Raw genomic sequence first — 230,686 nt, forward strand, 5'->3', positions numbered from 1 at the left:
AGTAATACCATCGCCATATTTGTCACCTGGCATAGATAAATCAGTAACTAGTACGTCTGCGTTTAAACGTGCTAAGTTATTAATCAAAGAGGTTGAGTCCTCAAATTCCCCTACGATATTCACCCATTCAATTTGTTCAAGTGATTTTCTGATGCCGAAAAGAACGATAGGGTGATCATCGGCAACAATGACATTTAGGTTATTCATATTATTGGTTACCTTCTGGCATTAGTTTTTTGACTGAATTATCCAGCACGCTAATGCAATTTTTTATTTCCAATCCGTTTTCATCTGCTATGTAACGCTCCAAATCTTCACAAAGTTCATGAAGATAAGTAAATTCGAGCATAGCAAAAACTCCTTTTAAACGATGTGCAGTGTTTTTCAATTCGGTCAAATCCTCAACACTTTCACTATTATACAGTTTATTAATATCTATCGGTACTGTTGTGATAAACAAATCTCGATATCCGCTATTTGCCAGTGCTAATTGATAACTTGTAATTGCATTTTCAATTGATTCATTCGAGTTCTGTGAAAGCGCTTGAGTACTAACATGGTCTGGAGGCAAAATATCAGCATGTTCATGCTCTGCGTTTTCGATCAATAATGAGATAGCATCAATTAATTCATCAGCAAAATTGTAGTTAGTTTCGATATAATGAGGTTGTAATTGATTAATCCCTAAAAGAGTACCATTTACTTTAACAATATTTTCAAAACATTCCTCATTATTATCAGTTATCAAAAGATCCCAGTCGGTGTGAGGGGAGCTTTCACTTAAGTCCAAATATTCTGCTCCATAATTTGTTAATATGTTCCTAACAATCCGTGAGATATCTGCATTATGTATATTTAAGCGTATACAAACATCTTCCAATAAAGCTGGGAAGTCTTTGACGAGCATTTTTTTAACTGCAGGAAGCGTAATTTCATAATGAGTGCCTATTGCATCACTAGAACGAATAGAAAAAGTACCATTCATTTTTTTAACCAGTAACTTACATAAATAAAATGTTATGCCTGAACGCGTAAAGTTAGAAGCATTCAAAATTTGCCCAGTAAAAGGACTGTGTAAATTACTAAGCTCAAGATTACTGACCCCAGTTCCACTGTCTTTAATACTCAATAAAATTACATTTTTATTGGCATCATAAGATAACGCGAATGAAATTTTTCCAAAAGAGGTTGTCGCAATAGAATAATCCCAAATTAGTTGTATTAACTGTTTTAAATAATCAGGGTTTGCCATGATCAGTGAATCTGGATTGAGATTATTATGAAAATAAAGTGCTAACCCCTTGTTATTGCATTGGGATAAATTTTGTTTCAAAAACTCGCTAACAAGATTACTGATAGAAACGTTTTCAGTTTTTACTGAGCTAGCTTGAGACTCAAGCTGATTTAATAAGTTAATGTTTTTAAACCAGCGATTGATATAAAAAAGCTGACTTTCAATTTCTAAAATAAATGCGCGGTTATTTACGCTGACTATTCCGGATAATTTAGTTAATTGTTCATCCACCTTAATTAGTGAGGGTAATATCTCAGTACACATATTCTCAAATACAATCTTACGCATGTGAATATTTTTTTTGTACTCACGATTCGCTAATTCTTGACGTTTTTGGGTCAAGGCTTCTTTGTCTTTGTCGATAATAATAAAGAGAACGGTATTGGGTTTTGTCATGCTATTGACAAGAATAACTTCATAGATAATATTCTCGATAGAAACTTGGATAACATCATGGTTTTCTATCGCCATTTCTTTAATGTGAATAAGATCCATAGAAGGTAATAACTGGTTAGCAATATCATTACTCAGAATCTTTTTGTTAGTATTAAAGTCATAAACCAAAATACCGTATGAAATATGGCTGATAATATCGCTTGTCAATGATTCATTAAAACTCAGCTCTTGCAACATATTTGTATTGGGCGAAATAAGGCGCTTACGAATGAATAGCATGATCAGTAAAGCGAAGAAGATCATAATAAGCATGCCTGTCATTAGCCATAAGTTATAGCCAATAACATTAAAGATAATGCTTTTTAATGAGACATGGTAATAAAGTTGATAGCTGGTGCCATCAATAGGGTGGGAGAAAATGAGGTTAGTTCCGACCCAAGTTGTATGAGGTTCATTGCTTCCTGTGCTTGCAGGGCGTGTATTAATCGTAAAAAAATCCCCATTTAAATTTGGAGGGATCAGTGAATTGATAGAAATATCAAAGGATATGACACTCGTTAGCTGCCCTGGAGAATTAAACATTAGCCGGTAAGTATAGTAAAAAAGGTTATCGGGGGAGTACTTTTGAATATTTGAAATTATTTCCCGTCGGTCTAATAATGTTGATTGAGTCAACATATCAGCACGTTTTTCTTCAGCAGTTAATGTGAGATAACTTTCTTTAAAGCGTAGCTCAGGTTTAAGAATTGAATGAGTGGTCACTAAGACTAGGGTATTGTCTAAGCCATTGAGATAATACATTGAGTTATATTCATTACGGGCTCCCCAGACAATCTCCATATAATTTGCAAGTTTAGATGCTAAAACATTACTACTTTGCTTATTATTGCCAAATACAATAGCATCGATGGATTGGTTGGCACTACTTAGCCAAAAAATATCATGGCGTATTCCTGTCACGGCAAGCTGATCAGCGGATGGGGTAGAGGATTTATTATTGGCAATTTTGTAGATATGGCTTGCTTGATAACGATAATCTTCGATTTGATACGCTAACTGACTAGCCATACTGTTCAAACTAGCCTGACGGCTTTGAACCAATGCTTGATAGTAGTTAAATAGTGATAAACAAAGCATCACTATCAGCAGTAAAATAAATGCTGCGAAAATACGAAAAAGAGTGTTTGGCTTTAATAATGATTGTTTGTACATACTGTAGCAAGTCGTCCCATCGGCAAAAGTATTATTAGGTTAAAAATCATACGCCTAGAGAAAGGATAGACACCGATTTTGCACAGATATTACCATTTTTCTTGGAAAAGAGAGAGCGATTGAGTGAAGATTAGCCAAACGAAGTAAAAAAATCAATTTTTTTACTTTCAGGGGTAGACAAGTTGCTGGGATTCCTCCATAATCGCGCCCCATGGAGAGATGGCCGAGCGGTCGAAGGCAGCGGTCTTGAAAACCGCCGATGGGAAACCATCCTAGAGTTCGAATCTCTATCTCTCCGCCATATTCGCCGGCTTAGCTCAGTTGGTAGAGCAACTGACTTGTAATCAGTAGGTCACCAGTTCGACTCCGGTAGCCGGCACCAAATAAGAACCCGTTACATTTCATAGATGTAACGGGTTTTTTCTTGCTTGTAATCCATATTATTTAACTACCTTAAGTCGCTGATGTGACAAACTTCTGGCTCCATCACCAAAAGAACATCAATTTTTCTTTCCATCGCTGATTGTGGTGGCTTCTTGAAAGCACCAATAAAAAGTAACGATTAAATTGACAAAAATCAGCAAAAAAATTCGCAAAATGACAAAAGTGCATATTAATAGTGAGATTAATTAAGCCATATATGTGATAATTTTATCTGTTCCTTGCAGTTTAAGTGATTATGTTATTGGCCTAACCGATGCATAGTTTTGATGAATAGAAAACGAACTTCACAGAGCTATTTATTAATTAGCCATATTAAAAATCAAATATTGCTTAATGGCTTGGAAAGATTATTCGGCTGTTATCTACTCGAAAGGGAGATGAACTGCAAGGTATTCAGATAGTTATGGGTGAAAACCCATCTTGTTGTAGTAATCATGTTGAATTTAAAAGACTAAATATTGTCTAAAATAGCGTGCATTCTGCAAAAGCGAAGTATTGGGAGATATAATGTACGCCAAAAACCCATTTTCACTGAAATTGGTCCACCCGAAGTATGTAGTAACTTGGGTGGGAGTTTTTATCTTATTTTTATTAGTTCAATTGCCGTATAAATGGCAAATGTGGCTTGGTGCTTTTTTAGGCAGTAATTCACGGTATTTTATTAAAAGAAGAGTATCAATCATTAAGCGAAACTTAGAATTGTGTTTCCCAAATAAAAACAAAAATGAAATAGATACTTTGGTGAATGATAACTTAAAATCTTTAGGTATCGCATTATTTGAAACTGGGATAGCCTGGTTTTGGAGTGATAAAAAAGTTAAAAAATTATTTCAAGTAAAAGGAATGTCCAATTACTTAGATGCTATTGCTAAAAATAAAGGTGTGATTATTGTTGGGGTCCATTTTATGTCACTTGAACTCGGTGGCCGGATTATGGGGCTTTGTTTTCCTGTTAATGCAATGTATCGTCCTCATAACAATAAAGCGATGGAATATATTCAGACAAAAGGACGGTGTCGTTCTGGTAAAGGAATGATTGATCGTAAAAATTTAAAATTTATGGTTCAAGAGTTAAAAAGTGGTAAATCCATATGGTTTGCACCGGACCAAGATTTTGGAAGAAAAGGCACGATATTTGCGCCGTTTTTTTCTGTCAAAAATAGTTCCACGTCAAAAGGAACCTCAATACTTGCTCAATTATCTAAATCTCCAACACTCACGGTAACATTATTGAGAAATAAGAGCGGTGCTAATTATGATTTGGTACTGGGAAAAGAAATACTAGAATACCCAAGCTCTGATGCATTACAGGATGCAACAATAATTAACTCTATCTTAGAGGTTGAAATAATGAAAGCGCCCGAGCAGTACCTTTGGGCTCATCGACGGTTTAAAACCCGGCCTGAAGGGGAAGTGTCGCTTTATAGCTAGTTTTATATTTATCTTATGGCACTTTAAAGTTCATAATAAAAAACGAGATAAACACATGTTTTATCTCGTCTATTAATAATTTATAGCCTTGTTTAGCACAAGGTTATCGTTATAACCAGCTGTGTAGCATAAAGTATGATAATGAAAATATAAAAATTACCATTAGGTGTTGGAGCACCTTTAAAAACAAAAGAAATCTTCTTACTTGATTCATTGTTTCCTGCTTTGGCGAATATAATAAACGGCTAATTAAAACTCTTTTTTAGTGTAGTTCCACTAATAATAAAATACCAATTTCCATTTAAAAAATTAAAAAAATGTGAAATAAATTACACTTAATAAGTAAAAATAACTAAGTTAATGAGTAATTAATAATAAAATATCTGGTCATTTATCACGTAAAATATGTAAAAATCGAATAGCCTTCAATAACGATGTCAACCGAAGACTATTCTAATATAGAGTTACTTTAGAATAAACTAAAAACTTTCTTCATATTCACGAGCTTTTTTATCGTCATAGTTATGTTCCCATTTGGCAATAACAAGTGCGGCTAGGGCGTTGCCTACAACGTTAAGTGCAGTACGTGCCATATCAAGAATTCTGTCAACACCCGCAATGAATGCCAATCCTTCTAGTGGGATACCGACACTTCCTAATGTGGCAAGCAGAACAACAAATGAAACTCCAGGGACACCCGCAATACCTTTAGATGTGATCATAAGGGTAAATACTAAGATTAGTTCTTGCCCAATGGAGAGTTCGATACCATAGAGTTGGGCAATAAAAATAGCAGCAATACTTTGGTATAATGTAGAGCCATCTAAGTTAAATGAATAGCCAATTGGAATAACAAAGCTTGTTACGGATTTAGGAGCGCCATATTTTTCCATTTTATCCATAATACGAGGAAGTACGGTTTCGGAACTGGCTGTTGAGTAAGCGAGCAATAACTCATCTTTTAATATTTTCATTAAAGTGAAAATATTTATTCGACAATAACGAGCGACTAATCCTAGTACAACTACAGCAAAAAATATAATTGCACAATGGACGAGGATAACAAGTTTTAATAAAGGAACTAATGATGAAAAGCCGAAGTTAGCGACGGTAACGGATATTAATGCGAAAACCCCGATTGGGGCATACATCATAATCATATTTGTTACACGGAACATTGTTTCAGAGAAAGTCTGTAATACATTGAGTAACGGTTGTTTCTTCTCTGATGGTAAAGAAGAGAGCCCCAAGCCAAATAATACAGCAAAAAAGATGACTGGTAGCATATCACCACTTGCCATCGCTGCGAAAATATTACTCGGAACTAAAGTTAAGATCGTATTAATGATCCCCGAAGGGTGGCTTTCGACTTCTTGAGTGGTTTTTTCATATTGAGAAATATCGACCTGCGTTAATTGCGACATATCGATACCAACACCAGGCTGGAATATATTGGCAAAAGAGATACCGACGATAATGGCAATTGTAGTGATAATTTCGAAATAAAGGATAGTTTTAAAGCCGAGAGAACCTAATTGCTTAGTATTACCAACCCCGGCTATTCCAACAATTAGAGTCGATATAACAATAGGAACAACAATCATTTTGATTAACTGAATAAATATTTTACCTGCCGGGGAAAGAATATTTAGAATCAACCAATCTTTGTACTCTGTATTATCATGTAAAAGTGCACCAGCAATAACACCTAAAATAAGAGCAACCAATATTTGCCATCCTAGGCCAAATTTAAACAGTTTCTTTTTAGTCACTTGGTTTAATGTCATAATGAAATCTCATTTTATATTAATAATTTTTATGTATGTGTTGTTATTATCATAAATTTTATATCGAATATTCGAGAAAACTACAACTATTAACTCGATAAATTTGAGTAATTTCAATATGTAATTTATATCAATATGTTTATTATGTTAAATTTAGATAGTAAAATAGCGATGCATGTTAAATGTTATGAATTTTTGTTAATAATCAGTAGATTTTAAGGTGAAGTTGTCATTTTAATTAAATGTAAGCAATTATTTTAAATTGTTAATGATATTGCTTTTTTGTTACTTATTTTTTCGCGAATAAAACTAGATAGAGTAAAAAATAACCTCTAAAAATAATCTTTTTATTGAAAAGTCAGCAGAATATAATTTTCTGTATAACTCATTCAATTTAATAAGTTAATAAAAAAAGAATTTAATTTGAGCTAATCATTATTAGAAGAATAGGAATTATTAAAATATCAAGGTATGACTATAAATGACCACCTACTAAAGTTTATGTAATGAAATTAGTAAGGGATGAGCGAGTTAAATAAGAAAACTATTAATATTAAAGCAACTCAAAGTGCAGATTGTTTCCGTTTAAATGCAGCGAGTAATGTGCGTTCAGAAAGGTCTAAGTAATCACGTAACATATTAGAGGCATCTAAATTTTGGCCAGAGTCTAATAATCTAAGAATAGAATGGTTTTTATCAATATAGGGAGCATATAAAATTTTAGGGTCATTAAGATGACCAAAGGCCAGCCGTAATTCAGCGGATACATTACGGTATAATTTAATTAAGCGTTCGCTGTCAGATAGCTCAACAATGGCAGTATGAAATTTCATATTTGCAGTTCCTACACCCACCCAATTTTCTGTCTTTTCATGTTCACGAGCTTCTTGAACAGCATCTTTCATTTTTTGAACTGATGGATGCAAGGCATATGCATGAGTTAGTGCATCACATTCAATGAGTCGGCGAACTTGATAAATATCGATAATGGCAGCCATATCAGGCACTGAGACAAATACGCCCTTATTTGGGGCATAAGTTAATAAACCTTCCTGTGTGAGTACGCGAAAAACTTCTCGCAATGTATTTCGAGAAATATCGAGTTCCTCACTTAATGCTGCTTCAGATAAGCGTTGACCTGGTGTGATCTCCCCAACTGTTATCTTATGGCGTATAACTTCTGCAATTGTGACAGATAAAGTTTGTGCAACAGGTTGTTTTTTCATAATAAAGGCTAATTTTAGTCTCAGGGGTGATAAGGCGTTATATTCACATATTCAAGTTATAGCAGCAAGTTTCCTTTCTCTTTTACTTATTCCATTCCATATTGCACAAGAATAGTGAAATTTAAATTTATTGCATCAATTTGGTGCAAATTGCTCGATAAACAATATGGTTTGTCAGCCAAAATTGTTAAAAAAGTGATCTCGTCTTGATTTTTAAACCAGCAATTACGATTTTTATTGATTGTTTATTCATCATTTAATACTAATTGTTCAACAATCCATTAAAAATGAATTAACAATACGGCTAACGAGTAGAACAATGGCACGATAATTGCCTTAGTGATTGTGACATCAACAACTACATCAATAATTAGAACAATAACTATTAGAGGAGTATTCATATGGCAGCTCAAGAAAGTGCACCAAGTACTGCTGAATATGTGAAAAGCCGCCGTTCATCACTGATAAGCGCAATCTTTTTAATGGCAACCTCAGCCATTGGGCCTGGGTTTATCACACAAACTGCGACTTTTACCGTGACATTAGGAGCCGCTTTTGCCTTCGGGATATTAGCGTCTATTGTGATTGACTTCATTGTGCAGCAAAACATATGGCGGGTTGTTACCCTGACTAAAATGCACTCATCCGAAATTGCGAATGCCACAATTCCTGGGAGTGGCTATTTATTAGCGATATTAGTTATTTTTGGCGGGCTAATATTTAATGTTGGCAATATAGCTGGTGCAGGTTTAGGGCTTAATGCGTTAGTCGGATTAGACCCGAAATGGGGCGGTTTGATTAGTGCATTATTGGCAATTTATATTTTTTCCTCTCGTAAGGCTAGCACCTTTATCGATAGGTTAATCATTGGATTAGGTGTAGTGATGATTGGCTTAACTTTATTTGTCGCTATCGCATCAAACCCACCTGTTGGGGAAGCATTACGTCAGAGCGTATTACCTGACACAGTTGATTTTGCCATGATAACCACTATTGTTGGGGGCACTGTTGGGGGATATATCTGTTATGCAGGCGCTCATCGCTTATTGGATAAAGGCGCAGTAGGTATTGAAAACATTAAAGTTGTTTCTAGCGCAGCCACAAAAGGCATCTTAGTTGTTGGGTTGATGCGTTACATTTTGTTCTTGGCTATCTTAGGTGTGGTAGCCAGTGGTGTGACTATTGATATTTCAGGGCATGCTGCAAACCCTGCATCTCAAGCATTTCAGGCTGCCGCTGGTAATTTTGGTTTACGTATTTTTGGTTTAATTCTATGGGCTGCTGCACTCACCAGTGTGATTGGTGCAGCGTATACCTCAATGAGCTTCTTAACGGCATTTAAGTCCTCTATTACAGAAAGGCAGCGTAATGTTGCAACTATTATATTCATCGCAGTTTCTCTGATTGTTTATTTATCCATGGGAACAGCCCCCGCTGCATTATTAGTTTTTGCTGGTGGTTTCAATGGGTTAATTTTACCTATTGGTTTAACTTTATTTGTTTATATCGGCTGGAAGCGCTCAGATTTAATGTCGGGTTACCATTATCCACGTTGGTTATTATGGTCAGGTGTCGTGACATGTGCGCTAACTTGGTATATGGGCGCGATGTCTGTCGGTGCAATCTTTAATTATCTGAAATAACTCAAGGAGTAGCCATGAAAAAGCAAATTGATTTAAATAGCGACCTTGGGGAGAGTTTTGGACAATGGGAAATGGGCAATGATACCGCCATTCTTCCCGTTGTTAGTAGCGCGAACATTGCCTGCGGTTTTCATGCAGGCTCACCTGAAGGGATATTAAAAACTCTTAAAGCGGCGAAGGAAAATGGTGTTGCTGTTGGTGCTCATGTTGGTTATCCCGACTTAGTGGGATTTGGTCGACGTAATATGGATATTGCATCGAGTGAATTAACCGCAGACGTGATTTATCAAATTGGTGCATTACAAGGGTTAGCAACCGCAGCAGGGACACAAGTTTTATATGTTAAGCCTCATGGTGCACTGTATAACACGATTGCTCATGATAAACGCCAAGCAATGGCCGTTATTGATGCGATATTAACTATTGATAAGCAATTGATATTAGTGGCATTAGCAGGGTCACCATTAATTGAGTGGGCAAGAGAATGTGGCTTAAATGTGGTCGCAGAAGCTTTTGCTGATAGAGCTTATAACAGTGATGGCACATTAGTATCTCGAAAATTAGCTGGTTCAGTATTACATGACCCACAGATAGTTGCAGACCGCATGTTGCAGCTGGTCATGGAAGGCGGTGTGATGTCAATTGATGGAAAATTTACACCTGTTGATGCGGGGTCAATTTGTGTTCATGGCGATAGCCCTGGTGCTCTTGAAATGGCAAAACAGGTGCGTGCCGTACTAGAAAAACAAGGTATTGAAATTTATGGTTTTGCTCACAAAGGAGACCACGAATGACACAGCTAATGAAGGCATCACTGCAGGCCATTGAAGCCGCTCGCCTTGCACGCCAAGCTATCCGTGAGGGATATGACAAACCGACAGCAGGCCTTGCTCCGGGTATGACTCAAGCCAACATGATTGCGTTGCCACGTGACTGGGCATTTGACTTCTTATTATACGCTCAGCGTAACCCAAAGAGCTGCCCTGTTCTTGATGTATGTGAGGCAGGGAGCTGGCAAACGGTCTTAGCTGAAGGCGCTGATTTACGTACTGATATTCCACGTTACCGTGTGTGGGAGAAAGGACAGCTAGTAGATGAAATTACGGATGCGACAGAAATTTATCAGCAACATCCGGATTTAGTAACTTTTTTAATTGGTTGTAGCTTTACATTCGAAACGCCAATGATTGAAGCGGGTATTGATGTACGGCATATCACGGATAAATCCAATGTTCCTATGTATAAAACCAATCGCTTATGTCGTCCAGCAGGGCGCTTACAAGGTGAATTAGTGGTTTCAATGCGACCAATACCCGCACACCGCGTTGCTGATGCAGTAAGTATCACTGGTCGGTTTCCCGCAGTGCATGGCACTCCTGTTCATATTGGTGCGCCAGAACAATTAGGTATTGCTGACATTATGCAGCCTGACTTCGGTGATGCGGTTCGTATTGAAGAGGGCGAAATTCCCGTTTTTTGGGCTTGCGGTGTAACGCCTCAAGCGGCAGTAATGAAATCTGGGGTTCCATTCGCATTAAGCCATGCACCCGGTTACATGTTTATTACGGATGTACCTGATGCCGCATATCACATATAGAGGTGCCAATTGAGATTTTTACCCGTCAATTTAAGTGCTTTTATGGTGGAGTTGGAAAGTCTTGAACAAACAATGGCATTGACTGATTCTTTAACAGAAATGCCCATTTATGGGATTGATGAAATAACACCAGCAGCAAGGACTATTTTAATTCGTTACAACCCGTTCAGGATTGATGTAAATGAGTTGGTTGAAAAAATATCGGTTAGGGATGTGTCGAGAAGAGTTGGTAAGGCCAGTAAATTGGTCACTATCCCTGTTCATTACAATGGAGAGGATCTTTCGGATGTTGCAGCGCATTTAGGGATATCCACTGCAGAAGTGATACGTCGTCACACAGAAAATGAATTTCAGGTTGCATTTAGCGGTTTTGCTCCGGGTTTTGGTTACATGGTGTCGAAAGGCGCTAATCTGAATGTTCCAAGGCGTCAATCACCAAGAGTGCGTATCCCTGCGGGATCTGTTGCCTTAGCCGGGGAGTTTAGCAGTGTTTATCCACAAGCTAGCCCAGGGGGATGGCAGTTAATCGGTGTGACTGAGCTATTAATGTGGGATATCAATCGGCCAGAACCCGCACTCGTTCAGGCAGGCATGCGGGTAAACTTTGTTGATGCAACAAAAAGCCAGATTAGCTATAGCTTGCCAACTAAAGTAAGTATTGAAAAAAATGCTGAGAATGTCAGTGCTGATTTAACCGTTTTAGCGACAGGATTACAGGTTTTATTTCAAGATTTAGGGCGTATTGGCCAATCAGCATTAGGTATTTCAGAATCTGGCAGTATGGATAAATCGGCATTGCGTAGTGCAAACCGTATTGTGGGGAATAAATCAGACTCCGCCGTTTTAGAGATAACGCAAGGTGGGTTCAAGGCACAAGTGCACAAAGACCTTATTGTTGCAGTGACTGGTGCGCCTTGTTCTATTGAGGTTATTACGAAAGAACACCAACAATATCAAGTTAATACTTATCAACCGATTCATTTAGCAAAAGGCGACACCATTAAATTAAGCCGTCCGAACAAAGGTGTACGTAGTTATTTCGCTGTGCGGGGTGGTTTTAATATTGAACCTATTTTATCGAGTTGCTCGTTTGATACGCTGGCGCAAGTTGGCCCAGCCCCAATCAAGGTAGGTCAAACATTAACGGTTAGTACTAATTCGTCTCCATTAGCCGTTTCATTAAATGAGACACCTGCTTTTGATTACCCAGCAGAAAATGATGTTGTGGTTTTGGATGTGATATTGGGACCTCGAACGGATTGGTTTACAAAACAAACCGTTGGCCAACTAACAAAGCAATTATGGCAAGTCACTGCGTCATCAAATCGAATAGGCCTGCGCTTATCTAGTGAAAAACCGTTAGAGCGCGAACAACTACAGGAGCTACCGAGTGAAGGAACTTGCATTGGGGCTATTCAAGTGCCAGCAAATGGCCAGCCCGTTTTGTTTCTCAATGACCACCCTTTAACTGGCGGTTATCCCGTCATTGGCGCGGTATGTGAATACCATTTGGATTTAGCAGGGCAAATCCCTGTGAATGCCAAAATACGTTTTAATCCACTTGGTGAATTTAAAGTATTACAAGGGAGCCATTGTGCTTATGAAAATGAATAACAACAAAAAACATAAAGTATTGATTGCTAATCGAGGCGAAATTGCAGTTCGTATTATCCGTGCATGTCGTGATTATGGTTTCCAGTCTGTTGCGGTTTATGCGGACAGTGACATTGAAGCTCTCCACGTCAAAATGGCTGATGAAGCCTACGGGCTTGGGGGAAACTCGCCAGCAGAAAGTTATTTAAATATTGAAAAGTTGATTAGTATCGCTCAGCAGTCTGGTTCAACTATGGTGCATCCGGGGTATGGTTTTTTATCTGAACGCGCTGAATTTGCGCGTGCAGTTGAAGCCGCAGGGTTAATCTGGATTGGGCCTAGCGCAAACAGCATTGATATACTAGGGGATAAGGTTCAAGCTCGCCATATTGCAATGCAAGTCGGTGCACCGCTAGTGGTTGGTACAAAAGACCCTGTGAATAGTGCACAAGAAGTACTGGAATTTGCTCATCAACATGGTTTACCTATTGCCATTAAAGCGGCATTTGGTGGTGGTGGCCGAGGGCTAAAAGTAGCTTGGCAACTCCATGAAGTTGAAGAACTTTATCATTCAGCTGTGCGCGAAGCTACTGCGGCATTTGGCCGAGGTGAATGTTTTATTGAACAATTTTTGCATAACCCTCGGCACATTGAAGCCCAAGTTATTGCAGATACGCATGGTAATGTGCTGGTGGTGGGAACACGTGACTGTTCACTACAACGGCGTAATCAAAAACTGGTTGAAGAGTCACCAGCCCCTTTTTTATCTGAGAACCAACAACAGCAAATTGTCCAAGCCTCAACGGATATTTGCCGCAAAGCGGGCTATGTGGGAGCAGGAACCGTTGAATTTTTGCTAAGCCAAGATGGAACGCTGTCATTTTTAGAAGTGAATACGCGCTTACAGGTTGAACACCCAGTCACAGAGGAAACCGCAGGGATTGACTTAGTGATTGAGCAGCTACGTATTGCGGAAGGTTTACCTTTAAGTATTAATGAGATGCCGACTCCTCGAGGGCATGCGTTTGAATTTCGTATTAATGCCGAAGATGCTGGGAATGGTTTTTTACCGACCCCCGGCACTATTACTGTTTTTGATGCACCAACGGGGCCGGGAGTCCGTGTTGATAGTGGCGTAACGGCAGGGACAACAATACCGGGTACCTTTGATTCATTAATGGCCAAATTAATTGTCGTGGGGAGTACACGAGAACAAGCTATTTTGCGTGCACGTCGAGCACTGGCAGAATTTAATATTGAAGGTGTTGCATCCGTATTACCATTCCATCGTGCAGTAATAGAACAAGCTGATTTTTGTGATAATTTTAGCGTACATACGCGTTGGATAGAGACTGAATTTAATGTGGAAATTCCACCAGCAAAACGGCAAATTCCATTATCGGATCCTGCGATGACTCGTACTTTTATTGAAATTGATGGGAAGCGTTGTGAGCTAGGTTTGCCCACTCAACTTTTTTCTGGTTTCTCAGTCAATAATTCAGCGGCATCCCATTCAGCCCCTCAATTAGTTGATAATCCTGATGCGGTCAACGCACCTATTTCCGGGATATTATTTAACTGGCTGATCCCTCAAGGAAATAACGTTTCTGAAGGGGATGTAATTGGTGTAATGGAAGCCATGAAAATGGAAGTGCAAATTGTTGCACACCGAGCAGGAACGTTGAAGTATTGCGCTACTAAAGGGGATTTTGTTGAAGCAGAAAGCCCAATAGCTGAAATTATTTAGTTTGATGCCAATTAAGTTTGAGCTAAAGGAGTTAGCTCAAACTAACGGGAAATTCGCTCTGGCAGCGTTCTTAGAGGAAGATGAGGCGCAGGAATAGCATGTTTTTCTTCAGCGGTCATTTCATTGCTATCGCGGTAAACCTCACCACAGAGAAAGTAGAGATTCGGTCGTTTTGATTCTAGGTATTTTTTTCGGCTCATGCATTGTTCTTGTGTAAAAATAGTTTCAGTCACCGGTAATGCATCGCATGAATCCGTACCACAAGGGCTAACCCATAACGCCCAACCAATGAGTACCATATGTCCTGCCATTTACATTGCCTTCCTTAATAAGAACCAATATGAACCGCTGAAAGTGATGACTGCAAGTAACTATCTAATTCACATACGCATTATAGGTTAAATTCTAACATTGAGTTAACCAAATGTATGCATTTAGGCATGATGAATTGTTTCATTCACACTAAAAAGCAAATCGTTATAAATTAAAAAGTTGGGAATTATCATAAGTAGAAAATAAATGATTTGATAATAAATAAAGTAGTATATTGTTAAAATTACACTATCAATATTGCATGTTTTTTTGGTGTCAGATCGCAAAAAAACAAAATAATTATCTACAAACAGCCGATATTAGAGCTCAAGCCTGTCAATTAAGGCTATTTTTAACTAGGATTATGACAACCTCTAATAAGAAAATAGATAGGAATAAATCATGAATGCCATGGAAGAAGTGCTTTCATTTTGGTTTGAGGAATCGACACCAAAACAATGGTTTGAAAAAAGCGCTAAGTTTGATTTGACGATAGCACAACGGTTTGCTCATATCTGTGAACGTGCAGCTAAGGGAGAATTAGCTTATTGGCGGGCATCTATTCGTGGACGTTTAGCGGAAATTATTGTTCTAGACCAGTTTTCACGTAACTTATGGCGTGATACACCACGGTCTTTTGCTCAAGATGGGATGGCTTTAGCATTAGCGCAAGAGGCGATTAAGCAACATGATTATAACCTTCTGACGCCGTCACAGCGCAAGTTTGTTTTAATGCCATTTATGCACTCTGAATCCAGTTTTATACATTTACAGGCGGTTGAGCTATTTCGCATGCTGGGTGATGACGGTACATTAGATTTTGAAATGAGACATAAAGCGATCATTGATAAATTTGGCCGTTATCCTCACCGTAATGAAATTTTAGGTCGGCCATCAACACAAGAAGAAATTGCATTTTTACAAGAGCCAAACTCTTCTTTTTAGACTAAAACCAAATGAGCCCATATTTTGTTTAACTAGCTCATTTGGTTTAGTTTTTATTTAGCGAAATAATTCGGCCCTGACTGGCGATAATTCTAATTTCAATTGTAGTGACTTGAGATAAATTTCAGTGATCTGTGCAAGGCTAGGGTAAAAAGTGGACTCTGTTTTGCTTTGCTGCACTAGCTCTAAATAACGATACGCCCAAGGTAACAAATGTTGCTCAAATAGAGCAATAACAGCGCTGTCGTCCTCTTGCTCTGCTAACGCAGAAACTGCCATCATCATTAAGCCAAATTGGTCTTCAGGTTCACGGACTCCAGTATCAGTGACTAAACCTTTCGTTTGCAAAAAGTCGCGATAAGCCGCAGTTGACTCACCCATAACAGTATTATCATGCTCTAAGTACACAGAGCCCCAAGGCGGAGCAGGCATACTGCCTTGTCCTTCGAATAAGATGGAATAATCATAAGAGATATCATCAGGTTGTGTTTGTGACAACGAAGTACAAATAGCCTGAATTTTCTCTGGGTTATCCCATGTACATAACTGTGGTAGTTCACCCAAGACAGAGTAAACGTTACGTAAAGTGTCCGATTGCGGAGGGTAGTAGAAAAACGCACCAAGGATGCGGATCATTGTCGTGTCAATCATATTATTTTATCCGTCTTATTTCGCGCTAAAGCATGACATCATTTTTTAATTTCCTGCTACTGTATCAATGCAGGTGGTGTTGAAGATATCTAAACAAAGAACCCCAAATGGGGTTCTTTTATGAAACACTATAACATAGTAATAACAATGCCTTACATGGTTATTTGCCACAAATTATAGAATGCAATGCGGCCAGCCAGTTCAGCTAATAATACTGCGGCGGCACAAGTTGCTAATGTCGCTTTTGGTGCGCGGTGCTTTAACGCCATACCAACGAAAGCAGCTAAAGCAATAGCTAAAACAACAACTTGGAAGCCCCAGAAGCCTGTTTGTTCACCGCTAAGAGCGGGACCTGTTTCTGCTAAAAAGGCTTGATAACCCGCACGGCTTGCAAAAATAGCAAAAGTACCAATTAAGAACGAAGCAATACCTAAGCCACGAGCACCGATTGCAATGGCGAGCGCACCGCCACCGACTAACATCGTCATCCACATTTGCAGTGTGGTATAACCGGTGTCCCAGTTAGCAATAGTGGCGATGTTGTACACTTGAGGTATTGACCAAACAAATGCAAGTCCTGACACTACCGCGGCAATATTAGCCAGTTCACGTAATAACGTATGTTTGAAAAACAGCGTAAAAAATAACGTTGCAGCAGCGCATCCAACAAATACGCCACTCAAGAACGCTTCATTACTCATTGGCGAACGGCCTACACCCAGTAGCATATTAAAGAAGCGTAGTGGCTGGCCAACGTGTAACCCACCGATACCTAAACCTATTATCATAATGATAAAGGCCACGATATTGGCAGTTTTTAGCTGATTATCGTCAATAGAACCCATTCTACGGCTAATATAAGCGAGTAAGTAAAGCCCAGCAGCGGACTGTCCTAAGACGGTGAAAAAAACGAGTGGTAATTCATGCATCTTACACCTCCGCAGGGTTTTTTAATTCGCCACTTTTATCGCCAAATGGCTTCGCATCTTTATGTGGTTTGATGACAATATTCGGGTTCGTCAGGCTTGGGTCTGGCATTGGAGCAATGCCACACTCTGTGCCGTGTAACTCACGAAGAACATTAATATCATCAAAATCTAAAGCACGCTGCGGGCAAGATTCAACACAAACAGGTTTCATCCCTTTTGCGACGCGCTCATAGCAGCCGTCGCATTTACTCATTAGTTTCTTCTTCTCATCAAATTGTGGGGCGCCATACGGGCAGCGCAACTCACAATAACGGCAACCGACACAAATAGATTGGTCAACCACGACTAAACCATCTTCTTCTCGTTTATGCATTGCACCGGTTGGGCAACCCGCGACACAAGTCGGGTTTGAACAATGGTTACATGAAATAGAAAGATAGTAACTAAAGACATTTTGCTGCCAAATACCATCTTGTTTTTGCCAACTACCGCCACCGAACTCGTAGACACGACGGAATTTTGGGCCTAAATCTAAATCTTTTTCATCCTTACAACTGACTTGGCATGTTTTACAGCCAGTGCATTTTGTGGAGTCAAAGTAAAAGCCATATTGTTTCATCATTCAACTCCTTAAGCGCGTTTAACTTCAACAAGGTTAGTATGTTGTGGGGTACCTTTAGCCAATGGCGAAGGAACATGCGAAGTTAGTGTATTGATACAACCACCGACATCTAGCCCATCATTATTAAGAGTACGCCATGCACCTTGTGGAACGGCGATAACACCGGGTAATACACGCTCTGTCACTTTCACTTTAATTTGAATACGACCACGATCATTAAATATTTCAGCCATATCACCATTATTCAAGCCGCGTTGCTGGGCATCGACTGGGTTGAGCCAAAACTGATGTGGAATGGCTTCACGTAGCATAGCAACATTGTAATATGATGAATGCACATGGCCTTTATCATGAAAGCCCGTCATTAATAGCGGATGCTTTTGTTGGCTTGCTTGAGCTTCAACACCTTCTTTATTTACGCAATATTCGGGAATGGCAGGAATACGTTGACCTTCTGGTAACTCCCAATTTTTAACACGCTCAGCTAGTTGTTCTGAATAGATTTCCACTTTACCTGACGGCGTTTTCAATGGGTTATTGATTGGGTCATCACGGAATTTCTTCAATGCAATATTTTCTGAACTGTTCAGGAACTTACGGTCGATAATACCCGCACCGTCGGTTTCGCTGAATTCAGGTAAATGAGGCATTTTTTCACGTGTTTTGTTATAACAGAACTCAATCCATTCGGCGTAGGTACGGCCTTCGGTGAATTGTTCTTTTACACCCATTTTTTCAGCAATTTCTGCTAACACATCGTAATTAGGGCGATTTTCCCACAGTGGCTCAATGGCATTTTGTAGGCGAACTAAATAATGATACGCACCACTTGCATAGGAGTTATTGATTAAATCGTTGGTTTCTACAGTTGTGACATCCGGTAACAATAAGTCTGCATATTTTGCGGATGGCGTATCATGGTTATCCCACACTAAAATGAATTCACATTTTGACTCATCAGCCAGTATTTCATGGGTTTTGTTTAAGTCGCCATGTTGGTTACCAATGACATTACTGGAGTAACACCACATAAACTTGATGTCGTTATTGAGTTTATCGACACCTTTAATACCACCGTTCTCTGCGGTTAATTCTTTCCCACGAACAATAGCTTCTGACCACATATAAGTTGGGATCAAGGCTTTGACTGGGTTAGGTAAAGCAAAACCTGCAACAGGATAAGCGTAGCTGTTACCCCACAGCCCAGTGTTAGTTCCTGCACGACCAATGTTCCCAGACATCAACGGTAACATCATAATAGAACGACAAGCTTGCTCGCCATTCTCTGTGCGCTGTAAGCCCCAGCCTTGTGAGATCCATGCTCTATTTGCATTACCGATTTCACGTGCAAGTTGTTTAATACGTGCGACTGAGATACCCGTTAATTTGCTCGCCCACTCAGGGGTTTTTGCGATGCCATCAGGGCCATTACCTAAAATATAATCTTTATATGATGCATTGCGTGGTGCAGAAGCAGGTAAGGTAGACTCATCCCAACCAACACAATAGTTGTTTAGGAATTCTTCGTCAGTCAGGCCTTCTTCAATCATGACATAACCGAGAGCAGCAACTAATGCAGCGTCAGTACCTGGGTAAATAGGTATCCATTCTGCGCCAAGCGTTGTGACGCTATCAGTGCGACGCGGGTCAATGATAATAACTTTTGCTTTGCTTTTATCTAACGCATTGAGGGTTTCGTAAAATTGACCGCCCCCAGACATACGCGTTTCAGCAAGGTTGTGACCAAACATGACGACTAAATCTGAGTTTTGGATTTCAGATAAATAGGATTCTTCAATACTGCCATATACGTAAGGCGTGATTTCCATTAATTGCGCATATGAATATGTGCCATAATCACCCAAGAAACCACCGGTTAAGCTTAATAAACGTTTACAAGCAGCACGGCCGTGTAAGTTTGCGCCTGTTGAGCCCGAGCCATATTGATAGTAAATGGCATCACTTCCATATTTATCAATAGTATACTGCAGTTTTTCGGCGATAATGGTTGTTGCCTCATCCCATGAGATCTTTTTAAATTTACCTTCACCGCGTTTACCAACTCGTACCATTGGGTATTTTAAACGGTCTGGGTTATAGGTTTTCCAGCGCACTGAACGGCCACGCAAACATGGGCGTATTTGGTGTTCACCTAACGTTGAGTCGTCATACATTGTTTCATTGGAAATGCGGCTGATAACACCATCTTTCACATGAACTTTTAATGGACAGCGGCTACCACAGTTTACTAAGCATGCGCTATAGCTGATTTTTTCGCTGACTTCGTCAGGCATGATCGCTGGTGTTTTTGCTTGAGCAGCAAAAGGAAGAGTGATTGAGCCAGCAACAGCAGCGACACCCGCAACGGTTGCAGAGGTTTGTATAAACTCCCTCCTGCTCAGTTCTCCAAATTGAGTATTTATTTTATTTTTATGCATTGACATTGCCTATATGTAAATAACAACATTACTTTCTTGTTTTATATGTTAAAAAAAGTTTCTGTTGAGTTACATGACTTACATCAATGTTATCCCTGATAAGATAAATGTATTTATTTAATTTATAAGGATTTTTTTGTTCGCTATAACATAGATTAGTTCTATTTCTATTAACTATCGAAGTATTAATTATTATATAACGATTGGGTCAAAAGTAAGGAAAAAGAGGGATATCTCCCTCTTTGAAATACTACTTTAGGTGTAGATGGATAAGAAAATTTAACTAATCACTTAGTATTAATTATTTTTCTGGGGAATAGCCTATCATCCTAACATCATTTCCGGTAGGTGATTGATGTACCATCAGATTAAATTGCGGAAGGATGGAAAAGATATGGTCAAAAATGTCTGACTGTATTCTTTCATACTCCACCCATACGGTTGTATTCGTAAATGCATATATTTCGATTGGGATACCATTTGAGTCAGATTCTAGCTGTCTGACCATAATCGTCATATTTTTGTGAATATTAGGGTGTGATTTTAAATAAGCTTCAATGTAAGCGCGGAAAGTCCCTATATTTGTCAGACGACGTTGATTTAAAGGGATTGCTTTATCATCAGGTAGGCTAGAATTAAAGACTTGAATCTCAGATATTTTTTGCTCTATATAGGGCTCAAGTAAATTTGCTTTAATGCAGTACGCTATTTCTTCAGATGTTAAAAAATGCACACTGCTAGCATCTAAGCGGACACTACGCTTAATTCGGCGTCCACCAGATTCTGTCATTCCTTTCCAGTTTTTGAAGGAATCAGAAATAAGTGCATAGGTAGGAATAGTGGTTACTGTGTTATCCCAATTACGGACTTTTACCGTAGTTAAACCAATATCAACCACAGCGCCATCAGCACCGTATTTAGGCATTTCTAACCAATCGCCAATGTTAACCATATTGTTGGCTGAAAGTTGTATTCCAGCAACTAACCCCATAATAGGGTCTTTGAACACTAGCATCATGACAGCGGTCATTGCACCAAGACCGCTGAGAATAATCAGAGGCGATTTGCCTATTAATAGCGCAATAATCATGATGCCAATTAGAATTGTGGCAATCAGTTTAAGACTTTGAAATATTCCTCTAAGAGGTAAATGCGCGGTTTTGGCTGCACGTTGGAGTACACCAAGTATAATATCAAGAACGGAGTAAAGGGTAAGTAAGCCAAATAATAGGCACCAAGCCTGTGAGCCGACCTTTAGAACGGCTTGTGTAGTCGAGCCTGAATGTAACCATAGCGTAGCTTGGATATTGACAACAACACCTTGTATAACAAATGCAAAGCGATTAAAAAGATTATGTTGAGTTATTAAATGAATCCAAGTTCCTGCACTTTTTTGCCCGCTTTTTTCGAGTTGAGGAAGTAATATTTTATGCAGAATTAAGTGTAATACGCAGGCGACGATTAGGATTAAACCGAGCACCATAAGTAAAGAGGCGAGGTTAGCGTAATCTTGGTTGAACTGACGTACCCAGTCTAGCAGTTGCTGCTGCATGGTTTCTCCTTCTTGAGGGTGTTAGGAACAATGGTTTATAAAAATATTCGATAGTTTAAAGACCTTATCATATTCACAATGAAAATTCATGGCGAACAATATTAAACTCCGTCTTAATTCTTATTGTTAGTTCTAAGTATTGTGCGGTATATGAATGCAATATTAATGACAATAAAGGTCATTATAAAGGAGCGGGTTCGTTAATTTGGCTAGTTATGTAACATTTACATAACATTACATGTGATAAGGATTTTCTGATTGTGAGTCTTCATAACTAAGCATAATGTTCTACAAACTTCCTAATGTTATATTAACTTTGCAGGAATTTATTATGAGCGTATTTAAAAAGCCGACTTATTCTGTTCTTTTGCAGTATATCTTATTACCCGTTATTGCCTGCACTCCATTTCTCGCTAATTCATCTCCTAATGGCAATCAAGGCCAAGGGAATGGTAAAGGAAATCAACAAATTCATGGAAACAAAGGAAATCAGAATAAAGATAAATCGAATAAAGGGAATGGCAATCAACAGCTAAAATATGCCAAAGCAAGTGAATATTACGATAAGAAACGAGGTTCTAATGTTAGTTTTAATGTGAGTTTTGGTAATGTAAGGCCTTTGGCCATTGAATATGGTTTGACGGGCTATCAAGGGTTGCCGCCAGGCATTGAAAAGCAAGTTGGTCGGGGTAAACCGCTTCCTCCAGGTATTGCCAAAAAAGCGTTACCTTCAGCTTTTTTAGCTCAATTACCCGTTTATGTCGGGTATGAATGGAAAATCAGTGGCCAAGATCTTGTCTTGGTTGCGATAGGAACAGCGATAGTCGCAGAAATTATTGAAAATGTTTTCGAATAAAAAAACGACCTTGATTTCAAGGTCGTTGTGCAAAATAAATGCAATTAACGCTAATGATTAGGTAACTAAAAGGTTTGATTGACTAAAAAATGATTAACTCGCTTACATAAAACGTTTAGACAGTAATTCAACAACTTCTTGCACACTGCTGATAAATTTTTTGATGCTGTTCATCGATAACTCCAAATTAAAATGTGATCCAGATCACGTGAGAGCATTTTAGCCATTAACATGTTAATGTCAAGTTAATATTAAAAATAATTTTAAATATTAAATTATTTTTTAAAAGAATGTCTGGCACTTGTTTTTGACTGCAAGTTGTTACCACAAGACATGCAAAAATCCATAAATGGGCACAAAAAGTGTGAAGAATTGAAAGGTAATTTTTATAATATGGTGTATGGTTAATCAGAGGTTAGGTAATGATTTGATTGATAAAGGAATATAACTCATGATTGCTTATGTGAACGGCCAGTTTTTACCTGAAGAAGACGCATCAGTATCTGTTTTTGACCGTGGGTTTCTATTTGCGGATGCAGTATATGAAGTGACAGCAATAATTAACGGTAAGCTCGTTGACTTTGATCGTCATATGGCTCGTTTACAGCGTTCTTGTGCTGAATTACAGTTATCACTACCTTATGATTTAGCTGAATTAAAACAAATTCATCTTCAATTAGTTCAGAAAAATAATATCGAAGAAGGGCTTGTATATCTTCAGTTGACTCGTGGTAATGCACACCAACGCAGTTTTTTATATCCGGATAAACAGACGAAGCCAACATTAGTCTTATTTGCACAAAAGACACAGATTGTTGAAAATGAAAAATCAAAATATGGAATAAAAGTCGTCACTGTAGATGATATTCGTTGGCAGCGTTGTGATATTAAAACAGTTGCTTTATTAGCAGCTTCGATGGCAAAAGAATACGCTAAACAGCAAGGTGCAGACGACGCTATATTTGTTAAAAACGGCTATATTACTGAAGGAAGTTCCAGTAATTGTTTTATTATTAACCAACAAAACCAAATACAAACACGGGGGTTAAATAATGAAATATTGTCAGGTATTACTCGCCAAGCGATATTACAACTTGCTAGAGAACAACAAATAGACATTGTTGAAAAGCCATTTAGTGTTGATGAAATGTTAGAAGCCAAGGAAGTCTTTATTACCTCGGCGACAACATTAGTTTGGCCAGTTATTATGGCGAATAACCAATTCATTGGGGAAGGTAAGCCGGGGAAACTAGCTATCCGGCTACGAGAGATATACTTGCAAAAATTAAAATAATCACATGAGATATCTAAATGTTATTTTAATTGCATAAATTCTTTAACTGAAGAAATGGTTACCATGCCATCCAATGCCTGAATACTTTGCTGGTGGAGTTCTGGCGTTGGAGCGGCACATAAATCCTCAAGTACTGTAACAAAATACCCTAAATCATGAGCCTGTCTAGCAGTGCTTTGAATGGCCTTTACGGTACTAACTCCGCCAATAAACAACTCGGTAATATCATTATCGGTAAGCCATTTATGGAAATGATTTCCTGCAAATGCAGAAACCCCTTTTTTAATCATTACTGGGTCACGAAATGCCACTTCAAGGTCATGAGCCCAATGACACCCAGTGCCACTTAATTTTAAGGCTCCAAGTTTTTTAGCTTGCTGAAACATAGGGGAGCCAGCAGGAACATCGTGATAATTGTCTGAAAACCCAACCTTAACCCAAATCACTGGAATATGATGGTTTCTTGCATATTGTGCCGCTTGATTAGCTTTTTCAACAATTTTTCGTGAGCAAGTTTGCTGGTAACTTGAATTAGATAAGCCATTTTTACCAATTATCTCTTCAATGAGATCAATAATTACTAATGCCTTGGACATTATTGCCTCTTTTAGGTGTAAGTATATTAACGTATAACAGCGTATACTATCTGGAAAAAAGCGTGATTGCTGTTAACTCAATAACATTATTCGATTTAGGGTAAGTCAATAATAAAACCAATACCTTGATTGTCTAATCCATCAGTAACTCTAATTACAGCACCGATTTTATGGGCTAAATTCTGGGCGATTGATAAACCTAAACCGCTTCCGGTTTCCATTGTTCCAGGTACTCGATAAAAGCGAGAAAATATAAGCTGGCGATTGTCTTCTGGAATTCCTCGGCCGTTATCTTGAACAGAAATAGTCCCACCAAATGGGGTAAGGTCTTTTAAAATGACCTTGATTTTCCCTTTTTCAGGGCAATATTTAATCGCATTTTCAAGCAGATTAGTAAAAATATTACGTAATGCGAGTTTATCTGTGAGGATATAAAAAGATTTTGGGCTTTGGAGTTCGACATCAATATCTTTGTTAATGGCGTAAGGTATGTGTGAAGATATTAAATGGCTGATTAATGCAGGCAGGTCAATTTGTTCTTTATTTAACAAGAAATCTTCAGTTTCTAAACGAGCTAGGTCAATTAATTGATGTGATAGAGAGGCCGCACGATTTAAAGTTTCTTGCATATCATTAATAATTTCGCCTTTTTCTTTTGGATTATCAATTTGCATTAACAAATGCAATTGAGCAATAACAGCCGCAATCGGCGTCCGTAATTCATGTGCGGCGTCTGCCATGAAGCGCTTTTCACGTTGATTCGCAGCATCAACACGAGACATAAGGTTATTTATTGCTGCAATAATAGGCCGAATTTCTTTATATTGCTCTTTTGTTTCTATAGGAGTTAAATTACCCGGCTGACGGCTGGAAATGAGTTTTGCTGATTGTCTTAAAGGCCGCAAACTAAAATAAGCGGTAATTAAAATTGCTAGCAACATAATACCTAAAATGAAAGCGAGGGGGATGGCTGTGCCTTCGGCTGGATTACCTAATAAGGATTTACGATCACTATAAGATTCAGCAATGACAACCTCAAAGGTTTTTTGATCATTCCATGCAGAAGTAAAGTGCCAGTCTTTATGTAATGCAGCGAGCTCAGAAACGGATTTAAGCGAAGGAACATGTAATTTGTCACTGTTCCGGTAATAGACATTCCCTTGTTTATCTCTGACAACCATAAAAGGCAGATAACTAATATTATCGCCACTTTCCATTGCGCTAGAATAAAGTTCTTGTAGGTTATCGGCTATTTTATTGAAATATTCAGGTTTATCAGCAACCACATTAAGTGTTTTAGCAAACCCTTGAGTGACGATATTCTGTTGTGCATTTAACTCATCATGAATTGATGGCCAATAAAAAAACTGGAGCCAGCCAACTAATAATAACCAAAGAAAAATAACGGAACTGATTTGTAGCCCGAATGTATAAATAAAAAATGATTTAACTTTCACTTAGTGGCACTTCTTTTTTTAATAAATAACCAATGCCACGGATAGTAATTATACGGTCTTTACCTATCTTTCGGCGTAAATTATGAATATGAACCTCTAAAGAGTTACTTTCTACATCATCCAATCCAAATAGACGCTGCTCTAAATCCGTTTTTCTGACAACATTATCTGCATTTTTTATTAATTCATAGAGTGATAGGTATTCTTTCCCGGATAGCAGTAGCAATTGCTCATTAAGGGTTACTTGATGATTAAGTGGATTTAATTGCAGGTTACCCAATTGCCATATTTCAGATGAAAAACCAGCCATACGGCGACTAACCGCTTTTACTCGAGAAATAAGCTCAGGCATAGCAAATGGTTTTGTTAAAAAGTCATCAGCGCCTGAATCTAAACTAGAAACTAAGTTATCCATTTGATTTCTTGCTGTAAGAATGATGATTGGGATCGTTTCTCCCATATTACGCCAAGCTATGAGCTCGTCATGACCATCGCCATCAGGTAAGCCCAAATCTAAGAGCATTAGGTCAAAATTGCGAGATGCGAGTTGTAATTTTGCATCAGCAAGTAGCCTTACCCAACAAGGATTAAAACCTGCAAGTTCCAGCCCACGACATAGCGCTTTTCCCAATTGAAGATCATCTTCGACTAATAAGATATTCATATTATCACCTCTGCTAACAAGTATAAGCAGTCAATTTAGAACAGACAATAAATTAATACACGATATAAAAAAAATTAATTATTTCTTAAGCTTGATTTAACTGATTTTTAAGGTACAAAACATCTAACTCTTTATTATTGTCGTACTTATTTATAACTGAATAAAGAATACAGAATATGAAGCTATCCTATATAGACTCACTCGGATTTATTTTAATTATTTTAATTGCATTCATGTTTATTGGGGATAATTTCACAAGAACACAAGATAAAACGCTTGTTAACTTTAAGTATACTGAAATAGTGAGATGTCAGGAGGCGAGAAGATGTATTTTAGATAATGAAGTGTCAAAGGAAAAAAATAACAAGTTTGATCTAATGAAAAATATTAAAGAATTTCTTCGAAAAAAAATTATTAAATAAAAGAGCGTAATAACTAATATGAATAAAAAGATAAAAACATTTATACTGGCTACAATAGCTTTACCATACAGCTATGCTTCTGCGAATGAGAGTATAGTTAATCTTGGTGTAGGAGTATCAGTAGCTCCGGTATATGAAGGTTCTAAAAAATATCAAATTGGACCTAGTGTTGAAGCAACATATGCGTATATTAGTGATGATTATGGTATGTTTAGTGTTGGTTTAGAAGGATTAGCATGGGGGGTTAGCTTAACGGAAAATTTAACATTTTTTAGTTCGTTTGGATATGATTTTGGTCGAGATGAAGAAATTGGATTATTAGGTAACAAAAATAAAGATTTGAAAGGAATGGGGGATTTAGATGGTTCTCCATTGGTTGGTTTTGCTTTATCTTATAATCTTGATAATTATGAATTCTATGTTTCAACAGATATTGCAACAGCAGAAAGGGAATATGGAGGGCGTAAAGTTGGTAGGGCTGTTTCTGTAATATTAGGCGCCAATGCAATGTATGAAATTAATGAAAATTGGTATATTGATTATAATATAGCGACTGTTTGGGCAAATGAGTCATATAACCAAATTTATTTTGGGGTTACTAAACAACAAGCTAAAAAATCCAAATTTGCAGAATATGATGCAGGTGCAGGTTTTAAAGATGTGAATAGCTCACTCATACTGAATTATAAGGTTTATGAAAATATGACATTATATACAGGTGTAGGAGTCTATCATTTAGTAGGTGATGCTGGTAATAGTACGTTAACTGAACGCCAAACAGGGTTTACTGGAATGACAGGAGTTAGTTATACTTTTTAAGCAAAAAATTACTAGCCATATTCGATAATTTAACTCTGTAAATAATTCTGTGTATTTGCCTTTCATTAAATGTGGCCGTCTAGGCGGTCACCGAACTCAATAATAAGACGACTCATTGCCTGTTTCCAGTTTTGAATTGGCATACTCCATTTTTTAGAGGCTGATTCAATCGCTAAATAAATCGCTTTTCGTACAGAACCATCGTTGGGGAAGACCTTACGTTTATTAATGGCATGACGGATAACGTTATTGAGCGACTCAATAATATTGGTTGTATAAATGATTTTGCGGATTTCATCAGGGGAAGCAAAAAACGTATTTAAATTCTCCCAATGCGCGTATCAACTTTTCTTGAACGTAGCAACGATTTCACGAATGGTCATCCCTTTTGCATAGAAGGGTAAATTTGGCTGCCAATTTGAGTGATGTGAGTTTGATTTTTTCTGATCTGCTGAGGTTCAAAACTGCCTTCAAACTCACTATCGGTGAGTAATATTTTAGATGAATAACCGTTGCGTGTATTAGAGCCTGTTTTAGCGCTATTTTTCTCATATCCCAAATGTTCATTTAATTTAGTATTTAATGTCGTTTCAACGGTTAACTTGATTAACATTCGAGTGAATTGATTTAGGTTGGCTTCAGTTTTAATCCCTTTTGCAAAAGGCTTTTAGTTTTTTCTCATCTATAATATTGTCTACTTTGTTGTTAGATTTAACATATCAAAAGTAGACAAATATACAATTTAAATTACAGGCTCATAAGTTTATTCCTTTCTAGAAACGTATTATTCTACTTGTTCTTCTTCTGGGACCCAACCATCATCCATCCAGATCTCTTCCAGTATTTCTTCAATACGCGTTTTATCCTCCGCTATTTTTGTACCTGAGATATTCACGCGTTGTTGTGAACTAAACCCAACCCGCGTTACCATGTCCGGGTATTGGTTTTGAAGTTTGCGTAAAATCTCAGTTTCAAGTGCTTGCAAAACAACTGAGCTCGGTTTTTGTGGAGCATTCTTATCAAATAAAACTTCGATACGTAACATGATAGCCTCTAATAAGAACTGTGTTTATATACAGTATTTTTAGAACTATTAGGTAAAAAAGTCAATATAGAGGCAAAAATATTTTTATCAGTGAATTAAGTGGAAAACTAATATTTAGACAAAACAGTAGGTTAATATTATTAGTGCTCGATAAGTAATTGTCAGAAAGTTTAAAATAGCTATTCTAAAAAATATATTTTATGAAAGTGAGTAACGATTAAATGTTATATGGTTTAAGAGTTTCAAGTGAAGATCGCCAAACGGTAGCAATGATTAACCAGTTGTATGACACAGCTTTTCCATTATATGAACAAAGAAGCTACCAAGGAAGAGAAGCAATATTAAATCATAGTGATTATTATTTGTTCAGCTTCAAAGAAAATGACATTTTTATTGGTTTTATTGGGTGTTGGAAAATCGAAGATTATTATTACATCGAACATCTTGCTATTTCTCCTGTATTAAGAGGGCAAGGTTATGGGCAAAAGGTATTAAAACAGTTTTGTCATGATGTAGGTAAAGTGATCCTAGAAATTGACCCTATTATTGATGATGTGAGCCAAAAGCGTTGGTCTTTTTATCGACATTGCGGTTTTCAGCAAAACGAATACGCACACGCACATCCAAGTTATTACCCTGGAAATAAGCCACATAAGCTTAGGGTATTAAGTTATCCAGAAGCGATAGCAGAAGAAGTCTATCAGCAATTTAATCACGCCTTACAAACGCTTGTGATGAATAAAGCGCTATTATAGTTCCTTATGTAGATGGTTTTAATCAAGTTTATAGCAATAGATAAGTACCGGGTCATTATCATCTAAATTTTCAATGTAGCCACTAGGAATAAAGCCAGCTTTAATTAAGAAGTGTTGAGTGGCTGTATTCGACTGATTTGTAGAAGTGAAAGTTTTTGGGGGACCCCATTTTACCCACCTAAAATTTAGATACAAAAAAACCAACCGTAACAGGTTGGTTTTTCTATAAAAAGTTGGTCGGCATGATAGGATTTGAACCTACGACCCCCGACACCCCATGACGGTGCGCTACCAAGCTGCGCTACATGCCGAACTTTGATTAATACTACTCAATTTGCTTCTAAAAGCAATAGACTTATGATGCGACTGGTTGATATTTAAGCACTAATTTTCATTAAAACGCTTTAATTCAGTAAAGATTTTCAACAACTCAGCCAAATCAGGTTTTTCATTTCGTTCTATGGCACCTTGTTTATCGTAGATATTAAACTGGCCATTTTGATCCATGTAGAGGGTGGCATTATCTGTGGTAATGACAACATCGTCGTTGTCACCCGTGATTACCCATGGGTAAGTACGTTTAACACTAAATAAATCTTCACCTTGGCTGTAATCATCAGGTGGATTACTGACATGTAATAAACGCTGCATCAGTGTTGTCATCACATCTTGATGGCTTGTTAGCTTATCTATCTGCTGTGCAGGTGTGTTTGGCCAATAAATAAACAGTGGTACCTGCATATTATCACGGTTGAAGCGTTTACCATCTAACCATTCGTTTTCTGCTTTTCCTTGGTTATTGTAATTTGCCGTCACAATAACAATGGTATTTTGCAAGCGATTATCACGTTGTAATGCGGCCATTACGCGATTGATTTGTTCATTCGTTTTTGCACTTCCAGGTGTTCCTTTAATATTCAGGAAAGAGAACCAAGGCGAGCCGTTCTTAAGGTTATCTAGCCAGTTATTCCACTGTGTAACGGTTAAGTTGTCATTATCTGCAGTTTTTGCAGGTAATGAGTAATCAGCTAAAATAGCTTGTCTGAATAATGGAGAATTAAAGCCATCTGTTGAGAATAAACCAAACTGATACCCTTGATGTTGTAAGGCTTCAATTAGCGCTGATGGGTGGCGGCCATTGAGAATATTATCGAAATAAGTCGATGAAATACCATAGAATAGGCCAAATAGCGCAGTATCGTTACGTAGCCCAGTCGTGTAGTGATTCGTAAACTGCGTACTGATTTCTTTAAATTCGTTTAACGCCCCCATAGAATCTTGTTGAGATTTATCCCCTAGATCATCAATGACCAACAATAATAAGTTGTAATCAGCGCCTTGGTCATAATAACTTAAAGGTTTCAATGGGTAGTTTAATTTAAGTGCCGTTGGGCTACCTTGTTGGAATACACGATTTTGATGTTCGGTTAAGTCTAATAGACCATACCTATCAAGTAGCTTGCGAGCTGTCATGGGTTGCGACAATGGATAATTGTAGCGTTGCATGGTGATAGGGCGATAAAAATTAGCGTCGGCCCATGCATACATCAGATGTGACATAATAAAAGTCACAATAAAAATAGCCGCCAGAGGTTTGCCGAATGTTTGGCGGTTTAAACTACGTAGTTTTTGCCAACTCCAAGTCGCAAATAACATTTCAACAAGAAAGATAATGGGAATACTGATAAACATCAGTTGCCACTCACGAGCCATTTCCCCCTTAGTTGGGTTGATGACCAAGTCCCAAACTTGCGGTGTTAAATGCAAACCGAATTGACTAAAAACACGGATATCAAAGATTAATAGTGTTATTCCTGCCGTTGCAAGGGCAACACAAAGTAGCCTCAGCAACCGCTGAGACATAACAATAAAGGTCAGTGGAAAAATAATTAGCAAGTAAGTCGCAAAGACCACAAAACTAAAGTGACCTAACCAACTGACGAAAGCATAAATTCGGCCAGTTAAGGTATCTGGCCAATCAAAAATAAACAGATAGCTGCTACTTAACACGAGGCTAAGCAGTATATTGAATAGTGCAAACCAGTGCCCCCAACCAATCATGTTAGAGACTTTGTCACGGTAGCGCAGGTGGGTGACCATACTGTTTATTTCATTAATCAATTAGTGTGATTGATCTTCTTTAACAGAAGAAAGTAATGCATTTGCGAATGATTCTGCAATCATTTTACGTTGCGCAGGCGCAACCGACGTATTCAGCAGATTCGTTACCATATTACCTAACACCATGAGGGAAAGGTCAACAGGGGTGTGATTTTTTTCTAACACACTCACGAGGTCAGAAAGTAAACCTTCAACTTTTTCATCACTATAGCGAGATGATTGTGGCATAAATTGAGACATCCTAAATTAATGAAAGCTACATATCATAGCGTATCACAGTTGGTTTTTCTTCTTTCTTCGCAACAAATTTTTGTTTAAATGGGAATAATGTTAATTCAGATTCGTAAAGTGCGTATTAGTTCAGCGTAATCAGGCTAAAAATAGAACAAATGATGGTTTCTGTTGCAGATGAATAATATCAATGTTTGAATACGCGCAACATTATTTTCGCTATAACGAAGGAGCCAACAATGAGTCTGGAAATTAACCAGATAGCTTTACACCAGCTAATTAAAAGAGATGAGCAGACCCTAGAGGTGATGTTGCGGGATTCTTTATTGACAGCAGATGGTGTCGTACAAGACATGATGGCAGAATTACACCGCGTCTATAGTGCTAAAAGTAAAGCATTTGGTGAATTTAACGAAGAAAGTGAACTTGCTGATGCGTTAAAGTTATTGCGTAAGGGCGAAGAAGAATTTTTAGGTTTCAGCCGTGCGATGACGGTTCGCTTGAAAGATGAATTAGCCAAATATCCTTTTGCGGAAGGGGGCGTGGTTCTCTTTTGTCAATACCGTTACCTCGCGGTCGAATACTTATTAATTGCGGTGCTCAATAGTTGTGACAGCATGTTTGTCACAGAATCATTGGATTTAGGCACGACACATTATTTAGATATTCCTCATGCAGATATTGTCGCACGTATTGATTTAACCGAATGGGAAACCAATCCTGAGTCAAAACGCTATTTAACTTTCTTAAAAGGTAGAGTAGGGCGGAAAGTTTCTGATTTCTTTATGGATTTTCTGGCTGCATCTGAAGGGTTAAACGCAAAAGTTCAGAATAAAGGCTTGGTTCAGGCACTTGATGATTTTTGTGACAATGCACAAATGGACAAAAATACGCGCCAAGCTTATCGCCAGCAAGTACATAGTTATTGCACAGAACAATTACAGTCTGGAGAGGAAATAGAGCTACAGGCGTTGGCAAAAGAGCTGCCAATGGTTGAAGAACAAAGCTTTGACGATTTCGCTCGCCAAAATGATTATCAACTCGAAGAAAGTTTCCCTGCCGATAGAGGAACGTTAAAGCAATTAACGAAGTTTTCGGGGAGTGGTGGCGGGATCACGATTAGCTTTGATGCGATGCTCATGGGGGAGCGTATCTTTTGGGACCCTGTCACTGATACGTTAACCATTCGTGGCACACCACCTAATTTGCGTGATCAATTACAACGCCGTGGTACTAAATAGGTTGTGGTGTTGAAGAGGTAGAAATAAATAACGCCGCAATTGCGGCGTTATTTACTCGGCGTCCCGAAAATTTCTAAAGCTCGGCTGTGGGCTTTAATTAAGCGCGCAGGAAGTCAATGTGCGTCACTTTTGGCTTAAATGGGTGACGTTGAACAGCCTGAACTTTTACTTTTGTTTCTTTACCATCGATAACCAGATTCAGAACTTCGTAAAATTCTGCTTTGCTTTCTTGGTTGATGATTTCATCGTGGTTAAGAGTTACAGAGATAGCTTCTTGGTTGCCACCGTAAACGATAGCTGGAAGCTGGTTATCTCTGCGCAGGCGGCGGCTCGCACCCTTACCCTGCTCTTTACGTTCAATTGCATTGATAGTTAACATTACTATTTCTCTATAAAAAGAAAATATAAATTCCTGCTACAGGCGACCCAGCAGCAGGTTCGAGATTTGGCCTAGGATAATCTATTCATAGAACAAGATATCGGAAGGCGGGCGGCATTTTAACGAAAAATCGGCCATCCAGCAATCATTATGATCATTTTCACGTTATGACAGGGGAGCAGCAACGCGAAAACGCCCTTGATAATCGAAGATTTTCTCTCGAATTTCCCAAAAGCGTTCTTTTTTGCGCGCGACAATAAATTGGGGATATCGTAATAAAGATTGTTGCACTAATATATCATTTGCATTATTCCACTTAAACGGAACACCTGGGGCACGCTGATGCTCACGTAAAAAACGATATTCGAACACGCGTTTTTGTGCGGGTGTGGCTAGGCGAAAACGTTCTGAAACACAGGTTCCATCTTCATCATAATAATTGATTTTAATCCATTCACCTTTGTTATCACTCCCTGTAATGAATTGCATACCACCACAACGAATAATTAACGCATCTTTGAGTTTTAAGGCGGCTTTTAGCATATCGTCAGGGTCGGTAAGCACTTCTTGGCATTTTTGACAGCGACGAGCCGCTATATCATTTTCTGCACCACAGTGTGGACATTGTTTAAACCGAAAACGAAATTCACATTGTTTTTTCTGCTTATTTTCATCTTCTTCCCAGCCTTGGCAGCGCCGGCCGTAATGTTCAATAATTTGCCCATCAGAGGTACATTTTCCCCAAAAAATATTCGCAAATTGGCATAATGGGCAAAAAACTTGCACAGGCACACTGGTTGAATTTGGTTGACTTGACCCCACTTCAGGCCGAAATAAATCGTGTGGATTACCTGCGTAATCTAAGATTAAACAGCGTGTTTTTCCCTCATAAAGGCGTAATCCTCGGCCAACAATTTGTTGGTATAAGCTGACTGACTCTGTTGGCCGCAAAATAGCAATCACATCGACATGAGGCGCATCAAACCCTGTTGTTAATACTGAAACGTTAACGAGATAATGTAATTCTTTATTTTTAAATTGCTTAATAATTGCTTGCCTATCAATTGCTGGGGTTTCAGCCGTCACTAATGCCGCACTATTCTTCGGTAGATAACTCAGAATTTCTTTGGCATGCTCGACCGTCGCAGCAAAGATCATGCAGCCTTGTAACGGTGTTGCATATTCAATAACTTGCTCAATAATTTTAGGCGTAATGCGTTGTTGTTTTTTTAATGACAAATTAAGTTCTTGTTCGTTAAAAATACCCGATGATGTTAGTGAAACTTGGCTAAAATCATATTGTAAAACAGGCATGTCTAAGCGTTCAGGTGGAACTAAGAATTTGTTTTTAATCATATAGTGTAGGGGGAGTTCATAAATACACTCTCGGAAAAAACAATTTTCATCACCACGTACCATGCCATGGTAATGGTATTGGTAAATCCAGCCACTGTTGAGGCGGTAAGGGGTGGCTGTTAATCCTAAAATACGTAATGAAGGGTTATTAGCTTGTAAAACTTGAATAATTTGTTGATATTGGCTTTTATCATTCAAACTTATGCGATGGCACTCATCAATAATCACTAGGGAAAAATGTGCATCAAATGCTTTTAGATTGCGAGCAACGGATTGCACACTGCCGAAAACGACTTTGCTTTGAGACTCTTTGCGATTCAGTCCCGCGGCAAAAATATCAGCTTGCAGGCCATATGCGAGGTACTTAGCATGGTTCTGTTCAACTAACTCTTTCACATGAGCTAATACCAGCACTCGTCCTCGAGCGAGCCGAGCCAATTCGGCAATCACTAAGCTTTTACCTGCGCCAGTAGGCAAGACAATCACAGCCGGGTGAGTCTGCTTACGGAAATAACTCACTGTCGCATCGACAGCTTCTTGTTGATAAGGGCGTAAAATAAAAGGCATATTATTCAGTATTATGTAATTAAATCAGGTGAATGACGTTAAATTTAATTTAAAACGATGAGTCTGTCTAAAGATGTCAGCTGCTTAGGTGAAGCTATCACTTCACAGGGGTTATTGTTATAATGAATAATGTGATAACAATCACAACACCCTTTCACTCTATATTCTGACAGTTGAGCGTTATTGTACGCTTCGCTGGCATTCCATCAAGTTAAGAGAATCTATGCGACTGGATAAATTTTTGTCCCAGCAATTAGGGATAAGCCGAAGTTTGGTAGCGCGAGAATTGCGCGCAGGGCTTGTAACGGTTGATGATGAAATCGTTAAGTCAGGGGCCTTTCAAGTTACGATTGATCATGAAGTCGCTTATGATGGTAATGTCCTCGTGCAAGTTACTGGGCCGCGTTATTTTATGTTACATAAGCCACAAGGCTATATTTGCTCAACAGATGACCCAACACATCCAACAATTCTTTTTTTTATTGATGAGCCTCTCGCACAAAAACTGCATTCAGCAGGACGTTTAGATATCGACACAACGGGTCTTGTCTTATTAACTGATGATGGTCAGTGGTCACATCGCATTACTTCACCGAAGCATCATTGTGAAAAAACATACCGAGTTCAATTGAGTGACGATATCGCCAATGATGTTGCCGAACAGTTTGCTCAGGGGGTCATGCTTAACGGCGAAAAACACCCAACTAAACCGGCGAAACTGGAAATTATTAGCCCTAGAGATGTCCGATTGACGATTAGTGAAGGGCGCTATCATCAAGTAAAACGCATGTTTGCTGCGGTAGGGAACCATGTTTGTGGGCTGCATCGTGAACGCGTTGGCGAAATTTGGCTAGATGAGACACTTGAACCAGGAGAATACCGCCCACTGACGGAAGAAGAGATCAATAGTATTAATGTACCACGTAAAAAAACAGCAGGAGTTTAAAGAGTGCAACAGCAGCGTTCATCCTATTTGGGGCTGATATTAATTCTAGGTTTATTATCGATGTTAATGCCATTGGCTATCGATATGTACCTACCAAGCTTTCCGACGATGATGCATTATTTTAATGTAGATGAAGGGCGCATTCAGATGACGCTCAATAGCTACATTTTTGGTTTTGCTATAGGGCAATTATTCTATGGTCCGATGGCAGATAGCATTGGGCGTAAACCTGTTATTTTAGGTGGGGTCGTCGTTTTTGCCATCGCATCAGCAGCCTGTGCTATTACGGAATCGATTGATTCACTGATTTGGTTACGTTTCTTACATGGTTTTGCTGCTGCCGCTGCAAGTGTTGTGATTAACGCACTTATGCGGGATATGTTTACTCGTGATGAATTTTCAAGAAGTATGTCTTTTGTTGTCTTAGTGATGACAATCGCACCGTTGTTAGCCCCTATTTTAGGGGGGGAGCTAATGCGCTGGTTCTCATGGCATGCAATTTTTTGGAGCATCGCCATTGCCGCGGTTATCGCTGTCGTTTTAGTGAGCTGTTTTGTGCGAGAAACATTACCCGTAGCTAAAAGGCAGAAGTTTCATATTGGTACAACATTAAGGCAGTTTGCTACTTTATTTAGGGCAAGACAGGTACTGTTCTACATATTAGCGAGTTCATTTTCCTTTGCAGGGATGTTTTCGTTCTTAAATGCAGGCGCTTTTGTGTATATCGATTTAAATGGGGTATCTCCACAGAATTTCGGCTACTATTTTGGTATCAATATCATCTTCCTATTTATTATGACGACAATAAATAGCCGCTATGTTAGGCATTTTGGTGCCGAAAAAATGCTTTATTTTGGTATTATTATTCAATTTGTAATGGGGGTGTGGTTGCTAGCGACAACAGCCTTTGCGCTAGATTTTTGGACACTGGTAATCGGCGTTGCCATTTATGTTAGTGGTATAGCGATGATCACGTCGAATGCAATGGCAGTGATCTTGGATAATTATCCACATATTGCAGGAACCGTTTCTTCATTGGCAGGAACAATAAGGTTTTCAATTGGCGCACTCGTTGGAACTTTGTTATCACTAATACCTGCTCAGAGCGCATGGCCAATGGTCGGCTCAATGGTTGCTTGCGTGGCGCTCTCGATGTTATTTGTTTTACTAGCCAAAAAAACAAAATAAATCATATGTTTTTAAGTTTCATGGATGAAACTGAGAACACTCAATTCTCTTCTTCATTATTTATAACGGACTAATCAAAGTTTGTTCTAGTTACTTTCCCATATAATTCATTTATCTATTAGAGATAAAAGTGATTGCTCGATAAAGTCGAGTGATAACGCAGTGGTATTAATAATCTTTAGTGAAAAATGATCTAAATCAATTATCATTACAGCTGAATTTGTTAAATTTATGTTTTGTGATTTGATATGCATTGCAACATTATTCATTAATAAAAATTTGGATTTACTTCAAAAATAAACTGTTTTTTACTATTTTCTTTTCACAAATGTAAAAAAAAGTTAAGTGTTTTATGCAAGATGTTAGGATGTAGCGATCAAAATTAGTTTATATTTTAAGATATTTGCTATTAAAATGAATATGCAATGATTTATGTCACAAAAATTTAACGACATTTTGTTTTTTTAATGTTATATTTATGATTCGTTATTTAACATTAATGTCACTTTTTAGATAACTAAAAGTTCGGTTTGAACGATGAATGATTGGCTTAAGCCCGTGTTAGGTCAAGTAAGAAAGTAAATATCAATACTTGGCAAAATACTAAAATGTTTCAATAGGATATGTTTGTGGAAAAATTAGGTCTTTCGGTGGTGCACAGGCTACCGCAAAGCTACCGCTGGTTATCAGGCAAAAAAGGTACCGATGTTGAAGTTGTGCCTATGAATGATGTCGATAGCGATAAGCTTGTGGGGCTGAAACTGCTTAGCCATGACTGTGCGACAGACTGTATTGCAATGCAGCAATTGTCTGAATCATTATCAGACATGCAGATTGCTAATGCGATCTTAGAGTGGCAGAAAGAAATTTGCCTATTTATTCATGCTAATGATGAGTTAGCCGCTATGTGCCGTTTAAAAGCTTCAGGTGTTGCTATAGCAGAACTTTCTTCTGGTTTTTATAGTGCTTAGCTTTGAGTATGTTTTAATCTTAGTTTAGTAATGATGGCTCGACTGTTTATTACTGTTTTTGCTTACTGATTTTATTTGGCTCTATATTTAAAACTGTTTTTTTGGATGAGTATCATCATGAGGTGGAATTTGGTGACTGAGTTATTTTTGATTTAAAATCGGATGACTACCACTAAATTTAGTCAGTAAAGATTTCCAATAAAAAAGCTTCCATCAAATGGAAGCTTTTTTATTGGAAAGGGGATATAGGGTACTACAAAAATTTATGAACCGTTGATAATGCGTCTACTTGCGTAATATCTTTTGCTCCAGTAAGAGTTAGTCATTTCAGAAACGATAACACCACTACTGGTTGATGCATGGACAAATTTTTGGTCACCAATATAAATGCCAACATGCTTCATAGTACGGCCTGTTTTAAATAAAACAATATCACCGACTTTTAGATTATTACGTTTTACGCTTTTGCCGGAGGATTCTTGTTCAGAGGTCGTACGAGGGAGTTCAACACCAAATTGTTCAAGAAATGTTCTCTGTACGAAACTTGAGCAATCAACACCTTTCTTTGTTGTGCCGCCAAGACGATAAGCTACGCCTTTCCAGCTTGCGTATTGATCCATTATTTTAGATTTAGTATCAACACTTTGTACTAACTCTTCGAATTCATCTTGAGATGCCATCGTCAATGAGTCACCCGCAGAACCATTTAGCATACGAGTATCTGATTTAGCAGTATATTGTGTGTTTTTAGCTGACTTTGGGTTGGTACATGCTGTGAGCGTTACGGCGATTGCAATTGCCGGAACAATGCGCCAAGCATAGCGCTTAAGTTTTTCAGAGGTTAGCATTCTTATATATATCCCTTACCATTTTTCTTTTTAGTACTTTATTGTGTAAAAAGACACAAAAAAACTAAACTTATCCCTGTGAAAAACGCATTATAGATGGCAAAACTGTGTTTTTCGCAGAAAGTGTTTATCGTAGTACCACTAAACTTCGAGTGTACTAGTCATATTTAGTGACTTATTGAGTATAGGAGATATATCAATATTTACTAAATTTACTAAGACATTCTTTACATTTTTTTGTTTAGAAGATTCAGCATCGTAGTAGTACCAAATCAAACCTTTAAGAGCATACATAAACAAAAGCAAAATGGCGAGTTAATAGGGGTGAAATTTACAAAACATTAGATAAAAGTGCCTATTTGCCATTGGTTTATGTGACAATTGTCTACAATGAAGGATATTACTTATAAAGATGGTATTTTTAACTAGTAAAATATGAACTAAATCACACTTTTCTATGTGTTATTTCAGTGAATTTGCATAATTAAGGAGCTTTCAAACTAGAAGTGTAAAGAAGTTTAAGTTTTTATTTAGAGGGAGTGTGTTTGTACTCAAATAAACAGCTTAATTTTTGTTAAGAAAGTCCATTAGAATAAAAAACGCTCAGAAAATAATTTAAAAAATAAAAGTACTGTATGTATATCAGTATTTTTTGGTTGTATTTATTAGCAATTCTCCACAATATTAATATCGACTAGTGAGTAGCATTCTACCATAACCATTCATAACCAATGTATTGTTAGAGCAACTCTAATAATACGTCAATATAACTAGATATTTAATGGTGACAGCAAAATAGGGGGCGAGGAATGTGTCTATATCTTAAGATTATAGTCACGATAAAGTCGTTGTTCGAAATCAGCAAACCGGCGATTTAGGGTGGAACGAGCAATTCTAGTTGAGAAATAATCAATGGGGATTAGGTTAGATGAGCCAAGGTTATCTATAATAATAAATTGACCATAAGGTTTATAGCCTAGTTGATAAACGATGTTATAAGTTTTGAGCGCCATCGTGGTAATAGCCTCTTTGTATATGTTCTTTTTAAATTGCTCATAAGCAATTTTCATGTTTCTTTTATGTTTCAAAAAAACTTGTTTATTTTTTAGATAATAATCTAAAGTATTTGAAACATTTTCTGTCTTATCTTTGATTAATTGGAATACGTACCCTAGCCCCCGATCAGTTTGCTGGGTGCCATAGTAATGAGAAATCGTTTTTACGGTAAGATTCCTTTTATACAAGCGTTTATAATAGCGAACCTCTCTTAATGTTTCTTTATCATCTCGCCCACTTAAATGAACTTTTACACATAGGTGATTATACTCAGGATGCTGATAACAAGCACGTTGCCTGCCTGATGCGATCAAGTTTTCAGAAGGTAATAAAATTTTTTTATCTAAGTTCATATTCATGATAATAAACACTTTTTTTAACAAGTTTAAGGTGTTTGATATATAGATATACCTAAAATGGCATAGCGACGATTTTTATAAATTAATTGACCAATGCTAATAGATTATATTTATAAAGTGTTGCATTTTGTGTGGTTAATTAAGTGTGAGGCAAGTCATATATTTTGTTTTGATAAATAATAAAACAAAAAATAAAAAACTACGGCTATAAATGAAATTATTAATATCCCTTTGGAATTAGTATGTCGTCCTCAGGCAATTCAGCCAAATAAATACTTTAACTGTAAATAAATTACAGGAAGTGACGATAACATAATTTTAAACGGGAATTTCGTTATGAATAGCTCAGTAAAAAAAATGGTAATGGCTTTTTTAGCAGTAACAGCATTGAACTCAAGCTTTTCAGTATTTGCATCTGAAAACAGTGAGGTAAAACGCAGCAATACAGGCGTTATTCGATTTACTGGAGCTATTGTAGCAGCGCCTTGTATTGTCGAAGCCAATGCGAATAAAGTAGAAACCAAATGCTGGAATGATAGTGGTAAATTGGAAACCGCATCTGCAGATATTCGTAAACTAAAGAATCAAGAAATGTTGCTTCCGAATCAAAAAGGTACTCAACAATTCAACTGGATTAATAAAGATAAAACCCTAGGTATTTACACAATAAAATACGATTAATTTTGAGACGAACACAAATTGAATATAGCAAACTAAGATGAGAAGGTATGCAATGTTTAATTTTAATGACATATGCCTATGAACAATAAATTCATAGGCATATAAAGGCTTATTTCTTTCAAATCAAAAGCAGAAATTAATCACAACGGCCCATATAACGACGCTCAGCGATATGAATACGAATTTTTTCACCGGTTGTTAAATATTCAGGAACTTGAACTGTTAACCCTGTAGCCATCGTTGCAGGCTTAGTTCGTGCGCTAGCCGAAGCCCCTTTAATTGCTGGGGTTGTCTCAATAATGACCATATCAACCGTTTGTGGTAACTCTAAAGCAAGAACTTGCCCATCCATTGTTAACACTTGCATTCCTGGTAACCCTTCTTCAGGAATGAAAAGTAATTCTTCTTCAATATCGGCTTTTTTGAAAAGGTAGGGAGTATAGTCTTCATTGTCCATAAAGACATATTCATCACCATCAATATAAGAAAAGCTCACTCCACGACGGGTTAGGGAAATTGTTTCTAAAATATCATCGCCTTTGAAACGCTCTTCAACTTTCTGGCCCGTTTTGATATCAGTAAAGCGCATTTTATATAATGTACTCGCTCCACGAGCACTAGGTGCTTGAATATCAATGTCTTTTACAAGTAATAATTTGCCATTGTAGTTTATTGCAAAACCACGTTTGATTTCATTGGCCTTGGCCATAAATAACCTTCTTTGGGGTTGTCAAAAAGAGTGCGACAAAATTACTCGCAGATAAGGAATTAGGCAAGATGCTAAAGTCAATTTTCGGTGAAAAATTTTTGGAAAATACAATTTTAGATAATACAGTTCTTGGATAAGGCAATAAGTATGAATATAACCCGTGGGCTATATTCATACTGAAATGATTAGTAGATAGGAAGTAAGCCAGACAATGACAATAAATGAGCCACCGCATTAACTAAACCAAAAAGGATCACGAAGCCAATGATAAAGCTTCCTCCTGGTGCTCTATAGCTGTTATTTGGATAACGTTTACGACTGGCTCTTGCCATCAAGGCAGGGACAATAACAGCCCAAATAGTGGCAGCCAACCCGGCAAAACCAATCGCATAAATAAACCCATTAGGGAAAATTAAAGCGAGAATTGTTGGTGGTAAAAATGTGACTGCGACAGATTTAAGACGGCCAAACTTATTATCTTCAAATTTGAAAAAGTCAGCAATAAAATCAAATAACCCTAAAGACACGCCTAAGAAAGAGCTAGCTAGAGCCATGTACGAAAACAGGTTCAAAAATTGAGAGATAAAACTACTTTGGGTGGAAATATTCATTTGAGCCAGTAATGCATCAATATTATTGCCGTTTTCTCTGATCTCAATAAATGACGTTCTTGGAATATTTCCTTGAATAGCGTACTGCCATAAAATATAGATAACAACAGTGATTGTGGCACCATAGACGAGGCTCTTAACAACACTACGGCTATCTTTATTATAATATTTTACTAATCCAGGGACATTACCATGATAACCAAAAGAGGTTAATAAATAAGGTAATGCGGCTAAGGCATAGGGGAGGTATTGGCTTTCGCTTTGCTCAGTTTGGTTAAATAAAATCGCGGGCGATGCAGTGGAAACCATCCCACCGATTGACATGATAAAGGTGATTACCATCCCGCCAATTAAAATGGTGCTTAACCTGTCGACAGCACGTGTAGAAAGCCATACAAAAAAAGCAACAATGAAAGCAAAAACAAAGCCTGCACCCGCTTGTGGTATCTGTATTTTTTCTGACAGGTTTGCTGCGATGATAGAGCTGCCCGCAGAAATATAGGCATAAGTGAGTATATAAAGCACAAAAGTAACGGATAAGCCGTTAATTGAATTCCAAGTTGAACCTAATAAATCCTTTACCATTGTATGGAAACTAGCACCCGCAGGGTAATTCATATTAGCTTCTAAAATCATTAACCCAGAAAGTAACATGCAAATAAAGGTATAAATTAACAGTATGACAGAGCCTGTGAACCATACGCCGGAAGTCACCATAGGAATTGAAAACATACCCGCACCCACCGCAGTACCGGCAATGATCATCGCACCTCCTAATATAGAAGGATTTTTTTGTTGTGTTGTTCCATCAATAGCCATGGTGGCTCCTAAATATATCGTTTCACTGTACTAGCTAAATGATACGGCAAGAGTGCAGTATTGTAAATATAGTAAATGGAATAAAATAGGGAAAAATGAGTAATTAGAAAGGGATGGATGATAAACGTACAAAAAGAGGATGTTGTACGTTTACACTTGATTAGGCTTTGTGGTGATAGAAACGTTGTGTAAGCCAGAGGTCAACAGCATTGCGGCTAGCTTCAAAATGAGGCTCTGGGAGCTTATCAGGTGAAACCCACATTAAGTTTTCACATTTATCTGCTTCCATAATTCGAGGCTCAACATCACCGCTATATTCAACATGCATACAAATAGAAACCGTATGTTTACCTTCTTGTTGATAAGTTTGTAAATTATTGCTGATGCCAAAAACGGTGGGGGCTTGGATATCAATACCAATTTCTTCTTTTATTTCGCGAATGGCACAATTTTCAAAAGACTCACCTGGGTCAACGTGACCTCCGAAAATAGACCAATAGGGCGCATGTTTACTGCTGCGTTTACCCATTAAAATTTGCCCATGTTTGTTCGTGATTAGAACACCGACACCCACGACGACGTTGGTAGGCTCAGACATATCTTCTCCTTATTGTTTTATTTTTTAGCGCGCTGATCCTGACATAATCGTGTAGAAAAACAAGCAGGAAAAAGTACAAATATCACTGAAAACAATATGCTTTAATGTTATAACTATAATTAAATTTAAAGACACGATAATCATGATAAGGGAGATTAGTGGTTATGACTCGCCGGGTTGCTACAATTACATTAAATCCTGCTTACGACCTTGTGGGCTTATGCTCTACTATCGAAGTTGGTGAAGTCAATTTAGTCAAAACCGCTAGCCTCAATGCGGGTGGTAAAGGTGTCAATGTCGCAAAAGTGCTCCGCGACTTAGGTATTGATATCACCGTTAGTGGTTTTATGGGAAAGGATAACCAAGAAGAATTCCAACATTTTTTCAGTGAAAATGGTATGGCTAATCGCTTTAGTATGGTGCCAGGGCGTACACGAATTAACGTGAAACTCACTGAAAATAACGGGGAATCGACTGATTTCAATTTTTCAGGTTTTGAAGTTAGTAAAGAAGATTGGAACCGTTTCTCGACAGAGTCGCTCAACTGGTTAGGCCATTTCGATATGGTTGTGGTGAGCGGAAGTTTACCGAGTGGTATTGACCCAGAAGAATTTACTCGCTGGATGACTCGCCTTCGCCAATTATGCCCATGTATTATTTTCGATAGTAGCCGAGAAGCCTTAAAGGCAGGTTTGAAAGCGTCACCATGGCTAGTAAAACCTAATCGTCATGAATTAGAAAGTTGGGTTGGCCGAAAACTGCCAGATTTACAAGATGTTGTAGCCGCAGCGCATGAGTTAAGAGACAAAGGAATTTCTCATGTTGTTATTTCATTAGGGGAAGAAGGGGCTTTGTGGGTTAATGCTTCGGGTTCTTGGCTGGCGAAACCGCCACATTGTGAAGTGATAAGCACGGTTGGGGCTGGTGACTCGATGGTAGCAGGGCTAGCTTATGGGTTACTCAATGGAGAGTCCAGCGAGCATACGTTACGTATGGCGACCGCAATTTCTGCACTATCCGTTTCTCAGCCAGATGTCGGTTTAAAAAATAGAAACAAATTAGCGGATATGATGGCTAAAATTGAAATGAAATCGTTATAGTGCGTTAGTTTCAACCAAAACCCCTACATGATAAATGCAGGGGTTTTTGGTTATTAGAATGCAAATAATTAGCTATTTTGTTGTGCTTTGAGCCATGCAATTTCTTGCGGCCAAATATCGGGGTTAACGGTTTCTAAAATCAATGGGATACCATCAAAGCGGTTATCTTGCATAATGTAAGTAAATGGCGCAAAGCCTATGTTTCCTTCACCTAAACTATGGTGGCGGTCAACGCGGCTGGCAAATTCACTTTTAGCATCATTTAGGTGCATTCCTTTTAGAAATTCAAACCCGACAATCTCTGCAAATTGGCCGAATGTTTTGTCACAATCTTCGGCCGTGCGTAGGTCATAACCTGCGGCAAATGCGTGGCAAGTATCAATACAAACGCCTACACGGCTTTTATCTTTCACCCGTTCAATAATTTTTGCAAGATGCGTAAAGTCAAAGCCTAAGTTAGTGCCTTGTCCCGCCGTGTTTTCAATTACAGCGGTCACGCCTTCGGTCTCAGCAAGGGCAATATTAATAGATTCAGCAATTCGAGCTAAACAATCGTCAATTTCAATTTTCTTTAAATGACTACCTGGGTGAAAGTTAAGTAAATCAATACCTAATTGTTCGCAGCGTTGCATCTCATCGATAAAAGCGACACGAGATTTCTCTAAAGCTTCAAATTCGGGGTGACCTAGATTGATCAAATAGCTGTCATGAGGAAGGATTTGATGCTTGCCGTACCCATATTTCTTGCAGTTATCTTTAAATTTTTTAATAACGTCTTCGCTTAACGGTGCGGCTTTCCATTGGCGCTGATTTTTTGTGAATAATGCAAAAGCGGTTGCATTGATTTCATGTGCGCGAATAACGGCTTGGTCAACGCCACCTGAGGCGCTGACATGTGCTCCAATATATTTCATTTTTGACTCCTTTTTATTGGAGTATGCCATTAATAAGTGAATAAATGAAATCAACAAAAAAGCCACCAGTTAAGGTGGCTAAAAACGAGGAAAATGTAGATTAAAAAATGTTTTGAATCAGTAGGTTAATTAATAGCCCGCCAACTATCAACCAAACAAACAGTATCAGCGCCATTAACAAGGGTTTAATACCCGCTTGGCGAATAGCGCTAACATGGGTAGTCAGCCCTAAAGCCACCATTGCCATTGCGAGTAAAATTGTATCTAACGCAATGATTTGTTGCACTAATACTTGAGGCAGTAGGTTGAGTGAGTTAAAACCTGCAACAACAATAAAGAATACAGCGAACCAAGGAATAGTAATTTTGCTTTTTGGGCTATTGGTTGTTTGGTTAGCCGCTGTTTTACGGCTTAAGAAAGCCGATAAGATAATGAGAAAAGGCGCAAGCATCATGACACGGATCATTTTGGCAATAACAGAGGCATTTTCTGCATCTGTACCAATTGTATGGCCTGCTGCAACAACCTGTGCAACTTCATGTACTGTTGAACCAATGTAAATTCCAAAGGTTTCTTCTGTTGCCGGAAACCAACCAAAGTGTGCGTTTAATTGGTAAATCCAAGGGTAAACAAAGATACAAATCGTACCAAAGATAACAACGGTTGAAACGGCAACCGCGACTTTACTTGCGGATGCTTTAACGACAGGCTCAGTTGCCATGACCGCGGCTGCGCCACAGATACTACTGCCAGCACCAATTAATAGTGTTGTTTCTTCATCAAGACCGAACACTTTTTTACCTAGCCAATACGCTAGTAAGAATGTTGATGTTAATGTTAAAGCATCGATAATGACACCAGTGGCTCCGACGTCTGTGATTTGCTGGAAAGTAAGGCGAAAACCATACAAGATAATACCAGCGCGTAGGAAATAGTGTTTGGCAAATTTAATGCCTGCATCACAAGATTGACTGGCTACGGGATAAAAAGTATTCCCTACAATAATTCCTAATAATATTGCGAGGGTTAATGCACCTAAACCGATATCCATAAACCAGGGTTGGTCACCGAGGTAAATTGCAATAGCAGTTAGGAGCCCAGCTAAAATAATACCTGGTATGAGTTTTAATATAGGGTTCTGACTGTTCTGCTCAAGGGTGTTGGTGTCACTTTTATTCATGATGATGCTCTTTATTACCGCTTATAAGATTTAGTAATAAGGATATAACAAAAGTAATAATAATTTAAATTGATTATCTTTATATAATCTACCACCAAAATAGATTATAAGTTTCTTCTGGAATATTGCGAATAAATCGTTAATATTAACATTATTATTACAAATACTAAAAATCACGTTGGGGCTTACCTTTATGCGAATTACACTTAGGCAACTTGAGGTTTTTACGGAAGTATTAAAAAGTGGCTCCACGACGCAGGCATCTCAGTTATTAGCGCTTTCACAATCAGCTGTCAGCGCATCCCTAACGGATTTAGAAGGCCAATTAGGCGTTCAATTATTTGACCGTGTGGGTAAACGACTTGTTACAAATGAGCACGGAAGGCTGCTTTATCCCAAAGCGTTAGCATTATTAGAGCAAGGGTTAGAGGTCGAGCAATTATTTAAAAAAGAGATGGGGGCTGTGCGTCTTGCTGCCAGTACGACGATTGGTAATTATATTTTGCCAGAAGTCTTAGCGGGTTATCGTCATGATCACCCGGATATACCTTTAGAGCTTTTTATCAGTAACACAGAAGAAATCATTAAATCCGTTATGGAGTTTCGAGCGGACGTTGGGTTAATTGAAGGTGTTTGCCATAGCCCTGAGTTAATTTCTAAAGCATGGTTAAAAGATGAACTCGTTATTTTTGTTTCACCTCAAAACCCATTAGCGAATAAAAATATCTCTTTAAAAGATTTGCGTGATGCGCCTTGGATTTTGCGTGAAAGGGGGTCAGGTACGCGAGATGTCCTTGACCAACTATTATTTGCACATCTTCCCGGCTTTCATATTTTAATGGAGCTAGGTAATTCAGAAGCGATTAAACATGCAGTGCGTTACGGAATAGGCATAAGCTGTTTATCACGCCGAGTGATCGAAGAGCAATTAGAAAATGGCTCTCTAGTCGAATTAAAAATAGACGAACTTCATTTAGAAAGAACGCTATACTTGATTTATCACCGTCAAAAGCATCTTTCGAACGCGATTACTAACCTGTTGTCTTATTGCAACTAGTAATACTCGCCATATATCGAGCCGCAGCCTTGTTGGCTGCGCTTTTTCGTCTTAGTTAAATACCTCATTCTATTTTTGATATTCTTTCAATAGAAATGGGGGGTATTTGGCAATAACGCGTTTTACTTATAATTTTGTGTGAATTATGAAGGTATCTTATAACAGTGAAGAGTTGCTTAGTTCTCACAGCCTATTTTGCTAGAATCCATGCGATATTAGCTGAATAATAAATTGCAGGGAACAAATGTCAGAACAACATACCAATACTATCTCGCAGGGCGGCCCACAAAGACTACGCCGTGAGTTAAAGGCGCGCCATCTTGCGATGATTGCTATCGGTGGATCTATCGGTACCGGTTTATTCGTTGCATCGGGTGCAACGGTTGCACAAGCAGGTCCCGGTGGAGCACTCCTTTCTTATGCTATCATTGGCTTAATGGTCTATTTTTTGATGACCAGTTTGGGCGAGTTAGCTGCTTATATGCCTGTTTCGGGCTCATTTGCAACTTATGGTGCAAAATATGTCGATGAAGGCTTTGGTTTCGCACTTGGGTGGAACTACTGGTACAACTGGGCCGTGACCATTGCGGTTGACTTAGTTGCCGCTCAATTGGTGATGACCTACTGGTTCCCAGATACGCCCGGTTGGATTTGGAGCGCAATCTTCCTCGCCATTATTTTCTTACTGAATTTCATCTCGGTTAAAGGGTTTGGTGAGGCTGAATACTGGTTCTCATTAATAAAAGTCACCACGGTCGTCATTTTTATTGTTGTCGGCGTATTAATGATTTTTGGCATCATGAGCGGTGCGGAAAATGCCGGGTGGCATAATTGGGAAATTGGTGATGCACCTTTTGCTGGTGGTTTTTCAGCAATGATTGGCGTGGCAATGATAGTTGGGTTCTCATTCCAAGGAACTGAATTAATCGGTATTGCTGCGGGTGAATCGAAAGACCCCGCTAAAAATATTCCAAAAGCCGTGCGCAAAGTATTTTGGCGTATCTTGTTATTCTATATCTTTGCAATCTTAATTATTAGTTTGATCATTCCTTACACTGATCCAAACTTACTGCGTAATGATGTCAAAGATATTAGTGTAAGCCCATTCACTTTAGTATTTGAAAATGCAGGCTTATTATCTGCGGCAGCAGTCATGAATGCGGTTATTTTAACAGCGGTATTATCGGCAGGTAACTCCGGTATGTACGCATCAACGCGTATGTTGTATACCTTAGCCCGAGAAGGCAAAGCGCCGCGTATTTTCGCCCGTTTATCTAAAGGTGGCGTACCTCGTTATGCTTTGTTAGCAACGACGGTTATTGCGGGCTTATGTTTCTTGAGTTCCATGTTTGGAAACCAGACGGTGTACTTGTGGCTATTAAATACATCGGGAATGACAGGGTTTATTGCTTGGTTAGGTATTGCAATTAGCCATTATCGTTTCCGTAGAGGCTATATTGCACAAGGGAGAGATCTTAATGACTTACCTTATCGTTCAGGTTTTTTCCCAATTGGTCCTATTTTTGCCTTTATTTTGTGTTTAACAATTACATTAGGCCAAAACTACCAAGCCTTTTTAGAAGATAAAATTGATTGGGTAGGGGTTACCGCAACTTATATTGGAATTCCGTTATTTTTAGCAATTTGGTTTGGTTATAAGATAGCGAAGAAAACGACGTTTATCCGTTATAAAGACATGAGCTTTCCAAGTTACCGCGAAAATTTAGATAAATAGTTTTTTTAAATATCTATCATCAATAACAGCACTCTTAATAGGGTGCTGTTTTTTTATATATAGCGCAATAAACCTGCATTTTGGCGGTAAAATAGGCTGAATGTTTAGGTTTACGATGATGGTCACATAATTCTATTGATGAAAGCCATGATTAAACTAATAATCGTATTGATAAGTATTCTTATTTGCTTTATTGTTACCGCATAAAAAAAAGTAAGTCAATGAGGTTAAGAGTGGAGCTTAATACTATGTCGTCGGTAGCCAAGAAGTCTGTAGCTAGGTCGGTAGTAAAAGGAATAAGTTTAGCGTTATTAGCAAGTGCCAGTATGAGCGCTTGGGCTGCAACAGTGACTGATATTGCAGGCCGTACTGTTGAGGTTCCTGATAATGTTAATCGCATTTTGTTAGGTGAAGGGCGCCTGTTTAGTGCAATAGCTCTGCTGGAAGGTGATAAACCTATTGACCGAATTGTCGGTTGGCAAGGTGACCTTCGAAAACTAGACCCTCAAACCTACGCTGTTTATAAAGCTAAATTCCCTGAAATTGACAATATTCCACTGATTGGTAATACCAGCGCAGATAGCGTCAGTTCAGAAAAAGTATTAACCCTAAACCCTGATATTGCGATTTTTGGTTTGTCAGGCCATGGGCCGGGAAAAAATAGTGAATTAGTTAACCAGCTTGAGAAAGCCGGCGTACCTGTTGTATTTGTGGATTTCCGTGATAAACCACTGGAAAACACCTTGCCTAGTATGCGTTTACTTGGCAAAGCATTAAATCGTGAACAGGCAGCAAATAAGTATGTCGATTTTTATGAAAGAAACCAAAAATTAGTCACTGATATTACTTCTAAAATACCAGAAGATAAAAAACCAAGTGTTTTTATTGAATTACGTGCAGGAGCATTTGAAGATTGCTGTGGTACCGCGGGCGATGGAAATATGGGGAACTTTATTGATTTAGCTGGTGGTAAAAATATTGCTAAAGGCGTTTTGCCGGGCGCGCTTGGTACGATGAACTTAGAGAAAATCATTGCTGCGGACCCAAATATTTACATTGCATCTGGTGCAAAAGCGCCGGGTAGTAAAGATGCAGGCGTTCAATTAGGCGCACAAAGCACATTAGCTGATGCACAAGAAAGCCTGAAAAAAATTACTGAACGTAAAGGGATTAGCTCGTTATCAGCCATAAAAGATAAGCAAGATTATGCTATCTGGCACAATTACTATAACTCTCCATACAATGTGATTGCGACGCAAGTTTTCGCCAAATGGTTTTACCCAGAACAATTTACCGATCTTGAACCGCAAAAAACACTGGATGAATTACATAGAGAGTTTCTCGCTATCGAACCAACAGGTGTATATTGGGTCAGCGAAAAGTAATGAAAATGGGTAAGAATTGATGAGTATTACGAGCGAGCCAATAGTTGCGGCTGAAAAAGCAGCGATTCAGGCTGACAACAATGTAAAACAACATTATCAAAATATGTTACGCCGTCGATTGACATGGATAGCTGTTATCGTCGCTGCGATTTTATTATCACTGGTTATTGATTTCACCTTAGGTCCTTCAGGGTTATCCCTTGAACGCTTATGGCAAACCTTAATGACCCCAGAAGCAGTTGATGCAGGAACTCGAGTCATTGTTTGGGATATCCGTCTGCCATATGCATTGATGGCCGTGGTGATTGGTATGTCATTAGGACTTGCTGGTGCTGAGATGCAGACTATCCTCAACAACCCGTTAGCGAGCCCATTTACACTAGGGGTATCTAATGCGGCGGCTTTTGGTGCCGCATTGGCGATTGTTTCAGGGATTGCAATTCCAGGCGTGCCTGACCAATGGGTGATATCAGCCAATGCCTTTATTTTTGCCCTGTTAGCCGCACTGATGTTAGACGCAGTCACTCGTTGGACGCGTGTAGCAACTTCAGGTGTCGTACTGTTTGGTATTGCGCTTGTGTTCACCTTTAATGCATTGGTTTCCATGATGCAATTCATCGCAACAGAAGATACCTTGCAGGGTTTAGTCTTTTGGACGATGGGCAGTTTATCAAAAGCGACTTGGGTAAAACTTGGGGTGATGGCATTAGTTTTCGCACTTATTTTCCCAATTGCCATGATGAGTTCATGGAAGCTAACGGCTTTAAGGTTGGGTGAGGATAGGGCGATCAGTTTCGGTATTGATGTGCGCCGTTTAAGGTTAACAACGTTATTACGCATTAGTATTTTATCGGCGCTAGCAGTGGCATTTGTCGGTCCTATTGCCTTTATTGGTTTAGTTGCGCCACATATAGCAAGGTTGATTTTTGGTGAAGATCACCGTTTTTATCTGCCTGCAAGTGCATTAATTGGGGCGTTAATTTTATCCATGGCCTCAATAGCGTCGAAGAATATTATTCCGGGTGTGATTATCCCTGTTGGGATCGTGACCTCGTTGGTTGGTGTACCGTTCTTCCTAAGTATTATTTTGCGTCATAGAGGGAACGTATCATGAGTGGCCTGATTATTAACCAATTTAATGCAGGTTACCCTAAACGTCCCGTAATTGAGAACCTATCGACGGATATCTTGCCTCGCGGCAAGATCACGGTATTACTTGGGCCAAATGGTAGTGGCAAATCCACATTATTGCGTTCGTTGGCGGGGTTAAATAAGGCAACAGGGCAGTTATTACTGGATGGTCAAGACTTAACCCAACAGAGTTTTGCCCAGCGAGCACAAAATGTGGTGTATTTACCGCAAACGTTACCTGCTGGTGTGCACCTGTATGTTTTAGAGTCAGTGATTGTTGCTCAACGTGCTTCAGGCGGTTTGAGGAATGAGAATAGTAAAGACGAAGTGATGGGGTTATTACGTCAATTGGGTATTGAGCATTTGGCGTTAAGTTATTTAGACCAACTCTCAGGTGGTCAAAAACAATTAGTGGGTTTGGCACAATCTTTAATTCGTCAACCCAACTTATTGTTATTAGATGAGCCTTTAAGTGCGTTAGATTTAAATTACCAATATCATGTGATGGATTTAGTCGCAAAAGAGACGAAACGTCGAAATATAATCACGGTTGTGGTGGTTCATGATATTAATATTGCGCTCAAACATGCGGAGCATGTATTAATGTTGAAACAAGGTAATTTAATTGCTCAAGGCGAACCCGCTGAGGTTATTACCCCCGAAAGCCTTGCTGAGGTTTATGGCGTGCGGGGTCGTATTGAACGTTGTTCGCAAGGTGTGCCACAAGTCCTAATAGATGGGCTGGTTGATAAATTAGCAAGTTAATATAGTAATAGAATAGTGTGCTTGCAGCACTTGGCAAGCACATTAAATAAAATATAGAGGGCGCAATATTAAAAAATAAAATCTTAATTAATAGTAATTACCCACAGGAAATTTAATTGAATTATATAATGGTTTTTACCATGAATTTCCTATGGGTATTTAAATACCCCAATAATAAAAAATATTTTTTGATTCAATGAAATCAATGTGAGCAAATCAATTCATATATAAAACAAAATATCTCTTGGAGAGTTGGGAATGGTTGTTTTTAATAAAAGAAAAGTGGCAATTAGCATTATTGCGGCTATTGCTGCGGCGCCTGCATTTGCTGATGACAGTAAAGATAAAATCTATGTAACAACAGCATCAGGTTATCAACAGAAAATTGAAGATGCACCTGCGTCTATTTCTGTAGTCACTCGCGAACAACTCGAAACTAAAGCTTATCGTGATGTAACTGACGCATTAAAAGATGTACCGGGTGTTTTAGTCACCGGTGGCGGCAGTAGCTCTGATATTAGCATCCGTGGTATGGATGCAAAATACACCATGATTTTAATCGACGGTAAACGCGTTGATACACGCAGCACTCGCCCAAATAGTGACGGTTCAGGTATTGAACAAGGTTGGTTACCACCATTACCCGCCATTGAGCGTATTGAAGTAGTACGTGGCCCAATGTCATCGCTGTACGGTTCAGATGCGATGGGAGGGGTTATCAATATTATCACTCGTCGTGTTCAACAAGAGTGGACGACCAGTTTACGTGCAGACGCAACAATTACGGAACGTAAAAATTCAGGTAATACAGGGCAAGGCAGCTTCTATACATCAGGTCCATTAATTGATGGCTTATTAGGTGTAAAATTACAAGGTCAATATTCACATCGTGGTGAAGATAAAATCATTAATGGCTTTAACCGCCAAATTATGGCAAGTGGCGGAGCGACGGTATCGTTAACTCCAGATGACAAAAATACCTTCGATGCAGAGTTCAAACGTGATAACCAACACCGTGATGACCGCGAAGGTTATACTAGCAAAAGAGGTGACGGTAGCGGTTTTAGCAAATATGAATTGACTCATATGGCATTAACCCATACGGGTATTTATGATATTGCCTCAACAGATACCTATGTTCAATACGATGAGACAAAAAACCCAGGCCGTAAAATGACGGCAGAAGACCTTGTTTTCCGTAATCAAAGCGTTTTTTTACTGGGGGATCATAGTTTAAGTATTGGCGGTCAATATCGTAAAGAGAAGTTGAAAGACGAAGGTAATAAATTCAAACAGTATAATCAGCTTGAACGATACAGCTGGGCGTTATTTGCAGAAGATGAATGGTTAATGACGAATGATTTTGCATTAACGGGCGGTATCCGTATGGATAAAGACGAAAACTACGGTTCACACTGGACTCCGCGTCTGTATGGTGTATGGCATGCTGATGAACAGTGGACCATTAAAGGCGGGGTAACTACAGGTTATAAAGCACCAAGCTTACGTGAATCGTCTGCAAACTGGGGACAAGCAACAGGCGGTAGCGCAGGAAATGCCGTTATTTATGGTAATCCTGATTTGAAACCAGAGAAAAGTATTACTGAAGAAATTGGTGTTATTTGGAATAACCAAGATAATATTACCGCAGGGATAACTATCTATAACACTGACTTTAAAGATAAAATTACTGAAGTTAGGCGTTGTGAAGAAAATAGTAGCACAGTAAGAGCATGTACAGTAGCTCAAGATGGTGAAGGTGATAAACCTGGAAAACCATATCGTTTTATTAGTGACAAAGCAAACGTTGATAAAGCAAGAATGCGCGGTGTTGAACTAACTTTCAACTGGCGTATTGTGGATGACTTAAGCTTTGCAGCTAACTACACCTATACTGATACTGAACAAAAAAGTGGTGTAAATAAAGGTAAGCCATTAAATAAACAGCCTAAACATATGGCTAACTCCACTCTGACATGGCAAACTACTGAAGATTTAGAAACATGGACGCGTATGAATTTCCGTGGTAAAACCTCTGAATACCAAGGTCGTGGACAAAAAATTTCAAGTGGTACAGCATCTTATGCTTTATTTGATTTAGGTGCGAGTTATCAGCTTAACAAAAACGCGAACATTGTTGGTGGTGTCTATAACGTCTTAGATCGCCGAATCGATAATGCGACTTACGGTGCCGAATTAGAAGGCCGTCGCTACAATATCGGTATCAACTACAACTTCTAATCGAATAATTAATCTCGATTAATCCAAACCCTTTGGCTTCCCCAAAGGGTTTTTTGCTGATTAAAATCTGATAAAAACGCTCAGAAAAAAAGATATAAGCAGATAGGGCAAAAAGTCAGAAATAATCAAAATTTCTCATGGAAAATAGGGTGATTTGTTAACAATTTAACTTGCTATTTGTGGTTATGGCGTGCAAAATGCGCGAACTAAAAAATAACTGATGCTTAATCAAATGAAGCATCGGTTTTTTTGTTTTTAGGAACGTTCATTCTAGCGGGGCCGGACATAGAGCCGGAGAGATAATTTTAATATTTACGTGTAGCAAACATTTTTCGCTACCGATTTGAGGAATGCTTTTATGGCTTACTTTTTCGCATTCGCAGCAGGGCCAGGCGCTGGCGGCTGCCGTATCGATGACTACGGGGCTCTCGGTGGCTTCGCTCACACGCCTTTCTCCCTTTCTTCGTTTTTCTCTGCCTATAGGCAGATGCAAAGTCTTCCCAGTAACTGTCGATTAAGCCGAAGTAGTATGCAATCGAAAGTTATGGGAGGGCTTAGACGTGCAAAATAATACTCCAATTCCATTAGACATCGGTCACAATCAAACGGGTGCGAATAACCGCGTACAACTTGCAAAAACCTTAACATTGGTGCAAGTAGTGATGATCGGTATTGCGTATATCCAGCCAATGACGATATTTGATACCTTCGGAATGGTGTCAGATAAAACTGGTGGACATGTTCCAACTTCATACATTATTGCACTTGCTGCGATACTGTTTACTGCTCTGAGCTACGGTAAATTGGTGAAACGTTTCCCATCAGCCGGTTCAGCGTACACTTATGCCCAAAAATCAATGAGCCCACATATTGGCTTCTTGGTGGGTTGGACATCCTTGTTGTCCTATATTTTTATGCCAATGATCAACATCTTATTGGCTAAAATTTATTTACAAGATATTTTCCCTAATGTGGAACCGGCAATCTTCGTTGTTGGGCTGGTTATTTTAATGACTGCAGCCAACTTACGTGGGATTAACGTAATTGCAAACTTAAGTACCGTCATTGCCATCATTCAAGTGGGTGTCATGGTGGTGTTTACGGGGCTTGTGATCCACGGTGTTTCTAACGGTGAAGGTACAGGAGAAATTTGGACCTTTAACCCATTTGCTAATGAAAAAACCGAAGTGATCCCGCTGATAGCTGGGGCGACAATTCTTTGTTTCTCATTCTTAGGTTTTGATGGATTAAGCTCATTGTCAGAAGAAACGCCAAATGCGGGTAAAGTTATCCCGCGTGCTATTTTCTTAACTGCGTTAATTGGTGGGGTTATCTTTATTACCGTTTCTTTCTTCTTACAGCAATACTTCCCTGATGTATCACGCTTTAAGAATATCAATGAAACACAACCAGATATTATGCGTTTTGTTGCTGGAACATTCTTCCAGTCAATCATTCTGGTGTTCTCATGTGTTACGGTATTAGCGTCAGGTATGGCGGCTCATGCGGGTAGTGCGCGTTTGATGTATGTAATGGGGCGTGATGGGGTATTCCCAGAAAAAGTATTTGGTTATGTTAGCCCAACGTGGCGCACTCCTGCATACAACGTATTAATGGTTGGTTTCTTAGCACTAGGCGCTATCTGGTTTGAAATGGATTTTGCGACTGCATTAATTAACTTTGGTGCACTAATCGCGTTTACCTTCGTGAATATCTCGGTTATCAGCCAATTCTTTATTCGTGAACGCCGTATGACTGGGGCTAAAAATATCATTAACTATTTGATTTTGCCTGTCATAGGGACATTAACAGTCTGTGTGTTATGGCTAAATATTGAAGAAGATTCAATGGTTTACGGGTTGGTTTGGACGGCAGTTGGTTTGGTCTATATGGCTGTACTGACACGTATGTTTAAGCGGCCTATGCCGCAAATGAGCGACGTTTAACAATATTCTTCATATTTCGCGCTGTAGCTGCGTTGCGTTCTCAAAACGACATGGGTCACATACTTATGTATACTCCCCATGCTCGTTTTGCTCGGCGCCTTGCTACAACACGAACTATTTTGAATATGTCCAGAATTAGATTCAAAAATAGCGCCTTGAGGCGCTATTTTTTTACCCGTTAAGAATTATTTAAGATAAAGCGTGTAGCCTATTAACATCATAATATTATGTGATATTGTTGTTACAACACATAATGCAGAACTATGATAATCACGAATTCGATTAATAAGGCACACAAATGAATGATGCAAAGAAACCTGAGAATCAACGGTTATTACTGACGCTTAGGAATATTGTTGGCAAAAAAAATATTTTAACAGAGCCACATAAAACAGAACGTTATCGTAAAGGCTTCCGCTCTGGTATGGGGGATGCAATCGCGGTTGTATTTCCAACAACATTGCTCGAACAGTGGTATGTTTTCAAGGCGTGTGTTGAAGCGGACAAAATTGTCCTAATGCAAGCGGCGAATACCGGGTTAACCGAAGGGTCAACACCGAGCGGTTATGACTATGACCGCGATATTGTCATCATTAGTACGTTGAAATTAAACCAAATTCAAGTTTTACCGGAATTTAACCAAGTGGTTGCGATGCCGGGAAGCACTTTGTACGACCTGGAAAAAATCTTAAAACCATTAGGGCGCGAACCGCACTCTTTGATTGGCTCTTCTTGTATTGGAGCTTCAGTTGTGGGTGGTATTTGTAATAGTTCTGGCGGTTCATTAGTGCGTAGAGGCCCCGCCTATACTGAGCTTGCTCTTTATGGCCGAGTCAGTGACGATGGAAAAGTGGAGCTTGTCAATCACCTAGGTATTGATTTAGGTAACACACCAGAAGAAATCCTGACGAATTTACAAAATCGTGGCTATAGTAGTGAAGACGTACAAGTTAGCGATAAACTCGCTTCTGACCATGAGTATGCAGAGCGCGTTCGTGATGTCGATGCCGATACACCATCACGCTTTAACGCAGATGAACGTCGTCTATTTGAAGCATCAGGGTGCGCAGGAAAATTAGCCGTGTTTGCGGTTCGTTTAGATACCTTCCCAGCCGATAAAAAAACACAGGTATTTTATATCGGTTCAAATAACCCTGACGTTTTGGAAGATATACGCCGTTATATTTTAAGTGAATTTAAAAACCTGCCAGTTGCAGGTGAATATATGCACCGTGGTTGCTTCGATATAGCAGAAGTTTATGGTAAAGATACCTTTTTAATGATTGATAAATTTGGTACTGACAAAATGCCAATGTTTTTCACTATTAAAGGGCGTATTGATGCAGTATTAAATAAAGTCCCATTCCTGCCATCAAATCTGATCGACCGTACTATGCAGGTTCTCAGTAAATTATGGCCTTCCCATTTACCACCACGTATGAAAGAGTTTCGTGATCGTTATGAACACCATTTAATGTTAAAAATGGCCGGAGATGGCATTGATGAGGCTAAAGTTTGGCTAAAATCTTATTTTGCAAGCGCCGATGGCGGCTATTTTGAATGTACACCCGAGGAGGGGGCAAAAGCATTTTTACACCGCTTTGCCGCTGCTGGCTCCGCTGTTCGTTATCACGCTGTTCATAATAAAGATGTGGAAGATGTATTACCTCTCGACATTGCTTTACGTCGCAATGATAGAAATTGGTTTGAAACATTACCACCAGAAATTGAAAAGCTATTAGTTCATAAATTATACTGCGGTCATTTTATGTGCCATGTTATGCACCAAGACTATGTCTTGAAAAAAGGCGTTGACCCGAAAGAACTAAAAGAAAAAATGTTAGCTTTATTAGATGAAAGGGGGGCTCAATATCCTGCGGAACATAACGTAGGTCATTTATATAAAGCCCCTGAACAGTTGAAATCGTTCTATAAGCAATCTGACCCAACAAATACAATGAACCCCGGTTTAGGTAAAACAACTAAACGCAAAAATTGGGAAGGGGATTGTGGTTGCGGTCATTCTCATGACCATTAAGGCACGTGTCATATAAATGAAAAAAGGCAGGTATTGGTAAACATTTCAATATCTGCCTTTTTTATTGCTAAATTAACTAGCGAGATCTCTTGCATAGCTAATCAATGCTTTTAATTGCTGGCAACGCTTTTCATCATGTTGATGCTCTACAAGTAATAGCTGTATTTGTTGCATATATTCTGTTAAACGCTCTTCATTAAAGTAGTCTCTACGGTGCTGTAACCAGCGCTGCTGCTCATCATAAGATAAGGTTGCAGGGTAATTACGTGCTTTATAGCGAAAGAAAAGTTCTTTCATGCGCTTATCTTCAAAACTTAATTCCAATGCAGGTAAGTTCTGTGGGGAAGTTTCACGAATAATATCCATAGTTGAGCGGTCAGAAGGACTGAAAAAACCATTATAAATTTGTGTATCGACATCGTCTGACTCGGCAAATATTTGAGGCTCGCTAAATAACTCAATTAATTTATTACGAATTTCAGGGTGCTTGCGTAAGGTTTCCAGATTACGCATACACAAGTCACGGTCAACACCTGTTCGCTGTGCATCTTCTGGCCGCAGTGTTTTTTCTGGCGCTAGAATTGGGCATTTATTAATATGAACTAATTTTACAGGAACGGGAGAAGCGCCCGCCAATTCAGCTTTAGGCGTATATAATCGGGTACGTAATTGTTGAACGTCTAACTCAATTAATGGTGAGATATCGGCAGATAAATCGCACATAATAACGGCATTTTTGTTATCGGGATGCCAAGCAAGTGGAGCGACTAAACTGACATAAGAGCGCAATGCGCCAAACATACCAGAGACATGAACTAATGGTGTTATTTCTACAATATCAATAAGTTGACTTATTTTATTTTTATTTCTTAACTGATAAAAGTAATCGAACATTCGCGGTTGAGCGGCTTTCAACAGTTTTGCCATATTTATAGTCGCTAAAACGTCAGACATTGCATCATGTGCATTTTCATGAGCAACCCCATTTGCTTTGGTCAAATGTTCTAAACGCATACTCGGTAAACCATCTTCATTTTCTGGCCATTGAATACCTTCAGGGCGAAGCGCAAAACAGGCACGCAAAGTGTCGAGTAAATCCCAACGCGAATTTCCTTGTTGCCAACTATATGCATATGGGTCGTAAAAATTTCGGTAAAAAATATTACGCGTAACTTCATCATCGAAACGAATATTGTTGTAGCCCATAATACAGGTATTAGGGACACTAAAAGCCGCATGAATTCGTTTAGCAAACTCGGCTTCATTTATGCCTTGAGATAATGCGACTTGCGGGGTGATCCCAGTGATCATGACGGCTTCAGGTTGCGGTAAATAGTCATCAGCCGGAGCACAATAAAAAACTTCGGGTTCTTCAATGATATTAAAATCAAGGTCAGTGCGAACGCCTGCAAACTGTGCAGGCCTATCGAGAGCAGGGCGCTTACCAAAGGTTTCATAGTCATGAATAAAAAAGGTCGGTTGTTTTTTATTATCTTGCAACGTTTTCACCATTTTGATGATTATATAGTAGATTGATAGTGGTTAATTTATTGCTATTCACTATACCTTGTTGATTAATGATACCTTATCTACCGTAAAAGCTAAACTAAGGCTATCTGATATTGAGTGGGTGAGATTGAGAGCCGCATAACTTGGATGATTTGATGAAATCTTTTACCCAGCAGTCATTCGTCATTAATTTGCGAGAGTATATCGTGATTGATATCACATATATCAATTGTTAACGTTAACATTAGTGATTAACATCACAATTAACAGGCTATTTTGTGGTTTGAAATTAATGTTAACCTTAACATTTCATCAAGATAATTTTTGATAGGTGATGAAATATGAATCGTGGCTCAAGAAAGTATTATGCCTCTTTGAGTGCATTATTGTTTTTTTTCTTTTTCACGTGGTCATCAACGTTTTCTGTCGTCGCAATCTGGCTGCGTAAATATGTTGGCTTGGATGGTGCGGATACAGGATTTATTTTCTCTTGTATTTCGATTGTGGCACTTTGCGCACAGCCACTCTATGGGTTTATGCAAGATAAATTAGGATTACGAAAAAATTTACTGTTATTTATTGCAGTTCTACTGATTTCATCTGGGCCATTTTTTATGGTTTTCGGTACGTTGCTAAGATGGAATGTGTTTTTGGGTAGTGTTATTGGTGGTTTGTTTATTGGCATGACTTTTCATGCGGGCATTGGTGTACTTGAATCTTATACAGAGCGAGTTAGCCGATTACGTAATTTTGAATATGGAAAAGCGAGGATGTGGGGCTCATTGGGTTGGGCGACTGCAACGTTTTTTGCTGGGCGTAATATTAACCTGAACCCTGATTACAATTTTATTATGGCAACCGTTTCAGGCTTATTATTTTTAGTTATTTTATTGAATTTAAAAACGGCAAACGCAGATGCCTATAATAGCCTTGAACATGGTAAACCTTCAGCCATCACTGTGAAAGATGCTTTGCAATTGTTTGTACAGCCCCATTTTTGGGCTTTGATATTGTTTGTATTAGGTACCTGTATATACAGTGTGTATGACCAGCAATTTATGGTGTATTTTGCCCATCAGTTTCAAAGTGAGCAATTAGGTAATGAGATGTACGGTTATCTAAATTCATTGCAGGTTTTCTTGGAGGCAGGAGGAATGTTTTTAGCGCCATTTATCGTCAACCGAATTGGTGCTAAAAATGGATTGCTGTTTGCGAGTTCTGTCATGGCGCTACGCATTATTGGTTCAGGCCTAGTTGATGGCGCGATTATGATATCGATAATGAAATTACTGCATGCCGTTGAGCTCCCGATTCTGTTAGTCGCGATTTTTAAATATAACAGCCTTCATTTCGATAAACGTTTGTCATCGACACTTTATTTGGTTGGCTTTAGTTGCATGAGCTCTGTCGTTGCAAGTATTTTATCGCCATTAGCGGGTTGGGGGTATGATAAAATTGGTTTTGCTGATACCTATCTGGTCATGGGGATATTTGTTATTATTACGACGATATTATCTGCATTTTGTCTCAGAGGTGATGGGGCAGGTCATCAAGAAATCAGAGAAAAAGATCAAACAAATAAATGTAATCAAGATCACTCCGAAAATTTGGTCGTTAAAGTATAAAGTGAAATCAATTTTCAGCGGAATAATTTGATAAATATGCGAAACGGGCTTGTAACTCAATAGGATTAGATTGTATTGTGTTAATAGATAATGCGTTTTGAATATTGACTAGAGGGTTTTAAACATGGACAACGCTAACAAGCCGTCTTTCCAAAATGTTCTGGAATTTGTGCGTATGTTTCGTCGCAAAAATAAAATTCGTCGTGAAATCACCGACAATGAGAAAAAAATTCGTGATAACCAGAAGCGTGTTTTGCTGCTGGATAACTTGAGTGAATATATAAAACCAGGTATGTCGATTGAAGATATTCAGGCAATTATTGCGAATATGCGTAGTGATTATGATGATCGTGTTGATGATTATATTATCAAGAACGCTGAACTCTCCAAAGAACGTCGTGAAATATCGAAAAAGCTCAAAGAGATGGGTGAATTACCGCGTATTGATGTGAAATAATTACCACGTAAAGCCGAGGTCATCTCGGCTTTATTGTTTTTGACTTGAGTTGATAGATAGCATTGACCGCACGTAGTGATTATAAATTTAACCTATTAACTTGTTTGATTAATGCGGTTGCTAACCTTTCCATTTCATTTTCTGCAATAAATCCCATCGTCACTGCGGCAGCGACAAGCTGGCCTTCGCCATTAAATACAGGACAAGCAATAGATTGCGCTCCGGGAATTCCTTCAGTTGGTTGGTAACGGATGGCATAGCCTTGTTGGATAACTTTATTAATTTCGTCTTGTGAATAGGAATTGGAGCCAAATTGGTTATCAAATGCAGAATAAATCAGCCCAGCTGCACTTTTTACGACAGGCAATGGCGTGTTAGGTAAAAAGTCAATTTCAATATTTTTGAAGCTACGATTATATTTAACCAAAGAAAGTGCTTTCCCTAAGCGGGTGGCAACACCTGTTGAGACATTTTGTTCATCGCGAAATTGAATCAAATTATTGTTAATGGCGTCGATGTATGAGTCTTCAGGTTTAACAAAATTAGCTAAGAAGGTTAAATTGCGGCCTAAACCATAACGGCTAGTTTGAGTATCTTGGTACAGCATTTGTGTACGGCACAGTGAAACCAAATATTTATGTAGACGGCTTTTTGATATCTCACAACCTTTTGAAATATCCGCTGCACGAGCAATGCCCCCATTTTGAGCAATATAATTTAAAATGCTTACGGCTATATCAACAGAATTAACACCTTGCAGAGTAGACATACATAAACCTCAGTTTAACAAGTCCTGAAATTTTACCATGAGTTGCCTTGCGCTGCTAACGAACCAATAACGCGGAAGAATAATCCGAAAGCGGTAGCACCTTATTACCTATAAATAGATAGAATTATTGATGCTACTCAAGTTCATCTTTAGTGAATGGCGTATATATATAGTGTACTTATAAAGGCGATGTCGAGGTTTACTATAATGAAAACGATAAATTCACTACGTTTGAAACGCCGAACTCTACTCAAAGGGCTTGGCGTTGTAGGGTTGGCGAGTATCGCCCCCTGTTCTTATGCACAAGGAAACAGCAATCAACCCTTACCGAAGGTGCGACTCAAACTGTCGGACTACAAAACATTTCGGTCAACTTGTGCAATGGAGTGTTTGCATTGCAACCTAACCGCATATACCTACCAAGGTAAGCTGATGAAAATTCAGGCGACGGAAGGGTTTAATGTCAAATGTTGCTTGCGAGGTATGAGCCGAACTAAATGGGTCTATCATGATCAACGCATCAAAACACCGTTACTACGAGTAGGCGAAAAAGGTAAAGCTGAATTCAAACCGATAAGTTGGGATGAGGCGCTGGATCTTATTGAAAAAAATATTAGAGAGACCATTGATAAATATGGTAATGAAGGGTTGTTTATTTCCACTCATGCCGGAAATATGGACTCGATTAAAAATGATATGGGGAAGGCTTTCTTTGATTATTTAGGCGGGTCAACGAAACAAGCGGGTTCACTTTGTTGCTCTGCTGTAACAGCTGCGATGATCCCGATGCTCGGCCTGAGGTATGCAGATACCCGCGATACGATAGCGGATAGCCGTTATATCCTGTGTTGGGGCAATAACCCAGCTGTTACGATGCAAGCCTATTTTAAAAATTATAACCAAGCGAGAAGAAATGGCGCTCGATTAGTGGTGATTGATCCGCGTTTTAGTGAAACAGCTGCAAAAGCGGACGAGTGGATACCTATTATTCCAGGGACAGATACCGCGCTTGCTTTAGGTATGATTAAAATTATTATTGAAGAAAACCGGATAGATGAAAATTTCTTGAGGGCTCATACTGGCGCGGTTTATTTGGTCGATGCGAATCAAAAACAAGTCAGGCAAAACAAAGATGATGAGGACAGCTATTTAGTTTTCGACACATTAAGCAGACAATTAGTTCGTCATGATTCATCGGGCATTAAACCGGCACTTTTTCAACATGAACTTCCAGAGGATTTGAATTACACCACTGTTTTTGAACAAATTTACCAGCAAGCAAAAGGTTGGGATATTGCCCGGGTCAGTGAAGAAACGGATGTTCCAACGGAAACTATTGTACGTCTTGCTCGGGATTACTCATCAATAACTCCTTCAATGATTGTGCAAAACATGTCAGGAGCACAACGAACCGAACATGGCGCTTATGTCGCAGGAAGCCAGTTCTATCTCGCCTTATTGACTGGAAATATAGGTAAACGAGGGGCGGGTGTTTGTGATGCTGGCGGAGCTCGGCAAATGGCTAATTTTAGCCCAATAGTGCCACCGGCGCCGAATGTGAAAAACATTCCTCCCATTCCTGTAGCGAAAGTTGGCGATTTTATCGTCAATGAAAAGCCACATCCGATTAATTTCTGGTGGATTATGACGATGGGGGTTATGACCCAATTGCCGAATACCAACAAGGTTCGCGAAGCACTAAAGAAAGTTCCATTTGTTGTGGTAGCCGATAACCTCATGAGCTCAACAGCCTTATATGCTGATTTAGTTTTACCGGTGACCACTATTTTTGAAGATACCAGTTTGATGGCGGGCGTTCGTAGCCAATATGTCCAATTAATGGAAAAGGCGGTTGAGCCAGCAGGTGAAGCAAAACCCGACTATTGGATTTTCGCCCGATTAGCAGAACGTTTCGGGTTTGGTGACGTATTTAATAAGCCAATAGAGCACTATATTGATGCCTGTTTAGTCGGCTCTGGTATCACTCGCCAAATGTTAGAAAAAGGGCCAGTACGCCCAGTCGAAGGGGATTGGATACCGTTCAAAGATGGTGTGTTTAGGACATCAACCAAAAAAGCACACTTATTTGTTGAAGATTGGCAAAAGAAAAATTTTTCACCTGTCGTCGCTTACTACCAAGTGACCGAGTCTGTTAAAGGTTCACCTGAATTAGCCAAAAAGTATCCTTTGATGGCGGTTCAGCGCAAGTTAGCGCGTAGTGTGCATTCAAGTCATGGAATGAATGAATGGATCCTTGAAGTACAACGAAACCAGCCGAATGTCTTGATTCACCCTGAAGATGCTAAATCCAGAGGTATTAAGAATGGGGAATGGGCAATCACCTTTAATGACCGAGGAGAACACCGAGCCATTGCTGTCGTGACAACGCATATTAAAAAAGGCGTAATTTCACTGGATAACGGCTGGTGGGAACAACAGGGGGGGAGCAGCAGTCATGTCACGAATGACCAAGTTGAACATTTGGGAACGGGACACTGCTGTAATAGTACGTTAGTTGATGTAAGAAGGGAGGCTTAATCATGGTCAAGCAATATGGTTTCTTAATAAATACAAAAGATTGCTATGGTTGCCGCACTTGTTCAATGGCTTGTAAATCTGAGAATGTGACCCCGCCGGGCGTCTTGTGGCGTCGAGTTCGTGAATTCAATGATGATTCACCGAATACTCAAGCATTTATTACGATGTCTTGTAACCATTGTGATGACCCACAGTGTTTAAAAGTTTGCCCAGCAGACACCTATACCAAACGGGCGGACGGTATTGTCGTTCAAGATCATGAGAAATGTATTGGTTGCCAGATGTGTATTATGGCTTGTCCATATCATGCTCCTGTCTTTGACCCAGCAGAAGGGAAAACCAGCAAGTGTAATATGTGTGCGGAACGGTTAGATGAAGGCCTACTGCCAAGGTGTGTGGAGTCTTGCCCTACGGGTGCCATTGAGTTTGGTGATATCACTGAACTACGTAAAAAGCACACGACGAACTGGGCGGTACTAGAACAGCGTTACAACATGCCCGATCACACAATCAGTCATCCAAATATTGTGATCATTGGGATGGAGGATTAATTATGGATATTAAACATATGGAACTCCCACTAGTATTTTTTACAGTGATGAGCCAATGGGGGATTGGTGCTGTTCTCGCATTAACCATTTACCAAATGAAAGCCTGTCAGGGCTCCTTATTATCAGGCTCTGTATTACGTCGCGCAGTGCTATTGATATGGCTGATTGAAGTTATTGGTTCATCGATGTCAATGGGGCATTTAGGTGTGCCTCTCGAAGCATACCGTTCCGTTCTGGGGCTAAGTCATTCATGGCTAAGTCGCGAGGCTGTGGCATTTGTATTATTAAATGGTGTTATCACTTTGTGGGCTCTATCTTGCTGGTTGCAACCCACAGTAAACACGCGCAATACGATATTAGGCTGGATCAGTGGGATTGGTGGATTAGCCGCTATACTTGTCACAGCACAAGTCTATTATCAAATGGTTGCTCACCCATTATGGCATACACCGGCAACCCAAATCGCGTTTATAGGCAGTGCAATTGTCCTTGGTTTTAGTCTAGTAGCCTTATTTGTTATTGGGCAAGGCAAGTTATTACCCTCGACCATTAAAGTTGGCGTGCTGATAGGCGTTGCATTGGTATTAATTGCACAGATTATTCGCTTACAATTACCTGCAAGCCAAGGCGGGAGCTACTTGCTATGGTGGCAAGTAGTGATGAGTATGATATTGCCTTGCATTATGGCGGTAAAAGTATACAAGGAACGACCATCCGCCGTCTTACTTGTATTGATAATGTTGGCGATGTTTAGCGGAGAGTTGGCCGGTCGTGCATTGTTTTATGGGGCGGTTATGATCCAAGCTCCTTGGTTCTAAAAATCCTCGTCATATTTCGGCCTGTCGCGTTGTTGGCTTCACACACTCGCCCTAGTCACATACTTATGTATGCTCCTAGGGCCTCGTTTAGCTTGCCGCCTAGCGACAGACCGAACTATTTAGAGGATTGATATAATTGTATTTTATTTAGAATTATTAGGGGATTAATATTATTGTATTTATTTAGGGTTATAAGTGTTGTCGGCATCGCACAAACGTCCTCATCCTATTTTTGCCTGTCGCGTTGTTGGCATCACACACTCGCCCTAGTCACATACTTATGTATGCTCCTAGGGCCTCGTTTAGCTTGCCGCCTAGCGACAGGCAGAAATATTTAGAGGATTATGTAGGTTTTTTTGTCGATATCAGAATTCGGCCTGTAGTGTTGTGTATGGGTTCTAGTTATATGCTTGGGGGTACGTTTAGCTAATGTGCTTATTCAAAAGCACCATTCATCAGTTTGATAATAGGGTCCGAACGCTTATAGCTGCTGATTAGAGGAACTAGGCGTTTGAAATGTTCGCTGGCACAGTGAATATCGAGCGCTTCTTGATTCGGCCACTCCTCGATAAAAATAAAGTGCCCAGGATCTTTTTGGCCAACGTAAAGGTCATAACTGATACACAATGGTTCTTGTTTGGTTGCAGCGACTAATTCACGATATAGAGGCATAACTATTTCAATCGCCTCAGTTTTAATAAAATCTTCCGCAATGACTTTTAACATAATACCATCCTTTGTAACGAATAATAGATAATCACACATTAACATAAAGTAATTATTAAGTACTAATTAATCAGCAACTTTAAGATATCAATGCATACTAATAACTAGAGTTAATATGAGTTCTCATTCTCATATAGAGTTTGCTATCATATTTCATAGAAGAATAAGGAAATAGTTAATGAATAAAAAATATTATATTCAAAATATGTGTTGGGGTTGGTTTATGGGAGCCCTGTTTTTATATTCTTATTTGGGGAGTGAACTCAAATATAAGTCACTGATGTTATTTATTAGTGTTGTTGGTATTATTATTTTCCCATTTGCGAAATGGGCAGTTGAAAGCTTCTTTCTCATGTTTACCACTAGAGAATTTTGGAATAGAGGCATATTTATGGACACAGCGGGTAAGGCTGGAGGATTAGCCATATATGGTGGTGTTGTGTTTTTATTATCTATTCCAATTACGTTGGTTTTTATTATAACTCTATTTATAAGAAGATTGTCAGCGAAGTAAATAGCATCTATTTTATGATTAAAAACCAATCAAATTATTTGCTTCTTCGACTAAACTATCATTAATCAATGCGCCTATCCCTGCAATAATTAAGCCGTATCCTAGTACACCAATAGGCCCGCCAAGCAATGTACTAAAAGCGAATCCAGCAAGAGCTGTAGCTGCCATTCCAGCCGCTATTGTTTCTGTTTTAACAAAAAAAGGTCTCCAATTATTAGTGTCGATTGCTTTTATTAATTCATTTGACCAATCAATAAAGTCAATTACTCGGCTTGTGTATAACATACCCTTACTAAATTTCTTGAAATTTTTTGCAATATCTTCAGCTTTAACTGATTCTAATGCTGCTGTAATGGCTTTGCGATCTTTTGCATCAATTTTCCTACTAATATTATTGCTATACTTATTATAAGCTTTTAATGCATCCTCAACATTACGGATTTTTTTCCTTTAGCTTGTTCTGCCATAGCTTTAGCCAATTTCTCTGCTTTTTCACCGTAAGTATTAAAAACTTCTTTATAAAAATCAGTTGTAAATTTAACTGAACCTTTAATTTCCTCTGCTTCTTGTTTCTTTATTTTACTTAAATCCTGCTCTATTTTGGGCTTCATCATTCTGTATAATCCACCAAAAGAGCGCCAATAAATAGTGTACATTAGCTCGAGCTTTCCACTTTGGTAGGCACTTAACATCTTTTTATAAGGAGATGTTTTTTCAAAACGGCAGTCACTAGCCCCACAAACTCCACATATTCCTTTTGCCATCGCATTCAGAATATGGTCTGGTAAAATTCTGTCAGGGGTTACGTGAAGAGTCGGGAGTAGTAATACACCATCGCTTGTATATGCATGGCCATTTTCCCAACGGTCTATTTGCTTATAGTCATAATCCATAAAATTTCCTCAGTTAGTGTGCGGAATCATTAAACGTATGTACTTTGTACAGATATACGATGCATTTATTAATGACTACCTGTCAAAGGCTTTAGGAGGGTAAATTTTATTAGTATTTAATGAATTACAATGAGTTAAACGTTTTTATAGCCATAAAAAAAACCTTGATAGTTTCCTATCAAGGCTTCGGTGTTTTAAAACTATTAAGTTTTAGTGACTAGATGGTTTTGCCATTGCAGAGGTTGCTACGTTTGAAGCAACATGGCCACCTGCGCCGCCTTTACCTTCAAAGGTAGAGGCTTCACGCTGATATTCTGTTATCTCAAATGGTGCAGCGGCAGTTGTAGGTGCTGGCGCTTTTGTCATTGGAGAATAAGCATGGCGTTTATGTAAGCTGACCGCAGGGCTACTTGCTACCACAGCAGGCTCAACCGCTGTAATAGGTTCGATAACTTCCTCAATACGGGCAACCTCAACTGATGCAGTGACAGCAACTTCAGCATGCTGTGCTTCTTCAACCACGTCATTAATCTCTTTATTGACAATAACAGGTGCCGTTTGTTCGTCTGCGATAGTAACGCTTTCAACCACTTCTGTTTGAGCTATTTCAGCCTGTGGCTCAATAACGTCAGCCACTATTGCTACAGTCTCTTTTACAGCTTCGACGGTTTCAACTTCTTGCGAAACACCAGTTTTCTCTTCGACAATAACTGGGGCTGGTTCAACAATGTGCTCGACAGCGGTTGGTTCGTTAACTAAAGAAGTGTCTACAGTCGTGTCCTGAGACTCGAGTTTAACTTCCTCAGCCACGACAGGAGTGACGGCCACGCTACTTTGTGACGGGGTAACATTTGTCGTTTCTGCTACAGGAGCATCATTAATACTTTGTTGTTCAAGCATTTCTTCATTAGTGATGATTGCCATGCTTTCTTGTTGAGGCTGGGCAATTGGGTAATGAATAAATACTTTGCCAGACGCAAGCTCAGGTGAGGCAACGGCAGCGATTAATGGCATTGGTGATTTAGTTAAATGGCGCTCATCACGGTAGCGACGACGACGTTGACCACTGACACGCAAGTGACGAGGTGAACGACGAGAACGGCGTGGAATGATGGTGTCTTGTTTTTCTTCACCATCAACTTGAGCCACGGCTTCTTGACGCTCTTCAGTTTGTACTTCACCTTCAGTTTGGTTCACAGATACCGTTGGTGCAGGTAATGCTGCAACTGGCTCAGTGGTTACTTCAGGTGCCGTTTCAACAGGAGTAATGATTTGCTCGCTATCAGTAACACGGATTTTTTGTGTCAATTGACGACGTTGGCGACGTGGCGTAACAGGACGTTGTACTTCTTCCTTTTCAGCCGCATTCTCTACATTGTCTTGCTGAACATCTTGTTGTGATTTAGCAACTTGCTGTTGACGTTTTTCATCTTGACGACGGCGACGTTCAGCGCGTTGTTCACGACGTTGTTGCTGATTATCACGATTCGCATTGTCAGTTGTTTGCTCGTCTTGCGTGTTCGTATTCTTATTGTTGCGACCTTTATTGCGATTATTCGTTTCATCCGCTGATGCATTACGATTATTGCGATCATTACGGTTGTCGCGATTATCACGGTTATCACGATTGTCAGTATCATCGCGGTCACGACGATTATTATTACGACGGTTATTGTTGCGACGATCATTATTCCGGCGGCGATCATTATTATTGCGGTTTTTCGGCGCTGGTTTCTCAACCACTTTTTCTTCTTCGCCAAACAGGCCTTTAAAGAATGCCGCAATTTTGCTGAACAAACTAGGGGATGCAGGTTCAGCCGCCGCTGATTTAACAGGTGCTTTTGTTACAGTTTCTTTTGGTTTCACTGTAGACATGTCTACAGGCTCTTGCAGTGCAAAAGCTGAAATTGCAGGTTGCTCAGGGATTTTGCGCTCAGCGGTAGTCTCGTCACTTTGTGTCAAAGTGACGGTTTCGTGATATTGAGCTAAGTTATAGCTTAAAGTATTTACCTCTTCACCTTTACGAATGCGGATCACATGGAAGTGAGGTGTTTGCATTTGGTCATTAGGGACAATCACAACGCGAACATGGCTTTGGCGTTGTTCAATATCACTAACGGCTTTACGCTTTTCATTCAATAGGTAAGATGCAATTTGTACAGGAACAATGGCATGCACTTCGTGAGTATTTTCTTTCAGTGCCTCTTCTTCGATAAGGCGAAGAACAGACAGGGAAAGTGATTCGTTATCACGAATGGTTCCTGTTCCTGAACAGCGAGGGCACACGTGATGGCTGGATTCACCTAACGATGGGCTCAAGCGCTGACGTGACATTTCTAATAAACCAAAACGAGAGATGCGTGCAATTTGAATGCGAGCACGGTCTTGGCGTACAGCTTCACGTAAGCGGTTTTCTACTTCACGTTGATGCCTAACTGGCGTCATATCGATAAAATCGATAACAATCAAACCACCTAGGTCACGTAGACGTAATTGACGTGCAATTTCATCAGCCGCTTCTAAGTTAGTATTGAACGCAGTTTCTTCGATATCGCCACCACGTGTTGAACGTGAGGAGTTGATATCGATAGCGGTCAGAGCTTCAGTGGTATCAATAACTAATGCACCACCTGATGGCAAACGAACTTCGCGTTGGAACGCAGATTCGATTTGCGATTCAATTTGGTAGTGGCTAAAAAGTGGAACATCGCCACTGTAGTGTTTGATTTTGCTTGCAAAATCACCACGACCGATAGCTTCGATATGGTTGCGTGCCATTTCGACAACTTTCGGGTTATCTATTAGGATCTCACCGATATCTGGGCGTAGATAATCGCGGAATGCACGAACAATAACGTTACTTTCTTGGTGGATCAAGAAAGGTGCAGGGCGGTTTTCAGCGGCTTTTTGAATCGCTTCCCAGTGACGTAAACGGTAAAGCAAATCTTGTTGCAGTGATTCTGCAGATTTACCCACACCCGCGGTGCGAACGATTAAGCCCATGCCATCTGGAATTTGTAAAGAAGACAGCGCTTCTTTTAGCTCAGTGCGGTCTTCGCCTTCGATACGACGTGAAATGCCTCCCGCACGTGGGTTATTTGGCATTAAAACGAGGTAACTTCCTGCCAAGCTAATGAAGGTGGTTAATGCGGCACCTTTATTACCACGCTCTTCTTTATCCACTTGAACGATAACTTCTTGGCCTTCTTTTAACACATCTTTAATGTTAGGACGGCCTTGGGAGTGATAGTTGCTTGGGAAGTATTCACGAGCGATTTCTTTGATAGGAAGGAAACCGTGTCTTTCAGCGCCATAGTCAACAAAAGCAGCTTCAAGACTAGGTTCGATACGAGTGATTTTACCTTTGTAAATATTGGCCTTTTTTTGCTCATGACCGGGACTTTCAATATCCAAATCATAGAGGCGTTGCCCGTCAACAAGGGCAACACGCAACTCTTCCTGTTGAGTTGCGTTTATTAGCATTCTTTTCATGTTATTACTTACTCATTATTTTCTTTTAAATAAAGAGCAGCGAAAGAAAGAGCTACTGTAAACCGATGGCCTCGTGATTTTTACAAAACCGTCTGCCTCGCGGCAGTCGTTCGTATAGAGACGCGCAGTATTCGGTGAACCTGATTTTTAGATTAAAAATTCAGCGTTCTTAATCAGGATGCCGTAAGTTATTAAAGAAAACGGAAGTTCCTAACCCAATAAGCCAAAATTCGTTGCTCGCTAATTTATTTGATGTTGCTAAATGTCTTACGCCATTGCTGCACTGTTACGCCATCAAATAAGAAATCCTATAAAACGTTAACTTTCGTTTTTTAAACATCTTAGCAACTTCATATTATTCCATTGCCATAGGCATTATAGCAAGTCGATACGGAAGTTATATGGAAATTTTATTTAGAAATAGGATAAATCATGCAGAAAATAACCAAATTAAAAAAAAAGATAAAAAATTTTGTGGAGTCGGTATGATAGGGAAAGCGAATAAGAGCATATTTTAATCAATTAGAGTTAACGCATTCCCGAATGAATACACAAAATCAAGTTCAATTTATTGACATCAGCGATGACGAAGCTGGGCAACGTATCGATAACTTTTTGCTCACTAAACTTAAAGGTGTACCAAAGAGTATGATTTATCGCATTATCCGCAAAGGGGAAGTGCGTGTTAACAAGGGGCGGATAAAGCCTGAGTATAAATTAGTCGAAGGGGACCAAGTCCGCGTTCCTCCCGTTAGGGTTGCTGAGCGTGAAACTGCACCGGTTTCGGCTAAACTGGATAAGGTCGCTGCATTAGCGAATTGCATTTTATTTGAAGATGACGTTCTCTTAGTGCTGAATAAACCATCTGGTACTGCTGTTCATGGTGGAAGTGGTTTAAGCTTTGGCGTTATCGAAGGCTTGAGGGCTTTGCGACCCGAAGCGCGTTTCCTTGAATTAGTCCATCGCTTGGATAGAGACACTTCTGGGATTTTGTTAGTGGCGAAAAAACGCTCTGCACTTCGCGCACTACATGAACAATTGCGTTTAAAACAAATGCAAAAAGATTATTTAGCACTCGTAAGAGGTAATTGGCAGTCCCACATGAAAGTTGTTCAAGCTCCTTTACTGAAAAATATTCTACAAAGTGGTGAACGTGTTGTTAAAGTTAACAGCGAAGGGAAGCCATCAGAGACACGCTTTAAAGTGGAAGAGCGTTTTGATAATGCAACTTTAATAAAAGCGAGCCCTGTCACAGGGCGTACGCATCAGATTCGTGTGCATACTCTCTATGCGGGGCATCCTATTGCATTTGATGACCGTTATGGTGACAAGCAATTTGATAGCCAATTGGCCGGAACAGGTTTAAACCGCTTATTTTTGCATGCGAGCGCACTGAAATTTACACACCCTAAAACGGGAGATGAGATGCGTTTGCAAGCTCCATTAGATAACCAATTGAATCACTGCCTGAAAATACTACGTAGTCGTAAAGCAGAAAAGTAGGTCATTTAATTAACTGGCAGGTATTTCCTGCCAGTTAAATGATTAATTATCAAATAATGGACTAACTTGGTGTTGGCGTAACATTTCAAGTAATAGAATAAGTGGAAGCCCCACTAACGTATTGGGGTCACGCCCTTCCAAACGTTCAAATAAGCTAATCCCTAATCCCTCTGATTTAAAACTTCCAGCACATTGATAAGGCTCATCTTTAAGTAAGTAATTAGTTATTTCGGCGTCAGATAGTGATCTAAAATGAACGTGAAACAATTCACACTCGACATTAAACTTACCTGTTTCAGTATCGAGTAAACATAGGCCAGTATAAAAAGTGACCTTATTGCCTGACGCAGATTTAAGCTGCTGAAAGGCATTATCAAAATTATGCGGTTTGCCCATAATTTTATTTCCAATTACACAGACTTGATCAGAACCGATAACTAGGTGCTGAGGGTATTGAGCAGAGAGTGCGTTGGCCTTTTCATGAGATAAACGCATGACTAAAGCCTGAGCGGACTCATTCAATATGGGCGATTCATCAATATTGGGAGCCACTGCTAAAAAAGGCAATCCCAGTTTTTTTAGTAGGGCTTGTCGGTATGTTGAAGTTGATGCCAAAATAATCGATTTCATGATTTTTCTCGAAACTCGTAGCCAAAAGGGTTAACTCATTTTAAACTATAAAACGTAAAACCTACGGTTTTTTGGTGAAAAGGCGAGTTTACCCCGCCTTTTTCTTTGACTATAGCTCATTACAAAGTTAATATGCGCGCCTTATGCAAAAGGTAAAATTACCCCTGACTATCGATGCGCAGCGTGCAGCTCAGAAAAACCTCGACTATGTTGGGAGTTATACATCTGAGCAAGTTACACGAATTGCCGAATCAGTAGTCAGTGTAGATAGTGATGTAGAAACCGAATTATCATTTAAAATTGATAATCAGCGTTTGACTGTCATCGAGGGGAAATCCCAAGTGGATGTCACCTTACAATGCCAACGTTGCAGAACTGATTTCAAACATCATGTCTACGTATCGTATTGTTTTAGTCCTGTCGTCAATGACGAAAAGGCCGAAGCATTACCGGAGCTCTATGAACCGATTCAAATTGATGAATTTGGTGAAATAGATTTGCTGGGAATGATAGAAGATGAAATAATTCTATCCTTACCAGTGGTTCCGGTTCATGATTCTGAACACTGTGAAGTGTCCGAAGCGGACATGGTGTATGGTGAACTGCCTCCTGAGGCAGAAAAACCAAACCCATTTGCCGTATTAGCCAGTTTAAAGAAAAGTACTTAAGGAGTAAGGTCAATGGCCGTACAACAGAATAAACCAACTCGTTCAAAACGCGGTATGCGTCGTTCACATGATGCACTGACTGCTACCCTAGTTTCTGTAGATAAAACTTCCGGTGAAACTCACCTGCGTCACCATGTGACTGCAGATGGTTACTACCGTGGCCGTAAGGTTATCAACAAGTAATTTGTTGTTACCTTGGCTAATCTAACCATCGCGTTAGATGCTATGGGCGGGGATGTTGGTCCCCGCGTCACGGTGCCTGCTGCATTGCAGGCACTGGCATCTAATCCAGCACTCAAATTACTGCTTGTCGGTCAACCCGAAGCCATTCAACCTTTGCTTGCACAACAAAGTGCTGAGCTAATTTCGCGCGTCGAAATTATTCCTGCTGACGGCATTATCGCAAACGATGCAAAACCATCAAACGCGATAAGGCAAAGCAAAGGAACATCGATGCGAGTGGCCTTAGAGTTAGTGAAGACAGGGCGGGCACAAGCGTGCGTGAGTGCGGGGAATACGGGTGCGCTGATGGGCTTAGCGAAATTAATGCTAAAGTCTATAGAGGGGATTGAGCGCCCAGCGCTAATGACAATCCTACCTAATCAGCAAAAAAGTCAAACAGTAGTGCTAGATTTAGGCGCTAATGTTAATTGTAGTAGTGATATGCTAGTCCAATTTGCCGTAATGGGTTCCGTGATGGCTGAAGAAGTGGTTAACATTTCTAAACCGAGAGTTGCGTTACTGAATATTGGCGAAGAAGAGAGTAAAGGGTTGGATAATATCCGCGAAGCCGCCTCAATATTAAAAGAAACGACATCAATTAACTACATTGGTTATGTAGAAGGTAACGAGTTACTGACAGGTAAAACCGATGTGTTAGTGTGTGACGGCTTCGCAGGTAATGTCTCATTGAAGACGATGGAAGGTGTAATACGCGTCATCCTTTCATTGATAAAATCGACCGGCGATCAACATAAAAAAAGCAGTTGGTTTATGCAACTGGCGAAAAAATGGTTAAAAAAACGTTTAATGAAACGTTTTGGGGACATGAACCCCGACCAGTATAACGGTGCGACTCTGTTAGGATTAAAAGGTATTGTCATCAAGAGTCACGGTGCAGCGAATGAAGGCGCTTTTCAAGCGGCTATTGACCGCGCAGTACAAGCTGTTGAAAAACAAGTCCCAGAAAGAATAACAGCGCGACTAAATATTGTTTTACCCAGGAGTGATCAATAACCTATGGCTATGTACAGTAAAATCTTAGGAACAGGCAGCTACTTACCAGCACAAGTACGTACCAATGCTGATCTGGAAAAAATGGTTGATACTTCTGATGAGTGGATTGTGACACGCACTGGCATACATGAAAGAAGAATTGCTAACGAAGAAGAAAGTGTTTCAGTGATGGGTTTTCATGCGGCCAAAAATGCGCTGGACATGGCACAAGTCGATGCAACAGACATTGGTTTAATTATCGTCGCAACCACATCAGCAACTCACGCTTTCCCTAGTGCAGCTTGCCAAATCCAACAAATGCTTGGTATTCAAGATTGTGCGGCATTTGATGTCGCAGCTGCATGTGCAGGTTTTACTTATGCGATTAGTATTGCTGATCAATTCGTTAAAACGGGCATGACTAAAAAAGCATTAGTTATTGGTGCAGATGCATTATCTAAAACATTAGATCCCGAAGACCGTGGCACAATTATTTTATTTGGCGATGCGGCAGGGGCTGTGGTTATTGGCGAATCTGAAGAGCCGGGTATCATTTCGACGCATTTACATGCAGATGGCCGTTATGGTGATTTACTCACATTACCTAATCGTAGCCGTTGCTCTGAAGACCCTGCCTATTTGACCATGACAGGTAATGAAGTCTTTAAAGTTGCAGTGCGTGAATTAGCGCATATTGTTGATGAAACATTAGCACAGAGCGGTATTGCCAAAGAAGAACTTGATTGGCTAGTTCCACATCAAGCAAATTTAAGAATTATTTCTGCGACGGCGAAAAAATTAGATATGACGATGGATAAAGTCGTTGTCACATTAGACCGTCACGGTAATACTTCTGCTGCATCAGTTCCTACAGCGTTGGATGAAGCGGTGCGTGATGGGCGTATTCAGCGTGGTCAACTTGTGCTTTTAGAAGCCTTCGGTGGCGGTTTCACTTGGGGCTCTGCATTGGTTCGTTTTTAATTAACTGAGAAAATAGACATGACACAATTTGCTATGGTATTTCCCGGACAGGGTTCTCAGTCTTTAGGGATGTTAGCAGCATTGGCTGAAGAAAATCAGCTGGTTGAGCAAACATTCGCTGAAGCATCGGAAGCATTGGGTTACGATCTCTGGGCGTTAGTACAAAATGGGCCAGAAGAAGAATTAAACAAAACATGGCAAACACAGCCTGCGTTATTGGCAGCTTCTGTGGCTATTTTCCGTGTTTGGAAAGACAAAAATGGCGCAATGCCAACGATGATGGCGGGTCACAGCCTTGGTGAGTATTCTGCTTTAGTTTGCGCGGGTGTTATCGACTTTAAACAAGCGATTAAACTGGTTGAATTGCGCGGAAAACTCATGCAAGAAGCCGTTCCTGAAGGCACTGGTGCGATGTATGCCATTATTGGTTTAGATAACGAATCAATTGAAAAAGCTTGCCAAGAAGCTTCTCAAGGCCAAGTTGTTTCACCGGTTAATTTTAATTCACCGGGCCAAGTCGTGATTGCGGGTGAAAAAGCCGCAGTTGAACGTGCGGGTATCGCATGTAAAGAAGCGGGGGCTAAACGTGCGTTGCCATTATCTGTTAGCGTTCCGTCTCATTGTGCATTAATGAAGCCAGCTGCTGATAAATTAGCCGAAGCGTTAGAAAAAATTGATTTTTGTGAGCCAGACTATCCAGTTATTAATAATGTTGATGTTAAAATTGAGAAATCGGCACAAAATATTCGTGATGCTTTAGTCCGTCAACTGTATAATCCAGTACGCTGGACGGAAACAGTAGAATTAATGGCAGATCAAGGTGTTGAACATCTTATTGAAGTAGGCCCAGGAAAAGTATTGACTGGTCTTACCAAGCGAATTGTCTCTAATTTAACTGCCGTCGCAGTCAATGATCCTGTATCATTAAGCACTGCTTTAGAAAATAGCTGAGGACGACATGAGCTTTGAAGGAAAAATTGCACTGGTAACAGGCGCGAGTCGTGGAATTGGTAAAGCTATTGCTTTAACATTAATTGCTCGTGGTGCTACCGTTATCGGAACAGCAACCAGCGAAAAAGGCGCAGAAGCCATTACCGCTTATCTTGATGGTAAAGGTAAAGGTTTAGCGTTAAACGTGACTGATGCAGCATCAATCGAAGAAACTTTGACCAAAATCCGTGAAGAATTTGGTGAAATTGATATTTTGATTAATAATGCAGGTATCACTCGTGATAACCTATTGATGCGTATGAAAGAAGATGAATGGCAAGATATTATTGACACCAATCTTTCATCCGTTTACCGTTTGTCTAAATCCGTTTTGCGTGCCATGATGAAAAAACGTTGTGGACGTATTATTTCAATTGCATCCGTTGTCGGTGTGATGGGAAATGCGGGGCAAACTAACTATGCAGCAGCGAAAGCGGGGTTAATTGGTTTTAGTAAATCATTGGCTCGTGAAGTCGCTTCTCGTGGTATCACTGTCAACGTCGTTGCACCTGGTTTTATCGAAACTGATATGACTAAAGCATTGACAGATGAACAGCGTGCAGGCATTTTATCTCAGGTTCCTGCGGATAGACTGGGTGATGCACAAGAAATTGCCAGTGCTGTAGCGTTTTTAGCTTCTGATGAAGCTGCTTACATCACAGGTGAAACATTGCATGTCAATGGTGGCATGTACATGATCTAAAGAAATGATGGAACTATTTGCATTATTAGTGTTATCTAACGCTAAATAATGCAAAATAATAGTTCCAACAGCCGGGATTGGGTTGTATCTTTTCCTGTATTTCATAAACTACGAAAACCATCGCGAAAGCGAGTTTTGATAGGAATTTTAATAGTATGAGCACTATCGAAGAACGCGTTAAGAAAATCATCGTTGAACAACTGGGTGTTAAAGAGGAAGAAGTTGTAAATACAGCTTCATTTGTTGATGACTTGGGCGCTGATTCTCTTGACACAGTTGAGCTGGTTATGGCTCTGGAAGAAGAGTTCGATTGCGAAATCCCTGACGAAGAAGCTGAAAAGATCACAACAGTACAGGCTGCGATTGACTACGTCGAGAACGCATCTAAATAATTGTACGAAAAACTTATCTAGGCGATCACTCGATCGCCTATGTTCCTTTTGTAACTTTTCCCTCCTTGGAGGAAATACGTGTCTAAGCGTCGTGTAGTCGTAACCGGACTGGGCATGTTATCTCCTGTCGGCAACACAGTTGAGTCATCATGGAAAGCTGTTTGTGACGGACAGAGTGGTATCAGCCTAATCGATCATTTTGATACTACTAACCACGCAACTAAATTTGCTGGCTTAGTAAAAGATTTCAATTACGAAGAATTTGGCATCTCCCGTAAAGATGCTAAGAAAATGGACCCATTTATCCAATATGGTATCGCCGCGGGCTTTCAAGCCTTTAAAGATGCTGGATTGGAAGTAACAGAAGCCAATGCTACTCGAATTGGTGCAGCGATTGGTTCTGGTATTGGTGGGTTAGGCTTAATTCAGGACAACTGTGAGTCATTACTGCACGGTGGGCCTCGTAAGGTAAGTCCATTCTTCGTACCATCGACCATCATTAATATGGTGGCTGGTCATTTAAGCATTATGTACGGTTTCCGTGGTCCAAGTATTTCAATTGCAACTGCCTGTACATCAGGTGTGCATAATATTGGTCATGCAGCTCGTATGATTGCTTACGGTGACGCCGATGTAATGGTTGCAGGCGGCGCTGAAAAAGCGACTACACCACTTGGTGTGGCTGGTTTCGGTGCAGCGCGTGCATTATCGACTCGCAACGATGACCCGCAAGCGGCAAGTCGCCCATGGGATAAAGACCGTGATGGTTTTGTTCTGGGAGATGGCGCAGGTATCATTATTCTTGAAGAATATGAACATGCGAAAGCACGCGGTGCAAAAATTTATGCTGAAATTGCAGGTTTTGGGATGAGCAGTGATGCTTACCATATGACATCACCACCTGAAAATGGTGCGGGTGCAGCACTTGCAATGGAAAATGCACTAAATGACGCAGGAATCAAAGCGAGTGACGTGGGGTATATCAATGCTCACGGTACTTCAACTCCTGCAGGCGATTTAGCAGAAGCGCAAGCAGTCGTTAATGTATTTGGTGAGGGCACAGATGTATTAGTCAGCTCAACTAAATCAATGACTGGGCACTTACTTGGTGCTGCAGGTGCTATTGAGTCAATCTTCACTATTTTGGCATTGTGCGATCAAATTGTTCCACCTACCATTAATTTGGATAACCCAGATGAAGCGTGCAAACTGGATTTTGTTCCAGGTGAAGCACGTAAAGTGGATAACATGGAGTATGCTCTGTGTAACTCGTTTGGTTTTGGTGGCACCAACGGTTCATTAATTTTCCGTCGTTATCACGGCGAATAATTAATCTATTACCGTTAGTTATTAGCCCTAGTCACGTATTGTGGCTGGGGCTTTATTTTGCCCAGTTCTTTGCACAGTTCTTCGCTTTAGTTTATGATAATCCCACTTGATTACTGTCTGATTTATCAGCTTTTATTATAAGTATTATCAATGTCATATTGGGTTAATGGGCAGCTTTGCCAGCAAATAAGTGTTACTGATCGCGCAGTCTCTTTTGGGGATGGCTGCTTTACGACCATACATGGCGTTAATCAGCAAGCTAAAATGTTAAATGAGCATATTGTTCGGTTAAAGCACGATAGCCAAAGATTGAAAATTGTTCAGCCAGATTGGGAAAGGTTGGCAGAGCATCTAAAGCAGGTTTGTGCAGAACAGACTCAAGACGAATTTGTGGTCAAAGTGATTATTAGTCGCGGTGCTGGTGGTAGAGGATATAGCTCTAAAGGTTTTACCTCGCCGACGGTGATAGTCAGCGTTTCTCCCTTCCCGAATAATTATGCCCAATTACAGTGCAAAGGGGCTAACCTCGTTCTCAGCCAAATTCCATTGGCTCGTAACCCATTGCTAGCAGGGATGAAACACCTCAACCGCTTAGAACAAGTCCTTATTAAGCAAGAGGTTGATGAACTTAATGCAGATGAAGCTATTGTGCTAGACACCGACGGTATTATTGTTGAATGCTGTAGTGCTAATGTTTTCTGGCGAATTGGTCAAACAGTGTATACCCCAGTTTTATCTCATAGTGGTGTGAATGGATTAATGAGACAAAAGATAATATCACTGTTACAAGATAGCCAGTACCATCTTCAACAGGTGGAACGCTTTGCTAACGTCTTAACTCATTGTGATGAAGTGGTTATTTGTAATGCGCTGATGCCAGTTTTACCGGTACAAAGTATTCAAATGGATAAACAACTTCCACCATTACAATTTGCGTCTCGTGAGCTGTTTGAGTATCTATTTTTGCGTTGCAAAATTTAGTTTTTATAAATGAATTAATTGTTACCAACACACGCATTGAAATGGTCAATAAATGAAATTAGCCAAAAAAATCATTCTAATCGCCGTTACCTTGGCTGCTATTGTCGCAGCCGCGGTCTATTGGCAATATCGTCAAGTACTGGACTATGCCAAAACGCCTATCAATATCACACAAGAAAAAATTTTTACGGTACCTGCGGGAACTGGACGTGTCGCATTTGAAGGGTTACTTATAGAAGATAAAATTCTTGAAAAAGGAAATGAATTTCAATGGTTACTCAAACTACGCCCTGAACTGGCTCAGCTAAAAGCAGGAACTTACCGCCTGCAACCGGGTATGAATGTGGAACAACTACTACAATTAATTGTAAGTGGTAAAGAAGCACAATTTTCGATCCGTTTTATTGAAGGTAACCGTTTAAGTGATTGGGGTAATATTTTACGTGATGCTCCTTACTTAGAGCATAAAACCACCAACTTAACCCCGACAGAACTGCATGCCCTGATTGGGTTTAACGGAGAAGGGACTTTAGAAGGGTGGTTATATCCTGATACCTATTTATATACAGCGGGGACAACAGACGCTGAAATTTTAAAACGTGCTTATAAACGTATGCAAAACAGCCTTGATGAAGAGTGGAAAGGGCGTGATAGGGATTTACCCTATAAGAATGCCTATGAAATGCTTATTATGGCTTCGATTATTGAAAAAGAAACCGGTATTGATAGTGAAAGAGCACAGGTTGCATCCGTATTTGTTAACCGCTTAAAGAAAAATATGCGTCTACAAACCGACCCAACCGTCATCTATGGGTTAGGTGAAAAGTATCGTGGTAAAATTTATCGTAGTGATTTAGATAATTACACACCATACAATACTTATAAGATTGATGGTTTGCCACCAACACCGATTGCAATGCCGAGCCTTGCATCGTTAAAGGCTGCCGCACATCCGGCTAAAACGGATTACATATTCTTTGTCGCAGATGGTAAAGGTGGGCATACTTTTAGTCGTAATTTAAACGACCACAATCGTGCCGTTAAAGTTTACCGCCAATTTGAACAGCAAAACTGATAAAAATGAAAAACCAATTTATTGTTATTGAAGGACTCGAAGGAGCTGGTAAAACAACTGCAATCAATACGGTTGTGGAAACGTTGAACCAAGCAGGGATCACAGATATTGTCTTTACTCGCGAGCCTGGTGGAACGCCATTGGCAGAGAAACTCCGTGAGCTGATAAAGCAAGGTATTGCAGGTGATAAAGTCACGGATAAGGCTGAATTGCTGATGTTATATGCAGCCCGTGTACAACTGGTTGATACAGTGATCCAACCTGCATTAGCGGCTGGCAAATGGGTGGTCGGTGACCGTCATGATTTATCTTCCCAAGCGTATCAGGGGGGTGGACGTGAAATTGATCGTCATTTGATGCAATCATTACGTGACTTAGTGTTGGGCGATTTCAAACCTTCATTAACCTTATACCTTGATTTACCTCCTGAATTAGGTTTACAACGTGCAAGGTCACGGGGTGAATTAGATAGAATTGAAAAAGAATCGTTAGCCTTTTTCGAAAGAACACGCAGCCGTTATCTTGAGCTGGCTGCGGGTGATGAAACGATACTCACTATTGATGCCAGCCAAAACATTGAGCAAGTACAGCAAGATATTCGCCAAACGTTGACACAATGGTTAGCGCGTGCTTGATAAACCACATAAGGTATTAATCCCATGAATTGGTATCCTTGGTTAAATGAACCTTACCGACAAATTATTACTGCGTACCAAAACGGTAGAGGCCACCATGCGTTACTGCTTCACTCAATACCGGGAAATGGGGCACAAGCACTATGCTATGGAATTAGTCGTTGGCTTATTTGCCAAGAAAGAGACGGGCTAAAAAGCTGTGGGCAATGCCACAGCTGTCGTTTGATGCTCGCGGGTAATCATCCTGACTATCATATTATTGAAGTAGAAAAAGGGAAGTCTACTGTTAGTGTTGATGCGGTTAGAAAATTGATTGAAACCTTGAGTCGCCATGCTCAACAAGGCGGCAACAAAGTGGTGTATATTCCACAGGTTGAAGCATTGACAGATGCAGCAGCTAATGCGTTATTGAAAACATTGGAAGAGCCAGCAAAGGATACTTACTTTTTACTTGGAAGTGATAAACAAGAGAATTTGCTTGCGACCATTCGCAGCCGTTGCCTAAGTCATTTCTTACCTGCTCCCGATCCACAAATAGCACTCTACTGGTTGCAAAAGCAAAAGCCGGGTATTGCTGTTGAAAATGCGATAACGGCATTAAAAATATGCCAAGGTGCGCCACTTTCTGCGCTAGCCTTATTGGATGAACAACGCTGGCAAAAACGTAATGCACTATGCCATAGTTTAGGTCATGCATTGCAAACGGGGGATATGTTGAGTTTGCTGCCTAGTTTGAATATTGATGAAGCGCCTGATGCCTTAAATTGGCTACTTAGCTTATTGGCGGATGCTATTAAAATTCAACAAGGGGCTGGGGCTTTTTGCATCAACCAAGATCAGCAATCTCAAGTTCTGCAATTAGCTGGTGCTATGAATCGAACACAGTTAATAAATATGTATGATAAGTGGTTATATTGCCGCCATCAATTACTGACAGTTCCTGCACTGAATCAGGAACTGATTCTGACAAATCAATTATTACAATGGGAAGCTTCGTTGTCTCTCCCTACATTTTAAAAAGAGTTAAATATGTTTGTTGTTGATTCACACTGTCATCTCGACTGTTTAGATTATGAAAAATTACATACGAATGTCGACGATGTTATCGCAAAGGCTTCGGCCCGTGATGTCCGTTTCATGTTAGCTGTTGCAACAACGTTGCACGGTTTTGAAAGCATGAAAAAAATGATTGGCATGCGTGACAATATTGCTTTTTCATGTGGTATTCATCCTCTCAATTTAGACGAAGGATATGATTTCGCACGACTAGCACAATTAGCCGCAGGAAATGAGGTTGTTGCGCTAGGAGAAACTGGGCTGGATTACTATTATCAGCAAGAGAATGCCGCGTTGCAGCAAGAGTCTTTTCGTCAGCACATTCGCATAGGTCGTGAAGTCAATAAACCCGTCATTGTGCATACTCGTGCGGCACGAGAAGACACCTTATCTATTCTACGCGAAGAAAACGTGATGGACTGTGGCGGAGTATTACACTGCTTTACTGAAGATAAAGATACGGCTGTTGAACTACTCGATTTAGGTATGTATATCTCATTTTCAGGGATCGTCACATTTCGTAACGCAGAGCAAATTAGAGAAGCCGCCCGTGTTGTTCCTTTAGACCGAATTTTAGTCGAAACTGACTCGCCATATTTGGCTCCTGTTCCTCATCGTGGCAGGGAAAACCAACCCGCGTACGTCCGGGATGTTATTGAGTATATGGCGGTGCTAAAGGGGGTTAGTGTTGAGCAACTCGCTGAAATTACGACACAAAACTTCAATCGTTTGTTTCATTTAAATGTTGGCACAAATAACGTATAAATTAGTTCACTAGAACGATTAAATGACTAAGGAAATTGAAATGGCAGAAGAAACGATTTTCAGTAAAATTATCCGTCGCGAGATCCCAGCAGACGTGGTTTACCAAGATGAACTTGTCACCGCATTTCGTGACATTTCGCCGCAAGCACCTTCTCATATTCTTATTATTCCTAATAAATTAATTCCAACTGTTAATGATGTTACTGTGGATGACGAACTTGCATTAGGCCGTTTGTTTACTGTTGCAGCGAAAATAGCCAAAGAAGAAGGTATTGCAGAGAATGGCTACCGTTTAATCATGAACTGCAATGAACATTCAGGGCAAGAAGTGTTTCATATCCACATGCATCTAGTGGGTGGTCGCCCATTAGGGCCGCTATTGGCGAAATAATAAGGGATCGGCAATGAACCGTATTGCATTACTTGCTTTGGTAACTGTGTTGCTAAGTGGTTGCATATTTAAGAAAACACAAGGGCTGGTTTTTAATGAGCAACAGCGCATCATTATGGAGCCCGCAGTACTTGCACAAGGGGTCATTGTCGAAAACCCAGTGATAGGTAGTGAAAATCATCAAACTATCGCTACTATTAACATGAGTAATTCACAGCCTAAAGTGGTGAATATTGCTTATCGTTTATACTGGTATGATAAGCAAGGGTTAAACGTAGAAACATCGAATACCTTGTATCAGCAAATCGCAGCAAATTCTGATGTGAAAGTTCGTGCTGTGACTTCTTCTCCACGTGCAACAAATGTACGTGTTCATGTATTTTTATCGTCAAAGGCCGGAGAATAATAATGAAACGCATCTTAATGGTTGCTGCCGCGACATTAATTTTGGCTGGGTGCCCTTCATATCCACCTCAACAACCAGGTACACAACCTCCAATTGTGCCAGTAGAGCCGGAAAAACAACCAGAAGTGACTCCGCCACCCGTTGATGTTGTTCCAACTCCACCAAAGCAACAAACAACAGATTGGTCCGCTTCCATTACACCTTTAGTTAACCAAATGGCCAGTGCGGATGGGGTCGAAAACGGCAAAGTACTGTTAGTTGATTCAGTGAAAAATAACACGAATGGTTCAATACCGGTGCAAACTGTAACATCAGTTATGACAACCGCGGTTGAGAACACCAATCGTTTTAAAGTGGTTCCCGCCAGTGTGGTGAGTTCCGCACGTAAAACACTCGGTTTATCACAAGAAGACAGCTTAGTCACCCGTAGCAAAGCGATAGGGTTAGGCCGCTATGTCCAAGCGGAGTATGTGATTTACAGCGTGATGTCAGGTTCAAATAAAGAAAGAAGCCTTGAAATGCAGTTGATGGATGTGCAAACGGGTGAAATTGTTTGGACTGGAAAGCACAATATTGAGTAACCAGCAGTCACTTTTTCGACTGTTAGTGACACATTTTCCTACAATATCTGTACGCGATTGGAAAATATCCTCACTAACAGGGTTGTCAGGTGGAAGTTATTTACTGGAATGTTTTCTATCTGCTCGCGAAGTGAAGCTGATAGCGCGTGCAGATGGAAATGCACAAACTGCTTTGTATGTTGACCGAAAGAAAGAAGCGCGGATATTGCAGCAATTACGCGCTTATTCATTTACACCTCAAGTGATTGGTCGGAATTCACAATGGTTATTATTAGGGTGGTGTGAAGGGCAACACCCTGATAACAATACTTTTTTGTTACCTAGTTTTCAGTGCGAGCTTGTAAATATAGTCACACAATTACATTGTGCTCCACTGCTGGGGTATCATTTACAACTCCGCAATGAAATATCTCATTACGGCTATTTAATTGATAAAAAACGGTTATCACCTCGCTGGAAAAAACTCCATCGCCATTTTACCTCTGCCTCTTTCCCAAAAATGCTGAAGCTCGCGCCTGCCCATATGGATATTCATGCAAAGAATATTATATGCACATCAACAGGGCAGCTAATGCTATTGGATTGGGAGTATGCGGCAAATACAGATATCGCATTCTCTTTAGAAACCTATTTCCAATTTAATGGTCTGACAGACATTCAGCGAGATTTTTTCTTGAGGCAATATTGTGATGTTCACGGTGCTTATCGAGACAAACAGCAATTGGCGAAAAGCTGTCAATCATGGGCACCTTGGGTAAAATATATGACATTAATGTGGTATGAAGTGCAGTGGAATGAAAGCCAGTCAACTGACTTTTTGGTACACTCACAATTATTACGACAATATTTTGGTTTAATAGGTTGATAGCCAAAGGCTATCAGAAAACAGTATCGGATTAAGACAATTAGTTTAATAAGTGAGGCATGTTATGGGCCCTATAATGCTAGATGTTCAGGGTTATGAATTGGACAACGAAGAGCGCGAAATATTAGCTCACCCATCCGTGGGGGGGTTAATACTGTTTACCCGTAACTTTCATGACGCAGCCCAATTACGAGAGCTTGTCCGCCAAATTCGTGATGCATCAAGACACCGGTTGTTGATAGCTGTTGACCAAGAAGGTGGTCGAGTACAACGTTTCCGTGATGGTTTCACCGCATTGCCTTCTGCTCAGGCATTTGCAGCACTCAATAGTGAAATCGATGGTGCTAAACTCGCTGAAGAGGCGGGTTGGTTAATGGCATCAGAGATGATAGCCATGGATATTGATATTAGTTTTGCACCTGTTTTGGATCTTGGCCATCAAAGTATTGCGATAGGCGAACGCTCATTCCACGAAGACCCTGAAATTGCGATGATCATGGCAGAACGTTTTATTAAAGGTATGCGCAGTGCGGGTATGAAAACGACAGGGAAACACTTTCCTGGTCACGGTGCAGTGAAAGCTGATTCACATAAAGAAACACCACGGGATGACCGCTCCTTGGAGAAAATTCGTGGTAAAGATATGTTGATCTTTAAAGACTTTATTCAGCGAGAACTACTCGATGCAGTGATGCCTGCTCATGTTATTTATACCCAAGCTGATGATCGCCCTGCGAGCGGTTCACCATTTTGGTTAAAATCAGTATTGCGAGAGCAACTTGGTTTTCATGGTGTCATTTTCTCTGATGATTTATCGATGGAAGGCGCTGCGGTGATGGGAAGTTATCCTGAAAGAGCCCAAGCATCGTTGAATGCGGGATGCGACATGATTTTAGTCTGTAATAATCGTGAAGGTGCAGTCAGCGTCTTAGATAACTTACCGAAACAATATGATAGCCAAGCTTCTAAGCTATATCATAGCGGCCGACAATATAGTTTAACAGAGTTGCAAGCAGTTGAGCGTTGGAAAAATAGCCATCGTCAACTCGTTGATTTGCATGAGCGCTGGCAAGAACATCGCTAATAATTTCTAGTACATCTGAAAGGCCAGTAATTTATTACTGGCTTTTTTGCATAAGTACGCAAAAAAGACAAATTGCTTTGCATGAATAAAATAATAAAATTATGACTTGTGGTAAAAGTTACCCGTAACTTTCTTGTTTTTTTACAGTTAATCTCAATGTTCTTTTCGACTATATTTGATAAAAATGAACTAATACTTATTTCACTATTAAAAATAATTAGAAGGTTTTTATTAATCTCATTAGTGTTATGTTTCATTTTTGAAAAAATAAAATAGAAATTTTGATTATTTTATTTGTTGGTAATTATATTTTGAGTTTAATTGAAATAAATAACCATACATTTGCATTAAGTCTGGGTTTTTATATGGTTAGAGTGCTGGGTATAGCTATGTTAATTTTAATAATGAAAGCAATCATCTAAAAAAGTTAAGATGATTTTAAATAAATGAAAAATAGAATGATTTAATCAGTGCTTAATAACTATTTGTGCCTATCATTTGCTCAAGTGTTACTTAATTTAAATTTGCCTACAGAGAATAATACTTTCTCTTATGAGGGGGCTATAGAACGATCATGAGTAAATATACATCAACAAATACTACGCATTCATATGAAAGTTTCTATTGGGTGAAATTTTATACATATAGCCAATATGTATAAAGCTATTACAAATACCTATTTAAGTGGATGAGTTAACAAATAAATGAATTGCCGATAAAATTCTATTCAAAATAATGAGTTACATATTAAATTTACCTTAAAATAAAACGTGATATACATCACTATTAAAAAGTAGCTTATTGCAACTGATGTGGCGTGTTGTGACAGCGATCGTTTTAATTGACATAAAATTACGATAGCATTCGTATTATGAAAGATTTATGACAATTTAGAGTGATAAGTAATCAATTAAAAAAATAGCAATTTAATAGTTGCATTTTAAGTTAAATATTCAAATTTATTTGAGATGATTATTTCTCAGGGATATTTTTTGCTCTAAAAAATTATATAGGAAATAAAGTGCAATTTTTTCTTAATAAATAATACAGTGCCGATAAATACAGTGCCGAAGTGTGAGGTTTAAGCTAGATAAACACCAAATATGAGTAAGTGGCGCTATCGAATCAATAATGTATTTTTGAATTCCTATAAGGAATATTTCTATTCATAGTAATAAGTAAACACAAATACAGGAAAATACTGTATTGAATTTTATATTTAAAATGACTTATGTGTTTGAAATGGATGTATCTGTTTGTCTTTAAGTTAAATTGTTTTATTAAGCTAAAAATAAAAATGGTGTTTTGTTGTTCATGGAAACATGGTACAGCATAAAATTAATTCAAATAATCATTAACTAGGTTAATTCCAATGAAAGTTAAAAATATTGCGTTATTAATGCTTTCTCCTTGCTATTTAGCGGTAGCAATGGCAAATGCCAGCAACTGGGAAGATTCTATCAAGGAAAACTCATTCATTGCGGATTCGGAGCTAGAGCTGTCAACCCGTAACATGTGGAAATACTTAAAAACAGAAAACCGTTTTGATAAAAACGAAAACCGTTATCGAAAACAAGTTGCGAATGCTTGGGGACAAAACTTTCAAGCAGATTTCAAATCAGGTTATTTTGCTGATGTAATTGGCTTTGATGCCTCTTATTACGGCGGTATCAAACTGGGGGCAAGTAAAGACTTCGCCTCCCGTGCAATTTTATATAATGATGATGGCCATGCGAAAGGGTACAACAAAATTGGTCAACGTTATGCAAAAGTAAAACTGGACCTTGAGCCAGTAAAATTTAATGCGAAAGCAGGTTGGTTTACGCTGAAAAATACGGGTATTTTCACGAATTCACAGCGTTTATCATTGAACAGTTATAGCGGTTACTACACTAATACTGCGATCAGTGATTGGAGTTTGGATTTATTATATCTCGATAAGAAAGTCATGCGTCGCGATAGCCCAAATATTGATGCCATGTATTTCACTGATGCTAATGGTGTTCGACACAATGTTAATCATGTCATTACAGGTGGTATTAACTACAATACTAAACCATTGAAAGTATACTATTTCTATGGTCAAGCAGATGATTTATTCCGTCAGCAAGGTTTAGAAGCAAAATATAAACTGACTTCAGATGTGACACTAGGTACACAAATCTATAACCATGAATACGGTAGTGATGGTAAACGTACTGAAACCGATAAACAAAAAGGGAAGCGTAATTTTGACAAACGTGCATGGCACTACGCAGGAACGGCAGAATGGCGTATTCCTGAATCACCTTGGACGTTAAGCACAGGTTTAACTCATACCCAAGCGAAAAAAGCGAATGGCGTAGGCCAGTTTGCGCGTAACCCAATTGGTAACACTCGTGGCCGTTTTAACTCACCAGCCTATGCAGATATCGACTACGTACGCGATGGTGAAACCATGGTTGCAATGGCGGCAGAGTATCGTATTAGTAAAGAACTCTCTGTTGGTGCGCGTACTAACTATTCAGAATTTAAATATGAAGGTGAAAGATTAAAACAAGGTCAATTCGGTCTATTCAGCTATTGGAAACCAACTGAAAACCTTTCTGTTTCGTTAAGTGGCGGTCTGGGTTGGCACCACCGTCAGGAGAACGACTACACGACGCCAAAATTATATGATGGCCACTCACGTCGTGCACACTCGTTATCTGGATCAATGACAACGACTTATCGTTTCAAAATGTAGTCGATAGTTGAAAAGGATTAAAAAAGGTAAAATAAATGAAACATAAAATTGGATTACTCACACTGCTCATTTCTGGTGCACTTTTAGCGGGTTGTGCTCCCAAAAATACAGATACCGTAAAAGTACAAGTCATTGGTATTAATGATTTCCATGGGGCTTTACAAGCCCCAGGTGATGGTAAATTAGGTGGTATTGAGTCAATTGCCACGCTGGTTAATCAATTAAGAGCGCAAAATGATAAAACTATCGTTGTTGGCGCGGGTGATTTAGTCGGGGCAAGCCCATTACTGTCATCGATGTTTTATGATGAACCTACCATTGAAGCCTTAAGTGCGATTGGTATGGAAACCAGTGCAGTTGGTAACCATGAGTTTGATAAAGGTAAAGAAGAGCTGCTGAGAAAACAAAACGGCGGCTGTCACCCAACAGCAGGTTGTGTGGGTAAAGATTCCTTTGATGGTGCTAATTTTAACTACTTAGCGGCCAACGTTATTGTGAAAGAAACAGGAGAAACTCTGTTCCCATCTTACTTTATTAAAGAGTTTGATGGCATTCCAATGGCATTTATTGGTTTAACGTTAGAAGGTACGCCAGCTATCGTGACACCAAGTGGAACCGCAGGGTTAGAATTCAAAAATGAAGTCGAAACTATTAATAACCAAGTGAAATTATTAAAAGCACAAGGTATTAACAGTATCGGTGTTCTGATCCATGAAGGCGCAACACAACAAGTTGATACCAAAGTTAAAGATATTAACCGTTGTGATAATATCAAAGGCCCAATCGTTGATATCGTTAAACAATTAGATGCGAATGTAGACTTTGTTGTCAGCGGTCATACACACCAAGCTTACAATTGTGAAATCAATGGGATGACAGTAATTTCAGCCCAGTCTAACGGGACTTTATTATCTCAATTGAATATTGAGATTGATAGAAATACGAAAGATATTGTTAGTATCAATGCAAAGAATATCCCTGTTGAAACGAGCCGTTATGAGAAAAACCCTGAGTTAACCACGTTCGTACAAAAATACGAAAAAATCGCCTTGCCTATTTCGCAACAAGTGATGGGCTCTTTAACAGCAAATGTGGATAAAAAATTATTGCCTGCAGGAGATTCAACTCTAGGTAAGATTATTGCTGATGGGCAATTATATGCAGCTTCCAGCAAAGAAGCGGGTGGTGCGCAAATTGCGTTTATGAACAGTGGCGGTATTCGTGCTGATATGAAAGCAGGGGAATTAACTTACGGTGATATTTTCACTGTCCAGCCATTCTCTAACGTGGTTGTTACGCAATCGCTAACAGGTGCACAAATTAAACAAGCGCTTGAGCAGCAGTGGGATCGTGCTCGTCCGCAAGTTATGCCAGTTTCTAAAGGTTTTTACTACGAGTGGGATGACAGCCGCCCAGTGGGTGATAAAGTTATTCAAAAATCAATGAAATTAAACGGTAAGCCGTTAGACATGAATAAAAGCTATCGTGTTGCTGCGAATGAATTCTTAGCAACGGGTGGTAGCCGTTTCTCTGCCTTCAACCAAGGTAAAGACCGTGTTTATAGCCTGCCAGATAACGAAGCGTTAATGCAGTACTTTAAAGATAACTCACCAGTTTCCGTTCCAACGGATGTGCGTATCAAGAAAATTAAATAATAAAATTTAATATTCCATTAAAAACTCTGAGGGTGTTTATCATCCTCAGAGTTTTTTTGTGCTTAATTTCCGGCATGGGGTAACGATGAGAAGGGGGAATTGATTGTGTTTACTAAATAAAAAATGATAATTATCATTACCATTATCATTTTGTGAATTTAAACAATTGATTGATATAACGGCTAAAAAGCTGACTCGATTCGTTTGGGGAAAAAAATGATTTGACGAATGTGATCGTAGTCATAATAATCAACTAAATTGATGTGAATCAATATTTGGTATTACCAATAGACCAGTCATGATATTCTAATAGGGTTAGTGTGAGTTGTGGCTAATTATTGTTATATAAGGTTTTTTTATGAGAAACCTTAAATAACATTAATATATTTTGTTTCGAGGGATTTATGACCTTATCTCAACCCAAAATCATCGTTGTCGGCGGTGGGGCTGGTGGATTAGAACTGGCAACACGTTTAGGCCGTAAGCTAGGCCGTAAAAAACGCGCAAAAATTACCTTGGTTGACCGTAACCCAAGCCATTTATGGAAACCACTATTACATGAAGTGGCGACAGGTTCGTTAGATGATGGGGTCGATGCGATAAGCTATTTGGCCCATGCTCGCCATAATGCATTTAATTTCCAATTAGGTTCGCTCACGAATATTGACCGTGAAAATAAAAAAGTGGTTCTCGGTGAACTTTATGACAAACATGGTGAATTATTGGTCCCTTTGCGTGAACTAGAATACGATATTTTAGTGATGGCATTAGGCAGTACGTCGAATGATTTTGGTACACCAGGTGTTAAAGAACACTGCATTTTCTTAGATAACCCACACCAAGCGCACCGTTTTCACGACGAAATGCTAAATCTGTTTTTACGTTACTCAGTTCGTGATAACGCAGAAGAGAGCGTTAATATTGCCATTGTTGGTGGCGGTGCAACGGGCGTTGAGTTATCAGCGGAGCTCTATAATGCAGTAGAGCAACTGACCAGTTATGGTTTTAAAGGGCTAGACACAGATGCATTGAATGTCACACTAGTTGAAGCGGGTGAACGTATCCTGCCGGCTTTACCGCCGAGAATTTCAAGTGCCGCACATCAAGAACTTAATAAACTCGGCGTGAATGTATTGACGAAAACTATGGTAACCAGTGCTGATGCAGATGGTTTGAATACGAAAGACGATGGTAAAATTCATGCGGATCTCATGGTTTGGGCTGCAGGGATTAAAGCACCTGATTTCATGAAAGATATCGCTGGGTTAGAAACAAATCGTATCAACCAATTGGTGGTAAAACCGACGTTACAAACGTCTCGTGACGATATGATTTTTGCCATTGGCGATTGCGCTTCTTGCGCTAAGCCAGAAGGGGGATTTGTGCCACCAAGGGCTCAATCAGCTCACCAAATGGCCAGCCTTTGTTATGACAATATTGTCGCTTTAATGAAAGATAAACCTTTAAAAGAATATGTTTATAAAGACCATGGCTCATTAGTTTCACTGTCTCGCTTTAGTACAGTTGGCAGCTTGATGGGGAATTTAATGCGTGGGGATATGATGGTAGAAGGGCGTATCGCTCGTTTTGTGTATATTTCTTTATACCGTATGCACCAAATCGCATTACACGGTTACATTAAAACGGGGCTAATGATGCTTGTTGGCAGTATTAACAGAATTATTCGTCCAAAGTTAAAATTGCACTAGTCAACGACTAGCTACTTGTTTAATTTGGTTTTATTAGCACTATGCACCTGTATATTCGTATAACAGGTGCATTATTTTTTATTATTTATCATTATAAATAATAATGTTAATAAATATATTAACTAAATCTGTCAAGGCTTATCTATGTTAAATATTGCGTAGAAAAACTATTTAGATCAAATTTAATAGGTTAATTATCGATTATATTGTCACTATTACTTATATAAATATATATTTTAATGAAACTTAAACCTAGAAATTAATATAAAATAAATGATCCGAATATTAACTTATCTTAAGTTTTAAATAATTAAGATGTAAATCCATTTATATAACGATAACAGCCAACCATAACAGGCTCTTCTATTATCCTATTGATTTAAAACAGTAATATTTTTGATTGTAATCAATAGGTGAAGTTGCACTAATGGTAAATTTTATTTTTCTAAAACAGTTATAATAAACATATTTTTTCATGATAATTTAAGATAATTCTAAAAAACAACACTATTAGTAGGTAATTATCGAATTATTTTGAGTAGTGGTTACAATAGGCACGGCATATTTTAATAAGGGTTAACACGATGAAGCTAAAATTTAAGTTGTTATTAGCAACTGTAGTGATGCTCCTTATTGTATTGCTCGTGAATTCATTCAGCCAAGAGCCGGAAACTAAATTGGCTACGGTATTATCGGTTGAGCCGATCAAAGCGAATCGCCTTGTTGAGTACGAAAATTGTACAGTAACAGGGGTTTTAGGCACCTTTAATCAGCAATCCCTTTCTCGTTTTCACCCTGCGCAAAGCGAATGCAAAATGATTTTTATGATTGAAGCATTACAAGGGAAAAGCTTTCCATCTCTATTTGATATGCAAAATCAAACCTGTGTTAACACACAAAAAATGGAATTAGTGATTGTTGGATATGACGTTGTGTACCAAATTGGTAAAACAGTTGGAAAAGTCAGAACATCCTATGAACCATCAATGTTTATTCCTTTAGATGATAAAGGGCGTTTGGTGCTCACTTCATCCAATTCAGTATGTGAAACCATGCGCAGTGATATAAAAGAATTATTACCCTTTTATTGTTTACAACAAAATGAATTACCAATCACAAAAAACTCATCAGCAGTCTTAGAACTGCAACCGAATAAAAATACATTTGGCTTTATGGAATAATTTTTTCTATAAATATTATAGAGATAAAAGGATACAAGAGTAGCCTTTTATCATTTTAGAGCATCAAACTTAGCTAATTTGATGCTCTTCAAACCCAATGAGTAATTGTTTAATAAACTCTAGTCGAGAAACTCTTTCTGTTAAATCATGGAAAAATTTTAGTCTAACAGGGCCATCTAACCGATAAGTTTGTGGCTGGTTTTGTAATAAGCTTATTAAGAAACTTGGGTCGACTTTATTTTTATCACCAAACTCAATAAAGCCACCTTTTTCATGAGCTTCAATACGTTTAATACCAAGAGCTTGAGCTTGTAATCGAATAGCTGCGTTCGCTAATAGGAATTTACCTGCGTCAGGTAAACTACCAAAGCGGTCGATCAGTTCTGTACGCAATTCGTCGAGCTCCTGACTGTTTTTTGCACTGGCTATTCGTTTATAGAAAGACAAGCGAATATTCACGTCGTGAATATAGTCGTCTGGCAACAGAACAGGCATACGCAACTCAACTTCTGTTTGTTGGCTAGTCAAATCTTCTAATGAAGGCTCACGCCCCTCTTTAAGCGCATCAACAGCACTTTCTAATAGCTCCATGTACAGGGTAAAACCAATCGTGGTCATTTGCCCACTTTGGTCTTCACCAAGTAATTCACCCGCACCACGAATTTCTAAATCGTGAGTTGCTAAAGCAAAACCAGCTCCTAAGTCTTCCAATGATGAAATGGCTTCAAGGCGTTTATGTGCATCGGTGGTCATAGCTTTGGGATGCGGGGTGAGTAAGTAAGCGTATGCTTGATGGTGAGAGCGACCAACTCGTCCACGTAGTTGATGGAGTTGAGCTAATCCGAAATGATCCGCGCGTTCAATGATAATGGTATTCGCTGTTGGTATATCAATACCAGTTTCAATAATTGTGGTGCATATCAATACATTAAAACGTTGATGATGGAAATCTGTCATTACGCGTTCTAACTCGCGCTCGCGCATTTGGCCATGCCCAACAACAAAACGTGCTTCAGGGACTAACTCTTCAAGGCGGGTCTTTGCCTTTTCAATATTTTCAACATCATTGTAAAGGTAATAAACTTGGCCGCCACGTAAGGTTTCCCGCAAAATTGCCTCACGGACAACTAAGTCATCATATTGGCGCACAAAGGTTTTTACAGCCAAACGGCGTGCTGGTGGTGTGGCGATAATAGATAAGTCACGCATACCACTCATGGCCATGTTAAGAGTACGAGGAATAGGTGTGGCGGTCAGCGTTAAGATATCAACGTCTGCACGCATAGCCTTTATTCGTTCTTTATGGCGGACACCAAAGCGGTGCTCTTCATCGACGACGAGCAAACCTAAATCTTTCCATACTAAGTCACTTTGTAGCAACTTATGGGTACCAATTAGAATATCAACTTTGCCTTCCGCGGTCTGGGTAATAATTTGTTGTTGCTCTTTCGCTGTTTTAAAGCGTGATAACATTTCTATGCGGACAGGCCAGTTAGCAAACCTATCTTTAAAATTATCATAGTGTTGTTGTGCAAGTAGTGTCGTGGGGACTAAAACGGCAACTTGTTTGTTATTATTAATCGCAAGGAATGCGGCTCGCATTGCCACTTCGGTTTTACCAAAGCCCACATCACCACACACGAGTCGGTCCATTGCTAATGGTTGGCACATATCACTGAGAACAGCATTGATGGCGACTTCTTGGTCAGGCGTCGTTTCGAATGGAAAGCCTTGACAAAATTCTTGGTATTGTTGTTTATCATGCTTGAATGCAAAGCCAGCCTTAGCGGCTCGTTGTGCATAAATATCAAGAAGTTCAGCAGCAACATCGCGTACTTTTTCTGCGGCTTTCTGGCGTGCACGACCCCAGCTATCACTACCTAATTTATGCAATGGGGCGTTTTCATCAGCGCCACCTGCATAACGGCTAATTAAATGGAGTGAAGAAACAGGAACATACAGTTTATCATCACCGGCATAGGTTAAAATTAAATATTCCGCTTTAATACCGCCCGCTTCTAAGGTAATTAAACCTTGGTAACGGCCTACACCATGCTCAATATGTACCACAGGTTGCCCAGGGCGTAATTCAGCTAAGTTGCGAATGAGGGTGTCAGTATTAATGGTGCGGCGGTTATCTGCCCGGCGACGAACAACACGCTCCCCAAGCAGGTCACTTTCGCAAATTAATGCCCTATGGATATCGGATTGAATAAAGCCGTGTTCAGCGGCACCAATGGTGATGGCAAATCTGCTGTCAGTAGGGCTAGTATAGCTTTGAATAATTTCAGGGCGAATTTTTAAACGGGCTAATAGCTCGGTAACGGTTTCACGTCGGCCTTCACTTTCCACAGAAAAGACGATGGTTCCATCAAATTGTTCAGTAAACTGACGCAATTTTTCAAGCGGCGTTTTGCTTTGCCCTTGTGTGCTGATATCCGGTAATGGCAGGTAATCTAAATTAGTATTTGCCGCTTTTTTGGGTAAAGATTCGAGGGATAACTGAATACGCGGCCATTTTTTTAACGATTGATTAAGTTGTTCAACAGTTAACCATAGCTCAGAAGGTGGGAGTAATGGACGCATTGGGTCAACACCACGGCTTTCATACCGCTGCTGAGTATCAACCTGAAAGCGTTCAGCCGCTTCTTGTAAGCTCTGAGAAACAATTAAACTTGATGGCGGTAAATATTCAAATAAAGATGGCAGTGGCTGAGCAAAGAATAAAGGCTGCCAATACTCGATACCCGTCGGTAAGGTATTTTTACTGACTTGCTGGTAAATATGCTCTGGATCACGGCGAACTTCAAAGCGCTCGCGCCATTGGCTGCGGAAACGTTCAATAGCGTCTTTATCGGTCGGGAATTCATGAGCTGGGAGTAAATTGATTTGCTCTACTTCTTCGAGTGTTCTTTGTGAGTCAACGTCAAACGTTCGCAAGCTATCAATTTCATCATCGAAGAAATCAATACGAAACGGCAACGAGCTACCCATGGGAAATAAATCGAGTAAAGCGCCCCGTGTGGCATATTCACCATGCTCTAAGACTTGCTCTACATGGCGGTAGCCAGCGTTATCGAGCTCATTACGTAAGTTATCACGGGAAAGTTTGTCACCTTTTGCCATCACTAAGGCATGACTGGTTAAAAAGTCAGCAGGACAGGCTTTTTGCATCAATGTATTGACGGGAAGAATTAATGCGCCTTTTTGCAAACCGGGCAAACGGTACAGTGTCGATAAACGATGAGAAATAATTTCCTGATGGGGGGAGAAATTGTCATATGGCAATGTTTCCCAGTCAGAAAGAGTCTCTATAGGGTGTTGTGTAAACTGTTGAATTTCATCTCTTAAACGTAATGCATTTTGCATATCACGTGTCACGATGATCACAGGCCCTTGGTGACGTTGTATTATTTCTCCACATTCAAGTGCACCAGCCGCCCCGATAAGGCAACCTAAATGGCGAACATCGCCACTACGACTAGGGAGTTCATAACGAAATTTTGACAACATAGAAATCTTCGGTATCTCACAGCGATTAGTAAGCAGTTAAACAAGAGTTAGCCCAAACATAGCCAATTTTTGTACGAAAAATAGTTAAGTTAATTAATGGATAGTTAAACTACAAAATTCGTAACAAAACAATCAGTTTTAACTCGTAATTCGTCTGAAAGTCAGACAAAAAGGCATTCAAAACAGAAAAAAAACCATCGAGTGGTTCCATTCATCAATCGTACCCTTTATTATCGCTGAACACTTCGCTTTGGCAACAGGGGCATCATAGATTTCATGCACCAATCTGTCTCATTATTTATAGGCCTACGCTATTTACGTGGGCGTGCTGCGGATAAATTTGGGCGTTTCGTTTCCAGTTTATCTGCCATTGGTATCACACTGGGGGTTGCGGCATTGATAACCGTCACTTCAGTGATGAATGGGTTCGAGCGATCTTTACAAGATAGCATACTTGCTTATATGCCGCAGGCAATTTTAACCTCTGCCTCTGGAAGTATAGACCCAGCAAAATATCCAATATCCGATCTACAACATTTAAAGGGTGTCAGCCAGATCGCACCTATTGTGCAATCTGATGTGGTATTACAAAGCCGAACCAATGTTGGCGTGGGCGTTATGGGGGGAATCGACCCCGAAGAATCTTCGCTGTTATTGGATAAACTGGTTGTCGGGCAACGCAATGACCTCAAAGAAGGCAGTTATAATGTTTTTCTCGGGAATAAACTTGCAGAAACACTCGGGGTAAAACGTGGTGATGAGGTTCGCTTAATTATTCCAGGCGTGAGTCAGTTAACACCGATGGGGCGCATTCCAAGTCAGCGCCTATTTACTGTGGCTGGTATTTTCCAAACAAATGGGGAAGCGGATACGAGTGAACTGGTCGTGGCACAACAAGATGCCGCACGTATGCTACGTTATCCCGCAGGCCACATTACTGGGTGGCGCTTATATTTAGATGAGCCTTTACAAGTTGACGTTCTAAGTCAGCAAGCGTTACCAGATGGCTTAGTATGGAAAGACTGGCGGGAGCGTAAAGGGGAGTTTTTCCAAGCCGTTCGCATGGAAAAAAATATGATGGGCTTATTGCTTAGCTTAATTATCGCAGTGGCGGCATTTAATATTATTACCTCGCTATCACTGTTAGTGATGGAAAAGCAAGGCGAAGTGGCTATTTTAAAAACCCTAGGTCTCAAACGTTGGCGTATTTTAATGATATTTATGATCCAAGGCGCTGGAGCGGGGGTGATTGGCTCACTCATTGGCACGATATTAGGCACGATACTTTCTAGTCAACTGAATGTCATTATGCCGCTGATCGGTTTATTACCCAAAGGCGTCTCTTTACCGATTGTGCTTGATTACTCTGGTATTTTAATTATTGCACTTAGTGCAATGCTGATTTCTCTGCTGGCAACGCTTTATCCTTCTTGGCGTGCAGCAGCGGTTCAACCTGCTGAGGCGTTACGTTATGAATAAACAACCACTTCTGGTCTGTGAAAAATTAAGCAAAACATATCAAGAAGGGACATTGTCGACGCAAGTGTTGAAAAATGTCAGTTTTTCCATGGGGCGTGGGGAAATGATGGCCATCGTGGGAAGTTCTGGTTCAGGTAAAAGTACCTTATTGCATTTATTGGGTGGCCTAGATACCCCTTCAGAAGGGAATGTTATCTTTCGTGGACAGCATATAAATCAATTAACCTCAGATGAGCGTGCTGCTATTCGTAATAAAGATCTCGGTTTTATTTATCAATTCCATCATCTTTTACCGGATTTTACTGCCCTTGAAAATGTGGCAATGCCTTTATTAATTGGGGGGATTGCGAAAGAAACTGCATTTTCGAAAGCCACTGAAATGCTAGAAGCAGTTGGACTAGCGCATCGGGCGGGGCATCGTCCTTCTGAATTATCAGGAGGGGAGCGCCAGCGTGTTGCTATTGCAAGGGCGTTAGTGAATGAGCCTGCACTGGTTTTAGCGGATGAGCCTACAGGTAACCTTGATTTACGTAATGCAGATGCCATTTTTGAGTTGTTGGGTGAATTAAACCGAACACAGCGAACCGCATTTTTAGTCGTCACCCATGATATGACTCTGGCTCGGCGGTTATCCCGCCAATTGGAAATGCGAGATGGGCATTTGCAACAGGAAATTACCTTGGGGGCTCGGTAATGTCTAAATTGCCTCTTTCACTAGTCACGGCGCTGCGTTTCAGCCGTGGTCGACGCCGAACAGGGATGGTTTCGTTAGTCTCGATAGTTTCAACGTTGGGGATTGTTCTTGGGGTCGCGGTGCTAATTATCGGTTTAAGCGCAATGAATGGCTTTGAACGCGAATTAAATAACCGTGTGTTATCTGTTGTTCCCCATGGGCAAATTTTTGCTGTTAAGCCACCGTATAAAGATTTGGAGTTTGCTGAGCAAGTTATCCGTAAAACGCCCGGTGTAGAAGGTGTTAGCCCTTACATCAATTTTACGGGGTTACTTGAACGTGGTGCAAATTTAAAAGCAATTCAAGTCATGGGGGTTTCACGAGAAACTCAGCCACAAGTCAGTGCGTTACCTCAGTTCATTCTCAATGATGCTTGGCAACATTTTGATGCAGGCAAACAATCAATTATTTTAGGCCAAGGTGTGGCGGATGCATTGAATGTGAAGGTTGGGGACTGGGTAACAATCATGATCCCAAATACCGATGCTAGCTTGAAAATTCAGCAGCCTAAGCGTATTCGTGTACAGGTGACGGGTATTTTTAAACTTAGTGGTTTGCTCGATCACCAGTTAGCACTCGTTCCTCTCGCAGATGCACAGGAATATCTCGACTATGGGGATGGTGTGACAGGGTTTGAAATCAAAGCAACAGACCCATTTATTGCCGATCAAGTCGTTTATGATGCAGGCTTGAAAACAATGCATCATGTCGCCGTAAAAAGTTGGATAGGCGATTATGGCTATATGTATAATGATATTCAAATGGTTAGAAGTATCATGTACTTAGCTATGATATTGGTTATTGGCGTTGCGTGTTTTAATATTGTTTCTACTCTTGTTATGGCGGTTAAAGATAAAAGTAGTGATATTGCTGTATTGCGTACCTTAGGGGCAAAAGATAGGCAAATTCGTGCTATTTTCTTATGGTATGGTTTGTTGGGCGGCCTTGTTGGTTCATTGATTGGCGTTGTGCTTGGGGTCGTCATATCATTAAATCTAACACCCATGATTAAGGTGGTAGAGGCTATTGTTGGCCATCCAATTTTATCGGGTGATGTTTATTTTATTGACTTTTTACCTTCTGAATTGCATGTCATGGATGTGGTTTATGTTTTAATTACAACCATTGTATTGAGCTTACTAGCTAGTTGGTATCCTGCTCGTAGGGCAAGCAAATTAGACCCTGCACGTATTCTTAGCGGGCAGTAGCTATTAGTAGGGTTATAGGGTTAGAGAGCCAATGGTTTTTAGGAGACGATACTAAAAACTTATTGGCTCTTCCTATGATTACTGCGCAGCTAAAAACATCTGCTTATAACTACGAGTTTCCACCATTTCTTCTGTAAACCCATATTGCTTAGCGGTCGCCATCAATTCTTGATATAGAGCTTCAAGTAAATCCTGCTCATCTGTCATAATGGCAAATTCAGCAAACCAGCCGATCCCACTAAGGTGGTCAATTGTAATGTGGATGTCATTCAAGAAATAAATGCTTCTTATTTTAGTTGTGGTTAAGTAGCAATGATATCCCAGTGTCGTTAACATGTTTTGTACATGGCGGCAGTCATCAATTTTAATGGCTTTGCATTCAGAAGCTCCAGGCCCTTTAACTATCCATAATTTTATGCCTGATGGCACCATTTCACGTACACACATACTGACGCCATTGTCAGCTAGTGGTAGATGCGGGTTTTCATAGAAACAATCTGTTTCTGTATTATTTTCGGTAAAGGGTTCAGCCAAGTCGGCTTTTATTTTATGCAGAAAAGTATCAGGGTCTGGTAAATGAAATTTAATTTCAGCTTCATATTTCCCGACAAAGTGTTGGCTCATGTAAAGTTCCTTGGTACTAACCTTCAGGATAATGATGGTAACACAAAGCGAAAATCGACGAGGGAGATAAAGATGAGGTTAGCGAATAAGTAAGTGCCTAGGTGTTTAAATTAGGCACTTTTATAATACATTCTACTGGTTATTTTTTTGTCATTTTATCTAGATAGCCCATTACGAATGCAGATAATACAAAGGTTAAATGGATAACGACGTACCACATCAACTTGTCATTTGAGACACTTTTCAAGTCCATGAAGATTTTTAATAGGTGAATGGAGGAAATAGCAACAATTGAAGCCGCGACTTTATTTTTTAATGATGAAGCATCCATTTTACCTAGCCAGCCTAGTTTTTCACTGCTGTCAGGGATATCCATTTGGGAGACAAAGTTCTCATAACCAGAAAACATCACCATCACCAATAACCCACCGACTAATGCCATATCAATCAATGATAATAGCGTCAAAATTAAGTCTGCTTCAGGAATTGAAAGGATATTTGGCAAAATATGGTATAGCTCTTGAAAGAACTTAATGGTTAAAGCCAATAGTGTCAGTGAAAGCCCAAAATAGATAGGCGCTAAAATCCAACGTGAAGCATACATTGCTCTTTCAAAAAACTTTTCCATGAAATCCCTTGTAGTGGTGAGTTAATAACACAGTAAAATCTGCGAGGCATATTTTAGCGGTAGCGCGAGTGAAGAAGAAAGGTTTTTTTATTGTTTTACAGTTACGAACGTTTTATGGCGAATTTATGAAATATTAGTGTCATTTTTATGAATAATAAGTGACAAAATCGATACCTTCGATATTTTTATTTGCATTCAGCGAGATGATGCGTTTTAGTATGTTAACATTTAGATAATGTCATCAGTTGTGGTAAGGAAATGGTTAATATGCCAATAAAATACACACTTGAGCTTGATTGTTTTAAATAATTTCAAACAATCAAGGTTTATAAATTCATGTCGTAATGACATGATAGAAAACAATTAATATTTAATATGGTATAAATTTTATTGGTGATATGGATGAAAGGAAGTTTTGATGTTGCGATTTCGTTATAGGTTGAAAAAAGCTCGTAAGAATAAATGTATACGCCGCCAGCGACTTCGTAACCGGTCTTTTTATATAGATAATAGATTGGATAACATGAAAAATGTCAATATCGTCGTTTTGACGGGGGCTGGAATTTCAGCTGAATCTGGGATCCAAACATTCCGTTCTGCGGATGGATTATGGGAGGAGCATCGCGTTGAAGATGTCGCTACTCCTGAAGGTTTCGAGCGTGATCCTGAATTAGTACAACGTTTTTATAATGAGCGGCGTCGGCAGTTACAGCAAGAAAATATTAAGCCTAATGCTGCTCACTATGCACTTGCACAGCTTGAAGAACTTTTTGGTGACCGCTTTTTGTTAATTACGCAAAATATAGATAATTTGCATGAAAGAGCGGGGAGTCAGCGGGTTATCCATATGCATGGAGAGCTATTAAAAGTTCGCTGTAATTGGTCAAATCAAGTATTGGAGTGGAAAGGGGATTTATCGGTCGATGACCGCTGTCATTGTTGCCAATTTCCTCAACCGCTGAGGCCCCATATTGTTTGGTTTGGTGAAATGCCAATTGGAATGGATTATATTTATCAATCCATTGAATCGGCGACTATTTTTATTTCTATTGGAACGTCTGGCCATGTGTATCCTGCGGCAGGTTTTGTGCATGAGGCGAAATTACACGGTGCTCATACGGTAGAACTTAATTTAGAGCCTAGCCAAGTGGAAAGTGAGTTCGATGAAAAACACTATGGTTTAGCCAGCAAAGTCGTTGTTGAATATATTAATAAGCTTATTACTGAGTTACAGGTTAAAAATACCGCGCAATAAGCTTTGAATACATAACATTATCAGGGGAAGCGTATTGTTTCCTCTTATAGGTTAGACGTTTGTATCCATCATGGCTGGCATCGTAATCTCTTTGACACAGGTTGCATTGCTGGTATTGGCGATAAAACGCACGGCGTTGACAACATCTTGTAATGGGATTAATTGCCCATCACTTTTTTCAATGACCTCATCGACAGAAACAGTTAATGGGAACTCAGTTGCTAGATAACCTAAGTTTATGACTGATATTGCTATTTTATCTTCCCGTAGAGTTTCTCTTAATGACTGAGCTATTCCTCTGAGGGCATATTTGGTGGCAGAAAAGGTGACTTCCTTGCCATTATGATTATCTAAACCCCATGTGGAGCCAATCAATATAATCTTACTGTTTTTTGCTAGGCGCAAATTAGGTAAGAGCGCTTTTAGATTTAATAAACAAGCACTTATATTGGTTTGAACCATATTGAGTAACTCTATGTCATCAGTCGATTCAAATTGGTACTCTTCATTAAATGCCAATTTCTCCCATATGCCAACGTTATAAATTAAAGTATGAATAGGTTGATTTTGAATAACATGCTTAATGGTATTTGCACTATTAATGTCACTTAAATCAGCAGGGATCCACGTAAAATTAGTTTGTTCAAAAGGAGGTTTTGAGCGAGAAACACCATAAATATGGTCTACTTTTTCAGGGAATCCTTCGACTAATGCCTTGCCTAAGCCTTTGCTGACACCATAAATTAAACATGTTTTTGACATAGATATTCCTATTAACGAGTTAAACTTCGTTTTGTTTATTAATTAGCTAATAAATAAAAAATAATAGGTCATATATAACATACTATTTCAATTTAATAATTGATGATCTGTGTAGTGGGGGAGTGAAAGTTAACCAAGAGGCGTGTTTTTAGGTAACTAATAATTTACTAATTAATGTAATTTAATTATTACCCCTATTAATTATAGGTGCTGATTGTGACTATGACAGTTAATCACCCAAAAAATACGCTAAAAAATAAATTTTATTAAAGATTTACTATAAAAATAGTGCGCATTAACAGGAAAGCTGATTTGAGACAATAATTGAATCTGTGATCTTTCCCATAATATAAACATTGATATTTTAGGGGGAAGGGTATGGACAAACTCTTAGAGCGGTTTTTTGAATATACCGCTTTCGATACACAGTCAAAACTAAACGCAAAAACTGTACCGAGCTGTGCGGGGCAGTTAAAGTTTGCTCGCGCATTAGTTAATGAACTGAACGAATTAGGTTTTGAAAAAATAACACTAAGCGATCAAGGTTGTGTGATGGCCTATTTGCCGTCAAACGTTGATTGGGATGTTCCCACTATTGGTTTTATTTCACATTTAGACACAGCGCCTGATTTTTCAGGTAAGAATGTGAGTCCACAAGTCCTCGAAAATTATCGAGGAGGGGATATTGCGTTAGGTATTGGTGATGAAGTGCTATCCCCTGTGATGTTTCCGGTACTCCATGAAATGATTGGTAAAACGCTGATCATGACAGATGGTAAAACTTTACTGGGTGCCGATGATAAAGCGGGTATTGCAGAAATAATCACAGCCCTCGTACGTTTAAAGGAAAAAAATATTCCTCATGGTAAAATCTGTCTTGCATTTACCCCTGATGAAGAGATAGGACGCGGGGCTCGCCATATCGATTTTAAACAATTTGATGCATTGTGGGCCTATACCGTCGATGGTGGTGGAGTTGGTGAATTAGAGTATGAAAATTTTAATGCGGCTAATGTTTCCATTAAAATTGTTGGCAATAACACTCATCCCGGTACAGCTAAAGGCGTAATGGTGAATGCATTAGGGCTAGCGAACCGTATTCATTCGATGTTACCACCTGATGAAACACCTGAAAATACAGAAGGGTATGAAGGGTTTTATCATTTAACATCGTTAAAAGGTACAGTAGAAAAGGCCGAGTTGAATTATATTATTCGTGATTTTGACTTAGCAGGCTTTGAAGCTAGGAAGAAAAATATAATTCGAATTGCTGAAAAAGTTGGCGAAGGGCTGCACCCAAGCTGTTATATCGAACTGACACTTGATGATACCTATTATAACATGCATAAAGAGGTCATGAAGTACCCACATGTTATTGAATTAGCGAAACAAGCAATGCTTGATTGTGGCATTGAACCAGTTATTCAACCTGTCCGTGGTGGTACCGACGGTGCACAGCTTTCACATCGCGGTTTACCATGTCCAAATATTTTCACAGGTGGTTATAATTTCCATAGTAAACATGAGTTTATAACACAAGAAGGTATGGAGCAGGCTGTTAGTGTGATTATGCGTATTGCGGAGCTAACGGCCATTCACGCACGGCAATCGTGATATTTTATGAGGAGTAAGAGAGGTTGTTGACAAAGTGGGATAAAAGCGTGGTTTTTCCCACTTTGTGTTATCAGCCGAAAATCAATAAATTGATTTTCCTAATTTATTTTCAAAACCTATTCGACTTGTCGCCAAACATAATATGTTTGTCAGCACTCTTACTGTTGTTATTGAAATAATACAGAAATACCACTAAGTGCCAGTAAAACTCCCATGACTAAATTAAACCGCTTTAATGTCTTAGGTTGTTTTAGCCTTTCTCTTAATTTACTACCAAACATAGCCCAGATAGCAACACATGGCCAATTGATGGCTGCAAATATGACAGCGACTTGCAACATTGATAAATAAGGTGAAATTGTATTGGTATACATCGCCATTCCAGAGACTGCCATCATCCAGGCTTTAGGATTTATCCATTGAAATAATGCTGCTTCTAAGAAAGTTAGTGGTTTAATTTCTTGGTTATTTGTCTGTGCAATTGAATGGCTAATAGTGGTTTTCCATGCAAGCCAGAACAAATAAATAATTCCAAAATATTTTAATATCGAATAAATCATAGGGGATGATTGAATCAATGCGCCCACCCCTAGCCCTACTGCCACTAACATAATAAGAAAACCAATTGATACTCCAAATGAATGAGGTAATGTTTTTCTAAATCCAAAATTAATACCTGAAGCAAGTAACATAATATTATTTGGGCCTGGAGTTATGGATGTCACAAAGGAAAACAATGATAAAGCCAAAAGAGTTTCTATGTTCATGTTGTTATCATCTTTAAAAGGGACAATTAACGCTGTGCGTGACTGGCGACGGTGAAGTCAAAACAGTTTAAAATTGAATCAAATAATGTGCTTTATCTTTGCGTGCTTACGGGCAAGAAGGGGACATATTGCGAGTAGGTGCTAGCGGGATATAATATATATTAAAATAAATAATTTAGTTATTAATAATGATGTGTTAATTGTAGTCAGCGGTTTTCAATTGATGGTCAGGAGAGTGTTGCCATATCATACTAATAATATTATTTTTAATAAAAGACCCATAATGAATGGGCCTTTTTCACAAATATAAATTTAATATTATCAGTACCGATTAATCATCAAAATACCAATAACCATTATTAACGAGCGCAGTAAGCAGTGCGATGAAATTAACATCATCAATGGCATCAGCTAAATTTTGGCTATTAACGGCGTCATAGCGGCATAAACTATCAGCGGCCTCATAACACTCAGTTTCCAAGCATTCACCATTAACAAAAAATTGGTCTCCAACGCGTAATGCTCTGAGACCATTTAATTTGTATAAGGTTTCTTGCTGAGTTTTTAGCAAATCATAGATTTCTTCTTGCTCATAAGGCGGTTCAGGTGGCGCAATGTCTAACTCGTGGCGTGATTGGGAGATAAACTCACCTAACCATTTGCGAAAGAGCTCAGGGTCATTAATGAGTGATTCCATCATCTCACGCAGCTTAATTTGTTCACCTTGCAAGATCTCCGCAGGGTTATCGCGGAATGATAAATCTGGGTCACTATAGCGGTAGCTGCCTAAATCGTTAGAAATTAAGTGATCGGCAAAGCTACTGATTAATTCACGAGTATTTGGTGCACGAAAGCCAACCGAGTAATTTAATGAAGGTTCAATGGCGTAGCCTTCATGTGGGAACCCAGGTGGAATGTACAAAATATCGCCGGGTTCCATTTCTTCGTCGATGATGGCATCGAAAGGTTGTACTTGCAGTAAATCAGGGTGCGGGCAATGTTGTTTCATGGGGATTTTTTCGCCCACGCGCCAACGACGGCGGCCTTCACCTTGAATAATAAATACATCGTATTGGTCGAGGTGAGGACCTACACCACCGCCGGGGACCGAGTAGGAGATCATTAAATCGTCCATTCGCCAGTCTGAAAGTACACGGAATGGTTTCATCAACGCAGAGCTTGGGTGATGCCAATGGTCAACAGCCTGAACTAAAATAGACCAATTTTCTTCACCGAGATGGTCATAGTTTTCAAATGGGCCATGGCCAACTTGCCAAATCCCTTCTTTATGGCTAACTAAACGGCTATCAACCTCATCTTCCATCGCCAAACCTGCAAGTTCGTCAGGCGAGATAGGGTCAATAAAATTTGCAAACCCTTTTTTGATAAGCAGTGGGCGCTTCTGCCAGTGACTGTCGAGGAAACTTTGCCAGTCGAGATTTAGTTTGTAATCCATCTTATTGTCCCTTGGAGCTGCTAAATATAGCTAATCAGTTTATTGCAATATACCCGGTCTCAATACTACAAAATGACCTATATGTGTAATGGTATGATGTTAAATAAACTTTATGAAAAACATATAGTAAAGGTTTATCTTGAGAGTAAACCAATCAGTTACCCTAAATTACTTTTCATAAAACACTTCACAAATAGTATACCGGAAATGGTTTGTAAAATAGGGGGTAAACGGACACATATCACAGATTAACTATCTTCAATCATAGATTGCTGCCTAAATGTGACGGATAAACGCGCACCGCCAAGAGGGCTGTCACTAATTATGATTTCCCCGTCATATTGGTCGATAATATCCACTGCAATAGATAAGCCTAAACCTTGACCTGGGCGAAGGGTGTCTGCGCGTTGCCCTCGAACGAAGATCAAACTACGTTTGCTTTCAGGCACCCCTGGGCCGTCATCATCGACAACTAATGTTAAGCTATCAGCACCCACAACAGCACTAACTTCAACAAATTCAAGGCAATACTTACACGCATTTTCCATGATATTACCCATCACTTCCATAAAATCATTGGGTTGACCCAGCCATGTTGTTTCAGGAGAAACATTAACCGTTATAGAAACCCCTTTGTGCTGATAAACTTTATGTAGGGCACTTGCAAGGCTATCTAGTATTGATGGGACAGATGAAATTTCACGTAGCATCATGTTTTCATCACCTTGCGTTGATGCGCGGTGTAAATAATAACCCACCTGTTGAGAAATACGGCCAATTTGTTCAAGCATGATAGGCTCTGCTTGTTCAATGTTCATTTGTTTGCCTGAACGAAGTAGCCGCAATGTCGACTGTAAAACAGCTAAAGGTGTCTTTAAACTGTGTGTTAAATCAGAAAGTGTGGTGCGATATTTACTGTAGCGTTTTCGTTCATTCGTTAACAAAATATTAAGGTTGCGTACTAGGCCGCGAAGCTCATACGGTGGGTTCTCATCCATAGTATCCCGTTCACCTTTTTCTAGGCTACTGAGTTGTGATACTAATGATTTAATTGGCCGTAGACTCCAATAAGCAGCTAGCCATAATAACGGGATGACTAAGATTAAATTAGCCAGCAAAACATAACCAAACCACTCCCAAACTAACCCGGTATTTTGTAAGTCTTGTGGTAGAGTATCTACAACGACTATGGTGAGTGGGGGCAGGTTTTCACTTGCTGCATATTGGTTGACGGACACGGAATGAGTCAGCGGTTCGTCATCGTTATCCATGTCATCTAACTTTGTATTGAATTCGGGGGTATCGTCTAGGAGTTGGCGGGTTTCACGAATATCCGTATCAATTTCATATAAGCCCTCTTTTTTTAGCCAATCATTACGGATCAGCCGTTCAACGCTAGGCACATCACGTTGGCGCCATAGCACAAGCCCTTGTTCATCATAAATAATAACCAAAGTTGGGTTATTCAAAGTAAAATTTGGTGGGACTCGGATGTCAATTTTATTATTTTGCCATTGGGCTAGGCTGTAAATTAAGTTACTTTGGCTACGTAATAAGGTGTAAGTCGTTTTATCAAAACTAATTAAATACCCCAAAATAGCAACAATACCATAGGATAAAGTGAGCGCTAAGATTGCCGCTGATGTTGCACAAAGAAAACGTGCTCGTAGCGAAAGGGGTTTGAACTTAAATTTACTTAGCCACATATTAGCCATTCACATCAAAACGATAGCCTTGACCGCGTACAGTAACAATTACATCATCACTATGGAATTGTTGAATTTTTTTGCGTAATCGGCCCATTAAAACATCGATAGTATGACTTTCTCTAAGTTCGGCATCTGGATAAAGCTGGCGCATTAACGAGTCTTTGCTAACCACTTTTCCATTATTGCGGAGCAGTGTTTCAATAATGGTGTATTCAAAAGCCGTTAATTTGACGGTTTCACCATTAACTGTAAATTCTTTACGTGAGAGGTCAATAACGAAATTACCTAATTCGAGAACTTGTGAAGCAAGACCGCTATTTCTGCGCATTAAAGCTTGCATACGGGCGACAAGCTCTTCTAGCTGGAAAGGTTTCGTCACGTAGTCATCTGCACCACTGTTTAGCGCTTGTACTTTTTCTTGCCAACTCTCCCGAGCCGTCAATACTAAAAGTGGAATATTGACGTGCTCGCCACGCCAGCGTTTTATCATGGAAAGCCCGTCTTCATCAGGTAAGCCCAAATCAACTACCGCGATATCTGGGCAACTTTCGTGTAAAAAGTAGTCAGCTTCTTTTGCATCTTCAGCGGAGTCAACCTGATGACCAAGCTCTTTAAGCTGTACGGTTAAATGGTGACGAAGTAACGCATTGTCTTCGACAATAAGAATACGCATCGGAAACCCTCATATTGAAAAAAGATAGCTACACTTATTGCAAATAGTAGCACTAGATACGCTATGGTAAAAAGAGTTCTGAATAACGACAAGGGATTAAGTAAATATAAATCAAACAAAGCGGAAATATAATTTATCTTTGTTTATCTTCAGGCAGTTTAGGGGGGAACAAGCAGAGGCTATAGGGTAAATAAAAAGTGGGGGACATAGAGCCCGCCCACTTTGAATGTATTAAGTTAAAAGCTTGAGGTTATTTTAGCTCATCAATAAAAGTGACAGCGTAACCGATATAGTTGGCAGGCGTCATCTCTTTCAAACGGGCTTTTTCATGCTCAGGCAAATCTAAACTATCAATGAATTGTTTCATCCCTTCAGCGGTAACGCGTTTGCCGCGGGTCAATTCTTTGAGTTTTTCGTATGGTTTTTCAATGCCATAACGGCGCATTACAGTTTGAATTGGCTCAGCCAAAACTTCCCAGTTTTGGTCTAATTCATCCAGTAAATGCTGTTCATTAACTTCTAATTTATTTAAGCCTTTCATGGTTGATTGATAAGCAATCAATGCATAACCTAGGCCGACACCGAGATTACGTAATACAGTCGAGTCTGTTAAGTCACGCTGCCAGCGAGAAACAGGGAGCTTGCTCGCTAAATGACCTAAGACGGCATTTGCTAACCCTAAGTTACCTTCAGAGTTTTCAAAATCAATCGGGTTCACTTTGTGTGGCATAGTGGAAGAGCCAATTTCACCAGCGATTGTTTTTTGTTTGAAGTGATTTAATGCGATGTAGCCCCAAATATCACGGTCGAAATCTAACACGATAGTGTTAAAACGAGCGACACAATCAAATAACTCAGCAATATAATCATGAGGTTCAATTTGCGTGGTGAATGGGTTCCATTGGATGCCTAAAGACGTAACGAAGGTTTCGCTAAATTCGTGCCAGTTAACTTCAGGGTAAGCGACCATGTGGGCATTATAGTTACCAACTGCGCCATTGATTTTACCTAAAATTTCAACTTGTTGCAGCTGACGGAATTGACGTTCCAAACGATAAGCAACGTTGGCAAACTCTTTACCAATGGTGGAAGGCGTGGCAGGTTGGCCGTGAGTACGCGATAGCAACGGCAAATTGCGGTACTCATGAGCCATTGTTTTGATTTTATCAATAATTTGACGCCATTGTGGCAGTAATACTTCTTCGCGAGCAGTTTTCAGCATTAATGCGTGCGAAAGGTTATTAATATCTTCTGAAGTACAAGCGAAGTGGATAAATTCAGAAACTGCATGAAGAGCAGGGATGTTGGCTACTTTTTCTTTTAGGAAATATTCTACAGCTTTCACATCATGGTTGGTTGTGCGTTCAATTTCTTTGATACGCATTGCGTCTTTTTCACAGAAGTTCGCGACAATTTCATCTAAGTAAGCGATTGCGTCAGCGTCAAATGAAGGAACTTCTTTGATTTGAGCGGTTGCAGCCAGTTTTTGTAGCCAGCGAACTTCAACTTGTACGCGAAATTTCAGTAAACCAAACTCACTAAAAATAGTGCGTAAAGCGCTGACTTTATCACCGTAACGGCCGTCAATCGGGGATACAGCGGTCAGTGAGGATAATTCCATTGGTAGCAACTCCAGATTTAAAGGTGAGACAAAATATCTTTCGCCTGATTAGCCAGACGATTGCGAGAGAACATGAGTTGGATACGACTTCCACCAACTTGTTGCCAAAGCACTGCGCAGCGAATACCTGCGAGTAAAGTGGCTCTAACTTTTGCTTGAACGAGTGTATTTTTGAGAATGTCTGGGGAACCAGTGACTTGAATTCGAGGCCCTGCAGGGCTGACTACGTCGACGTAAATACCCGCAAGTGCGTTAAACACACCTTCAGAGAGTGGTTCAAAATAGTCAGCTTGGCGCTCAAATTGCTCAATACGTTGGCCAAGTTGGTTCATCGCTTCTTGATTTTTATTAAGACGGCGCTCAAGTACCATAATACTTAACATATAACGTGTCATTTCAGCGGATAAACCACTGTTGCCGCCTGTTAACATGCCTAACATGGCATTGAGACCGGTCTTTAAATTTTCGGCATTATTACCAAATACATCCAAAGTCGATTTTGGATTCATATTGGTGAGGCAATTGACCATGGTTTCAGTGTCTTTCTCGAGACAAACACCTTCATGTGCGAGTTTTTGAACCATCGCGCTTGCTTGGCAGATACCCGCTAAAGCAAGCGTAATGTCGTAATAGTTTTTTGCCACATTTACTCCTGAATACGGGCTTCAATAATACCGCCACCGAGACAGACTTCATCGATATAAAATACGGCGGATTGACCTGGAGTGACAGCCGCGACTGGGTAGTCAAATGCAACTTCAATGCGATCATCACTTAATGGGGTTATCGTACAAGGGATATCCGCTTGACGATAACGTGTTTTTACTACACAACGTAGTGGTTCAGTCATTGTTTTACGGTCAACCCAATGTAATTGCTGAGCAATTAACCCAACAGACATTAACCTAGGGTGTTCATGGCCTTGAGCAACGATAAGAATATTATTTTCAACGTCTTTATCAACAACATACCAAGGTTCTTCAGAGCCCTCTTTTGTACCACCGATACCTAAACCTTTACGCTGACCTAAGGTGTGGTACATCAAACCTTCATGTTGACCAATTGTTTCGCCATCGACAGTGACGATAGGGCCGGGTTGAGCAGGTAAGTAGCGGCCTAAAAAGTCGCGAAACTTACGCTCACCAATGAAACAAATCCCTGTAGAGTCCTTTTTTTTCGCAGTAACTAAGCCAATTTCTTCGGCAATACGGCGTACTTCAGGTTTTTCGAGCTCACCAACTGGAAAAAGGCTTTTAGCGACTTGCTCGTGACTCAGGGTATATAAAAAATAACTTTGGTCTTTGTTGCCATCTAAGCCACGTAATAATTGGCTTTTACCATCGATATCACGGCGACGCACATAATGACCAGTGGCAATGTAATCTGCGCCTAAATCTTCAGCAGCAAATTCTAAGAAAGCTTTAAATTTGATTTCTTTGTTGCAGAGAATATCTGGGTTTGGTGTGCGACCAGCTTTATATTCAGTTAAAAAATGTTCGAAGACATTGTCCCAATATTCAGCAGCGAAATTAATGGTATGAAGTTCAATACCCAGTTTGTCACACACGGCTTGCGCATCGGCAAGGTCAGCCGCAGCTGAGCAATATTCTGTGTCGTCATCTTCTTCCCAATTCTTCATAAACAGACCAGCAACCTGATACCCTTGTTGCTGTAGCAAGTAAGCGGATACAGAGGAGTCAACACCACCGGACATACCGACGATGACTTTTTTTTGGCTGTTATCTGACATGGTACTATTATTTGACATGGAAATATCTCACTGCGGAAAAATCAAGCCCCATACTTTAGCATGTTGTTCCCGCATTACACCAGAGTTAGAGGGGAATATTATTGCTTGGTGAAATCTTCACCAAGCAGAAGTTTAGTGCTTAACGATAATGATCGCCGTAAGCTGTTAAGATATCGAGAGGATAATGTTTTCCTGTGAGAAAACAGCGTAAACTTTCAGCCACTAATGGTGAACGCAGGCAGTTGCTATCTATAATTTCTTGGGCGGTCAGCCAGTGGCATTCGCTAATATCACTGTCTTGTGGCTGTGTTTCACAAATGGATTCAAGTTCTACGGCGAACAAAAAGCGGATAAACTGGGTTTTATCTGGGGCAATCCATTGGTGAATTTTAATTAATTGTGTTGGTGTGGCTTTGATTCCAGTTTCTTCTAGTAATTCACGTTCGGCGGCTTGCAAAATCGTCTCACCAGCTTCTAAGTGCCCAGCGGGTTGATTCCAAGTGGGTTTGTCGTTTATCCACTCTTCCACGACTAAAAATTTGCCTTGAGCATGCACAACAGTTGCTACAGTCACATTAGGTTTAAACAACAGTTATCTCCTTCCATTCGCCAACTGAAAGATTTCCCAAATTAAATTCACCAATCTGATAGCGAATTAGCCTAAGTGTTGGAAAACCTATACTTGCCGTCATACGACGGACTTGCCGATTACGTCCTTCATATAAGGTGATTTTTAACCAACTGGTCGGGATATTTTTACGTTCCCGTATAGGCGGGTTTCTTTGCCATAGCCATTTTGGTTCATCAACTAGTTCGATCCCTGCGGGGAGCGTTGGACCATCATTTAATGTTAATCCTCGCCGAAATTTTAGCAATGCATCTTCGCTGGGAATACCCTCTACTTGAGCATAGTATATTTTCCCTGTTTTTTTCTGTGGTTGCGTTAAACGGGCCTGTAGTTTTCCATCATTAGTTAAAATTAATAAGCCTTCACTGTCCCTATCAAGGCGTCCTGCTGCGTATACATCGGTGATTGGAATATATTTTTTTAATGTATCGCGGCCTTGTTCATCAGTAAATTGAGGTAAAACATCAAAGGGTTTGTTAAATAAAATGATTTTAGTTGATGTTTGCGAACTAACTGAAATCCGCTTAGTTCTATGCTTTAACGCAGTAGAGGTTGGTGAGTAACGATTTTTTTTCGGAACTGATTTTTTGTTCGGTCTGTTCATGGTCATTCAATGAGAATTTATTGGTTTTAATTTATGGCGGTTTATCCTATCTAGTGTAGGAGATTTAGCGGTTTGATCCTAGAACGTATTTTTCATGGCGATGTAATATTTAATTAACAACTTTAAAAACATTTAAATCAATAAAAACAATTTTTCATTTAAAAATAAGTACATATGATCTTATTTGGATGACGATAGTGTGAGCGGAACGTATTTTTAATTTGAGTTAACTTGCTAGTGTTATTTGTTGTTAGGAAAATATTTTAACAAAAGTTAAGTCATTCGCTCAAATGCGTCGTTGACAACTTTTCATCGTGGTTTGATTTATTTCTAATAATGGAATGCTTAAATTAATTTATTGATTTAACAGTATTTATAAATAGTTATTCGATTAACTTACAAGATAAAACAGTACGTTAAATGCGATCGGCATTGAAGCTTAGATGAGTAATCATTGGCGTTCGACGCAGATTGAAGTAGTATTGACACGTCTCTTACAAAAAATTAACAAGCAAAATACGCAAGTGAAAGGAGAGGTTAATGGAAAGCAAAGTAGTAGTTCCGGCAGAAGGCGCTAAAATTACCATTGATGCAAAAGGCAAACTAAACGTTCCGAACAACCCAATTATCCCTTATATCGAAGGTGACGGCATTGGTATCGATGTTACACCAGCAATGTTAAAAGTGGTTGATGCGGCAGTTAAAAAAGCCTACAACGGTGAGCGCAAAATTTCTTGGATGGAAGTTTACACCGGTGAAAAATCTACACAAATTTATGGTAAAGATGTTTGGTTACCAGAAGAAACCCTCGATTTAATCCGTGATTACCGTGTTTCAATTAAAGGTCCTTTAACAACTCCTGTTGGTGGTGGTATTCGTTCCTTGAACGTTGCACTACGTCAACAACTTGACCTGTATATCTGTTTACGTCCTGTTCGCTACTACAAAGGCACGCCAAGCCCAGTTAAACAACCTGAATTGACGGATATGGTTATTTTCCGTGAAAACTCTGAAGATATCTATGCGGGTATTGAGTGGAAAGCGGGTAGTGCAGAAGCAGACAAAGTTATTAAATTCCTGAAAGATGAAATGGGTGTGACTAAAATCCGTTTCCCACAAGACTGTGGTATTGGTATTAAACCTTGTTCAGAAGAAGGCACAAAGCGTTTAGTTCGTGCAGCAATTGAATATGCTATTGATAACGGCCGTGATTCAGTGACTTTAGTTCATAAAGGTAACATTATGAAATTCACTGAAGGTGCATTTAAAGATTGGGGATACCAATTAGCACAAGAGGAATTCGGCGGTGAATTATTAGATGGCGGCCCATGGGTTAAAATTAAAAACCCTAAAACAGGCAAAGATATCATTGTTAAAGATGTTATTGCAGATGCTTTCTTACAACAAATCCTGCTGCGCCCAGCTGAATATGATGTTATCGCGTGTATGAACCTAAATGGTGACTACATTTCTGATGCATTAGCAGCACAAGTCGGTGGTATCGGTATTGCACCAGGTGCGAATATTGGTTCTGAATGCGCATTATTTGAAGCAACGCACGGTACTGCACCTAAATATGCAGGCCAAGATAAAGTTAACCCAGGCTCTATCATCCTTTCTGCTGAGATGATGCTGCGCCACATGGGCTGGACTGAAGCGGCTGACCTAATCGTTAAAGGTATGGAAGGCGCAATCGAAGCTAAGACTGTAACCTATGACTTCGAACGTCAATTAGAAGGCGCTAAATTACTGAAATGTAGCGAATTCGGTGACGCAATCATTAAACACATGTAATATATTACGTGATGTGATTAATAACGGGAGCTTAATAGTTCCCGTTTTATTTTGTCTAAAAAAATTCTTCTGCAAAACCACTGCAAAACCACTGCAAAACAGGCTACAAAATAATCGTTATTTTAAAGCTAAAACCTGCCAATTTTTCCCTCAGTCATCATTATATTTATCAGCCATCGCTTGGCTCTTATGGCCAAGAAGTTTCTGGATATTGATACCTTGTTCTCGATAGAGTCTTTCCGATAAAGAACGTTGTTCATGAAATGAAGGTGCTGATCTTTCTGGCCATGTTAACCCGCATTTATTCTGTTGAAATTGCATCAGGTAAACCGGCATTACAGATTGAAATGACGGATAAAAAGCCGAGTGCATCGTTTAAACACCGTCTTATGACAATGTTAAACCAGAATCGGTTATTCCGAGTGTAACGTCTGAGACATATCAGGGGATTGTTGATTTTGGTGGCGACCATGCGCCAATTTATATTTCAATATCGAAGAATCCAACGACTGCACAAGAAAAACAACTGATTGAGAAGCTAACCGAGATTGGCGTGCTTTATATCCAGCTGAAGCTGCAGAATTAGATTGGAAGCAAGCAAGTAGCGAGTTATCACAAGCAGATGTAGATGCTCAGACACTCAGACAGCAAAAAGAGAACTCGATAAAACTAAAAGCTCTCCGGAAGGCGGTGCTTTAACTGATGTGAGTAAAAATCCTTTACAAATTAAACAGTCAAGTCAGGTAATTTCTAGCGTATTTGGTATTGAATATATTGAAAAAATTGATAATCAAAAAGCATTGTCATATTTACTCAATCGTAATCCTGAAGATTATGTTATTAACATTTTGAGTATTGCTAGCGTATATGGATATGAGACTGATGATGGTAGCGAACCTGAAGTTCTAATTGATGATCCGGAAATTTATGAGTCTATTGTAGAGCGTTTCACATTAGCAAAAGAGCGACTTTTAGACGCTGAAAAAGCAATTAAAGAAGCAGTGAGAAAGCTGGGCATAGCTTTAGAGAAAAAGAAAAAAGCCGAAGCTAAAGAAAAGAAAGCGAAGGATAAAAAAGAAAAAGAAGAGAAGCGTAAAAAGCCTGGCACTGCTACAAGAAAAGGCAAAAAAGTTAGCGATAAATGGCTTAATGATGCTAGTAAAGAAAATGGTGCTCCTATTCCTGAGCAAGTAGCTAATAAATTACGAGGTAATAAATTCAACAGTTTTGATGAGTTCAGGAAGGTCATCTGGGATGAGATATCAAAATTTCCAGAATTGATTAAAAACCTTAGTAAGAATAATAAAACTCTTGTTTCTAAAGGATACTCGCCTTTTGCTAGGAAAAAAGATCAAGTTGGTGGTAGAAAGGTACATGAGTTGCACCATGACAACCCAATTAGTGAAGGGGGAGAAGTCTATAACATGGACAATTTAAGAGTTACGACCCCGAAAAGACATATTGATATCCATAGAGGTAAATAAGAATGGAACTAAAAAATAATATTACTGATTATACAGAATCTGAATTTTTAAAGTTATTAACAATTATTTGTAATGCAGATACAGCAAGTGAGGAAGAACAAATTAAGTTTGTGACTCACTTTGAAAAAGTAACAGAGCATCCAAGCGGAAGTGATCTTATTTACTACCCAGAGGATGGAGCCGATGATTCTCCAGTCGGAATTTTAAAAACAGTCAAAGAATGGCGGGCTAAAAATGGCAAGCCTAGTTTCAAAAAAGGCTAAGAACTACTGCTAATGGAATAGCTGAACATAAAGCATCAATGATTTAAGGATGAATCATTGATGCTTATCCGCCAATCATTTCAGGTGATGAATTTACTCAACATTAAAGATAAAGCGGCCGTGTTTAATGACATCCAACTGATGGAGTCAAAAACTTTAGAATTGATCCATAAAAATAGAACGAAAGCTGAACCACCATGTTCAAGACGCTTATAGACTCTTATAAACGCTTATAAATGAGACTGTAATTTAAATTGTGTATTTGCCTACTTTTGATATGTTAACTCCAACTAAAAAGTAGGCAGATTATGGACGAGAAAAAACTTAAAGCACTTGCGGCTGAGTTCGCAAAAGGAATTAAAACCGAAGCTGATCTCAATCAGTTCACTCGGATGCTCACTAAACTCACCGTTGAAACCGCGTTAAATGCGGAGCTAACTGAGCATTTAGGACATGAGAAAAATGCGCCTAAATCAGGCTCTAACTCACGAAATGGCTACTCATCTAAAACACTGTTAACCGATGATGGTGAATTTGAGTTAAACACACCACGCGACCGTGAAGGCAGCTTTGAGCCCCAGCTAATCAAGAAAAATCAAACACGTATCACTCAAATGGATAGTCAAATCCTCTCTCTTTACGCCAAGGGCATGACAACCCGTGAAATCGTAGCCACATTCAAAGAAATGTACGATGCGGATGTCTCACCCACATTGATTTCAAAAGTCACTGATGCGGTTAAAGAGCAAGTTCAGGAGTGGCAAAATCGGCCCTTAGAATCACTCTATCCTATTGTTTACCTTGATTGTATTGTCGTTAAGGTGCGTCACGATGGCAGCGTCATCAATAAATCGGTTTTTCTTGCTTTAGCCATCAACACCGAAGGACATAAAGAACTCTTAGGGATGTGGATGGCTGAAAATGAGGGCGCTAAATTTTGGTTATCGGTTTTAACGGAGCTGAAAAATCGAGGTGTTCAAGATATCCTGATTGCGTGTGTTGATGGCTTAAAAGGCTTTCCAGACGCCATCAATAGTGTATATCCGCAAACTCAAATCCAGTTATGTATCATACACATGGTACGAAATAGCCTGAAATATGTGTCATGGAAGGATTACAAGGCAGTCACCGCTGGGCTAAAAACGGTGTATCGTGCCGCCACAGAGGCCTCCGCCCTGATAGCACTTGAAAAGTTCGCCCTTATTTGGGATGAAAAATACCCACAAATCAGTAAAAGTTGGTATGCGCATTGGGAGAATTTAAATACGTTTTTTGCTTACCCCGATGATATCCGCAAAGCGATTTACACGACAAATGCGATTGAATCACTCAATAGTGTTATTCGTCATGCCATTAAGAAGCGAAAAGTATTCCCAACTGATGATTCGGTCAGAAAAGTGGTTTATCTCGCCATCGAATCAGCCTCTAAAAAATGGAGTATGCCAATTCAAAACTGGAAACAGGCGATGAGTCGTTTTATTATTGAGTTTGGTGACCGCCTAGACGGTCACATTTAATGAAAGGCAAATACACAGAATTATTTACAGGGTCTTATAAATGTCTATATGACATACAACTGGGCTTGTTAAGTTAGCTTAAACACTTTAATATGATCGCAGCTATCTTAAGCATATTGCTTAATTACCCGTCAAAATGTCATTAACCTAAACTAACAAGGGGGCTATATGAGAACTGAACATACCAGATCTGTACAAACAATTAGCCATGCAACAGAACTTGTTAATACATTTTTTGATGATAATACTGAAAAGTTTTTCTCTGTTCGTCGCCTTAGTATGAGAAAGGATCCGAATAGACAGTTGTTTATTGTTACTATCGAAAATGATAACAAAAGCGATGAATATGAAATTGTTCCTTTTGCTGAGTTATCATATCGCCAAAAAAAGATTAATATAGTCGTTGACCCTAGCACGCAATATCCAGAACTAAATCAAAGCATAACTGATGTGATTGAAAAAATTAAATCTTCAATTCTTGGTTACATGTCAAATTATCAGAAGTTGTCTGTCCATTAATAAGATAGTGAGAATGGAATGGCTCCAAACTTTACCAGTAGTTACTCAAAGGATCTGAATAGAAAGCCAGAATGTGAAAGAGAAGATGAGATAGAGTCTTTCCATTATCTTACTGTTGAGGGTGATTTACTAAAAATCACGGAATACGCTCTTACTGGTAGCGAGTTTCATTATTACTCTAAAATTGTCGCATTAGGTTGTACTACTGAAGGTTTTTATGCAGACCATGCTGAGTTTTTGAGAAGTCACCGATTTTCTGATGAACATATCATTGGTGAGCTGCTTGAGTTAGGAATGCACGCGGAAGAAGATGATACTTTAATTGGGCGTGTTGCTTATAATGACTTCACTTTTTTTGATGGTTCAGCGATAAAGACAGGCAAGCAAATTAGGGGCGTGGCTATTCTTGATGATTATCAGGCTGGTGGCGTAGCTCGTAATGTTTATAAGTGCTTGTTACTGAAGCATGAATATATAGTATGTGATAACTTACAAACTATAGGTGGTGGTTCGTTGTGGGTGTCTGGCATGACCAGTATTGGTGAAGTAAGGATCTATGATACCATCCAAAAGAAATTCATTGATGTGCTATCAAAGGCTGGCTGTGGGTACAACGGTATAATCCCGTGGAGTGCAGAAGGCTTATCTCAAGCGGATATCGCTAAATGGGAGCCTAGGAAGTTATCAATGGACTCATGTCACCATATAGTAAACATTATCAGCAAAGATAGAATTTACAATATTGACTAATGTATTAACAGCTAAACCCACTTCGGTGGGTTTTTTATTGCCTAAGTAGAGGGGCCTCACCCACAGACCTTATTTCTTCGGGCATGGCCATGCACTAATAAATGAATCCACTACCTGATGACTTGCTTGCTTGTTACGAGCTTCAGGTGAATTCTTTAGGTGCTTGGCCGCAACATATGTACAGTACAATAAAGTGTGATTTACTTCATCAAATTCCTTTTTTAACTTTGGCATGCTCCCCCGTTCATTCACATAGAATGCTGTTAGCAATGTCTGTTCCTCGAACAGAGCAGCACCATGAGTTCTGTTTATGGTTAGTTTAGTGCCAGAAGATGAATCCTAAGTTTTATTCAACTTAATGGCTTAGTTTCAAGTCTAAGAATAGAGAAAATTATGGGAGGAAGGTTAAAAGGCTAGCAGGAGCAAGCCTTCTAACGCGGGAGATATTGTTTAATTTCTCAGATAAACATTTAAAAATACGTTTATATGTATATTAAATATTTTAGATATGATTATTAGATGATCTGCATAAATTGAAGTATTTCCACTTTCATATTCGTTATAATGGCTGTCTGTAATATTTAGACTATCTGCCATTTTATGAGCTGATATTTTTTTATTTACTCTAATGTTTCTTATATATTCACCAAGGTTCTTATTTCTTTGTGTGGTTTTTTGCATTATTATCTTTCTATCTATTATATTGGTGTTAGCGCAGTATTTTATTTAAATTTATTTACAGATAAAGGTATTGATTTCTACGTGGCAATGAATTTGAATATAAACGCAATCCTAAATTAATAATTTCGCCATCACTCTCTAATTCTTTTAATAAAGAAACAAAGAAGGATTCGACACTAATATTTAATTTTATTAAAAATAGTAAAATTAGGCTGAATGATATAGTATTAATACCATTTTCGTAGCGCGAAACCTGCTGTTGGCTGACATGAAGTAATTTGCTTATGTCTTCTCCTGTCAGGTCATTTTCAATGCGTTTTCGTCGTAAATAATTTCCAATTAAGATGTTTACTTTGCTATTTAAAATAGCACGATCCATATTAACCTCTATAGTGAGTAAGAATTTTCTGAGATAAAAATTAGTCAAATAATAATATTAAGTACAATCGTTTATAACGCTTGATGGAATATTTTTCATCGGTATAAACGATTGATACGAAAAAATCAATCGTTTGATTTTATTTTTGTTTAGGCTTAATCTCATGATAAATAACAATTAATTTGATATTTCTTGTTTTTAAAATATTACAAGACAAATGAAGTGGCAATTGCGAATACACGCAATAAGAGTATTTTCGGTTTCATTTTTTATGGTATCTTGAATATTAACTTCAATGATTAAATTATGCTTATTGTTTAGTATTTTATTTATTTTGTATTTACATTCGATTTTTCTTATTTAATTTATACATATAATAATATTATTATTTACAACGTTGTATCATTTTTGAAATAAAATATTATCAATTGAAATATTTCGTTACAATATAACTGGTTTAATAGTGATAAAACAATCTAGAAAATTTTCTTATGTGCTGATTTTATCGTAAATAATAATGTGCTTATATTAAATCTAGCCGCAATTATTTAGAGTATCGGCAGTGATTTTATATACTTGAGGAGATTAATTATGGAGGTTAAATTTTCACTTTATGTTTCAGTATGAAACTATTTTTTGAGGGATACAATGGTGGAATTCATACAGCTATACTGCTTTTTAGTGATATATAACGTATAACTATATGCAGATACTGTGTAACCCGAAGTTACGCTTTTTGAAAAAAAAGGTAGTGAACTAGAAGAAATGCAATAGTGAGGATGGCTGATATGGGTGAAGCTCATTAATGAACTGGAGTGATAACATGAACCGAAGTGAATTGGTTGATTATATTCAGCATAATTATGGCGTGGATCCTGAGACCCCTTGGGGGAAGTTCCCTGAGTATATTGTTTTTAGGAGAAGAAATAACGCAAAATGGTTTGCAGTTATTATGCGCATTTCATCAAATAAATTAGATACAAATAAAAATGAAGAGATGGTTAATATCGTCAATCTTAAAGCTCCCCCTGAACTCATTGGCTCATTGCGGTTAAAAGACGATATTTATCCGGCATATCATATGAATAAAGAGCATTGGATTACGATAAAGCTACCAGGGAGCCTTACCGATAGTGAACTCAAAGAGTTAATCGAAGATAGTTATAAGTTAACAGCATAACAGTTTATTATCTTGCTAGATTACCCCATCCTTAGGAAAAGTTTCTATACTAGCTAGTTAAGCTTTTTAGCAATGATAAATAATCGAGGAAATGGCATTAAAACATAGCCATTATCTTGTTTTGGGTAAGTTTTTGTTAATAATTCATGATAACGTGCGAGAAATTGCTCTTTTTGCTTTTCATTTAAGTTTTCAAGGTAAGGCCTTAACCCTGTTGCTCTTAACCAATCAATGATTGAACCAATAGATGGCATGACATGGTAATAAGTTGTTTGCCATATATCAACAGAGCAGGTAGTAGCTGAAAGCAAATCATAATATTCAGTTATTGATAAAAGTGCTGTTCTATATACCGCAGAAATGGATCGCTCATTGGCTACTTTGCGCATTAAAGCATGCGTGGGTTCATTCCAATTATTTGGCATCTGAATGGCTAAAATACCGCCACTTTGTAGTTGGTTAACTAGGTGGGGAAATAATACCTTGTGATCAGGTAACCATTGTAAGGATGCATTGGCAAATATAAGGTCCTGCTTGGTTTCAGGAACCCAGGTTGCGATGTTCGCTTCTGTAAACTGGCAATCAGGAAGATTCTTTCTCGCTTCAACTAACATAGCGGGAGAATTATCAACTCCCATTATTCTTGCTAATGGATACATTTCACGAAGTATCTGAGTTGAATTACCGGGCCCACAACCTAAATCAGTTAAATTACATGCGTTAGAGACATGAATATGACTGAGTAAGTCGTATGATGGACGAGTTCTTTCCCGCTTAAATTGTAGGTACAAGTCTGGGTTCCAATCTTGCATGTGTGAGCCTCATTGTATTATTAGATAATTAAATCATAACCTATGGCTGAGCATATTGTATTTCTGGCTAAATATGAATTATTTGCGTACCCATCAGAACAGCTTGACCACCAACTTCTACCTGAATAATATTTTTTGTTTGCGAGTTAATTGTTACTTGAATTAATGACGGGCATCCCATTGCTCGACCTTGTTCAAACAGAAAATGAGTTTCATTTGGTAAAACATAATTGACCAAATAGCAGCCAAGGGCTCCGCTAGCACTGCCTGTTGCTGATTCTTCATTTATTCCGTAGAGCGGTGCGAAATTTCGACAATGTGCTGTGGTCGAAGAGTTATGGTTTAGCTCAAATACATGAAAACCGATAGCTTTGAATTCACGACTTAGCCTTGCTATTGCCTCATAATTAGGCTGTAGCAAATCTAAATGACCAGTTTTAACTGGAATAATAATGTCGGGTAACCCTGTTGAAACTATCATGATAGGTAAGCCTGTTTCAGCAATAACTTCGTTAGTTATGCCAAGGGCTGTTGCTACTTCATTGATACTGGGCCCATTGCGTAAGGTTGGTAGTGTTTGCTCCATAACGATGTTATTTGGGCTAACAGACACGCTCAGAATACCAGCTTTGGTTTTTTGAGTGTAAAGCCCATCAGTAAGTTGCTTAAGTGAAGCTAAAGTAGAAAACACAGCTAATGTGGCATGACCACAAAAATCAACTTCACCTTCAGCAGTATAGAAATCTACTATAAAATCAGTTTCTTCGCCGTTATAGACAAATGCAGTTTCTGAAAAACCGACCTGCCGCGCAATAGCAATTTTTTGTGAAGTGCTGAGTTTTGGCGGGTTGAGGACAACACCTGCTGGGTTACCACCAGAATTATTTTGTGTGAAAGAATTGACAAGGTATACTAGGATAGCTTGCTCAACTGAATCGGTATTTTTATTTTGCATGGGGATCTTATTGATTGGTTAAAATTTAACAAGAAGTATAGACAATATATTAGCATTAACTCATTGTATAATAGAATAAATATAAAAAATCTATTGAGATAACATGATAGCGATGCAGAACTCAATATTATAAAGAGTTAAGTTGAAGTTGATTGAATATTTGATATAAGTTGGTGATTTATTTTGATGCAGGTGAAAATAATTGAAATATATGCTGCATAAAATTATGCAGAAGAAATATACAAAACCCTTCAATACCCAGATGAATAGTAAAAAATTTTATTTATATGGCAATAAAACTTATTATTACCTAAGCTAGGTAATAAGTCTCAACCATTAGAGCAATGTTCAAAGCTATGTTTAAGTTGTTTAATAGCATATTTTTCTATGTCTCTTAAACTCATATTCATGGTATCCAACCCTTTGATATCCATTTTAAGTGTATGAGTGGAGTTGTCGTCACCGATCAAAGTTACATGCAAGCCTGTAACTTTTGTATTTTCTTCTAATATATTTACTTGAGTTAGATTAAATCGCATAAAAGTACCTTTTATGTAAATTATAATTATTAATTAATTTACTCTAATTGCGTGTTTATTTCCTTTACAAATAGTTAAAAATTGTAACTGTCATTGTTCTTAAAATTATCATAATAAATATATAAATTTCTCACGATTTATTACTTAAGTTTAAGTTATGGAGACGTCATCACCTATAGTATCCATGATAGATACCTATTCCGTTGAATAATCGTCCGATTTATTCAATAAGATCTAGTGGGTAGCAAAATGAGGAAAATATCACAGGTTATTGAAGGGCGTTGTTTCTAAGGTATGCCATCATTTAGCAAAAAAAGCCCCTGCAAGCAGGGGTATCTAATGGAAATGTATATTTATAGTTATTGTTATAAGGTGCCTGTTGTTTAGATAGGCTATCAGATAATACCAGTGATTAAGGATTAATCCAAATCAGAGTAAGCATAAAATTAAAATAAATGTTTTACAGGGGGGCTTGCGTTTGAAATTACTAAGCAACTAATTGTTTTTTTAATATTAATTTCTTTTTTTAGAACCTAATTCCAAGTGAGTGTAACTACATGATATCTAATGCTTATGATTAACTTATTGAGAATAATACATAAATCAAACTAAAGTTGGCGAGATGAATGTAAGGTTTTGACTGAATCAAAAACATAATAAGAGTAAAAACGAGTATTATTTTATAGATTATCTCACGGACAAATGGGAAATTATTGAAGTATAGTAAAGGAATATAATTAAAAAGATAATTAAATCGGTTTTGACTTGAAATATAAAATATTACTCCCATAACGGTTATAAATAATCTTTTTAATGTAAGGGATAAAAGATGACTAATGCACAGTGGGTAATACAAGCATTAAATGCGGTATTGGGTGAGAATATTGGTTCATTGCCTGTGGCTAAACAGTATTTTTCGGATAAATATATTCAAATTGTTGATGGAAAACAAATTGATTTTAATGAATTTATTACACATTTGCAGGTATTGAAAGAAGCCACTGAGTCGATTGTTATTACTATTAAATCTATCGCAGAGGGGGATGGATGTGTTCATACTCAACATCTGGCAAAAGCCACTAAAAAAGATGGTTCAGTAAGTGAATTTGAGGTATTTGCTTGTTTTCAAATAGAAGATGGAAAAATTACCCGTTGCGAAGAATTAACAAGAATGGTTAAAGGTAATAATACTGATGAAGATTTAGGCTCAAGAACCTAAATCTTTATTGCTTGTACAATACTGAATACTACTATTGTAGGTAAAACCTATATTAAAACAAGGTTTTACCTTACTTCTATTCTATCTTATATTAACTTGGGTAAATTAACTGTAATCCAGTACCAACTTCTTGTACTGGTGCATATTTTGCCAAATGTATTTTTGCGTTGAGATCTGTACAGTGGCATGGGTGTATAAATTTTATATCCTGCTGGTCAAAGTAATTACCTGTTTTTTCCAAAATTTCTTTTGATGCTTGCTGTAAATGAAATCCACCTATGACAGTGACAATATTATTTATGCCAGTTACATGCTTTGCATATTCAGTAATATTACAAATTCCAGAATGAGAGAAACCCGTTATTACAATTAGGCCTTCAGACGTTTTAATTGCAAGTGCTGAGTCATCAAACACATAGTCATCAATGATATTATGATTGAAGTCGAGTGTAGTACCAATTGGCTCTTTTCCCTCAAAACTATTGAGTCTAGGAATTTGGCCTAAAAAAATTATCTTTTCAGAAAGATAGTATGGTTTTGTCGCTTCTATACAATGAAAATAAGAAGCTAAAATGTCTTTAGATGTATTTGTCCCGATGACTTTAGATTGAAATTTTTTGGGAATTAGCGCATCCGGATGGTATATCAGGTGTTTAGTTTCAGGTGCTTCAATGTTACGGCGGTCAAAGTGTTGAATTAGGTGACCTAAGCCCCATGTATGATCATTGTGGCCGTGAGAAAGCACCAGGTCAGTAATATCGGCAAGATCAATATGTAAAATATTCGCATTATCAATAAATATATCTGAATAACCTGTATCGAATAATATTTTTTTATCATCAGCTTCGATATAGTAGCAAACACCGGGTTCACCACAAAAATAACTATCAATCAGGGTATTATTATCTACAAGAACAGTAATTTTTATTGTCATCATGAGCTCATGTTTAATAGAAGTAATCGTAATCTGTTGTATCAGATAAACAGTAACAAATTACTAAATGGCGATAAAATATAATTATAAAAAATGAGGAAATGAGAGGAATACGAGAAAATTATAAAAAAGGTCGGAGGAGACTATCGAGAGTCAACCTCCTAAATAAATTGCGATATAAGCTTATACATTGCTAGGCAAATTTTTTTACTTCTTTACTTCTTGTTGAATTTCATCACCTGTTTCATGGGGATTGGTTGGCTCTGTATGAAAAATAGACATAATATCTTCTAATAGATCTGATTGAGCTTCTAAAGCTTTTAAGGATGATTGCAACTCACGAGTCATAGCTGCATTCGCTTGAGTGGTGTTATCTAATTCATTGATTGCTAGATGTATTTGACTCACCCCATGGGTTTGTTCATTTGAGGCAAGCGCAACACTTTGGATCATTTCATTGATATTAGATGTGTCTTGTGCAATTGAAACGATATTGTCATTTGCATCCGCTGCTAATTGGAAACAGTGGTTAATCTTATCATTTGAATTATTAATCAATAGCTTGATTTCTTTGGATGCTTGAGTACAACTAATTGATAATTCGCGCACTTCATTTGCGACGACCGCAAACCCTTTGCCATGTTCACCCACTCTGGCAGCTTCTACTGCGGCATTCAATGCTAATAAATTAGTTTGAAAAGCAATATTATCAATGGTTGAAGTGATTTTACTGATTTCTTTTGAAAAATCGACGATATCATCCATGTTTTCTACAACATCAGAAATAAGTTCATTGCTTTTTTCAATGGTTACACTTGTCTCTGACATCAATTGGCACGATTGGTTGGTGTGAGCTGTATTTAATTTAAAAGATGAATCGAGTTCTTCGACACTGGCTGCAGTTTCGACAATTGCCGCGGCTTGTTGATCTGCTCGAATAGAAAGGTTGTGATTCATCTGGGTGATATCTCCAAGCTCAACTTTTATATGATGAGTGTTGTCATAGATATTTTTAACGATATCAATCAGCTTACTTTGCATATTAGATACATGCTGTTTAAGTAATTTAATTTCATATAAACCTTTGTTATCAAAGGTATGATATAGAACGCCATGGCTAACTTTCTCAATACCATCAATAACTTGGTTTAGTGGACGAATAAAGAAAAGCTGTAGGATAAATCGAATAAATAGAGTCACGAGGATAACGATTGAGATAGTAACGATTAAGCCAATCAAACTTTGCTTATACAATTGCTCACTTGCAAGAGCAATATCATGATAATTATTATTTAACTGTTGATGATAATTAATGTAGTTTTTCTCAAATGTATCTTGAAATCCTTGAGTAGGTTGGTTTAAAAAGTCATATGTTTTTCCTTGAACTAAAAATACAGAAAGTTCATTCAATGCAGCATATAACGCTCTATATGATTTTTCTAGTTCAGCAAATTCATCACCGTTTTTATAGATTGAGGTGGATGTGAATGCATCCCAATAGTTTCCTGTTTCTGTTATTTTTTTATGATAAAACTCGATGAGGCTATCTATGTCAGTGTTTGATGTTTTCATCTTATTGATAACCAATAAATGACGAGAGCTAGCGCGATTCAATGTGTTTCGTGCTTGTAATAAAGATTGCCACGTATTATTCAGTTGTGTTTGTTCATTATAAATAGTGTCGAGTTTGAATAATGTCTCTTGATATTGCTTTAAAGAACTAAAGAAAAACCAACAGGTTGAAAGAAGAAGGACGATAAACAGGCCTGAAATAAACCAGACTAGAGTTGTCGTTTTAAAACCAGAAAAAGAGAATTTAGCTGAGCTAAAATTAATTTTTTTTAAATTACCAGACATCATTGATTATTTCCTTTCATACCATCGAGTAGTATGTTTGAACGCATACTAAGTACGACTTCTAAACATAACGTGATTAACCATGAGCAAATCGAAGCTGTCCGATAGCTAAAAAGTTATATGTAGTCACGCGGAAGCATCAGGCGTAGGGACTAAATGAATGTATCGGCACTAACTCTGGATACTTTATATCCAACAATTTGACTTAGCTCATAAAATTGAAAGTAATTAAGGGGTTTTACTGAGCGAGAGAGAATGGGAGGAAATAATTGTTGTACATTGCTACCTAGAATACAGTTAATTTACGAATTATTTGTGATAATAATAGTCAACCTTTAAAACTTTGGCTTTGAGTGCGGTATGCTTTCTTTATCCTTTAAATGCCTTTTAGGCGCTTTAGCTGTATTGATTATTGCACTATTTTCGCGTAGTAAAATTTACTATATTGCAGGTTTAGTTCCATTATTTCCTACATTTGCATTAATTGCACATGTTATCGTTGTACAAGAACAAGGCACAGAAGCACTAAGAAAAACGGCATTGTTTGGGCTGTGGTCACTCATCCCTTATGCAATGTATTTATTAACGGTATATTTGCTAGCAACGAAAATGACGGCTTGGGGAAGTTTAAGTATTGCAACTGTTATTTGGATAATAACAGCAGCAATATTGGTTTATATATGGCAACTCACTCAATAAATAACATAGGGAGAAATAATTAACTGTAAATAATGATAAAAATAAACTATCACGATAAGCTGATAGATTAAGCCTTATGGGTTATAGTCGCAAAAATCAAAGTATTAACTATAATGATAAGCAGTGTTTTCCATTGAGTTTTACAGTTAAAATGTTATTAAGAACCTTGGTATTATTATTAGTTGCTGGTTGCGCGTATATTGCAGGAATTATGACTGAAATTAAACTTGATCCTGAGTTAGATACTGAAGGTCGAGTGAAAAGTTCTGTCGAAGATTTTCTTGCTTACCCCTCAGCTGCAAATTATAAAAATGTTCAATACTATGTATTGACCAAAAGTGAAGAGGGGGATGAAACTGGCTATTATTGTGGCGAAGTCTTTGGTTTTGAAAATGAATTACCCCATGGCTATAAAAGGTTTATCGTTAGACTCCATAAAAATAGAGCTGGCAAGGTAATGATATCCATTCCTTTTGTAGAAAAAACAGATGATATTATTCCCGCAGAGCAATTTGAATCTGTGTGGGACAGGTATTGTAAAAGAAGCTAATTTAATATAGCTCGTTGAGTGACAAACAAAACGAGCACCAATAATATTAATTTGTTTTAACTGCCATCGTTGCTAGAAATGTGGGTAGATAATTATCAACGACAAATCGTGGATTAGGTTGCCAGTCTTCTTTAAAGCCAGTGATATAAAAGCCTACCTTTATTTGCCCCCCAATAAGATCTGTTAATGAGTGACCGAACACAAAAGCTTCTCGCCTTGCTTGCTTTTGCGCTATTTGCTCTATTGATAGGGTAGATAGCTCGGAGTACGGCATAGTATGACTTGGTTTTATTATGCCTTGCTCATCATATCGCTTATCACGTTCTCCAATGAAAACAACAGGATTAAAAAAACTGGATAACAGTCGTCCATTTGGTTTTAAAACACGGTAGCATTCTTGCCAGACCGGGTTAACATCTGGAATATACAGGTTAGAAATAGGGTGAAATATAATATCAAATGATTCATTCGCAAACATGTGTAATGAGCGCATATCACCTTGAACAATCTCTAATGTTAAATTATCCCTTTCTGCCACCATTTTGTCTTGCTCAAGCTGTTTTTGAGAAAAGTCAAAAACAGTCACACTCGCCCCTGCGGCAGCGAGTACTGGAGCTTGTTGTCCTCCAGCAGAGGCTAAACAGAGAATTTTTTTATCTTTTACATCACCTAACCAAGCGTCATCAACAGGAGTTGGAGTTAGATGAACCTGCCACTTTCCTTTTTTAGCTTCATTGATAGTTTTGGAATCAACGGGGGTTGACCAAGCAAGTTGCGATTCTGCTTGTTTATCCCATGCTTTTTGGTTGGCACTCATGAAATCTGTCATAAAAAGACCCTCTGCATACGATAATTTGTCACAGTGTAGCAAAAAATGAGCAAATTGAAATAAAAATGTACCAGTTAGTACATAATTAATTTCATACCATTAAATGATATGAGGTGCCATTAAATTCAAAATTAGTGACATTACTCATTCCTATCTTCTTATGTGCAAAAAGGGACCTAAGATTATCTGCATTGATAAATGCAATAGGCTTTCCTTGGTTATACGAACAAACGCTATCAAAAAGGCTCTTTAGAATATTTTTTCCTCTATAATTTCTATCAATACAAACAGGGCCATAGAACCAATTATTCTGTATAATTTCCGTATGCTGTTTAATGATCAAATGTGCTATAGCGGGTAGGGATGAAGAATGAGGATCAAAGCTAAATACGACTGCGATAATTTTATTTCCATCTCTGGCTATAACAGTAGTTAGACTCCCTGAAAACATAGCGTTGACTTTAGCTTGAGGATATTCACCGAGTAACCCACCTTGTTGGGATTCAGAATTAGATTGCAATAATTGAGCCACAGCAGGACAATCTGATTGTGTCATTAATTCATATTTAATATTCATTATTCCCTCGTAATGATTGCTAAATACGTTTAAATTTATGATATGAAGAGTAGCGGGATTTGTGGGAGCACATTGTAATGTGTTACTTCTAACCCCATAATATCGGTTATTTATTCTTTGTCTATTGAATCAGTATGTTAACTAAATTTTATCCAGTATTTTTACTTGTTATTTCAAATGTATTTATGATGTTTGCTTGGTATGGACATTTAAAATTTACAACAAAGCCACTGTATGTTGTTATTTTCTTTAGCTGGTTAATTGCATTGGTTGAATACTGTTTTGCGGTGCCAGCTAATCGGTTAGGGCATCAGTACTACAGTGCAGCTGAATTAAAAACAATGCAAGAGGTGATAACACTCTGTGTTTTTGTTCTTTTTTCGGTGTTGTATTTAGGTGAAAGTTTTACCATTAATCATTTAATAGGTTTTATTCTCATTTTTGCGGGGGCCTTTTTTATATTTAAGGGGCCATTTTAACAAAAAGAGCAGTTTGAGCTGCTCTTTTTGGATTTGACTTAGTTTATACCCATCCTTTTTCATGGAATTGTTTCAGTATTACAACAAATTGCTGCATTTCCTCGGGGGTTCCTAGCGTTAATCTATTCCAGCCAACCGCTGGTGGAAATTCACGACCTACCATGACATGAGCATCAGCCATACGTTGTTGATAGGTTTTTACGTCCCCTTTAACTTTATGGAAAATAAAATTAGCCTGTGATGGAGCATATTCCAGCCCGATTTCGTTTAATGCTTTTTCTACGATTTTTCTCGATATATCGTTGGATTTTAGGCTGTATTGAATAAATGATTTATCCTTTAGTGATGCAATCGCAGCAACCGCACCTGCTGTATTAGTATTATCAATAGATAAAAACGTATCTACAGCAGCAATAATTTCGGGAGTTGCGACCCCATAGCCGACTCTTAAGCCTGCTAAGGCAAAAATTTTAGAGAAGGTGCGTGTGACAATCAGGTTGTTTTGACCTTTTTTGACTAATTCAATAGCACTTGTAAAGTTCGGGTCTTCAACAAACTCAGCGTAAGCTTCATCAACGATAAAAAATGTGTTGTCAGAGTCTTTACTCAGCCACTTATCAAGCTGGCTATAAGGCGTGATCATTGCCGTCGGATTATTTGGGTTACAAATATAGACCATTGATAAACCATCAAAGTCATTAGCGGCTTGTTCCATTTTTGCTAAGTCAAATGATAAATCGGTTTTTAAAGGAATTTTCGTTATCGTCACCCCTAATGGTAGGGAGTATAGCTCTGCATAATTGAATGTTGGGTCAGGTGTGACGAGCTGAATATTGATACCCCGTTTCTTCGCTTTATTTGCCAACATCGCGACAGTGGCTTGAATGGTTTCAGATGAACCATTGCCTATACTAATGTTCTCATCGGATAAACTGTAGAGCTCACCAATATTCTTCTGTAATTCAGCACGAGCATCATCAGGGTAGCGGAATGCATTAGGTAATGCCTTAATGATAGCTTCTTTAGCCTTTTCGGACATCCCTAATGAGTTTTCATTGAAATTCAATAGTAATGGGTGTTTTTCACTCGGTAAGACAATGTTACTATTTTGTGCAACCGCATGATTGAACAATGAATTAAGCGCAAGCCCACCAGCCACTAATGAGCTGGATTTAAGAAATGAACGACGATCCATAGTTATTCCCTGAAATTATTATTTTTGAATGTATTAGATTACTCATAATTATCTCAAAGTAAATAATTATATGGATAAAATGACTTTTTATTCATTTTATTGTTTGGGTTAACTATTTCAAATCATTGCATAGGAAATTCAACCTTATCTATTTAATTGATATTAAAAGATAAAATTTTTTAAATCGGGAGTGACTAGAAATAATAAGCAATTGTGCTATGAATTAAATTCGTTATATAATAATTTATATGATGATTATTTGGCTATATAATAGGAACAATAATGAAGCTATACATGTTTTATGTGGGTGGTAACGCAGGTAAATCTAATATTGAAGTGCATGATGTTCAGTTTGTGGCAGCAGAGCAACCTACAGATGCTTGGCCGACATTAAGAGAAAATTGGTTTGGTGATAAAGACAAGATCCATATTGATGGCTATGCAGTGATTAATTGGGCAGATGGGTTTGAAATAGAATTACGAAAAGAACCCTCAACAAGTGAATATCGCCTTTATTTTGTTAATGTAGGTGGATATATTCCAAGCAACCTTGCGGAATTACATGAGTTTGATTTATTCGTTGCTAAAACTGCACATGAGGCTAAACAAAAAGCACTTCAGGCGCTATTAACAAATAGTCAGCAACAACATAAAGATAATTTGAAAGATGTGGATGATTGCTTATTACTACAACAAGTTGGTGATTTTTATATACATCTAACTGAAAATAAAAATGGAAATCACTTTATTCCTCAGTGGCAAGGTTACCAGCCAATCGGAATATAAAATAATACCAAGGGTAGTGTTATTCTACCCTTGGTAAAAATTACTGACCTTGTACAGGGGTATTAGGCGTAATTTCTACAACTGCAACTTTAACCATATATTGTTTACCATTTTCTCCTTTAGGAGCATCTGCAGCAATTTTTTTCAGTGTTTCATCTGGCTGAGCTGTTTGAATTGATGTTGAATACTGCATCATACCACGGTGACGATTTGCATAATTAGAGTGACGATAATTATCACAAGGTCTATCATTATATTGGTGTTGATTTTGGTACCCACCACGGTGCCATGAACCATTCCCATCCCCTGGGTAAGCAAATGTTGAAAAACTGATAGCGATTAAACTTGCACTAAGAATTAATGGCTTTAATATATTCATGTGATATCTCCTTTAGAATATTTATTAATTATCATTCTGCCATTCTAATTATGTAATTCAATTACATTTACTTATCTAAATGAATAAACCATAATTCAGTCACTTTATATTCATTATTTCTTCACAATGAAAATAGTTTGTTAATGAAATTAGAGTGAGGTTAAATTATAATTCTCTGTTGGTTTTGTTTTATTGTTTTTCATTGAAAAACTTAGCGAGTTTACTGATTGATATAATTGATGCAACGGCAATATCTTTATTATAATCATCACATAATACTAACAGTCTATCGATGGCGGCTTCTTGTTCAATTGAACAAATATAATCACCTAATGCATTTATTGCAGCTATTTTAACATCATTGTTATTGCCATGAGTTAAGTTAACGAGATTTTTAACGATCTTTTCTTTCATAAAAATAGATTAAATTAGTCTAACAGTATAGAGGTTAGTATAAAACTAGCTAACAAAATAAAAAATGTTTTTTTTATTAATGTTAAGTTAATAGATATAAATTGAATCAATAGTGATAGGAATGTTTTTGAAAAATTTTCAATATTAAAGTTCGATTTTTATGAGAAAATAGCAATTGGTTAGAGGGAATATCAAATAGTAGAGCCAAAAGCTCAAATTGTTTATTCAAACTGATATAATCCATTTATACTAGTTCGATTTATCATAAAGTAGAAAGGGTGATGCGTTGAAGCGTATAAAAACAAAATTACTGATTGTACTGCTATTGGCTTTAGGAGTATTTGCATACCATTCTTATACGAGTATTGGTGATTCAGATGTTAAAAATGAAGCACAAAGCTTGGTGGAAAAGAAATTCGGCAACTCATCAGCAGTTGAGTTTAGTGATGTTGAAATAGTACAAAAAAATGAGTTTAAGGAAGGGGAGAGTTATCGAGTTTGTGGCTTATACCATTTATCTTCCCAAGACGACGCTCTGCCATTTGTTGCGAATGTGATTGTTAAGGAAGGGAGTTTTTCTGAACATGGGCAGCTGATTATTAGTGAAACACCGGAGTTACAATTTTCTATTGAACAGTTGTGTGTTAAAAAACAAGCTAATTGATAAAAAAGCGCTCAAAGTAAAAGTTGAGCGCTTTTTTGTTTCCTAGAAAAATTAAATGATTAAGATTTATTCAAAAGAAGTTCAGTTTGAATTTTACAAGCTGAAACAGAATCATTTAATGATTTATTGAAGTCAGCTTCATTAGCAAATTTAGATTTATTGCTACGTACGGTATCAATCGCTGAAGTTAGATTTTTGCGGAGGTCTGACTCAACAGTGGCTAATTGCTTGAGATCGACATTTTCACTTTTCAGTTTAGCAATGGTTTCTTGGGTTAATTCACTGCTAGTTTTGTCAGTGCTGTATGCTTCACTTAGTGCTTGACCTGTGATTTCACAATAATCGTTGGCTATCTCACTAATATTTAATGGGGCATTATCAGCCATAACAAGGGCTGGGGCCAGGCAAAAAGCCAGTAATAAACGCTTCATAGTCATACCTCTATTTTGCACACAATGAATAATAACTCTATCTGGTATTAGAGAAATACTATAGCAGATTAGACCTAAAACGGGGGATGTCGAATGGGTTTTAGCATGATTTCATAAAAAAGAGCCAGTATAAATACTGGCCGCTATAATTAGCAAAAGCAATGTAAATGAAAATTACGTTATATACATTACCATATAGCGGTGTGGGGTAAAGCGATTTCCACTTATTTTGGTGAAAGTTAAGATTAAGTATGATCTTGATCAGAGTTTGGATAAATATTGGAAGAGCGTTATTGAAATATAGGAGAGTTAAAACAACCAGCTAGCGATCATGCAGACCACTGCTGGTTCTATTCATAACCTCACAGAGAGCTTATTGTTTTAACCAATGACCATGTTTTAATACATCTTCGACAAGTTCATGTAAAACAATATGTGCTTCGTTATCATCATGAAAGCCTTTAGTTTGAAAGGTTGTTGGGCCATTATCATGAGTAATCAATAGATAACTACCAGGGTAGACTTCTAAAACGCGAGCTTTCAGTTCTGCAATGAAGGATTCATATGATTTTTCAGGGAGCTGAGAAAGTGGGTCATCAGATAACTTAATATTAATTTCCATGCGTTAACCTCTTGTTTATAAATTTAATTAAGCTCAGTTTATTGTTAAGTGAAAGCATAAGCAATAATCTAATTATGATGATTGCAATTTGATTGATTTCGGCGTTGTGAATTAACGTTATTCATTGAATCAATATTCCAAATAGCAAATGAGTTAAATAAAGTTAATATGATAAATGTTTTAGTTAGAGGATAAGCTAATTAAAATTGATGATGTGAAATAAATAATAGGCTTTTATTTGTTTAAGTGACTATTTGATTAAAATAAATACTATGATTCAATCATTTGATTGGTTTTTTGTTAAATAATAAATAATTTTATCATGCTTAGATTTTTCAATATGTTACATGTCTTTTTTTGTAAATGTCTAACTTGTTTTTATTAAAACGTAATGTAGTTAATGATTGTTCAAGCGAAAATCAATTTACATTAAAGATAAAAAAATATAATTTCTGATAATCATATTAAGATGATTTGGCTTTTTTAAGCTGAACTCCTTTTTCTGGAGTTATATTTTAAATGTGAGGTTTTGATTTTCGATTAACTATTTATTAATCGTTCTAATAAAAAAGGAGTGTAATTTGATAGAATTTATAAACTCATTAACTAATTTTATTTGGGGTTCTTTACTTATTTATTTATTACTGGGTGCCGGCCTGTATTTTACTCTTCGATCAGGGTTTATTCAAATTAGGCATTTTGGTCATATGTTTAGTGTCTTAAAAAATAGTAAACAGTCCGATAGTGCGGGTATCTCATCTTTTCAGGCATTATGTACAAGTTTAGCCGCTAGGGTCGGCACAGGAAATTTAACCGGAGTTGCAATTGCGCTAACAGCAGGTGGGCCAGGCGCTATTTTTTGGATGTGGGTCGTCGCTGTACTCGGAATGGCTACGTCTTTTATTGAGTGTACTCTCGCACAGTTATACAAAACCAAAGATGATAAAGGAAACTATCGAGGTGGGCCTTCATATTATATGCAGAAAGGCTTAAACCAACGCTGGATGGGTGTATTATTTTCCATTTTCCTGATTATTGCCTTTGGTTTAGTATTTAATGCAGTACAAGCTAATTCTATTGCTCAAGCAACCGCAGTCGCCTTTGATTTCAATCCAATTTATGTTGGCATTGGCTTAGTTTTATTAAGCGGAGTTATTATTTTTGGTGGATTGAAATCCATTGCGAAAGTTGCTGAATTAGTTGTTCCAGTTATGGCGTTAGCTTATTTGCTATTAGCTTTTTGGGTTGTTGGGCACCATATTGAACGATTACCTGAAGTTTTTATGCTGATAATTCGAAATGCATTTGGTCTGCAAGAGGCTGCGGGTGGGGCTGTCGGTTATGGTGTTGCCCAGGCAATGACACAAGGAATTCAACGGGGGTTATTCTCTAACGAAGCCGGGATGGGGTCTGCACCAAATGCAGCGGCATCTGCGGCACCTTATCCACCACATCCTGCGTCACAAGGGTATGTACAGATGCTTGGTGTATTTATGGACACCATCGTTATTTGCAGTGCGACCGCCATTATTATTTTATCATCTGGCGTTCTAGAAAGTGGAATGGACAACATTAATGGGATTGAATTGACACAGCTTGCTCTTTCTTCTGCTGTCGGTAGCTGGGGAAGTACGTTCATTGCAATTGCTATCTTCTTTTTTGCATTTACATCAATTATTGCTAATTATGCTTATGCCGAAAGTAATATGATTTTTCTCGAGAATAATCATACAGCTGGGTTATTTATTTTCCGTTTAGCTGCGTTGGGTATGGTGATGTTTGGTGCGCTCGCTGAAATGCCATTTATTTGGAAACTCGCAGACTTATCGATGGGCTTAATGGCGATAACTAATCTAATTGCGATCCTTTTATTATCGGGTATTGCTTTCAAACTTGCTAAAGATTATAACCAGCAGTTAGTTGCAGGCAAAATACCGACTTTTGATATCAATCAACACCCTGAATTAAAGAAACAGTTTGAGGAAGGGATATGGGAAAAAGAAGAAGTTGATAAGTGGGTTGAGAAAGAAACATCTCGCTAATACAAAACATTTTAAGCATAAAATTCTTAGGTGATAGCCTGAGAATTTTTTTTATGAAATATTATCAATGCGTAATAAGAATAAGCGCTTGCATTATAATTATTTGAGCTATAAGGTTTTTTAAGGTGATAAAATAAATGTATTATTACAATAAATACCAATTTCGAAACTAAATAGCTGAGAAAATTATGAAATTGAATCAGTATGCCGCAACGCTGTATGGGGTTATATCAATCTTGTTGTGGAGCACAATGGTAGGGCTGATCCGTAGTGTAAGTGAAAACTTTGGGCCTGTGGGTGGTGCTGCATTAGTGTATACAGTCGGTTCGCTTGTATTGGTACTCGTTATGGGGATACCAAAAATAACGAAATATCCTAAACGCTATTTGCTTTGGGGAACGGTGTTATTTGTTAGCTATGAAATCTGTTTTGTTTTGGCGTTAGGATTAGCTAATAACCGGCAACAAGCTATTGAACTTGGTATGGTGAATTATTTGTGGCCAAGTTTTACTATCGCACTTGCTGTGTTTTTTAACCGCCAGCGTTTCACTTTATTATTAGGATTAGGATTGGTTTTAGCTTTTATGGGGTTGATCTGGGTAATTTCAGGCAATCAGCCATTGTCGGTGCAAACTATTTTGGCAAATATACAAAGTAACCCACTTTGTTATTTTTTAGCTTTTATTGGAGCCATTGTTTGGTCATTTTATAGTAATGTTACCAAGCGTATTTCTGGTGGTCACAATGGCATGGTATTATTTTTCATCATGACTTCTATTGGGTTATGGATTTTGTATTTTTTTAGTACGCCAACAGCGTTTATTATCAATAGTGAAAGCCTGTTGTTATTACTCGTTGCCTCTATTGCGACTGGTGGGGCGAATGCATTATGGACATTTGCGGTTATCAAGGGCAATGTGGCTTTTCTAGGGACGCTTTCTTATTTCACTCCAGTTATATCGACAGCATTCGCGTCTATGTTGTTAAGTACCGCATTAACGTTAAGTTTTTGGCAGGGTGTGTTAATGGTGACAATGGGGTCGGTGATTTGCTTTTTAGCGACTAGGCAAAAACCAATACACGGTTAAAAATGGCAGCGCATACTGGTGTAAGCGCTGCAACGGAAAATATACTGAAGTGAAATTTTTTGCGGGCTTATACATTAATAAACTTATTAATGGCGACAGCAACACCATCTTCATCATTGGTTGTGGTGACAAATTTAACCATTTGGCGAATTGGCTCTAAAGCATTGCCCATTGCGACAGAAACACTGGCGTATTGCAGCATTTGAATATCATTGTTTTGGTCTCCAATACTCATGACTTTGTCCGGTGTAATGCCTAGTTTTTCACAGATACATTCTAACGCTGCGCCTTTACTTGAGGTTTTATTTGATACCTCAAGGAAATATGGGCTTGTTCGAGTTAAAGAGTAATTATCAAAGACATTCTCTGGAATATAGCTGATACCCATATCTAATTTTTCTGGATGGTCAATTATCATAAACTTAGTAAATTCCAGAGAAGAGTCCATTTCATTAACGGGGCAATAGATAAGCGGAGTGTGGGTTAGATAAGCATCTGCCACCGTATAGTGGCTAATATGGCGGTTTGCCGTGAACATGCTGTTATCCGCAAGAGCATGCATGTGGACCCCGACATTTCTAGCCAGTTCCTCAAAATATTGGAAGTCAGCGAAATCTAACAAATTTTCTGCCAGATGACTGCCATCATTGGCTTGGTGAATGACACTACCATTATTACTAATACAGTAGTTATCCGCTGTATTTAAATCTAATTCCCGCAGGTAGGGGGATATACCCGAAAATGGCCTACCGGAGGCTAAAATAATATGGACACCTTTTTGCTTAGCTTGTGTGATGGCCTCTTTTACTACGGGAGATATTCGGTGTTGGGAGTTAAGTAATGTGCCATCTAAATCAATGGCGACCAGTTTGATTGACATCCAATGCCTCCTAAAATTCGTGCTTTCTGCCAATACCTTACTCCAATTATTCGGAATGTAAATTATACAAATAGTTATAATTTTTACGCGTACTAGAATAATGGGTATTTGATGTGAAATTGAACAGAATATAACGCAGGAACTCTGTTCAATAGTCAAAGGTTGAAATGACAATGTTTTATAGCATTAGTGTGTGAATCAATAGATTAATGCGGCTAAAATATTCTCACTCATAATTATGAATCAAATGAAGCGGTTGCTTAACATCTAATTGGATTTGGTCATTCTGTCTAAAATCAAATGGCGTAATGCCATATTCCTTACGAAACATATAGGTAAAGTGGGACTGTGACCCAAAACCAAAATCCAGTGCGATATCGAAAATAGACTGGTTGCTGTTGCGCAGTAAGTTAACCGCACCAGCAAGACGGCGTTGGCGGATGTATTTACCCAGTGAAATCCCTGTGACTTCTTTAAAGATTTTTTGCATATGCCAAAGTGAATAGCCTGAATAAGCCGCGAGCTCTTCTAAGTGGATCACGCGCCCTAAGTGTTCTTCTATCCATTTACTCAAAGCATAAACAAGTGCTAAGTGGTTATCTTGTGGCATCTCAAATGTTTTCTAGTTTTACGGTAGCAGAAGTATACACAACTTCATTTCATCATGACAAAGGCTGCTTGTGCGGTATTTCCTATTTTTAGGATAAAAAAAGCACAATCAGAATAAGTTAATGGCCAATAGCACCTAAAATGAGCGAAATTTTTGTAAAAAGAGGTCAATTGCATATTTTCCTCAAATTTAAGGCTCGAAATTAGAGTACCATTTATTTTATAAACGCATTACGTGCAATGCCATAAGTGAAATCAATCATAAAATAGCAGTACCTTAGTATTGTAATCATTTGAAAAATAAAATCATCATAGAAATATGAAGGAATCATCGGTGTTTGGTCGTAAATTAATTATTGTTATAAGTGCAATCTTGGCCTGTATTTTTCTCTATCTTTTAGCGATGGATAGCCTGTGCGACCAAGGAGGAGAGGACTTTATTTTTGGTATTTGTCGTGTAACTGACTTGTTACCATTTTGAATTTGCTTTTTAATGCACAATCCATGATATTGAGTTGGGGTAACTATCCTGCGGTATCATTTTGTTATGTGATGAAAAAAAATAACTAATAGCACCAGCTTCTGGTTCGTAGAATAGGGTAAAAACAGCGCCAGAAGAATGTAGTGTTAATAAGAAAATTCAAATAAACTTGTGTCATTATCATTAGTTTGGGCGATAAAAAGCAAGTAAGAGGACGAAAGGGTAAAGTTATGGCGCAACAGCAACAGACGCTAAAGCGGGGATTAAAAAATAGGCATATCCAATTGATTGCTTTGGGAGGCGCTGTTGGTACAGGGTTATTCCTCGGAATAGCAACAACCATACAAATGGCAGGGCCATCAGTTTTACTTGGCTATGCATTGTGTGGGTTTATTGCTTTTCTTATCATGCGCCAGTTGGGAGAAATGATTGTTCAGGAACCGGTCGCGGGTTCATTTAGCCATTTTGCATTTAAGTATTGGGGTGGTTTTGCGGGCTTCCTCTCAGGGTGGAATTACTGGGTTATGTTTATCCTTGTTGGGATGACAGAACTGACGGCCGCAGGTAAATATATGCAACACTGGTGGCCTGAGCTCCCGATATGGGTTTCTGCCGCGGTGTTTTTTATTGCGGTAAATGCCGTTAACTTGGTTAATGTTCGCTCTTATGGGGAAACTGAATTCTGGTTTGCATTGATTAAAGTTATTGCTGTCGTAGCTATGATTATTTTTGGTTGCTACTTACTACTTAGCGGTCATGGTGGCTCACAAGCGAAAGTGAGTAACTTATGGGAGTATGGCGGTTTCTTTGCTAATGGTTTTAATGGGCTAATAATGGCTTTGGCTATTATTATGTTTTCATTTGGGGGCTTAGAGCTAGTCGGTATTACGGCCGCAGAGGCAGAAGACCCAGATAAAAGCATTCCAAAAGCGATAAACCAAGTTGTGTACCGTATCTTGATTTTTTATATTGGCTCGTTAGCCGTATTGTTAGCGTTGTACCCTTGGGTTGACCTTGATGGCAAAACAAGCCCATTTGTATTAATTTTCCACGAATTAGGGGATTTACTGGTTGCTAATTCGTTGAACGTTGTCATTTTGATCGCTGCGTTGTCTGTTTATAACAGCGGGGCTTATGCGACAAGCCGTATGTTGTATGGTTTGGCACAACAAAGTAATGCACCTAAATTTCTTGCAAAAGTGAATAAAGGTGGCGTTCCAGTCATGGCATTATTAGTTTCAGGTATTGCGACTTCTGGCGGGATTTTAATTAACTTTGTGATGGAAGGTAAAGCTTTCGAATTATTAATGTCATTGGTTGTGACGACGTTAGTTCTGAACTGGATTATGATTTGTGTTTCAAATTTGAAGTTCAGAGCGGCAATGAACAAACAAGGTGTTGAAACGAAATTTAAAAGCATTTGGTATCCATTTGGGAACTATCTATGCTTAGCATTTTTGCTGTTAATTTTAGGGATTATCCTGACAATGGACGGCTTACGTATCTCGGTATTAATTATGCCATTATGGATAGCGGTTCTATGGGTTGGGTACCAGTTCTCAGGGGCTAAAAAGCAAGATTTAACCAAAAGCCAACAGCTGAGCTAAATTTGATTTTCTGATAATAAAAAGGTCGGTGGGAATATCCCACCGGCCTTTTTATACAGTAATGAAGTACTTAAATTACCATTGCCAACGTAACCAAGCGAATAATACGTTACCGTTATTATAAGTTCCCGGAATATAAGTGGCTTGTAGCGAAAGTTTGTCATATTCCACTGATACCAGAGGAAGCGGTGCTGGGATCGGAATATAGTACATATCCTTGCGGGCAGTAACACTTAGAGTGAAGCCAGCTCCCATGCGAAAACCATCAATGTCCCCGGGGATCCACATTTTCTGGAATGCATAACCACCAATTGGCTCCCAATCATTATGTGAATCTTTAAATGCCATTGCATAGATAGCATGCCAGTCATTGTCTTCATCATAACGATATTTACCAAAGCCCAGACCCCAAGGGCGCTCGTTATATTCATCTGTTTTTTTCTTGTCGTACATTGCACGGTTATGCCAAGTCACAGCGGGAACGTATAGCTCATATTTGTCTGAGTCCCATGTGGTACTGACATTACTTTTAAATGTATCCCATAAATTTGCCGATTGCTCTTGTGCAACGGCAGGCGATGATATGCAGATTGAGGTGCTCATGAGTAGCGATGCACCTACGGCCAACTGTATGTTTTTATAAACTCTCATTGTAAATCCAGTTCTGTATCGCAGATATAAAAATGATGATTAGCTCTCTAATGATTATCAGATTAGCATTATTATTATAATTTTGAGTGAAATTATTTTAATTAAGATGTACAGAATATAACAGTATTTATTACATAGTTAAGGATAATAATTGGCTGGTCATGATAGAACCGTTTAATTTTTCCTGTTTTTAAGTAGGATAATCGATAGATAAATTGGATGTTAACTTATCAGATTGGTTGTTGAATAGGCTAATCCTCCTAAAAATAACCAATAATAATAAATAAGGTATTTCATTTTCTTATTAATAAGGCCGTTATTTGATAAGAAAAAATGAAAGAGAATTTTTTAATCAAGAATAAGAGAAAATATTGTGTCACTCATTATTGTTGTATTTAACTTTTTGTAATAAAAGATATTTTTAACAATTTAGGTGATTACGACTAGTAATGTTGATAGAGCAGACATTTATGAAAAATAGCGTGCAAACAAATCTAAAAAGTATGATGCACGTCAAATAATGACTTGTCTCAATGGGATGAAATGAGTGTTATAGGCGGCAGGTATAAGCTGCTGCATGTCAACACGGGTAGGAGCGAGTACTTAAAGGTTTATAGCATATACATTGCTGTGCGTAACTATGGCTTCTAACTAACAAAGGAACATCACCATGATGAAACGCCAAGAACCACTGACTGAATATCAAGCAAAATGCTTGGCTATCGCTACAGACAAAATATTATCACCAAAACAAAAAGCCAATTTTTTAGCGATAGAGGCTGATAGCAATATTCCTTACCTTGCGATGAGCCAACCCCTAACGGATGCGTTAAATGAACGTATTATTTGTGATATGTATGAAGGAAATGCACCGTATAAGCCACGTTATGTATTGCCCGATTATGTAAAATACCTCAAGCAAGGTTCAAAATACTTAGAGTTAGCCCCTGCTGAGGACTTTGATGACGCCCTTAATCATCTGATGATTTTATACCACCACGTCCCTTCGGTAACCAATTTCCCTGTGTTTTTAGGGTATTTAGATAAAGTCCTCATGCCATACGTGGGTGAGTTGACAGAAGAACAACTGTATCCAAAACTAAAAAGATTCTGGGTGCAGTTAGACCGAACTCTACCTGATGCTTTTATGCATGCCAATATTGGGCCAGATGACAACGTTATTTGCCGTTTGATTTTACGGATTGATGCAGAACTGAAACAAGTCGCACCTAACCTAACATTTGTTTATCACCCACAACGCACACCAGAGTCACTTTTCTTACAAGCGATTGAGAATATTTGTGAATGTAGTAAGCCACATATTGCAAATGATATTATTCATAGTGCGGCATTTGATGAACAAGGTTACGGTATTGTCAGTTGTTATAATGCATTACCTGTTGCGGGTGGCGGAAGCACTTTAGTTCGTATTAATTTGCGCGAAGTTGCGTTACGCAGTCAAAATTCAGCTGATTTTTTAAATGTGCAATTGAAAAAGTATTGTGAGTTACAAATGGAACTCATTGAAACACGTAGCGCATTTTTATATGAGGAATCTAATTTCTTCCAAACCAGTTTTCTTGTTCAAGAGGGGTTAATTGAGCCAGAACGCTTTGCACCGATGTTTGGTATTTATGGTTTAGCAGAGGCCGTGAATATCTTGATGGAAAAAGATGGCGTGAAAGGCCAGTACCAAGCGAATTCACCAGCTTTACCATTGTCTTATCAAATTAGTGAACAATTGGCAGACTTTGTTGAAACAATACCGGTTAAATATGGCTATAAAAACCGAGCTATGCTTCATGCGCAATCTGGGATTAGCTCAGACATAGGAACGACGCCGGGGGCTCGTATTCCATATGGTGAAGAACCCGATCCTGTGTCGCATATTCAAGCCGTTGCACCTCATCACAAACACTATTTATCTGGGATCAGTGACATTTTAACCATCGATGAAACGATTAAACAAAACCCGCAAGCATTAATGCAATTGTGCAAAGGGGCGTTTAGTTGTGGGATGCGCGAATTTACCGCAAACGTGGCAAGTAATGATTTAGTCCGTGTCACTGGCTATATGGTGCGTTTGTCAGATATCGAAAAATACAAAGAACAAGGTTCTAGAAGCAATACTACCTGGTTAGGTGAAGAAGCGACTAAGAACTGTAAAATTACAGCCCGTCAGCAGCGAGTCATCAGCAATGAGCAATCGATGCGCTACGCTGAATAAGGTTATTCCTTTTTCCTGCGTAGATGGGCCGGGCAATCGACATGTTATCTTTTTGCAAGGTTGCAATTTACGTTGTTTGAATTGCCATAATCCATATACCATGGCGCTCTGTGACCATTGTGGGGACTGCGTTTTAACCTGTCCTCATAATGGGTTATCATTTGTTGATGGTAAGGTTATATGGGATAGCGATGCCTGCCAGCTCTGTGACACTTGTTTACAAACGTGCACTAAGAATTCAAGCCCAATGACAGTATCGTTAAGTGTTAATGATGCTATCAATGACTTAAAAAAAAATGTTGTCTTTCTGAATGGTATAACCATTAGTGGTGGGGAAGCAACAACACAGTTACCCTTTATTATTGAATTATTTAAAGCGATTAAAGACACACCGGAACTGAAACATTTAACCTGCTTTATTGATAGTAATGGCCATCTTGCTTCTGCCGGGTGGAGTAAGGTAATTGAGTATACTGATGGCGTAATGATTGATTTAAAATCATGGAGCGATGAGTGTGCCTTAAGATTAACTGGGAAAGATAACCAGCGTGTATTTCAATCAATTCAATTCCTTGCACAAGCGGGGAAATTGTATGAGTTGCGTTTATTATATATTCCTCAGCAAACAGATTATCTAGAACATATTGATAAACTGGCCGATTTCTTAAATCAACTTCCTGCAAACACACGAATAAAAGTTAATGCCTTTCAGCAACATGGCGTAAAAAACGAAGCGGCTAACTGGCCTGCGGCAACCCAAACGGAAGTAGAGGCATTTGCCCTGCTATTAAAACAGCGGGGTGTCGGTAATCTTCATTTGCCTAATGTGTACTTATAAGTCACGCTAACTTTTCTTGTGTAATATATTTCTCCTTTTTATTTAAGTCATTAAAATTCATTCACTAACCGCTGATATTTGTTAAATGATGTGAGACAATCTAGGCAGTTTTATTGTTTGATTTAAAATGATTTCAGTAAACCTCACTTATCAATCTATTCAAATGCTTTAGCCTAAAAGGGGAATCACTCATGAGGATCAATGCGTTAACCATAGCCGGAACAGACCCATCGGGTGGGGCGGGTATTCAGGCGGATTTAAAAACGTTCTCTGCATTAGAGGCTTATGGTACGAGTGTGATGACGGCATTGGTGGCTCAAAATACCCTAGGCGTGCAATCCGTCCAAGACTTACCCCCTGAGTTTGTGGCGGCACAATTAGATTCTGTTCTCAGTGATGTACGAATTGATAGTGCAAAAATCGGCATGTTGTTTAATCAAAGTAATATCGTAGTGGTGGCGAATGCGCTGAAGCAATATCCAATCCCGTATGTGGTATTGGATACTGTCATGGTGGCTAAAAGTGGCGACCCGTTACTATTGCCCGATGCGGTTGAGGCATTGCGCCAACAATTATTACCCCTCGCTTCTATAATTACACCGAATCTCCCTGAAGCTGCGGTATTACTAGACGAGAAAGTTGCACAAACAGAAAGCCAAATGTTGACTCAGGGGTATAAATTACTTGAAAAAGGTTGCCAAGCGGTGTTGATGAAAGGCGGGCACCTAAGTGATGCTGAAAGCCCTGATTGGTTAATCACACCTGAAGGTGAATGGCGCTTTACCTCTATTCGTGTAAATACTAAAAATACTCATGGTACTGGGTGTACTTTGTCAGCGGCTCTGGCTGCTCTGCGCCCTCGTTGCTCTGATTGGCAAGAAGCGGTTACGCAGGCTAAAGCCTATTTACAAGCTGCGTTAGAGCAAGCGGACAGTTTAGAAGTTGGCAAGGGGATTGGCCCAGTACACCACTTCCATGCATGGTGGTAGCCTGTAATGATTGAAAGCCCGAAAACTTGGGCTTTCTCGTTATATTTTAAGCTAATAAGTTACATTGAGGCGGCAACCGGCACTGAATAGCATTCGGCTGCACTGCGAACGTAAAGGTATCTCCCGATAATGGCTCACCATCAAGGTTTAAGATCATATCGTGAGGAGATGAAATTTTTACCCATGATAATTGCTTTTCGACCAAGTGCTCGTTTTTATCGTCTGAAAATAGGTTTGCTAAAAATGCGGGTATGACATCCCTTGCAGGAATAATCAGTAAATTTAATGCACCATCATTAATCAGTGCTTGCGGTGTCAGTTGTTGTCCTCCGCCCGCTTGGCGGCCGTTTCCGACAGCGATGACCAACGTTTCACCTTCCCAACTAAAGTTTTCGCCCTCAATGCGGCAAATATCCGTTTTCAGCGTATCAGGGCGCAATAAGCCATTTATCACGTAAGCGGCACCGCCCAATGCTGATTTCAGTGCTTCAGGCGTTTCGGTGGTAATACGCGTCCCAAAGCCGCCAGTTGCCATATTGAGAAAATAATATTGCTTATTGACTTGCGCAATATCAATGGGAACAGCTTTACCTTTTAATGAGAGAGCAAGGGCGGCTTCAATATCCAGTGGAATATTCGCGCTGGTGGTAAAATCATTTGCCGTTCCCATCGGGAGAATTCCTAAAGTAGGGCGAGAGTCACTCGGGAACTTCATCAAGGTACTGGCAACCGCATTTACTGTGCCGTCACCTCCTGCGGCAATGATGGTATCAACGCCATGTTTTATTGCCTGAGAAATAAAATAATAAGTATCATCCAATTCCCACGGAATACGGACTTGAATTTGATGGCCTTCATTACGTAAGTGAGTAATGGCCTTTCGCAGCTCAGCGTGATTGGCTTGTTTACCATTAAGGATAATCATGGCTGACTGATATTGATTCATATATACCCATCCATTCGGCTTAACATATGGCAAATATTCGTTAAAATGAGTATAAATGGATTTATAAGATATTGATGAGCTTATTTTAGATTTTTTACAGTAATAGCGTTAACAAGAGAAATGAAATAGAAATTGCAGATAAAAGAAATGGCTAGCTCAAGGGAGATTGAGCCAGCCAAGGAGGTGGTTCCTAGTCTTATTTTATGACTTTCTAGTTCTTCGTTTTCAAGAGTGACTATACGATATTGAATAGCCAATTGATGTGATCTGTTGCATAAAATTGGATATTCAGTGCACTTTTCAATGTAAATGTCAATAACGCGAATGATTCTCATATAAGAAAAAGCATATAAAGTGAAATAATATCATATAATAGATAAAAAAAAGCCAAAATATCAAAACGTTAAACGATGAGATTTTGGCTTTTAGCGAACAAACTATTTAAAAAACACGGAGTGGCGGTTAGCCTGCAATTTGCTTTTCTGCCTGAGTTTGGTGAGGTGCGCGGGTCGTTGTTCCTGCTAAGTTACGGATCAACAAACCAAAATTAACATCGACATCCTCAGGGATTGGCAGGTAAACCACATGGCCGTTACCGGGTGCAACATCAATCGCTTCACCTTTGCGGTTTGCTAATGAGTCCAAAGTAAAGACAATATTACCCGCCGGGGTCATCATCTCTAAGCTATCCCCAACACTAAATTTATTTTTTACATCAACCTCAGCCATACCATTGACACGTTTACCTGTGAATTCACCCACAAATTGCTGAGTTTCAGAAACAGAATAGCCATATTCATAGGTTTGGTAGGCATCGTGAGTGTGGCGACGCAAGAAACCTTCAGTGTAACCACGGTGTGCTAACCCTTCTAAAGTAGATAACAACGTTGGGTCAAAGGGTTTTCCTGCGACAGCATCGTCAATCGCACGTCTATAGACTTGTGCAGTACGAGCACAGTAATAAAACGATTTTGTGCGGCCTTCAATTTTTAATGAGTGAACACCCATTTTTGTTAGGTTTTCAACGTGTTCGATTGCACGTAAATCTTTAGAGTTCATGATATAAGTGCCATGTTCGTCTTCAAAGGCCGTCATATATTCGCCTGGACGTTTAGCTTCTTCTATCATAAAGACTTTATCTGTTGGCGCGCCCGCACCTAGGGTTGGTGCCACATTTTGTACAGGGATAGGTTCATGCACATGGACAATATTACCCACATCATCTTCTTTACCTTCTTGTACGTTATATTCCCAGCGGCAAGCATTGGTGCAAGTCCCTTGATTTGGGTCGCGTTTATTAATATAACCCGAAAGTAGACAACGGCCGGAATAGGCCATACAAAGGGCACCATGGACAAAGACTTCAAGTTCGATTTCCGGTACTTGTTGACGAATTTCAGCAATTTCTTCGAGGGATAATTCGCGAGATAAGATCACACGTGTTAAGCCCATTTGTTTCCAAAACTTCACCGATGCCCAGTTAACTGCATTGGCCTGCACTGATAAATGAATATCCATCTCAGGAAACGCTTCACGAACCATCATAATAAGGCCAGGGTCAGACATGATCAGAGCATCTGGGCCCATTTCAATGACGGGGGTTAAATCACGAATAAAGGTTTTTAATTTCGCATTATGAGGGGCAATATTCACCACCACATAAAACTTTTTACCCAACTCATGGGCTTCCTGAATGCCTTTAGCTAAGTTTTCGTGATTAAATTCGTTATTTCGTACGCGTAAGCTGTAACGAGGCTGTCCTGCATAAACGGCGTCTGCGCCGTACGCGAAGGCGTAGCGCATATTTTTTAATGAACCGGCAGGGGACAAAAGCTCTGGTGTAAACATGGTTATTCTCTATCTGATGTCAAGTCAGCACTCACTCATACGAGAGAGTGTTTTTAAGGGATGAGGATTTTACTCCTATTTGATAAAAAAACCAAATATCCCACAAGAATAGTATGTCTATTGATTGCTTAATATTCATCCCAACGGTAGCCGAGGCCATATATTGAACGAATAAAGGTTTTTTCGTTATCAAGGGACTCTAATTTACGGCGTAAATTTTTGACGTGACTATCAATTGTACGGTCCGTTACTACGCGGTGGTCGTCATATAAGATATCCAGTAACTGGTCGCGAGAAAACACCATACCTGCATTATCAGACATAAACTTGAGTAGCCGAAATTCAGCGGGTGTGAGTTCAAGTAACTGTGAGCCATAGCGTACTTGAAATGCATTTTCATCAATAATAAGCTTGGTTTGATTATTGCTATTAGTTTGGCTATTGCTAGTTGTCATATTTGGCTGGCAACGGCGTAAAATCGTTTTGACTCGAGCCACGACTTCTCGCGGGCTAAAAGGCTTACAAATATAGTCGTCAGCCCCAATTTCTAACCCTAATAAACGGTCAATTTCTTCGGTTTTTGCTGTCACCATAATAATGGGAACATCACTGAATTTTCGTAGTTCACGACATACTGAAATGCCGTCCATACCAGGTAACATTAAATCTAATAAAATGAGTGCAGGTTGATGTTGTTTAACATAGTCGATTACTTGGTCACCCCGTGCAATTAATGCGGGTTGATAATTTGCAGCTTGTAAGTAATCGAACAGCAGTTGGCCTAGCTTGGGTTCATCTTCCACAACCAAAATAGGGGTATTGCTCTGTTCAGTCATGATCATAAACCTTTGTCTTTTAATTGAATCGGTAAATTAATGGTAATTTTGACACCACCTAATGGTGACGGTGCTGCGGAAATTGTCCCATGGTGAGCCTCAACAATATTATAGCAAATGGCCAACCCTAAACCTGAACCGCCACTGGCGCGATTACGAGAACCTTCAGCACGGTAAAAACGTTCAAATAAATGTTGGCATTGCTCAGTAGTCAGCCCCGGGGCGCTATCTTGCCAAATTATACTGAGCTGGTTGTGGTCTTGTGTGACTTGAATGGCAATTTTACCTTGTGGGTCCGTATAGCGTAAGCTGTTTTCCATTAAGTTATAGAATAACTGAGTGATGCGGTCAGGGTCTGCAAACACGTTGCCTTGTGCAATAAATTGCCGTTCAACTGAAAGTTGTTGGTCTTCTAACCGCCAGCGAGCTTGGCCTATCGCCATTTCAATTAAAGGAATGATATCGGTAAGTTGCATACGATAGACCAATGAGCCTCTATCCGATAACGAGAGCTGGTGGAGGTCATTAACCAGCTTAATTAAAGTTTGAGTTTCATTCAGTAGGGAATTGATTGTTTCGGGAGTGGCTTGCCGGACGCCATCTTGCACCGCTTCTAATTCGCCTCGCAGAACTGACAACGGCGTGCGGAGCTCATGGGAAATATCCGCCATATAATCACGCCGCATTTGTTCGTTTTTTTCAAGGGTAGAGGCCAGATGGTTAAAATCTTTAGCCAGTTGCCCAAGTTCATCGCGGCCAGACTCAGGAACCCGCGTGGCAAAGTCTCCATTGGCGAGCCGGTTAGTGCCTTCGAGTAACCGCTTGATGGGTTTCAAAAAACTACGGGCAAGGAACAATGTGGCAATCAGAGCCACAAATAAAGACAGCCCAGCGATGATCCAACTGGTATACATTTGTTTGGTATCAAAACGGCGGTCAAGGGCGCTGCTGATTCCCGTTTCATAGCTGGCAACGAGCCAACCGACGGTTTCACCATTGCTAGTAACAATAGGCTCACGGAGAACTTTGCTCGGTAGGGGCGTGTCTTGCCCGAAAATTAGCCGGTCTTGTGTATCATAAACCCAAAAAATGGTTCGCCAGCGCTGTCGCATCGGGCCACGATGTTGTTGATGTTCTACAGAGCGCAGAATGCGAAAGAAAATGCGATCATTACCAATCAAAAACCGCCAATTGCCCATTTCTTCATATTGTTCCGCAAGGGCGGAAGAAACCTGCTCAACGCGTTGTTGGTCATTTTCTTTAATATAGTCAATAAAGCCATGTTGAAAACTCATGCGCACGCCTTGGTGCATAATTAGCACTAGCAATAAGCATGTCGCAAAAATAGCTAAAAAAAGCCGAGTACTAACGCTATTTAACCTAAGCTTCATGGTTATTCTCCACAATCTTATGCGTTAATGACTTTTTGCGCTGCCAACGTTGCCTTAAGCTATCAAAACTTAAATACACAACAGGAGTGGTAAATAAAGTCAGCAATTGGCTCATTATTAAGCCACCGACAATGGTGATCCCGAGAGGTTGACGTAGTTCTGCTCCATCACCACTACCTAACATTAACGGTAACGCACCAAAAATGGCGGCGAGTGTCGTCATTAAAATAGGGCGAAAACGTAATAAACTGGCACGGAAAATGGCTTCTTGAGCGGTTAAACCCGCTGTTCTTTGTGCTTGAATAGCAAAATCCACCATAATAATGGCGTTCTTCTTGACGATCCCAATTAATAGCATGATGCCGATTAAAGCGATTAAACTAAATGGTGTGTCAAATAACTCAAGGGCTAATAATGCACCGACACCAGCAGAAGGCAAAGTTGATAAAATTGTCAGTGGGTGAATATAACTTTCATATAGAATCCCAAGAACTAAATAGACAGTCACAATAGCGGCTAAAATCAAAAATAATTGTGATTGCAAAGTTTCTTGGAATATTTGTGCCGTTCCTGCAAAAGACCCTCGCACTGTAGATGGCACGCCAAGCGCAGTCATGGTTTTTTCTATTTCGACGATGGCATCATTTAAGGTATAACCGTCAGCGACATTAAATGCGATAGTGGATGAAGCTGATAGCCCCTGGTGGTTCACGCTTAATGGCGCATTCGCCGGCTGCCAACGAGCAAAATAAGACAGCGGGATAGCGTCACCATCTTTATTGATAACAAACATTTTGTCGAGGGAACTGACATCTTGCGTATATTCAGGGGCAACTTCCATCACCACTTTATATTGGTTCATTGCTTCATAAATAGTGGAAACTTGGCGTTGGCCAAATGCGTTGTTAAGCAAACTGTTAGCTTCACGGACATCGATACCTAGCTGGGCCATTAAGTCCCTATCGTAGGTGATCGCCATTTCTGCGCCTTTGTCTTCCTTATCTGAGTTCACATCTGTCAGCTGTGGCAATTCACCGAGTGCTTTACGAATGGCGGGTTCCCAGTCACGCAATGCAGAAAGCTCATCCGCAAGCAGCGTAAACTGATAGCTGGCATTGGCTTGTCGACCTCCCACACGAATATCTTGTACTGGCATCATAAACAGGTTAGCCCCTGGCTCATTGGCTAATTTCATGCGTAACCGATTAATGACTTCAGCTGAACTTTCAGTACGTTCACCCAGTGGTTTTAATGAGATATACATAAAACCGCTGTTTACCCGGCTACCGCCAGTAAAACCGGTGACATTATCCGTCGCTGGGTCGGCTTTAACTTGCTGCATAAAACGGGTCATTTTTTCTTTCATTGACTGGAATGAAATACTTTGGTCTGCGCGAACAAAGCCCAGCACACGGCCGGTATCTTGTTCAGGAAAGAAAGTTTTCGGAACGGTAATATACAGATAAACGTTTAAGCCGATTGTGGCAAATAGCACCGCGAGAACACTACGGCGATGTTCGAGTACCCATTTTAAAGCGATGCCATAACTTTCTTGCAAGCGCAGCAACACACGTCCAAACCCGCGATGTTTGGCTTTGACGTTGCGAGGGCGTTTCTTCAGTAAGTAAGCACACATCATAGGGGTGAGCGTTAATGAGATCACCAAAGAAATACCGATAGCGGTTGCAAGGGTAATGGCAAATTCGCGGAATAAACGGCCGACCAGTCCATCCATAAGCAGTAGCGGAATAAAAACAGCCACTAAGGAAATACTCATGGAAACGACGGTAAAGCCGACTTCATGCACGCCTTTAACCGCCGCAATAAACGGTTTTTTACCATTTTCGATATGACGTGAGATATTTTCTAATACGACAATGGCATCATCAACCACAAAGCCCGTCGCAACCGTTAATGCCATCAATGACAAGTTATTTAAACTAAAGCCACATAAATACATGGCCGTAAAAGTCCCAATCAATGAGACAGGGACAGCAACGGCAGGGATCAAAGTAGCGCGACCTGAGCGTAAGAACAGCAGCACCACGAGGATCACCAAGGCAACGGCAATCAGTAGAGCACGTTCCACTTCGGCTAGAGACGCGCGGATGGTCGGTGTTCTGTCTTGTGCCACTTTTAAATCAATAGCGGCAGGGATCATGTCATTGAATTCAGGCAATTCAGCACGAATACGGTTCACTGTTTCAATAATATTGGCGCCAGCTTCACGACGAATGACAATCAAAATAGCCGGTTTACCGTCTGCCATACCGGCAGCGCGTACGTTTTCAATGGAATCTTTAACATTGGCGACATCGCTGAGCTTTACAGCATTGCCTTGGCTGTAATGAACAATAATTGGTCGATAATCGGCTGCTTTTTTTAACTCATCATTAGTCTGTACTTGATAACGTTTTTCGTCATCATTGATATAGCCTTGCGGTTGGCGAACGTTAGCACTACTAATGGCTGAGCGCACGGCATCAAGGGAAACCCCTTGGTTAAATAGGGCGGTTGGGTTGAGTTCAACCCGTACGGCAGGGAGCGAGCCGCCACCAACTGAAACTTCACTAACCCCTTCAATTTGCGCAATTCGCTGGGCTAAACGGGTAGATGCAATATCATAAATTTCGCCAGTGCCCATGGTCTCTGAGGTCATGGTTAAAATCATAATTGGCGCATCAGACGGATTAGACTTGTAATAACGTGGACGGCTTGGCATACCGCTGGGCAGCAGGTTTTGCGCGGCATTAATCGCAGCTTGCACTTCCCGAGCCGCGTTATTAATGTCTTTGTCGAGATTAAACTCAAGGGTAATAGTGGTTCGCCCAAGCGCACTGCTTGAGGTCATTTCGCTGATCCCAGCAATACTGCCTAAAGAGCGTTCAAGAGGTGTCGCAACGGAGGACGCCATGGTTTCGGGTGACGCCCCAGGAAGTGACGCTGTCACGTTAATCACAGGGTAATCTACTTGAGGCAACGGAGAAACCGGTAAAAATAGAAAACTCAGGGCACCACACAAAGTAATCGCAACGCTAATCAGCGTCGTTGCTACCGGGCGGCTAATAAATAGAGCAAAGAAGCGCTTCATTATGACACCTGTGCCTTCTTCGCTTGGCGACGGTCTTTAAGATAATGAGAAAGACGGTCGAACAATAAGTAAATAACCGGTGTGGTAAATAAGGTAAGGATTTGGCTCATAATTAAGCCACCAACCATACAAATTCCTAATGGTTGGCGTAATTCTGCACCGACACCTGTACTTAGCATTAATGGCAAGGCTCCTAGTAATGCCGCCATGGTGGTCATTAAAATTGGGCGAAAACGCAGTAGGCAAGCTTGGTAGATGGCATCATAAGGGGACATTCCCTGTTCACGCTCTGCAGCAAGGGCAAAGTCAATCATCATAATGGCGTTCTTTTTCACGATACCAATTAATAAGATGATGCCGATGACTGCAATAACATCAAGGTCTTTTCCTGCCATCATTAAAGCAAGTAATGCGCCAACCCCCGCAGTCGGTAAGGTAGATAAAATCGTAATCGGGTGGATAAAGCTCTCATATAAAATGCCTAATACGATATACATCGCCACAATTGCGGCTGCAATTAACCAGATAGTGCTGCTTAGTGCAGCTTCAAAGGCTAAAGTCGCCCCTTGGAATTGTGTGGTAATGGATTTTGGCATAGCAATTTGTGATTCGGCCAATTTCACGGCATTGACGGCAGACTCAAGCGAAGCGCCATTCGCCACATTAAACGAGAATGTCACCGCGGGAAATTGGTCGAGGTGATTAATGGCTAATGGCCCATTACCTTCTTGAATATTTACCAAGGTGCTTAGTGGCACAATGGCTCCATCAGTGCCTTTTAGACGAATATCATTCAGCGCATCCATACCATCACGGGTTTGTGTGTCATGTTCTAATATCACACGATATTGATTTGACTGTGTGTATATGGTTGAAACCATTCGCTGCCCAAATGCATTATATAAAGCGTTATCAATGGCTGACATTGTGATACCAAAACGGCTTGCGGTATCACGGTTAACATTCACATAGGCAACTAGCCCTTTATTTTGCCAATCACTACTGACATCCGTGAGTTCAGGTTGTTGTTCTAGGGCTTCTAACAAGCGTGGAACCCAAGTGGTTAATCCCTCTAGTGAACCTGCCTGTAACGTAAATTGATACTGTGTGCGTGCAACTTGCGTATCGATGGTGAGATCTTGCATAGGCTGCAAATATAAATTCACCCCGGCAATGTTATCCACGGATTGTTGTAGACGATCAATAATCGCCACCACTCTATCTTCACGCTCATCAAGGGGCTTTAAGGTAATTTGGAGACGCGCGTTGTTTAATGTTGGGTTGCTACCATCAACCCCCACATAAGTGGTGACATTATCAACCGCAGGGTCTGCCAATAATTTTGACGCAACTTCCTGTTGCTTTTGCGCCATGGCCGCAAAAGAAATAGATTGACGGCTTTCAATTGACCCTTGAATAATTCCACTGTCTTGCAAAGGGAAAAAACCTTTTGGGATCCACATATACAGCAAAACAGTCAGCACCATGGTGCCTAGCGCCACAGAAAGCGTTAACCATTGGTGATTAAGAATACGTTTTAACCAAATTGCGTATCCAGCAACCATACGGTCAAAGAAACGCTCACACGCTAGTTCAAAACGGTTATGTTTATGTTGCGACTCTGGTTTTAATAAACGTGCACACATCATTGGCGTTAACGTTAAAGAGACGACAGCGGAGATCAAAATAGCCACGGCTAGGGTAATGGCAAATTCGCGGAATAACCGGCCGACAATATCCCCCATAAATAACAGCGGGATTAATACTGCAACTAAAGAAAAGGTGAGGGAGATAATGGTAAACCCGATTTCACCCGCCCCTTTGAGTGCAGCGACCATAGGCTTATCGCCTTTTTCTAAGTAGCGGGAAATATTTTCAATCACCACTATCGCATCATCGACCACAAAACCTGTGGCGATGGTTAATGCCATTAGGGTGAGGTTATTGACAGAAAAACCACAAAAATACATGACTGCAAAGGTACCAACGAGGGACAGCGGTACCGCAATGCCCGGTATTAAGGTGGCAATTCCATTGCGTAAAAACAAATAAATCACCATCACCACGAGGGCGATGGCTAACATTAACTCAAACTGTACATCATTAACGGACGCTCGAATAGTACTGGTTCTATCGGTTAAAATATCGACATTAACCGATTTAGGTAAGCTTTCAATTAATTCGGGTAACAGCGTACGAATGGTATCTGTGGTTTCAATGACGTTAGCACCGGGCTGCCGCTGCACATTGATCACAATCGCCTGTTCATTATTTGCCCATGCCCCTAAATAGGCATTTTCGGCACCTTGTGCAATCGTTGCAATATCGCCTAAACGCACAGGCGCACCATTTTGGAAGGCCACAATAAGCTGACGATAGTCGTCAAGTGACTTCATTTGGTCGTTAGCAGAAAGCGTCACTGCTCGCGTTGGCCCATCGAAACTCCCTTTTGCGGAGTTGACGTTAGCATTGTTGATGGCTAGGCGGATGGTTTCGCTATCCAGCCCTTTGGCTGCCATGGCTTGTGGGTTTAAATTCACGCGAACAGCAGGGCGTTGACCACCGGCTAAGGTGACTAAACCCACTCCATTAACTTGGGATATTTTCTGGGCAATTCGCGTTTCAATAATATCCTGTACCTGCGTTAATGGCATCGCATCAGAGGTGACCGCTAAGGTGAGTACAGGCGGGTCAGCAGGGTTTACCTTATTATAAATCGGAGGATAGGGTAAATCCGAAGGCAGTAAACTACTGGCGGAATTAATCGCTGCTTGGACTTCTTGTTCGGCAACCTCTAGAGGCAACGTTAATTGGAACATCAGTGTTATAACTGATGCTCCTCCTGAACTTTGCGATGACATCTGTTTAAGACCCGACATTTGCCCAAACTGGGTTTCCAAAGGCGCAGTCACTGCAGAGGTCATCACATCGGGGCTGGCTCCCGGGTAAAGGGTAACAACTTGAATCGTCGGATAATCGACTTCGGGCAGGGCTGAAACAGGTAAGAAGCGATAGCCGATGATCCCTGCAAGTAATATAGCCACCATGAATAATGTGGTAGCTACAGGGCGCAAAATAAATAAACGAGAAGGCCCACCGCCTTTTAACATTTCAGGCTGCATTACGCTTTCTCCGCGCTATTGGCTTTACCTTTGCGGGGCTCTTTTTTGGCGATGCTTTCAGCGGTAACGACTTCGACAGTTGTGCCATCGGTGAGTTTATCAACACCATCGGTGATGACTTTGGTATTTGCTGCGAGCCCACTTTCAATAACGACTTGTTGGCTATCTTGCATCCCCACGGTCACATTGTGTTTGCTGACTTTATTATCATCACTCAATACCCAAACATAATGACCTTCATTGCCCATTTGCAGTGCAGCGGTTGGGATCACCACGGCATTTTGCAGCGTTTCAACTTGCATTTTTACGTTAACAAATTGATTAGGGAAAAGTTTTTCTTCTTCATTGGTAAAGCGCGCTTTTATTTTAAGAGTGCCGGTCGCAGCATCAATTTGGTTATCAGTACTGAGTAGCTCACCGCTTGCGATTAGCGCGATATTGTTTCTGTCCCAAGCTTCAATCAATACTTTTTCACCGGAAGATTGCGCTTGCTGGATCGCGGGAATATCACCTTCAGGTAAAGCAAACAAGACATCTGCGGGTTGAGTTTGTGTGATAACAACAAGAGGGGTTGAGGTTCCTGAAGAGATAAAGTTTCCGACATCAACTTGTTTTAAACCAACCCGCCCTGAGATGGGGGCAGTAATTTTACTGTAGGTTAATTGCAGTTTGGCATTATCAACGGCCGCTTGGTCGACTTTAATACTGCCTTGTGCCTGTAATACCGCCGCTTTTTGGTTATCTAGCTCTTGTTGCGAAATCACTTTAGTGCCAGCAAGCTTTTGATAACGCGCTAAATCTAATTGCGCATTAGCTAACGTTGCTTTGTCTTTAGCTAATTGCCCCTCAGCTTGTGATAGCTGAACTTCAAATGGGCGAGGGTCAATCTGTGCCAATAAATCTCCCTTATTGACATATTGCCCTTCGGTAAAATACAACTGCATCAACTGGCCTTCAACACGGCTGGTTACAGTGACAACATTTGCCGCTTGCACCGTGCCTAGGCCTGATAAAAATCGCGGAACGACTTTTTGTTCAGCAACTGCAAACTGCACAGGGGCTAACACACGTGGTGGGCGGCCCATCGCGCTTCGCTGTGAGTTTGGTTTTGCTACTGTGCCAGTAGATTGTGTATCTGATTGTTTTTCTTGATGATAAAAGTACCAAGAAACGCCAGCTACCGCAATAATGGCAATAAAAATGGCAGAGCGAATAAAAGGTTTACGTTGTTTTTGTTTATTCATTTTGGGTAATTCGCTTAACTCAAAAAAAGTGGATGAGATCCGTCAGGCTGTATACTAAAAAACTAACAAAAAAGAGTCAGTTAGACATATTAGTAGTTTAACGTGATAGGTACAAAGAAAAATGGAGGAAATATGAATAAGTGTCAATTTCTGTACTTGTATACTTCAGTGCTTGTAAAGGGGGAGAGCGGGGGAATAATTTTGTATCAATTAAGATTGCCCCCCGAGTAAATAGGGGGCAATCGATTTTATAAACTAGAAGCTTTTAAGACCGCAGATTTTTCGTTTGAAGACTCTGAATTGACAGTCCAACCTTTCCAAGATAGAGGAATGAAGGCTACAGCAACCGCTAATAATGAGACGCCAGCGACATAATAGGCAGGTGCCATGTGAGATTGCTGCAACCAAGCACCAGTTAATATTGGTGTTAAACCACCAAAAATTGCATAAGCCACATTGTAAGCGAATGACAGGCCAGAATAGCGAATTTCAGGTGGAAATGCGCGTGTACTGATAATTGGAGTGGTTGCAATCGCGCCAACAAAGAAGCCCATCAAGCCATAGTTAAAAATTAACGTACTCGCCGCAATATCACTGGATAATGACGAATAGAAGTAAATTGCCGTTACGGCTAATCCACCCCATGATAAAGTCATTGAGGTACGTGTTCCGGTTTTATCGCCTAACCAACCCCAGAAGATACAGCCCAATGTTAAGGTCAATGTCGCCGCGCAGTTAGCTTGCAATGCCACATTCCTATCAATGTTATAGATCCCTTTTAACACCACATCTGGTGTCATCAAAATGGTGACAACGATAGCGGTTGATAATGACCACGTCAGTGCCGCAGTGATCATACAAGCTTGTTTATGAGACTTAATGACGGTTTTGACGGGTAATTCTTGTGACAAGGCCTTTTTGGCTGCCAGTTCTTTAAATATCGGGGTTTCTTGTAAAAAACGACGTAAATACACAGAGATAAACCCAAAAACACCACCAAGAATAAATGGAATACGCCATGCGAAATCATGAATTTCAGTTGTGGTATAAGAGCGTTCAATAATAATAGCGACGATAGAGCCTAATAAAATACCGCCAGTGATCCCAGAAGTCAGTGTACCGACACCTAAGCCATAGCGTTGCTTTGGTGTATGCTCTGCAATAAATACCCATGCACCTGGCATTTCACCACCAATCGCGGCACCTTGCATAATACGCATTAACAGCAGTAATAATGGAGCAGCAGCACCAATAGTTTCAAAAGTAGGTAAGAAACCAATAACAAATGTTGGGAATGCCATTAAGAAAATACTGAGGGTAAACATTTTCTTGCGGCCAATTTTATCCCCGAAGTGAGCCATGATAATGCCACCAAGAGGGCGAGCAAGGTAACCTGCTGCAAATAGACCCAGTGTTGCCATTAGCGCGAGAAATTCGTTATCCCCTGGGAAAAATAGTTGGGAAATAATTTTTGCGTAAAAAACAAAGATAACGAAGTCATAAAACTCAAGAGTTCCCCCTAAAGAGGATAAGCCTAATGTTTTATAGTCTTCTTTGCCCAAAGGTCTCGCAGAGGGCTGGCTGGCGGTTTGCGGTGTCATTATAGTTTCCTTCTAACTACCTGTAATACTAAATTGCATAAATTCAAAATAATAAGCATTGACTCATAATAATGAGCTAATCATTTTTATTGGTGCAGATAAGAGGTATAAAACGTTGGATGGGTATAACTTAGTTTAATACACAGTATCTTTCTTGCATGAGTATATTTATAGCAGGAAATTCTATATTCTGTAAACCTCAACCCTAAAAACAAGAATGACATTCCAATTAGTTTTGATTTGTTAGCGTATTGATTTGGTGTGATGATAAATAACCTTATATGATGTTAATAATATGAATTTTGCAGAATATCGTATATTTAAATTAGTGAGTTATAGCGTTAATTATATTTAATTTAATAAATTCTTACTGAATTATGGTAAGTAAATATTACCTAGATATTATTCGTTATAATTAACTTTATTAATCTAGATAAACTAAATAACTATAAAATCATTTAATTAATAGATAAATAAAAGGGTTGTTTGCGGGGTTTTGGTTTTTTAGCTGGGATTTGCTGTCCGAGGAAGTGTTTTGTAAAATGATGTCACTTCAGATTTAAAATGTCACCTTGTTCTCCAAAATAGAAACGTCTCTTTCTTTTTTACGGAATTTGCTCTAATTTTCTAGTATGATAGTAAAAATTAAAAACTATTATTGGTAACTTAATGAAAAAACAGCTGATTGTGATTAAGAGACATATTTCTGAATACCCTAATCCTATTCATTTCTCGGCCGGTAATCTGTTGACTGTAGGCGAAAAATACGTAGGAGATGAGGGCTGGGATGATTGGTATCTTTGTTCGTTTAACGGTTTGAGTGGTTGGGTTCCGAAGCAGCTAATTGAATTAACTAGCGAAACTACAGGAGTGGCCAAAGAAAGCTATAGTGCCTTGGAACTGAACGTGGAAACACAGGAACATGTCATTGGATATAAAAAAACCAATGGTTGGATTTGGTGCGAAAAATTAGATACAGGAGAGCAAGGCTGGATCCCTGCATTAAATCTAAAAGAAATCGAGTTGAGCGGCAGCGTCACGCCTCCGTAATCGTTTTTCAGTAACAGCCTGAATAACATTGATCCTAATTGATTCTTTATCCGACATAGTCACCAACATTTTGAATGTCCTTATCGCGACAAAAGGTTTATTCCTTTATGCTGTAAAAAGTGACATTACTAAATTGGAGCTACAGATTGCACGCGCCTAATCTAAGAGTAGGACGCGTGCAGAGCGAATTTAAACGAGGAACAGTGTGGCTAAGCCAAGGAAAATAAAGAAACCGCCTGTATCTGTGATGGCGGTGATCATCACGCTAGAACCGATAGCAGGGTCCTTGCCCATTTTCAGCATAATGAGTGGAATAAGCACGCCCATAATAGCCGCCATCAGTAGGTTCAAGATCATTGCTAATGTCATAACTGCACCCATAGCGATATCGCCATAAAGGAAGTAGGTGACGACACCCATAATTCCTCCCCATACAACCCCATTAATAAAGGCGACACCAAGCTCCCTTAACATTAAGAAAGAGAAACTATTGTTTTGTATCTGGTGCAGGGCAATGGCACGAACAATCATGGTAATGGTTTGGTTTCCCGTATTACCGCCAATTCCTGCCACAATAGGCATTAATGTGGCAAGGGCGACTAATTGGGAAATCGTATCTTCAAAAACCCCAATAACACGAGAAGCCACAAAAGCGGTACATAGGTTAATGGCTAGCCATGTCCAACGGGTTTTAACGGCTTGGCCGACAGGGGCGAAAACGTCTTCTTCAGGGCTTAACCCCCCCATACGACGAATACTGTTATCGTTTTCTTCACTAATGTTATCAACGATATCTTCAACCGTCAGGCGGCCCATTAGTAGGCCGTTGTTATCAACAACAGCTGCAGAAATTAAGTCATAACGTTCGAACGCACTCGCTGCGTCTTCGCCTTTTTCATCAGGCAAGAAGGTCACTGTGTCAGTCTTCATGACATCGGCCACTATTTTTTCAGGGGATTGCGTTAAAATAGTGGTTAGAGGTAATTCACCTTGTAAATAATTACTGTTATCGACAACGAAAATTTTGTCGGTCGCTTCTGGGATCTTGCCCCGTTGGCGTAAATAACGTTGAACCGTTTTTAGCGTCACATTTGGGCGTACGGTGACGAATTCAAAATCCATCATTTGACCGACGCTATCTTTCGCATATTGTAAAACTTCGCGAATACGGCTACGCAGACTAGGTTCTAAATAGGTGAGGAGCCGACGCATGGTGTCACGAGGTAAATGCTCAGCAATATAGGCTTGTTCGTCAACATGCAAGTTGGCAACGGCGCGCAGTAGTTCTCTGTCAGACATATCCTTAATTAGGCTATCCCAAACAGAAACCGAGGCCTCAACTAACACTTCACCACGTTCGTTATTATCAACAAGACGCCATAACGCGAGACGCTCATCATAAGGGAGCATTTCTAAGATATCGGCGATATCCGCAGTGTGTAAATCAAGTAGCAATTCTTTTACAAGACTAATTTTTTCACTAATTGCTTTGTCATCAATACTGACGTGTTGATCATTTTCAACAAGCGCATGGACGAACTCTTCGTCATCTAAAAATAGCGTCAGGATTTGCTGGCGAATATGTGCCAGTTTTTGAGAGTGCGGGTTGACTGTTGGCGCCGCATCGGTTGAGAAAGCAGATTGTGACATTTTAATCCTTAAAGCAATAGCAGCGCAAAAGCGCTTTTTATGAATTCGTCTGCGAGCGGACGAAATTTATTATCATTATTGTCGCCTATTTAAATAATATATCAAATAGTTGAGTCAAATAAGCGGTGATTTTCAAGTCATCAATGATGAATAATAAGAACAAATCACTACAATAATGGCCGCAAATTACTCATTTTCTGCGCAAATAGTTAACGACCAACCGGGAACATCTTCCCAATAGCCACTTTCCTTTTCTAAATCTAATAACATCAATGCATTTTGCACGAGATATTCAGATGGTAAATAGATAGTCCAGTGCCCATCATCCGTTTCTATCCGTAACGAAGAAGGGATTGTTGTAGATTGGCGTTGATTATTTAACAAAATGGCTAGCCGCAAAATTTGGATAAGCGGCATAAATTGTTTTCTTTTAAATAAATTAAATTTAGGGATATCGTCATACTTAATAGCCCTACGATGGTTACGTACTAATGTTGCCAGTAATAGTTGCTGTTCTTGGTTGAAACCCGGTAAGTTAGTATTTTGCAAAATATAAGCAGAATGGCGGTGCATACCACTATGATTAATACTTAAGCCAACTTCATGGAGCATAACCGCCCATATTAAAATGGATTCTAACTGTGGATTGAGTTGTTTAGGGTTTTGCTGCCCCCATTGGAAATAGAGCTCTTCCATCGTTTTTAATACACGTTTAGCTTGCTCTCTATCAATATTATAATGCTCAGCAAGGCTTAATGCAGTACGTTGACGGATATCTTGGTGACGGAAGCGGCCTTCCATTTCATATAAAACACCTTCACGTAATGCACCGTCAGATAAACGTAACTCTTTAATTTCTAATGAATCAAAGACGGCAAGTAAAATGGCTAAACCTGGGACAAATACGTGTTTACGTTCATTAGAGAGGCCGAGTATATTTAGTGCGCTAAATGACTTATATTTCAACGCCATTTGCTTGATTTCGATAAGGCGTTCACGGGTGATAATACCGTCTTTATAGCCTAATTCTTGTATTACACTATGGGCAGCTTTGATGGTGCCCGAGGCACCCATCGCGACGTCCCAAGTTTGTTTTTTAAATAAAATCGCAGTGCTTTCTAGCTTTAAGCAAGCCCCTAGGTAGGCGCGATTGAAAAATTCAGGATTGATTTCTTCATTTGGGAAGTAAGTGCGAGCAAAGCTCACACACCCCATTCGGCGGCTTTCAATCAAAAGCGGTTCAAACTTTTCACCAATGACTAACTCAGTTGAACCGCCACCGATATCAAGTACTAATTTGCGGCCTTTTTCGGGTTGGGTGTGTTCAACGCCCATAAAAATCAATCGAGCCTCTTCTTGGCCTGAAATGATTTCAATAGGATAGGGCATGATTTCTTTAGCGCGTTGCAAAAATAGTTTCACATTCGTTGCGACACGTAATGAGTGTGTGCCAACAATACACACGTTCTCAGGGGAAAATCCTTGTAACCGTTCGGCAAACAACGCGAGGCAGGCAAGGCCACGCTCCATGGCTTCATCACTTAATTCATTGGTATCACTTAGGCCATCAGCAAGGTGAACACGTTTTTTCAAACGAGTGAGAACTTGCAATGCACCGTTAACAATACGAGCAATGACCATATGAAAACTATTGGAGCCTAAATCTATAGCCGCAATTTCTTGTGGTCTCGGTGTTGAGGCGTTGGTTATTGGCATATTTTTAAGCTCTTGTATCAGGTGTTTCGATTGATTTTAAATAATCATACACAGCAAGCTGGGCTTGGATTTTTCGTTTATTTCCGCGGGGAACATAATGATTACTTAAATCTTTGTCAACATAACGTGCTTTTACGGTATCGCTAAATTGCAGCTCTAAAATATCCAATACCCGTTGTTTTAAATGCGGGTCGACTAAACTAACGGCAACTTCAATGCGGTAGTCAATATTGCGCGTCATCCAGTCAGCGGAGGAAATAAAGACTTTTTCGTCACCCGCATTGGTGAAAACATAGACACGGTCATGCTCAAGAAAACGGTCAACAATGCTGGTTACTTGAATATTTTCACTATAGCCGACTTGACCCGCCACTAAAGAGCACATTCCTCTGACTAATAAACGAATTTTGACACCTGCATTGGAGGCATCATACAGTTTGTCGGTCAATTCTTTGTCGACTAGATTATTAATTTTTAATGTGATGCCACTGGGGCGTTCAGCGAGTGCATTTTCGATTTCTTGGTCAATTAAGGCCATTAAACGAATCCGTGTATTTTGTGGGGACACCATTAAATTATCGAAAGTCACTGGGCGATAGGGGTTTTCTATAAAACTAAATACCCGACGAACTTCGTTGGTGATCAGCTCATTTGCTGTGAGTAGCGAGTAATCGGTATAAAGCCGAGCGGTTTTTTCATTAAAATTACCCGTACCAATATGAGCGTAGCGAACGATTTGGCCTTCTTCCATACGCGAGATAATAAACAATTTCGCATGGATTTTAAGCCCTGGCGCGGAGAAAATAACATGCACGCCAGCTTCGGTTAACCGTTTTGCCCAATGAATATTGGCGGCTTCATCGAATCGAGCTTGTAACTCAACGACCACCGTGACTTTTTTTCCATTATGGGCAGCATGAATGACGGAATCGATAATGCGTGAGTCTTTCGCAACACGGTAAATATTAATTTTTATCGACAATACATTCGGGTCAAAAGACGCTTGGCGCAATAATTCTAAAGTATGTTCAAAGGTATAGTAGGGATAATATAACAGCACATCGCGTTCGCGAATGGCATCGAAACCGTTACGGAAATTATCAAACCAGCGGTGACGCAGCCTTGGTAATGGCTTGTTTAATAGGTTTTTATTTCCTTCATTAGGGAAATTAATAAAGTCTTTAAAATTGTGGTAGCGGCCACCGGCAATCACGGAGTCATCGCTGGATAGCCCCAGTTTTTCACGTAAAAGAGCAACCATTTCGTCAGGCATATCACGCTGATAGACAAAACGGACGGGTTCTGCGGTTAAACGTTGTTTTAATGTAGATGACATTATTTCGAGCAAGCTCGATTCCATCTCTGTTGCGATGTCGTACTCTGCATCACGCGTCATTTTCATCGAATAGGCATTGAGCTTATCGTAATCAAAAAAACCTTTGAAAATTTCATCGAGCGTATAGCGAAGGATATTATCAATTAGGATCATTGACTTGCGACGCTTTGGCATTTCCGGCGGTAAGTTAACAAACCGAGGTACTTTATCAGAGGGAATTTCCAATAGCGCATACTGAATGTGATTGCCATTGATGATTTCAACGGCAAGGTACGTGTAGTCATCTTTTAGAAACTCAACCAGATTGGTGTCAGGATTAATTAATATTGGCGTAATATGCTGGCGCAGGTTCTGCCGGAAATATTGACGTAACCAAATCTGTTGGCGAGGCGAAATTTGACGTTCGTTAATCAAGAATATTTGATTGCGCGCCATTTCCAATAATAAGTCATTATAGAGAATGTCGAACTCTTGTTCTTGTTTGGCAACTCTTGACTGAATTCTCTTTAACAAGTGGCGAGCACCGCTTGCCGAACCCCGTTCTTCATTAATTAAAATACGGCGTTTAACGTCGGCGAAGCGGACTTTATAAAACTCGTCTAAATTATTGGAATAAATACCCAAAAAACGCATTCGCTCAATAAGAGGGTTACGCTTGTCGGCTGCTTCTTGTAAAACACGCTCGTTAAAAGACAGCCAGCTTAACTCTTTTTCATGATAGAGACGTTCTTGGGACATTCTAACTCCGTATTAGACTCTTGTTACTTTATGGCTATGATACCAGTCAGTTAGCTAAATGTGTTGTTTAATTGCTTTATCTTGGGTAATAACACTTTCTGGATTAGCAGATTGTTGCTTCATCGTAAAATATTGTTGCTGAAAAATACACATACGGATAGCGGTGTGATAGCGACCATTGACAAAGAATTCGTCGATCAGTTCGCCTTCAGTATGGAAGCCTAGTTTATTATAAATATGGATAGCTTTAACATTTTCTTTATCAACAATAAGATAAAGTTTATATAAGTTTAGTACGGAAAACGCGTAGTCCATTGCTAATTTCGCAGCGCGACTCGCATAGCCATGGCCTTGATGGCTCGGTGCAATGATAATTTGAAACTCAGAGCGTCGGTGAACATAATCAATTTCTACCAATTCGACTAAGCCAACTTTCTCACTGTCATTTTCAACGATAAAGCGGCGTTCAGACTGGTCATGAATATGTTTATCGTAAAGATCGCTTAATTCAACAAAAGCTTCGTAAGGTTCTTCAAACCAATAACGCATAACACTGGCATTATTATCAAGCTGGTGAATGAATGCTAAATCTTCACGTTCAAGTGGGCGCAACCTAAACGGATGAACTTGCCCGGTTGTCATAAAAATACCTCTATTTAGTTAGGAAAAATGTGTTGTTCTTCGATTACAAGGATAACATTTATTTACGATAAAATAATGACACAGCACAGAGAGATGATCACCTTGTTGAAAAATAATTCATTTTACTTAGGAGGACGCTGTTTAACTCAATACCGTTCTATGTTATTTTCATGCGAAATACGACGAAAAAAGGGTGGATATCCACCCTTAAGTTTATATTTTTCGCTGTCACGAAGGTTACTCGTTAGCATAACCTTGTTGCGGTAAAATTTGGTTATCTAACACAGCGTTACCTTTTTGCATTGTTAATCGGCCACTGATGAACCATTCAACAACTAATGGGTAAATCGCATGTTCTTGAGCTTTAACCCGATCGATAATATCTTCTTCGCTATCTTGTTCAAAGATAGGCACTTTGGCTTGTAAAATAACCGGCCCGCCATCCAGCTCTTCTGTAACGAAATGCACCGATGTGCCATGTTCTTTATCCCCATTTTCCAGCGCCTTACGGTGTGTATGTAAACCGGGGTATTTAGGTAGCAAAGAAGGGTGGATATTGAGTAATTTTCCAGCAAAGTGGTTGACGAATTGGGCTGATAAGATACGCATAAAACCCGCTAATACGACTAAATCAGGCTGGAATTGGTCAACCTGCGCGAGTAGTGCAGCATCATATGCTTGGCGGTCAGTATATTGTTTCGCATCTAAATAACAGGCTGGGATCCCAGCCTGTTGTGCTCGAACAAGCCCATAAGCATTGGCTTGGTTGCTGATAACAGCAACAATTTGAGCGCCAATTGCCCCAGAGCGACAGCTATCAATTAATGATTGCAAATTACTGCCACTGCCAGAAATGAGGACAACTATTTTTTTCATTAGCGGATCACAACCTGCTCTTCACCCGCAGGTAATGCACTAATTGTACCGATTTGCCATGCGTTTTCACCAAGCTTGTTCAGCAGAGCAAGTGCATTTTCGACTTCTTGCTGTGGCAGAGCAATAATAATCCCCACACCACAATTGAAGGTACGGTACATTTCATGGGTACTAACATCACCAGCTTGCTGTAGCCAATTAAAGACTGCGGGCCATTGCCAACTGCTGCCGTCAATAATCGCTTGTGTGTTGTCAGGTAGTACGCGAGGAATATTTTCCCAGAAACCCCCACCGGTTATGTGTGCAATGGCGTGGATATCGCTATTTGCGATCAGCTCTAATACATTTTTAACGTAAATGCGTGTTGGCTCTAATAAATGGTCAGCTAAAGGTTTCCCATCTAATTGCGTTTCTTCTGGGTTGGTTTGACTGACTTCAAGGATTTTGCGAACCAGCGAATAGCCATTTGAATGAGGGCCGCTAGAAGCTAAAGCAATTAAGGCATCCCCAGCACTCACTTTGCTGCCATCGATGATTTCTGAGCGCTCAACAACACCCACACAGAAACCCGCCACATCGTAGTCTTCACCATGGTACATGCCAGGCATTTCAGCAGTTTCACCGCCAACTAATGCGCAACCAGATTGTTTACAGCCTTCTGCGATACCTGTAATCACGCTAGCAGCAGTATCGACATCCAGTTTACCTGTTGCATAATAATCAAGGAAGAATAGAGGCTCTGCGCCTTGAACAATCAGGTCATTGACACACATAGCGACGAGGTCAATCCCAATGGAGTCATGACGTTTTAAATCCATTGCTAAGCGTAATTTGGTACCGACACCGTCAGTGCCTGAAACTAAAACAGGTTCACGGTATTTTTGCGGTAGGGAACATAATGCACCGAATCCCCCAAGCCCCCCCATAACTTCTGGGCGGCGGGTTTCTTTTACGACACCTTTAATACGTTCAACCAAGGCGTTACCCGCATCAATATCAACACCGGCATCTTTATAGCTGAGAGAGGTTTTATCAGTCACTACGGCCCCCAAGGCAATTACATTTTTGAGAAAAATAACATCATTGACATTATTCTAACAGGCTAGGCAAACGTTTGCGATAGCTTTGTGTTGGAAATTTTTGGGTACCACAATCAAAGAATAGGAGAACGTTATAGAAGCCGTACAGCAAAATAATAAATGATTTTATTTAAATCAAATTTGCGGTTTAGCCAATTTCAACTTAACTGAGATAAGGTATAATTCTAAAAAAAATTGTGTTAATCGTTGTTGTTTTGACCAAAATCAAGCGTTATCTAGTGGCAACCAAAGCTAAAAGAGGTATAATCCGGCGATTTTTTTGTCCGCCGCCGTCTTAAATAGTAGGAGAAACCCATGAAGATCGTTGAGGTAAAACACCCTCTCGTTAAACATAAACTCGGCCTGATGCGAGATCATGATATAAGCACAAAACGCTTTCGTGAACTGGCCTCAGAGGTTGGTAGCCTACTGACTTATGAAGCAACTGCTGACCTTGAAACTGAAAAAGTGACTATCGATGGTTGGTGTGGTCCTGTAGAAATAGAACAAATTAAAGGTAAGAAAATCACTGTAGTACCAATTCTCCGTGCTGGTATTGGTATGATGAATGGTGTATTAGATAGTATTCCAAGTGCACGTATCAGTGTGGTGGGTGTTTATCGTGATGAAGAAACACTGCAGCCTGTCCCTTATTTCCAAAAACTCGCATCTAACATTGAAGAACGTATGGCATTAGTGGTTGACCCAATGTTAGCGACGGGTGGCTCAATGATTGCTACCATTGATTTATTAAAAAATGCGGGTTGTACCTCGATTAAAATCTTAGTCCTTGTTGCAGCGCCAGAAGGCTTAAAAGCGTTAGAAGCTGCGCATCCAGATGTTGAATTATATACCGCTTCAATTGATGAGTATTTAAATGAAGAGGGGTATATCGTTCCGGGTCTCGGTGACGCGGGCGACAAGATATTTGGTACTAAATAATGATAAGCCGACTGAGAAGTCGGCTTTTTTTTGATTAATTGTAGAGACTCACTGCTTATTCAGTGATTAGCCATTTCGCTAAAAGAGGATAAAGTCACATGACTCGTCGCACCATCAGTGTTGAAGAAAGACCACCATTATTACAAACTATCCCACTGAGCCTTCAACACCTGTTTGCTATGTTTGGCGCAACCGTTATCGTACCGATTCTGTTTGGTGTAAACCCCGCAACAATTTTGCTGTTTAATGGAATAGGAACGCTGCTGTACTTATTTATTTGTAAAGGGCAAATTCCAGCTTATTTAGGTTCAAGTTTTGCATTCATTTCCCCTGTGTTGATTTTATTACCATTAGGTTATGAATTGGCACTTGGCGGCTTTATCATTTGTGGCGTGTTGTTCTGTATAGTTGCGCTGATTGTTAAAGTTGCAGGAAGAGGGTGGATCAACGTCATGTTCCCCCCAGCGGCAATGGGGGCAATCGTAGCTGTAATTGGTTTAGAGCTTGCTCAAACCGCTGCAGGTATGGCAGGGCTATTACCTAAAGATGGCGCAGTGGTTGATTCGAACACGTTAATTATTTCCCTGACCACATTATCAGTCACTATTCTCTGCGCGGTCGTTTTCCGTGGGTTTTTATCTATAATTCCAATTTTGATTGGCTTTTTAGCGGGTTATGCATTGTCCTATTTTATGGGAATTGTGGACTTTACCCCGGTTATTGAAGCGCCATGGTTTGCTATCCCAACATTTTATACACCACGCTTCGAATGGTTTGCTATTTTAACCATTTTACCTGCGGCCTTAGTCGTTATCGCTGAGCACGTAGGGCACTTAGTGGTCACGGCGAATATTGTTGAGCGTGACTTAATGAAATCGCCAGGTTTGCATCGCTCACTGTTTGCGAATGGGTTCTCGACAGTGATTTCAGGTTTCTTTGGCTCGACACCGAATACGACTTATGGTGAAAATATTGGGGTAATGGCAATTACCAAGGTATACAGCACATGGGTGATTGGCGGAGCTGCAATTATTGCTATTTTATTATCTTGTGTTGGTAAATTAGCTGCTGCTATCCAATTAGTGCCGGTTCCTGTCATGGGCGGGGTTTCACTCTTATTATACGGGGTAATTGGTGCATCAGGTATTCGTGTGTTGATTGATTCAAAAGTTGATTATAACAAGCCACAAAATTTGATTTTAACCTCAGTGATTTTAATTATTGGTGTTAGTGGTGCGGTTATCCATATCGGTCAAGCGGAACTTAAAGGTATGGCACTGGCGACGATTGTCGGGATATTTATGGCATTATTGTTCCGTTTTATAACGTTTGTTAGGCCTGAAAAGCAATTTGTAACATCTGAAGTGCAAGAGCTTGATAGCAATAAAAAATAAGCTATGTGATTTTCCCTATTGCCGTTCGGTTGATCGAGCGGCATTTGCTCACCGTTCTTATTCATCTATCCGTGTTTTTTATGGTAAACTGCTAGATGAAAATTGATTTGTACAGCCAGAGGCGCTTCTGAACACACCATCACAGCTTTCATTACCACTATATCTGCCAGATGATGAAACCTTTGCAAGCTTTTATGCAGGGGAAAATGGGGCGTTGCTGTCTGCTATTCAGTCTGCTATTAATCAACCACACGGTAGTTATATCTATTATTGGTCGCGAGAAGGTGGTGGAAAAAGCCATTTATTACATGCGGCTTGTGCTGAACTGTCTGAACAAGGCATTGCAGTAGGCTATGTCCCTTTAGATAAACGTGCATATTTTGTCCCTGAAGTACTAGACGGTATGGAACATTTATCACTCGTTTGTATTGATAATATTCAGTGCATCGCGGGTGATGAAGAGTGGGAAATGGCGATTTTCAATTTATATAACCGTATTTTGGAAATTGGCCGAACTTGTTTATTAATCACTGGGGATAGGCCACCTCGGCAAATCGAACTGAAATTACCTGATTTAGCGTCTCGCCTTGATTGGGGACAAATTTATAAACTGCATCCACTGAGTGACGAAGATAAAATTTGGGCACTGCAATTACGTGCTCGTATTCGTGGTTTCGAATTACCGGAAGATGTGTGCCGTTTCGTATTAAAACGTTTAGATAGAAAAATGGGAACCTTGTTTGATATCTTAAACAAACTTGACCACGCATCCATCGTTGCTCAGCGCAAATTAACGATCCCTTTCGTAAAAGATATTCTAAAACTTTAGTAGACTAAATGAGTTGGCAGCCGCATAGCTGCCAAAATAGTGACTATAAGATTTCACAGACTTGCTCAGGCGGACGGCCTAAGCGTGCTTTATCACCATTAACAACGATAGGGCGTTCAATCAACTTAGGGTTCTCATGCATCGCTTTAATGAGTTGGTCCTGAGTTAAGCTGTCATCGTTTAAATTCAATTCCTTATACAGCTCTTCTTTGGTGCGCATTAATTGACGAGCATCTTTAAAGCCTAACATTTTAAGGAGTTTTTTGATCTCAGCTACCGTTGGGGGTGTTTTTAAATATTCGACCACCGTGGGAGTGATACCCTTATCAGTTAAAAGGGCTAGGGTTTCACGACTTTTAGAACAACGTGGGTTGTGGTAAATCTTAATCGAATCCGTCATTATTTTAACTCCTTACGGTTTTGCATTTTTGTCACGTAATTGTAGTTTTCTAAGCGCATCAATGCGAGCGTCATAACGCTGTTGTTCATAGCTGCCTAAACGGCTTTGACGGCTAGCATCGCTGAGATAATTAATCGCAGTGTCATAATTACCCCGTAATGCCATTCCTTCTGCGTAAGCGGCGAGTTCTTCTGTACGTTTACCTTGCTTTGCAGACGCTTCAGCCAGTAAATCCCAGCCAATCGGGTCATCAGGGTAATCAAACGTATATTTATTCAACAAGGTTGTAGCTTCTTTATATTGATGATTATTAATTAATGCGTTGGCAAGGTTAACAATGAAAACAGTATTTTTCGGTGTTTTTTTCAATGCGTTTTGTAAACGCGAAACTGCTCTAGCAACTTGATTTTGTTCGATATCGACATCCGTCATACTATCAATAAACCAAGGGTTATCAGGTTGTTTCGCTAATAGCTCTGTCAGGATTTTTCCTGCTTCTGCATATTTTTTGTCCTGAGAAAGAAGTAACGCTTTACCATATTGTGCCGCAATTTGCTCTTGTGCAGAACCTTTCCCGTAATTTTCAATAATTTGGTCTAAGGCATGTTTTTGCTCGGTGCTATACATGGCCAAAATACGAACGCGAGCTAACATAAAATCCAGTGATGATGGCACGCTCACTTTAGGATATTGATTAGAGCGGTTTCTTGCATCCGCTAAACGGCTATCCGGTAAGGGGTGCGTTAATAGGATTTCAGGGGGCTTCGACATATAACGAGTTTGGTCTGACATCGTTTGCATAAAATCAGCCATGGCGTGTGGGTCAAAGCCAGAGCGCCTTAATGTCTGCAAGCCAATACGGTCAGCTTCTTGTTCATTGGCTTGGGTAAAGCTGATCATACCTTGTTGAACCCCAGCCATTGTTCCTGTTAAAGCGGCAAAACCGGCTTGAGGATTCGCCATCACTAACAGTAAAGAACCAATGGTCCCTGCAATCGCGAGAGGAGTGGTGCTTTTCTGGTCTTCCATCATTCGCGCAAGGTGTCTTTGCGTGACGTGAGATATTTCGTGAGCCATGACTGATGCGAGCTGGCTTTCATTTTGGCTGTACCGAAATAATGCGGAATGCAGCACGACATTCCCCCCAAAATAGGCATATGCGTTAATATTGGGGTTATTGACTAAATAGAACTTAAACGGTGTTTTAACTGAGTCGGCATTTTTTACTAAGCGCATGCCAAGTTTGTTAACATACTGAGTTAACAGTGGGTCATAAATAAGAGGGGTACTGGCTCGTATTTGGCGTGTGATTGCGTCTCCCATAATAATTTCTTGGTTGATGCTAAGAGTGCCTCCCGCCGTCGTTCCTATATCGGGTAAGGTATCTTCAATTGCGCTATAAGCAGGTAAAACTGCACCGTTCATTAGCGCAGCGATCATGAAAGCCAATAATGGATATTTTAAAGTTTTCTTCATGAAACGTGAGTATCCCATACAACATTTAAATTTAGGGTAAGTACCGACTTTATTTCGGGTATGTTTAAGTAAGGCACCTAAAAACGCGAAAAGTTTAAAACACATGATAGCAAAAGCTATCGTAAAATCTGTTCTTCGGTATAATTTTCGTTACTTTAGGAACTGTCCTTTGCACTAATTCCCCCAGGAGCAATAAATGCTGGAATTGTTTTTACAGTGGTATCGTCGGCGTTTTGCTGATCCACAAGCCATAGCCCTCTTTACATTACTCGTATCGGGGTTTGTGATCATCTTCTTTTTCAGCAGTATACTGGCTCCATTGCTGGCGGCAATTGCTTTAGCTTATTTACTTGAATGGCCAACCAATTTATTACAGCGTATAGGGTTATCTCGTTCAGTTGCTGTCGGTATTATTTTGACCTTATTCGCTGGAATAAGTGCCATGGTTATTTTAATTATTGCGCCGACGGCATGGCAGCAAGGGATTAATTTGATGGCCGATCTACCAAATATGGTTAACCGTTTCAATGAATTCGCACAGAAATTACCAGAGCAATACCCCGCATTAGTGGATGTTGGCATTATTGATATGATGGCAGATAACCTTCGTAGCCGCATGTCGGGTATTGCGGACTCAGTGGTTAAAGCGTCAGTTGCATCATTAATTGGTATTTTTACTTTGGCGGTTTACTTAGTTCTAGTGCCTTTGATGACATTTTTTCTTTTAAAAGATAAAGAACGTATCAGCAAAAGCTTTCTTAAGTTATTACCCAAAAATCGTTTGTTAGTGGGCAAAGTTTGGGTCGAAATGAATGAACAAATCACCAACTACTTACGAGGGAAAGTAACAGAAATGGTAATTGTTGGGGTGGCGACCTATTTATGTTTTGCTTATTTTGACTTGCGCTATTCCGTATTGTTATCGGTTCTTGTCGGAGTAGCGGTATTAATCCCTTATATTGGTGCGGTAGCGGCCACGATCCCAGTGGTTATTGTTGCGCTCTTTCAGTTCGGTATCGGCAGTGAATTTTGGTACCTAATGTTAGTTTACTTAGTGATCCAAGGTTTGGATAGCAACGTTGTTGTGCCTTTATTGTTTTCTGAAGCGGTAAATTTGCATCCACTAGTGATTATTTTATCTGTTGTGATATTTGGTGGGTTATGGGGCTTTTGGGGCGTATTTTTTGCAATCCCATTAGCAACACTGATTAAAGCGGTCATTCACGTATGGCCGGAAGAGCCAACGGAATCACAAAACTAGGTTAGGAATAGTGCTGTATGGGGGCATACAGCACTAAGATGTGGCGATTAAGCGTGTGTATTAATGTAATCAAGCACGATTTCGTGGTGGTTACTGGTTTTAAAATTGTCAAAGACGTGTTCTATTTTCCCAGTAGGGTCAACGAGGAAGCTAATACGATGAATCCCATCATAGGTTTTCCCCATGAATTGTTTTTCACCCCAAACCCCAAATTGCTCACATACTTGGTGGTCTTCATCTGATAATAAAGTGAAGTTCAACATCTCTTTTTCAGCGAAACGAGACAGTTTCTCTGGTTTGTCTGTGCTAATACCTAATACTTCGACACCTTTCGCTTTAAGTGTATCCATTTCATCACGTAGACCACACGCTTGAACAGTACAACCAGGGGTCATCGCTTTAGGATAAAAGTAAACTAATACGCGCTGACCCTGATAATCAGAAAGATTGATGAGCTCACCATCTTGGTCAGGAAGGCTAAATTGAGGCGCCTTATCACCGGCTTTCAATGGGTTCATTACATATATCTCCGTTAACTTTGCATGTTGGGGTTGTTAACAATACTTATGTTGCCTTTAGCATTTAGCATTGTACACAGTTGTTGAAATTTATTTTTTATGATTATGCCATTATCGTCCAACGGGTCGTGTGCAGTAATCTGAATCTCCAGTTGAGCGGGCATATCATTATTGGCTGGTTGTGTTTTAGAAACAAGCTCTGCGATATTACACTGCGAGGTTGTGAATAAATTTGTGAATTGCTCGACAATACGGGGTGCATCGTCAACAACAACATTCACTGTTACTGTCGATGGGTAATAGGTTGTTTGAACACTCTGGGTTCTTTTCATTACGATGAGCAAATCAAGCTCGGCACCCTTAGGTGGCAATGTCGCCTCTAAAAGGGTGATAGCATTCCAACTGCCTGAAAGCATCATAATGAAGGTAAATTCCTTGCCAAACATCGCTAAGCGACTATCTTCAATATTACAATCACACTCGCTGACTAGCCGTGTAATAGTATTCACAATGCCCGGACGATCTGTTCCCAGCGCAGTAATGACAAGAAATTGCTGTTCAGTCTTAGGCAAAGTCTATTCCTTAGTATTTTAATTATGTCAGTTAAACATTTGATTAGAATATAGCAGTAAAATTCTAGCACTAAAAACTGACTGACTATGAAGGTAAGGAAACCATAAAAAAGACAATCTGCCAAGAGGGGAAATAGACTCTTGCGAGAAATATCAGTGAATTATTACTTCTATTTAAGTTAATGTGCTCGGCATTAACAAAATTCATTAAATTCTTGCTGTTGGGTGGTTTTCTTCTTTGAAATGAAAAAGTAACATGGTAGTTCAATTATTGAGGGGGTATCGCTATGGCTAATGGAAACGCAAACTATAAAGATTTTTTAACGGGAAGCATTGTTGCAGTTATCACACCAATGGATTCGGCGGGGCGTTTAGATAAAGCCAGCTTAAAAAAATTGGTGGATTATCATGTTGAAAGCGGAACAACTGCGATTGTTTCTGTTGGTACAACTGGCGAATCAGCAACCTTAACGCACAAAGAACATGTGGATGTCGTGAAAGCGACACTTGAATTAGCGGATGGCCGTATTCCTATTATTGCAGGAGCAGGCGCAAATGCGACAGCTGAAGCTATTTCGCTGACAAATGAGTTTGAAAACAGTGGTGTAGTTGCTTGCCTGACGGTAACACCTTATTATAATAGACCTTCTCAGGAAGGGTTATATCAACACTTTAAAGCAATTTCAGAAAACACGAGCTTGCCACAGATTCTTTATAATGTACCATCACGCACTGGCTGTGATATGTTGCCTGAAACCGTTGGGCGTTTAGCAAAACTGGCGAATATTGTTGCAATTAAAGAAGCAACAGGGAACTTAGCTAGGGTTCATCAAATCAAAGAACTGGTTGATGATAATTTTGTACTGTTAACAGGTGATGACGCAACAGCACTTGATTTCATGCAACTGGGTGGTCAAGGCGTTATTTCAGTCACATCCAACGTTGCGGCACCACAGATGGTAAAAATGTGTGACTTAGCGCTTGCAGGCAAATATACTGAGGCGCGTGAATTAAATAAAAAACTGATGGGGCTTCATCTTCAGTTATTTGTTGAACCAAATCCAATTCCAGCGAAATGGGGCTGTCATCGCTTAGGCCTGATTGCAGATGGTACATTACGGTTGCCAATGACACCGTTAACCACCTCGGGCCAGCAAAAAGTTGAGGAAGCCTTGAAGCTCGCTGGGTTACTGTAAAATTTAGGGAATTTTAATGGCAACATTATTGCAAAAATCGAAGGTTATGAAGGTTGCTGGCCTGTCACTTGTCGTGTTACTGGCAGCCTGCTCCAGCGATCAGCGCTATAAACGTCAGGTCAGTGGTGATGAGGAATATCTCAATGCTGCGCCATTGAAAGTGTTGAATGTGCCACAAGGGCTGACATTACCAGAACAAAATGGTGAGTATGATATCCCTAAAGCCACATCAACAGGGGCAATAGGGAAAGCGTTAGACATTCGTCCGCCAGTACTGACAATTTCGCAATTAGCGGGTTCTCGTACAGAGGATAGCGCTCAAGCAAGTCGTTTGTTGCTAGAAAATACACCTGAAAATAGTGCACTTTGGTCACAAGTTACGATGATCTTAGAGCAAAGAGGTATTCCAGTTTCATCTAAAGATGATGGTTCTCGCTCAATTGAAACCGATTGGGTCAAATGGGATCGTGCAGATGAAAACGTACCGATTGAGAGTCGCCATAAAGTAACAGTGCAACCAGAAAATGGTATGATGGCGTTAACGGTAACCAGCTTAGGCTTACGTCAAGGTGGTGAGACCATTACCGATGTTGTCGAAACTCAACGTTATAACAAACTGTTATTGAATGAATTAACCGATAACTTATATACGTTGCGTGATACTTCAAACAAAAATAGCATCCAAAATGCTTATGGTATCATTGATGTTCAAACAGGTAGTGATGATACTGGCTTACCTTTAGTTGTTGTTCGTGCGCCATTTGATGCAGTATGGGAACGCTTACCACACACCTTAGAAAGTGTTGGCATGAAAGTGGGTGACCGTACACGTTCAAGTGGTTCTGTGATGGTGACTTATAAAGGTTTAAGCAGTTCAGAATGGCAGGCGTTGGGCATTGATGACCCAACTGTGCCAGAAGCGGATTATAAAGTGCAGGTCGGTGATTTAAATAACCGTAGTACACTGCAATTTATCACCACCAAAGGTGTTCCTTTAACACAAAAACAAAATGATGAAATGGTTGCTGCACTGAAAGCGGCGTTTAGTAAAGCACCAGCTAAAAAGCAATAATTCAACATTTTTAGATGACTAATTAAACCGTAGCTTAAATACAAGCTGCGGTTTTTTTATTTAAATTGGATGGGTTTGTATTGGGGTAAAGATATTAAGCTTCATACGCATAGGCTGGTGGTTATCAGCTCTGTATTTTGTTTATTTAATGCTTATCGTAACCTATATGCTTAGTTAATTATTAATTAGCATTCCATCAGTTTCAATTTTCCTTCTCTGGAAGGCTAATTTTATCTTTCATGTTTTCACTTAAAACAAATGGACAAAAAATCAGTATTTATGGTTAAGTAATCGTTTGCGTCCGCTCCGGAATTTTATTATCATGATTAGCAGTCAATTATAAAATATTGAATATCAGCTAGTTAGCGTTTTACATAGTGAATTTCAGTAACTGACTGAAACAGAGCAGAAAATTAACAATGAATAGGCCATTTGAATGGTTTTTGTTCTTCTGTTACTTATCTGAATCTGCTGTGCAGGTTGATTTTTGTTTAGTTTAATCACATCCCTGGAGTGTGTAAGATGCAAAAGAAAGCTGAGTTGTATCGTGGTAAGGCAAAAACAGTCTATACCACAGAGGATCCTGATCTACTGGTTCTGGAGTTCCGTAATGATACATCAGCACTCGATGGTGAGCGTATCGAGCAGTTTGACCGTAAAGGTATGGTAAATAACAAGTTTAACCATTTCATTATGAGCAAATTAGAAGCAGCCGGTATTCCAACGCAAATGGAAGCATTATTGTCTGACACAGAAGCTCTAGTGAAAAAGTTAGATATGGTGCCGGTTGAGTGTGTGATCCGCAACCGTGCAGCGGGTTCACTGGTAAAACGCTTAGGTGTTGAAGAAGGCATGGTGTTAAACCCGCCTTTATTTGACTTATTCTTAAAGGACGATGCCAAGCACGACCCGATGGTGAATGAATCGTACTGTGAGACTTTTGGTTGGGTGAGTAAAGAAAATTTGGCTAAAATGCGTGAGCTAAGCTACAAAGCCAATGAAGTGCTCAGTAAAATTTTTGCAGATGCAGGGTTAATTTTAGTCGATTTTAAACTGGAGTTCGGCTTGTATAAAGGCCAGGTTGTCTTAGGTGATGAGTTTTCCCCAGACGGTAGCCGTTTATGGGACAAAGAAACACTGAATAAAATGGATAAAGACCGTTTTCGTCAGAGCCTTGGTGGTCTAATTGAAGCTTACGAAGAGGTCGCCCGCCGTATTGGCGTGCAGTTAGATTAATTAATTTCCTATAATTTGAATGAGATTTTAGCCTGCATTGCAGGCTATTTTTTTATTTTTTAGTTATTAATCGGGCGCGACTGTTGGTTAATAAAATGTGTGATCCATGATGAAAGAGTGGTATCAGTAGTATTTATTTGTAGTTGCTGACTAAGTGATATCAATGTCGGTGCGGGAAGTGGGCTTTCAACTTGTAACTCTGGATGACCTAATACTTCCAGTGGTTGACCATCAGCGATTAGATTACCATTTGATAGATGTATTACACGTTGAAAATGGCGGGCGACAAAATCAAGATCGTGGCTAATCGAAACGACAGTTACCCCTTTTTCGCGTTGTAGTGTCAGCCAGTCTTCGAATTTTCGCATCCAAAAGGCATCAAAGTCACGGCTTGGTTCATCAAGTAGCAATAGTTTAGGTGAAACAGCCTCTAAGCAGGCAACAGCAACCATCCTGCGTTGGCCTGCATGTAAATCTAAAGGGTGTTTATCCGCCACATCGGATAAGTGACAAATTTCAAGTGCTTGCTGTACTCGCGCTTGAATATCACGTTTATGATGTTTTTGGCGTTTTAAACCAAAAGCAATTTCATCACGTACACAACTATGAAAAATTTGTTTCTCAGCTTCTTGGAATAAGATCCCAATATGGTTAGCTTTTTGTGGGGAGGAAAGAAGATTAAGCGGCAGGCTATCAAGCCGAATATCACCTTGTGTTGGGCGCAATAACCCCGCTAAAAGGCGCAATAGCGTTGATTTACCTGCACCATTATCCCCAACTACAGCGACCCATTCACCAGGGTGAATAGATAGAGATAAAGATTGTATGTTATCAATAGTTGAACTTGGCCAACGATAACTCAGGTTTTCAAGCTGTAACATATCGCTCCTTAAACATCTGTAGCAATTGTGCTTCATCGTGGGGAATATTTCCTTGCCAATACCCTAATTTGAGCAGTTCACCTACCGCGCGCCAAGCATCTGGCATATTGATTGTTTCAATGGCATCAAGAAAAACATCATTTAAACCACCTGTTGCGACCATTTTCCCAGCCTCTAAAAAGGTTTTACCCGTACTCAGCAAAAGGAATGAGTCACAGAAACTGGTGGTTGGTAATAAGTTGCGCTCAAAAAAAATAATGCTACAGCCTGTTTGTTCTGTATAGCGTTGTAATTGCGTTAAGATGCGTTGTGTTGCACTCGGTGTGAGCCGACTAAAGGCTTCATCAAGTAACAGGAGTTTGGGTTGCATCGCTAATGCGCTTGCTAACACCACTCGTTGCGCTTCACCGCCTGACAAGGTTGCAGGATGGCGCGTTCGCAGTGCCCTACAAAACGTCAGTTCAATGGCAAGCTCAACTCGCTCACTAATTTCGTCGGGTGTTAAACCGAGGTTCTCAGGCCCGAACGCAATTTCCTGTTCAACGGTAAACGCGCAGCCTGAAAGTTGTAATTGGGGGGATTGCTGAACTAGTTGGCGTGATATAGACACCTGAACCACGGAGTTGTCAGCTAAGGGCGCTCGTAATATCTCTGCGGTTCCTTCGATTTTCCCCTGAATGAGGTTATTGTGCCAACCGGCGAGTATTTGCGCTAATGTGCTTTTTCCGCTGCCGTTACCGCCAAATATGCATAGCCATTGGCCTGCGTTTAGCTGAAGATCAATCGGCCCTAATAGGGACTGCTCCGCACCTTGTGGAATGAAGCGCATTTGTTGTAGATTTACCACCACAGAGATAGACCACCTTCAATGAAAATTAACAGAACTAACCCATATCTAAGTACTGCTTGGAGAGAGCTATCTCTAGGCGGGTTTAATGTGGTGCGTTTGGCACAATAACGAAAACCACGCATATCTAATGCGGCTCCACGAATACTTAGTTCACTTAAGGTATTACTGGCAAATGGAAATAATAGGGCAGGTAACGATATAACACGTTGCCAAAAGCGCCCGTCAAGAGGGACGCCTCTTGCCAATTGTGCCTCACGGATGGTGTTTAATTGCTGACGAAATTGTTCTGCAAGTAATAACGGGCCTGCGAGTAGGTATGCAAAACTAGCAGGTAAACGGCTAGCAAATAACGCACGAATAAAGCGTTCAGTCGGTACATATTGCAACCAAAGCTGAGAAGCGCTAATAATCGTTAATAACTTAAACCACAATGCTAGTGCAAATTCAGGGCGGCTATTTTTTAATGTGGCTCCGGTTAATAGCTGAGCTAGCCAGCCACCATGAATTAACCAAAGCCCTGCCGCCATGGGAAGCATAATCCACGCAACTATTTTCCATCGGTGGCGTGCGGGCCGCCAAAATAATAAAACACCAAATGTGCTGCAACCTAGCAGAATTAATGGCCAGCTCAATGGCAAGAAAAGCGAGCTTACACTGAGCCAAAACCAAATTGTCAGCGAGGTAAATGGATGCATTTAACGGACCTTAGCCATATTTGGATAATTACGTTGGACACGTTCTGGTAATTGTCGAACCAATAACCAAGCAATAATGGCTGATGCGACTTTATCTGCAATATTGGCGCCTAATACTGTAATTGCCACCGATTCTAATAAGTTATCGCCAACAGCATGAAAATACGCGACAAAAAAGTCAGCGCCGCTACCGGTTGTTCCTGCAAACAAGTAAGTGCGAATGGGAACAGCAACGATCATCAACGCAAAAGTAATGACAACACCGGATAAAATCACTCTTGGTAAGGTGCGAAAACCACCTGCGCGAGCTAATAACCCAGCACTCAGGCCAATCATCATCGCGACAGGGGCGAAAGCCGCTGCAATTGGGCCGCTGAGTAAACCCCATAATAGATTTGTTAATAATCCACTCAATAGCGCAACCCAAGGGCCTGCTAATAATGCACAAATTAATGTTCCTATAGAATCTAGGAATATCGGCAGTTTTAACATTGAGCTTAATTGGCCAATAACCATATTAATAGCAATAGAAAAAACAATTAAAGTCAGTGTACGACTAGAAATAATCGACGATTTACTCATGACAAAGTCATTCCTTACAGTAATGGAATAATAAAATTAGCGAGAAGTGATGATAAGCTCTTCATAACCAGACAAAAGGCAAGGTTCACGAGTGAAATTAACTTTTTCAAGTTCCCCAATAATCAGCTCTAATGTTGTTCTAACAGTACAACCCGGCATCATATGGCCACCGAGAACTTTCCCTTCTTCATCAGAGACAGACAAATGCAGGTGTTCGCCGTTAGCATCTAACGTGCCAATTAATGAAACAATTTCGAATTTGCCTGTTGTGTGAAACGTGTTCTCTTGTCCTGCAAAACGCAGTGCGACATGAGTTAAGCTGCCGACGCTACTGGCAATAAATGCAGCTTGTAGGCTGTGTTGCTCAATTTTTCGTTTTAATGCTAAAAGCGCATCTTCTCCAGGCACTAAGCGGATAGCAATAAAACGAGCGTTTGAAAAGGGGGATAAAGATTGGTTCATATTGTTAATCCTAATCATTGTGCTTGCGCAGAGCGTCGCACAACCATGTAAATCATTAAAATTATAAATAATGCTAAGTTATGATTTTTCTGTATTAATTATTGGTGATTATTATACGTAATTGAGATGGATTGTCTGGTTGTAAAAGTATTTAGGACTATCTTCAGCAAAAGGCACCACAAGTTGGTTTTTATGATGATAAATATAAAAAAAATGCAGAAATAAAAAAATAAACAGTGATGAATATTCCGAATATTTAGCTTAAGTTTTGGTGGCGATGGGAGTTATCTGTATTGCCATGCTAATTTTATGTACAATTCGGCTTGTCACCGTGAAATATGCTAAGAAGGCATTTTTTAAAAAGTACTAAATAGATAATAAAGAACAACTAAAATGTCACACTTGAGTTAATACATTGTGCGGAAATAGTAAGGTTTTTTATTAATAAAAGTATCGTCACCGTAAAAATAAAAAGAGTTGGCGTTAATATTTGCTTCTTTGCTGATGAGCCAATAACATGTTTTTAAATCAGTCTATTTGCTGCTAATAAATTATAATTATGCGTTTTACAGGGATAAATCTATGAGTCATGTTGACCCAACATTAATCATTCTACTGGTATTAGCCGGGTTAGGTATCATTAGTCATAATATGACAGTCACTCTTGCGATGTTATTTTTATTGGTGGTCAGAATAACACCATTGAATAATTATTTTCCATGGGTTGAAAAATATGGCTTAACCATTGGGATACTTATCTTAACTATCGGTGTTATGGCGCCAATTGCGAGCGGTAAAATAACGGCAAATGAAGTATTGAGCTCATTTTTGAATTGGAAATCGATTCTTGCAATTGTCATCGGGATCGCCGTTTCTTGGTTAGGTAGCCGAGGTGTCACATTAATGTCCCATCAACCTTCTACTGTTGCAGGCTTACTTGTTGGAACTGTTATTGGTGTTGCTTTATTCCGTGGTGTTCCTGTAGGGCCTTTAATTGCTGCCGGGATCTTGTCATTATTAATTGGTAAATCATAGTATTACGATGGTGAAATTGCTTCCTGTTATTATCGAACAGCTACATATGGTTGGCATGCGTCGTCTTATGGTTCTTTCTGGTGACAGTGCGTGGGTGGAACAGCAACTCAACGAACTTCAGACAGCCATTGATGGCGACTGGTTAACCATTTCAGCGAATTTGCCACAAGGGGTTTCCCCAGAGAATGCACATCTATTATTGGGCCGTGAATTTTTACATGGCATCTTTGATGCACGTAAAGGTTTTCATAGTGAAGCCCTAGCCATGCTTGCTGGCACGTTAAAAGCAGGGAGCTTGTTAGTTTTATGTACTGCACCTCAAACTGAGTGGGCGACAAATGCTGATCTAGACAGCCTACGTTGGAATGAACAATTGGGGCTCATTCCAACACCGAATTTTGTTCACCATCTGCAACGGACTTTCCAAACATCTTCCGATATTTTATTTTATAAACAAGGAGATGAGCCTGATTTTTCATTACTAAATAACAAACCATTATGGCAAGCACCGACAGGCCTGCCAACAGAACAGCAGCAACAAATAATTAGCCAATTATTAAAAGCAAAACATGGCATTTGGGGCTTGATAGCCCCGAGAGGGCGCGGAAAATCTGCAATAGCTGGGATGTTAATAAAACAATTTATGGGAGAGTGTTGGTGTTGTGCTCCCGCCAAAGTGGCAACGGAAGTTTTAAGTCGGCATGCAGGACAAAAGATTAATTTTTGGTCCCCTGATAGCCTATTAGCGTACTGCCGCAGCAATGAAAAAATAACAGCAGATTGGCTAGTCATCGATGAAGCTTCTGCTATTCCTAATTATATCTTACGTGAGCTGGTGGGGTATTTTCCTCGAGTTCTATTAACTACGACAGTCGATGGTTATGAAGGAACTGGGCGCGGTTTTACGTTAAAATTTTGTGCAAGTTTAGCTCATTTCACTTTACTGCAACTTGATAACCCAATGCGCTACGCGGCTAATGATCCCTTAGAATTGTGGGTCAATGAGGCTTTATTGCTGCAAGAACCCACCACTCAAACGGTTCTTGCTGGAAATACTGAATATAAAGCGTTAACTCAGGCATCATTAGCGGAAAATAATGAGCAATTAAAAGCGTTTTATGGCTTATTGATGAGTGCACATTATCGAACGTCACCATTAGATTTACGACGACTATTGGATGCCCAGCAACAACATTTTATGGTGGCAAAAGCCGAGTCTGATGATTGTACCTATTTAGGTGCATTATGGATGGTAGATGAAGGACAGTTAACCGAATCATTGAGCTGGCAAATATGGGCTGGGCTTCGTCGACCAAGAGGAAATTTAGTTGTCCAATCTTTAGCAGCTCATAGTTATTTCCCCATTGCGGCACAATGGCTATCTCGCCGAGTGATGCGTATTGCCGTTGATGCGAACCACCGTAGGCGCCAAATTGGTTTAACGCTTTTAGAAAAACAGAAAGCAATTGCTACAGAGCAAGGGTTAGATTTTTTATCTGTTAGTTTTGGATTAACACCAGACTTAGTCGCATTTTGGCAAAAAGCGGGCTTTCGGTTAATACGAATAGGTTCGCATAAAGAAGCCAGTAGTGGCTGTTTTACCGCGATGGCTATTTTACCTATTTCAAACCGTGCATACCAACTTTGTGAACAAGGCGAATCCCGATTAAAACGTGACCTATATTGGCGCAGTGATTTACAAGAGTTTGCGTTCGAAACGGATCCACAGCAGCAACTAGTGACAGATGATTGGATAGAACTGATCGGTTTTAGTGAGTTTAAGCGCCCAATTTCGGCGAGTACAAGTGCAATTATGCGTTTATTGAGGGAAGAAACAAACGGGCTTCCTCTCCTCAGACGGCATTTTGTATTATGTGAACCTATCTCCAAGATTTGCGCGGATGTCGGTATTACAGGGCAAAAGCAATGGTTAAAACGAGTAAGAGAAGAGGTTGGTATACAGGTAAAACAATACCAACTAGCACTTTTAGCTGAAATAAAGCAGAAAATTACTTCTTCTTGTCTTTAGGCCAATCGTCTTCATCATCCCAAAGATGGTTATTATCCTGATGCGGAGGGATTTCAGGCTTGTTATCTAAAAATTTTTTGGGGTCCAATTTCATCATTTCTTTGACTGAGTTCCAGATAAGCCCAACCAATAGGAGCAAGATTATCCACCAGTAGTCTGTCAACCATTGCATATTCACCTTCCATTCGTCATTCTTTGAGCTGTCTGTGCGTTGATATCGCTCAGTTACCCTAGTCACATACTTTTGTATGCTCCTAGGGATGCCTTCTCTCATCGCCTTCATACAACTCAAATAATTTAGAATGGAACCGAGAGAGCCATTCTTTTGAGCTGTCTGTGCGTTGATATCGCTCAGTTACCCTAGTCACATACTTTTGTATGCTCCTAGGGATGCCTTCTCTCATCGCCTTCATACAACTCAAATAATTTAGAATGGAACCGAGAGAGCCATTCTTTTGAGCTGTCTGTGCGTTGATATCGCTCAGTTACCCTAGTCACATACTTTTGTATGCTCCTAGGGATGCCTTCTCTCATCGCCTTCATACAACTCAAATAATTTAGAATGGAACCGAGTGAGTCATTCTTTGAGCTGTCTGTGCGTTGATATCGCTCAGTTACCCTAGTACATACTAGTGTATGCCTCTATTGTGTTTTTTTGCATCTTTTCATCGAAACTAAATGATATAAAGAAAAATAAATATCTATCATTGAAACCTCAAAGATTCCTGAGAAAGAAAGCTATGGGAACAATAATCATTCCAATCGGCAAAAGCGACTTTTCATTAAGCGTGTTTACCATTAGAGTATACCATTGATATTGTTATGAGTTACCACAGATTTTATGCGGCTTTTACCATTTGATTTATTTATTCGGGAGGAGGGGTAATTTTGAAAAAATTGTTCCTCATTGTTATTGGATGGTTAGCTGTTGCGCTGGCTTTTGCTGGCGTTATTCTTCCTGTTTTGCCGACTACGCCTTTCTTGTTATTAGCGGCATGGTGTTTTTCTCGTTCATCTCCACGCTTTCACCATTGGTTATTATATCGCTCTTGGTTTGGGGGATATATCCGTCACTGGCAAAAGCATAAAGGGCTACCGAAAGGGGCAAAACCAAAAGCAATTGTATTGATAATACTCACTTTTTCACTATCAATCTGGGTTGTTAGCTATTTATGGTTAAAAATTGGTTTATTGGCACTGTTGTGTTGGCTGCTTATTTTTATGTATCGGCTTCCAGTTGTTGATGAACAAATTGCCACGAAAAAGAAAAAAGCCCCATAAATTATGTAGCGTAATCTATGAGGCGTGATAGAAGTTGCTCTGTTAGCTTAGAAATTATTCAGGAGCTTTAATATAGCGTTCGAATACATAATCTAAGTTACTGTTTAGCCAGTTTTTTCCGCAAATATCCTCTTGTAGGAGAACTTGTTTAATGACTTCTAGCGTTAAAAGCTGTTCAGCTTCATGGGATAAAGGCCAGTAGCTAATATGCCAAGGTTCATAGGCAACCCCTGAATTTTTTGCAGTGAAAGGGCGATAAAAATCAAATGTCGCCATGTTATCCGTCAGCCAGTGGTTCAGTTCAGCAAAATAGCCACCAGTTTCATATTCCCAAGGCTCTAACTGTAACGTTTGCCCTGAAGGAATACGTAATGGGTCATAAACATCTATTTCGGTTCCCCAATGGTGGCGGCTTGCACCGGGTAATGCTGACCAATGTAAAATAGCTTCACAAAGCTCGCCTTCAGAAAGCGTTGTAATATCTAAAGGTTGGCTTTGTGCATCAAGAACAGGGCGGAGACCGGTAAATTTTTCATTCCAAATTAACTGTTGACGTGAAAAATCACGAAATGCACTTGCCGATTGTAACTTGAACCCTGACTTTACAGCCGCTTGTTGCATGGCTAAAAATGCTTTGGTGGCATTGAACTGTAGGCGATGAGAACCGCCAAGTGTCACTAAATGGTCAGTTGAGCGGCCTGTTAACATGGCAATAGTGATCATAATAACAATAACTCCATGACCCGTTCATAAATTAAGGCCAGCTGTTGCAAGTCTTTGACGCTAACGCATTCGTCAACTTTATGTATGGTGGCATTCAGTGGGCCGAGCTCAATAACTTGAGTCCCCATTTGGGCGATAAAACGGCCATCGGAGGTTCCACCGCTTGTGGATAACTCTGCATTAAGACCAGTTAATTCATGAATTGCTTGCAAAGTTGCAGTGACAAGTTCTTGTTTTTCAGTTAAAAATGGTTGCCCAGATAATGACCACTCTATTTTATATGTTAAGCCATGGCGTTCTAGCATGCTAGTGACCCTGTCACGTATTTGTGTGTCGGTCAATTCTGTGCTAAAACGAAAATTAAATTGAATAAATAACTCACCAGGGATCACATTACTTGCCCCAGTACCTGCATGGATATTGGCAATTTGCATGGTGGTGGCAGGGAAGAACTCATTGCCGTTATCCCAGATAGTTGAGGTGAGCTCTTGTAAAAAAGCGGTTGAGCGGTGAACCGGGTTGTCCGCTAAATGGGGATAAGCAACGTGTCCTTGTGTACCCAAAATAGTTAAATTCGCTGTAATAGAGCCTCTTCGACCATTCTTTATGATGTCGCCTAATTGTGATTGGCTTGACGGCTCACCGACTAAACAGTAATCAACGCGTTCATTACGTGCCATCAATGTTTCGACCACTTTGACCGTGCCATCTAGCGCATCGGCTTCTTCATCTGATGTGATTAAAAAGGCCAAACGCCCTTGATGTTGAGGGTGCTTTTTGACAAAGCGCTCTGCGGCGACAACCATTGCTGCGACTGAGCCTTTCATATCAGCAGCACCGCGACCATACAAATGTTGATTGATAATTGTCGGGCTAAAAGGGGGTGTTTGCCAATTTTCACTATTGCCTGCTGGTACGACATCGGTATGGCCTGCAAATGCGAGGGTTGGACCTTGAGTACCTCGATGTGCCCAAAAATTTAATGTGTTACCAAAATGCATGGGTTCAACGGTAAAACCGAGTTGGTTTAAACGCTCAGTCAGTATCGCTTGGCAACCTTGGTCATCAGGGCTGATAGAAGGGCGTGAGATCAGTTCTTTGGCAAGTTGAATAACTGGGCAATCCATCATAACCGCCTGATTATCGAATGAAGTTTTGGTAGTCATTTGCGCTAAACCCAACTAAGTAACGGTTGTCTGGAGAAACAAGTACGGGTCTTTTGACCATGGCGGGCTCTGCAATTAGCACTTTTTTCGCGCTATTTGAGTCAACCACTGCATTTTTTTCATCATCAGTCAGTTTACGCCAAGTTGTTCCTCGTTTATTTACTAACACTTCCCAATCAATATGTTCCATAAAGGTAGAAAGTAATTTATCGCTAATACCATCAACACGATAATCATGAAACTGATAGTTAACTCCATTGTCTTCTAAGTAACGGCGTGCTTTTTTAATGGTGTCACAGTTTTTAATTCCGTACATGATATAAGGAGAGTTAGATGTATTGGGCATATGATTTTCCTCAAAAAACTAGCGATAATCCATACATAATGAGGCAAAAATCGCTTAGGATCTAGCCCAAATGTGAGAAATATATAATAAACTTATAATTAAATTATTCGTAATTTAGCTTTGTTAATTAATATAATTAGAAAAAATTATCTTGAACGCATGTAAATTAAGCTAGCTTCAAGACGAGAGCGAACACGTAATTTTTTAAGAATATTTCTAATGTGAACTTTAACCGTTTCTTCAGAAATAAAAAGTAAATTAGATATTTCACGGTTTTTTAAACCCACAGCTATTTCATGTAAAATTTCAGATTCTCGCCGTGTCAGTGATGAGAGTGGGTCATTATAATTATGACGAGAAATAAGATGCTGATATATTTTTTCACTGAAAACTAATTGCCCTCTAGAGGCTTTCTTCATACTATAAAATAACATGTCAAGCTCACTGCTTTTTAATAAATACCCTTGAGCTCCTGCATCAACAGCGCCATATATATCTGTTTTAATTGTTGAAGCAGATAACACTAATAAGTAGCTATTATTGCAGTGCTTACGAAGTAATCGTATCGTTTCAAATGTTTTAATACCTTGAATATTGGTATCTATAATAATTAGATTAGGCTGTAGCTGCCTTGCAATGCTTAAGGCCTCGTAACAACAAGAGGACTCTGCTGTGACAATAAAGTGCGTATCGGTATTTATGAGCTGGCGCAATCCCAAGCGTATAAGAGGGTGCTCATCAACAATCATTACGGTATATTTAGACATAGAGGGTTCCTTTTTCATGTCTTAAAATTCAAGGTCTAGTTTGATACTTTCCATAAAATAGACAGTTTAATTTTGATATATTTATTATATTTAATTGGAGTATTAATAATTGTAAAATCAGTATGGGAATTCTTAATGTTACTTCTTTGCTTAATATATTATATCCCTCGCTAATAACAATAAGATACTTGTTGATAATACATTAAAATTAGAAAATTCATATCTAATATTTAAATCAATATTAAACGGAGAAGGTATTTAAGATAGGGTTCATAATGTAATTAATTTTTTATATATATTAACCTCATAGAACTAATAATAAATTATTTTTAGTTAATATCTTAAAAATTAGAGAGGTGTTTCGATATAGTAAAATATAATCAATGTGATTACGTTTTACTCTAGCGGTGACCTAACTCTATTGTAATTGAAAGATTTTTCTGGAAATTGCCGGTATGATCATGATTTGCTAGTGAGATGTGTTTATACTGTTATCGCTCTTACCTTACTTATTTTGAAAGGACTTGACGATGGATGACAAATTAAAACAAAGTGCTCTTGATTTTCATGAGTTTCCACATCCTGGGAAAATTACGGTTACCCCAACTAAACCACTAACAACCCAGAGAGATCTCGCATTAGCATACTCACCAGGTGTTGCAGTGCCATGTCTTGAAATTGCAGATGACCCACTTAAAGCTTATCGTTACACCGCTAAAGGTAACCTTGTCGGGGTCGTGTCTAATGGTACGGCTGTCCTTGGGTTAGGTAATATCGGTGCTTTAGCTGGTAAACCTGTCATGGAAGGAAAAGGTGTACTATTTAAAAAGTTTTCTGGTGTTGATGTCTTTGATATTGAAGTTGATGAAACAGACCCAGACAAGTTAGTTGATATCATTGCGTCTCTTGAGCCGACTTTTGGCGGTATTAATTTAGAAGATATCAAAGCACCAGAATGCTTTTATATTGAACAAAAACTTCGTGAGCGGATGAAAATCCCTGTATTCCATGATGACCAACACGGTACCGCAATCATCTGTACTGCCGCTGTTATCAATGGCTTACGTATTGTTAAAAAAGATATTGGTGATGTGCGTCTGGTGGTTTCTGGCGCCGGGGCGGCATCAATCGCTTGTATGAATTTATTAGTCGCGTTGGGGTTGAAACGCGAACATATCACCGTTTGTGATTCAAAAGGGGTGATTTACAAAGGCCGTGACGAACGCATGGATGTCACCAAAGCCGCGTATGCAATTGAAGATAACGGCCAACGTACTTTGGCTGATGCGATTCCTAATGCAGATATTTTCTTAGGCTGTTCAGGTCCACGTCTTTTAACGCCAGAAATGGTGAAAACCATGGCAAAAGATCCTCTAATCTTAGCATTGGCTAATCCTGAACCCGAAATTTTACCACCTTTGGCAAAAGAAGTTCGCCCTGATGCCATCATCTGTACTGGTCGTTCTGATTACCCAAATCAGGTTAATAACGTATTATGTTTCCCATTCATTTTCCGTGGTGCGCTAGATGTTGGCGCAACAACGATTAATGAAGAAATGAAACTGGCTTGTGTATATGCCATTGCAGACCTTGCATTGGCTGAGCAAAGCGAAGAAGTGGCTTCTGCGTATGGCAACCAAGATTTATTCTTTGGCCCTGAATATATTATTCCGAAACCATTTGACCCGCGTTTGATTGTGAAAATTGCGCCAGCAGTGGCAAAAGCAGCTATGGATTCAGGGGTAGCAACGCGTCCAATTGAAGACTTTGATGCCTATATCGAAAAATTAAATCAATTTGTTTATAAAACAAATTTATTCATGAAACCTATTTTCTCTCAAGCTAAGACGGCGAAAAAACGCATTGTATTAGCTGAAGGGGAAGAAGAGCGTGTATTGCATGCGACTCAAGAACTAGTGTCTTTAGGTTTAGCTTTCCCAATTTTAGTTGGGCGCCCAAGTGTGATTGAAATGCGTATTCAAAAACTCGGCCTACATATTGAGTTAGGTAAAGATTTTGAAGTAGTTAATAACGAAAACGACCCGCGTTATAAAGAATATTGGCAAGAATACTACCAAATCATGAAACGTCGTGGTATTTCCCAAGAAATGGCGCGCCGTGCGGTGATTAATAACCCAACCTTAATTGGTGGGATCATGGTGTTGCGTGGCGAAGCCGACGGGATGATTTGTGGTACGGTGGGCAGTTATGGCGAACACTATGAAGTTGTTAAAGATTTATTTGGTTTCCGCGAGGGTGTTCATGCAGCAGGTGCAATGAATGCATTGTTATTACCAACGGGTAATACGTTTATCGCAGACACTTATGTCAATGAAGACCCTTCACCGGAAGAGCTAACTGAAATCACGTTAATGGCAGCGGATACAGTAAGACGCTTTGGTATTGAGCCAAAAGTGGCTCTGTTATCGCGTTCTAGCTTTGGTTCTTCAGATTGCGCATCTGCACAAAAAATGCGTGATACGCTAACGATGATCAAAGCACGTGACCCACATTTGGAAATTGATGGTGAAATGCATGCGGATGCCGCATTAATTGAATCTATCCGTAAAGATGTGATGCCTGATAGTCCATTAAAAGGTTCAGCAAATTTATTAATTATGCCAAATATGGAAGCAGCACGTATTAGTTATAATTTACTGCGTGTCACAAGCTCTGATGGTGTGACTGTCGGGCCAGTGTTAATGGGGGTTGCGAAACCTGTGCATATATTAACACCAATTGCTTCGGTACGTCGTATCGTGAATATGGTGGCATTGGCAGTGGTTGAAGCACAAACAAATCCACTCTAAGGGTTAATATTAATTAATTTGTGTTAAAGGCTTCTATGATTTTATAGGAGCCTTTTTATTGAAAATGATTATCATTATCTGTATCTTATTAGCTTGACAACATAAGATGGAAAGCATAATGATTTCAATAAGATTGACCTCTCAAATAGCCACTTTAATGGTTGGGTTATTTTTCCTTATCGGTTGTACACAAAAAATTGAACCGACAATCGTACAATTAGATAGCCAACTAACAGTAAGCAACCAAATTATTGACTTAGCAACAGGTAAGTCTTTAACACCTCAGCAATTAATCGAGCAGCTTGCTCAATCTCCACGCGTCATTGTCGGAGAAAAGCATGATAACCATTATCACCACCAAATTGAGCAATGGCTTGCACAAGAAATGCCAAAAATACGGCCTCAAGGTGCGGTTCTACTCGAAATGTTGACACCGTCGCAGCAAAATAGTGTGAACCGTGTACAGGCGCAGATGCAAAATAACCCTTATATTCGTGACGAAAAGCTACAGTCCGCCTTAAATTGGAATAGTGGTTGGCCTTGGGAGCAATATGGGGCTTTAATCCGCCATTTGCTGAGCTCGCCTTATCCGCTACTGTCGGCAAACCTAGATAAAAAAGAGGTACTTGCCGCCTACGCTAACCCGTCATCAGTAACGGGGCAATATTCAGCTCAACCCATTGTTCAAGAACTTATCAGTAAAACGATTGAAAGTTCTCATGGTGGGGAACTGACAGCGGAACAAGTGGCTAAAATGACCTTTATACAGCAGTTGCGTGACCGCCGTATGGCAGAGTCGTTATTAAATGCACCTACACCCGCGCTTCTATTCGCAGGTGGCTATCATGCAACAAGAGCTATTGGGGTACCTTTACATGTACAAGACCTCGCACCTGACGAATCAGTCAAAGTGTTAATTATTTCAGAGAGAGGGGATGAAATAGACCATTTACATGCTGATTTTGTTTGGTATACACCTAAATGATGACTAAATAATAGCAACCTAATGATTTCAAAAAGTTAATTTTGTGAAGTATTCTTTATTTTCATTAAGAAATGATTTTCATTTTCGTTTGTTGTTAATTATCATTTGCGTTTGTGTGAAGATACATAAGTACATAAGATAAAAATGAGTATAACAACATTTGAAAATGAGTATTTAAAGCGAACGACGAAGATGAGTGGGTGGTTCGCATTGGCAATTGCTCTTCATGTCGCTGTGGTTGGGGGCTATATATGGGTAACTTATAATCAACAATGGGAAGAGCTATTGCCTCCACCATCAGTGGTGATGGAAATTTCGATAGAGTCGCAAGCCGAACAATTGACAGAAGTTAACATTGGTCAATTACAAGAGTTAGCGGTGGCAAGTCAGGCACATGAGGCTCCATCAGAAGAGAAAATTATCCCACCATTAGCCATCAATGAGCAGGCAGAAGTGCAAGTGGCTAATACGGCGAGTACAAAGCGAAATGTTGAAGTAAAAAAACAAAAACATGAAAAGCAGGTGGTTGAACAAAAACAAGCGACTGATTCAAAAGCCAATGATGCCCCTGTCACCAGTGATGCAGCAGCGCCATTACAGACTCAGAAAATTGCCGCAGAATTTAATAGCCAATCACAATCGATAGAGAACGCGAAAAGGCTGTGGGAAGCACAAGTATTGGGGAAATTAAATAAATACAAGCGTTTCCCTGAAGATGCCGTAAGGCGAGGGCGAGTTGGTCAATCAGCAGTAACATTTACGGTTGACTCACAAGGTTTTTTACTTGATAGCGAGCTGGTGAGTTCATCTGGAACGCGATCGTTGGATAGAGAAGCCTTGCAGGTTTTATCAAGAGCGGCACCTTTACCTGAACCACCTACTGAAATTTTAATCAACGGGCGGGTAACAGTCAGGATCCCTATTGATTTTACTCTTAATGAAAAATAGATTGGATGAATTATGCGTAATAAACTTACTGAGTTTTGTCTTATTACATTACTTGGTTTATATGCAGCAACCAGTGCTGCGGAGGATAGAATGTCAGCACCAATAGCCAAAAAACAACCACATACAATGACTACTCACGGAGATGTCCGTGTTGATAACTATTATTGGTTAAGGGATGACCAACGTGAGTCTCCAGAAATTATCGAATACTTAACGCAAGAAAATGACTATACAAAGCAACAATTAGAGAAAGGTGAGTCGTTAAAAAAAGAGATTTACGATGAACTATTTTCGCGTATGAAGCAGGACGATGAGTCAGTTCCCTATAATTATAATGGTTATACTTACCGCTCACGAGTGGTTGCGGGAAAAAATTATTCTATCTATGAAAGACGTCCGGTAAATAGTCAGGGTGAATGGGTTGTATTAGTTGACGGTAATGAACGTGCCGAAGGCACTGAATATTATCGTATGGGCGCGTTAGCTATTTCGCCAGATAATACCACGCTTGCCATTGCCGAAGATCGCCAAGGGCGTAATGAATTTGCAGTGTCATTTCGAAAAATTGATGAGAGCGAGTGGCAAGAGAATGTATTAACCAATACATCAGGGAATATTGTTTGGGCTAATGATAACCAAACGCTATTCTATGTGAATAAGGACAAGCAAACATTGCTTCCTTATCAAGTGGTTAGGCACCAATACGGTACACAGCAAACTCAAGACAAACTGGTGTATGAAGAAAAGGATGATACTTTTTACGTTAGTTTAGCGAAATCGACGTCAAAAGATTTTATTTTAATAGGTGTCACGAGTACTGAAACTTCTGAATATCGGTTAATTGATGCAAATCAGCCACAAAATGATGCTAAAATCTTAAAACCACGTCAAGTTGGGGTTGAGTACTATCCTGATCATTTCAATGGTAAATTCTATATTCGTTCTAATCACCAGCACCCATTGTTTGGTTTATATATTGCAGACAATATTTCAGCGCCGTGGGTAAGCTTTATTGCACCACGTGATGGGGTTGATCTTGAAGGTTTTGCGTTATTTAATAACTGGTTAGTGGTAGAAGAGCGCCAAAACGGCTTAGTAAATATACGCCAAATCAGTTGGTTAACGCATAAAGAAAACCAAGTGAGCTTTGATGACCCAACTTACATGGCGTGGATTGGGAATAACCCTGAGCCTGATACGGACACATTACGCTACGGCTACTCATCAATGACCACACCGTCTTCAGTATATGAAATTAATATGCTGACTCAAGAAAAACAGCTTTTAAAACAAGAAGAAGTTAAAGATTTTAATAAGCAAAATTACCAAAGTGAGCGTATTTGGGTCACTGCACAAGATGGGGTAAAAGTCCCTGTTTCCTTAGTTTACCGTAAAGATCTTTTCAAACATGGTCAAAATCCATTGTTAGTCTATGGTTATGGCGCTTATGGATATGGCATAGACCCTTCTTTTAGTTCATCTCGTTTGTCTTTATTGGATCGCGGTTTTGTTTACGCGATTGCACATATTCGTGGTGGTGGTGACTTAGGTAAAAATTGGTACATACAAGGCAAAACAATCCACAAAATGAATACATTTACTGACTTTATTGATGCAACCAAAGGGTTATTATCAGAAGGTTATGGTAAAGCAGGGCATGTGTATGCCATGGGGGGCAGTGCGGGGGGCTTATTAATGGGAGCGGTGGTGAATATGGCGCCTGACTTATACGAGGGTGTTGTTTCCGCTGTTCCATTTGTAGATGTGGTAACCACAATGTTAGACCCATCAATTCCTCTGACTACTGGGGAATACGACGAGTGGGGTAACCCTGAAAATGAAGAGGATTACTGGCGAATTAAAGCGTATAGCCCTTATGACAATATCAAAGCACAACATTACCCACATATTTTAGTGACGACAGGGTTACATGATTCCCAAGTTCAATACTGGGAACCTGCAAAATGGGTGGCTAAATTGCGAGATATTAAACAAGGTAATTCATTATTATTATTAGAAACGAATATGAATGCGGGCCATGGCGGTAAATCAGGGCGTTTTAATGCACTCGATGATATTGCCCAAGAATATAGCTTTATTCTTATGCTTGAAAATAAAGACAAATATTTTCCATATTTAAAATAATAATTAACCTATAAAATTTAGGTGATTTTAGGCCAGCAACAAGATTAATCACATTGTTGCTGAGCCTTTTCACAGGCACTATTTGGCCTGTGCTAGCGGTGTGAGCGTATGACACTCAGTACGTTTACAGGAATGGTTTAATGAATAATAAAACAATAATTATGGTAGCTGGCATTATTGCCACTAGCTACCAAGGGATCGCTTTGGCTGAAAATAAGCAACAGCAAAATAAGCAGAAAGAGGGTGTGGTTAATTTTAGCCAATTAAAAGTTTCAGGTGCGCAGAAACAAACCCCATTAGTCAAGGCATTGGAAAAACCGGGTGCTTATAGCGCGGTGGGTACGGAAAATAAATTGCAGTCGATGGATAAAATTATTCGTACCATGCCCGGAACCTATACTCAAATGGATGCCAGCCAAGGTACCGTTAATGTCAATATTCGCGGGTTGAGTGGTTTTGGTCGCGTGAATATGATGGTGGATGGTGTCACGCAAAGTTATTATGGAATTTCCCCAAGTCAATATACACATGGACAACAGCCAAATAATGATTTTGGCGCTTTAATTGACCCAAATTTTATTGTTGAAGTTGAAGTAGAGAAAGGGCAATTAAATGGAGGCAATAGTGTTAACGCTTTAGCAGGGAGTGCAAATTTTCGTACTATCGGTATTGATGATGTGATTTTTAAAGATAATGTATATGGGCTGCGTAGTAAAGCTAGCTGGGGAGATAATGGTCTCGGTTATAATGGCATGGTAGCGGTCGCAGGAAAGACATTATTGCAAGATGATGGCTATTTTGGCGGTTTAATTGCGGTTAGCGGCCATAATATTCCTGGCAGTTATAAAAATGGTGATGGGTTTGATAGTGATGAATTTGCCACCGACTCCACTTTCAAACAAAAGCCACAATCGCAATTAGCTAAATTGAAATATAAACCTAATGACAGCCATGAATTAGAATTCAGTGGTCGTTTCTTACAAAATAAGCTCACACGAAGAAAGATTAATAGTGAAGATTATTATATTAAATATAAATATACGCCGCTAAATGAATTAATTGATGTTGAGGTTTTAGCGAGTCATGGAAAAAATGACCAACAATTTGAAGGTGACTCATTAGGTTGGGCATTAAGGCAAGGTAAATCCAAAAATATTGGCGATGGTCTTAATCTTTCTAATACAAGCCGGTTTTCCTATGGTGATATTGATTTTGAATGGAAAATAGGTTCTAAGTTATCTAAAACGAAGTATGAGCGAGAGGTTAGTTCTGTTATTGACCAAGATACGTTGAACTATAATCCATTCTCGCCAAGTGGGTCGTTAGATCTTGCGAGCGTATATACACAATTGGAAGCCAAGTATGGGATCTATACAGCAATTTTTGATTTGAATTATATGAATTATCACTTAAAAGGTTTTAAACCTGCATGTGGTGATCAAGATTTTTGTTTTCCACAGGAAGCTGCAACTTTAAATTTACGGGGTAATGGTTTTAACCCCGGAGTTTTATTATCAGCAGAAATTATTCCTGAATTCCAGCCATTTGTCAGTTATGCGCATTCAATGAGAGCGCCGAATACGCAAGAAGTTTTTTATTCTCAAGAAGGTGGTAATTCAATGAACCCATTCTTAAAAGAAGAGAAATCACAGACATGGCAAGTTGGTTTTAATAGCTTTAAACCGGATTTAATTTTTGAAGGTGACCAATTTAATATGAAGGCATTATGGTTCCATACAAAAATTAAAGACTATATTACGAGTAAGCCTTATTTACTTTGTCGCCCAAGATCAAATGCTGAACTGGCTTGGTGTTTAATGAATGATGATGTATGGGACAAAGAATTCCCAGAATTTATGCGTAAAAGCTATATGTATGTCAATGAGCCTCATGATGTTAATCTTCGTGGCTATGAATTACAGGCTAATTATGATGCAGGTATAGTTTATTCAACATTATCCTATACCAAAGAAACTGGGGATCAACCTAACTCCATAGCTAAGGTTGCTGATTTTAGTGCGGGAGATTTCACTGAGCTTCCTGATTATTATGTGACCTTGGATTCAGGTGTGCGTTTATTGGATGAAAAATTAACCGTAGGTACAACTATTACATGGACCGGCCCTTCAAAACGAATTGGTGTAGAGTCTATCGTTGATAACGATGGAAATGCACTAAAAGATAAGTATGAAAAACAACCTACAATCATTGATTTATATACAGACTATGAAGTTAATAAAAACTTTAAATTGATGATGACGGTCAATAATATCACGAATAAAAATTATTCGGATGCACTAAATCGTGCAAATTCTACCGCTATTATGGAAGAACGCGGTAAAAATAATGCAACAGCTAGAGGGCGCACTTATATGATTGGCGGACAGGTGCGTTTCTAATCAACGTATCAGTTTAATACCACTTATCTCGTTATTTTTATCGAGATAAGTGGATAAAATAATTATTTCAATACTCTTTTGGCTTTAACCTTCTCAATATGGGTGACTTGGCTTTCAACCCAGCCATCATTAAGGCGAGTTTTTAGTGGTTGGCCGACTTTCACTTGGCTGGTTTTTTTCAACACTGTACCTTTAGCGGTTTCACTAATACTAAACCCGCGAGCTAAGGTAGCTAATGGGCTAACCGCTTCCATTTTTGAACAAGCTACTGCGAAACGTTGGCGGTAACTATTAACCAAACTCGTGACCATATTCTGCAAATGATACTGTGTCTGCTGCAACTGTCGCTGCTGTTTTTGCAGCTGAGGGCGCAAATCATTTTGCAGTAAACGGCGATTAACTTTTTCGAATTTAACCGTCGAATTTTGTAGTTGTCGAGTCATCGACTGCGCCAATTTTTGTTGCAATAAATTAAGTTGATTATGTTGCCGTGCCAAACGTAATTGTGGGTGTTGTTGCTGTAAACGGTGATGCAAACGAGCAAACCTTTGTTGTTGACCTGCTACGTAATAATCCATTGCCATTTCAAGGTGTTGCTGCGCAGATTTTAGCTGACGGAGCATTTCTAACTGGTTACGGCTAACAAGCTCGGCCGCTGCAGATGGGGTGGGTGCTCTTACGTCCGCCACATAGTCGGCAATCGTCACATCGGTCTCATGACCAACAGCGCTAATTATAGGCAGTTGACTAGCAAAAATGGCTCTAGCAACGATTTCTTCATTAAATGCCCATAAATCTTCAAGTGAACCGCCCCCGCGACCGACGATCAACACATCACATTCTTGACGCAAATTTGCTAGCTCAATCATCCGAGCAATTTGTGCTGGTGCCATCTCACCTTGAACGGCCGTTGGGTAGATAGTGATAGGCAGGGAAGGGTCGCGACGACGTAAAATATTTAAAATATCATGTAGGGCTGCACCTGTTGCCGAGGTAATGATACCGACGGATTTAGCTGGGCTAGGTAGTGGTTTTTTATGAATAATATCAAACAAACCTTGGGCACTTAGTGTTTGTTTTAATAGCTCAAAACGTTGTTGCAGTAAGCCTTCACCGGCTGGCTGCATACTTTCAAGAATTAATTGGTAGTCACCTCGAGGCTCATATAAGGTCACTGTCGCTCGAACTAAAACTTGCTGGCCATTTTGTGGGCGGAAAGTGACTCGTGCATTTTGCCCACGGAACATTGCCGCACGCACTTGAGCCCGGTCATCTTTTAAGGTTAAGTACCAATGACCTGAACTTGGTTGTGAAAAATTGGAAATTTCAGCTGTTAACCAAATACGCCCCATTTGGCTATCGAGAAGTTCCCGAACCGATTGGTTAAGCTTACTAACAGAGTAAATTGCGCTATTTTGTGAAGTCGACATGTGAGCCAGATCAAATTTTAAAACAATGACTTAATCGATAGATACTAACGCAGCTATAGGAGTTATCAAGTTTTTTTTCAAAAAAGTGCTGGAAGCAACCGTTTTCGGTGTGTATAATGCCGCGGCAATATTTTATACCTTTCCATAACGCTGCCTGGTGGGATATTGCCTATGTTACGCATTAAAAAAGAAGCACTTACTTTCGACGACGTTTTACTCGTTCCTGCACACTCAACCGTATTACCGAATACCGCAGATTTATCAACTCAACTGACTGCAAACATCCGCCTGAACATTCCTATGCTTTCTGCAGCCATGGATACTGTCACTGAATCTGATCTTGCTATTGCATTAGCACAAGAAGGTGGCATTGGTTTCATCCATAAAAACATGACTATTGAGCGCCAAGCGGAAGAAGTTCGCCGCGTGAAAAAGCATGAAAGTGGTGTCGTCACTGACCCTGTGACAGTAACGCCTGATACTACCATTCGTGAAGTGCAAGAAATGGCTGAGCGCAATGGTTTTGCAGGTTACCCAGTAGTTGCAAACGACAACTCATTAGTTGGTATTATTACGGGCCGCGATGTTCGTTTCGTGACGGATTTGGACCAGCCTGTTACTGCTGTGATGACGCCAAAAGAACGTTTAGTCACCGTGAAAGAAGGCGAAGCACGTGAAATTGTTTTACAAAAAATGCATGAAAAACGTGTAGAAAAAGCCTTAGTGATCGATGATAACTTTCATTTGTTAGGGATGATCACCGTTAAAGACTTCCAAAAAGCAGAACGTAAGCCAAACGCGTGTAAAGACGAGCAAGGCCGTTTGCGTGTTGGTGCTGCTGTTGGTGCTGGTGCAGGAAATGAAGAGCGTGTTGACGCGCTGGTGGCTGCTGGCGTTGACGTTTTATTAATTGACTCATCACATGGTCATTCAGAAGGTGTATTACAACGTATTCGTGAAACCCGCCAAAAATACCCTGACTTACAAATCATTGGCGGTAACGTAGCAACCGCGGAAGGGGCGAAAGCGCTGGCTGATGCAGGTGTTAGCGCCGTTAAAGTCGGTATTGGCCCTGGTTCAATTTGTACAACTCGTATCGTAACTGGTGTGGGTGTACCACAAATTACAGCTATTGCAGAAGCGGCAGAAGCCCTTGAAGGTACGGGTATTCCTGTTATCGCGGATGGGGGTATTCGCTTCTCAGGTGATATCTCTAAAGCTATCGCGGCAGGCGCAGCCTGTGTGATGGTCGGCTCAATGTTCGCAGGAACTGAAGAGTCTCCGGGAGAAACTATTTTATTCCAAGGCCGTACTTACAAAGCATACCGTGGTATGGGTTCACTGGGTGCGATGTCTAAAGGTTCGTCAGATCGTTACTTCCAATCTGATAATGCAGCAGACAAATTAGTGCCAGAAGGCATTGAAGGCCGCGTAGCATACAAAGGTCGCCTAAAAGAAATCATTCATCAACAAATGGGTGGCTTACGCTCCTGTATGGGCCTGACGGGCTGTGGTACTATTGATGCATTAAGAACAAAAGCAGAATTTGTTCGCATCAGTGGAGCCGGTATCCAAGAAAGCCACGTTCATGATGTTACTATCACGAAAGAATCTCCAAACTACCGTTTGGGGCAATAATCGATAAAGTTTCTCAGGGTGGCGCATTCATTTGATTGCGTCACCGATTCTTATTTTTGACTTGAATTTTTGGAATTCTCCTCAAATGACAACAAATATCCATAAACATCGCATTCTTATTCTTGATTTCGGCTCGCAATATACACAGCTGATCGCCCGTCGTATTCGTGAAATTGGCGTTTACTGTGAACTCTGGGCGTGGGACGTTACAGAAGAACAAATTCGAGGATTTAATCCAAACGGTATTATTCTTTCTGGCGGGCCAGAAAGTACGACTGAGTCAGATAGCCCACGAGCTCCTGATTACGTATTTAATGCAGGTGTTCCTGTATTAGGTATTTGTTATGGCATGCAAACCATGTCAATGCAGTTGGGTGGTGCAGTTGAAGTCTCTGGTGAACGTGAGTTCGGTTATGCCAATGTCGAAATCACTGAGCAATGTGAATTATTCCGTGATATTCATGACTCTCTGAACGAAGCTGGCAAACCAGTACTTGATGTCTGGATGAGCCATGGTGATAAAGTTACAGCTATCCCTGCTGATTTTAAAACTATCGCCAGCACGCCAAGCTGCCCATATGCCATCATGGCAAATGAAGAAAAGAAATTCTACGGTGTTCAATTCCACCCAGAAGTGACTCACACTCACCAAGGCCTAAATATTTTAACGCGTTTTGTGAAAGATATTTGCCAATGTGAAGCCCTGTGGACACCAGCGGCAATTATCGAAGACACAGTAGCGCGTTTAAAAGAGCAAATTGGTGATGACCATGTACTGCTCGCATTATCGGGTGGTGTTGATTCATCGGTTACGGCATTGCTATTAAACCGTGCAATTGGTAAACGTTTAACCTGTGTGTTCGTTGATAACGGTTTATTGCGTTTAAACGAAGCAGACCAAGTAATGGAAATGTTCGCAGGTAAATTTGACCTGAACATCATCCATGCAAAAGCTGAAGATCGCTTCTTAAATGCATTAGCTGGGATCAGCGATCCAGAAGCTAAACGTAAGAAAATTGGCCACGTATTTATCGAAGTATTTGATGAAGAGTCATCTAAGCTGCCTAATATTAAATGGTTGGCTCAAGGGACGATTTACCCAGACGTCATCGAATCAGCAGCATCAGCAACGGGCAAAGCGCACGTTATCAAGTCTCACCATAACGTAGGTGGTCTGCCGGATGACATGAAACTTGGTTTAGTTGAGCCATTAAAAGAATTGTTTAAAGATGAAGTCCGTAAAATTGGTCTCGAATTAGGCCTCCCGTACGATATGCTGTATCGCCACCCATTCCCAGGCCCAGGTTTAGGGGTTCGCGTGTTAGGTGAAGTGAAGAAAGAGTACTGTGACTTATTACGTCGTGCAGATGCTATCTTTATTGAAGAACTGCACAAAGCAGATTTATATCATAAAGTTAGCCAAGCATTTACCGTATTCTTACCTGTCCGCTCTGTTGGCGTCATGGGTGATGGTCGTAAATATGACTGGGTTGTTTCACTGCGTGCAGTTGAAACCATCGACTTTATGACCGCTCATTGGGCACATTTACCTTATGACTTCTTAGGCCGCGTTTCAAACCGCATCATTAATGAAGTCGATGGTATTTCCCGCGTCGTTTATGATATCAGCGGCAAACCGCCTGCGACTATTGAGTGGGAATAATCCCCCAATAAGAATTAGCTGGCACTGGCTGGCAAAATAACAACTTAAGCCCATGTAAAAATGGGCTTTTTTGTTTTTTAGTCTTTAATAGCATTCGATTTAATTGAGCAAATTAGTGAACACTTAAATTTGAAGTGCCGAAAGGATTATTGCTTCCATTTTTTCAGGGGTAGTGAATGGTGCGAAGCGTTTGAGCGGTTTACCGTCACGCCCGACCAAGAATTTAGTAAAGTTCCACTTGATCCGCCCACCCATTAGACCTGGTAGCTCGTTTTTCAGGTAACGGAATATCGGGTGAGCAGAGCTCCCATTAACGTCGACTTTTTCGAATATTGGAAAGCTCACTTCGTAGTTAATAAAGCAGGTCTGCGCGATTTCCTCAGCGCTACCGGGTTCTTGTTTGCCAAACTGATTACAGGGGAAACCAAGCACCACAAAGCCCTGAGGAGCATATTTCTTGTAGAGTGATTCTAAGCCGTTGTATTGTGGTGTAAAACCACAATGACTGGCGGTATTAACGACGAGAACCACCTTATCAGCGTAGTCTTTCATAGAGATAAGTTGCCCGCCGAGACTTGTCGCTGCTAATTGATGAAAGGGGGCCATAGTAGGATCCTTAGAATAGAGCTAATCGACATAAGCCAATATAGCCGCTGATTGTGTGGTAGGTCTGAAGTCTTTTACCTGGCTATCTTGGCAAATTTTAAAGGTAAAAACAACATACTGGCTGTTCTCCCATTGATTGAAATATTAGATATTAGCCCTTTGCTTTAATCCCGCTATAAATATTCGCTGGCTAAATAATGGTATCAGCCCGTGTCAAAGTGGAGGGAGCTTATGGCATCAACAGCCTCTTATGTTCCTTTGCAACCAACTCAGTCCCATCTTTTGGGCAGTGAAATGCGGCAAAACAGCCATGCTAATACCCGCTTGGATCGCGCTAAATTGTGCTGACATCGTACTAGTAGTGAGCCTGCAAGCCCTTCAGTTTTTTACTGGTGCCTTTTTTTATTAGTACCAAATACGTTAGAAAAAATAGGTATACCATTATAGGAATTTATTTAGGAAAAGGGGCCTCTATGTATGGGGTTAGATACTTTTGTATCTTACAACTGCTTTATCGAGGGTAAAGCAACAGAGCTTCCCGTTCCTAGGGAATAGGTCATGAAGATGATGAGAGATATTTTTATTGTCAAAGCTTACCCGTAAAAAAGCGCCTGTAATTTACAGACGCTTTTGCTTTTCACTCAATTCTAAAATTAGAACTGATACACTAACCCTAAACCAAGTACGTTATCGGTATTCACTTTGTAGTGGTCAGTAAAATCATTATCGTTTAACAAGTTGATTTTATAGTCGATGACAGCACTTAGGTTTTTATTAAAGTCATAAGCTGAGCCGATGGCGATATAATTTACTAATTCTTTATCTCCAAAGCTGCCTAAGTTTTTACCTTTGGAATAGTTATAGCCAATTGATGGGGTTAAACCGAAGTCAAAAGAATATAGGGCAACCACTTCCAAGTTCTGAGTTTTATTTGCTACTGACTCCATATTATCATTACCAAAACGGCTCATATTAAGCGTTTGGCCATACATGACTGCGAAATAGAGATCTTCGTATTCAAATTTTCCCCCTACGTTCCAAGCTTCAGCGCGTTTACCAGTCGCACTGCTAGTTGTGGCATCTTTTTGCTTTGGTGTACGGGAAGATGAGGAGTAACCACCACCGAGGGAAATACCATAACCTAATTCATAAGCTGTAGATAAACCAAAACCATCGCCGTTATCGGTTAATTCATCACCGGATGACAGGTTTTGTTCGCCATTTTTCCCCTGATATTGTAATGCAAAGCTTAAACCATCAATGTAACCAAAGGCATTATTATTGCGATAAGTGAGTAAATTACGGTTACGGCTTAGCATGTAGTTATCTTCTTGATCCATCGCATCCGCTCCCCAGAGAGGTAATACGTCTGTCCAAGCATTGGTATCATAAATAACACCATAATTGCGGCCATAATCAAGGGAGCCGTAATCTGCAAATTTTAAGCCTGCATAAGCTAAACGATTACTATTTTCTTCAGTTGATTCTGATTGGTTAGTTTTAGTTTCCCATTCAAAACGTCCAAAACCAATGAGTTGGTCGGTGATTTGTGTGTCACCTTTTAGCCCCAGTCTGACACGTGAGTCATCACCATCTTCGCCACTACGGCTTTTGGCAATATGATGGCGAACATCGATTTGCCCATACACATCAAGCTTATTACCATCTTTATTGTACATTTCAGCGGAGTTAGCAACATTAGCAGTAAGTAGTGTTGGAATAATGAGTGCGAGTAATTTGTACTTCATAACATAGCCTTATGGATTAAGTGATATTTAGCAATAGTTCCTAATTGATAGTTATTATCATTTAGGCATTTTAATTCGCCAAATAAAAAATGTAACAAAATTAAATATTAGTGAAACAATACAGCTAACTTATTAAATAATAAAAATAATTTAATTTATGGTGATTTCAACCAAATGTTTTATTTTTAGAAAATCAAAATCAAAATCAAAATCAAAATCAATGTGATGAAAGAGTTATGTTTATGTATAAGTGATTTTTTATGCATAAATCGTGAATTATTACTTGTCTGAAATGCTAAGGTTGGTATTATTTAAAACCTATACAAATTTTGTCTATATCAACCCAGAACCCTAAAAATAATATCTTGGTAGAAATCACTAGATATAAGGAATAATAAGTGGCTTTACGTTTGAAATATCTGGCATTACTCCCTTTATTAGTTGCTGCGACAGCTTGTCAGCAACCAAATAATATCAAAACACCAGTAGAAACTTATGCGACACAAAACCAACCTGCGATGGTTAATAACGCATGGATTGAAATATCACGTGGTGCATTAGATTTTAATATCAAAAAAGTACAAAACTTGCTGGGGGATAAGTCTTCTCTGTGCGCTGTTTTGAAAGGGGATGCCTATGGACATGACCTTTCTTTAGTTACGCCAATAATGATTGAAAATAATGTGCAATGTATTGGGGTAACAAATAACCAAGAGCTTAAAACCGTGAGAGACTTAGGTTTTAAAGGCCGCTTAATGCGAGTGAGAAGTGCGACAGAACAAGAAATGGCTCAGGCTACACAATATGAGACAGAAGAGTTAATTGGTAATTTAGCAATGGCGCAGCGCTTGAATGCGATTGCGAAAAAACAAAATAAAGTGATCCCTATCCATCTTGCGCTAAACTCGGCAGGGATGTCCCGTAATGGGCTAGACGTCAGTAGTGCATCTGGCTTAGATGAAGCAAAACAGATCGCGGAGTTATCGCAATTAAAAATCGTGGGCATTATGTCTCATTATCCAGAAGAGGATGAAGCTCAGATCCGTAAAGACCTTGCGAAATTCAAGAAAGAGTCTCAACAAGTCTTGAATGTGACAGGGTTAAAACGTGAAGACATTACATTACATGTCGCGAATACTTATGCAACCATTACCGTACCAGAATCATGGTTGGATATGGTACGTGTAGGTGGTATTTTCTACGGTGATACCATTGCGACAAATGACTATAAACGCGTGATGACGCTGAAATCGAACATTGCCTCTGTCAATCATTATCCGAAAGGTAATACAGTGGGTTATGATAGAACCTATACCTTGAAGCGTGATTCTGTATTAGCCAATATCCCTGTAGGTTATGCAGATGGCTATCGCCGTGTATTTAGCAATGCGGGACATGCATTAATTAATGGCCAGACAGTTCCTGTTTTAGGAAAAACATCAATGAATACGGTCATGGTTGATGTTACTGATTTAAAATACGTTAGCCCGGGAGATGAAGTTGTATTTTTTGGCAAACAAGGTCATGCTGAAATTACGGCCGAAGAGGTTGAAGACATCAGCGGTGCATTATTTACCGAAATGTCAATTTTGTGGGGTGCAACCAATAAACGTATCTTAGTTGATTAGGTTAATTTTTAATTCCGTATATTTTAACCCGCAATAATCGCGGGTTTTTTTATCCTAAATGTCTCTTCGGATTTTATCCAATATGTCGATAAAATGCGGTTTAGGGGAATGACTATCGAAACTTATAAGCTGATATGTTAGGTTGGTAGAGTCTTTTTTGAGCGGATTGACTCAGAAGGAAAATAAAAGAATTAGAAGGATATCATTTATGTATCAAGTTGATTTACATGCGCATACCATTGCCAGCACCCATGCATATAGCACTGTTAATGAATATTTTGCTGAAGCCGCAAGTCGAGGTGTGAAACTCTTTGCGATTACCGACCACGGCCCTGAAATGCAAGATGCTCCACATGAATGGCACTTTGGTAATATGCCTATCTTACCGAGAATTGTTGATGGCGTTGGTTTATTGTACGGTATTGAAGCGAATATAAAAAACAAGTTGGGTGAGACAGACTGCAATGAAAAGATTGCTCGTCATTTGGATATTATTTTAGCTGGTTTCCATGAACCGGTTCTTGAACCCCAAAGTTTAGCTGATAATACAGAAGCTATGATTGCCACGATCCGTAGCGGTAAAGTGCAAATAATTACCCATCCGGGAAATCCCAAATATCCCATTGATATTAAAGCGGTAGCACAAGCTGCGAAAGATTGTAATGTGGCTTTGGAAATGAATAACTCCTCATTCTTGCATTCAAGAGCGGGTAGTCAAAAGAATTGTTTAGAAATAGCAAAGGCCGTTAAAGAAACTGGCGGGTGGGTAGCATTAGGTTCGGACTCGCATTTTGCTGGGTATCTCGGCCGTTTTGACCGCGTAGTTGAAATGTTGGAATCAATTGATTTTCCGCAATCACAAATTTTAAATGTTACTCCACGCCGTGTATTGGATTTTTTAGAGTCCCATGGGCGTAAGCCTATCCCTGAATTTGCTGATTTTTAATAGTTATTCAGTTATTTAACATTGCGTTCTTAAAGACAGTCAATATTAGGTATAATAAAGCCACAAAAGGTTAGTGGCTTTTAATTCAAGTTATATTGAAAGTTATAATTCAATTTCCATTTGAACACAATTTAACTCAACTTGAGCAAGAGAAGAGTAGTAGCTAGCATGCTTAATCGAAGTAAATCCATGTTTCTGATAAAAGCGTTCCGCATTCGGTGATGAATCTAATACCAATTTTTTAATATTTCGCTTTTTGGCTTCAGCTTTAATAGCATCTAATATTAAGCCCGCAGCTCCGCAGCCAGTGTACTGTGGTAAAGTAAATATGGCATCAACACTGTTAGCCTCTAGATTAAGATAGCCAGTTGCAACGGGTTCATCATTTTTATTTACCGCGACAAAGAATGGGTTATTCCTCACAATACGTATATAACTTACTGGCATTTCATCAGGTGTCCAGGCACTGATCGTTTTTGCATCAAAACTCGTTGTACAACCATGGCGAATGGCTTGGTTGCGTATAAACCAAAGATATTCAGCTTCATCGGGAGTTGCTAACCTAATTTTCATCATGATACACCTGCTAATGTTTTTTTATTTCTTTCATAGAACAAAAAGTACAGTTAAAAAGCAATATATATAACAGAAAGAAAACTAATTTGAATATGGTATACTCACCCTTATTTTTAAATCAGTGACTTTTATGAATTATCAATGCCCCCTCTGCTTTACACCACTTAACTTTATGCATAACAGCTATCGCTGCGCAGAAAATCACCAGTTCGATTGTGCGAAAGAGGGTTACGTTAATTTGTTGCCCGTACAACATAAACGGTCTAAAGACCCCGGTGATAATGCTGAAATGATGCAAGCACGTAGACAATTTCTTGATGCAGGACATTACCACCCGATGCGTGAAAAGGTGGCAGAAAAAATTATTCAGTTTATTCCATCATCTAATACTAGTTTGTTAGACATTGGTTGTGGGGAAGGGTATTACACAGACTATTTCTCTCGGGAACTTGCAAAACATTTTGAAAAATATACGGTTCTGGGCTTAGATGTTTCGAAGGTGGCGGTTCGCTATGCGGCGAAACGGTATAAATCCGTTTGTTTTTGCGTCGGTACAAGCCATCGCTTGCCATTCTCAAATAACAGCTTAGGTGGAGTTGTCCGAATTTACGCACCCTGCAAAGCACAAGAATTAAGCCGTGTATTAGTTTCTAAAGGTATGTTAATTACTGTTACGCCTGCGGCAGAGCATCTGCAAGAATTAAAAGCGTTAATTTACGATGAGGTTAAGTTACATCCAACTAAAGATGAAGATTTACCAAATTTTTCGCTAATAGATAGTTGCCAATTAAATTATAAAATGGCACTGACAGGGCAAGAAGCTTATGAATTGTTGATGATGACCCCATTTGCTTGGCGTGCATCAGAACAGGTCAAAGAGAATCTGCAACAAACTGAAGTGAAAGAATATACGGCTGATTTTTTAATTCGCGTTTATCAATCTGATGCAGAGTAAGGTTATTGCCCCCATATAAGGGGGCACAAAAACTAATGGGCATACATAAATAATTCGAGGTGCTCAAATAAAATATTAAAACCAATACCTATTAGAACCAACCCACCGATAATTTCTGCTTTTTTTCCGAGTAATGGGCCAACATAGCGGCCAATCATCATACCAATAGTTGCCATAATCATTGTCATTAAGCCGATAGTCATTGCAGTATGAACGATATCCACTTGCAAGAAAGCTAAACCTAGACCGATAGCCATTGCATCAAGGCTGGTGGCTATCGCAGAAAAGATAAGGCTTGTTGAGCTATGACTAGAAGGTTTAGAACAGCATTCTTCATCTTTTGTTTTAATACTCTGCCAGATCATTCTAGCACCTAAAACAAACAATAAACCAAATGCAATCCAATGATCCCAACGGATAACATATTGGCTAGCTAGGATCCCGATACCCCAACCAATAATCGGTGTAATGGCTTCAATAAAACCAAAAATAAAACCAGTACGGAGAATTTCTCTAAAGCGGGGTTTATGAAGTACGGCGCCTTTACAAATAGCAACAGCGAAGGCGTCCATTGATAGGGCAAGGGCTAAGATAAGGGTAGCATAGAAACTCATAATAGAACCTCGGTTGGGTGATTCCATATACACATAAATTACCCCCAACCAAAAGGCTTATTTATGTGTCTATGGTCTTGCCAACCGAATTTTGGTGTCCGCACCACGTTTGAAACCAAACGAGTATGTTGATACGGACTTTCTGGTCTTATATATGAAACCAGAACAGGCTACTCCCCAATGACGTGGAAAGAAAGATACCATATTTTATATTAAAGGCAACACTTAATTAATTGTGGATATTAAATGTTATTGAGAATTATTATCAATAAGGATATTAACAAAAACAAGGTTAATTAAATTTATAATTAACCTTGTTTTTAGTGATAATATAAAACTTATTTACTTATGATTAATAAGGAATTCATAAATTCTTTGTAAATCATCAAGGTGTGAAACTTGGATGTTAATTTTCTTTTTTTCCAAACCTATTATTAACACACCGTCTTCGGATAAGTTCATTGTTTTTATTCTGTCATATAATATAAATGCATTGGCAAAATAAAAACCATTCTGTTTAAAGAATAGCTTAGGCGTTCTTATAAACGCCAAATAGATTGACATAAAAATAGTAATCAATAATAAGTAAGTGGTTAATAAATTACCATGGCGTACAATATTTGTATAAATAACGATACAAATTAGAACAATAAAAATAATAGCATCGGCCCGATGTTTTCGTTTTAGATTAATTTTTAATAATGTTTTACCCTTTAGTAAATGCTGAATGAATTCATCATAAATCGCATAAACAAGCATGATCAAAATGATTATAGCAAGAATGGCATCATTGAAGGTCATTTGTGAACCCTTGGATAAGTGAACATAATGCAGAGCTTAAAATTAAAAAAGGGAGGCTGCAACCTCCCAATTCAAATAATGGTGGAAAATTATGGTGCTAAGAAGTTTAACCAAGCACCAAGGATACCCAAACCAAAGAAGCCGATAATAATCCACAATGCGTTAACTTTACGACGTAACAGCCACATACAGGCGAAGGTTAGCAATAGAGGTACTAAACCTGGCATGAGTTGATCAAGGATCATTTGGACGGTGGTAATATCTTCAGCACCTGTTGTTGGGTTTTTGATCCGCGACACTTCAAGTGGAATATTGACATGTGTCCATTTATTGACCAAGGCCCCCATAACAAATAAACCGAGAATTGATGCTCCTTCAGTTAGTTTTTGTAGGAAACCGCCACCAATGTCTTGAACAATATCAATTCCTTTTTTGTAGCCATATGAAACACCATAATAAAGGGTTAACAAACGGACAAGATTAAACAAAACAAAAAACAGAAGAGGGCCAAGTAAGCTACCCGTCATTGCGATACCTGCACCGAGAGCCGCAAATACTGGGCGAACAGTTCCCCAGAAAATTGGGTCACCAACACCGGCTAATGGCCCCATTAGACCGACTTTGATACCATTTATTGCACCGTCATCAATGTCTGCACCATTGGCACGTTGCTCTTCCATTGCCATTGTGACACCCAGAACAGGCGCTGCAACATACGGATGTGTATTAAAGAATTCAAGATGGCGCTTAATGGCTTGTTTTCTATCATCATTATTTTCAGGATAAAGACGACGAATAACGGGAACCATTGAATAGCAGAAGCCTAGGGCTTGCATACGTTCAAAGTTCCAAGAACCTTGCAATAGGTTAGACCGTAAGAATACGCCGCGAATATCGCTTTGTGTAAGCTTTTTAGCCGTTGGCTTAGTGATATCTACCATTATACGTTCCTCCTAGTCTAGCTCATTATCAAGGTTGTTATTGCTACTATTTCCTTGGGTAACAACAGTTTGCGATTTATTGTATTTTGGACTGAGTTGGATATATAAAATAGCCATAACAGTACCGATAACCCCAAGAGCAACCAGGTTGAAGTCAGTAAATGCCGCGGTAACAAAGCCTAAGTAGAAGAACGGCATTAAGTAGCCTGCACGCATCATATTGATAACCATCGCATAACCGACAACAACAATCATACCACCAGCAATATTCAGGCCGTCAGTAACAACTTGCGGGATAGAATCCAACATTTGTTGTACTTCTGATGTACCAACAGAAATGGCGACAATTAACGCAGGTATTGCGATACGCATGGCTTGCAGTAATAAAGCTGAGATATGGATAAAGCCAATTGCAGTTAGATTACCATTGAGGGCGGCTTTATCAGCAGCATGTTGGAATGCAACCGTTACAGTACGAACAATAATGGTTAATACTTGTCCCGCTGCTGCGAGTGGGATGGCGATGGCAATACCTGCACCAATGCTTTGACCACCAGCAATAACGAGAATCGTTGAAATGATAGAAGCTAAAGCGGCATCAGGTGCAACGGCAGCACCGATATTCATCCACCCAAGTGCGATCATTTCTAATGTACCGCCGATGATGATACCCGTTTTCATATCTCCCAAAACAATACCTATAAGCGTACAGGCAATGAGAGGACGGTGAAATTGGAATTCATCAAGGATTGATCCCATCCCCGCGATACACGCGACGATGAAGACCATTACTATTTGAACAACGGTAAGTTCCATTGTTTAATCTCCTGTAACCAAAAGTTTTAAAATCTGTTTTGAGTAATGGATTAAAATTAATATAAAAAATGGCTATAAAAATTATTTTTTGAGCTTATTAATCAAGTCCATCATATAAACTTTGCTATCTGATGAGACTTTCCTAACTTCAAGTTCAATCTTTTTGTCGTTCAAATAATTAAATGCATCAATGTCTTCTTGGTTGATAGAAACGGCATTTGTGACCATTGTTTTGCCATCATGGTATGCCATTCCACCAATATTAACGGACTTGACGTCAACACCTTCTTCGACGATACGTTTAACATCAGTTGGATTAGTGAAAAGCAACATAACGCGCTCACCAGCGTATTTCGGGTTATTGTAAACGCGAATACATTTAGCAACATCGACAACATGTGCAGTGACACCTGGTGGTGCGACTTGTTTTAACAATGTAGAGCGAACTTGGTCTTTTGCTACGTCATCACTGACCACAATAATGCGCTTAACTTGGGTTTCTTTCGTCCAGCGTGTTGCGACTTGCCCGTGAATTAATCTGTCATCAATACGAGCAAGTGCGATTACCATATGTTCACCGGGGCCGGCTTTCACTAGTGCAGGGGCAGGAGTACTCGAGACTACAGGAGCAGGTTCAGCTTCAGCTTCAACTTCTTTGAATTTAAATGAACGAACACCACCACGACCCGTTTCTAGGGCGACAGTGATAAGTTCATTCATTGATGGGTTATCGTCACGGCACATGAATGTTTCAACTAACATTGGAACATTTACACCCGTGATAATGTCATAATTATCATGTTCATTAACAATGCGACTAGCTGCGTTAAATGGACTGCCTCCCCATGTATCAACAAGGAATAAGACACCCTTTGATGTATCTAAATCAGTTAGCTTTTGGGTGTACTTATCAAATAGGGTATCTGCGTTTTCCCCAGGGATAAAATCAATAAACGACACATTATCTTGTTCGCCTATTAACATTTCGGTTGTTCGAAGAAGCTGCTCTGCAGCGACTCCGTGTGTACCAATCATAATAGCTATACTCACTATTTTTCCCTCATAGATAGATAAAACAAAACATTATCTGTCGATAAAATGGACACTTAAGTTAGACTCCTTTTTATCAGTTTCCCCTGTATGATAATTTTAGCTGAATAATTACAAACGTCTTATAATAGCCATAAACTCATTTATGGCACTGTTAGTATCAATTACATTATTAGCATATCATCTTGCATTATCCTAAAAACTTGTTTCGCGTCAGAAAAATAAGAATACACCTAAAAATTGATATCTAATTGCATTTTTCTGCTATTTGTTTTAATTAAATAAAATTAATAATCTGATTATTTTGTTTTTGCTGGTTCCTTTTTGTGTTATCGGTAACAAAAAAAGTAAATAAAATAGTGCCATATTGATTTTTAGAGTGAAAAGTAATCAATTTTTAGTGGAAATTAGTTATCTCTTGTTCAGCACAAAACAATCTTTAGCACAAAATAGTATGAATTTCGTTTTGATGTGATGTGTTGAGTATAAGAAAACTGAGTTAATTCAATGAAAAAATTATGGGTAATTGATTAGGTGAATTGGAGCGTTTAGGAAGAGAAAGGTGACTAAAAAATAAAGAAAACTTTTTAATGCAGATTAAAAAAGCACCCTCAAAATACTGTTCAAAGACATAACAGTATAGGAAAGGGTGCTTAAGGCTTAAATTAATTGAGAATAAAATTAATCACATTGTACTTTAATGGCTAGCCCGCCTCGGGATGTCTCACGATATTTCGCATTCATGTCTTTCCCAGTTTCATACATAGTTTCAATGACTTTATCGAGAGAAACACGAGGTTCGCTTGTTCTGCGCAGTGCCATACGTGTGGCATTAACCGCTTTAACGGATGCGATGGCATTACGCTCAATACACGGAACTTGAACTTGGCCTGCGACAGGATCACAAGTTAAACCTAAATTGTGTTCCATACCGATTTCTGCAGCAATACACACTTGCTCAGGGCTGCCACCAAATAATTCTGCCAGACCCGCTGCGGCCATAGAACATGCCACACCGACTTCACCTTGACAGCCTACTTCAGCACCTGAAATGGACGCATTCATTTTGTATAATATACCAATAGCGCCTGAAGCTAAGAAATAACGCATATATAGCTCTGGCGTTACAGGTTCAATGCAATGATTATAATAAGCTAATACCGCAGGTACGATGCCGCAGGCACCATTAGTTGGGGCAGTTACGACACGGCCGCCAGCTGCATTTTCCTCATTCACGGCTAAGGCATACATATTGATCAGATCAACCACATTCATCGGGTCATTAGATAACTTGCTTGATGAAGTGACCATTCGATTAAGTGCCGGCGCACGACGGGGAACACGCAATGGGCCTGGTAAAACACCTTCGGTGTTTAAACCACGTTCAATACAGGCCTGCATCGTCTGCCATACATCAGCGAAATAGGCTTCAATCTCTTCTTTAGTGTGAAGATCTAACTCATTTTTCATCATTAAGCTAGAAATAGAGAGGCCTGATTTTTTACAATTGAGTAATAGCTCTTCCGCGGAATTAAACGGATAAGAAACTGGTTTGCTATCAAGAGTAGATTCGCCAAAATGCTCTGCATCGACAATGAAACCACCACCAATGGAATAATAAGTTTTGGTGTAAATTTCTTCATTATCTGCAAAAGCATGAATTGTCATGCCATTTTCATGCAATGGCAGGTTGTCTTGACGAAAATTCATGCCACCTTCATTAGGGAAGTCAACGACCTGAAGACCATTCGCTAATGATAACTTTTCTGTTTCTTCTACATTTTTGATAAAAGTTGGGATGGATTCAATGTCGACAGTGGCAGGTAAATTACCTGCTAGCCCCATAATAATGGCGATATCAGTATGGTGCCCTTTTCCAGTAAGCGATAATGACCCATAAACATCCACAGAAATACGAGTGACGTTAGGTAATAAATTTTTGCTTACTAAATCATCGACAAATTCTTTCCCAGCTTTCATTGGACCAACGGTATGAGAGCTTGAAGGGCCTATGCCCACTTTAAACATGTCGAAAACGCTTATCACGCAGGACTCCTTAAAAAAAATATGAAAATGTAGTGCATTATTTTAAAAGGCGCTACTTTACTGTTATTTAGTAGTGTTAACCAGTAAGTTTAAAGTATTTTTTGAAATAAGGTAGTTGCTGAAGGGTAATTGATTGTAAATAGCACAAAATGTCTGTGATATGGCTAAAAAAGCAACAGGCAGTAGAGGTATATTTTGTCATATATGACGTCATATCTTGTTATCTTAAATAGATTTTACTGCGATACTGGCATCGTATGGTGAAAAGTTGTGTTAAGCGTTAATCCAATTGCAAAGCAAGTTGGTGAATAATAGAGGCGGTTAGTCCCCACACTAAATGGCCATTATACCAATAAAAAAAGATGCGATTATGTCGCCCTGAACGCTTAATATCGACATACTTATGACGCTGTAATGAAAGCGCATCAAATAAGGGAACTTCAAAGATAGCAGCGACTTCACTCGGGTTGGCTTGGTATTGAATGTTATTTGGCACCAAGCCAACGATTGGCGTAACTTCATAGCCACCGTAACTTTGTAAGGGGCTTAATTGGCCCAATACCGTGACTTTTTCCGGGGGGATGGCCACTTCTTCATAAGCTTCACGCAGTGCGGTATTCACAAGCGTACCATCCTCTGGGTCACTTGCCCCTCCTGGAAATGCGACCTGACCTGCATGGGAGCGTAAAAAAGGAGAGCGTTGTGTGAGAAGTAATGTCGGATTGGGTTTATTGATAATGGGCAAAAGAACGGCTGCCGATTTACCCGCCTTAGGTCCAGACTGGCGGGTAGCCGGCAAAGTAAACTGAAAACGATTGATAAAGTTATTCAGTTCAGTCATCGTTATTGAGCGCTCCTAATAAAGGTAAAATCAGGCTTAATTTATCAAAGGTTTCTTGGTACTCTTTGTCTGCTTGGCTATCTGCAACGATACCACCGCCAGCCCAACAATAAACCTGCTTTTTATATGTCAGTAAAGTACGAATAGTAATATTGCTGTCCATATTACCATTGAAACTAATATAGCCGATTGCTCCACAATAGCCATGACGGCGATGGGGCTCTAATTCTTCAATAATCTCCATTGCACGGACTTTAGGTGCGCCGGTTATTGAACCCCCAGGAAAACACGCTCGTAATAAATCAGTTGCACGGTATTGGCTATCTAACTTTGCCGTGACGGTACTAACCAGATGATGTACTGCCGGGAAAGCTTCAACAGCAAATAATTCAGGAACACTGACCGTGCCCGGTTTGGCAACACGACCAATATCATTGCGTAGCAAGTCAACAATCATCAAGTTTTCTGCGCGGTCTTTGACTGAATTAGCCAGTTTTTCAGCTTGTGCAAGGTCATCTTGTTCATTGTCTAAGCGCGGAAGAGTTCCTTTTATTGGGCGGGTTTGAATATCCCCATCTTGCAGAAAGATAAAACGTTCCGGTGAAATACTGATAACCGCATTTTCGGGAAGACGTATAAAAGAAGAGAAGGGAGCTCCATTGCGCTCAAGTAGCGCTAAAAACGCATTCCATTCATCTCCTTTATACCTAGCTTTAAATCTTTGTGCTAAATTAATTTGATAACAATCACCATTACGTAAATATTCATGGATGCGCGCAATATTATGATGATATGTCTCTTCAGACATATTAGATTGCCATGCCGAGGTTAATTGGAATTTGTTTTTACGGCCCTTTTTTTGACTATGTAGCCAAGCTAACCGAGCATCAACATCATCATAACTAATTAATGTAGTTGTTTTATTATGGTGATCAACGATAAGTGCCCACAAGTAGATGCCAACCGCCATGTCTGGAAATTGGAGTTCTGTAGTTGCAATTTCAGGTAATTTTTCAATGCGCCGGCCTAAATCATAGCTCCAAAGGCCAAGGGCACCGCCGTTGAAGGGACATTCGGTCTCTTCCTGGTATTTCGGTTGGTATTTATCAAGCAACCCTTGAAGAAGTTCAAAAGGATCTGATTCAGAAACGATAGGGGCCTGATTTTGCTCTGAGATGGTTGTTTCAAGCTGATAAGTCGTTAGTGTAGCAATAGGGTCAGCAACGATAATATCAAAGCGATTATGTGAGTGTTTTGCATTACCTGAATGCAGTAACATCGCCCATGGCTGGTGTGCCAGTGGAGTAAAATAATTAATGGCTGTGTTTGGGCTATAAGGTAATTGGATTTTTTTGATAACCATTTTTTTTGATAACCATAATGATGAGTCTAAATTTCCGCAAGTGAATCAATACAGATTAACATATATTCTTATCTTAATAGACGAAGAGATGTTAAAATCTTAATCATTGATTTTAGTCTTTTATACATGAGGTTTAAACCATGTTTTCTGGTATGCCAGCACTTAATCACCAAGAACAGCAAGAAGCAGTTGAAAAAATTCATCAATTGATGACGGAAGGGATGAGTAGTGGTGAGGCTATTGCATTAGTCGCTCAAGAAATTAGAGAAAAGCACCAAGGTAAAGAGCAGATCCATGTTTGTTTTGATGATGAAAATTAATAATTTGTAAACATACTATTAACATTCATACATAAATCTGATAGATTAATATTAGTTAAGTCATTCTATTTATCAATGAAGACTAGATAATAACCAGAAGATAACGGGTATCTGATAGGCTGAAATAAGCCGCTAAACTAATCAAAAGTCTTTACCTATTAATAGGTATCGGAGGATGGTATGGAAGCGAATCAAAAAATTGCTGTGGTTTTAGGTGCTTGTGCGCTGGTTTTTAGCTCTTTTGCGTTAAGCGCAAATAGTGAAGAAGGTAAAGCTGCACCTTTCGTCAGTTGTGGCACGTTAACTGAGCCACAAATTGCAGCACAAGTGAAAAGCGATTTTATGAATAATCGTTTACCTCGCTGGACAGATGAAAAAGCGGCTTTAGGCAAGAAAGCGGTTGCATGGGTCAATGATAGTGAAGTCACTAAAACCGAAACAGGCTACAGGGTACCGTTAGTTGTTCGTGGTGCAAAATCTGATTTACATTATTCAGTCGCGGTAGACTGCCAAAATAATACAGTGACATATAATACGGCGAAATAAATTTTTTAATCTTCAGAATCAAGGGGTAACCATTAAGGTTATCCCTTTTTTGTATCATTTCTTTTGTGTCTTCGTGAGACTAGCGATTTCGTGGTTCATAAGGCATACGTGCAAAGTTTTGCGACAGTTGTCGGTAGTAGACTAATCGCTCCCTGAAATACTCCCTTAAGTGCTCGGGTTGTTCTCGCTCAACAGCTTCAGCAATGATGGCAATGTTATAGCGTTCTTTAAATGCAACACCGGAAGCTAAAAGGTCGACATTGACCTTATCCATTTCATCTTTAGGCAATAAAGCAAGATTATGGCTCATATTTGATCTCTACTGTTAAATTCATACGCCATTATTGTAACTGGATAATGAGAAAAAATCTCAATACCTTAATTGGAATAATGAAAAACAATAGTTAAATTTCTCTATTTATATATTAGTAATTAAGGGAAAAAACAGGGAAAGATAATGAGATTGATTATTATTGTTTTTAACAAAAGTTATTAATTATCAGTAAATTGGATTTTTTTGTTTTAAGATTGTTTTAGGGTTTTAATTGTTTTAATACTGTGCATAATATACTCATGAATAATTAATCGATAAGGCATAAATATGTTAACTACAGATATGGTCAAAAAATTAAACGAACAATTAAACCTTGAATTTTATTCTGCAAATCTTTATTTGCAAATGAGCGCTTGGTGTAGTGACAAAGGCTATGAAGGTGCTGCAGCGTTCTTAAAAGCACACTCACAAGAAGAAATGGAACATATGCAGCGTTTATTTGATTACCTTAGTGACACTGGGGCATTACCCCTGTTAGGGCAAATTGCAGCGCCACCAGTTGATTTCAAATCAATTAGCGATGTATTTCATCAAACTTATGAACATGAGCAATTAATTACTCGTGAAATTAATAAATTGGCTCATTTAGCAATGACAACACAAGATTATTCTACATTTAATTTCTTACAATGGTATGTTGCAGAGCAACACGAAGAAGAGAAATTATTTAAATCAGTACTGGATAAACTGGATATGGTGGGTGAGTCTGGTAAGGCACTATTCTTGTTAGATAAAGATTTGAAAAACATGTCAGCGGCAACACATGTTTAATCTACACGCCAGTAAGTAAATAGAAATATCGTTTTATCTCCATGTAATACATAAAGACCTCTCTAGGCTTATGGGCATGAATCCTGCAATTCAATGTTCATAAGTCTTTTTCTTTTCATTTTGTGTGAAAACTCACAGGATAGGCCGATAAAACCCATTTTTAAGCGGTAAAATGGTTTGTTTTCCGTATAATGATTGGTAATTATTCTAAATTCACCTGTAAATTAAGAGGTTACTATGCCAATTAACCCTATTAAATCTTCATGGCGCAAACTTAGCGCAGTCGCAGTTCTTTTTTTAGGTATGTCGTTCCAACAGGCATTTGCACATGCGCACTTAAAAGACCAACTTCCTGCTGAAGGTACGGCAGTAGAACAAGCCCCTGAGTCTATCTCATTAAGCTTTTCTGAAGGCATTGAAGTTAATTTCACTAAGGTCAGTATTATCGGTCCTGAAAATAAAATAGTGAAAACCGGTAAAGCAACGTTAGACCCAAGTAACGATACAAAAGTGATTGTCCCTGTGGAAGACAAGCTCGCTGCTGGGAAATATGACGTTAATTGGAGCGTCGTTTCTGTCGATGGACACAAAACAAAAGGAACGTATAGCTTTACAGTGAAATAATATGTCACTAGAAGCTTTTTATACCCTTATTCGCTTTATTCATTTTATCGCTGCAATATTGATGTGTGGAATGTCAATATTTGCAGTGGTACTTAGTCGTGAGCCATTTAATTATTTGCTCAGCCGCTATTTGAATAAAGGTATTTTCTTCTGTGCCATCGTTACCGTGTTAACAACTTTTGGTTGGATGCTTGCACAAGCAGGCCTGATGGGAGATGGTTGGCAAGATAGTATCGATTTGGATATATGGCAAGGGGTTTTAGGGACGTCATTCGGTCAAGTATGGCGTTGGGAACTTTTGTCATCTGTATTATTGTTATTGGTTTTATTTGTAAAACCAATCCAATTGCGATTGAAACTCATATTGGTTTTTTCAGTGATCCTACTTGGTTTGCATGCTTTTATTGGGCACGCGGCTATGCATGATGGCTTACTCGGAACCCTCCACCGCATCAATCAATTCATTCATCTTATTAGTTCAGCCTATTGGTTTGGCGGTTTGTGGCCATTTTTAATTTGCATTCAATTTTTACGCAATAAAAAAGAAATGGTCGAAGGGATGGATAAACACATTGTGAATACCATGATGCGTTTTTCGCGTTATGGTCACATCGCTGTTGCACTGGTTATTATTACTGGAGTCATTAGTGCAATAACGCTCTTACCTGGCTGGCCATTAAACTATTCAGGGTCAGAATACCAATCACTACTTTGGTTTAAGATCATTTTAGTGGGGGGAATGCTTCTATTGGCTATTATCAATCGCTATTACATCGTACCGATTATTAAACAAAAAGGGCGGGTCAACACCCTAATTATTAACAGTTGGGTTGAGTTACTGTTAGGGACTATGGCTATCCTTTCGGTGGCGATTTTTGCAAGCTACCAGCCAATCTAGCTAAACTTTTATATTTAATTGATAATAACGCGAAGATATCTTTAATGTTTGATAAGGCACTACCATGAAATTTAAACTCATTATTTGCACACTGTTATTGGCTGGTACCGTAAGTACTGCTTTTTCTGCACCGTTAACATCCGTGAGTAAGAAACAATTTGGAGATGATTGGCCATTTACTCGTGAGGAGGTCATGTTAGAGTGCCGTCATAATGGGGCTTTGGTCGTTATTAACCCTGCGACATTAATGCAATATCCATTAAATGATATTGCAACTGAATTGATGAATAAAAAAGAAATTAAAGCACAGCCTATTGATGTGCTGCTTAAGCCTATCGATAGCACCAAGACAGTTGTGGAAAGAATATTACCTATAAAAGAAGCCGCTGAAAAGTTGTGTGTTAGCAACTAAGCTGATAGCAAAGTAAAACCATTAGAGCATAAAGGAAGTGGTGAATTAATAAATTATCATTGTTATTCAATTAGTTGATTAATTGAAAGGTTTGAATGATTAGGCGAATAGGTTTAACCTATTAAACAAATAGTTCAATATTATAAAATCAAGAAATAAATTGTGTTAATAATATGTAAAAATATTGATAATAAACATGGTAAGAACGTGCATTGAAAGCTAGTATTAGAGTGTACTTTGTTACGTCTCAATGGCAATTTTAGCGCACGGCTCTGCCAGAGCCATTTCCCAAGGCCCGGTAATCGGAATCTACCAGGCCTCTTTTTTGCCTATTATTTTGTTCGTTCTCATTTCATATCAGCTTACTAGTTCCTACTCATTATATGCTTAGTCACTCACCTAAGCATAGTAACAAAACGATTAAGCCAGTTTCATCACCCAATGGTGATTTTCTTTGTCATAACGATCACGATAGAGCAGGACTGGCTTTTCATCTAAAGTTGCAGGGATACTTGTATGCTCGTCCCAGCCATCAAGCTGCATGCAAAAATCGGTATCAGAATCACATGGAATACTCACTGTGTCGCTTTTATGGGAAGCCATAACGGCATCATTAATTTCATAGGAAGATATTTTCAATTTTACAATACACATAACTGCACCTCATTCATTGATTTTAACTATGTATAAACAGCCC

The 230,686-nt window shown here is 39.4% G+C and carries 207 protein-coding genes, 3 tRNA genes, 5 pseudogenes and 1 riboswitch (1 of these 216 only partly in view); of the genes and pseudogenes, 109 read left to right on the top strand and 106 right to left on the bottom strand.

Going from position 1 to position 230,686, the window contains the following annotated elements:
• A protein-coding gene (gene rcsB, locus P3L44_RS08300; protein ID WP_004259923.1) for a response regulator transcription factor RcsB crosses the window boundary here: on the bottom strand, positions 1 to 207 show its beginning. It extends 444 nt beyond the left edge of the window; the window shows 207 of its 651 coding nt (coding positions 1-207); its start codon is at positions 205 to 207; its stop codon lies off the left edge, out of view.
• 1 nt (position 208) lies between these two features.
• On the bottom strand, positions 209 to 2,902 hold the full coding sequence (rcsD, locus tag P3L44_RS08305; RefSeq protein ID WP_272662203.1) for a phosphotransferase RcsD: 2,694 nt from the start codon (positions 2,900 to 2,902) through the stop codon (positions 209 to 211).
• Positions 2,903 to 3,115: 213 nt separating this feature from the next.
• On the opposite strand from rcsD, the gene P3L44_RS08310 reads away from it, so the two are divergent.
• The 3 genes from P3L44_RS08310 to lpxL all read left to right on the top strand — a co-directional run bounded on the left by P3L44_RS08310 (position 3,116) and on the right by lpxL (position 4,777).
• Positions 3,116 to 3,203: transfer RNA gene (locus P3L44_RS08310), tRNA-Ser, on the top strand.
• 5 nt (positions 3,204 to 3,208) lie between these two features.
• Positions 3,209 to 3,284 (top strand) — tRNA-Thr (locus tag P3L44_RS08315).
• A 569-nt stretch (positions 3,285 to 3,853) separates the two neighbouring features.
• Entirely contained in the window at positions 3,854 to 4,777 is a 924-nt protein-coding gene (gene lpxL, locus P3L44_RS08320; RefSeq protein ID WP_004259939.1) for an LpxL/LpxP family Kdo(2)-lipid IV(A) lauroyl/palmitoleoyl acyltransferase, read from the top strand.
• Between the two features lie 479 nt (positions 4,778 to 5,256).
• On the opposite strand, the gene gltP is transcribed toward lpxL, so the two are convergent.
• Positions 5,257 to 6,564, bottom strand: a complete 1,308-nt coding sequence (gene gltP / locus P3L44_RS08325) for a glutamate/aspartate:proton symporter GltP (RefSeq protein ID WP_004259943.1) — start codon at positions 6,562 to 6,564, stop codon at positions 5,257 to 5,259.
• 563 nt (positions 6,565 to 7,127) lie between these two features.
• Positions 7,128 to 7,790 (bottom strand): GntR family transcriptional regulator, encoded by a 663-nt coding sequence (locus P3L44_RS08330; protein WP_004259949.1) that lies wholly within the window; start codon positions 7,788 to 7,790, stop codon positions 7,128 to 7,130.
• 401 nt (positions 7,791 to 8,191) lie between these two features.
• Between P3L44_RS08330 and P3L44_RS08335 the strand changes: the two genes are divergently transcribed.
• Genes P3L44_RS08335 through P3L44_RS08355 form a run of 5 tightly spaced genes read left to right on the top strand, consistent with a single transcriptional unit; the run spans position 8,192 to position 14,370 of the window.
• The gene (locus P3L44_RS08335; RefSeq protein ID WP_096864884.1) at positions 8,192 to 9,433 is read left to right on the top strand and encodes an NRAMP family divalent metal transporter; all 1,242 of its coding nucleotides are present in this window, start codon (positions 8,192 to 8,194) and stop codon (positions 9,431 to 9,433) included.
• A 14-nt stretch (positions 9,434 to 9,447) separates the two neighbouring features.
• The gene (locus P3L44_RS08340) at positions 9,448 to 10,227 is read left to right on the top strand and encodes a LamB/YcsF family protein (RefSeq protein WP_140172567.1); all 780 of its coding nucleotides are present in this window, start codon (positions 9,448 to 9,450) and stop codon (positions 10,225 to 10,227) included.
• Complete coding sequence (locus P3L44_RS08345; protein ID WP_198633265.1) at positions 10,224 to 11,030, top strand: putative hydro-lyase; 807 nt, start codon at positions 10,224 to 10,226, stop codon at positions 11,028 to 11,030. The genes P3L44_RS08340 and P3L44_RS08345 overlap by 4 nt, the downstream gene beginning before the upstream one ends.
• Positions 11,031 to 11,039: 9 nt before the next feature.
• Positions 11,040 to 12,644, top strand: a complete 1,605-nt coding sequence (locus P3L44_RS08350) for a 5-oxoprolinase/urea amidolyase family protein (protein WP_140172565.1) — start codon at positions 11,040 to 11,042, stop codon at positions 12,642 to 12,644.
• Positions 12,631 to 14,370: an acetyl/propionyl/methylcrotonyl-CoA carboxylase subunit alpha gene (locus tag P3L44_RS08355; protein ID WP_272662202.1), complete on the top strand. Its 1,740-nt coding sequence runs from the start codon at positions 12,631 to 12,633 to the stop codon at positions 14,368 to 14,370. Before P3L44_RS08350 ends, P3L44_RS08355 begins: the two co-directional genes overlap by 14 nt.
• Positions 14,371 to 14,411: 41 nt before the next feature.
• Here the strand turns inward: P3L44_RS08355 and P3L44_RS08360 are convergent, their stop codons facing one another.
• The gene (locus P3L44_RS08360) at positions 14,412 to 14,681 is read right to left on the bottom strand and encodes a hypothetical protein (RefSeq protein WP_004259979.1); all 270 of its coding nucleotides are present in this window, start codon (positions 14,679 to 14,681) and stop codon (positions 14,412 to 14,414) included.
• 403 nt (positions 14,682 to 15,084) lie between these two features.
• On the opposite strand from P3L44_RS08360, the gene P3L44_RS08365 reads away from it, so the two are divergent.
• Complete coding sequence (locus P3L44_RS08365; RefSeq protein ID WP_140172564.1) at positions 15,085 to 15,627, top strand: DUF924 family protein; 543 nt, start codon at positions 15,085 to 15,087, stop codon at positions 15,625 to 15,627.
• A gap of 57 nt (positions 15,628 to 15,684) precedes the next feature.
• Here P3L44_RS08365 and P3L44_RS08370 read toward each other — a convergent pair whose 3' ends face one another.
• The 5 genes from P3L44_RS08370 to P3L44_RS08390 form a co-directional block, all read right to left on the bottom strand.
• The gene (locus P3L44_RS08370) at positions 15,685 to 16,278 is read right to left on the bottom strand and encodes a molecular chaperone (RefSeq protein WP_140172563.1); all 594 of its coding nucleotides are present in this window, start codon (positions 16,276 to 16,278) and stop codon (positions 15,685 to 15,687) included.
• A 152-nt stretch (positions 16,279 to 16,430) separates the two neighbouring features.
• Positions 16,431 to 17,207, bottom strand: coding sequence for a dimethyl sulfoxide reductase anchor subunit family protein (locus P3L44_RS08375; protein ID WP_140172562.1), 777 nt, complete (start codon positions 17,205 to 17,207; stop codon positions 16,431 to 16,433).
• A gap of 1 nt (position 17,208) precedes the next feature.
• Positions 17,209 to 17,826 (bottom strand): DMSO/selenate family reductase complex B subunit, encoded by a 618-nt coding sequence (locus P3L44_RS08380; RefSeq protein ID WP_036958092.1) that lies wholly within the window; start codon positions 17,824 to 17,826, stop codon positions 17,209 to 17,211.
• Between the two features lie 11 nt (positions 17,827 to 17,837).
• Positions 17,838 to 20,267, bottom strand: coding sequence for a DMSO/selenate family reductase complex A subunit (locus tag P3L44_RS08385; RefSeq protein ID WP_094962318.1), 2,430 nt, complete (start codon positions 20,265 to 20,267; stop codon positions 17,838 to 17,840).
• A gap of 301 nt (positions 20,268 to 20,568) precedes the next feature.
• Positions 20,569 to 21,819, bottom strand: a complete 1,251-nt coding sequence (locus P3L44_RS08390; RefSeq protein ID WP_140172560.1) for a mechanosensitive ion channel family protein — start codon at positions 21,817 to 21,819, stop codon at positions 20,569 to 20,571.
• 331 nt (positions 21,820 to 22,150) lie between these two features.
• Between P3L44_RS08390 and P3L44_RS08395 the strand changes: the two genes are divergently transcribed.
• Both P3L44_RS08395 and P3L44_RS08400 read left to right on the top strand, forming a co-directional pair.
• A complete protein-coding gene (locus P3L44_RS08395; protein WP_272662201.1) occupies positions 22,151 to 22,675 on the top strand; it encodes an anti-virulence regulator CigR family protein in 525 nt (174 codons plus the stop codon).
• Positions 22,676 to 23,126: 451 nt separating this feature from the next.
• Positions 23,127 to 23,969, top strand: coding sequence for a D-amino-acid transaminase (locus P3L44_RS08400; protein ID WP_140172558.1), 843 nt, complete (start codon positions 23,127 to 23,129; stop codon positions 23,967 to 23,969).
• Between the two features lie 20 nt (positions 23,970 to 23,989).
• Here the strand turns inward: P3L44_RS08400 and P3L44_RS08405 are convergent, their stop codons facing one another.
• The 3 genes from P3L44_RS08405 to P3L44_RS08415 form a co-directional block, all read right to left on the bottom strand.
• A complete protein-coding gene (locus P3L44_RS08405; protein WP_004260017.1) occupies positions 23,990 to 24,565 on the bottom strand; it encodes a cysteine hydrolase family protein in 576 nt (191 codons plus the stop codon).
• Between the two features lie 95 nt (positions 24,566 to 24,660).
• Positions 24,661 to 26,022: a sensor histidine kinase gene (locus P3L44_RS08410; protein WP_272662200.1), complete on the bottom strand. Its 1,362-nt coding sequence runs from the start codon at positions 26,020 to 26,022 to the stop codon at positions 24,661 to 24,663.
• Positions 26,012 to 26,686 (bottom strand): response regulator, encoded by a 675-nt coding sequence (locus tag P3L44_RS08415; protein WP_272662199.1) that lies wholly within the window; start codon positions 26,684 to 26,686, stop codon positions 26,012 to 26,014. The genes P3L44_RS08410 and P3L44_RS08415 overlap by 11 nt, the downstream gene beginning before the upstream one ends.
• Before the next feature lie 440 nt (positions 26,687 to 27,126).
• On the opposite strand from P3L44_RS08415, the gene P3L44_RS08420 reads away from it, so the two are divergent.
• Entirely contained in the window at positions 27,127 to 27,927 is an 801-nt protein-coding gene (locus P3L44_RS08420) for a MipA/OmpV family protein (protein WP_272662198.1), read from the top strand.
• Positions 27,928 to 27,992: 65 nt separating this feature from the next.
• Here P3L44_RS08420 and P3L44_RS08425 read toward each other — a convergent pair.
• Together P3L44_RS08425 and P3L44_RS08430 are read right to left on the bottom strand one after the other, a co-directional pair.
• Positions 27,993 to 28,613: pseudogene (locus P3L44_RS08425) on the bottom strand (transposase).
• A gap of 98 nt (positions 28,614 to 28,711) precedes the next feature.
• Entirely contained in the window at positions 28,712 to 28,972 is a 261-nt protein-coding gene (locus tag P3L44_RS08430) for a DinI-like family protein (protein ID WP_140172555.1), read from the bottom strand.
• A 221-nt stretch (positions 28,973 to 29,193) separates the two neighbouring features.
• Between P3L44_RS08430 and P3L44_RS08435 the strand changes: the two genes are divergently transcribed.
• Positions 29,194 to 29,727 carry a GNAT family N-acetyltransferase gene (locus P3L44_RS08435; RefSeq protein WP_272662197.1) on the top strand — a complete coding sequence of 178 codons (534 nt, stop codon included), beginning with the start codon at positions 29,194 to 29,196 and terminating at the stop codon, positions 29,725 to 29,727.
• 234 nt (positions 29,728 to 29,961) lie between these two features.
• Here the strand turns inward: P3L44_RS08435 and P3L44_RS08440 are convergent.
• The 3 genes from P3L44_RS08440 to P3L44_RS08450 form a co-directional block, all read right to left on the bottom strand.
• A tRNA-Pro gene (locus tag P3L44_RS08440) sits at positions 29,962 to 30,038 on the bottom strand.
• A 73-nt stretch (positions 30,039 to 30,111) separates the two neighbouring features.
• A complete protein-coding gene (yejM, locus tag P3L44_RS08445; RefSeq protein WP_140172553.1) occupies positions 30,112 to 31,827 on the bottom strand; it encodes an LPS biosynthesis-modulating metalloenzyme YejM in 1,716 nt (571 codons plus the stop codon).
• Positions 31,828 to 31,848: 21 nt separating this feature from the next.
• Entirely contained in the window at positions 31,849 to 32,076 is a 228-nt protein-coding gene (locus P3L44_RS08450) for a YejL family protein (RefSeq protein ID WP_004911940.1), read from the bottom strand.
• Between the two features lie 242 nt (positions 32,077 to 32,318).
• On the opposite strand from P3L44_RS08450, the gene yejK reads away from it, so the two are divergent.
• Positions 32,319 to 33,320: a nucleoid-associated protein YejK gene (gene yejK, locus P3L44_RS08455; RefSeq protein ID WP_004260056.1), complete on the top strand. Its 1,002-nt coding sequence runs from the start codon at positions 32,319 to 32,321 to the stop codon at positions 33,318 to 33,320.
• Between the two features lie 97 nt (positions 33,321 to 33,417).
• Here yejK and rplY read toward each other — a convergent pair whose 3' ends face one another.
• Positions 33,418 to 33,699, bottom strand: coding sequence for a 50S ribosomal protein L25 (gene rplY, locus P3L44_RS08460; RefSeq protein ID WP_004260060.1), 282 nt, complete (start codon positions 33,697 to 33,699; stop codon positions 33,418 to 33,420).
• Positions 33,700 to 33,864: 165 nt separating this feature from the next.
• Complete coding sequence (locus P3L44_RS08465) at positions 33,865 to 35,622, bottom strand: DEAD/DEAH box helicase (protein ID WP_140172552.1); 1,758 nt, start codon at positions 35,620 to 35,622, stop codon at positions 33,865 to 33,867.
• A gap of 223 nt (positions 35,623 to 35,845) precedes the next feature.
• Here P3L44_RS08465 and rsuA point away from each other — a divergent pair, with 223 nt between their 5' ends.
• The 3 genes from rsuA (at position 35,846) to P3L44_RS08480 (ending at position 38,727) form a co-directional block, all read left to right on the top strand.
• Entirely contained in the window at positions 35,846 to 36,568 is a 723-nt protein-coding gene (gene rsuA / locus P3L44_RS08470) for a 16S rRNA pseudouridine(516) synthase RsuA (protein ID WP_140172551.1), read from the top strand.
• Positions 36,569 to 36,571: 3 nt separating this feature from the next.
• Positions 36,572 to 37,756 carry a Bcr/CflA family multidrug efflux MFS transporter gene (locus tag P3L44_RS08475; protein WP_140172550.1) on the top strand — a complete coding sequence of 395 codons (1,185 nt, stop codon included), beginning with the start codon at positions 36,572 to 36,574 and terminating at the stop codon, positions 37,754 to 37,756.
• Positions 37,757 to 38,385: 629 nt separating this feature from the next.
• Positions 38,386 to 38,727 (top strand): hypothetical protein, encoded by a 342-nt coding sequence (locus tag P3L44_RS08480; protein WP_102137693.1) that lies wholly within the window; start codon positions 38,386 to 38,388, stop codon positions 38,725 to 38,727.
• A 263-nt stretch (positions 38,728 to 38,990) separates the two neighbouring features.
• Here P3L44_RS08480 and mepS read toward each other — a convergent pair whose 3' ends face one another.
• On the bottom strand, positions 38,991 to 39,575 hold the full coding sequence (mepS, locus tag P3L44_RS08485; RefSeq protein ID WP_004253117.1) for a bifunctional murein DD-endopeptidase/murein LD-carboxypeptidase: 585 nt from the start codon (positions 39,573 to 39,575) through the stop codon (positions 38,991 to 38,993).
• Between the two features lie 815 nt (positions 39,576 to 40,390).
• Positions 40,391 to 40,990, bottom strand: a complete 600-nt coding sequence (locus tag P3L44_RS08490) for a YrbL family protein (protein WP_272662196.1) — start codon at positions 40,988 to 40,990, stop codon at positions 40,391 to 40,393.
• 336 nt (positions 40,991 to 41,326) lie between these two features.
• On the opposite strand from P3L44_RS08490, the gene P3L44_RS08495 reads away from it, so the two are divergent.
• Positions 41,327 to 41,671, top strand: a complete 345-nt coding sequence (locus P3L44_RS08495) for a hypothetical protein (protein WP_004253122.1) — start codon at positions 41,327 to 41,329, stop codon at positions 41,669 to 41,671.
• Positions 41,672 to 41,807: 136 nt separating this feature from the next.
• Here the strand turns inward: P3L44_RS08495 and yeiP are convergent, their stop codons facing one another.
• The 3 genes from yeiP to P3L44_RS08510 all read right to left on the bottom strand — a co-directional run bounded on the left by yeiP (position 41,808) and on the right by P3L44_RS08510 (position 44,408).
• Positions 41,808 to 42,380 carry an elongation factor P-like protein YeiP gene (yeiP, locus tag P3L44_RS08500; RefSeq protein WP_140172548.1) on the bottom strand — a complete coding sequence of 191 codons (573 nt, stop codon included), beginning with the start codon at positions 42,378 to 42,380 and terminating at the stop codon, positions 41,808 to 41,810.
• 185 nt (positions 42,381 to 42,565) lie between these two features.
• Complete coding sequence (gene mtr, locus P3L44_RS08505) at positions 42,566 to 43,810, bottom strand: tryptophan permease (protein ID WP_140172547.1); 1,245 nt, start codon at positions 43,808 to 43,810, stop codon at positions 42,566 to 42,568.
• A 160-nt stretch (positions 43,811 to 43,970) separates the two neighbouring features.
• Positions 43,971 to 44,408, bottom strand: coding sequence for a nucleotide triphosphate diphosphatase NUDT15 (locus P3L44_RS08510; protein WP_140172546.1), 438 nt, complete (start codon positions 44,406 to 44,408; stop codon positions 43,971 to 43,973).
• A gap of 164 nt (positions 44,409 to 44,572) precedes the next feature.
• Here P3L44_RS08510 and fruK point away from each other — a divergent pair, with 164 nt between their 5' ends.
• Positions 44,573 to 45,508: a 1-phosphofructokinase gene (gene fruK / locus P3L44_RS08515; protein ID WP_004253135.1), complete on the top strand. Its 936-nt coding sequence runs from the start codon at positions 44,573 to 44,575 to the stop codon at positions 45,506 to 45,508.
• 68 nt (positions 45,509 to 45,576) lie between these two features.
• Here fruK and nfo read toward each other — a convergent pair whose 3' ends face one another.
• The gene (gene nfo, locus P3L44_RS08520) at positions 45,577 to 46,422 is read right to left on the bottom strand and encodes a deoxyribonuclease IV (protein WP_140172545.1); all 846 of its coding nucleotides are present in this window, start codon (positions 46,420 to 46,422) and stop codon (positions 45,577 to 45,579) included.
• Positions 46,423 to 46,522: 100 nt separating this feature from the next.
• Positions 46,523 to 47,602: a YeiH family protein gene (locus tag P3L44_RS08525; protein WP_140172544.1), complete on the bottom strand. Its 1,080-nt coding sequence runs from the start codon at positions 47,600 to 47,602 to the stop codon at positions 46,523 to 46,525.
• Positions 47,603 to 47,795: 193 nt separating this feature from the next.
• On the opposite strand from P3L44_RS08525, the gene yieE reads away from it, so the two are divergent.
• From yieE to dld, 9 genes are all read left to right on the top strand, one after another.
• A complete protein-coding gene (gene yieE, locus P3L44_RS08530) occupies positions 47,796 to 48,659 on the top strand; it encodes a DNA-binding transcriptional regulator YeiE (RefSeq protein WP_125891229.1) in 864 nt (287 codons plus the stop codon).
• Positions 48,660 to 48,903: 244 nt separating this feature from the next.
• Positions 48,904 to 50,394 (top strand): amino acid permease, encoded by a 1,491-nt coding sequence (locus P3L44_RS08535; protein ID WP_140172543.1) that lies wholly within the window; start codon positions 48,904 to 48,906, stop codon positions 50,392 to 50,394.
• Between the two features lie 221 nt (positions 50,395 to 50,615).
• The gene (locus P3L44_RS08540) at positions 50,616 to 51,779 is read left to right on the top strand and encodes an ABC transporter substrate-binding protein (RefSeq protein WP_410480048.1); all 1,164 of its coding nucleotides are present in this window, start codon (positions 50,616 to 50,618) and stop codon (positions 51,777 to 51,779) included.
• 19 nt (positions 51,780 to 51,798) lie between these two features.
• Positions 51,799 to 52,893 (top strand): FecCD family ABC transporter permease, encoded by a 1,095-nt coding sequence (locus P3L44_RS08545; RefSeq protein WP_094960414.1) that lies wholly within the window; start codon positions 51,799 to 51,801, stop codon positions 52,891 to 52,893.
• A complete protein-coding gene (locus P3L44_RS08550) occupies positions 52,887 to 53,675 on the top strand; it encodes an ABC transporter ATP-binding protein (RefSeq protein WP_109911588.1) in 789 nt (262 codons plus the stop codon). Before P3L44_RS08545 ends, P3L44_RS08550 begins: the two co-directional genes overlap by 7 nt.
• Before the next feature lie 258 nt (positions 53,676 to 53,933).
• Positions 53,934 to 55,916: a ligand-gated channel protein gene (locus P3L44_RS08555; RefSeq protein WP_272662194.1), complete on the top strand. Its 1,983-nt coding sequence runs from the start codon at positions 53,934 to 53,936 to the stop codon at positions 55,914 to 55,916.
• A gap of 358 nt (positions 55,917 to 56,274) precedes the next feature.
• Positions 56,275 to 56,487, top strand: coding sequence for a hypothetical protein (locus P3L44_RS08560; protein ID WP_004253162.1), 213 nt, complete (start codon positions 56,275 to 56,277; stop codon positions 56,485 to 56,487).
• Positions 56,477 to 57,862, top strand: coding sequence for an APC family permease (locus tag P3L44_RS08565; protein WP_272662193.1), 1,386 nt, complete (start codon positions 56,477 to 56,479; stop codon positions 57,860 to 57,862). The genes P3L44_RS08560 and P3L44_RS08565 overlap by 11 nt, the downstream gene beginning before the upstream one ends.
• 298 nt (positions 57,863 to 58,160) lie before the next feature.
• Positions 58,161 to 59,900 (top strand): D-lactate dehydrogenase, encoded by a 1,740-nt coding sequence (dld, locus tag P3L44_RS08570; RefSeq protein WP_272662192.1) that lies wholly within the window; start codon positions 58,161 to 58,163, stop codon positions 59,898 to 59,900.
• A 72-nt stretch (positions 59,901 to 59,972) separates the two neighbouring features.
• Here the strand turns inward: dld and sbcB are convergent, their stop codons facing one another.
• On the bottom strand, positions 59,973 to 61,400 hold the full coding sequence (sbcB, locus tag P3L44_RS08575; protein WP_272662191.1) for an exodeoxyribonuclease I: 1,428 nt from the start codon (positions 61,398 to 61,400) through the stop codon (positions 59,973 to 59,975).
• Positions 61,401 to 61,750: 350 nt separating this feature from the next.
• On the opposite strand from sbcB, the gene P3L44_RS08580 reads away from it, so the two are divergent.
• Together P3L44_RS08580 and tmaR are read left to right on the top strand one after the other, a co-directional pair.
• On the top strand, positions 61,751 to 63,034 hold the full coding sequence (locus tag P3L44_RS08580; protein ID WP_004911868.1) for an MFS transporter: 1,284 nt from the start codon (positions 61,751 to 61,753) through the stop codon (positions 63,032 to 63,034).
• Between the two features lie 124 nt (positions 63,035 to 63,158).
• Complete coding sequence (tmaR, locus tag P3L44_RS08585) at positions 63,159 to 63,491, top strand: PTS system regulator TmaR (RefSeq protein ID WP_004253179.1); 333 nt, start codon at positions 63,159 to 63,161, stop codon at positions 63,489 to 63,491.
• A gap of 79 nt (positions 63,492 to 63,570) precedes the next feature.
• On the opposite strand, the gene P3L44_RS08590 is transcribed toward tmaR, so the two are convergent.
• Entirely contained in the window at positions 63,571 to 64,260 is a 690-nt protein-coding gene (locus P3L44_RS08590; protein WP_272662190.1) for a helix-turn-helix domain-containing protein, read from the bottom strand.
• Between the two features lie 207 nt (positions 64,261 to 64,467).
• Here P3L44_RS08590 and P3L44_RS08595 point away from each other — a divergent pair, with 207 nt between their 5' ends.
• From P3L44_RS08595 to P3L44_RS08605, 3 genes are read left to right on the top strand one after another with little or no spacing between them, the layout of a single operon-like run.
• Positions 64,468 to 66,798, top strand: coding sequence for a molybdopterin-dependent oxidoreductase (locus P3L44_RS08595; protein ID WP_140172537.1), 2,331 nt, complete (start codon positions 64,468 to 64,470; stop codon positions 66,796 to 66,798).
• A gap of 2 nt (positions 66,799 to 66,800) precedes the next feature.
• Complete coding sequence (locus P3L44_RS08600; RefSeq protein WP_004911860.1) at positions 66,801 to 67,349, top strand: 4Fe-4S dicluster domain-containing protein; 549 nt, start codon at positions 66,801 to 66,803, stop codon at positions 67,347 to 67,349.
• A gap of 2 nt (positions 67,350 to 67,351) precedes the next feature.
• Entirely contained in the window at positions 67,352 to 68,167 is an 816-nt protein-coding gene (locus P3L44_RS08605; RefSeq protein ID WP_140172536.1) for a dimethyl sulfoxide reductase anchor subunit family protein, read from the top strand.
• 435 nt (positions 68,168 to 68,602) lie between these two features.
• On the opposite strand, the gene P3L44_RS08610 is transcribed toward P3L44_RS08605, so the two are convergent.
• Positions 68,603 to 68,893 carry a putative quinol monooxygenase gene (locus P3L44_RS08610; protein WP_140172535.1) on the bottom strand — a complete coding sequence of 97 codons (291 nt, stop codon included), beginning with the start codon at positions 68,891 to 68,893 and terminating at the stop codon, positions 68,603 to 68,605.
• A gap of 178 nt (positions 68,894 to 69,071) precedes the next feature.
• On the opposite strand from P3L44_RS08610, the gene P3L44_RS08615 reads away from it, so the two are divergent.
• Entirely contained in the window at positions 69,072 to 69,407 is a 336-nt protein-coding gene (locus tag P3L44_RS08615; protein WP_140172534.1) for a colicin E1 family microcin immunity protein, read from the top strand.
• 18 nt (positions 69,408 to 69,425) lie between these two features.
• Here the strand turns inward: P3L44_RS08615 and P3L44_RS22120 are convergent.
• Together P3L44_RS22120 and rne are read right to left on the bottom strand one after the other, a co-directional pair.
• Positions 69,426 to 70,300 (bottom strand): annotated as a pseudogene (locus tag P3L44_RS22120) (colicin-like pore-forming protein).
• A 210-nt stretch (positions 70,301 to 70,510) separates the two neighbouring features.
• Positions 70,511 to 73,792 (bottom strand): ribonuclease E, encoded by a 3,282-nt coding sequence (gene rne / locus P3L44_RS08630; RefSeq protein ID WP_140172532.1) that lies wholly within the window; start codon positions 73,790 to 73,792, stop codon positions 70,511 to 70,513.
• Positions 73,793 to 74,335: 543 nt separating this feature from the next.
• Here rne and rluC point away from each other — a divergent pair.
• Positions 74,336 to 75,295, top strand: a complete 960-nt coding sequence (gene rluC / locus P3L44_RS08635) for a 23S rRNA pseudouridine(955/2504/2580) synthase RluC (RefSeq protein ID WP_140172531.1) — start codon at positions 74,336 to 74,338, stop codon at positions 75,293 to 75,295.
• A gap of 42 nt (positions 75,296 to 75,337) precedes the next feature.
• On the opposite strand, the gene P3L44_RS08640 is transcribed toward rluC, so the two are convergent.
• Positions 75,338 to 75,925 carry a Maf family protein gene (locus P3L44_RS08640; protein WP_110591839.1) on the bottom strand — a complete coding sequence of 196 codons (588 nt, stop codon included), beginning with the start codon at positions 75,923 to 75,925 and terminating at the stop codon, positions 75,338 to 75,340.
• A gap of 143 nt (positions 75,926 to 76,068) precedes the next feature.
• Between P3L44_RS08640 and yceD the strand changes: the two genes are divergently transcribed.
• The 22 genes from yceD (at position 76,069) to umoD (ending at position 97,312) form a co-directional block, all read left to right on the top strand.
• Positions 76,069 to 76,593 (top strand): 23S rRNA accumulation protein YceD, encoded by a 525-nt coding sequence (yceD, locus tag P3L44_RS08645; protein ID WP_004253206.1) that lies wholly within the window; start codon positions 76,069 to 76,071, stop codon positions 76,591 to 76,593.
• A 12-nt stretch (positions 76,594 to 76,605) separates the two neighbouring features.
• Positions 76,606 to 76,776, top strand: coding sequence for a 50S ribosomal protein L32 (gene rpmF / locus P3L44_RS08650; RefSeq protein ID WP_004253223.1), 171 nt, complete (start codon positions 76,606 to 76,608; stop codon positions 76,774 to 76,776).
• Between the two features lie 12 nt (positions 76,777 to 76,788).
• Entirely contained in the window at positions 76,789 to 77,829 is a 1,041-nt protein-coding gene (gene plsX / locus P3L44_RS08655) for a phosphate acyltransferase PlsX (protein WP_140172530.1), read from the top strand.
• 9 nt (positions 77,830 to 77,838) lie between these two features.
• A complete protein-coding gene (locus P3L44_RS08660; RefSeq protein WP_094960620.1) occupies positions 77,839 to 78,789 on the top strand; it encodes a beta-ketoacyl-ACP synthase III in 951 nt (316 codons plus the stop codon).
• Positions 78,790 to 78,807: 18 nt separating this feature from the next.
• Entirely contained in the window at positions 78,808 to 79,740 is a 933-nt protein-coding gene (gene fabD / locus P3L44_RS08665) for an ACP S-malonyltransferase (protein WP_140172529.1), read from the top strand.
• Positions 79,741 to 79,747: 7 nt separating this feature from the next.
• Positions 79,748 to 80,482, top strand: coding sequence for a 3-oxoacyl-ACP reductase FabG (gene fabG / locus P3L44_RS08670; RefSeq protein WP_004253233.1), 735 nt, complete (start codon positions 79,748 to 79,750; stop codon positions 80,480 to 80,482).
• Positions 80,483 to 80,637: 155 nt separating this feature from the next.
• The gene (gene acpP / locus P3L44_RS08675; RefSeq protein WP_004253236.1) at positions 80,638 to 80,874 is read left to right on the top strand and encodes an acyl carrier protein; all 237 of its coding nucleotides are present in this window, start codon (positions 80,638 to 80,640) and stop codon (positions 80,872 to 80,874) included.
• A gap of 78 nt (positions 80,875 to 80,952) precedes the next feature.
• On the top strand, positions 80,953 to 82,203 hold the full coding sequence (gene fabF, locus P3L44_RS08680) for a beta-ketoacyl-ACP synthase II (protein ID WP_071585850.1): 1,251 nt from the start codon (positions 80,953 to 80,955) through the stop codon (positions 82,201 to 82,203).
• Between the two features lie 150 nt (positions 82,204 to 82,353).
• Positions 82,354 to 83,184, top strand: coding sequence for an aminodeoxychorismate lyase (gene pabC, locus P3L44_RS08685; protein WP_272662189.1), 831 nt, complete (start codon positions 82,354 to 82,356; stop codon positions 83,182 to 83,184).
• Between the two features lie 52 nt (positions 83,185 to 83,236).
• Entirely contained in the window at positions 83,237 to 84,259 is a 1,023-nt protein-coding gene (gene mltG, locus P3L44_RS08690) for an endolytic transglycosylase MltG (protein WP_140172527.1), read from the top strand.
• Positions 84,260 to 84,264: 5 nt separating this feature from the next.
• Positions 84,265 to 84,894 carry a dTMP kinase gene (gene tmk, locus P3L44_RS08695; protein WP_004253248.1) on the top strand — a complete coding sequence of 210 codons (630 nt, stop codon included), beginning with the start codon at positions 84,265 to 84,267 and terminating at the stop codon, positions 84,892 to 84,894.
• Between the two features lie 24 nt (positions 84,895 to 84,918).
• The gene (gene holB, locus P3L44_RS08700) at positions 84,919 to 85,911 is read left to right on the top strand and encodes a DNA polymerase III subunit delta' (RefSeq protein ID WP_110591836.1); all 993 of its coding nucleotides are present in this window, start codon (positions 84,919 to 84,921) and stop codon (positions 85,909 to 85,911) included.
• 12 nt (positions 85,912 to 85,923) lie between these two features.
• The gene (locus P3L44_RS08705) at positions 85,924 to 86,715 is read left to right on the top strand and encodes a metal-dependent hydrolase (RefSeq protein WP_004253269.1); all 792 of its coding nucleotides are present in this window, start codon (positions 85,924 to 85,926) and stop codon (positions 86,713 to 86,715) included.
• Between the two features lie 40 nt (positions 86,716 to 86,755).
• On the top strand, positions 86,756 to 87,106 hold the full coding sequence (gene hinT / locus P3L44_RS08710; RefSeq protein WP_036957623.1) for a purine nucleoside phosphoramidase: 351 nt from the start codon (positions 86,756 to 86,758) through the stop codon (positions 87,104 to 87,106).
• A gap of 13 nt (positions 87,107 to 87,119) precedes the next feature.
• Complete coding sequence (locus tag P3L44_RS08715) at positions 87,120 to 87,512, top strand: YcfL family protein (protein ID WP_004253275.1); 393 nt, start codon at positions 87,120 to 87,122, stop codon at positions 87,510 to 87,512.
• Between the two features lie 2 nt (positions 87,513 to 87,514).
• Entirely contained in the window at positions 87,515 to 88,093 is a 579-nt protein-coding gene (lpoB, locus tag P3L44_RS08720; protein ID WP_004253278.1) for a penicillin-binding protein activator LpoB, read from the top strand.
• Positions 88,086 to 88,958, top strand: a complete 873-nt coding sequence (locus P3L44_RS08725) for a phosphotransferase (protein ID WP_140172525.1) — start codon at positions 88,086 to 88,088, stop codon at positions 88,956 to 88,958. Before lpoB ends, P3L44_RS08725 begins: the two co-directional genes overlap by 8 nt.
• Before the next feature lie 64 nt (positions 88,959 to 89,022).
• Positions 89,023 to 90,042 carry a beta-N-acetylhexosaminidase gene (gene nagZ / locus P3L44_RS08730; protein WP_140172524.1) on the top strand — a complete coding sequence of 340 codons (1,020 nt, stop codon included), beginning with the start codon at positions 89,023 to 89,025 and terminating at the stop codon, positions 90,040 to 90,042.
• 1,372 nt (positions 90,043 to 91,414) lie between these two features.
• Positions 91,415 to 92,767, top strand: a complete 1,353-nt coding sequence (locus P3L44_RS08735; protein WP_004253295.1) for an OprD family outer membrane porin — start codon at positions 91,415 to 91,417, stop codon at positions 92,765 to 92,767.
• A gap of 35 nt (positions 92,768 to 92,802) precedes the next feature.
• On the top strand, positions 92,803 to 94,422 hold the full coding sequence (locus tag P3L44_RS08740; protein WP_094960435.1) for a bifunctional metallophosphatase/5'-nucleotidase: 1,620 nt from the start codon (positions 92,803 to 92,805) through the stop codon (positions 94,420 to 94,422).
• Positions 94,423 to 94,826: 404 nt separating this feature from the next.
• Positions 94,827 to 96,131: an NAD(P)/FAD-dependent oxidoreductase gene (locus P3L44_RS08745; RefSeq protein ID WP_272662188.1), complete on the top strand. Its 1,305-nt coding sequence runs from the start codon at positions 94,827 to 94,829 to the stop codon at positions 96,129 to 96,131.
• A 584-nt stretch (positions 96,132 to 96,715) separates the two neighbouring features.
• Positions 96,716 to 97,312 (top strand): UmoD family flagellar biogenesis regulator, encoded by a 597-nt coding sequence (gene umoD / locus P3L44_RS08750; RefSeq protein ID WP_004253302.1) that lies wholly within the window; start codon positions 96,716 to 96,718, stop codon positions 97,310 to 97,312.
• 69 nt (positions 97,313 to 97,381) lie between these two features.
• On the opposite strand, the gene mfd is transcribed toward umoD, so the two are convergent.
• Positions 97,382 to 100,825, bottom strand: a complete 3,444-nt coding sequence (gene mfd / locus P3L44_RS08755) for a transcription-repair coupling factor (protein ID WP_272662187.1) — start codon at positions 100,823 to 100,825, stop codon at positions 97,382 to 97,384.
• Positions 100,826 to 101,101: 276 nt separating this feature from the next.
• Between mfd and lolC the strand changes: the two genes are divergently transcribed.
• From lolC to lolE, 3 genes are read left to right on the top strand one after another with little or no spacing between them, the layout of a single operon-like run.
• Positions 101,102 to 102,304 carry a lipoprotein-releasing ABC transporter permease subunit LolC gene (gene lolC, locus P3L44_RS08760; protein WP_140172520.1) on the top strand — a complete coding sequence of 401 codons (1,203 nt, stop codon included), beginning with the start codon at positions 101,102 to 101,104 and terminating at the stop codon, positions 102,302 to 102,304.
• Entirely contained in the window at positions 102,297 to 102,998 is a 702-nt protein-coding gene (gene lolD / locus P3L44_RS08765) for a lipoprotein-releasing ABC transporter ATP-binding protein LolD (protein WP_096863868.1), read from the top strand. The genes lolC and lolD overlap by 8 nt, the downstream gene beginning before the upstream one ends.
• Positions 102,998 to 104,245 (top strand): lipoprotein-releasing ABC transporter permease subunit LolE, encoded by a 1,248-nt coding sequence (gene lolE, locus P3L44_RS08770; RefSeq protein WP_140172519.1) that lies wholly within the window; start codon positions 102,998 to 103,000, stop codon positions 104,243 to 104,245. Before lolD ends, lolE begins: the two co-directional genes overlap by 1 nt.
• Positions 104,246 to 104,323: 78 nt before the next feature.
• On the opposite strand, the gene cyaB is transcribed toward lolE, so the two are convergent.
• Both cyaB and P3L44_RS08780 read right to left on the bottom strand, forming a co-directional pair.
• Positions 104,324 to 104,869, bottom strand: a complete 546-nt coding sequence (cyaB, locus tag P3L44_RS08775; RefSeq protein WP_272662186.1) for a class IV adenylate cyclase — start codon at positions 104,867 to 104,869, stop codon at positions 104,324 to 104,326.
• A 139-nt stretch (positions 104,870 to 105,008) separates the two neighbouring features.
• Positions 105,009 to 105,497, bottom strand: a complete 489-nt coding sequence (locus P3L44_RS08780) for a TIGR00645 family protein (RefSeq protein WP_094960443.1) — start codon at positions 105,495 to 105,497, stop codon at positions 105,009 to 105,011.
• 421 nt (positions 105,498 to 105,918) lie between these two features.
• Between P3L44_RS08780 and cobB the strand changes: the two genes are divergently transcribed.
• Entirely contained in the window at positions 105,919 to 106,752 is an 834-nt protein-coding gene (gene cobB, locus P3L44_RS08785) for a Sir2 family NAD+-dependent deacetylase (protein ID WP_125891391.1), read from the top strand.
• Positions 106,753 to 106,803: 51 nt separating this feature from the next.
• On the opposite strand, the gene P3L44_RS08790 is transcribed toward cobB, so the two are convergent.
• On the bottom strand, positions 106,804 to 107,514 hold the full coding sequence (locus P3L44_RS08790) for an SDR family oxidoreductase (protein ID WP_140172517.1): 711 nt from the start codon (positions 107,512 to 107,514) through the stop codon (positions 106,804 to 106,806).
• Between the two features lie 378 nt (positions 107,515 to 107,892).
• Between P3L44_RS08790 and pepT the strand changes: the two genes are divergently transcribed.
• Positions 107,893 to 109,128: a peptidase T gene (pepT, locus tag P3L44_RS08795; protein WP_140172516.1), complete on the top strand. Its 1,236-nt coding sequence runs from the start codon at positions 107,893 to 107,895 to the stop codon at positions 109,126 to 109,128.
• 167 nt (positions 109,129 to 109,295) lie between these two features.
• Here pepT and P3L44_RS08800 read toward each other — a convergent pair whose 3' ends face one another.
• From P3L44_RS08800 to rluE, 9 genes are all read right to left on the bottom strand, one after another.
• Positions 109,296 to 109,895: a LysE family translocator gene (locus P3L44_RS08800; protein WP_140172515.1), complete on the bottom strand. Its 600-nt coding sequence runs from the start codon at positions 109,893 to 109,895 to the stop codon at positions 109,296 to 109,298.
• A gap of 331 nt (positions 109,896 to 110,226) precedes the next feature.
• Positions 110,227 to 111,351, bottom strand: a complete 1,125-nt coding sequence (locus P3L44_RS08805) for a cupin domain-containing protein (RefSeq protein WP_140172514.1) — start codon at positions 111,349 to 111,351, stop codon at positions 110,227 to 110,229.
• Between the two features lie 248 nt (positions 111,352 to 111,599).
• Positions 111,600 to 113,057, bottom strand: a complete 1,458-nt coding sequence (gene phoQ / locus P3L44_RS08810; protein ID WP_272662185.1) for a two-component system sensor histidine kinase PhoQ — start codon at positions 113,055 to 113,057, stop codon at positions 111,600 to 111,602.
• A gap of 1 nt (position 113,058) precedes the next feature.
• Positions 113,059 to 113,733: a two-component system response regulator PhoP gene (gene phoP / locus P3L44_RS08815; protein WP_125891179.1), complete on the bottom strand. Its 675-nt coding sequence runs from the start codon at positions 113,731 to 113,733 to the stop codon at positions 113,059 to 113,061.
• A gap of 250 nt (positions 113,734 to 113,983) precedes the next feature.
• The gene (gene purB, locus P3L44_RS08820) at positions 113,984 to 115,354 is read right to left on the bottom strand and encodes an adenylosuccinate lyase (protein ID WP_272662184.1); all 1,371 of its coding nucleotides are present in this window, start codon (positions 115,352 to 115,354) and stop codon (positions 113,984 to 113,986) included.
• A 17-nt stretch (positions 115,355 to 115,371) separates the two neighbouring features.
• The gene (gene hflD / locus P3L44_RS08825) at positions 115,372 to 115,998 is read right to left on the bottom strand and encodes a high frequency lysogenization protein HflD (RefSeq protein WP_272662183.1); all 627 of its coding nucleotides are present in this window, start codon (positions 115,996 to 115,998) and stop codon (positions 115,372 to 115,374) included.
• A 2-nt stretch (positions 115,999 to 116,000) separates the two neighbouring features.
• On the bottom strand, positions 116,001 to 117,104 hold the full coding sequence (mnmA, locus tag P3L44_RS08830; protein ID WP_140172584.1) for a tRNA 2-thiouridine(34) synthase MnmA: 1,104 nt from the start codon (positions 117,102 to 117,104) through the stop codon (positions 116,001 to 116,003).
• A gap of 139 nt (positions 117,105 to 117,243) precedes the next feature.
• Positions 117,244 to 117,693, bottom strand: coding sequence for an NUDIX hydrolase (locus P3L44_RS08835; protein ID WP_140172511.1), 450 nt, complete (start codon positions 117,691 to 117,693; stop codon positions 117,244 to 117,246).
• Positions 117,686 to 118,336: a 23S rRNA pseudouridine(2457) synthase RluE gene (gene rluE, locus P3L44_RS08840; RefSeq protein ID WP_272662182.1), complete on the bottom strand. Its 651-nt coding sequence runs from the start codon at positions 118,334 to 118,336 to the stop codon at positions 117,686 to 117,688. Before rluE ends, P3L44_RS08835 begins: the two co-directional genes overlap by 8 nt.
• A 540-nt stretch (positions 118,337 to 118,876) precedes the next feature.
• Here rluE and icd point away from each other — a divergent pair.
• On the top strand, positions 118,877 to 120,130 hold the full coding sequence (icd, locus tag P3L44_RS08845) for an NADP-dependent isocitrate dehydrogenase (RefSeq protein WP_004253371.1): 1,254 nt from the start codon (positions 118,877 to 118,879) through the stop codon (positions 120,128 to 120,130).
• Between the two features lie 150 nt (positions 120,131 to 120,280).
• Here the strand turns inward: icd and P3L44_RS08850 are convergent.
• A pseudogene (locus tag P3L44_RS08850) lies at positions 120,281 to 120,439 on the bottom strand (integrase); the annotation flags it as partial.
• A gap of 395 nt (positions 120,440 to 120,834) precedes the next feature.
• Here P3L44_RS08850 and P3L44_RS08855 point away from each other — a divergent pair.
• The 5 genes from P3L44_RS08855 to P3L44_RS08875 all read left to right on the top strand — a co-directional run bounded on the left by P3L44_RS08855 (position 120,835) and on the right by P3L44_RS08875 (position 124,663).
• On the top strand, positions 120,835 to 121,614 hold the full coding sequence (locus P3L44_RS08855; protein WP_272662181.1) for an HNH endonuclease: 780 nt from the start codon (positions 120,835 to 120,837) through the stop codon (positions 121,612 to 121,614).
• 2 nt (positions 121,615 to 121,616) lie between these two features.
• On the top strand, positions 121,617 to 121,877 hold the full coding sequence (locus P3L44_RS08860; RefSeq protein ID WP_094960452.1) for a bacteriocin immunity protein: 261 nt from the start codon (positions 121,617 to 121,619) through the stop codon (positions 121,875 to 121,877).
• Between the two features lie 308 nt (positions 121,878 to 122,185).
• Positions 122,186 to 123,394, top strand: coding sequence for an IS256 family transposase (locus P3L44_RS08865; RefSeq protein ID WP_193834265.1), 1,209 nt, complete (start codon positions 122,186 to 122,188; stop codon positions 123,392 to 123,394).
• Positions 123,395 to 123,562: 168 nt separating this feature from the next.
• Positions 123,563 to 123,913, top strand: coding sequence for a hypothetical protein (locus tag P3L44_RS08870; protein WP_004253374.1), 351 nt, complete (start codon positions 123,563 to 123,565; stop codon positions 123,911 to 123,913).
• Between the two features lie 18 nt (positions 123,914 to 123,931).
• Positions 123,932 to 124,663: a hypothetical protein gene (locus P3L44_RS08875; protein WP_094960453.1), complete on the top strand. Its 732-nt coding sequence runs from the start codon at positions 123,932 to 123,934 to the stop codon at positions 124,661 to 124,663.
• A 450-nt stretch (positions 124,664 to 125,113) separates the two neighbouring features.
• On the opposite strand, the gene P3L44_RS08880 is transcribed toward P3L44_RS08875, so the two are convergent.
• Positions 125,114 to 125,344 (bottom strand): helix-turn-helix domain-containing protein, encoded by a 231-nt coding sequence (locus P3L44_RS08880; RefSeq protein WP_272661898.1) that lies wholly within the window; start codon positions 125,342 to 125,344, stop codon positions 125,114 to 125,116.
• A gap of 55 nt (positions 125,345 to 125,399) precedes the next feature.
• Positions 125,400 to 125,723 (bottom strand): helix-turn-helix domain-containing protein, encoded by a 324-nt coding sequence (locus P3L44_RS08885; RefSeq protein WP_140172505.1) that lies wholly within the window; start codon positions 125,721 to 125,723, stop codon positions 125,400 to 125,402.
• 823 nt (positions 125,724 to 126,546) lie between these two features.
• Here P3L44_RS08885 and P3L44_RS08890 point away from each other — a divergent pair.
• Positions 126,547 to 126,903, top strand: a complete 357-nt coding sequence (locus P3L44_RS08890) for an MmcQ/YjbR family DNA-binding protein (protein WP_165119709.1) — start codon at positions 126,547 to 126,549, stop codon at positions 126,901 to 126,903.
• A gap of 53 nt (positions 126,904 to 126,956) precedes the next feature.
• Here P3L44_RS08890 and tam read toward each other — a convergent pair whose 3' ends face one another.
• From tam to P3L44_RS08905, 3 genes are all read right to left on the bottom strand, one after another.
• A complete protein-coding gene (gene tam / locus P3L44_RS08895) occupies positions 126,957 to 127,715 on the bottom strand; it encodes a trans-aconitate 2-methyltransferase (protein ID WP_140172504.1) in 759 nt (252 codons plus the stop codon).
• Positions 127,716 to 127,782: 67 nt separating this feature from the next.
• Complete coding sequence (locus tag P3L44_RS08900; protein WP_004253418.1) at positions 127,783 to 128,670, bottom strand: PhzF family phenazine biosynthesis protein; 888 nt, start codon at positions 128,668 to 128,670, stop codon at positions 127,783 to 127,785.
• 329 nt (positions 128,671 to 128,999) lie between these two features.
• Positions 129,000 to 129,209 (bottom strand): hypothetical protein, encoded by a 210-nt coding sequence (locus tag P3L44_RS08905; RefSeq protein ID WP_140172503.1) that lies wholly within the window; start codon positions 129,207 to 129,209, stop codon positions 129,000 to 129,002.
• 829 nt (positions 129,210 to 130,038) lie between these two features.
• On the opposite strand from P3L44_RS08905, the gene P3L44_RS08910 reads away from it, so the two are divergent.
• Positions 130,039 to 130,428, top strand: a complete 390-nt coding sequence (locus tag P3L44_RS08910) for a nuclear transport factor 2 family protein (RefSeq protein WP_140172502.1) — start codon at positions 130,039 to 130,041, stop codon at positions 130,426 to 130,428.
• Between the two features lie 91 nt (positions 130,429 to 130,519).
• Here P3L44_RS08910 and P3L44_RS08915 read toward each other — a convergent pair whose 3' ends face one another.
• Positions 130,520 to 131,362: an MBL fold metallo-hydrolase gene (locus P3L44_RS08915; RefSeq protein ID WP_272661933.1), complete on the bottom strand. Its 843-nt coding sequence runs from the start codon at positions 131,360 to 131,362 to the stop codon at positions 130,520 to 130,522.
• Between the two features lie 207 nt (positions 131,363 to 131,569).
• Entirely contained in the window at positions 131,570 to 133,222 is a 1,653-nt protein-coding gene (locus P3L44_RS08920) for a methyl-accepting chemotaxis protein (protein ID WP_272661899.1), read from the bottom strand.
• Between the two features lie 357 nt (positions 133,223 to 133,579).
• Here P3L44_RS08920 and P3L44_RS08925 point away from each other — a divergent pair, with 357 nt between their 5' ends.
• Positions 133,580 to 133,918, top strand: a complete 339-nt coding sequence (locus P3L44_RS08925; protein ID WP_140172500.1) for a GlpM family protein — start codon at positions 133,580 to 133,582, stop codon at positions 133,916 to 133,918.
• Positions 133,919 to 133,994: 76 nt separating this feature from the next.
• On the top strand, positions 133,995 to 134,468 hold the full coding sequence (locus P3L44_RS08930) for a hypothetical protein (protein ID WP_272661900.1): 474 nt from the start codon (positions 133,995 to 133,997) through the stop codon (positions 134,466 to 134,468).
• Between the two features lie 46 nt (positions 134,469 to 134,514).
• On the opposite strand, the gene P3L44_RS08935 is transcribed toward P3L44_RS08930, so the two are convergent.
• Positions 134,515 to 135,297, bottom strand: coding sequence for a class I SAM-dependent methyltransferase (locus P3L44_RS08935; RefSeq protein ID WP_272661901.1), 783 nt, complete (start codon positions 135,295 to 135,297; stop codon positions 134,515 to 134,517).
• Positions 135,298 to 135,388: 91 nt separating this feature from the next.
• Positions 135,389 to 135,874, bottom strand: coding sequence for an N-acetyltransferase (locus P3L44_RS08940; protein ID WP_272661902.1), 486 nt, complete (start codon positions 135,872 to 135,874; stop codon positions 135,389 to 135,391).
• Between the two features lie 134 nt (positions 135,875 to 136,008).
• Between P3L44_RS08940 and P3L44_RS08945 the strand changes: the two genes are divergently transcribed.
• Positions 136,009 to 136,353, top strand: a complete 345-nt coding sequence (locus P3L44_RS08945) for a DMT family protein (RefSeq protein WP_094960466.1) — start codon at positions 136,009 to 136,011, stop codon at positions 136,351 to 136,353.
• Positions 136,354 to 136,396: 43 nt separating this feature from the next.
• On the opposite strand, the gene P3L44_RS08950 is transcribed toward P3L44_RS08945, so the two are convergent.
• A complete protein-coding gene (locus tag P3L44_RS08950) occupies positions 136,397 to 137,548 on the bottom strand; it encodes a pyridoxal phosphate-dependent aminotransferase (RefSeq protein ID WP_094960467.1) in 1,152 nt (383 codons plus the stop codon).
• Between the two features lie 282 nt (positions 137,549 to 137,830).
• Here P3L44_RS08950 and P3L44_RS08955 point away from each other — a divergent pair, with 282 nt between their 5' ends.
• Positions 137,831 to 138,334: a DUF1543 domain-containing protein gene (locus P3L44_RS08955; RefSeq protein WP_004253444.1), complete on the top strand. Its 504-nt coding sequence runs from the start codon at positions 137,831 to 137,833 to the stop codon at positions 138,332 to 138,334.
• A gap of 40 nt (positions 138,335 to 138,374) precedes the next feature.
• Here the strand turns inward: P3L44_RS08955 and P3L44_RS08960 are convergent, their stop codons facing one another.
• The gene (locus P3L44_RS08960; protein WP_004253447.1) at positions 138,375 to 138,713 is read right to left on the bottom strand and encodes a hypothetical protein; all 339 of its coding nucleotides are present in this window, start codon (positions 138,711 to 138,713) and stop codon (positions 138,375 to 138,377) included.
• 189 nt (positions 138,714 to 138,902) lie between these two features.
• Positions 138,903 to 139,127 carry a hypothetical protein gene (locus P3L44_RS08965; protein ID WP_094960468.1) on the bottom strand — a complete coding sequence of 75 codons (225 nt, stop codon included), beginning with the start codon at positions 139,125 to 139,127 and terminating at the stop codon, positions 138,903 to 138,905.
• A 286-nt stretch (positions 139,128 to 139,413) separates the two neighbouring features.
• Here P3L44_RS08965 and P3L44_RS08970 point away from each other — a divergent pair, with 286 nt between their 5' ends.
• A complete protein-coding gene (locus P3L44_RS08970; protein WP_094960469.1) occupies positions 139,414 to 139,791 on the top strand; it encodes a hypothetical protein in 378 nt (125 codons plus the stop codon).
• A gap of 59 nt (positions 139,792 to 139,850) precedes the next feature.
• Here P3L44_RS08970 and P3L44_RS08975 read toward each other — a convergent pair whose 3' ends face one another.
• A complete protein-coding gene (locus P3L44_RS08975) occupies positions 139,851 to 140,222 on the bottom strand; it encodes a hypothetical protein (protein WP_036957640.1) in 372 nt (123 codons plus the stop codon).
• Between the two features lie 373 nt (positions 140,223 to 140,595).
• Positions 140,596 to 140,844, bottom strand: coding sequence for a DinI-like family protein (locus P3L44_RS08980; RefSeq protein WP_004253462.1), 249 nt, complete (start codon positions 140,842 to 140,844; stop codon positions 140,596 to 140,598).
• A gap of 581 nt (positions 140,845 to 141,425) precedes the next feature.
• On the opposite strand from P3L44_RS08980, the gene P3L44_RS08985 reads away from it, so the two are divergent.
• On the top strand, positions 141,426 to 142,886 hold the full coding sequence (locus P3L44_RS08985; protein ID WP_094960470.1) for an alanine/glycine:cation symporter family protein: 1,461 nt from the start codon (positions 141,426 to 141,428) through the stop codon (positions 142,884 to 142,886).
• 188 nt (positions 142,887 to 143,074) lie between these two features.
• Positions 143,075 to 143,974 carry an aromatic amino acid DMT transporter YddG gene (gene yddG, locus P3L44_RS08990; RefSeq protein WP_094960471.1) on the top strand — a complete coding sequence of 300 codons (900 nt, stop codon included), beginning with the start codon at positions 143,075 to 143,077 and terminating at the stop codon, positions 143,972 to 143,974.
• Between the two features lie 67 nt (positions 143,975 to 144,041).
• Here yddG and yidA read toward each other — a convergent pair whose 3' ends face one another.
• Both yidA and P3L44_RS09000 read right to left on the bottom strand, forming a co-directional pair.
• Positions 144,042 to 144,854, bottom strand: coding sequence for a sugar-phosphatase (gene yidA / locus P3L44_RS08995; RefSeq protein WP_140172262.1), 813 nt, complete (start codon positions 144,852 to 144,854; stop codon positions 144,042 to 144,044).
• 226 nt (positions 144,855 to 145,080) lie between these two features.
• Complete coding sequence (locus tag P3L44_RS09000; protein WP_004253477.1) at positions 145,081 to 145,464, bottom strand: helix-turn-helix domain-containing protein; 384 nt, start codon at positions 145,462 to 145,464, stop codon at positions 145,081 to 145,083.
• Between the two features lie 318 nt (positions 145,465 to 145,782).
• Between P3L44_RS09000 and mgrB the strand changes: the two genes are divergently transcribed.
• Positions 145,783 to 145,944: a PhoP/PhoQ regulator MgrB gene (mgrB, locus tag P3L44_RS09005; RefSeq protein WP_096863889.1), complete on the top strand. Its 162-nt coding sequence runs from the start codon at positions 145,783 to 145,785 to the stop codon at positions 145,942 to 145,944.
• 230 nt (positions 145,945 to 146,174) lie between these two features.
• Positions 146,175 to 147,551, top strand: coding sequence for an amino acid permease (locus P3L44_RS09010; protein WP_136135141.1), 1,377 nt, complete (start codon positions 146,175 to 146,177; stop codon positions 147,549 to 147,551).
• 75 nt (positions 147,552 to 147,626) lie between these two features.
• Here P3L44_RS09010 and pagP read toward each other — a convergent pair whose 3' ends face one another.
• A complete protein-coding gene (pagP, locus tag P3L44_RS09015; protein ID WP_410480049.1) occupies positions 147,627 to 148,154 on the bottom strand; it encodes a lipid IV(A) palmitoyltransferase PagP in 528 nt (175 codons plus the stop codon).
• Between the two features lie 718 nt (positions 148,155 to 148,872).
• On the opposite strand from pagP, the gene P3L44_RS09020 reads away from it, so the two are divergent.
• From P3L44_RS09020 to thiD, 3 genes are all read left to right on the top strand, one after another.
• Positions 148,873 to 150,429, top strand: a complete 1,557-nt coding sequence (locus tag P3L44_RS09020) for a YjjI family glycine radical enzyme (protein ID WP_198633339.1) — start codon at positions 148,873 to 148,875, stop codon at positions 150,427 to 150,429.
• Positions 150,401 to 151,267, top strand: a complete 867-nt coding sequence (locus P3L44_RS09025) for a YjjW family glycine radical enzyme activase (protein WP_140172259.1) — start codon at positions 150,401 to 150,403, stop codon at positions 151,265 to 151,267. Before P3L44_RS09020 ends, P3L44_RS09025 begins: the two co-directional genes overlap by 29 nt.
• Positions 151,268 to 151,458: 191 nt before the next feature.
• The gene (thiD, locus tag P3L44_RS09030) at positions 151,459 to 152,256 is read left to right on the top strand and encodes a bifunctional hydroxymethylpyrimidine kinase/phosphomethylpyrimidine kinase (protein ID WP_272661903.1); all 798 of its coding nucleotides are present in this window, start codon (positions 151,459 to 151,461) and stop codon (positions 152,254 to 152,256) included.
• A gap of 46 nt (positions 152,257 to 152,302) precedes the next feature.
• Here the strand turns inward: thiD and yegS are convergent, their stop codons facing one another.
• From yegS to P3L44_RS09070, 8 genes are all read right to left on the bottom strand, one after another.
• On the bottom strand, positions 152,303 to 153,202 hold the full coding sequence (gene yegS, locus P3L44_RS09035; RefSeq protein ID WP_272661904.1) for a lipid kinase YegS: 900 nt from the start codon (positions 153,200 to 153,202) through the stop codon (positions 152,303 to 152,305).
• A gap of 462 nt (positions 153,203 to 153,664) precedes the next feature.
• The gene (yegQ, locus tag P3L44_RS09040) at positions 153,665 to 155,050 is read right to left on the bottom strand and encodes a tRNA 5-hydroxyuridine modification protein YegQ (protein WP_004253511.1); all 1,386 of its coding nucleotides are present in this window, start codon (positions 155,048 to 155,050) and stop codon (positions 153,665 to 153,667) included.
• A gap of 128 nt (positions 155,051 to 155,178) precedes the next feature.
• Positions 155,179 to 155,886 (bottom strand): two-component system response regulator BaeR, encoded by a 708-nt coding sequence (baeR, locus tag P3L44_RS09045; RefSeq protein WP_172767103.1) that lies wholly within the window; start codon positions 155,884 to 155,886, stop codon positions 155,179 to 155,181.
• Positions 155,887 to 155,888: 2 nt separating this feature from the next.
• Positions 155,889 to 157,277 (bottom strand): two-component system sensor histidine kinase BaeS, encoded by a 1,389-nt coding sequence (gene baeS / locus P3L44_RS09050; RefSeq protein WP_140172256.1) that lies wholly within the window; start codon positions 157,275 to 157,277, stop codon positions 155,889 to 155,891.
• Entirely contained in the window at positions 157,267 to 160,368 is a 3,102-nt protein-coding gene (mdtC, locus tag P3L44_RS09055) for a multidrug efflux RND transporter permease subunit MdtC (protein ID WP_165879770.1), read from the bottom strand. The genes baeS and mdtC overlap by 11 nt, the downstream gene beginning before the upstream one ends.
• A complete protein-coding gene (locus P3L44_RS09060; RefSeq protein WP_272661905.1) occupies positions 160,368 to 163,490 on the bottom strand; it encodes an MdtB/MuxB family multidrug efflux RND transporter permease subunit in 3,123 nt (1,040 codons plus the stop codon). Before P3L44_RS09060 ends, mdtC begins: the two co-directional genes overlap by 1 nt.
• Positions 163,490 to 164,734: an MdtA/MuxA family multidrug efflux RND transporter periplasmic adaptor subunit gene (locus tag P3L44_RS09065; protein ID WP_094960479.1), complete on the bottom strand. Its 1,245-nt coding sequence runs from the start codon at positions 164,732 to 164,734 to the stop codon at positions 163,490 to 163,492. Before P3L44_RS09065 ends, P3L44_RS09060 begins: the two co-directional genes overlap by 1 nt.
• 248 nt (positions 164,735 to 164,982) lie before the next feature.
• Positions 164,983 to 166,335 (bottom strand): MFS transporter, encoded by a 1,353-nt coding sequence (locus P3L44_RS09070; protein WP_004253528.1) that lies wholly within the window; start codon positions 166,333 to 166,335, stop codon positions 164,983 to 164,985.
• Positions 166,336 to 167,004: 669 nt separating this feature from the next.
• On the opposite strand from P3L44_RS09070, the gene P3L44_RS09075 reads away from it, so the two are divergent.
• Positions 167,005 to 167,385: an SH3 domain-containing protein gene (locus P3L44_RS09075; protein ID WP_140172252.1), complete on the top strand. Its 381-nt coding sequence runs from the start codon at positions 167,005 to 167,007 to the stop codon at positions 167,383 to 167,385.
• 189 nt (positions 167,386 to 167,574) lie between these two features.
• Here the strand turns inward: P3L44_RS09075 and mgtE are convergent.
• The 6 genes and pseudogenes from mgtE to purM form a co-directional block, all read right to left on the bottom strand.
• A pseudogene (gene mgtE, locus P3L44_RS09080) lies at positions 167,575 to 168,861 on the bottom strand (magnesium transporter); the annotation flags it as partial.
• Between the two features lie 360 nt (positions 168,862 to 169,221).
• Complete coding sequence (locus P3L44_RS09085) at positions 169,222 to 170,751, bottom strand: exopolyphosphatase (protein WP_140172250.1); 1,530 nt, start codon at positions 170,749 to 170,751, stop codon at positions 169,222 to 169,224.
• A 4-nt stretch (positions 170,752 to 170,755) separates the two neighbouring features.
• Positions 170,756 to 172,825, bottom strand: coding sequence for a polyphosphate kinase 1 (gene ppk1, locus P3L44_RS09090; RefSeq protein WP_004253537.1), 2,070 nt, complete (start codon positions 172,823 to 172,825; stop codon positions 170,756 to 170,758).
• 54 nt (positions 172,826 to 172,879) lie between these two features.
• On the bottom strand, positions 172,880 to 173,467 hold the full coding sequence (speG, locus tag P3L44_RS09095) for a spermidine N1-acetyltransferase (RefSeq protein WP_004911388.1): 588 nt from the start codon (positions 173,465 to 173,467) through the stop codon (positions 172,880 to 172,882).
• Between the two features lie 237 nt (positions 173,468 to 173,704).
• Positions 173,705 to 174,343, bottom strand: coding sequence for a phosphoribosylglycinamide formyltransferase (purN, locus tag P3L44_RS09100; RefSeq protein WP_004253539.1), 639 nt, complete (start codon positions 174,341 to 174,343; stop codon positions 173,705 to 173,707).
• Positions 174,343 to 175,383 (bottom strand): phosphoribosylformylglycinamidine cyclo-ligase, encoded by a 1,041-nt coding sequence (gene purM / locus P3L44_RS09105; protein WP_272661906.1) that lies wholly within the window; start codon positions 175,381 to 175,383, stop codon positions 174,343 to 174,345. Before purM ends, purN begins: the two co-directional genes overlap by 1 nt.
• Before the next feature lie 354 nt (positions 175,384 to 175,737).
• On the opposite strand from purM, the gene upp reads away from it, so the two are divergent.
• The 3 genes from upp (at position 175,738) to hda (ending at position 178,587) form a co-directional block, all read left to right on the top strand.
• Positions 175,738 to 176,364 carry a uracil phosphoribosyltransferase gene (gene upp / locus P3L44_RS09110; protein ID WP_004253541.1) on the top strand — a complete coding sequence of 209 codons (627 nt, stop codon included), beginning with the start codon at positions 175,738 to 175,740 and terminating at the stop codon, positions 176,362 to 176,364.
• A gap of 98 nt (positions 176,365 to 176,462) precedes the next feature.
• A complete protein-coding gene (gene uraA, locus P3L44_RS09115; RefSeq protein ID WP_272661907.1) occupies positions 176,463 to 177,758 on the top strand; it encodes a uracil permease in 1,296 nt (431 codons plus the stop codon).
• 127 nt (positions 177,759 to 177,885) lie between these two features.
• On the top strand, positions 177,886 to 178,587 hold the full coding sequence (gene hda, locus P3L44_RS09120; RefSeq protein ID WP_036957653.1) for a DnaA inactivator Hda: 702 nt from the start codon (positions 177,886 to 177,888) through the stop codon (positions 178,585 to 178,587).
• Positions 178,588 to 178,630: 43 nt separating this feature from the next.
• On the opposite strand, the gene arsC is transcribed toward hda, so the two are convergent.
• Positions 178,631 to 178,987 (bottom strand): arsenate reductase (glutaredoxin), encoded by a 357-nt coding sequence (gene arsC, locus P3L44_RS09125; protein WP_094960485.1) that lies wholly within the window; start codon positions 178,985 to 178,987, stop codon positions 178,631 to 178,633.
• A 12-nt stretch (positions 178,988 to 178,999) separates the two neighbouring features.
• The gene (locus P3L44_RS09130) at positions 179,000 to 180,463 is read right to left on the bottom strand and encodes a tetratricopeptide repeat protein (RefSeq protein ID WP_036958108.1); all 1,464 of its coding nucleotides are present in this window, start codon (positions 180,461 to 180,463) and stop codon (positions 179,000 to 179,002) included.
• Positions 180,464 to 180,659: 196 nt separating this feature from the next.
• On the opposite strand from P3L44_RS09130, the gene P3L44_RS09135 reads away from it, so the two are divergent.
• The gene (locus P3L44_RS09135; RefSeq protein ID WP_004253547.1) at positions 180,660 to 181,724 is read left to right on the top strand and encodes an AI-2E family transporter; all 1,065 of its coding nucleotides are present in this window, start codon (positions 180,660 to 180,662) and stop codon (positions 181,722 to 181,724) included.
• 47 nt (positions 181,725 to 181,771) lie between these two features.
• Here P3L44_RS09135 and bcp read toward each other — a convergent pair whose 3' ends face one another.
• Together bcp and P3L44_RS09145 are read right to left on the bottom strand one after the other, a co-directional pair.
• Positions 181,772 to 182,242 carry a thioredoxin-dependent thiol peroxidase gene (bcp, locus tag P3L44_RS09140; RefSeq protein WP_004253548.1) on the bottom strand — a complete coding sequence of 157 codons (471 nt, stop codon included), beginning with the start codon at positions 182,240 to 182,242 and terminating at the stop codon, positions 181,772 to 181,774.
• 14 nt (positions 182,243 to 182,256) lie between these two features.
• Positions 182,257 to 182,814 carry a glycine cleavage system transcriptional repressor gene (locus P3L44_RS09145; protein ID WP_004253549.1) on the bottom strand — a complete coding sequence of 186 codons (558 nt, stop codon included), beginning with the start codon at positions 182,812 to 182,814 and terminating at the stop codon, positions 182,257 to 182,259.
• Between the two features lie 287 nt (positions 182,815 to 183,101).
• Here P3L44_RS09145 and dapA point away from each other — a divergent pair, with 287 nt between their 5' ends.
• The 3 genes from dapA (at position 183,102) to purC (ending at position 186,318) form a co-directional block, all read left to right on the top strand.
• Positions 183,102 to 184,010: a 4-hydroxy-tetrahydrodipicolinate synthase gene (dapA, locus tag P3L44_RS09150; RefSeq protein WP_004253550.1), complete on the top strand. Its 909-nt coding sequence runs from the start codon at positions 183,102 to 183,104 to the stop codon at positions 184,008 to 184,010.
• 16 nt (positions 184,011 to 184,026) lie between these two features.
• Positions 184,027 to 185,082 (top strand): outer membrane protein assembly factor BamC, encoded by a 1,056-nt coding sequence (gene bamC / locus P3L44_RS09155; protein WP_004253551.1) that lies wholly within the window; start codon positions 184,027 to 184,029, stop codon positions 185,080 to 185,082.
• A 522-nt stretch (positions 185,083 to 185,604) separates the two neighbouring features.
• A complete protein-coding gene (gene purC / locus P3L44_RS09160) occupies positions 185,605 to 186,318 on the top strand; it encodes a phosphoribosylaminoimidazolesuccinocarboxamide synthase (RefSeq protein ID WP_004911363.1) in 714 nt (237 codons plus the stop codon).
• Between the two features lie 59 nt (positions 186,319 to 186,377).
• Here purC and P3L44_RS09165 read toward each other — a convergent pair.
• From P3L44_RS09165 to P3L44_RS09185, 5 genes and pseudogenes are all read right to left on the bottom strand, one after another.
• Positions 186,378 to 187,133: pseudogene (locus P3L44_RS09165) on the bottom strand (energy-coupling factor ABC transporter ATP-binding protein); the annotation flags it as partial.
• 52 nt (positions 187,134 to 187,185) lie between these two features.
• A complete protein-coding gene (locus P3L44_RS09170; RefSeq protein WP_272661909.1) occupies positions 187,186 to 188,049 on the bottom strand; it encodes an energy-coupling factor ABC transporter ATP-binding protein in 864 nt (287 codons plus the stop codon).
• Positions 188,040 to 188,744: an energy-coupling factor transporter transmembrane component T gene (locus P3L44_RS09175; protein ID WP_272661910.1), complete on the bottom strand. Its 705-nt coding sequence runs from the start codon at positions 188,742 to 188,744 to the stop codon at positions 188,040 to 188,042. Before P3L44_RS09175 ends, P3L44_RS09170 begins: the two co-directional genes overlap by 10 nt.
• Positions 188,745 to 189,326, bottom strand: a complete 582-nt coding sequence (locus tag P3L44_RS09180; protein ID WP_140172246.1) for an ECF transporter S component — start codon at positions 189,324 to 189,326, stop codon at positions 188,745 to 188,747.
• A gap of 36 nt (positions 189,327 to 189,362) precedes the next feature.
• Positions 189,363 to 189,788: a PPC domain-containing DNA-binding protein gene (locus P3L44_RS09185; RefSeq protein ID WP_112307956.1), complete on the bottom strand. Its 426-nt coding sequence runs from the start codon at positions 189,786 to 189,788 to the stop codon at positions 189,363 to 189,365.
• 582 nt (positions 189,789 to 190,370) lie between these two features.
• Here P3L44_RS09185 and P3L44_RS09190 point away from each other — a divergent pair.
• Both P3L44_RS09190 and P3L44_RS09195 read left to right on the top strand, forming a co-directional pair.
• Positions 190,371 to 190,823 (top strand): DUF441 domain-containing protein, encoded by a 453-nt coding sequence (locus tag P3L44_RS09190; protein ID WP_004253572.1) that lies wholly within the window; start codon positions 190,371 to 190,373, stop codon positions 190,821 to 190,823.
• A 7-nt stretch (positions 190,824 to 190,830) separates the two neighbouring features.
• Complete coding sequence (locus tag P3L44_RS09195) at positions 190,831 to 192,852, top strand: tRNA(Met) cytidine acetyltransferase TmcA (RefSeq protein ID WP_140172245.1); 2,022 nt, start codon at positions 190,831 to 190,833, stop codon at positions 192,850 to 192,852.
• Here the strand turns inward: P3L44_RS09195 and P3L44_RS09200 are convergent.
• The gene (locus P3L44_RS09200; protein WP_112307944.1) at positions 192,833 to 193,024 is read right to left on the bottom strand and encodes a YpfN family protein; all 192 of its coding nucleotides are present in this window, start codon (positions 193,022 to 193,024) and stop codon (positions 192,833 to 192,835) included. The two genes, P3L44_RS09195 and P3L44_RS09200, sit on opposite strands and share 20 nt — an antisense overlap.
• A 716-nt stretch (positions 193,025 to 193,740) precedes the next feature.
• On the opposite strand from P3L44_RS09200, the gene P3L44_RS09205 reads away from it, so the two are divergent.
• A complete protein-coding gene (locus P3L44_RS09205; protein ID WP_094960491.1) occupies positions 193,741 to 194,133 on the top strand; it encodes a DUF454 family protein in 393 nt (130 codons plus the stop codon).
• A 54-nt stretch (positions 194,134 to 194,187) separates the two neighbouring features.
• Here the strand turns inward: P3L44_RS09205 and P3L44_RS09210 are convergent, their stop codons facing one another.
• The 4 genes from P3L44_RS09210 to P3L44_RS09225 all read right to left on the bottom strand — a co-directional run bounded on the left by P3L44_RS09210 (position 194,188) and on the right by P3L44_RS09225 (position 197,135).
• On the bottom strand, positions 194,188 to 194,856 hold the full coding sequence (locus tag P3L44_RS09210; protein ID WP_140172243.1) for a M15 family metallopeptidase: 669 nt from the start codon (positions 194,854 to 194,856) through the stop codon (positions 194,188 to 194,190).
• Positions 194,853 to 195,983 (bottom strand): succinyl-diaminopimelate desuccinylase, encoded by a 1,131-nt coding sequence (dapE, locus tag P3L44_RS09215; RefSeq protein WP_272661934.1) that lies wholly within the window; start codon positions 195,981 to 195,983, stop codon positions 194,853 to 194,855. Before dapE ends, P3L44_RS09210 begins: the two co-directional genes overlap by 4 nt.
• Positions 195,984 to 195,996: 13 nt before the next feature.
• Entirely contained in the window at positions 195,997 to 196,368 is a 372-nt protein-coding gene (locus P3L44_RS09220; RefSeq protein ID WP_227528968.1) for an ArsC family reductase, read from the bottom strand.
• A gap of 146 nt (positions 196,369 to 196,514) precedes the next feature.
• Positions 196,515 to 197,135 (bottom strand): LuxR C-terminal-related transcriptional regulator, encoded by a 621-nt coding sequence (locus P3L44_RS09225; protein ID WP_272661911.1) that lies wholly within the window; start codon positions 197,133 to 197,135, stop codon positions 196,515 to 196,517.
• 530 nt (positions 197,136 to 197,665) lie between these two features.
• On the opposite strand from P3L44_RS09225, the gene maeB reads away from it, so the two are divergent.
• The 5 genes from maeB to P3L44_RS09250 all read left to right on the top strand — a co-directional run bounded on the left by maeB (position 197,666) and on the right by P3L44_RS09250 (position 206,422).
• The gene (maeB, locus tag P3L44_RS09230; protein ID WP_004253593.1) at positions 197,666 to 199,945 is read left to right on the top strand and encodes an NADP-dependent oxaloacetate-decarboxylating malate dehydrogenase; all 2,280 of its coding nucleotides are present in this window, start codon (positions 197,666 to 197,668) and stop codon (positions 199,943 to 199,945) included.
• A gap of 118 nt (positions 199,946 to 200,063) precedes the next feature.
• A complete protein-coding gene (locus tag P3L44_RS09235) occupies positions 200,064 to 200,930 on the top strand; it encodes a ChaN family lipoprotein (RefSeq protein ID WP_272661912.1) in 867 nt (288 codons plus the stop codon).
• Between the two features lie 144 nt (positions 200,931 to 201,074).
• A complete protein-coding gene (locus P3L44_RS09240; protein WP_272661913.1) occupies positions 201,075 to 201,878 on the top strand; it encodes an energy transducer TonB in 804 nt (267 codons plus the stop codon).
• A gap of 12 nt (positions 201,879 to 201,890) precedes the next feature.
• Positions 201,891 to 204,023, top strand: coding sequence for a S9 family peptidase (locus P3L44_RS09245; RefSeq protein ID WP_140172240.1), 2,133 nt, complete (start codon positions 201,891 to 201,893; stop codon positions 204,021 to 204,023).
• 140 nt (positions 204,024 to 204,163) lie between these two features.
• Positions 204,164 to 206,422, top strand: coding sequence for a TonB-dependent receptor domain-containing protein (locus P3L44_RS09250; RefSeq protein ID WP_272661914.1), 2,259 nt, complete (start codon positions 204,164 to 204,166; stop codon positions 206,420 to 206,422).
• Positions 206,423 to 206,484: 62 nt separating this feature from the next.
• Here the strand turns inward: P3L44_RS09250 and xseA are convergent, their stop codons facing one another.
• Positions 206,485 to 207,852, bottom strand: a complete 1,368-nt coding sequence (xseA, locus tag P3L44_RS09255) for an exodeoxyribonuclease VII large subunit (RefSeq protein ID WP_140172238.1) — start codon at positions 207,850 to 207,852, stop codon at positions 206,485 to 206,487.
• A gap of 171 nt (positions 207,853 to 208,023) precedes the next feature.
• Here xseA and guaB point away from each other — a divergent pair, with 171 nt between their 5' ends.
• Positions 208,024 to 209,490 carry an IMP dehydrogenase gene (gene guaB / locus P3L44_RS09260; RefSeq protein ID WP_004253607.1) on the top strand — a complete coding sequence of 489 codons (1,467 nt, stop codon included), beginning with the start codon at positions 208,024 to 208,026 and terminating at the stop codon, positions 209,488 to 209,490.
• A gap of 85 nt (positions 209,491 to 209,575) precedes the next feature.
• A complete protein-coding gene (gene guaA / locus P3L44_RS09265) occupies positions 209,576 to 211,153 on the top strand; it encodes a glutamine-hydrolyzing GMP synthase (RefSeq protein WP_136135441.1) in 1,578 nt (525 codons plus the stop codon).
• Between the two features lie 123 nt (positions 211,154 to 211,276).
• On the opposite strand, the gene P3L44_RS09270 is transcribed toward guaA, so the two are convergent.
• Positions 211,277 to 211,759, bottom strand: a complete 483-nt coding sequence (locus P3L44_RS09270) for a glutathione peroxidase (protein ID WP_110591788.1) — start codon at positions 211,757 to 211,759, stop codon at positions 211,277 to 211,279.
• Positions 211,760 to 212,412: 653 nt separating this feature from the next.
• Positions 212,413 to 213,507, bottom strand: a complete 1,095-nt coding sequence (locus P3L44_RS09275) for a porin (protein WP_272661915.1) — start codon at positions 213,505 to 213,507, stop codon at positions 212,413 to 212,415.
• Positions 213,508 to 213,905: 398 nt separating this feature from the next.
• Here P3L44_RS09275 and alr point away from each other — a divergent pair, with 398 nt between their 5' ends.
• Positions 213,906 to 215,135, top strand: coding sequence for an alanine racemase (alr, locus tag P3L44_RS09280; RefSeq protein ID WP_272661916.1), 1,230 nt, complete (start codon positions 213,906 to 213,908; stop codon positions 215,133 to 215,135).
• A gap of 208 nt (positions 215,136 to 215,343) precedes the next feature.
• Positions 215,344 to 216,081 (top strand): phosphatase, encoded by a 738-nt coding sequence (locus P3L44_RS09285; RefSeq protein ID WP_004253839.1) that lies wholly within the window; start codon positions 215,344 to 215,346, stop codon positions 216,079 to 216,081.
• Between the two features lie 102 nt (positions 216,082 to 216,183).
• Here the strand turns inward: P3L44_RS09285 and P3L44_RS09290 are convergent, their stop codons facing one another.
• Complete coding sequence (locus tag P3L44_RS09290; RefSeq protein WP_167732496.1) at positions 216,184 to 216,654, bottom strand: GNAT family N-acetyltransferase; 471 nt, start codon at positions 216,652 to 216,654, stop codon at positions 216,184 to 216,186.
• A gap of 133 nt (positions 216,655 to 216,787) precedes the next feature.
• Between P3L44_RS09290 and rlmA the strand changes: the two genes are divergently transcribed.
• Positions 216,788 to 217,612 carry a 23S rRNA (guanine(745)-N(1))-methyltransferase gene (rlmA, locus tag P3L44_RS09295; RefSeq protein WP_272661917.1) on the top strand — a complete coding sequence of 275 codons (825 nt, stop codon included), beginning with the start codon at positions 216,788 to 216,790 and terminating at the stop codon, positions 217,610 to 217,612.
• Between the two features lie 32 nt (positions 217,613 to 217,644).
• On the opposite strand, the gene mntP is transcribed toward rlmA, so the two are convergent.
• The 8 genes from mntP to pabB form a co-directional block, all read right to left on the bottom strand.
• Complete coding sequence (gene mntP / locus P3L44_RS09300) at positions 217,645 to 218,226, bottom strand: manganese efflux pump MntP (RefSeq protein WP_004911288.1); 582 nt, start codon at positions 218,224 to 218,226, stop codon at positions 217,645 to 217,647.
• Positions 218,227 to 218,273: 47 nt separating this feature from the next.
• A riboswitch (yybP-ykoY riboswitch) is annotated at positions 218,274 to 218,417 on the bottom strand.
• Positions 218,418 to 218,568: 151 nt separating this feature from the next.
• On the bottom strand, positions 218,569 to 219,027 hold the full coding sequence (locus P3L44_RS09305; protein ID WP_004253844.1) for a DUF986 family protein: 459 nt from the start codon (positions 219,025 to 219,027) through the stop codon (positions 218,569 to 218,571).
• 89 nt (positions 219,028 to 219,116) lie between these two features.
• Entirely contained in the window at positions 219,117 to 219,968 is an 852-nt protein-coding gene (locus P3L44_RS09310; protein WP_004253848.1) for a PTS mannose transporter subunit IID, read from the bottom strand.
• Between the two features lie 12 nt (positions 219,969 to 219,980).
• On the bottom strand, positions 219,981 to 220,784 hold the full coding sequence (locus P3L44_RS09315; RefSeq protein WP_004253851.1) for a PTS mannose/fructose/sorbose transporter subunit IIC: 804 nt from the start codon (positions 220,782 to 220,784) through the stop codon (positions 219,981 to 219,983).
• 81 nt (positions 220,785 to 220,865) lie between these two features.
• On the bottom strand, positions 220,866 to 221,834 hold the full coding sequence (manX, locus tag P3L44_RS09320; RefSeq protein WP_206077558.1) for a PTS mannose transporter subunit IIAB: 969 nt from the start codon (positions 221,832 to 221,834) through the stop codon (positions 220,866 to 220,868).
• Between the two features lie 681 nt (positions 221,835 to 222,515).
• Positions 222,516 to 223,880: an L-serine ammonia-lyase gene (locus P3L44_RS09325; protein WP_140172233.1), complete on the bottom strand. Its 1,365-nt coding sequence runs from the start codon at positions 223,878 to 223,880 to the stop codon at positions 222,516 to 222,518.
• 280 nt (positions 223,881 to 224,160) lie between these two features.
• Entirely contained in the window at positions 224,161 to 224,721 is a 561-nt protein-coding gene (locus P3L44_RS09330) for a CoA pyrophosphatase (protein WP_140172232.1), read from the bottom strand.
• Positions 224,714 to 226,084: an aminodeoxychorismate synthase component 1 gene (pabB, locus tag P3L44_RS09335; RefSeq protein WP_200129211.1), complete on the bottom strand. Its 1,371-nt coding sequence runs from the start codon at positions 226,082 to 226,084 to the stop codon at positions 224,714 to 224,716. The genes P3L44_RS09330 and pabB overlap by 8 nt, the downstream gene beginning before the upstream one ends.
• Positions 226,085 to 226,224: 140 nt before the next feature.
• Between pabB and P3L44_RS09340 the strand changes: the two genes are divergently transcribed.
• Positions 226,225 to 226,404, top strand: a complete 180-nt coding sequence (locus tag P3L44_RS09340; RefSeq protein ID WP_272661918.1) for a YoaH family protein — start codon at positions 226,225 to 226,227, stop codon at positions 226,402 to 226,404.
• A 180-nt stretch (positions 226,405 to 226,584) separates the two neighbouring features.
• Positions 226,585 to 226,950: a protein YebF gene (gene yebF / locus P3L44_RS09345; RefSeq protein ID WP_140172229.1), complete on the top strand. Its 366-nt coding sequence runs from the start codon at positions 226,585 to 226,587 to the stop codon at positions 226,948 to 226,950.
• A 79-nt stretch (positions 226,951 to 227,029) separates the two neighbouring features.
• Here yebF and P3L44_RS09350 read toward each other — a convergent pair whose 3' ends face one another.
• Positions 227,030 to 227,260, bottom strand: a complete 231-nt coding sequence (locus P3L44_RS09350) for a DNA polymerase III subunit theta (RefSeq protein ID WP_004253885.1) — start codon at positions 227,258 to 227,260, stop codon at positions 227,030 to 227,032.
• A 291-nt stretch (positions 227,261 to 227,551) separates the two neighbouring features.
• Here P3L44_RS09350 and ftnA point away from each other — a divergent pair, with 291 nt between their 5' ends.
• The 4 genes from ftnA (at position 227,552) to P3L44_RS09370 (ending at position 229,989) form a co-directional block, all read left to right on the top strand.
• Positions 227,552 to 228,055: a non-heme ferritin gene (gene ftnA, locus P3L44_RS09355; RefSeq protein ID WP_004253892.1), complete on the top strand. Its 504-nt coding sequence runs from the start codon at positions 227,552 to 227,554 to the stop codon at positions 228,053 to 228,055.
• 237 nt (positions 228,056 to 228,292) lie between these two features.
• Positions 228,293 to 228,679, top strand: a complete 387-nt coding sequence (gene copC / locus P3L44_RS09360) for a copper homeostasis periplasmic binding protein CopC (RefSeq protein WP_004253895.1) — start codon at positions 228,293 to 228,295, stop codon at positions 228,677 to 228,679.
• A gap of 1 nt (position 228,680) precedes the next feature.
• Positions 228,681 to 229,577, top strand: a complete 897-nt coding sequence (gene copD / locus P3L44_RS09365; protein WP_094960505.1) for a copper homeostasis membrane protein CopD — start codon at positions 228,681 to 228,683, stop codon at positions 229,575 to 229,577.
• A gap of 64 nt (positions 229,578 to 229,641) precedes the next feature.
• Positions 229,642 to 229,989, top strand: coding sequence for a YebY family protein (locus tag P3L44_RS09370; RefSeq protein WP_004253900.1), 348 nt, complete (start codon positions 229,642 to 229,644; stop codon positions 229,987 to 229,989).
• Between the two features lie 420 nt (positions 229,990 to 230,409).
• Here the strand turns inward: P3L44_RS09370 and P3L44_RS09375 are convergent, their stop codons facing one another.
• A complete protein-coding gene (locus P3L44_RS09375; protein ID WP_004253902.1) occupies positions 230,410 to 230,643 on the bottom strand; it encodes a DUF1480 family protein in 234 nt (77 codons plus the stop codon).
• Positions 230,644 to 230,686 lie beyond the last annotated feature (43 nt).

Origin of the sequence: Providencia sp. PROV175, assembly GCF_032707045.1 — a bacterium.
Taxonomy (GTDB): Bacteria; Pseudomonadota; Gammaproteobacteria; order Enterobacterales; family Enterobacteriaceae; genus Providencia; species Providencia hangzhouensis.

Coding starts and splice junctions, on each gene's coding strand:
- rcsD (WP_272662203.1), bottom strand. CDS start 2,902: ATGTACAAACAATCATTATTAAAGCCAAACACTCTTTTTCGTATTTTC.
- lpxL (WP_004259939.1), top strand. CDS start 3,854: ATGTACGCCAAAAACCCATTTTCACTGAAATTGGTCCACCCGAAGTAT.
- gltP (WP_004259943.1), bottom strand. CDS start 6,564: ATGACATTAAACCAAGTGACTAAAAAGAAACTGTTTAAATTTGGCCTA.
- P3L44_RS08330 (WP_004259949.1), bottom strand. CDS start 7,790: ATGAAAAAACAACCTGTTGCACAAACTTTATCTGTCACAATTGCAGAA.
- P3L44_RS08335 (WP_096864884.1), top strand. CDS start 8,192: ATGGCAGCTCAAGAAAGTGCACCAAGTACTGCTGAATATGTGAAAAGC.
- P3L44_RS08340 (WP_140172567.1), top strand. CDS start 9,448: ATGAAAAAGCAAATTGATTTAAATAGCGACCTTGGGGAGAGTTTTGGA.
- P3L44_RS08345 (WP_198633265.1), top strand. CDS start 10,224: ATGACACAGCTAATGAAGGCATCACTGCAGGCCATTGAAGCCGCTCGC.
- P3L44_RS08355 (WP_272662202.1), top strand. CDS start 12,631: ATGAAAATGAATAACAACAAAAAACATAAAGTATTGATTGCTAATCGA.
- P3L44_RS08360 (WP_004259979.1), bottom strand. CDS start 14,681: ATGGCAGGACATATGGTACTCATTGGTTGGGCGTTATGGGTTAGCCCT.
- P3L44_RS08365 (WP_140172564.1), top strand. CDS start 15,085: ATGAATGCCATGGAAGAAGTGCTTTCATTTTGGTTTGAGGAATCGACA.
- P3L44_RS08370 (WP_140172563.1), bottom strand. CDS start 16,278: ATGATTGACACGACAATGATCCGCATCCTTGGTGCGTTTTTCTACTAC.
- P3L44_RS08375 (WP_140172562.1), bottom strand. CDS start 17,207: ATGCATGAATTACCACTCGTTTTTTTCACCGTCTTAGGACAGTCCGCT.
- P3L44_RS08380 (WP_036958092.1), bottom strand. CDS start 17,826: ATGAAACAATATGGCTTTTACTTTGACTCCACAAAATGCACTGGCTGT.
- P3L44_RS08385 (WP_094962318.1), bottom strand. CDS start 20,267: ATGCATAAAAATAAAATAAATACTCAATTTGGAGAACTGAGCAGGAGG.
- P3L44_RS08390 (WP_140172560.1), bottom strand. CDS start 21,819: ATGCAGCAGCAACTGCTAGACTGGGTACGTCAGTTCAACCAAGATTAC.
- P3L44_RS08395 (WP_272662201.1), top strand. CDS start 22,151: ATGAGCGTATTTAAAAAGCCGACTTATTCTGTTCTTTTGCAGTATATC.
- P3L44_RS08400 (WP_140172558.1), top strand. CDS start 23,127: ATGATTGCTTATGTGAACGGCCAGTTTTTACCTGAAGAAGACGCATCA.
- P3L44_RS08405 (WP_004260017.1), bottom strand. CDS start 24,565: ATGTCCAAGGCATTAGTAATTATTGATCTCATTGAAGAGATAATTGGT.
- P3L44_RS08415 (WP_272662199.1), bottom strand. CDS start 26,686: ATGAATATCTTATTAGTCGAAGATGATCTTCAATTGGGAAAAGCGCTA.
- P3L44_RS08420 (WP_272662198.1), top strand. CDS start 27,127: ATGAATAAAAAGATAAAAACATTTATACTGGCTACAATAGCTTTACCA.
- P3L44_RS08430 (WP_140172555.1), bottom strand. CDS start 28,972: ATGTTACGTATCGAAGTTTTATTTGATAAGAATGCTCCACAAAAACCG.
- P3L44_RS08435 (WP_272662197.1), top strand. CDS start 29,194: ATGTTATATGGTTTAAGAGTTTCAAGTGAAGATCGCCAAACGGTAGCA.
- yejM (WP_140172553.1), bottom strand. CDS start 31,827: ATGGTCACCCACCTGCGCTACCGTGACAAAGTCTCTAACATGATTGGT.
- P3L44_RS08450 (WP_004911940.1), bottom strand. CDS start 32,076: ATGCCACAATCATCTCGCTATAGTGATGAAAAAGTTGAAGGTTTACTT.
- yejK (WP_004260056.1), top strand. CDS start 32,319: ATGAGTCTGGAAATTAACCAGATAGCTTTACACCAGCTAATTAAAAGA.
- rplY (WP_004260060.1), bottom strand. CDS start 33,699: ATGTTAACTATCAATGCAATTGAACGTAAAGAGCAGGGTAAGGGTGCG.
- P3L44_RS08465 (WP_140172552.1), bottom strand. CDS start 35,622: ATGCCTTTTATTTTACGCCCTTATCAACAAGAAGCTGTCGATGCGACA.
- rsuA (WP_140172551.1), top strand. CDS start 35,846: ATGCGACTGGATAAATTTTTGTCCCAGCAATTAGGGATAAGCCGAAGT.
- mepS (WP_004253117.1), bottom strand. CDS start 39,575: ATGCTAACCTCTGAAAAACTTAAGCGCTATGCTTGGCGCATTGTTCCG.
- P3L44_RS08490 (WP_272662196.1), bottom strand. CDS start 40,990: ATGAATATGAACTTAGATAAAAAAATTTTATTACCTTCTGAAAACTTG.
- P3L44_RS08495 (WP_004253122.1), top strand. CDS start 41,327: ATGAATAGCTCAGTAAAAAAAATGGTAATGGCTTTTTTAGCAGTAACA.
- yeiP (WP_140172548.1), bottom strand. CDS start 42,380: ATGGCCAAGGCCAATGAAATCAAACGTGGTTTTGCAATAAACTACAAT.
- mtr (WP_140172547.1), bottom strand. CDS start 43,810: ATGGCTATTGATGGAACAACACAACAAAAAAATCCTTCTATATTAGGA.
- P3L44_RS08510 (WP_140172546.1), bottom strand. CDS start 44,408: ATGTCTGAGCCTACCAACGTCGTCGTGGGTGTCGGTGTTCTAATCACG.
- fruK (WP_004253135.1), top strand. CDS start 44,573: ATGACTCGCCGGGTTGCTACAATTACATTAAATCCTGCTTACGACCTT.
- nfo (WP_140172545.1), bottom strand. CDS start 46,422: ATGAAATATATTGGAGCACATGTCAGCGCCTCAGGTGGCGTTGACCAA.
- P3L44_RS08525 (WP_140172544.1), bottom strand. CDS start 47,602: ATGAATAAAAGTGACACCAACACCCTTGAGCAGAACAGTCAGAACCCT.
- yieE (WP_125891229.1), top strand. CDS start 47,796: ATGCGAATTACACTTAGGCAACTTGAGGTTTTTACGGAAGTATTAAAA.
- P3L44_RS08535 (WP_140172543.1), top strand. CDS start 48,904: ATGTCAGAACAACATACCAATACTATCTCGCAGGGCGGCCCACAAAGA.
- P3L44_RS08540 (WP_410480048.1), top strand. CDS start 50,616: ATGAGGTTAAGAGTGGAGCTTAATACTATGTCGTCGGTAGCCAAGAAG.
- P3L44_RS08545 (WP_094960414.1), top strand. CDS start 51,799: ATGAGTATTACGAGCGAGCCAATAGTTGCGGCTGAAAAAGCAGCGATT.
- P3L44_RS08555 (WP_272662194.1), top strand. CDS start 53,934: ATGGTTGTTTTTAATAAAAGAAAAGTGGCAATTAGCATTATTGCGGCT.
- P3L44_RS08560 (WP_004253162.1), top strand. CDS start 56,275: ATGGCTTACTTTTTCGCATTCGCAGCAGGGCCAGGCGCTGGCGGCTGC.
- dld (WP_272662192.1), top strand. CDS start 58,161: ATGAATGATGCAAAGAAACCTGAGAATCAACGGTTATTACTGACGCTT.
- P3L44_RS08580 (WP_004911868.1), top strand. CDS start 61,751: ATGAATCGTGGCTCAAGAAAGTATTATGCCTCTTTGAGTGCATTATTG.
- tmaR (WP_004253179.1), top strand. CDS start 63,159: ATGGACAACGCTAACAAGCCGTCTTTCCAAAATGTTCTGGAATTTGTG.
- P3L44_RS08590 (WP_272662190.1), bottom strand. CDS start 64,260: ATGTCTACTCTGCAAGGTGTTAATTCTGTTGATATAGCCGTAAGCATT.
- P3L44_RS08595 (WP_140172537.1), top strand. CDS start 64,468: ATGAAAACGATAAATTCACTACGTTTGAAACGCCGAACTCTACTCAAA.
- P3L44_RS08600 (WP_004911860.1), top strand. CDS start 66,801: ATGGTCAAGCAATATGGTTTCTTAATAAATACAAAAGATTGCTATGGT.
- P3L44_RS08605 (WP_140172536.1), top strand. CDS start 67,352: ATGGATATTAAACATATGGAACTCCCACTAGTATTTTTTACAGTGATG.
- P3L44_RS08610 (WP_140172535.1), bottom strand. CDS start 68,893: ATGTTAAAAGTCATTGCGGAAGATTTTATTAAAACTGAGGCGATTGAA.
- P3L44_RS08615 (WP_140172534.1), top strand. CDS start 69,072: ATGAATAAAAAATATTATATTCAAAATATGTGTTGGGGTTGGTTTATG.
- rne (WP_140172532.1), bottom strand. CDS start 73,792: ATGAAAAGAATGCTAATAAACGCAACTCAACAGGAAGAGTTGCGTGTT.
- rluC (WP_140172531.1), top strand. CDS start 74,336: ATGAATACACAAAATCAAGTTCAATTTATTGACATCAGCGATGACGAA.
- P3L44_RS08640 (WP_110591839.1), bottom strand. CDS start 75,925: ATGAAATCGATTATTTTGGCATCAACTTCAACATACCGACAAGCCCTA.
- yceD (WP_004253206.1), top strand. CDS start 76,069: ATGCAAAAGGTAAAATTACCCCTGACTATCGATGCGCAGCGTGCAGCT.
- rpmF (WP_004253223.1), top strand. CDS start 76,606: ATGGCCGTACAACAGAATAAACCAACTCGTTCAAAACGCGGTATGCGT.
- P3L44_RS08660 (WP_094960620.1), top strand. CDS start 77,839: ATGTACAGTAAAATCTTAGGAACAGGCAGCTACTTACCAGCACAAGTA.
- fabD (WP_140172529.1), top strand. CDS start 78,808: ATGACACAATTTGCTATGGTATTTCCCGGACAGGGTTCTCAGTCTTTA.
- fabG (WP_004253233.1), top strand. CDS start 79,748: ATGAGCTTTGAAGGAAAAATTGCACTGGTAACAGGCGCGAGTCGTGGA.
- acpP (WP_004253236.1), top strand. CDS start 80,638: ATGAGCACTATCGAAGAACGCGTTAAGAAAATCATCGTTGAACAACTG.
- pabC (WP_272662189.1), top strand. CDS start 82,354: ATGTCATATTGGGTTAATGGGCAGCTTTGCCAGCAAATAAGTGTTACT.
- mltG (WP_140172527.1), top strand. CDS start 83,237: ATGAAATTAGCCAAAAAAATCATTCTAATCGCCGTTACCTTGGCTGCT.
- tmk (WP_004253248.1), top strand. CDS start 84,265: ATGAAAAACCAATTTATTGTTATTGAAGGACTCGAAGGAGCTGGTAAA.
- holB (WP_110591836.1), top strand. CDS start 84,919: ATGAATTGGTATCCTTGGTTAAATGAACCTTACCGACAAATTATTACT.
- P3L44_RS08705 (WP_004253269.1), top strand. CDS start 85,924: ATGTTTGTTGTTGATTCACACTGTCATCTCGACTGTTTAGATTATGAA.
- hinT (WP_036957623.1), top strand. CDS start 86,756: ATGGCAGAAGAAACGATTTTCAGTAAAATTATCCGTCGCGAGATCCCA.
- P3L44_RS08715 (WP_004253275.1), top strand. CDS start 87,120: ATGAACCGTATTGCATTACTTGCTTTGGTAACTGTGTTGCTAAGTGGT.
- lpoB (WP_004253278.1), top strand. CDS start 87,515: ATGAAACGCATCTTAATGGTTGCTGCCGCGACATTAATTTTGGCTGGG.
- nagZ (WP_140172524.1), top strand. CDS start 89,023: ATGGGCCCTATAATGCTAGATGTTCAGGGTTATGAATTGGACAACGAA.
- P3L44_RS08735 (WP_004253295.1), top strand. CDS start 91,415: ATGAAAGTTAAAAATATTGCGTTATTAATGCTTTCTCCTTGCTATTTA.
- P3L44_RS08740 (WP_094960435.1), top strand. CDS start 92,803: ATGAAACATAAAATTGGATTACTCACACTGCTCATTTCTGGTGCACTT.
- P3L44_RS08745 (WP_272662188.1), top strand. CDS start 94,827: ATGACCTTATCTCAACCCAAAATCATCGTTGTCGGCGGTGGGGCTGGT.
- umoD (WP_004253302.1), top strand. CDS start 96,716: ATGAAGCTAAAATTTAAGTTGTTATTAGCAACTGTAGTGATGCTCCTT.
- mfd (WP_272662187.1), bottom strand. CDS start 100,825: ATGTTGTCAAAATTTCGTTATGAACTCCCTAGTCGTAGTGGCGATGTT.
- lolC (WP_140172520.1), top strand. CDS start 101,102: ATGCACCAATCTGTCTCATTATTTATAGGCCTACGCTATTTACGTGGG.
- lolD (WP_096863868.1), top strand. CDS start 102,297: ATGAATAAACAACCACTTCTGGTCTGTGAAAAATTAAGCAAAACATAT.
- lolE (WP_140172519.1), top strand. CDS start 102,998: ATGTCTAAATTGCCTCTTTCACTAGTCACGGCGCTGCGTTTCAGCCGT.
- cyaB (WP_272662186.1), bottom strand. CDS start 104,869: ATGAGCCAACACTTTGTCGGGAAATATGAAGCTGAAATTAAATTTCAT.
- P3L44_RS08780 (WP_094960443.1), bottom strand. CDS start 105,497: ATGGAAAAGTTTTTTGAAAGAGCAATGTATGCTTCACGTTGGATTTTA.
- P3L44_RS08790 (WP_140172517.1), bottom strand. CDS start 107,514: ATGTCAAAAACATGTTTAATTTATGGTGTCAGCAAAGGCTTAGGCAAG.
- pepT (WP_140172516.1), top strand. CDS start 107,893: ATGGACAAACTCTTAGAGCGGTTTTTTGAATATACCGCTTTCGATACA.
- P3L44_RS08800 (WP_140172515.1), bottom strand. CDS start 109,895: ATGAACATAGAAACTCTTTTGGCTTTATCATTGTTTTCCTTTGTGACA.
- P3L44_RS08805 (WP_140172514.1), bottom strand. CDS start 111,351: ATGGATTACAAACTAAATCTCGACTGGCAAAGTTTCCTCGACAGTCAC.
- phoQ (WP_272662185.1), bottom strand. CDS start 113,057: ATGTGGCTAAGTAAATTTAAGTTCAAACCCCTTTCGCTACGAGCACGT.
- phoP (WP_125891179.1), bottom strand. CDS start 113,733: ATGCGTATTCTTATTGTCGAAGACAATGCGTTACTTCGTCACCATTTA.
- purB (WP_272662184.1), bottom strand. CDS start 115,354: ATGGAATTATCCTCACTGACCGCTGTATCCCCGATTGACGGCCGTTAC.
- mnmA (WP_140172584.1), bottom strand. CDS start 117,104: ATGTCAGATAACAGCCAAAAAAAAGTCATCGTCGGTATGTCCGGTGGT.
- rluE (WP_272662182.1), bottom strand. CDS start 118,336: ATGAACAGACCGAACAAAAAATCAGTTCCGAAAAAAAATCGTTACTCA.
- icd (WP_004253371.1), top strand. CDS start 118,877: ATGGAAAGCAAAGTAGTAGTTCCGGCAGAAGGCGCTAAAATTACCATT.
- P3L44_RS08860 (WP_094960452.1), top strand. CDS start 121,617: ATGGAACTAAAAAATAATATTACTGATTATACAGAATCTGAATTTTTA.
- P3L44_RS08865 (WP_193834265.1), top strand. CDS start 122,186: ATGGACGAGAAAAAACTTAAAGCACTTGCGGCTGAGTTCGCAAAAGGA.
- P3L44_RS08870 (WP_004253374.1), top strand. CDS start 123,563: ATGAGAACTGAACATACCAGATCTGTACAAACAATTAGCCATGCAACA.
- P3L44_RS08875 (WP_094960453.1), top strand. CDS start 123,932: ATGGCTCCAAACTTTACCAGTAGTTACTCAAAGGATCTGAATAGAAAG.
- P3L44_RS08880 (WP_272661898.1), bottom strand. CDS start 125,344: ATGCAAAAAACCACACAAAGAAATAAGAACCTTGGTGAATATATAAGA.
- P3L44_RS08885 (WP_140172505.1), bottom strand. CDS start 125,723: ATGGATCGTGCTATTTTAAATAGCAAAGTAAACATCTTAATTGGAAAT.
- P3L44_RS08890 (WP_165119709.1), top strand. CDS start 126,547: ATGAACCGAAGTGAATTGGTTGATTATATTCAGCATAATTATGGCGTG.
- tam (WP_140172504.1), bottom strand. CDS start 127,715: ATGCAAGATTGGAACCCAGACTTGTACCTACAATTTAAGCGGGAAAGA.
- P3L44_RS08900 (WP_004253418.1), bottom strand. CDS start 128,670: ATGCAAAATAAAAATACCGATTCAGTTGAGCAAGCTATCCTAGTATAC.
- P3L44_RS08905 (WP_140172503.1), bottom strand. CDS start 129,209: ATGCGATTTAATCTAACTCAAGTAAATATATTAGAAGAAAATACAAAA.
- P3L44_RS08910 (WP_140172502.1), top strand. CDS start 130,039: ATGACTAATGCACAGTGGGTAATACAAGCATTAAATGCGGTATTGGGT.
- P3L44_RS08915 (WP_272661933.1), bottom strand. CDS start 131,362: ATGACAATAAAAATTACTGTTCTTGTAGATAATAATACCCTGATTGAT.
- P3L44_RS08920 (WP_272661899.1), bottom strand. CDS start 133,222: ATGATGTCTGGTAATTTAAAAAAAATTAATTTTAGCTCAGCTAAATTC.
- P3L44_RS08925 (WP_140172500.1), top strand. CDS start 133,580: ATGCTTTCTTTATCCTTTAAATGCCTTTTAGGCGCTTTAGCTGTATTG.
- P3L44_RS08930 (WP_272661900.1), top strand. CDS start 133,995: ATGGGTTATAGTCGCAAAAATCAAAGTATTAACTATAATGATAAGCAG.
- P3L44_RS08935 (WP_272661901.1), bottom strand. CDS start 135,297: ATGACAGATTTCATGAGTGCCAACCAAAAAGCATGGGATAAACAAGCA.
- P3L44_RS08940 (WP_272661902.1), bottom strand. CDS start 135,874: ATGAATATTAAATATGAATTAATGACACAATCAGATTGTCCTGCTGTG.
- P3L44_RS08945 (WP_094960466.1), top strand. CDS start 136,009: ATGTTAACTAAATTTTATCCAGTATTTTTACTTGTTATTTCAAATGTA.
- P3L44_RS08950 (WP_094960467.1), bottom strand. CDS start 137,548: ATGGATCGTCGTTCATTTCTTAAATCCAGCTCATTAGTGGCTGGTGGG.
- P3L44_RS08955 (WP_004253444.1), top strand. CDS start 137,831: ATGAAGCTATACATGTTTTATGTGGGTGGTAACGCAGGTAAATCTAAT.
- P3L44_RS08960 (WP_004253447.1), bottom strand. CDS start 138,713: ATGAATATATTAAAGCCATTAATTCTTAGTGCAAGTTTAATCGCTATC.
- P3L44_RS08965 (WP_094960468.1), bottom strand. CDS start 139,127: ATGAAAGAAAAGATCGTTAAAAATCTCGTTAACTTAACTCATGGCAAT.
- P3L44_RS08975 (WP_036957640.1), bottom strand. CDS start 140,222: ATGAAGCGTTTATTACTGGCTTTTTGCCTGGCCCCAGCCCTTGTTATG.
- P3L44_RS08980 (WP_004253462.1), bottom strand. CDS start 140,844: ATGGAAATTAATATTAAGTTATCTGATGACCCACTTTCTCAGCTCCCT.
- yddG (WP_094960471.1), top strand. CDS start 143,075: ATGAAATTGAATCAGTATGCCGCAACGCTGTATGGGGTTATATCAATC.
- yidA (WP_140172262.1), bottom strand. CDS start 144,854: ATGTCAATCAAACTGGTCGCCATTGATTTAGATGGCACATTACTTAAC.
- P3L44_RS09000 (WP_004253477.1), bottom strand. CDS start 145,464: ATGCCACAAGATAACCACTTAGCACTTGTTTATGCTTTGAGTAAATGG.
- mgrB (WP_096863889.1), top strand. CDS start 145,783: ATGAAGGAATCATCGGTGTTTGGTCGTAAATTAATTATTGTTATAAGT.
- P3L44_RS09010 (WP_136135141.1), top strand. CDS start 146,175: ATGGCGCAACAGCAACAGACGCTAAAGCGGGGATTAAAAAATAGGCAT.
- pagP (WP_410480049.1), bottom strand. CDS start 148,154: ATGAGCACCTCAATCTGCATATCATCGCCTGCCGTTGCACAAGAGCAA.
- P3L44_RS09020 (WP_198633339.1), top strand. CDS start 148,873: ATGATGAAACGCCAAGAACCACTGACTGAATATCAAGCAAAATGCTTG.
- P3L44_RS09025 (WP_140172259.1), top strand. CDS start 150,401: ATGAGCAATCGATGCGCTACGCTGAATAAGGTTATTCCTTTTTCCTGC.
- thiD (WP_272661903.1), top strand. CDS start 151,459: ATGAGGATCAATGCGTTAACCATAGCCGGAACAGACCCATCGGGTGGG.
- yegS (WP_272661904.1), bottom strand. CDS start 153,202: ATGAATCAATATCAGTCAGCCATGATTATCCTTAATGGTAAACAAGCC.
- yegQ (WP_004253511.1), bottom strand. CDS start 155,050: ATGTTTACACCAGAGCTTTTGTCCCCTGCCGGTTCATTAAAAAATATG.
- baeR (WP_172767103.1), bottom strand. CDS start 155,886: ATGACTGAACAGAGCAATACCCCTATTTTGGTTGTGGAAGATGAACCC.
- baeS (WP_140172256.1), bottom strand. CDS start 157,277: ATGAAGCTTAGGTTAAATAGCGTTAGTACTCGGCTTTTTTTAGCTATT.
- mdtC (WP_165879770.1), bottom strand. CDS start 160,368: ATGAAGCGCTTCTTTGCTCTATTTATTAGCCGCCCGGTAGCAACGACG.
- P3L44_RS09060 (WP_272661905.1), bottom strand. CDS start 163,490: ATGCAGCCTGAAATGTTAAAAGGCGGTGGGCCTTCTCGTTTATTTATT.
- P3L44_RS09065 (WP_094960479.1), bottom strand. CDS start 164,734: ATGAATAAACAAAAACAACGTAAACCTTTTATTCGCTCTGCCATTTTT.
- P3L44_RS09070 (WP_004253528.1), bottom strand. CDS start 166,335: ATGACACCGCAAACCGCCAGCCAGCCCTCTGCGAGACCTTTGGGCAAA.
- P3L44_RS09075 (WP_140172252.1), top strand. CDS start 167,005: ATGAAAAAACAGCTGATTGTGATTAAGAGACATATTTCTGAATACCCT.
- P3L44_RS09085 (WP_140172250.1), bottom strand. CDS start 170,751: ATGCCAATAACCAACGCCTCAACACCGAGACCACAAGAAATTGCGGCT.
- ppk1 (WP_004253537.1), bottom strand. CDS start 172,825: ATGTCCCAAGAACGTCTCTATCATGAAAAAGAGTTAAGCTGGCTGTCT.
- speG (WP_004911388.1), bottom strand. CDS start 173,467: ATGACAACCGGGCAAGTTCATCCGTTTAGGTTGCGCCCACTTGAACGT.
- purN (WP_004253539.1), bottom strand. CDS start 174,343: ATGAAAAAAATAGTTGTCCTCATTTCTGGCAGTGGCAGTAATTTGCAA.
- upp (WP_004253541.1), top strand. CDS start 175,738: ATGAAGATCGTTGAGGTAAAACACCCTCTCGTTAAACATAAACTCGGC.
- uraA (WP_272661907.1), top strand. CDS start 176,463: ATGACTCGTCGCACCATCAGTGTTGAAGAAAGACCACCATTATTACAA.
- arsC (WP_094960485.1), bottom strand. CDS start 178,987: ATGACGGATTCGATTAAGATTTACCACAACCCACGTTGTTCTAAAAGT.
- P3L44_RS09130 (WP_036958108.1), bottom strand. CDS start 180,463: ATGAAGAAAACTTTAAAATATCCATTATTGGCTTTCATGATCGCTGCG.
- P3L44_RS09135 (WP_004253547.1), top strand. CDS start 180,660: ATGCTGGAATTGTTTTTACAGTGGTATCGTCGGCGTTTTGCTGATCCA.
- bcp (WP_004253548.1), bottom strand. CDS start 182,242: ATGAACCCATTGAAAGCCGGTGATAAGGCGCCTCAATTTAGCCTTCCT.
- dapA (WP_004253550.1), top strand. CDS start 183,102: ATGGCTAATGGAAACGCAAACTATAAAGATTTTTTAACGGGAAGCATT.
- bamC (WP_004253551.1), top strand. CDS start 184,027: ATGGCAACATTATTGCAAAAATCGAAGGTTATGAAGGTTGCTGGCCTG.
- purC (WP_004911363.1), top strand. CDS start 185,605: ATGCAAAAGAAAGCTGAGTTGTATCGTGGTAAGGCAAAAACAGTCTAT.
- P3L44_RS09175 (WP_272661910.1), bottom strand. CDS start 188,744: ATGCATCCATTTACCTCGCTGACAATTTGGTTTTGGCTCAGTGTAAGC.
- P3L44_RS09180 (WP_140172246.1), bottom strand. CDS start 189,326: ATGAGTAAATCGTCGATTATTTCTAGTCGTACACTGACTTTAATTGTT.
- P3L44_RS09185 (WP_112307956.1), bottom strand. CDS start 189,788: ATGAACCAATCTTTATCCCCCTTTTCAAACGCTCGTTTTATTGCTATC.
- P3L44_RS09190 (WP_004253572.1), top strand. CDS start 190,371: ATGAGTCATGTTGACCCAACATTAATCATTCTACTGGTATTAGCCGGG.
- P3L44_RS09195 (WP_140172245.1), top strand. CDS start 190,831: ATGGTGAAATTGCTTCCTGTTATTATCGAACAGCTACATATGGTTGGC.
- P3L44_RS09200 (WP_112307944.1), bottom strand. CDS start 193,024: ATGCAATGGTTGACAGACTACTGGTGGATAATCTTGCTCCTATTGGTT.
- P3L44_RS09210 (WP_140172243.1), bottom strand. CDS start 194,856: ATGATCACTATTGCCATGTTAACAGGCCGCTCAACTGACCATTTAGTG.
- dapE (WP_272661934.1), bottom strand. CDS start 195,983: ATGGATTGCCCAGTTATTCAACTTGCCAAAGAACTGATCTCACGCCCT.
- P3L44_RS09220 (WP_227528968.1), bottom strand. CDS start 196,368: ATGCCCAATACATCTAACTCTCCTTATATCATGTACGGAATTAAAAAC.
- P3L44_RS09225 (WP_272661911.1), bottom strand. CDS start 197,135: ATGTCTAAATATACCGTAATGATTGTTGATGAGCACCCTCTTATACGC.
- maeB (WP_004253593.1), top strand. CDS start 197,666: ATGGATGACAAATTAAAACAAAGTGCTCTTGATTTTCATGAGTTTCCA.
- P3L44_RS09235 (WP_272661912.1), top strand. CDS start 200,064: ATGATTTCAATAAGATTGACCTCTCAAATAGCCACTTTAATGGTTGGG.
- P3L44_RS09240 (WP_272661913.1), top strand. CDS start 201,075: ATGAGTATAACAACATTTGAAAATGAGTATTTAAAGCGAACGACGAAG.
- P3L44_RS09245 (WP_140172240.1), top strand. CDS start 201,891: ATGCGTAATAAACTTACTGAGTTTTGTCTTATTACATTACTTGGTTTA.
- P3L44_RS09250 (WP_272661914.1), top strand. CDS start 204,164: ATGAATAATAAAACAATAATTATGGTAGCTGGCATTATTGCCACTAGC.
- xseA (WP_140172238.1), bottom strand. CDS start 207,852: ATGTCGACTTCACAAAATAGCGCAATTTACTCTGTTAGTAAGCTTAAC.
- guaB (WP_004253607.1), top strand. CDS start 208,024: ATGTTACGCATTAAAAAAGAAGCACTTACTTTCGACGACGTTTTACTC.
- guaA (WP_136135441.1), top strand. CDS start 209,576: ATGACAACAAATATCCATAAACATCGCATTCTTATTCTTGATTTCGGC.
- P3L44_RS09270 (WP_110591788.1), bottom strand. CDS start 211,759: ATGGCCCCCTTTCATCAATTAGCAGCGACAAGTCTCGGCGGGCAACTT.
- P3L44_RS09275 (WP_272661915.1), bottom strand. CDS start 213,507: ATGAAGTACAAATTACTCGCACTCATTATTCCAACACTACTTACTGCT.
- P3L44_RS09285 (WP_004253839.1), top strand. CDS start 215,344: ATGTATCAAGTTGATTTACATGCGCATACCATTGCCAGCACCCATGCA.
- P3L44_RS09290 (WP_167732496.1), bottom strand. CDS start 216,654: ATGAAAATTAGGTTAGCAACTCCCGATGAAGCTGAATATCTTTGGTTT.
- rlmA (WP_272661917.1), top strand. CDS start 216,788: ATGAATTATCAATGCCCCCTCTGCTTTACACCACTTAACTTTATGCAT.
- mntP (WP_004911288.1), bottom strand. CDS start 218,226: ATGAGTTTCTATGCTACCCTTATCTTAGCCCTTGCCCTATCAATGGAC.
- P3L44_RS09305 (WP_004253844.1), bottom strand. CDS start 219,027: ATGACCTTCAATGATGCCATTCTTGCTATAATCATTTTGATCATGCTT.
- P3L44_RS09310 (WP_004253848.1), bottom strand. CDS start 219,968: ATGGTAGATATCACTAAGCCAACGGCTAAAAAGCTTACACAAAGCGAT.
- P3L44_RS09315 (WP_004253851.1), bottom strand. CDS start 220,784: ATGGAACTTACCGTTGTTCAAATAGTAATGGTCTTCATCGTCGCGTGT.
- P3L44_RS09330 (WP_140172232.1), bottom strand. CDS start 224,721: ATGACTGAACTGAATAACTTTATCAATCGTTTTCAGTTTACTTTGCCG.
- pabB (WP_200129211.1), bottom strand. CDS start 226,084: ATGGTTATCAAAAAAATCCAATTACCTTATAGCCCAAACACAGCCATT.
- P3L44_RS09340 (WP_272661918.1), top strand. CDS start 226,225: ATGTTTTCTGGTATGCCAGCACTTAATCACCAAGAACAGCAAGAAGCA.
- yebF (WP_140172229.1), top strand. CDS start 226,585: ATGGAAGCGAATCAAAAAATTGCTGTGGTTTTAGGTGCTTGTGCGCTG.
- P3L44_RS09350 (WP_004253885.1), bottom strand. CDS start 227,260: ATGAGCCATAATCTTGCTTTATTGCCTAAAGATGAAATGGATAAGGTC.
- ftnA (WP_004253892.1), top strand. CDS start 227,552: ATGTTAACTACAGATATGGTCAAAAAATTAAACGAACAATTAAACCTT.
- copC (WP_004253895.1), top strand. CDS start 228,293: ATGCCAATTAACCCTATTAAATCTTCATGGCGCAAACTTAGCGCAGTC.
- copD (WP_094960505.1), top strand. CDS start 228,681: ATGTCACTAGAAGCTTTTTATACCCTTATTCGCTTTATTCATTTTATC.
- P3L44_RS09370 (WP_004253900.1), top strand. CDS start 229,642: ATGAAATTTAAACTCATTATTTGCACACTGTTATTGGCTGGTACCGTA.
- P3L44_RS09375 (WP_004253902.1), bottom strand. CDS start 230,643: ATGTGTATTGTAAAATTGAAAATATCTTCCTATGAAATTAATGATGCC.